This window comes from Psychroserpens sp. (assembly GCF_036960315.1).
Lineage (GTDB): Bacteria > Bacteroidota > Bacteroidia > Flavobacteriales > Flavobacteriaceae > Psychroserpens.
The window spans coordinates 57,672-288,357 of record NZ_JBALVR010000004.1; the positions used below are offsets into that span (position 1 = coordinate 57,672).

General features: G+C 34.1%; 218 protein-coding genes (2 of these 218 only partly in view). 103 read left to right on the forward strand and 115 right to left on the reverse strand.

All coding sequences use genetic code 11. From position 1 onward, the window contains the following. Positions 1 to 339: the start of a formyltetrahydrofolate deformylase gene (purU, locus tag V7719_RS08260; protein WP_335729415.1), read on the reverse strand. Its footprint begins 510 nt before the window's first position; 339 of the gene's 849 nt are visible here — the first part of the coding sequence; it begins with the start codon at positions 337 to 339; its stop codon lies off the left edge, out of view. Positions 340 to 485: 146 nt separating this feature from the next. Here purU and V7719_RS08265 point away from each other — a divergent pair, with 146 nt between their 5' ends. Together V7719_RS08265 and V7719_RS08270 are read left to right on the forward strand one after the other, a co-directional pair. Next, on the forward strand, positions 486 to 3,902 hold the full coding sequence (locus tag V7719_RS08265; RefSeq protein WP_335729416.1) for a methylmalonyl-CoA mutase family protein: 3,417 nt from the start codon (positions 486 to 488) through the stop codon (positions 3,900 to 3,902). 200 nt (positions 3,903 to 4,102) lie between these two features. Beyond that, on the forward strand, positions 4,103 to 6,445 hold the full coding sequence (locus V7719_RS08270; RefSeq protein ID WP_335729417.1) for an adenylate/guanylate cyclase domain-containing protein: 2,343 nt from the start codon (positions 4,103 to 4,105) through the stop codon (positions 6,443 to 6,445). A gap of 46 nt (positions 6,446 to 6,491) precedes the next feature. Here V7719_RS08270 and V7719_RS08275 read toward each other — a convergent pair whose 3' ends face one another. Further along, positions 6,492 to 6,887: a hypothetical protein gene (locus tag V7719_RS08275; protein ID WP_335729418.1), complete on the reverse strand. Its 396-nt coding sequence runs from the start codon at positions 6,885 to 6,887 to the stop codon at positions 6,492 to 6,494. Positions 6,888 to 7,003: 116 nt separating this feature from the next. On the opposite strand from V7719_RS08275, the gene V7719_RS08280 reads away from it, so the two are divergent. Then, positions 7,004 to 7,447 (forward strand): Lrp/AsnC family transcriptional regulator, encoded by a 444-nt coding sequence (locus V7719_RS08280; RefSeq protein ID WP_335729419.1) that lies wholly within the window; start codon positions 7,004 to 7,006, stop codon positions 7,445 to 7,447. Between the two features lie 2 nt (positions 7,448 to 7,449). Here the strand turns inward: V7719_RS08280 and V7719_RS08285 are convergent, their stop codons facing one another. The 5 genes from V7719_RS08285 to V7719_RS08305 all read right to left on the reverse strand — a co-directional run bounded on the left by V7719_RS08285 (position 7,450) and on the right by V7719_RS08305 (position 11,732). After that, on the reverse strand, positions 7,450 to 8,211 hold the full coding sequence (locus V7719_RS08285; protein ID WP_335729420.1) for a DJ-1/PfpI family protein: 762 nt from the start codon (positions 8,209 to 8,211) through the stop codon (positions 7,450 to 7,452). A gap of 1 nt (position 8,212) precedes the next feature. Continuing rightward, entirely contained in the window at positions 8,213 to 8,590 is a 378-nt protein-coding gene (locus V7719_RS08290) for a VOC family protein (protein ID WP_335729421.1), read from the reverse strand. After that, on the reverse strand, positions 8,587 to 9,798 hold the full coding sequence (locus V7719_RS08295; RefSeq protein WP_335729422.1) for an MDR family MFS transporter: 1,212 nt from the start codon (positions 9,796 to 9,798) through the stop codon (positions 8,587 to 8,589). Before V7719_RS08295 ends, V7719_RS08290 begins: the two co-directional genes overlap by 4 nt. A gap of 282 nt (positions 9,799 to 10,080) precedes the next feature. Further along, complete coding sequence (locus tag V7719_RS08300) at positions 10,081 to 10,884, reverse strand: hypothetical protein (RefSeq protein WP_335729423.1); 804 nt, start codon at positions 10,882 to 10,884, stop codon at positions 10,081 to 10,083. A gap of 656 nt (positions 10,885 to 11,540) precedes the next feature. Beyond that, positions 11,541 to 11,732 (reverse strand): cold-shock protein, encoded by a 192-nt coding sequence (locus V7719_RS08305; RefSeq protein ID WP_335729424.1) that lies wholly within the window; start codon positions 11,730 to 11,732, stop codon positions 11,541 to 11,543. A 288-nt stretch (positions 11,733 to 12,020) separates the two neighbouring features. Between V7719_RS08305 and V7719_RS08310 the strand changes: the two genes are divergently transcribed. After that, a complete protein-coding gene (locus V7719_RS08310) occupies positions 12,021 to 12,626 on the forward strand; it encodes a DUF1684 domain-containing protein (protein WP_335729425.1) in 606 nt (201 codons plus the stop codon). Here the strand turns inward: V7719_RS08310 and crcB are convergent. Both crcB and V7719_RS08320 read right to left on the reverse strand, forming a co-directional pair. After that, positions 12,613 to 12,996: a fluoride efflux transporter CrcB gene (crcB, locus tag V7719_RS08315; RefSeq protein WP_335729426.1), complete on the reverse strand. Its 384-nt coding sequence runs from the start codon at positions 12,994 to 12,996 to the stop codon at positions 12,613 to 12,615. The two genes, V7719_RS08310 and crcB, sit on opposite strands and share 14 nt — an antisense overlap. A 91-nt stretch (positions 12,997 to 13,087) precedes the next feature. Continuing rightward, entirely contained in the window at positions 13,088 to 14,107 is a 1,020-nt protein-coding gene (locus V7719_RS08320; RefSeq protein WP_335729427.1) for an SRPBCC family protein, read from the reverse strand. 103 nt (positions 14,108 to 14,210) lie between these two features. On the opposite strand from V7719_RS08320, the gene V7719_RS08325 reads away from it, so the two are divergent. Next, on the forward strand, positions 14,211 to 16,244 hold the full coding sequence (locus V7719_RS08325; protein WP_335729428.1) for a dipeptidyl-peptidase 3 family protein: 2,034 nt from the start codon (positions 14,211 to 14,213) through the stop codon (positions 16,242 to 16,244). A 157-nt stretch (positions 16,245 to 16,401) separates the two neighbouring features. On the opposite strand, the gene V7719_RS08330 is transcribed toward V7719_RS08325, so the two are convergent. The 10 genes from V7719_RS08330 to V7719_RS08375 form a co-directional block, all read right to left on the reverse strand. Continuing rightward, positions 16,402 to 16,809, reverse strand: a complete 408-nt coding sequence (locus tag V7719_RS08330; protein WP_335729429.1) for a response regulator transcription factor — start codon at positions 16,807 to 16,809, stop codon at positions 16,402 to 16,404. A 115-nt stretch (positions 16,810 to 16,924) separates the two neighbouring features. Then, the gene (locus V7719_RS08335) at positions 16,925 to 19,753 is read right to left on the reverse strand and encodes a leucine-rich repeat domain-containing protein (protein WP_335729430.1); all 2,829 of its coding nucleotides are present in this window, start codon (positions 19,751 to 19,753) and stop codon (positions 16,925 to 16,927) included. 108 nt (positions 19,754 to 19,861) lie between these two features. Further along, complete coding sequence (locus V7719_RS08340) at positions 19,862 to 21,184, reverse strand: DUF5723 family protein (RefSeq protein ID WP_335729431.1); 1,323 nt, start codon at positions 21,182 to 21,184, stop codon at positions 19,862 to 19,864. 100 nt (positions 21,185 to 21,284) lie between these two features. Then, positions 21,285 to 21,500, reverse strand: coding sequence for a response regulator transcription factor (locus V7719_RS08345; RefSeq protein ID WP_335729708.1), 216 nt, complete (start codon positions 21,498 to 21,500; stop codon positions 21,285 to 21,287). Further along, the gene (locus V7719_RS08350; RefSeq protein ID WP_335729432.1) at positions 21,466 to 21,654 is read right to left on the reverse strand and encodes a hypothetical protein; all 189 of its coding nucleotides are present in this window, start codon (positions 21,652 to 21,654) and stop codon (positions 21,466 to 21,468) included. Before V7719_RS08350 ends, V7719_RS08345 begins: the two co-directional genes overlap by 35 nt. 30 nt (positions 21,655 to 21,684) lie before the next feature. Further along, positions 21,685 to 22,101, reverse strand: coding sequence for a lipocalin family protein (locus V7719_RS08355; RefSeq protein WP_335729433.1), 417 nt, complete (start codon positions 22,099 to 22,101; stop codon positions 21,685 to 21,687). Between the two features lie 78 nt (positions 22,102 to 22,179). Further along, on the reverse strand, positions 22,180 to 22,803 hold the full coding sequence (locus V7719_RS08360; protein WP_335729434.1) for a response regulator transcription factor: 624 nt from the start codon (positions 22,801 to 22,803) through the stop codon (positions 22,180 to 22,182). Continuing rightward, positions 22,800 to 24,653, reverse strand: coding sequence for a tetratricopeptide repeat-containing sensor histidine kinase (locus V7719_RS08365; RefSeq protein ID WP_335729435.1), 1,854 nt, complete (start codon positions 24,651 to 24,653; stop codon positions 22,800 to 22,802). Before V7719_RS08365 ends, V7719_RS08360 begins: the two co-directional genes overlap by 4 nt. 17 nt (positions 24,654 to 24,670) lie before the next feature. Then, complete coding sequence (locus tag V7719_RS08370; RefSeq protein ID WP_335729436.1) at positions 24,671 to 26,485, reverse strand: sensor histidine kinase; 1,815 nt, start codon at positions 26,483 to 26,485, stop codon at positions 24,671 to 24,673. 37 nt (positions 26,486 to 26,522) lie between these two features. After that, positions 26,523 to 27,002, reverse strand: coding sequence for a hypothetical protein (locus tag V7719_RS08375; protein ID WP_335729437.1), 480 nt, complete (start codon positions 27,000 to 27,002; stop codon positions 26,523 to 26,525). 360 nt (positions 27,003 to 27,362) lie between these two features. Between V7719_RS08375 and V7719_RS08385 the strand changes: the two genes are divergently transcribed. Further along, positions 27,363 to 27,749: a nucleoside triphosphate pyrophosphohydrolase family protein gene (locus V7719_RS08385; RefSeq protein ID WP_335729438.1), complete on the forward strand. Its 387-nt coding sequence runs from the start codon at positions 27,363 to 27,365 to the stop codon at positions 27,747 to 27,749. A 35-nt stretch (positions 27,750 to 27,784) separates the two neighbouring features. Here the strand turns inward: V7719_RS08385 and V7719_RS08390 are convergent, their stop codons facing one another. Then, positions 27,785 to 28,858 carry a branched-chain amino acid aminotransferase gene (locus V7719_RS08390; protein ID WP_335729439.1) on the reverse strand — a complete coding sequence of 358 codons (1,074 nt, stop codon included), beginning with the start codon at positions 28,856 to 28,858 and terminating at the stop codon, positions 27,785 to 27,787. A gap of 118 nt (positions 28,859 to 28,976) precedes the next feature. Between V7719_RS08390 and V7719_RS08395 the strand changes: the two genes are divergently transcribed. From V7719_RS08395 to V7719_RS08430, 8 genes are all read left to right on the forward strand, one after another. Then, the gene (locus tag V7719_RS08395) at positions 28,977 to 29,492 is read left to right on the forward strand and encodes a DUF4920 domain-containing protein (protein WP_335729440.1); all 516 of its coding nucleotides are present in this window, start codon (positions 28,977 to 28,979) and stop codon (positions 29,490 to 29,492) included. Beyond that, on the forward strand, positions 29,492 to 29,938 hold the full coding sequence (locus tag V7719_RS08400; RefSeq protein ID WP_335729441.1) for a hypothetical protein: 447 nt from the start codon (positions 29,492 to 29,494) through the stop codon (positions 29,936 to 29,938). Before V7719_RS08395 ends, V7719_RS08400 begins: the two co-directional genes overlap by 1 nt. Before the next feature lie 6 nt (positions 29,939 to 29,944). Continuing rightward, a complete protein-coding gene (mnmD, locus tag V7719_RS08405) occupies positions 29,945 to 30,619 on the forward strand; it encodes a tRNA (5-methylaminomethyl-2-thiouridine)(34)-methyltransferase MnmD (RefSeq protein WP_335729442.1) in 675 nt (224 codons plus the stop codon). 54 nt (positions 30,620 to 30,673) lie between these two features. Beyond that, positions 30,674 to 31,582 carry a TIGR01777 family oxidoreductase gene (locus V7719_RS08410; protein ID WP_335729443.1) on the forward strand — a complete coding sequence of 303 codons (909 nt, stop codon included), beginning with the start codon at positions 30,674 to 30,676 and terminating at the stop codon, positions 31,580 to 31,582. Between the two features lie 146 nt (positions 31,583 to 31,728). Next, a complete protein-coding gene (locus tag V7719_RS08415) occupies positions 31,729 to 35,760 on the forward strand; it encodes an FG-GAP-like repeat-containing protein (RefSeq protein WP_335729444.1) in 4,032 nt (1,343 codons plus the stop codon). Between the two features lie 8 nt (positions 35,761 to 35,768). Beyond that, entirely contained in the window at positions 35,769 to 36,377 is a 609-nt protein-coding gene (locus V7719_RS08420) for a SprT-like domain-containing protein (protein WP_335729445.1), read from the forward strand. Continuing rightward, on the forward strand, positions 36,370 to 37,449 hold the full coding sequence (locus V7719_RS08425; RefSeq protein ID WP_335729446.1) for a mannose-1-phosphate guanylyltransferase: 1,080 nt from the start codon (positions 36,370 to 36,372) through the stop codon (positions 37,447 to 37,449). Before V7719_RS08420 ends, V7719_RS08425 begins: the two co-directional genes overlap by 8 nt. A gap of 3 nt (positions 37,450 to 37,452) precedes the next feature. After that, positions 37,453 to 38,922 carry a DUF389 domain-containing protein gene (locus V7719_RS08430; protein WP_335729447.1) on the forward strand — a complete coding sequence of 490 codons (1,470 nt, stop codon included), beginning with the start codon at positions 37,453 to 37,455 and terminating at the stop codon, positions 38,920 to 38,922. Between the two features lie 3 nt (positions 38,923 to 38,925). On the opposite strand, the gene V7719_RS08435 is transcribed toward V7719_RS08430, so the two are convergent. Both V7719_RS08435 and V7719_RS08440 read right to left on the reverse strand, forming a co-directional pair. After that, complete coding sequence (locus V7719_RS08435) at positions 38,926 to 39,690, reverse strand: ABC transporter ATP-binding protein (RefSeq protein WP_335729448.1); 765 nt, start codon at positions 39,688 to 39,690, stop codon at positions 38,926 to 38,928. Beyond that, the gene (locus V7719_RS08440; protein WP_335729449.1) at positions 39,690 to 40,427 is read right to left on the reverse strand and encodes an MlaE family ABC transporter permease; all 738 of its coding nucleotides are present in this window, start codon (positions 40,425 to 40,427) and stop codon (positions 39,690 to 39,692) included. The genes V7719_RS08435 and V7719_RS08440 overlap by 1 nt, the downstream gene beginning before the upstream one ends. Positions 40,428 to 40,534: 107 nt before the next feature. On the opposite strand from V7719_RS08440, the gene pafA reads away from it, so the two are divergent. Both pafA and V7719_RS08450 read left to right on the forward strand, forming a co-directional pair. Continuing rightward, a complete protein-coding gene (gene pafA, locus V7719_RS08445; protein WP_335729450.1) occupies positions 40,535 to 42,229 on the forward strand; it encodes an alkaline phosphatase PafA in 1,695 nt (564 codons plus the stop codon). 5 nt (positions 42,230 to 42,234) lie between these two features. Next, positions 42,235 to 43,044, forward strand: coding sequence for a DNA/RNA non-specific endonuclease (locus V7719_RS08450; protein ID WP_335729451.1), 810 nt, complete (start codon positions 42,235 to 42,237; stop codon positions 43,042 to 43,044). Between the two features lie 31 nt (positions 43,045 to 43,075). On the opposite strand, the gene V7719_RS08455 is transcribed toward V7719_RS08450, so the two are convergent. The 4 genes from V7719_RS08455 to gcvP form a co-directional block, all read right to left on the reverse strand. After that, positions 43,076 to 43,924, reverse strand: coding sequence for a glycosyltransferase family 2 protein (locus V7719_RS08455; protein WP_335729452.1), 849 nt, complete (start codon positions 43,922 to 43,924; stop codon positions 43,076 to 43,078). A 58-nt stretch (positions 43,925 to 43,982) separates the two neighbouring features. Then, positions 43,983 to 44,510, reverse strand: coding sequence for a methyltransferase (locus V7719_RS08460; protein ID WP_335729453.1), 528 nt, complete (start codon positions 44,508 to 44,510; stop codon positions 43,983 to 43,985). A 2-nt stretch (positions 44,511 to 44,512) separates the two neighbouring features. After that, positions 44,513 to 45,571, reverse strand: coding sequence for a 3-oxoacyl-ACP synthase III family protein (locus tag V7719_RS08465; RefSeq protein ID WP_335729454.1), 1,059 nt, complete (start codon positions 45,569 to 45,571; stop codon positions 44,513 to 44,515). Between the two features lie 106 nt (positions 45,572 to 45,677). Continuing rightward, entirely contained in the window at positions 45,678 to 48,530 is a 2,853-nt protein-coding gene (gcvP, locus tag V7719_RS08470) for an aminomethyl-transferring glycine dehydrogenase (RefSeq protein WP_335729455.1), read from the reverse strand. Positions 48,531 to 48,653: 123 nt separating this feature from the next. Here gcvP and V7719_RS08475 point away from each other — a divergent pair, with 123 nt between their 5' ends. Beyond that, complete coding sequence (locus V7719_RS08475) at positions 48,654 to 49,487, forward strand: hypothetical protein (RefSeq protein WP_335729456.1); 834 nt, start codon at positions 48,654 to 48,656, stop codon at positions 49,485 to 49,487. Here V7719_RS08475 and V7719_RS08480 read toward each other — a convergent pair. The 10 genes from V7719_RS08480 to V7719_RS08525 form a co-directional block, all read right to left on the reverse strand. Continuing rightward, a complete protein-coding gene (locus V7719_RS08480; protein ID WP_335729457.1) occupies positions 49,470 to 49,721 on the reverse strand; it encodes a hypothetical protein in 252 nt (83 codons plus the stop codon). The two genes, V7719_RS08475 and V7719_RS08480, sit on opposite strands and share 18 nt — an antisense overlap. Positions 49,722 to 49,723: 2 nt before the next feature. Next, entirely contained in the window at positions 49,724 to 50,275 is a 552-nt protein-coding gene (locus tag V7719_RS08485) for a sigma-70 family RNA polymerase sigma factor (protein WP_335729458.1), read from the reverse strand. 60 nt (positions 50,276 to 50,335) lie between these two features. Then, positions 50,336 to 51,034: a YqjF family protein gene (locus V7719_RS08490; RefSeq protein ID WP_335729459.1), complete on the reverse strand. Its 699-nt coding sequence runs from the start codon at positions 51,032 to 51,034 to the stop codon at positions 50,336 to 50,338. 2 nt (positions 51,035 to 51,036) lie between these two features. After that, positions 51,037 to 51,945: a TIGR01777 family oxidoreductase gene (locus tag V7719_RS08495; RefSeq protein ID WP_335729460.1), complete on the reverse strand. Its 909-nt coding sequence runs from the start codon at positions 51,943 to 51,945 to the stop codon at positions 51,037 to 51,039. A 22-nt stretch (positions 51,946 to 51,967) separates the two neighbouring features. After that, positions 51,968 to 52,849, reverse strand: a complete 882-nt coding sequence (locus V7719_RS08500; RefSeq protein ID WP_335729461.1) for a class I SAM-dependent methyltransferase — start codon at positions 52,847 to 52,849, stop codon at positions 51,968 to 51,970. After that, complete coding sequence (locus V7719_RS08505) at positions 52,846 to 53,184, reverse strand: hypothetical protein (RefSeq protein ID WP_335729462.1); 339 nt, start codon at positions 53,182 to 53,184, stop codon at positions 52,846 to 52,848. The genes V7719_RS08500 and V7719_RS08505 overlap by 4 nt, the downstream gene beginning before the upstream one ends. A gap of 55 nt (positions 53,185 to 53,239) precedes the next feature. Then, a complete protein-coding gene (locus V7719_RS08510; protein WP_335729463.1) occupies positions 53,240 to 53,743 on the reverse strand; it encodes a GbsR/MarR family transcriptional regulator in 504 nt (167 codons plus the stop codon). A 114-nt stretch (positions 53,744 to 53,857) separates the two neighbouring features. Next, positions 53,858 to 55,891: a M3 family metallopeptidase gene (locus tag V7719_RS08515; protein ID WP_335729464.1), complete on the reverse strand. Its 2,034-nt coding sequence runs from the start codon at positions 55,889 to 55,891 to the stop codon at positions 53,858 to 53,860. A gap of 309 nt (positions 55,892 to 56,200) precedes the next feature. Further along, positions 56,201 to 56,680 carry a 5-(carboxyamino)imidazole ribonucleotide mutase gene (purE, locus tag V7719_RS08520; protein WP_335729465.1) on the reverse strand — a complete coding sequence of 160 codons (480 nt, stop codon included), beginning with the start codon at positions 56,678 to 56,680 and terminating at the stop codon, positions 56,201 to 56,203. A 2-nt stretch (positions 56,681 to 56,682) separates the two neighbouring features. Further along, positions 56,683 to 57,837, reverse strand: a complete 1,155-nt coding sequence (locus V7719_RS08525) for a 5-(carboxyamino)imidazole ribonucleotide synthase (RefSeq protein ID WP_335729466.1) — start codon at positions 57,835 to 57,837, stop codon at positions 56,683 to 56,685. Between the two features lie 154 nt (positions 57,838 to 57,991). Between V7719_RS08525 and V7719_RS08530 the strand changes: the two genes are divergently transcribed. From V7719_RS08530 to V7719_RS08550, 5 genes are all read left to right on the forward strand, one after another. Continuing rightward, positions 57,992 to 59,101, forward strand: a complete 1,110-nt coding sequence (locus tag V7719_RS08530; RefSeq protein ID WP_335729467.1) for an adenylate kinase — start codon at positions 57,992 to 57,994, stop codon at positions 59,099 to 59,101. A 125-nt stretch (positions 59,102 to 59,226) separates the two neighbouring features. Then, positions 59,227 to 60,225 (forward strand): GTPase ObgE, encoded by a 999-nt coding sequence (obgE, locus tag V7719_RS08535; protein ID WP_335729468.1) that lies wholly within the window; start codon positions 59,227 to 59,229, stop codon positions 60,223 to 60,225. 24 nt (positions 60,226 to 60,249) lie between these two features. Continuing rightward, the gene (locus tag V7719_RS08540) at positions 60,250 to 60,960 is read left to right on the forward strand and encodes an ion transporter (RefSeq protein ID WP_335729469.1); all 711 of its coding nucleotides are present in this window, start codon (positions 60,250 to 60,252) and stop codon (positions 60,958 to 60,960) included. Between the two features lie 205 nt (positions 60,961 to 61,165). Then, positions 61,166 to 61,690, forward strand: coding sequence for a DUF4136 domain-containing protein (locus V7719_RS08545; RefSeq protein WP_335729470.1), 525 nt, complete (start codon positions 61,166 to 61,168; stop codon positions 61,688 to 61,690). 81 nt (positions 61,691 to 61,771) lie between these two features. After that, positions 61,772 to 62,320: a mycothiol transferase gene (locus V7719_RS08550; protein ID WP_335729471.1), complete on the forward strand. Its 549-nt coding sequence runs from the start codon at positions 61,772 to 61,774 to the stop codon at positions 62,318 to 62,320. A gap of 52 nt (positions 62,321 to 62,372) precedes the next feature. On the opposite strand, the gene V7719_RS08555 is transcribed toward V7719_RS08550, so the two are convergent. After that, the gene (locus V7719_RS08555) at positions 62,373 to 62,744 is read right to left on the reverse strand and encodes a DoxX family membrane protein (RefSeq protein WP_335729472.1); all 372 of its coding nucleotides are present in this window, start codon (positions 62,742 to 62,744) and stop codon (positions 62,373 to 62,375) included. Between the two features lie 84 nt (positions 62,745 to 62,828). After that, entirely contained in the window at positions 62,829 to 69,221 is a 6,393-nt protein-coding gene (locus V7719_RS08560) for an alpha-2-macroglobulin family protein (RefSeq protein ID WP_335729473.1), read from the reverse strand. Between the two features lie 190 nt (positions 69,222 to 69,411). On the opposite strand from V7719_RS08560, the gene V7719_RS08565 reads away from it, so the two are divergent. Together V7719_RS08565 and V7719_RS08570 are read left to right on the forward strand one after the other, a co-directional pair. Beyond that, positions 69,412 to 70,365, forward strand: a complete 954-nt coding sequence (locus V7719_RS08565; RefSeq protein ID WP_335729474.1) for a tetratricopeptide repeat protein — start codon at positions 69,412 to 69,414, stop codon at positions 70,363 to 70,365. A gap of 69 nt (positions 70,366 to 70,434) precedes the next feature. Next, positions 70,435 to 71,787, forward strand: a complete 1,353-nt coding sequence (locus V7719_RS08570; RefSeq protein ID WP_335729475.1) for a UDP-N-acetylmuramate--L-alanine ligase — start codon at positions 70,435 to 70,437, stop codon at positions 71,785 to 71,787. Between the two features lie 17 nt (positions 71,788 to 71,804). Here V7719_RS08570 and V7719_RS08575 read toward each other — a convergent pair whose 3' ends face one another. The 12 genes from V7719_RS08575 to V7719_RS08630 all read right to left on the reverse strand — a co-directional run bounded on the left by V7719_RS08575 (position 71,805) and on the right by V7719_RS08630 (position 81,442). After that, positions 71,805 to 71,936, reverse strand: coding sequence for a hypothetical protein (locus V7719_RS08575; RefSeq protein ID WP_335729476.1), 132 nt, complete (start codon positions 71,934 to 71,936; stop codon positions 71,805 to 71,807). A gap of 51 nt (positions 71,937 to 71,987) precedes the next feature. Next, positions 71,988 to 72,119 (reverse strand): hypothetical protein, encoded by a 132-nt coding sequence (locus tag V7719_RS08580; RefSeq protein WP_335729477.1) that lies wholly within the window; start codon positions 72,117 to 72,119, stop codon positions 71,988 to 71,990. 234 nt (positions 72,120 to 72,353) lie between these two features. Continuing rightward, on the reverse strand, positions 72,354 to 73,121 hold the full coding sequence (locus tag V7719_RS08585) for a LytR/AlgR family response regulator transcription factor (protein ID WP_335729478.1): 768 nt from the start codon (positions 73,119 to 73,121) through the stop codon (positions 72,354 to 72,356). Positions 73,122 to 73,123: 2 nt separating this feature from the next. Then, on the reverse strand, positions 73,124 to 75,616 hold the full coding sequence (locus tag V7719_RS08590; RefSeq protein WP_335729479.1) for a tetratricopeptide repeat-containing hybrid sensor histidine kinase/response regulator: 2,493 nt from the start codon (positions 75,614 to 75,616) through the stop codon (positions 73,124 to 73,126). A 12-nt stretch (positions 75,617 to 75,628) separates the two neighbouring features. After that, positions 75,629 to 75,985: an Hpt domain-containing protein gene (locus V7719_RS08595; RefSeq protein WP_335729480.1), complete on the reverse strand. Its 357-nt coding sequence runs from the start codon at positions 75,983 to 75,985 to the stop codon at positions 75,629 to 75,631. 227 nt (positions 75,986 to 76,212) lie between these two features. Then, complete coding sequence (locus V7719_RS08600) at positions 76,213 to 76,884, reverse strand: hypothetical protein (protein WP_335729481.1); 672 nt, start codon at positions 76,882 to 76,884, stop codon at positions 76,213 to 76,215. A gap of 208 nt (positions 76,885 to 77,092) precedes the next feature. Continuing rightward, a complete protein-coding gene (locus V7719_RS08605; protein WP_335729482.1) occupies positions 77,093 to 78,262 on the reverse strand; it encodes an MFS transporter in 1,170 nt (389 codons plus the stop codon). Between the two features lie 13 nt (positions 78,263 to 78,275). Continuing rightward, on the reverse strand, positions 78,276 to 78,905 hold the full coding sequence (locus tag V7719_RS08610) for a GyrI-like domain-containing protein (protein WP_335729483.1): 630 nt from the start codon (positions 78,903 to 78,905) through the stop codon (positions 78,276 to 78,278). A 4-nt stretch (positions 78,906 to 78,909) separates the two neighbouring features. Beyond that, positions 78,910 to 79,332: a hypothetical protein gene (locus V7719_RS08615; protein ID WP_335729484.1), complete on the reverse strand. Its 423-nt coding sequence runs from the start codon at positions 79,330 to 79,332 to the stop codon at positions 78,910 to 78,912. Positions 79,333 to 79,460: 128 nt separating this feature from the next. Continuing rightward, positions 79,461 to 80,351: a dienelactone hydrolase family protein gene (locus V7719_RS08620; protein WP_335729485.1), complete on the reverse strand. Its 891-nt coding sequence runs from the start codon at positions 80,349 to 80,351 to the stop codon at positions 79,461 to 79,463. Positions 80,352 to 80,384: 33 nt separating this feature from the next. Continuing rightward, the gene (locus V7719_RS08625) at positions 80,385 to 80,975 is read right to left on the reverse strand and encodes an FMN-binding negative transcriptional regulator (RefSeq protein WP_335729486.1); all 591 of its coding nucleotides are present in this window, start codon (positions 80,973 to 80,975) and stop codon (positions 80,385 to 80,387) included. Positions 80,976 to 80,998: 23 nt separating this feature from the next. Then, positions 80,999 to 81,442, reverse strand: a complete 444-nt coding sequence (locus tag V7719_RS08630; RefSeq protein WP_335729487.1) for a DUF1569 domain-containing protein — start codon at positions 81,440 to 81,442, stop codon at positions 80,999 to 81,001. Positions 81,443 to 81,515: 73 nt separating this feature from the next. Here V7719_RS08630 and radC point away from each other — a divergent pair, with 73 nt between their 5' ends. The 4 genes from radC to V7719_RS08650 all read left to right on the forward strand — a co-directional run bounded on the left by radC (position 81,516) and on the right by V7719_RS08650 (position 85,390). After that, positions 81,516 to 82,214, forward strand: coding sequence for a RadC family protein (radC, locus tag V7719_RS08635; RefSeq protein ID WP_335729488.1), 699 nt, complete (start codon positions 81,516 to 81,518; stop codon positions 82,212 to 82,214). Positions 82,215 to 82,252: 38 nt separating this feature from the next. Further along, entirely contained in the window at positions 82,253 to 83,569 is a 1,317-nt protein-coding gene (locus tag V7719_RS08640; protein ID WP_335729489.1) for a polysaccharide deacetylase family protein, read from the forward strand. Positions 83,570 to 83,630: 61 nt separating this feature from the next. After that, complete coding sequence (locus tag V7719_RS08645) at positions 83,631 to 84,320, forward strand: YjjG family noncanonical pyrimidine nucleotidase (RefSeq protein ID WP_335729490.1); 690 nt, start codon at positions 83,631 to 83,633, stop codon at positions 84,318 to 84,320. Positions 84,321 to 84,541: 221 nt separating this feature from the next. Next, positions 84,542 to 85,390 (forward strand): hypothetical protein, encoded by an 849-nt coding sequence (locus tag V7719_RS08650; protein WP_335729491.1) that lies wholly within the window; start codon positions 84,542 to 84,544, stop codon positions 85,388 to 85,390. Here V7719_RS08650 and V7719_RS08655 read toward each other — a convergent pair. Beyond that, on the reverse strand, positions 85,387 to 86,667 hold the full coding sequence (locus V7719_RS08655) for a replication-associated recombination protein A (protein WP_335729492.1): 1,281 nt from the start codon (positions 86,665 to 86,667) through the stop codon (positions 85,387 to 85,389). The genes V7719_RS08650 and V7719_RS08655 overlap by 4 nt on opposite strands. A gap of 89 nt (positions 86,668 to 86,756) precedes the next feature. Between V7719_RS08655 and V7719_RS08660 the strand changes: the two genes are divergently transcribed. Further along, a complete protein-coding gene (locus V7719_RS08660) occupies positions 86,757 to 87,503 on the forward strand; it encodes a rhomboid family intramembrane serine protease (protein WP_335729493.1) in 747 nt (248 codons plus the stop codon). On the opposite strand, the gene rlmB is transcribed toward V7719_RS08660, so the two are convergent. Continuing rightward, a complete protein-coding gene (gene rlmB, locus V7719_RS08665) occupies positions 87,500 to 88,234 on the reverse strand; it encodes a 23S rRNA (guanosine(2251)-2'-O)-methyltransferase RlmB (protein ID WP_335729494.1) in 735 nt (244 codons plus the stop codon). The two genes, V7719_RS08660 and rlmB, sit on opposite strands and share 4 nt — an antisense overlap. Before the next feature lie 82 nt (positions 88,235 to 88,316). Here rlmB and V7719_RS08670 point away from each other — a divergent pair, with 82 nt between their 5' ends. Continuing rightward, positions 88,317 to 90,035 carry an FG-GAP-like repeat-containing protein gene (locus V7719_RS08670; RefSeq protein ID WP_335729495.1) on the forward strand — a complete coding sequence of 573 codons (1,719 nt, stop codon included), beginning with the start codon at positions 88,317 to 88,319 and terminating at the stop codon, positions 90,033 to 90,035. A gap of 8 nt (positions 90,036 to 90,043) precedes the next feature. Here V7719_RS08670 and V7719_RS08675 read toward each other — a convergent pair whose 3' ends face one another. Further along, positions 90,044 to 91,693 carry an aryl-sulfate sulfotransferase gene (locus tag V7719_RS08675; RefSeq protein WP_335729496.1) on the reverse strand — a complete coding sequence of 550 codons (1,650 nt, stop codon included), beginning with the start codon at positions 91,691 to 91,693 and terminating at the stop codon, positions 90,044 to 90,046. A gap of 140 nt (positions 91,694 to 91,833) precedes the next feature. Next, a complete protein-coding gene (locus V7719_RS08680) occupies positions 91,834 to 93,522 on the reverse strand; it encodes a hypothetical protein (RefSeq protein WP_335729497.1) in 1,689 nt (562 codons plus the stop codon). 172 nt (positions 93,523 to 93,694) lie between these two features. Here V7719_RS08680 and rpsL point away from each other — a divergent pair, with 172 nt between their 5' ends. The 34 genes from rpsL (at position 93,695) to eno (ending at position 113,785) form a co-directional block, all read left to right on the forward strand. Then, positions 93,695 to 94,069, forward strand: a complete 375-nt coding sequence (gene rpsL / locus V7719_RS08685; RefSeq protein WP_008269190.1) for a 30S ribosomal protein S12 — start codon at positions 93,695 to 93,697, stop codon at positions 94,067 to 94,069. 22 nt (positions 94,070 to 94,091) lie between these two features. Then, positions 94,092 to 94,568: a 30S ribosomal protein S7 gene (gene rpsG, locus V7719_RS08690; protein ID WP_335729498.1), complete on the forward strand. Its 477-nt coding sequence runs from the start codon at positions 94,092 to 94,094 to the stop codon at positions 94,566 to 94,568. A gap of 6 nt (positions 94,569 to 94,574) precedes the next feature. Then, positions 94,575 to 96,701, forward strand: a complete 2,127-nt coding sequence (gene fusA, locus V7719_RS08695; RefSeq protein ID WP_335729499.1) for an elongation factor G — start codon at positions 94,575 to 94,577, stop codon at positions 96,699 to 96,701. Positions 96,702 to 96,712: 11 nt separating this feature from the next. Next, positions 96,713 to 97,018, forward strand: a complete 306-nt coding sequence (rpsJ, locus tag V7719_RS08700; protein ID WP_007650482.1) for a 30S ribosomal protein S10 — start codon at positions 96,713 to 96,715, stop codon at positions 97,016 to 97,018. A gap of 139 nt (positions 97,019 to 97,157) precedes the next feature. Continuing rightward, complete coding sequence (gene rplC, locus V7719_RS08705) at positions 97,158 to 97,775, forward strand: 50S ribosomal protein L3 (protein ID WP_335729500.1); 618 nt, start codon at positions 97,158 to 97,160, stop codon at positions 97,773 to 97,775. After that, entirely contained in the window at positions 97,775 to 98,404 is a 630-nt protein-coding gene (rplD, locus tag V7719_RS08710) for a 50S ribosomal protein L4 (protein WP_335729501.1), read from the forward strand. The genes rplC and rplD overlap by 1 nt, the downstream gene beginning before the upstream one ends. Before the next feature lie 7 nt (positions 98,405 to 98,411). After that, positions 98,412 to 98,699 (forward strand): 50S ribosomal protein L23, encoded by a 288-nt coding sequence (gene rplW / locus V7719_RS08715; RefSeq protein WP_091423866.1) that lies wholly within the window; start codon positions 98,412 to 98,414, stop codon positions 98,697 to 98,699. 10 nt (positions 98,700 to 98,709) lie between these two features. Next, the gene (gene rplB / locus V7719_RS08720) at positions 98,710 to 99,537 is read left to right on the forward strand and encodes a 50S ribosomal protein L2 (protein ID WP_335729502.1); all 828 of its coding nucleotides are present in this window, start codon (positions 98,710 to 98,712) and stop codon (positions 99,535 to 99,537) included. 10 nt (positions 99,538 to 99,547) lie between these two features. Beyond that, positions 99,548 to 99,826 carry a 30S ribosomal protein S19 gene (rpsS, locus tag V7719_RS08725; protein WP_028871106.1) on the forward strand — a complete coding sequence of 93 codons (279 nt, stop codon included), beginning with the start codon at positions 99,548 to 99,550 and terminating at the stop codon, positions 99,824 to 99,826. A gap of 6 nt (positions 99,827 to 99,832) precedes the next feature. Continuing rightward, entirely contained in the window at positions 99,833 to 100,240 is a 408-nt protein-coding gene (rplV, locus tag V7719_RS08730) for a 50S ribosomal protein L22 (protein ID WP_335729503.1), read from the forward strand. 8 nt (positions 100,241 to 100,248) lie between these two features. Further along, positions 100,249 to 100,971 (forward strand): 30S ribosomal protein S3, encoded by a 723-nt coding sequence (gene rpsC, locus V7719_RS08735; protein WP_194509922.1) that lies wholly within the window; start codon positions 100,249 to 100,251, stop codon positions 100,969 to 100,971. Positions 100,972 to 100,990: 19 nt separating this feature from the next. Beyond that, positions 100,991 to 101,410, forward strand: coding sequence for a 50S ribosomal protein L16 (gene rplP, locus V7719_RS08740; protein WP_335729504.1), 420 nt, complete (start codon positions 100,991 to 100,993; stop codon positions 101,408 to 101,410). Positions 101,411 to 101,423: 13 nt separating this feature from the next. Further along, positions 101,424 to 101,615 (forward strand): 50S ribosomal protein L29, encoded by a 192-nt coding sequence (gene rpmC, locus V7719_RS08745; protein ID WP_335729505.1) that lies wholly within the window; start codon positions 101,424 to 101,426, stop codon positions 101,613 to 101,615. An 18-nt stretch (positions 101,616 to 101,633) separates the two neighbouring features. Continuing rightward, complete coding sequence (rpsQ, locus tag V7719_RS08750) at positions 101,634 to 101,891, forward strand: 30S ribosomal protein S17 (protein WP_087491761.1); 258 nt, start codon at positions 101,634 to 101,636, stop codon at positions 101,889 to 101,891. Between the two features lie 2 nt (positions 101,892 to 101,893). Then, positions 101,894 to 102,262: a 50S ribosomal protein L14 gene (rplN, locus tag V7719_RS08755; RefSeq protein ID WP_040248536.1), complete on the forward strand. Its 369-nt coding sequence runs from the start codon at positions 101,894 to 101,896 to the stop codon at positions 102,260 to 102,262. An 11-nt stretch (positions 102,263 to 102,273) separates the two neighbouring features. Further along, positions 102,274 to 102,585 carry a 50S ribosomal protein L24 gene (rplX, locus tag V7719_RS08760; RefSeq protein ID WP_335729506.1) on the forward strand — a complete coding sequence of 104 codons (312 nt, stop codon included), beginning with the start codon at positions 102,274 to 102,276 and terminating at the stop codon, positions 102,583 to 102,585. Positions 102,586 to 102,587: 2 nt separating this feature from the next. After that, a complete protein-coding gene (gene rplE / locus V7719_RS08765) occupies positions 102,588 to 103,139 on the forward strand; it encodes a 50S ribosomal protein L5 (RefSeq protein WP_335729507.1) in 552 nt (183 codons plus the stop codon). 3 nt (positions 103,140 to 103,142) lie between these two features. Beyond that, the gene (rpsN, locus tag V7719_RS08770) at positions 103,143 to 103,412 is read left to right on the forward strand and encodes a 30S ribosomal protein S14 (RefSeq protein ID WP_335729508.1); all 270 of its coding nucleotides are present in this window, start codon (positions 103,143 to 103,145) and stop codon (positions 103,410 to 103,412) included. 102 nt (positions 103,413 to 103,514) lie between these two features. After that, a complete protein-coding gene (rpsH, locus tag V7719_RS08775) occupies positions 103,515 to 103,913 on the forward strand; it encodes a 30S ribosomal protein S8 (protein ID WP_335729509.1) in 399 nt (132 codons plus the stop codon). 17 nt (positions 103,914 to 103,930) lie between these two features. Beyond that, positions 103,931 to 104,473 carry a 50S ribosomal protein L6 gene (gene rplF / locus V7719_RS08780; RefSeq protein ID WP_335729510.1) on the forward strand — a complete coding sequence of 181 codons (543 nt, stop codon included), beginning with the start codon at positions 103,931 to 103,933 and terminating at the stop codon, positions 104,471 to 104,473. Positions 104,474 to 104,483: 10 nt separating this feature from the next. After that, positions 104,484 to 104,840, forward strand: a complete 357-nt coding sequence (rplR, locus tag V7719_RS08785) for a 50S ribosomal protein L18 (protein ID WP_335729511.1) — start codon at positions 104,484 to 104,486, stop codon at positions 104,838 to 104,840. Between the two features lie 6 nt (positions 104,841 to 104,846). After that, complete coding sequence (gene rpsE / locus V7719_RS08790) at positions 104,847 to 105,371, forward strand: 30S ribosomal protein S5 (protein ID WP_028871119.1); 525 nt, start codon at positions 104,847 to 104,849, stop codon at positions 105,369 to 105,371. An 11-nt stretch (positions 105,372 to 105,382) separates the two neighbouring features. Next, the gene (gene rpmD, locus V7719_RS08795; RefSeq protein WP_335729512.1) at positions 105,383 to 105,565 is read left to right on the forward strand and encodes a 50S ribosomal protein L30; all 183 of its coding nucleotides are present in this window, start codon (positions 105,383 to 105,385) and stop codon (positions 105,563 to 105,565) included. A 9-nt stretch (positions 105,566 to 105,574) separates the two neighbouring features. Continuing rightward, positions 105,575 to 106,027 (forward strand): 50S ribosomal protein L15, encoded by a 453-nt coding sequence (rplO, locus tag V7719_RS08800; protein ID WP_335729513.1) that lies wholly within the window; start codon positions 105,575 to 105,577, stop codon positions 106,025 to 106,027. 12 nt (positions 106,028 to 106,039) lie between these two features. Further along, the gene (secY, locus tag V7719_RS08805) at positions 106,040 to 107,392 is read left to right on the forward strand and encodes a preprotein translocase subunit SecY (protein ID WP_335729514.1); all 1,353 of its coding nucleotides are present in this window, start codon (positions 106,040 to 106,042) and stop codon (positions 107,390 to 107,392) included. Between the two features lie 86 nt (positions 107,393 to 107,478). Further along, positions 107,479 to 107,694: a translation initiation factor IF-1 gene (gene infA / locus V7719_RS08810; RefSeq protein WP_026753784.1), complete on the forward strand. Its 216-nt coding sequence runs from the start codon at positions 107,479 to 107,481 to the stop codon at positions 107,692 to 107,694. A 4-nt stretch (positions 107,695 to 107,698) separates the two neighbouring features. Further along, on the forward strand, positions 107,699 to 107,815 hold the full coding sequence (gene ykgO / locus V7719_RS08815; protein WP_081988313.1) for a type B 50S ribosomal protein L36: 117 nt from the start codon (positions 107,699 to 107,701) through the stop codon (positions 107,813 to 107,815). A gap of 2 nt (positions 107,816 to 107,817) precedes the next feature. Continuing rightward, positions 107,818 to 108,192, forward strand: coding sequence for a 30S ribosomal protein S13 (gene rpsM, locus V7719_RS08820; RefSeq protein ID WP_335729515.1), 375 nt, complete (start codon positions 107,818 to 107,820; stop codon positions 108,190 to 108,192). A 104-nt stretch (positions 108,193 to 108,296) separates the two neighbouring features. Beyond that, entirely contained in the window at positions 108,297 to 108,680 is a 384-nt protein-coding gene (gene rpsK, locus V7719_RS08825; RefSeq protein WP_335729516.1) for a 30S ribosomal protein S11, read from the forward strand. 214 nt (positions 108,681 to 108,894) lie between these two features. Then, positions 108,895 to 109,500 (forward strand): 30S ribosomal protein S4, encoded by a 606-nt coding sequence (gene rpsD / locus V7719_RS08830; RefSeq protein WP_335729517.1) that lies wholly within the window; start codon positions 108,895 to 108,897, stop codon positions 109,498 to 109,500. A gap of 94 nt (positions 109,501 to 109,594) precedes the next feature. Beyond that, positions 109,595 to 110,587 (forward strand): DNA-directed RNA polymerase subunit alpha, encoded by a 993-nt coding sequence (locus tag V7719_RS08835; RefSeq protein ID WP_335729518.1) that lies wholly within the window; start codon positions 109,595 to 109,597, stop codon positions 110,585 to 110,587. A gap of 61 nt (positions 110,588 to 110,648) precedes the next feature. Further along, entirely contained in the window at positions 110,649 to 111,119 is a 471-nt protein-coding gene (rplQ, locus tag V7719_RS08840; protein ID WP_335729519.1) for a 50S ribosomal protein L17, read from the forward strand. Between the two features lie 112 nt (positions 111,120 to 111,231). After that, positions 111,232 to 112,335, forward strand: a complete 1,104-nt coding sequence (carA, locus tag V7719_RS08845) for a glutamine-hydrolyzing carbamoyl-phosphate synthase small subunit (protein WP_335729520.1) — start codon at positions 111,232 to 111,234, stop codon at positions 112,333 to 112,335. A gap of 157 nt (positions 112,336 to 112,492) precedes the next feature. Further along, the gene (eno, locus tag V7719_RS08850) at positions 112,493 to 113,785 is read left to right on the forward strand and encodes a phosphopyruvate hydratase (RefSeq protein ID WP_335729521.1); all 1,293 of its coding nucleotides are present in this window, start codon (positions 112,493 to 112,495) and stop codon (positions 113,783 to 113,785) included. A gap of 181 nt (positions 113,786 to 113,966) precedes the next feature. Here the strand turns inward: eno and V7719_RS08855 are convergent, their stop codons facing one another. Then, entirely contained in the window at positions 113,967 to 114,719 is a 753-nt protein-coding gene (locus V7719_RS08855; RefSeq protein ID WP_335729522.1) for a DUF481 domain-containing protein, read from the reverse strand. Between the two features lie 215 nt (positions 114,720 to 114,934). Between V7719_RS08855 and V7719_RS08860 the strand changes: the two genes are divergently transcribed. Both V7719_RS08860 and V7719_RS08865 read left to right on the forward strand, forming a co-directional pair. Further along, entirely contained in the window at positions 114,935 to 116,221 is a 1,287-nt protein-coding gene (locus V7719_RS08860; RefSeq protein WP_335729524.1) for a citrate synthase, read from the forward strand. Positions 116,222 to 116,285: 64 nt separating this feature from the next. Continuing rightward, the gene (locus V7719_RS08865) at positions 116,286 to 117,200 is read left to right on the forward strand and encodes a dimethylarginine dimethylaminohydrolase family protein (RefSeq protein ID WP_335729525.1); all 915 of its coding nucleotides are present in this window, start codon (positions 116,286 to 116,288) and stop codon (positions 117,198 to 117,200) included. Positions 117,201 to 117,255: 55 nt separating this feature from the next. Here the strand turns inward: V7719_RS08865 and V7719_RS08870 are convergent, their stop codons facing one another. From V7719_RS08870 to V7719_RS08885, 4 genes are read right to left on the reverse strand one after another with little or no spacing between them, the layout of a single operon-like run. Next, positions 117,256 to 118,131, reverse strand: a complete 876-nt coding sequence (locus tag V7719_RS08870) for a sterol desaturase family protein (protein WP_335729526.1) — start codon at positions 118,129 to 118,131, stop codon at positions 117,256 to 117,258. Position 118,132: 1 nt separating this feature from the next. Beyond that, positions 118,133 to 119,059: a sulfurtransferase gene (locus V7719_RS08875; protein WP_335729527.1), complete on the reverse strand. Its 927-nt coding sequence runs from the start codon at positions 119,057 to 119,059 to the stop codon at positions 118,133 to 118,135. After that, positions 119,043 to 119,516 carry a monoheme cytochrome C gene (locus tag V7719_RS08880; protein WP_335729528.1) on the reverse strand — a complete coding sequence of 158 codons (474 nt, stop codon included), beginning with the start codon at positions 119,514 to 119,516 and terminating at the stop codon, positions 119,043 to 119,045. The genes V7719_RS08875 and V7719_RS08880 overlap by 17 nt, the downstream gene beginning before the upstream one ends. Then, positions 119,516 to 120,736, reverse strand: coding sequence for a sulfite oxidase (locus V7719_RS08885; protein ID WP_335729529.1), 1,221 nt, complete (start codon positions 120,734 to 120,736; stop codon positions 119,516 to 119,518). The genes V7719_RS08880 and V7719_RS08885 overlap by 1 nt, the downstream gene beginning before the upstream one ends. Positions 120,737 to 120,865: 129 nt before the next feature. Here V7719_RS08885 and V7719_RS08890 point away from each other — a divergent pair, with 129 nt between their 5' ends. Continuing rightward, positions 120,866 to 121,558 carry a hypothetical protein gene (locus V7719_RS08890; protein WP_335729530.1) on the forward strand — a complete coding sequence of 231 codons (693 nt, stop codon included), beginning with the start codon at positions 120,866 to 120,868 and terminating at the stop codon, positions 121,556 to 121,558. 207 nt (positions 121,559 to 121,765) lie between these two features. Here the strand turns inward: V7719_RS08890 and V7719_RS08895 are convergent, their stop codons facing one another. The 9 genes from V7719_RS08895 to rsfS all read right to left on the reverse strand — a co-directional run bounded on the left by V7719_RS08895 (position 121,766) and on the right by rsfS (position 131,175). Further along, a complete protein-coding gene (locus V7719_RS08895) occupies positions 121,766 to 124,201 on the reverse strand; it encodes an outer membrane beta-barrel family protein (protein WP_335729531.1) in 2,436 nt (811 codons plus the stop codon). A 121-nt stretch (positions 124,202 to 124,322) separates the two neighbouring features. Next, a complete protein-coding gene (locus V7719_RS08900) occupies positions 124,323 to 125,402 on the reverse strand; it encodes an NADH:flavin oxidoreductase (RefSeq protein WP_335729532.1) in 1,080 nt (359 codons plus the stop codon). Positions 125,403 to 125,420: 18 nt separating this feature from the next. Then, positions 125,421 to 126,317, reverse strand: coding sequence for a M28 family metallopeptidase (locus V7719_RS08905; RefSeq protein ID WP_335729533.1), 897 nt, complete (start codon positions 126,315 to 126,317; stop codon positions 125,421 to 125,423). A 25-nt stretch (positions 126,318 to 126,342) separates the two neighbouring features. Next, positions 126,343 to 126,609: an acyl-CoA-binding protein gene (locus tag V7719_RS08910; RefSeq protein ID WP_335729534.1), complete on the reverse strand. Its 267-nt coding sequence runs from the start codon at positions 126,607 to 126,609 to the stop codon at positions 126,343 to 126,345. Beyond that, the gene (locus V7719_RS08915) at positions 126,606 to 127,259 is read right to left on the reverse strand and encodes a phosphatidylserine decarboxylase family protein (RefSeq protein WP_335729536.1); all 654 of its coding nucleotides are present in this window, start codon (positions 127,257 to 127,259) and stop codon (positions 126,606 to 126,608) included. The genes V7719_RS08910 and V7719_RS08915 overlap by 4 nt, the downstream gene beginning before the upstream one ends. Further along, positions 127,249 to 128,070, reverse strand: coding sequence for a phosphatidate cytidylyltransferase (locus V7719_RS08920; protein ID WP_335729537.1), 822 nt, complete (start codon positions 128,068 to 128,070; stop codon positions 127,249 to 127,251). The genes V7719_RS08915 and V7719_RS08920 overlap by 11 nt, the downstream gene beginning before the upstream one ends. After that, positions 128,071 to 128,676 carry an LUD domain-containing protein gene (locus V7719_RS08925; protein ID WP_335729539.1) on the reverse strand — a complete coding sequence of 202 codons (606 nt, stop codon included), beginning with the start codon at positions 128,674 to 128,676 and terminating at the stop codon, positions 128,071 to 128,073. It abuts the gene before it with no gap. Positions 128,677 to 128,790: 114 nt separating this feature from the next. Then, positions 128,791 to 130,764 carry an ATP-dependent zinc metalloprotease FtsH gene (gene ftsH / locus V7719_RS08930; protein ID WP_335729540.1) on the reverse strand — a complete coding sequence of 658 codons (1,974 nt, stop codon included), beginning with the start codon at positions 130,762 to 130,764 and terminating at the stop codon, positions 128,791 to 128,793. A 39-nt stretch (positions 130,765 to 130,803) separates the two neighbouring features. Next, a complete protein-coding gene (gene rsfS, locus V7719_RS08935) occupies positions 130,804 to 131,175 on the reverse strand; it encodes a ribosome silencing factor (RefSeq protein ID WP_335729541.1) in 372 nt (123 codons plus the stop codon). Positions 131,176 to 131,271: 96 nt separating this feature from the next. On the opposite strand from rsfS, the gene V7719_RS08940 reads away from it, so the two are divergent. Next, on the forward strand, positions 131,272 to 132,003 hold the full coding sequence (locus V7719_RS08940) for a biotin--[acetyl-CoA-carboxylase] ligase (RefSeq protein ID WP_335729543.1): 732 nt from the start codon (positions 131,272 to 131,274) through the stop codon (positions 132,001 to 132,003). Here V7719_RS08940 and V7719_RS08945 read toward each other — a convergent pair. Together V7719_RS08945 and pyrE are read right to left on the reverse strand one after the other, a co-directional pair. Further along, positions 132,000 to 132,395, reverse strand: a complete 396-nt coding sequence (locus V7719_RS08945; RefSeq protein ID WP_335729544.1) for an SRPBCC family protein — start codon at positions 132,393 to 132,395, stop codon at positions 132,000 to 132,002. The two genes, V7719_RS08940 and V7719_RS08945, sit on opposite strands and share 4 nt — an antisense overlap. A gap of 32 nt (positions 132,396 to 132,427) precedes the next feature. Beyond that, positions 132,428 to 133,072, reverse strand: coding sequence for an orotate phosphoribosyltransferase (pyrE, locus tag V7719_RS08950; protein ID WP_335729545.1), 645 nt, complete (start codon positions 133,070 to 133,072; stop codon positions 132,428 to 132,430). A gap of 124 nt (positions 133,073 to 133,196) precedes the next feature. Between pyrE and V7719_RS08955 the strand changes: the two genes are divergently transcribed. Further along, positions 133,197 to 133,778 carry an NUDIX hydrolase gene (locus tag V7719_RS08955; protein WP_335729546.1) on the forward strand — a complete coding sequence of 194 codons (582 nt, stop codon included), beginning with the start codon at positions 133,197 to 133,199 and terminating at the stop codon, positions 133,776 to 133,778. A 39-nt stretch (positions 133,779 to 133,817) separates the two neighbouring features. On the opposite strand, the gene V7719_RS08960 is transcribed toward V7719_RS08955, so the two are convergent. Then, the gene (locus V7719_RS08960; RefSeq protein ID WP_335729548.1) at positions 133,818 to 135,551 is read right to left on the reverse strand and encodes a M14 family metallopeptidase; all 1,734 of its coding nucleotides are present in this window, start codon (positions 135,549 to 135,551) and stop codon (positions 133,818 to 133,820) included. Between the two features lie 117 nt (positions 135,552 to 135,668). Here V7719_RS08960 and V7719_RS08965 point away from each other — a divergent pair, with 117 nt between their 5' ends. Beyond that, positions 135,669 to 136,058: a hypothetical protein gene (locus V7719_RS08965; protein WP_335729549.1), complete on the forward strand. Its 390-nt coding sequence runs from the start codon at positions 135,669 to 135,671 to the stop codon at positions 136,056 to 136,058. A gap of 48 nt (positions 136,059 to 136,106) precedes the next feature. After that, the gene (gene ctlX / locus V7719_RS08970) at positions 136,107 to 137,039 is read left to right on the forward strand and encodes a citrulline utilization hydrolase CtlX (RefSeq protein WP_335729550.1); all 933 of its coding nucleotides are present in this window, start codon (positions 136,107 to 136,109) and stop codon (positions 137,037 to 137,039) included. 86 nt (positions 137,040 to 137,125) lie between these two features. On the opposite strand, the gene V7719_RS08975 is transcribed toward ctlX, so the two are convergent. Continuing rightward, positions 137,126 to 139,180: a tetratricopeptide repeat-containing sensor histidine kinase gene (locus tag V7719_RS08975; RefSeq protein ID WP_335729551.1), complete on the reverse strand. Its 2,055-nt coding sequence runs from the start codon at positions 139,178 to 139,180 to the stop codon at positions 137,126 to 137,128. 681 nt (positions 139,181 to 139,861) lie between these two features. On the opposite strand from V7719_RS08975, the gene argS reads away from it, so the two are divergent. Next, positions 139,862 to 141,646 (forward strand): arginine--tRNA ligase, encoded by a 1,785-nt coding sequence (gene argS / locus V7719_RS08980; RefSeq protein WP_335729552.1) that lies wholly within the window; start codon positions 139,862 to 139,864, stop codon positions 141,644 to 141,646. A 78-nt stretch (positions 141,647 to 141,724) separates the two neighbouring features. Here argS and V7719_RS08985 read toward each other — a convergent pair whose 3' ends face one another. Further along, a complete protein-coding gene (locus V7719_RS08985) occupies positions 141,725 to 144,220 on the reverse strand; it encodes a M14 metallopeptidase family protein (protein WP_335729553.1) in 2,496 nt (831 codons plus the stop codon). Between the two features lie 122 nt (positions 144,221 to 144,342). Here V7719_RS08985 and bshC point away from each other — a divergent pair, with 122 nt between their 5' ends. The 13 genes from bshC to V7719_RS09050 all read left to right on the forward strand — a co-directional run bounded on the left by bshC (position 144,343) and on the right by V7719_RS09050 (position 158,188). Continuing rightward, complete coding sequence (gene bshC, locus V7719_RS08990; RefSeq protein WP_335729554.1) at positions 144,343 to 145,944, forward strand: bacillithiol biosynthesis cysteine-adding enzyme BshC; 1,602 nt, start codon at positions 144,343 to 144,345, stop codon at positions 145,942 to 145,944. Between the two features lie 55 nt (positions 145,945 to 145,999). After that, positions 146,000 to 147,535 carry a glutamine-hydrolyzing GMP synthase gene (gene guaA, locus V7719_RS08995; protein ID WP_335729555.1) on the forward strand — a complete coding sequence of 512 codons (1,536 nt, stop codon included), beginning with the start codon at positions 146,000 to 146,002 and terminating at the stop codon, positions 147,533 to 147,535. Positions 147,536 to 147,578: 43 nt separating this feature from the next. After that, on the forward strand, positions 147,579 to 149,489 hold the full coding sequence (locus tag V7719_RS09000) for a LysM peptidoglycan-binding domain-containing protein (RefSeq protein WP_335729556.1): 1,911 nt from the start codon (positions 147,579 to 147,581) through the stop codon (positions 149,487 to 149,489). After that, on the forward strand, positions 149,486 to 149,890 hold the full coding sequence (locus V7719_RS09005; RefSeq protein ID WP_335729557.1) for an OsmC family protein: 405 nt from the start codon (positions 149,486 to 149,488) through the stop codon (positions 149,888 to 149,890). The genes V7719_RS09000 and V7719_RS09005 overlap by 4 nt, the downstream gene beginning before the upstream one ends. Continuing rightward, complete coding sequence (locus tag V7719_RS09010) at positions 149,890 to 150,432, forward strand: DUF922 domain-containing protein (protein WP_335729558.1); 543 nt, start codon at positions 149,890 to 149,892, stop codon at positions 150,430 to 150,432. Before V7719_RS09005 ends, V7719_RS09010 begins: the two co-directional genes overlap by 1 nt. Before the next feature lies 1 nt (position 150,433). After that, positions 150,434 to 150,667, forward strand: a complete 234-nt coding sequence (locus tag V7719_RS09015; protein WP_335729559.1) for a DUF3820 family protein — start codon at positions 150,434 to 150,436, stop codon at positions 150,665 to 150,667. A gap of 350 nt (positions 150,668 to 151,017) precedes the next feature. Further along, complete coding sequence (locus tag V7719_RS09020) at positions 151,018 to 151,563, forward strand: nucleotide exchange factor GrpE (RefSeq protein ID WP_335729560.1); 546 nt, start codon at positions 151,018 to 151,020, stop codon at positions 151,561 to 151,563. A 7-nt stretch (positions 151,564 to 151,570) separates the two neighbouring features. Then, entirely contained in the window at positions 151,571 to 152,698 is a 1,128-nt protein-coding gene (dnaJ, locus tag V7719_RS09025; protein ID WP_335729561.1) for a molecular chaperone DnaJ, read from the forward strand. A 277-nt stretch (positions 152,699 to 152,975) separates the two neighbouring features. Beyond that, a complete protein-coding gene (locus V7719_RS09030) occupies positions 152,976 to 153,902 on the forward strand; it encodes an ABC transporter ATP-binding protein (RefSeq protein ID WP_335729562.1) in 927 nt (308 codons plus the stop codon). A 1-nt stretch (position 153,903) separates the two neighbouring features. Next, positions 153,904 to 155,217, forward strand: coding sequence for an ABC transporter permease (locus V7719_RS09035; protein ID WP_335729563.1), 1,314 nt, complete (start codon positions 153,904 to 153,906; stop codon positions 155,215 to 155,217). 2 nt (positions 155,218 to 155,219) lie between these two features. After that, positions 155,220 to 156,101: a mechanosensitive ion channel family protein gene (locus V7719_RS09040; RefSeq protein WP_335729564.1), complete on the forward strand. Its 882-nt coding sequence runs from the start codon at positions 155,220 to 155,222 to the stop codon at positions 156,099 to 156,101. Positions 156,102 to 156,137: 36 nt separating this feature from the next. Further along, positions 156,138 to 157,022: a DUF6268 family outer membrane beta-barrel protein gene (locus V7719_RS09045; protein ID WP_335729565.1), complete on the forward strand. Its 885-nt coding sequence runs from the start codon at positions 156,138 to 156,140 to the stop codon at positions 157,020 to 157,022. A 2-nt stretch (positions 157,023 to 157,024) separates the two neighbouring features. Then, positions 157,025 to 158,188 (forward strand): sigma-54-dependent transcriptional regulator, encoded by a 1,164-nt coding sequence (locus tag V7719_RS09050; RefSeq protein WP_335729567.1) that lies wholly within the window; start codon positions 157,025 to 157,027, stop codon positions 158,186 to 158,188. A 3-nt stretch (positions 158,189 to 158,191) separates the two neighbouring features. Here the strand turns inward: V7719_RS09050 and V7719_RS09055 are convergent, their stop codons facing one another. Next, positions 158,192 to 159,364: a hypothetical protein gene (locus V7719_RS09055; protein WP_335729569.1), complete on the reverse strand. Its 1,173-nt coding sequence runs from the start codon at positions 159,362 to 159,364 to the stop codon at positions 158,192 to 158,194. 96 nt (positions 159,365 to 159,460) lie between these two features. Here V7719_RS09055 and V7719_RS09060 point away from each other — a divergent pair, with 96 nt between their 5' ends. The 4 genes from V7719_RS09060 to V7719_RS09075 all read left to right on the forward strand — a co-directional run bounded on the left by V7719_RS09060 (position 159,461) and on the right by V7719_RS09075 (position 163,994). Further along, positions 159,461 to 160,339, forward strand: a complete 879-nt coding sequence (locus tag V7719_RS09060; protein WP_335729571.1) for a PPK2 family polyphosphate kinase — start codon at positions 159,461 to 159,463, stop codon at positions 160,337 to 160,339. Positions 160,340 to 160,415: 76 nt separating this feature from the next. After that, positions 160,416 to 161,819, forward strand: a complete 1,404-nt coding sequence (locus tag V7719_RS09065; RefSeq protein ID WP_335729572.1) for a M20/M25/M40 family metallo-hydrolase — start codon at positions 160,416 to 160,418, stop codon at positions 161,817 to 161,819. A gap of 1 nt (position 161,820) precedes the next feature. Next, positions 161,821 to 162,411, forward strand: a complete 591-nt coding sequence (locus tag V7719_RS09070; RefSeq protein ID WP_335729573.1) for a hypothetical protein — start codon at positions 161,821 to 161,823, stop codon at positions 162,409 to 162,411. A gap of 2 nt (positions 162,412 to 162,413) precedes the next feature. Continuing rightward, positions 162,414 to 163,994: a carboxypeptidase-like regulatory domain-containing protein gene (locus V7719_RS09075; RefSeq protein ID WP_335729574.1), complete on the forward strand. Its 1,581-nt coding sequence runs from the start codon at positions 162,414 to 162,416 to the stop codon at positions 163,992 to 163,994. Here V7719_RS09075 and V7719_RS09080 read toward each other — a convergent pair. The 13 genes from V7719_RS09080 to lysA form a co-directional block, all read right to left on the reverse strand. Further along, a complete protein-coding gene (locus V7719_RS09080) occupies positions 163,991 to 164,272 on the reverse strand; it encodes a hypothetical protein (RefSeq protein WP_335729575.1) in 282 nt (93 codons plus the stop codon). The genes V7719_RS09075 and V7719_RS09080 overlap by 4 nt on opposite strands. Positions 164,273 to 164,284: 12 nt before the next feature. Beyond that, a complete protein-coding gene (locus V7719_RS09085; RefSeq protein ID WP_335729710.1) occupies positions 164,285 to 164,791 on the reverse strand; it encodes a serine hydrolase in 507 nt (168 codons plus the stop codon). A gap of 104 nt (positions 164,792 to 164,895) precedes the next feature. Beyond that, complete coding sequence (locus tag V7719_RS09090; protein ID WP_335729576.1) at positions 164,896 to 165,099, reverse strand: hypothetical protein; 204 nt, start codon at positions 165,097 to 165,099, stop codon at positions 164,896 to 164,898. A 316-nt stretch (positions 165,100 to 165,415) separates the two neighbouring features. Beyond that, entirely contained in the window at positions 165,416 to 166,708 is a 1,293-nt protein-coding gene (locus V7719_RS09095; RefSeq protein WP_335729577.1) for a DUF418 domain-containing protein, read from the reverse strand. Between the two features lie 642 nt (positions 166,709 to 167,350). Then, positions 167,351 to 168,088, reverse strand: coding sequence for a hypothetical protein (locus V7719_RS09100; protein ID WP_335729578.1), 738 nt, complete (start codon positions 168,086 to 168,088; stop codon positions 167,351 to 167,353). Positions 168,089 to 168,400: 312 nt separating this feature from the next. Next, positions 168,401 to 169,732 (reverse strand): MFS transporter, encoded by a 1,332-nt coding sequence (locus V7719_RS09105; RefSeq protein WP_335729579.1) that lies wholly within the window; start codon positions 169,730 to 169,732, stop codon positions 168,401 to 168,403. Positions 169,733 to 169,789: 57 nt separating this feature from the next. Beyond that, positions 169,790 to 170,833: a response regulator gene (locus V7719_RS09110; RefSeq protein ID WP_335729580.1), complete on the reverse strand. Its 1,044-nt coding sequence runs from the start codon at positions 170,831 to 170,833 to the stop codon at positions 169,790 to 169,792. Beyond that, a complete protein-coding gene (locus V7719_RS09115) occupies positions 170,830 to 171,204 on the reverse strand; it encodes a response regulator (protein ID WP_335729581.1) in 375 nt (124 codons plus the stop codon). The genes V7719_RS09110 and V7719_RS09115 overlap by 4 nt, the downstream gene beginning before the upstream one ends. A gap of 3 nt (positions 171,205 to 171,207) precedes the next feature. Continuing rightward, positions 171,208 to 176,250 carry a GAF domain-containing protein gene (locus V7719_RS09120; protein ID WP_335729582.1) on the reverse strand — a complete coding sequence of 1,681 codons (5,043 nt, stop codon included), beginning with the start codon at positions 176,248 to 176,250 and terminating at the stop codon, positions 171,208 to 171,210. Between the two features lie 415 nt (positions 176,251 to 176,665). Beyond that, a complete protein-coding gene (locus V7719_RS09125; RefSeq protein ID WP_335729583.1) occupies positions 176,666 to 177,409 on the reverse strand; it encodes a LytR/AlgR family response regulator transcription factor in 744 nt (247 codons plus the stop codon). Continuing rightward, positions 177,410 to 179,290, reverse strand: coding sequence for a tetratricopeptide repeat-containing sensor histidine kinase (locus V7719_RS09130; RefSeq protein ID WP_335729584.1), 1,881 nt, complete (start codon positions 179,288 to 179,290; stop codon positions 177,410 to 177,412). It abuts the gene before it with no gap. A 129-nt stretch (positions 179,291 to 179,419) separates the two neighbouring features. Then, entirely contained in the window at positions 179,420 to 181,297 is a 1,878-nt protein-coding gene (locus tag V7719_RS09135) for a histidine kinase dimerization/phosphoacceptor domain -containing protein (protein WP_335729585.1), read from the reverse strand. An 84-nt stretch (positions 181,298 to 181,381) separates the two neighbouring features. Then, a complete protein-coding gene (gene lysA, locus V7719_RS09140; protein ID WP_335729586.1) occupies positions 181,382 to 182,587 on the reverse strand; it encodes a diaminopimelate decarboxylase in 1,206 nt (401 codons plus the stop codon). A gap of 120 nt (positions 182,588 to 182,707) precedes the next feature. Here lysA and V7719_RS09145 point away from each other — a divergent pair, with 120 nt between their 5' ends. From V7719_RS09145 to V7719_RS09155, 3 genes are all read left to right on the forward strand, one after another. Next, complete coding sequence (locus V7719_RS09145) at positions 182,708 to 183,364, forward strand: hypothetical protein (protein WP_335729587.1); 657 nt, start codon at positions 182,708 to 182,710, stop codon at positions 183,362 to 183,364. A gap of 184 nt (positions 183,365 to 183,548) precedes the next feature. Next, positions 183,549 to 184,739 carry an ADP-forming succinate--CoA ligase subunit beta gene (gene sucC, locus V7719_RS09150; RefSeq protein ID WP_335729588.1) on the forward strand — a complete coding sequence of 397 codons (1,191 nt, stop codon included), beginning with the start codon at positions 183,549 to 183,551 and terminating at the stop codon, positions 184,737 to 184,739. A 169-nt stretch (positions 184,740 to 184,908) separates the two neighbouring features. Further along, positions 184,909 to 185,250, forward strand: coding sequence for a hypothetical protein (locus V7719_RS09155; RefSeq protein ID WP_335729589.1), 342 nt, complete (start codon positions 184,909 to 184,911; stop codon positions 185,248 to 185,250). 261 nt (positions 185,251 to 185,511) lie between these two features. Here the strand turns inward: V7719_RS09155 and V7719_RS09160 are convergent, their stop codons facing one another. After that, entirely contained in the window at positions 185,512 to 185,757 is a 246-nt protein-coding gene (locus tag V7719_RS09160; protein WP_335729590.1) for a DUF1456 family protein, read from the reverse strand. A gap of 10 nt (positions 185,758 to 185,767) precedes the next feature. Continuing rightward, positions 185,768 to 186,586: an alpha/beta hydrolase gene (locus tag V7719_RS09165; protein WP_335729591.1), complete on the reverse strand. Its 819-nt coding sequence runs from the start codon at positions 186,584 to 186,586 to the stop codon at positions 185,768 to 185,770. Positions 186,587 to 186,856: 270 nt separating this feature from the next. Here V7719_RS09165 and V7719_RS09170 point away from each other — a divergent pair, with 270 nt between their 5' ends. Next, complete coding sequence (locus V7719_RS09170) at positions 186,857 to 187,258, forward strand: TerB family tellurite resistance protein (protein ID WP_335729592.1); 402 nt, start codon at positions 186,857 to 186,859, stop codon at positions 187,256 to 187,258. Here V7719_RS09170 and uvrB read toward each other — a convergent pair. From uvrB to V7719_RS09230, 12 genes are all read right to left on the reverse strand, one after another. Beyond that, positions 187,255 to 189,261, reverse strand: a complete 2,007-nt coding sequence (gene uvrB, locus V7719_RS09175; protein ID WP_335729593.1) for an excinuclease ABC subunit UvrB — start codon at positions 189,259 to 189,261, stop codon at positions 187,255 to 187,257. The two genes, V7719_RS09170 and uvrB, sit on opposite strands and share 4 nt — an antisense overlap. 266 nt (positions 189,262 to 189,527) lie before the next feature. Then, positions 189,528 to 190,322: a T9SS type A sorting domain-containing protein gene (locus tag V7719_RS09180; protein WP_335729594.1), complete on the reverse strand. Its 795-nt coding sequence runs from the start codon at positions 190,320 to 190,322 to the stop codon at positions 189,528 to 189,530. Positions 190,323 to 190,333: 11 nt separating this feature from the next. Then, positions 190,334 to 191,308 (reverse strand): hemagglutinin protein, encoded by a 975-nt coding sequence (locus V7719_RS09185; RefSeq protein WP_335729595.1) that lies wholly within the window; start codon positions 191,306 to 191,308, stop codon positions 190,334 to 190,336. A 4-nt stretch (positions 191,309 to 191,312) separates the two neighbouring features. Further along, on the reverse strand, positions 191,313 to 193,025 hold the full coding sequence (locus tag V7719_RS09190) for a tail fiber domain-containing protein (protein ID WP_335729596.1): 1,713 nt from the start codon (positions 193,023 to 193,025) through the stop codon (positions 191,313 to 191,315). A 483-nt stretch (positions 193,026 to 193,508) separates the two neighbouring features. Further along, positions 193,509 to 193,736, reverse strand: coding sequence for a helix-turn-helix domain-containing protein (locus V7719_RS09195; RefSeq protein ID WP_335729597.1), 228 nt, complete (start codon positions 193,734 to 193,736; stop codon positions 193,509 to 193,511). A 298-nt stretch (positions 193,737 to 194,034) separates the two neighbouring features. Beyond that, positions 194,035 to 196,362 carry a choice-of-anchor L domain-containing protein gene (locus tag V7719_RS09200; RefSeq protein ID WP_335729598.1) on the reverse strand — a complete coding sequence of 776 codons (2,328 nt, stop codon included), beginning with the start codon at positions 196,360 to 196,362 and terminating at the stop codon, positions 194,035 to 194,037. Between the two features lie 71 nt (positions 196,363 to 196,433). Continuing rightward, positions 196,434 to 201,275 carry a choice-of-anchor L domain-containing protein gene (locus V7719_RS09205; RefSeq protein ID WP_335729599.1) on the reverse strand — a complete coding sequence of 1,614 codons (4,842 nt, stop codon included), beginning with the start codon at positions 201,273 to 201,275 and terminating at the stop codon, positions 196,434 to 196,436. Between the two features lie 311 nt (positions 201,276 to 201,586). Beyond that, positions 201,587 to 203,428, reverse strand: coding sequence for a gliding motility-associated C-terminal domain-containing protein (locus V7719_RS09210; protein ID WP_335729600.1), 1,842 nt, complete (start codon positions 203,426 to 203,428; stop codon positions 201,587 to 201,589). 37 nt (positions 203,429 to 203,465) lie between these two features. Continuing rightward, complete coding sequence (locus V7719_RS09215) at positions 203,466 to 205,904, reverse strand: T9SS type B sorting domain-containing protein (protein ID WP_335729601.1); 2,439 nt, start codon at positions 205,902 to 205,904, stop codon at positions 203,466 to 203,468. 7 nt (positions 205,905 to 205,911) lie between these two features. Continuing rightward, the gene (locus V7719_RS09220; RefSeq protein WP_335729602.1) at positions 205,912 to 209,316 is read right to left on the reverse strand and encodes a T9SS type B sorting domain-containing protein; all 3,405 of its coding nucleotides are present in this window, start codon (positions 209,314 to 209,316) and stop codon (positions 205,912 to 205,914) included. 135 nt (positions 209,317 to 209,451) lie between these two features. Continuing rightward, entirely contained in the window at positions 209,452 to 210,276 is an 825-nt protein-coding gene (locus tag V7719_RS09225; protein ID WP_335729603.1) for an ABC transporter permease, read from the reverse strand. A gap of 54 nt (positions 210,277 to 210,330) precedes the next feature. Beyond that, positions 210,331 to 211,233 (reverse strand): ABC transporter ATP-binding protein, encoded by a 903-nt coding sequence (locus V7719_RS09230; RefSeq protein ID WP_335729604.1) that lies wholly within the window; start codon positions 211,231 to 211,233, stop codon positions 210,331 to 210,333. 122 nt (positions 211,234 to 211,355) lie between these two features. On the opposite strand from V7719_RS09230, the gene V7719_RS09235 reads away from it, so the two are divergent. Next, on the forward strand, positions 211,356 to 212,417 hold the full coding sequence (locus tag V7719_RS09235) for a hypothetical protein (RefSeq protein ID WP_335729605.1): 1,062 nt from the start codon (positions 211,356 to 211,358) through the stop codon (positions 212,415 to 212,417). Positions 212,418 to 212,431: 14 nt separating this feature from the next. On the opposite strand, the gene V7719_RS09240 is transcribed toward V7719_RS09235, so the two are convergent. From V7719_RS09240 to V7719_RS09280, 9 genes are all read right to left on the reverse strand, one after another. Continuing rightward, a complete protein-coding gene (locus V7719_RS09240) occupies positions 212,432 to 213,007 on the reverse strand; it encodes a HupE/UreJ family protein (RefSeq protein WP_335729606.1) in 576 nt (191 codons plus the stop codon). 12 nt (positions 213,008 to 213,019) lie between these two features. Then, positions 213,020 to 213,538 carry an IS1096 element passenger TnpR family protein gene (locus tag V7719_RS09245; protein ID WP_335729607.1) on the reverse strand — a complete coding sequence of 173 codons (519 nt, stop codon included), beginning with the start codon at positions 213,536 to 213,538 and terminating at the stop codon, positions 213,020 to 213,022. 38 nt (positions 213,539 to 213,576) lie between these two features. Beyond that, the gene (locus V7719_RS09250; RefSeq protein ID WP_335729608.1) at positions 213,577 to 214,596 is read right to left on the reverse strand and encodes a COX15/CtaA family protein; all 1,020 of its coding nucleotides are present in this window, start codon (positions 214,594 to 214,596) and stop codon (positions 213,577 to 213,579) included. Beyond that, a complete protein-coding gene (locus tag V7719_RS09255; protein WP_335729609.1) occupies positions 214,593 to 215,048 on the reverse strand; it encodes a GNAT family N-acetyltransferase in 456 nt (151 codons plus the stop codon). The genes V7719_RS09250 and V7719_RS09255 overlap by 4 nt, the downstream gene beginning before the upstream one ends. A gap of 2 nt (positions 215,049 to 215,050) precedes the next feature. Further along, positions 215,051 to 216,469, reverse strand: coding sequence for a CCA tRNA nucleotidyltransferase (locus V7719_RS09260; protein WP_442969070.1), 1,419 nt, complete (start codon positions 216,467 to 216,469; stop codon positions 215,051 to 215,053). Positions 216,470 to 216,508: 39 nt separating this feature from the next. Next, a complete protein-coding gene (locus V7719_RS09265) occupies positions 216,509 to 217,084 on the reverse strand; it encodes an L-threonylcarbamoyladenylate synthase (protein ID WP_335729611.1) in 576 nt (191 codons plus the stop codon). Continuing rightward, positions 217,074 to 218,255, reverse strand: a complete 1,182-nt coding sequence (locus tag V7719_RS09270) for a glycosyltransferase family 4 protein (protein ID WP_335729612.1) — start codon at positions 218,253 to 218,255, stop codon at positions 217,074 to 217,076. Before V7719_RS09270 ends, V7719_RS09265 begins: the two co-directional genes overlap by 11 nt. A gap of 165 nt (positions 218,256 to 218,420) precedes the next feature. After that, positions 218,421 to 219,386: a hypothetical protein gene (locus tag V7719_RS09275; RefSeq protein WP_335729613.1), complete on the reverse strand. Its 966-nt coding sequence runs from the start codon at positions 219,384 to 219,386 to the stop codon at positions 218,421 to 218,423. After that, the gene (locus tag V7719_RS09280) at positions 219,376 to 220,491 is read right to left on the reverse strand and encodes a glycosyltransferase family 4 protein (protein ID WP_335729614.1); all 1,116 of its coding nucleotides are present in this window, start codon (positions 220,489 to 220,491) and stop codon (positions 219,376 to 219,378) included. The genes V7719_RS09275 and V7719_RS09280 overlap by 11 nt, the downstream gene beginning before the upstream one ends. 69 nt (positions 220,492 to 220,560) lie before the next feature. Here V7719_RS09280 and V7719_RS09285 point away from each other — a divergent pair, with 69 nt between their 5' ends. Both V7719_RS09285 and V7719_RS09290 read left to right on the forward strand, forming a co-directional pair. Further along, complete coding sequence (locus tag V7719_RS09285; RefSeq protein ID WP_335729615.1) at positions 220,561 to 221,406, forward strand: glycosyltransferase family 2 protein; 846 nt, start codon at positions 220,561 to 220,563, stop codon at positions 221,404 to 221,406. Beyond that, positions 221,399 to 222,169 carry a Kdo domain containing protein gene (locus V7719_RS09290; RefSeq protein WP_335729616.1) on the forward strand — a complete coding sequence of 257 codons (771 nt, stop codon included), beginning with the start codon at positions 221,399 to 221,401 and terminating at the stop codon, positions 222,167 to 222,169. Before V7719_RS09285 ends, V7719_RS09290 begins: the two co-directional genes overlap by 8 nt. Here the strand turns inward: V7719_RS09290 and V7719_RS09295 are convergent. Then, the gene (locus V7719_RS09295; protein ID WP_335729617.1) at positions 222,146 to 222,919 is read right to left on the reverse strand and encodes a glycosyltransferase family 2 protein; all 774 of its coding nucleotides are present in this window, start codon (positions 222,917 to 222,919) and stop codon (positions 222,146 to 222,148) included. The genes V7719_RS09290 and V7719_RS09295 overlap by 24 nt on opposite strands. A 50-nt stretch (positions 222,920 to 222,969) precedes the next feature. On the opposite strand from V7719_RS09295, the gene V7719_RS09300 reads away from it, so the two are divergent. Beyond that, positions 222,970 to 223,791, forward strand: coding sequence for a glycosyltransferase family 2 protein (locus tag V7719_RS09300; RefSeq protein WP_335729618.1), 822 nt, complete (start codon positions 222,970 to 222,972; stop codon positions 223,789 to 223,791). On the opposite strand, the gene V7719_RS09305 is transcribed toward V7719_RS09300, so the two are convergent. Both V7719_RS09305 and V7719_RS09310 read right to left on the reverse strand, forming a co-directional pair. After that, the gene (locus V7719_RS09305; protein ID WP_335729619.1) at positions 223,788 to 224,846 is read right to left on the reverse strand and encodes a glycosyltransferase family 9 protein; all 1,059 of its coding nucleotides are present in this window, start codon (positions 224,844 to 224,846) and stop codon (positions 223,788 to 223,790) included. The genes V7719_RS09300 and V7719_RS09305 overlap by 4 nt on opposite strands. 30 nt (positions 224,847 to 224,876) lie before the next feature. Further along, entirely contained in the window at positions 224,877 to 225,692 is an 816-nt protein-coding gene (locus V7719_RS09310) for a 2,3,4,5-tetrahydropyridine-2,6-dicarboxylate N-succinyltransferase (protein ID WP_335729620.1), read from the reverse strand. Positions 225,693 to 226,163: 471 nt separating this feature from the next. Here V7719_RS09310 and ruvX point away from each other — a divergent pair, with 471 nt between their 5' ends. The 6 genes from ruvX (at position 226,164) to V7719_RS09340 (ending at position 229,531) form a co-directional block, all read left to right on the forward strand. Next, complete coding sequence (ruvX, locus tag V7719_RS09315) at positions 226,164 to 226,577, forward strand: Holliday junction resolvase RuvX (RefSeq protein WP_335729621.1); 414 nt, start codon at positions 226,164 to 226,166, stop codon at positions 226,575 to 226,577. Between the two features lie 65 nt (positions 226,578 to 226,642). After that, the gene (gene def, locus V7719_RS09320) at positions 226,643 to 227,233 is read left to right on the forward strand and encodes a peptide deformylase (protein ID WP_335729622.1); all 591 of its coding nucleotides are present in this window, start codon (positions 226,643 to 226,645) and stop codon (positions 227,231 to 227,233) included. Between the two features lie 17 nt (positions 227,234 to 227,250). Next, positions 227,251 to 227,676 (forward strand): DUF5606 family protein, encoded by a 426-nt coding sequence (locus V7719_RS09325; RefSeq protein ID WP_335729623.1) that lies wholly within the window; start codon positions 227,251 to 227,253, stop codon positions 227,674 to 227,676. A gap of 99 nt (positions 227,677 to 227,775) precedes the next feature. Beyond that, the gene (mazG, locus tag V7719_RS09330) at positions 227,776 to 228,549 is read left to right on the forward strand and encodes a nucleoside triphosphate pyrophosphohydrolase (protein ID WP_335729624.1); all 774 of its coding nucleotides are present in this window, start codon (positions 227,776 to 227,778) and stop codon (positions 228,547 to 228,549) included. 332 nt (positions 228,550 to 228,881) lie between these two features. Further along, entirely contained in the window at positions 228,882 to 229,331 is a 450-nt protein-coding gene (locus V7719_RS09335) for a hypothetical protein (protein ID WP_335729625.1), read from the forward strand. Further along, positions 229,331 to 229,531 (forward strand): helix-turn-helix transcriptional regulator, encoded by a 201-nt coding sequence (locus V7719_RS09340; protein ID WP_335729626.1) that lies wholly within the window; start codon positions 229,331 to 229,333, stop codon positions 229,529 to 229,531. The genes V7719_RS09335 and V7719_RS09340 overlap by 1 nt, the downstream gene beginning before the upstream one ends. A 26-nt stretch (positions 229,532 to 229,557) precedes the next feature. Here the strand turns inward: V7719_RS09340 and V7719_RS09345 are convergent, their stop codons facing one another. Together V7719_RS09345 and V7719_RS09350 are read right to left on the reverse strand one after the other, a co-directional pair. Further along, the gene (locus V7719_RS09345; protein ID WP_335729627.1) at positions 229,558 to 230,241 is read right to left on the reverse strand and encodes an SIR2 family NAD-dependent protein deacylase; all 684 of its coding nucleotides are present in this window, start codon (positions 230,239 to 230,241) and stop codon (positions 229,558 to 229,560) included. Between the two features lies 1 nt (position 230,242). Next, positions 230,243 to 230,686 carry the 3' portion of a tetratricopeptide repeat protein gene (locus V7719_RS09350; protein WP_335729628.1) on the reverse strand. The gene runs 768 nt beyond the window's last position, so the window shows 444 of its 1,212 coding nt (coding positions 769–1,212); its start codon lies beyond the right edge, outside the window — the gene reads right to left on this strand; its stop codon occupies positions 230,243 to 230,245.

Below are 230,686 nucleotides of genomic sequence, written 5' to 3' on the forward strand. Positions count from 1 at the left end.
ACAATGTAATTCTCCAGATCTATATCTGCCTAAAATATCGTACAAGCAATGATCGTATTTAGAAACAAATATGGCCATTTTTGGTTTGTCTTCTGTATCATAAATCCGCCATTTCATTTGAAACGTATCAGCTAATACATTTTTAAAATTAGATGTAAAGGTGTCTATAGATAAAGCATTAAACTCACTTTCTATTCGCATAAAAAATATATTTTGCTCTCTATCAACATGTTGATCTATGTATACAATGTTACCATTATTGTCTGCAATAAAATTGGTAACAGAGGCGATAATCCCAGATTGATCTTTACAATGAATTTGTATTATAATTTTTTTCATCCAAATAACCTTAATTAGACAGGCTAAGTTAGCACAAAATGAATATGACACTTTTAAAAATTAAACTTTTAGATATTTGACTGTAAACCCTTGTTTTTTTTGAATATTCCGTAAATTTGTGTCTTTAAAATCTCATATAATTACGAATGAAACAAGTCGCACCATACAAGCCAAAGTATAAAGTAAGAATCGTAACCGCAGCATCACTGTTTGATGGCCACGATGCATCCATAAATATCATGCGTAGAATTATTCAAGCGACTGGTGTTGAGGTCATTCATTTAGGTCATGATAGAAGTGTTGAAGAAGTTGTAAATACAGCGATTCAAGAAGATGTGAATGCCATTTGTTTAACGTCTTATCAAGGCGGACATAATGAGTATTTTAAATACATGCATGATTTGCTCGAAGAAAAAGGAGCTAGCCATATTAAAATCTTCGGTGGAGGAGGTGGTGTTATTTTACCTTCGGAAATCAAAGAGCTTATGGATTATGGTATCGCTCGGATCTATTCGCCAGATGACGGTCGAGAAATGGGATTACAAGGCATGATTAATGATTTGGTTGAAAAATCAGATTTTGCTATTGGAGAATCTCTAAATGGTGAGATTGATGGCCTTTCGAATAAAAATCCAAAAGCCATTGCACGTGTTATTTCTTCTGCGGAGAACTTTCCTGAAGTGGCCAAAGCGACTTTAGAGAAAATCCATATAAAAAATAAAGATTCTAAAACGCCTGTTCTTGGAATTACAGGAACTGGAGGTTCAGGAAAATCGAGCTTGGTTGATGAATTAGTACGTCGTTTCTTAATCGATTTTCCAAATAAAACTATAGGTATCGTTTCAGTTGATCCTTCAAAACGTAAAACTGGTGGTGCGCTTTTAGGGGATCGTATTCGTATGAATGCCATTAACTCTCCAAGAGTTTACATGCGAAGTTTAGCTACACGTCAATCTAATTTGGCCTTGTCTAAATATGTCAATGAAGCGGTTGAAGTATTGAAAGCTGCCGAATTTGATTTAATTGTTTTAGAAACATCTGGTATTGGACAATCAGATACCGAAATTATAGAACACAGTAATGTCTCATTATATGTGATGACGCCAGAATTTGGTGCAGCTACGCAACTCGAAAAAATCGATATGCTTGATTTTGCCGATTTAGTGGCTATTAATAAATTCGATAAGCGTGGTTCACTTGATGCTTTGCGTGATGTAAAAAAACAATACATGCGTAATAATCATCTTTGGGACACACATCAAGATGATTTGCCGGTTTTTGGTACGATTGCGTCTCAATTTAATGATCCAGGAATGAATACACTTTACAAAGCTATCATGGATAAGCTTGTAGAGAAAACAGATACCGATTTAAAATCGACCTTTAACATTTCTAACGAAATGAGTGAGAAAATTTTCGTGATTCCACCAGCAAGAACACGTTACTTATCTGAAATTGCAGAGAATAATCGCGCTTACGATAAAACAGCTAATGAACAAGTTGAAGTCGCTCAAAGGCTATACGGAATATATAAAACTATAGAATCTGTTGTTGGAAGTGCTCCCCTATTAGATAAAACGGGTATTAATGATGAGATCCTGAATCAAGTACAGGATGAAAATAAGGATTTTGCAAAACTCCTCATTGCAGAATTCGACAGAGTGAAGCTTAACTTTGACCCCTATAATTGGGAAGTGATAACTGGTTGGGACGAAAAAGTAAACAAGTACAAAAATCCAATCTATTCATTTAAAGTTCGTGATAAAGAGATAAAAATAGAAACGCATACAGAATCATTATCTCATACGCAGATTCCGAAAGTAGCTTTACCTAAATATCAAGCTTGGGGAGATATTTTACGTTGGGTTTTGCAAGAAAATGTGCCAGGAGAATTCCCATATACTTCAGGGTTATATCCATTTAAGAGAACAGGTGAAGATCCAGCGCGTATGTTTGCAGGCGAAGGTGGTCCAGAACGTACCAACCGTCGTTTTCACTACGTAAGTATGGGATTGCCAGCAAAGCGTTTATCTACAGCTTTTGATAGTGTAACGCTCTACGGAAATGATCCAGATCACAGACCTGATATCTACGGAAAAATTGGTAATGCAGGTGTATCTATCTGTTGTTTAGACGATGCTAAGAAATTGTATTCTGGTTTTAATCTGGCAGATGTGATGACATCTGTGAGTATGACGATTAATGGTCCTGCACCAATGTTGTTAGGGTTTTTTATGAATGCTGCCATCGACCAACAATGTGAAATTTACATCAAACAAAATGGCCTAGAAAAAGAGGTTGAAGCTAAAATTGCTAGCATTTATAAAGGAAAAGAACGCCCCAAATATAATGGTGAATTGCCTGAAGGTAATAACGGATTAGGATTACTATTGCTTGGCGTTACTGGTGATCAAATCTTACCAGCTGATGTCTATGCAGATATTAAAATCAAAACCATTGCTCAAGTTCGTGGAACCGTTCAAGCAGATATTTTAAAAGAAGACCAAGCGCAAAACACCTGTATTTTCTCTACGGAATTTGCATTGCGTTTAATGGGTGATGTCCAAGAATATTTTATTGAAAATAATGTGCGAAACTTCTATTCGGTATCTATTTCAGGATATCATATTGCCGAAGCTGGAGCGAACCCAATTTCGCAATTGGCATTTACGCTATCTAACGGATTTACATACGTAGAATATTATTTATCTAGAGGAATGGATATCAATAAATTTGGTCCAAACTTATCATTCTTTTTCTCAAACGGAATCGATCCAGAATATGCAGTGATTGGTCGTGTAGCTCGTAAAATATGGTCCAAAGCCTTAAAAAATAAATATGGGGCAAATTCGAGAGCACAAATGCTGAAATACCATATCCAAACTTCAGGAAGAAGTTTACATGCTCAAGAAATCGACTTTAATGATATTCGCACAACGCTTCAAGCATTATATGCTATCTATGACAACTGTAATTCATTACATACCAATGCGTATGATGAGGCGATTACAACACCAACGGAAGAATCGGTACGACGTGCAATGGCAATCCAGCTTATTATAAATAAAGAATTGGGCTTGAATAAAAATGAAAATCCAATTCAAGGGTCGTTTATTATCGAGGAGCTAACCGATTTAGTTGAAGAAGCAGTACTCCTAGAATTTGATCGCATTACAGAACGAGGCGGTGTTTTAGGAGCTATGGAAACCATGTACCAACGGAGTAAAATTCAAGAAGAAAGTTTGTATTATGAGACTTTAAAACATAATGGGGAGTTTCCAATTATAGGTGTCAATACGTTTTTAAGTAGTACAGGATCACCAACCGTTTTGCCTGCGGAAGTGATTAGAGCAACAGAAGAAGAAAAGCAATTTCAAATTAAGACCTTGGAGAATCTTCATAAAACAAATAATACCAATCAATTACTGAAAGATTTACAAGATAAGGCCATTAATAACGAGAATATTTTTGAAGCCTTGATGGATGTCTGTAAAGTTTGTTCGTTAGGCGAAATTACATCGGCATTATTTGAAGTGGGTGGTCAATATAGACGCAACATGTAATTCATTATGAATTTTAAGAATTACTTTTGTACCTTGCTTTAACCTCATGTTTTCAAGAATTTATCTTAAGCTTGATCTGAATACTAATAACATAAATGATTAGTGTTATAAGAATTTGGGTGTCTTAATTTGTTATGCATCATAAGTTATTATTGATAAAATGGTTTAACTTAGTAGATTTTCATAAAAATGATGTTTTAATGCTTCAAAATAGACAGCTTTCAGCAATTATGTTTACCGATATTAGAGGGTATACGGCCTTAATGCAACAGGACGAGGAGCATGCTATTGAAATAAGAAATAGACATCGAGAAGTATTTAATTCACTCAACAAAAAATATAATGGCGAACTCATTAATTATTTTGGAGATGGTACCTTAAGTATTTTTAAAAGCTCAATTGAGGCTATTAAATGTGGCATTGAAATGCAAAAAGAATTTCAAAAAGAACCACATATTCCTGTTCGTATTGGAGTTCATTTAGGCGATATTATCCGTACAGAATCTGATATTATTGGAGATGCTGTTAATATTGCATCCAGGATTGAATCCTTAGGAGTTGCTGGTAGTGTCTTGTTATCAGATAAAGTTAACGAGCAATTAAAAAATCAAAGAGGTATCAAAACTCAACTTTTAGATACGTTTGAATTTAAAAATGTAAACGACCCTATTCCAATTTTTGCTATTGCCAATGAGGGTGTTGTTATTCCTAAGCTATCAGAAATCAAAGGTAAGACTAAGGATATTGAAACCGCTTCGGTTACACCTTCTAGCATGAAGAATTATTTTGGAGAATTAAGGCGTCGTAACGTTATTAAATCGGGTCTTGCTTATGTTGTGATTGCTTGGTTATTAATGCAAGTTTCTGTTTTTGCCTTTCCATATTTTAACGTACCGCAATATATTTCTCAATCGCTTTTATTTGTATTAGCAGTTGGTTTTCCGTTTTGGCTTGCTTTTTCATGGGTTTATGAGATTACTCCTGGAGGTTTAAGAAAAACTGTAAACATTAATCCTGAAGAATCCATAGGTAAACAAACCAATACGAAGTTAAATAGGATAATAATTAGTGGTTTGTCAATTGGAGTAGTAGTGATGGTCATCAATATATTTGGAATTAATCAAACTATTATGGATTCTTTTGAAAAGAATATTAGTACTCCTATAATTGAAGACACTAATAAGTCAATTGCAGTGTTGGCATTTGCAGATATGAGTCCAGAAAAAAATCAAGAGTATTTTTCAGATGGTATTAGTGAAGAAATTTTAAACCTCCTTACAAAAATTAATGATTTGAAAGTGATTAGTCGTACGTCATCATTTTCTTTTAAAGACAAGGATGTGACAACTACTGAAATAGGCACTAAGCTTAATGTTAATCATATTTTGGAAGGTAGTGTTCGTAAATTTGGAAATACGTTTCGAATTACCACTCAGCTTATTGATGTGTCGGATGGTACTCAGGTTTGGTCAGAAACTTATGATCGACCTATGGATAGCATTTTTAAAATACAAGACGAGATTGCGAATATGGTAACTGGTCAGTTACAATTGACACTTTTAGGAGTATCAAATAAAAACAGTACTGCCAATTCAGAAGCTTACACACTGTATTTGAAAGCCAAGCATTTATCTCATCAAACGAATAAAGCATCTCAAATTGAAGCTGAAAATATTGTCAAGGAATCCATAGCAATTGATTCTTTATACGCGCCAGCATGGAGTTTATTAAGTGATATATACCATACAGGGTCTTATAATTTTCTTATCAGACCTCTAACTGAAGGTATTGATTTAGGTATTACAGCAGCCCAAAAAGCAATTGAACTAGATCCGGAATATGCTCTAGCGTATTCAAATTTAGCAAGTTTGCAGTTGTTGGCTTGGGATTTTGAAACTGCTGATGAGAATATGAACAAGGCATTAGATCTGGATCCAGGCAATTCAGTTATCATTGGCACTATTGCTCTTAAGCAATTTGGTAATTTGGATGAAGGCATCAAATTATTAAAAAAGGCCATTGTTTTAGATCCTCTTATTTATGCCAATTATTACAATCTTGGCTATTTCAATTGGCAAGCTAACAATTTGGATGAAGCAGATGAAGCCTTAAATACATTTGCCTTTTATTATCCCGAAGCTTCAGCATACCATTATATAAAAGCTCAAATATTAATTTCTAGAAATCAATATGAAGACGCATTAATCGAGGCAGAAAAAGAACCTAATGCCTTTTTTAATCTCTATGGTAGAACTTTTACGCTGTTTGCTTTGGGAAGAACTGAAGAAGCTGATGCAGTATTAAAAGAAATTGTAGATACTTATGGTGAAACTGAAGCAACCAATATGGCTGATATATATGCATTTAGAGGTGATGCAGACAAGGCGTTTTTTTGGTTGAACAAGGCAATTAAAATAAAAGACCCCGTTTTGCTTGAGAGTCTTAATTACCCATCTTTTAAAAACCTTCACAAAGATCGTCGTTGGAAATCATTTATAAACCGTATCGGTCTTCCTGAAAACCACGGGGTTCCATTAGAATAGTTCACTATTTTACTACTGAGAATGACCTGAAAGAAGAGGTTTTCTGTTATAAAGTCAACATCCAACTACGTTTCAAACGTTTAAATTTCTTTAGTTCATTTTGAAGAATAGGTAAATAATCTTTACCATTACTATTGCAATGTTGTAAACGGTTACAGTTGAGATGTAAACGATGTGTCAATCGCTCAATTGAATCTAAATGTTTGTGTTTTTTTTCTGAAAATCGCTCGGCCTGAGCTTTTTCGATTTCAGGCGCTAATGATTCTGATTGTTGAATGATATCACCAGAGAAATAAATGTCTGAGTCTTCGGAGCCATCTGGTCTTAGATACGTCAAATCCTGATTAATGTATGTGGAGATATTTCTTGATAAAACAAGAATATCCATAGCCTTTTGATATATAGGCAGTTCATATAAGTGAGATGGGATATTATAATTCATTTTTCTTTAGCAAAGCGTAACAAATTTAGTGACAACTAACGATATTATGCTTTAACATTTAAAGTAAAAACGTATATTTGATTTAAATATTGAGTATAATTTTAAAATTACTTTAAATGCAGATTGATTCTTTGAGCTGGAAAATTTTGAAGCATCTTCAACTGAATGCACGACAGTCTCATACTGAAATTGGCCGTCAAGTTGGGATTAGTTCGCCTGCCGTTTCTGAGCGTATCAAAAAAATGGAAGATGCAGGAATTATTGAAAACTACAACGCATTAGTTTCTCCATTTGAAGTGGGGTATCAACTAAAAGCTTTAATCACGTTACGTGCTTTTATGGGCATGTTGAAACCCTTTTTAGAAAAAGTAAAAACCTATGATGAGGTGATTAATTGCTATCGTATCACTGGCAATGAAAACTTCGTGATGGAGGTGATTTTAAAAAATCAAAAACACTTAGAAACTTTTATTGATCAATTGATTGTTTATGGTGAAACCAAAACACAAATAGTGTTATCACATGTGGTGAAGCACAATGAGGTAAAACCTTTAAAGTAATATTATTCTTTTATAATAATATGCGGAACCTCCTCTATTTTCCAATCAATCACCAAACCTCCAGCAAGGCTTTCAGCAATTTCTTTTCCGTAGAGATATTCACAAAGATATAAAGCTGCTTCAAACGATTTGGCACCTCCGGCTGAGGTGATGTATTTTCCATCGTGAACAAATAAGACCTCTTTTCTAATATCTAAATTTGGAAAGCGCTCACGCATCGCATCAACATCACTTGGGAATGTTGTAGACACCGAGTTATCAAGTAATCCAGCTTGTGCTAATACAAAGGCACCATCACAATGCGAGGTTATAAATTGTGCCTGTTCATCCACTCGTTTTACGAAATCAATCATGACTTTATCATCTAAATCGGTGTCTAAATGATGCTCTGCGCTTGGCACAACAAGAATATCAATTTTTGGCAAATTATCCTTGGTGTAGTTAAAATCTGGAAGAATGCGCATACCTTCAAAAGTGATAATTGGTGCATCGGTATTAGCAACTGTAAAGACATTCATAGGTTTAATACTATCTCTGAAGATCGTGTGTTGAAAAATGTCAAAAGGCGCAGTTAATTCGGTATTAAAAACACCATCCATTATTAAAAAAGCCACATTATAACGGTTAGGTTCTAACTTAGGAAATTCTTTTTCGTCATGCTGAACTTGTTTCAGCATCTCATTATTAGAGGCTTTATTTTTCTCTTCAGAAGTATTGCAGCTTACAAAGAGTAATATCGTGAATAAGAGTAGTATGTGTTTCATTTTAGTGTATTCGCCAAGGCGGATTTTTTCGATTGTTTCCAGCTTTATAAAGAATAATGTGGTTGCCATCTAAATCGCTTAAATGTGCTTCTCGCCACAACCAGTCTTTATCTTCAGCTTCCGAAGTAAATATAATTCCTTTTTGCTGAAGTTCATCCACTAATTCATTGAGATTATCATCTTCAAAATAAATGCTAATGCCATTGCCTTTAGGTAATGTGTCGACTTTATGTATGGAAAACGTTGCATTTCCGTCAGGACATTCAAACCTTACATAGCGAGGCAATGCATCAACAATAAGTTTTAGGCCTAACGTTTTATAAAACCTCGATGCTTCGGTAACATTTAATGATGGTATGGTGATTTGATTTAAATTCATTGCACTTCTTTATTTTGATTCATATAATATTTTAAAAACATCAAAAGCATAATACAAACCACCGATAATAGTGTAATAATTAACCATGTATTATTGAATCCTAGATAGTCAACTAATTGCATTCCTGCGTTATGCCCAAAAATATGAGCAACGGAAAAGGCCATGACGTACATTGCCATATATTCACCTTGATTTCCTCGTTTTGCGCGTTGAATAGCAAAAGAATTTGAGAATGGAAATGTAATCATTTCACCAATGGTCATAAATAACATACCAATAACTAAAATGCCAATCCAAGACGTAAATGTCAAAATAATGAAACTGATGCCTACAAGAATTGCTCCAAAGAGCATAAGACCGGTTTTTGTAAATCGACTACTTTCGAGCCACTTTATTAATGGCATTTCCAATATAAAAATAACTAGCCCATTAAGTCCAAGTAATAGTCCTATTTCGAATTCTGATAACGCATGTACATCTTTATAGTACAATGGCATGGTAGAAAAGTACTGTAGAAAGATGACACCAAAAAGGACCATAGCTACAAAAAACATCCAAAAGGGCTTGTCTTTATATACAGATTTTGGGTTGTCTACTTTAAATTCATCTAAAGGTTTTGTGACTTTTGGATTTAGTACTTTGACTAGTAATATTGTTGCAAGAATGCAAGTAATTCCATCAATCCAAAATAAGCCACCATAACCTATCGTTGTGATAATTAAACCTCCAACAGCGGGTCCAGCAGAAAAGCCTAAGTTAATAGCTAAACGAATTAGTGTTACTGAGCGTGTTTTGTTTTCAGGTTTACTATAGGCACTCATCGCTACATACATAGCAGGTCTAAAGGTGTCAGCGACAACCATTACTAAAAATATTCCAATACAAATAGATGTGAATGTATTTAGGAATTGTAATGCAATAAAAAGTACACCTGTAGATAGTAAGCTTCTTACCATGACTTTGTAATAGCCTATTTTATCGGTTAGCTTGCCTCCAATCCAGGTGCCAACTACAGAACCTAAACCAAATGCAGACATAATCCAACCAACATCACTAAAGGTGAATTTTAAATTTTCTGTGAGATACAATGATAGAAAAGGGATCACCATGGTACCAGCTCGATTGATTAAGGTAATTAGGGCTAGCCACCACACTTCTTTAGAGAGGCCTCTAAATGTATCTACATAATTTTTAAAAAGTGTTTTCATTTTGATTGTTGTGTAAATGTAAAAAGTCCGACGTTATCGTCGGACTTTTTATGATTGATTGGTTATATAATTATATTATCATAGCATATAGGAAGTCCGACTCTTGAGATAAGAGGTATGTCTTTTAATATATGAAATGACGCAGTTCTGCATTTTTTTTCTTAATTAATGTTCACCAAAGCTATAAAAAAATTATTAAATATCAATTTAATTGTCAGATAAGACATTAGAGCACATTTGTTTTTTATGTTTTATTCGAAAAATTGAATGATGTCTTATCGATTAACTTTCATTTAGTTTATTCAATAAGTTATCAATTTTTAAATTGAGCATATTCAATTGTGAATCATATTTTTCAGTATCCTCCTTAATAATTTTCTTTATCAACTGAAATGCCTCAAACCTTAGTTGGGAGTACTCTAAAAGATTTTTACTTTGTTCCATCACATCAGAAGGCAAACCTTCAAGCGTAATTAAGTCTTGCATGATTTTAATATTCTCATCCCATTTAGGGAGGACCTTGTGGTTTAGTTCATTTAATAATAGCAGGTCGTCCTTAGTTTCTATGTGATTAAAAAAGGTGAGAGACTCGGTTTCATTTTTTGAGAATTCGGCAATTTTTTCATCGTAAATGTCATAAGCTGGGTTGCTTCCTTCCATATAAGCGTAACCGAATATTCCAGCAGCGAGGATTAACAGAGCAACGAAACCAACACCTGCAGCTCGCCATCCAGAAAAGAATGCATTTCCATGTTCTTTATGGCTTTTTAAGGCGTCGCCTTGCATCCATTCTACAATTCCCCAAATAATCCCGGTATAAATTAGAGGAATGAGCTGTTTTGGCATTTTGTCAATGATACTTTCAGGAATCATGAAAATGCCTCCAAAAAGTACGATTGTAGCGATGATTCCGATGATTAAAGAATTGCGTCCTTCGGTAGGTTTGTCTAAAGCATTAAAATTTTCTTGAATTAAATAGCCAGCCGCTAATGGACCTCCTAAAAATGTGGCGCCACCTATAGCTTTAGATGAATGAAGTTTTTTGTCAAGCGTTGGGTTTTCAAATGGTGATTCTTGTTCGGTCATTTTTGGTTTGTTACATTGGGAAGAGGCTAAAATAGTAAAAGAAAACAAGCTAGTGGAAAAATCCTACGAATTTTTGGATTAAGTGAGAATATAGCAATGAACTATTGATGTTGTTGGCTAACGTTTTTAATTCATAACGGCCAATTAATATGATCAATTAAGGAGTACTATTATAAAAGTAAAGCTTTTCTTTAAATGAAATCGCAAAACTGTTTTATACAAGTTTCTGAATTTTCATTAACTTTAATCTAAGAAAATTGTTGCATCAAAATGAAAATTCTCTATACCATAATAGGAATTGCATTCCTGCTTTTCGTAGTGGTGATGGTATACATGGTCTTAATTCAACCACATCTAGATGCCTATAAAAAAGGAAAGTAATAATAAGTGTCTCCGCATTCCGGCCAGGTAAATTTCTACAGAAACTTTTTTTTTATTCTTAATGTTGGTAACGAGTTCGTGTATGATTTCGTTGTTAGAGAACTAAGATAGCAAAAAAAAGAAAACCCATAATTCAGAAGTGAAAAAAATCCGAAGTGGATTCCAAGCACAATAAGTTATAAACGGTGTTAGGCCTATTTTTCATTATTGTAACAAATAGAAAAGCCTATCAATTATAACAGGCTTTTCTATGCAAATATGTTTAAAGTAATCGATTAGATTACTTTGACGTTTACTGCATTCAATCCTTTAGGACCTTCTTCTACATCGTAGCTTACTTTGTCCCCTTCATTGATTTCATCGACTAGTCCATTTGCATGTACAAATACATCTTTGTCACCTTCTTCTGGAGTGATGAATCCAAATCCTTTAGAATTATTGAAAAATTTTACTGTTCCGTTACTCATGATAAAAAAGTTATTAATTATATGTAAATGTAGGGATTTATTACAGTTCTGACTAAATTCTTCATAAGAACATAATTATCATGAAGTTGCAATTATTATTATTCTCGTGTTAAATTCTCGCTAGCTTGTGAAATCAAACTTTTTTTTGGGTCAGAGATAATTATGTTTGCCTAGTTATACAACGACAAAATATACTTTTATGACCTAATTTCAATCTATCACACAACTTTAATGTTTTCTTTAGCTATTACAAAATCAAATCGTATTTTTGAATTGAAAATTATACGTATGAGATCTTATTTACTACTTGTTTTACTATGTGTATCCATACTAAGTTGTGCTCAGGATAAAACACCTATTGCTGGAGAGACCGAATTTCAGAAAGAAATTAATTCCGATTATAAAGATGCCACAACATCACCTTTAAAAGATAAAGACCGAAAGAATTTTAAGGGCTTAGACTTTTTTAAATTCGATTCTACTTTTGTTGTAAAAACAAATTTGAAACGAACTCTAGATTCAAAGTGGTTTAAAATGCAAACGACAACGAGTCGAGTTTCTGATGAGCGTGTTTATGGTGTTTTAACTTTCAAATTAAAGGGTAAGGATTATAAATTGAATGTTTATCAAGGGAAAGCGTCAATGAAAACAGAAGGTTATGAAGATTATCTATTTCTTCCATTTTTGGACAATACTAATGGTGAACACAGTTATGGTGGCGGACGCTATATCGATTTACGTATTCCTGAAGGCGATACCATAGAAATTGATTTTAATAAAGCGTACAATCCGTATTGCGCTTATAACGAAAAATACTCGTGTCCAATCGTACCTAGAGAAAACTACTTAGATCTAGAAGTAAAGGCAGGCGTGAAGACGTTTAAGAAACACTAAAAAAGGTTTGCGAAACCATATAACCCAACCACACACAAAAGAAACCTACTAAGATACTAGACAATACATAGCTTAAAAAAAGATTGGTTTGTCCTGCTTTTAATAATGACATGCTTTCGTTTGCAAATGCAGAATACGTAGTGAAACCTCCACAAAAGCCAGCTACTAAAAAGACGAATAAATCATTAGATAATTTGTCTTTAACCAATATATAGCCAAATACAGTACCAATAATAAAACTACCAATGAGGTTAACAATAAATGTTGCCCATGGAAAAGAAAGACTATCAAAGGTGAATTGCTTTCCGATAATAAAACGAAGGGCACTTCCCAAGCCACCTCCAATAAATACGAGTAGAAGTTGTTTCATCTGCTAATTTTATTGTTTTTAATTGTCAGATGTAATTCAGATATATAAACTTGACAACTTGTTGAAGATTCTGTTATTTTGCTCATTTCATTTATTCGACTTCTAAATAAATTTCGGTTACCCAATTTGCTGGATTTGGAGTCGAATGCTCACTAGTGACATAAGATTCAATAGCCATTCCAGTTTCAGGTTGTACTAAATTGTTCGTTGTAATATAAGCCATAGTTTTATTCCATGCTTCTTGGAGATTGTCGTAGTCGCCTTTCAAAATGGTTTTAACAGCTTTAAAAGGTTCTAATTGACCTGTTAAAACTTCAGGATCTGTAGTGATAATTTTTGAAGTTGTTGGAATGCAACAAGAAAACATAACCGTATTGTTTTCAGTATCCCATTTGTGATAAATAACAAAAGGTTTTCCAGCCATCGTTACATTGTTAGTGATAGCATAATCACCAATTTTTGGCATCATTTCTTGCATTTTTGTTTTAAAATCTTCCATTTTACAAGAAGTCGTATTGTAGAGATAAAAGCCTCCACTATGCTCAGTGATATCTTCTATAGTAACACTGTATTTTTTCATATCTACAACCAAAACACTGTCGAGTTTTTCTAAACCTCTTTCGAAGTGCGGACCTATTTGTTTTTCCATTCCTCCCATAAAAGCAGAAAATGCTTTAAAACCAAAAGGAAGTTCCTTACCAGAAATGGTCCATGTGACATCAGTTTTGTTTGTCCCATTAGGTTTTAAATTCCACTTTACATCAGATTTTGGGAATTCAGCAAATTGCATTTCTTGTACGATGATTTCATTTACTTTGGTATCTACAGTTTTCATTGTTCCAACACCATCTTCATCTTCCCAAGAATAGAATCCATTGATGCCTCTAGTTTGCTCAGGCAGTGTTATTTTTGTTTGTGGTTTAGCTTCAACCCAAGACGACCAAGCTTCCCAGTTTTTGAAGTCAATAACATTTTCATAAACAACACTCGCAGGAGCATTTATAGTTTTTGTGCGTGTGACTTCAAATGAATTGGGTTGAACAGCGATATATATCGCTATACCTATAAAAAGGATTAAAAGCAAAAAGAGAATATACTTGAGCGCTTTCATTTTTCGAATTTGATGTTAAATTAGTTAGGTAATCAAAGATAATCAATTTTAGGAGATGTCTATAAATGTTTACATTTGCCGGACAACAATTAAATATTTAACAATGAAATTAAAATTTATACTAGTGCTATCTATAATGGCTGGTTTAATGTTCTCTTGTGGAGAATCTGCAGAAAATACTACAAATGTGGAAGTGAAAAAGGAGTTTGACTATAATGTTGAGCAATTTGCAGACATTAAAGTGTTACGTTATCAAATTCCGGGCTGGGAAAACTTGACGCTCAAAGAGCAAAAGTTAGTGTATTATTTAACACAAGCTGGTTTGTCTGGACGCGATATCATGTGGGATCAAAATTACAGACACAATCTTAAGATTAGAAAAGCATTAGAAAATATTTACACCAAGTACTCAGGTGATAAAGCATCAATTGATTGGAAGGCCTTTGAAACATACCTAAAACGTGTATGGTTTTCTAACGGAATTCATCATCATTATTCAAACGCCAAATTGAAACCTGAATTTTCTTCGGAATATCTAAAAGGACTTTTAGGTGATACCAATACAGTTTTGGAAGGCGAAGCATTTGATATCATCTTTAATGATAAAGATGCTAAAAAAGTTAATCTAACTAAAGATGTTGATAATGTATTATTATCTGCTATAAATTTCTATGGTCCAGATGTGACTACAGCTGATGTAGAAAATTACTACAAAAAGAAAGTGTCTCCTAATCCAGATAAACCTTTATCGTATGGTTTAAACTCTCAATTGGTTAAAGAAGATGGTGTTCTTAAAGAACGTGTTTATAAATCTGGTGGTTTATATGGAGAAGCCATTGATGAAATTATTAAATGGTTAGAATTAGCTGAAGGTGTTGCCGAAAATAAAGCACAAGGCGAAGCGCTTGGGTTATTAATCGAATATTACAAAACAGGTGACTTACAAACTTGGGATGATTATAATGTGGCTTGGACAGCTGCTACAGATGGAAATATCGATTACATCAATAGTTTTATTGAAGTATATAACGATCCAGCAGGTTATAGAGGTTCTTATGAAACGGTTGTACAAATTAAAGATTTTGATATGTCTGAGAAGATGGCAGTTTTATCTGAAAACGCACAATGGTTTGAAGATAATTCGCCTTTAATGGATGAACACAAAAAAGATACTGTAGTTGGAGTGACTTATAAGGTTGTTAATGTTGCTGGAGAAGCAGGAGATGCATCACCAAGCACGCCAATTGGTGTTAACTTACCAAATGCCAATTGGATTCGTGCAGCTGTAGGAAGTAAGTCGGTGTCTTTAGGAAACATTATTCATGCCTATAATAATGCAGGAAGTACGGGTCGATTAAAAGAATTTGTTCATGATGATGAAGAATATGAGTTAGAAGAGAAATATGGTCAGGTTGCTGATAAATTGCACACCGCGCTTCATGAAGTTATTGGTCATGCTTCTGGACAATTAAATCCTGGTGTTGGAGAAACCAAAGAGACACTGAAAAAGTATGCATCAACTTTAGAAGAAGGTCGTGCAGATTTAGTTGGATTATACTACTTATATAGTCCTAAATTACAAGAATTAGGTTTAGTTGACGATTGGAAATCTGTTGGTAAAGCAGCTTTTGATGGTTACATTAGAAATGGTTTAATGACACAATTAATTAGATTAAATCTTGGTGATGATGTCGAAGAAGCACATATGGTAAACAGACAATGGGTGTCAGCTTGGGCTTATGAGCAAGGAAAAGCAGATAATGTCATTGAAAAGTTAACAAGAGATGGAAAAACGTATTTCAATATTAATGATTACGAAAAACTACATGAGTTATTTGGTCAATTATTAAGAGAAACACAACGTATCAAATCTGAAGGTGATTTTGAAGCTGTTGAAGCTTTAGTCGAAGGTTATGGTGTTAAAGTTGACCAAGCGGTTCACGCTGAAGTTTTAGAGCGTAACAAACAATTTACATCTGCACCGTATAATGGATTTGTAAATCCAGTTCTTGTTGCCGAAAAGGATGAGAATGGTGAAATTATAGCAGTTAAAGTAACCCAGCCTGATACGTTTGACGGGCAAATGTTGAGTTATAGTAAACACTTTAGTTTTCTTCCAGTTATGGTGAAAATGTAAGCTTATATTTTAGTATAATAAAACAGGATGTAATTAATTTTACATCCTGTTTTTGTTTACACTAAATTTCAATAATAGCGCATTAATAGCTAAAAGAATTAATAGGACTAACATATGTAATTGTTTTTAATGTCATCGTAATGGTTTTTATAGGTCATCACGACTGTGATTTTTGATGTTGCAAACGAAATATAAATGAAAAAGCAAACAAGTTATCTGTTCTATTTAATTTTAGTTTTTTTCTGATATTTTTTCTGTGCGTTTCAACTGTAGATTTTCTCAAATCTAGCTCTAATGCAATACTAGTGTTTTGTAAGCCTTTACCTATGAGTAAAACTACCTGTTTTTCACGTTTGGTCAATGTGTTTGTGTTTTTTGGAGTTGAACTATTTGATGTTTTTATAAACTGAATTAAAAAATCAATAAGATGCTCATTATCGTAAATGGATTTGGTAGCATTTAATACTGAAAATAATTCGGTATTGCTAAGTGTTTTGTGGGTTACACTAAGTTTGTCTATAAGTTGTAGCAATTGGTGTTTTGCTGTTTGGAGGTTCTCTGTCATAATTGAAAAGTATCGTAAATTATTAAGCAAAAAAACCCCCAATAAAGGGGGTTTTCAGGTAGCTGGAAATAAAAAAATACTCCCTATGAATAATAGCATAACCAGCCAAAACTAACTAATGTTTTATGACGCGTTTTGTGACTTTTTTATCTTCAGAAGTTATCGTTAGTAGATACATGCCGCTAGCGAGCTGACTAATATCTAATGCTTGTATAGTTGAAGTGATGTCGCGAGTTAGGATTAATTTACCTGTACTGTCATACAATACAATGTTTGCGTTTGATGAATTAGCTAAGTCGATAGTTAACCAATTTATTACTGGATTTGGATAGATTCTAAAGTCCTCAGATTCAAATTCTGAATTACTAAGACTATCATCGATAATCAAAGTAATATTTGCTCTAATAATAACCAAGCCTGGAAGTGTCGTATTCGTAATTTCACAATAGTAAACGCCGCTGTCAGATATTTGAGCATTAACAATAGTATAGGTGTCGGCATTAGCATCACTTATAGCAACCTCGTCTTTATACCATTGATACTCGTTATTCATAGCAGTATCCTGAGGTTCCCTGTTAATATCGGTGTCATTAACATCTAAAGTAATATCTACTCCAGGAAGAGATTCTATTTCTAGTTCTACATCTAGAGTGCGTTGTGGCGAATAACTAATATATGCATAAGGAACCCCATTATTTATTAATGGTTCTAAATCACTAAAATCAAAAAAGTTATTTTCAACTTGAATTGATGGTGTTGGATTTATATTACCTGAGAAATCAGGTAAAGGTCCTACTAAATCATTATCATTTAAAAGTAGACTACGTAAATTTGTTAAACTACTTAAACTGTTAGGGACTTGTCCATTAAAGCTGTTACCTCGTAAATCTAATATATCTAGATTTGTTAGATCGCCAAAAGATGCTGGAATAGTTCCTGTAAAATTTTGGCCCGAAGCAAAAACGCGTTGTCCAAAAAGCGTCATATCTGTTAAACTTGAAAGATTTCCTAATGTAGAAGGTAAATCACCTGTCATACTTGTAGCTATGATTCTAAGTTCCCATAAATTTGATAGATTTCCAACGCTAGATGGTATCGCTCCTGTATTTCCAGTTAACTGAATACGCAACCTTTGTAGTTGAGTAAGATTTCCTAAGCTAGTGGGTAATTCCCCAATTAAACCCTCTTCTACACCTATATTTAGCATTTCCAAATATATTAAGTCTCCTATTTCAGTAGGTAATTCCCCATTCAAGGCTGCATCACCAAAAATGCTTATTTCTATAACTTTATTTCCTCTAGTCTTAATAAATTTCCAAGTTCCTACGGGTTCAGAACTTAACCAATTGGTATTATCTGTCCAATTATCACCATCAGTTGCATTATAAAATGCAATTAAAGCGTCTCTTTCTTGCTGGCTTACTGGACCTGTTAAATTTATAAGTGAACGTTGAATTAATAAACTAGGTAAAGTCGTACTTGTGATATAACACCCATAAGTATCTATATCGGCAGACTGTATATTTGTTAATTCGAATGTGGCGTTTGTAGCTCCACTTATAAGAATATTTGCATTATTGAATCCACGGTCTTTATACCATTGATAGCTAACATTTGATCCTGTATCAGGAGTAACAGAAAGTGTGTAATCTGATCCCAGAACGGGTTCAAAATTTATAATAGGATCTAGAGTTGTCTGAAATATATATCTAAAATCTAGTAGAGTAGAATTATTGGCGAAGTGTGTTTCAAGATCTCCAACCGAAAAATTATTAGAATCGACATCATATACTTCTAGAGTAGAAATCCCACTTAAATCTGGCACTTCTCCGAATAAATTATTTAATCCAAAATCGGCAGTTTCTAAAAATGTCAAATCCGAAAGTGAACTTGGTAAGCTTCCTGTTGCTCCAAAACCAGATATAACAACAGATGTCACATGACCATTTTCTACAGTCACATTTGTCCAATCTGAAAGAGGTGCAGAAGTATTCCAATTGGTGTTAAAAGGCCAGTTAGCACCATTTGCAGAATTATACAAATCTATTAATGCTTGACGTTCTTCTGGAGTTCCATCTTGTGAAATAGTTCCCTGTACCCTTGATAATTCACCAATAGCATCCCTATGTACAAGTACGTAATAAGACTGACCGTCAACAATATTAATTGAGGGTTGTGTTTCAAAAGCACAATTTGAAACCACTGATAAATCTGCTTCTGAGTTTACATTAAGGTCTGCAGCTGAATAGATAATTACGAAAGCATTACCAGTAACTGGTCCACCATTTTGAGGGAATAAGAAAAATTGAGCAGTTCCGTTGGTTGTTGCTGTAAATTTATAATAGACTTTAGCATATGTACCAGTTCCACAATCAAGTGGCTCTATACCGTTTGTTGTTGCTAAATCTAAACGCAAATTTTCATCATTAAAGTTGGCCTCTGTAATTTCAATGGCATTTTCTATTAAATCGTTGGGTGGCGGAGATGTAAAAGAAAAGGTAATTCTAGATAAGGCATCGGCATCAAGTCTATGCACTTGCACATAATACGATTGACCAGCAGTTACAGTTAAATTACTTGTACTTGCCAAGACGCAATCTGAAGCAATGTTAAGTTGTGATTCATCCGTTTCATTTAAATCAGACGCAGTATAGAAAATAACAAAACTTTGAGTGATAGGTGTACTAATCATATCTGATAGCACAGCACTGACGTCTCCATCGACAGTTGCAGTGAATTTGTAATATACCTTTGTAAAGGTGCCAGTTCCGCACCCTGTTGGTTCTATTCCAGTAGTGGTGGCCAAATCTAAACGTAGATTTTCATCACTATAACTTGATGGGTCAATTTCGATTGCATTTTCAATCAAGTCATTTGTGGGAACTTGTGAAAAGCAAATAGAGGTTAATATTAGGGCAGTCAAAACGAGTAGTAATCTCTTCATAATTAACGGTTTAAAAAGGTTGAATTAATAGCTTTAATAAAGGTAAGATTCTATTTTTCATTAAAAATACCTAGTACTAGGTATTTTTAAGAGATAAGTCTCATGCTTTTATTTTCGATATAATGGCACTTTTAAGCCTACAAACAGATCGGTAGTTTTTGAACTATCTGATAGTAGATTACTAAATATAGAACCAGAACCAATTGTTAATGGGCCAAATCGGAAACCTCCTCCAAATGCAAAATCACCGTATTGTCTAATACTCAATGGCGCATAGAAACTAAACCATTTTGTCTCAAGTCTTGGTGCTACAGTAACAGTATTTAGGATGGAGTTGTTTAACTCATTTCCTTTTTTTACCATAGAAAGATTTGCCTGTGCGCTTACCAACCATTTATTAGATATTCTGTAATCTACCAAAAAGTGTAAGGCTGTAGGTAACTGTATTTTTGTGTCCTGATTTGATGCTGTGTTATTGTAATTATTATCAAGAAAATCTTCAATATCTTCATCAAAGGTTGATGTATCTACTGTATTATTTAAATCATAAATTGTTGTTTCAGCATCCTTATAATTTATAGACCCAATATCGGTTACAGAAAGGCCGATTTTCAACTTATATTTATCTCTATATGTAGGAATTGTATCATTATCCCTATTAGGATGCCACTGGTATGTAAAACCTAAATCGAGTCCAAAACCACTAGTAAGGTTACTAAAATCGATATCGTCTTCATCAAAATCACTTGTATTTCCATAATTTAGAGTTCCTTGCGTAGCTAAAGTTTCAGAAGCAGATGTATATTGTCCTTCTAATCCTGGGCTACTCAAAAACAGAGCCCCAGCACCTTGTATGTATTTTAATGTCACACCTGCTTTCAGTATGTGATTTGGTTTATTCATTATTAGTCTTCCGTAGGCTAATCCTATTTCTGACCAAGCATGTATGGTTCCACTTAAATTTTCAGAGTTGAAATCAAAGTCATCTTCAGATTCAAAGTCATCTTCAATAGTTTCAAAAAGCTCTCCACTAATATCATTGATATTAACAAAGGCTCTTCCACGTGTGATAATTCCAATACTACTTTTCTCATTGAGATTAAACATAAATGAAGGACCTACGACATCTGCATTGAAGAAAAAGTTGTTAGTATTACTCGGAAATCGTTCTGAGTCTTCTTCAATATCAAAACCATCACCACCTAGAATATCACTAACGTTAATTCCAAAATAGTCACTACCACCAAAAGCACTTAACGAAATTATGTTGATGTCAGCTCTGAAATTTGAACCTACAATGTTAGAAGGGTTATCAGTAACACCGTTAATACCTGAATAATTATCTACGGTATGACCTATGTAGTTTTGACTATTTACTGAATTGACGAGGCATAATAAGAGTAATAGAAATACGATTTTAATGGATTTCATATAGATTGTAATTGATTGGTTAATAGTGATGTAAATCTATGAAATCATTGTACCTAAAAACAATACCCAATATTAGGTATTTATGGATATAGCTCTCTATTTAGAATTTGTATTTTTTCTCTAAAGCATAGCGCATCAATTCACCTTTACCTTGAAGCCCTAAGATGCGAGCCATATTTTTACGATGTGTATCAACTGTGTGTACTCCAATAAATAATTCATCAGCGATTTCTCTAGAAGTTTTGCCTAAGGCGATAAGCTCTAAAATTTGAATTTGGCGTTTAGTTAAGAGTCCTTTCTTTTTCGTTTTCTGAATCTAAGACATTGGTGTTAATATTGGCATTAGCAGTTATTATATTTGGGACGTAAACCTTTACTCCTAGAGGTAAAGGTTTAATGTTTTTTACCCTTGTGCTGTCTTCTTGTGCTGATGCATGAATTGAAAGCATTAGCATTAGAGAAAAAGACATGCCTTTTATATAAATAGTATCTTCATATTGTTATTGTCTAGTATATGTGTCAGTATAAACATCACTGCCATCTACTTCTTTTATAGTAAGTGTGGTACTGTTTAATGTAGTAATTTCAGAAGTATACGTTTCTCCTTCTTCAGTAATACTAACCGTATTACCATTAATAGTATAATCAACAGTAAATGTGTCTACCATTGTACAATCTACACCGTAAAAATCTGTGCTTGTGACTTGTGCCGAAGTGATTGTGAGTGTAAATAATATTTCACATTCGTCTAAGGGTATGTCAGTACCATTTTCAGTTGAAGAAACCCATTTCCATATTCCAATAATGTTAGCTTGGTTTTGTGCTGTTGTATCATCTGAGTTGTCATCATCATTACTGCAAGCAAATGCAGTTATTACAATAAATGTTAATACAAATAATTTTTTTAAATGATTCATAAGTTTGGTTTTATTAAATTAATAGGTCACAATGTAAGAAAGGTCTCAATAATAAAAAATCCCTAGTATTGGGTAAATTTAAAAACGATATTTTTTTTCTAAGGCATATCTCATAAGCTCTCCTTTACCTTGTAAACCTAGAATGCGAGCCATATTTTTACGATGTGTATCAACTGTGTGCACTCCAATAAATAATTCATCAGCGATTTCTCTAGAAGTTTTGCCTAAGGCGATAAGCTCTAAAATTTGAATTTGGCGTTTAGTTAAGAGTCCTTTCTTTTTAGTTTTGTTTTCTGAAGCTAAAGCATTGGTATTGATGTTGGCATCAAAATAGGTCTCGCCTTTAGCAACAGTTCGAATGGCATTTAAAACTTCTGAAAGTGCAGAGTTCTTCAAAATGTAACCCGTTGCACCTGCATCAAGCATTTGTTGTATCGCATCGGTTTGATCGAACATGGAGAAGGCTAGGACTTTGATATGCGGATTTGATTTTTTTATATGTTTGGCGGCTTCAATACCATCCATTTTTGGCATTCTAATATCTGTAAGAACAACGGTTGGGCGTTTTAGTTCAACAATCTTTAATAACTCTTCACCATCATTAGCTGTGCCAACGATTGAAATATCTTCTTCATATTCTAAAAGCAATTTTATGCCATCAATAAGTGATTGATGATCTTCTGCTATGGCTAATCGTATCATATTGGTAAGTCTATTATTATAGTTGTTCCTTGATTTATTTCTGACTCAATGGTTAATTTACCATCTAAGTGTTCTACACGTTTATCTATACTATTTATTCCCATTCCTGCATTAGACTTTGTAATCTGATGTGGATTAAACCCTTTGCCATTATCTTCAACCATAATATTTAAATTGTCTTCATGATTGGTAAGATGTATCATTCCTTTGGTAGCATTTGCATGCTTAATAATATTTGTAATCAGTTCTTGAATAATTCTGAAAACAGAAATTTCTAATGTGTTTTCTAAGCGCTGGTCTAAGCCAAAACTTTGTACTTCAAAGGTAAGACCGTTAATTCCAGATGCGTTCAGTGATAGTTTTTCAATAGCTGGTAATAACCCATTTTTAGCCATTACACCACTGTTTTTTAAATGTGCCATTGAGCGTATTTCAACATAGGCATCTTCGAGTAATGTGCTCGTTTTTTTTATAAAAGCTTCTGAGGTTTTTATATCGATTTGGTTGTTTATGAGATATTCAAATTGCAGTTTTGCAGCTGCTAGAGTTGCACCAACACTATCGTGTAAATCTGAAGCTAATCGTTCACGCTCTTTTTCTTGTCCCGCAATCATTGCATCAATGGTGGTTAACTCTAAATCTTTTAGAATTTTTTCTTTTTCATCAATTTGGTCTTGATGTTCTTTTTCAGCTTTACGTTGCTTACGTTTTGTGTTTTTGAAAATCAGAAAAGCGAAGATTGACATAGCAGACAAGCTCCCTCCCCAAGCTAAAGTGAGATTAGTTCTTTCATTCTGGTATGCCATTTCAGTCTTTAATTCAGTAGCAACATTAACTAGACTATCTTGTGTTCTATGATTGTCAATTTTCATTTTCTCTAGTGTCTTTATATTTGCATGATCATCAACAGTAGTACGATATTGTCTCCTTAACTCATGATATTTCATAGTAAGATCAAAATCCTTTTTTCCTTTATAAGCTTCAAAAAAATAGTAGTATGCACCATCAATTCCACTTTTAAGAGAAATGTTTTCTGCATAATGAAGCATTTTATTTGCTGTTGTAATTAAGCTATCATATTGTTTCTTCTTAAAATAAATATGGCTGAGATTACTGTAAGCATTTGAAAGAATGTTAAAATCATTTATGTCTGTACCAATTTGAATAGCATTGTCTATTTCTTTTTTAGCCAATTCAAATTCTTTCTTTTGGTTATATGAACTGGCCATATTAATAATAGCTACAGCTTCTTCATATTTGTTATTTGTTAAATTAGCTAATTCTCGACTTTGACGAAAATATTCCAGAGCAGTATCTGATTTATAGCGCCAATCATAAATATTACCTATACTCAATAATGCTTTAGACATTAATAATGTATCTTTTAGTTCCCGACTTATTTGAAGACTTTTTTCGAAATATTTTTTTGCTTCATCTAGATTAAATATTTTTCTATAGGAAATGCCTAAACCTCTAATGGCCATAGCCATTCCTCTTTTGTTGTTTAATTCTGTGTACAGTGATAAACTTTCATTTAGGCTTTTTGTAGCTTCGGCATTATTACCAAAAACAGTTACAACATCACTTAAGAGAATCAAGGCATCAGCTTTCTGCTTTTTTAGATTATGGTCTTTTGTGAAATCTATTAGATCTAGAGTCATAGCATATGCGCTGTCTGTTTTACTCCCTAAGTAATAATCATCAATAAAATATTTATAGGCATTTGCTCTTACCGTATCTACCAATTTTGTATTGTTCCAAATTGTTAGTAATGAGTCTTTGCTTTTTTGACCATAACAATTAATTGAAATGAAAACGATAAGTATTACTAGCCTCAATTTAATTTTCATATAATTTAATTTTTGTACTAGGTTGGTATATCAATAATTATAGTGGTTCCATTATTTATTTCTGACTCAATGGTTAATTTACCATTCAAATGCTCAATTCGTTTGTCAATACTACTAATTCCCATGCCTTTGTTTGTTTTAGTCACTTGACTTGGATTAAACCCTTTGCCATTATCTTCGACCATAATATTTAAGGAATCGTCATGGTTGGTCATATGAATAGATACTTCGGTAGCATTGGCATGTTTAATAACATTTGTGATTAACTCTTGAACTATTCTAAAAATGGTTAACTCTAAACTATTCTCAAGTCTGTTTTCCAATCCGTGATCTATAACCTCAATCGCTAACTTGTTTGATGCGGAAACTTTCTCAGCCATTTCATTGATGGCTTTTAAAAGTCCTTGTTTGGCAATCACGCCCGAGTTTTTGGCATGTGCAACGGTTCTTATCTTTTGATAAGCTTCATCTATTAGTTCATTGGTTTTGGTGTACAACTCTGGTGTTTGTTTATCTTTTAAAGCATTGAAATGTAGTTTTACAGTGGCCATAAGCCCGCCCAAATCATCATGCAAATCGTTAGCAATGCGTTGTCTTTCTTTTTCCTGACCTTCAATCATGGCGTCAATAGAAGTCAATTCTTGTTCTTTGAGAACGGTTGCTAGTTTTTGGGTTTCGAGTTCTTTTTCTTGCTCGGCTAACTTTTGTTTACGTTTTGTGTTTTGTTGAATTAAAAAGGCTAAACTACTTCCGATAAGTAAAAAAGCAATTGAACCAATCCATAAATTGCGTCTTTGTCTATCTTTTTTTTCAATGTCAGTTTTTAATTTTAGATTCTCTTTAGCCTTCTTTTCAGTTTTATACTTAGTGTTAATCTCATTTAATTTTTCAGCCTTTGAATACTCATTCAAAGTATCCATGAATTTGTTTCTGTCAATGAGTAGATCATATGCCTTTTGGTAATCCTCTTGTAAATAGGCATTTGTAGATAATAACTCTCTGATTTTTACTTTTTCAACATATCTATAATCTAGAATCTTAACTTTATTGGCTTCAATAAAATATTTATCTGCTAGTTCTAATTTGTTTTGTTGTTGATAGGCTAAACCAATATTTGCATGTATACCAAACATCTCATTAACAAAAAACTGATGATCTTTTGATTCCATTAACTTTTTAGCTTTGAATTGATAAACTAAAGCTGAGTCTAACTCCTTTTTGTAGTATTGATAGAATAGACCTATTAATTGATTGTATTTGGCTTTTAGAAATGTGTTATTCGTTTTGTTAGCTATACGAAGTCCATCTTTTAGTTCTTTGATCGTTTCTATTCCCGAAATCGCAGAAGAATGATTATAATAATGAAAAATATAATTGGCTTTTTCATTGTCATCATAGAGGTAGTTTTTATAGATATTTAAATAAATGGGATAGACTTCTATGATGGTCCGGCTTTTAAATAATAGGTTCATTATTTTTCGACAAGACTCTGCAACTAATATTGTATCTTTTTGTTCTTCAGCACTATTAAGTGCTTTGATGTAAAAATCAAACGCTAACGAATCATTAGCGTTTTCTTTGAATAAATGGTAATCTCCTTTTAATATATTTTTTAAAGTTTGATTATTTTCATATGAAATATCAGTTAGACTATCCGGTTCTTTTACTTGACATTTAGTAATTAAATCTAACTGAGCAGAAATGTATTTACTTTCTATTTGTCGTAGGTTTTTAAAAGCTCCTTTAGTTTTTAAAGACTCTAAATCATAGATTTTTAATTGTTCTATATAATCATGTAGTTGCTGAGCAGAACTAAATGTTATACTCAGCAAGACAGTAATGATTAATAATGAGGTTTTAGTGTTCAAATTATATTACATAGAAAAGACAAACACCAGTACCATGTCTTGTAAATACTTCAAAATTGCCAGCATCATTTGACTCATGTTCAAACGATACATCTATATTACCTGACTCTTCAATATGGATGTCAATAATATTTTCCTTTTTAACTTCTGTTTGATGAGCTGGCTTTTTTACATAAGCACAATTACAGCATTCTGTTCTTATATCACTTATATCATAGTCTCCAGGTGGTAATTTAACCTTCATCTGGTAGCCATATTTGTCATGCTGATTTCCTACAGTAGTAGGCCCTATTTCCTCCATGGCCTGAAAAGCCATTCCAGTTTTAGACTTCATAACACGTCTAAATTGTGTAATATCAAAGACTTCTTCGTCTTTAGCGTTGGTGTAAAATTTAAATTTGCATGCAATTCCATAGCCATATTTAAGATCGATATGAACTAATTGGAATCCAGAATTATTTGAATCAATTGGTAAGTACATAATATTATAGTTTTAATTAATAGCACAAAGATGCGAAGTAGGACTACATCAAAACATACCCATTAGCAGGTATATCAAGCTAATAAGTTACAAAAAAAACGAGATTTAAGAAGAAATTTCCGACGTAAGAATAAAAATAACTAGACAAACATAAATTTAATTGCGGCTATCATCGCAATAAAGGCAATAAAAGCGACCAATACCCAAATGCTTCCTTTATAATATTTTTTGTGCAATTTTAGGTCTTTTCGGTAGGCAAGAAAAATGATGATAGCAAATGCTATTGCAAATAAAATTCCGAAAATCAATTGACCATTAGTAAACATATAGCTATTTTTATGCAAAATTAAGACAATTAAAATGAAGAATAAAATAGAAGCAGTTAAAGCATTCCACACCGCATTTAAAATAGGTCATAGAGAGACACCAAAAGCCGATTTAGGAATCGATAAAAACATGTTGCGTTACAAATTAATGCGTGAAGAAAACGAAGAATACCTTGAAGCTGCTAATGATAACGATTTGGTAGAAGTTGCAGATGCACTTGGCGATATGCTCTATATTCTTTGCGGAACCATTATAGAACATGGCCTTCAATATAAAATTGAAGAGGTGTTTAATGAAATTCAACGCAGTAACATGAGTAAGTTAGGTGAGGATGGAGAACCAATCTATAGAGAAGATGGGAAAGTCTTAAAAGGGCCGAATTATTTTAAACCGCATATCAAAGAGATATTAGAGTCATAAAAAAAAGAGCCATTTGGCTCTTTTTTTTATTGATATTATTTTATTTCTAGTCTCCAGCTATGTTTATCTTCACTAAGATTATGCTGGATGTATAACATTTTTTGTTTCAGCACACTAGAATAAGATGCTTCTCCAATTTCAGGAAGATCATAATAAGTGTCTTGATACTCGAAGCCTTCAATCGGACTAATAACTGCAGCAGTTCCAGCTCCAAAGATTTCTTTTAAACTTCCGTTTTTAGAAGCCTCAACAAGTTCATTCACTTTAATAGGTCTTACTTCACAAGAGATGTTATTATCTTCTGCTAATTGTAATAAGCTTTTTCGCGTTACACCATCCAAAATTCGATCACTTATTGGCGCAGTGATTAATGTATCATTGATTCTAAAAAACACATTCATTGTTCCAGCTTCTTCCAAAAATGTATGCGTGTCAGCATCTGTCCAAATGACTTGTTGATACCCTTTTTTCTGTGCCAAACTAGTAGGATAAAATTGTGCGGCATAATTTCCAGCAGCTTTTGCAAATCCAACGCCACCACTTGCAGATCGGCTAAATTGTTCAGCTATTAGAACTTTCACAGTCCCTTTATAATAAGCTTTAGCGGGAGCACAAATAATCATAAAACGATAGTCTTCTGATGGTGCTGCAGCTATTGCAGAGTCTATTGCAATTACAAACGGTCTTATGTATAATGAGTTGCCAACGCCTGACTGTACCCAATCTCTATCAAGATCTAAAAGTGTTGTTAATCCTTCAAAAAAGTAATCCTTCGGAAATTCAGGCATCGCTAAACGCGCACTGGATTTATTAATACGTTTAAAATTTTCTTCAGGACGAAATAAGAACACACGACCATCATCATCTTTGTATGCTTTCATACCTTCAAAGACAGCTTGCCCATAATGGAATACACGAGATGAAGGCTCCATAGACATCGCTTGATATGGCATAATCTTAGGTTGCTGCCATTCGCCATTTACAAAATCACAAACAAACATGTGATCTGTAAATATTTTTCCAAAGGGTAAATTGTCAAAGTCAACATCGTTAATTTTAGATGTCGTAGCTTTTTCAACGTGTAAATTACTAGTATATGTATTTGACATTTTTTGATGTGATTTAGTTGTGCAAAAATAGTCAATTTTCATGGGTTATAAAAGATAATGTCTTCACAAAAAATATGTAACTTTGTAACATTAAAACCTAATTTAAATTACACTCAAAATGAAACATATTTTTTCAATAATACTAGTAGTTTTAGTCCTAGTATCTTGTAAAGAAGAAAATAAAAAAACTGAAGACGTTGCGCAAGTAGAAACTGAAGCTCAAGATATTGCTTTTGCATCATTTGGAAAAGAAATTACAGCAGCAGATGCACTTCCTGCAAAACGTATGGCAGTTCATTATGCAAGTATGTCTGTAGGTGATACAATTGACGCGAAAATGATCGCTAAAGTTGATGAAGTATGTCAGGCTAAAGGATGCTGGATGAAGCTTGATTTGCCAGATGGTGAACAAGTAATGGTGAAGTTTAAAGATTACGGATTTTTCATGCCAAAAGACATTGCAGGAAAAGAAGTGATTATTAACGGTAAAGCTTTTGTAAATGAAGTGCCTGTTGATGAACAACGTCACTATGCTGAAGATGGAGGAGCTACTCCAGAAGAAATCGCTAAAATCACTGAGCCAAAGAAAACATTGTCTTTTGAGGCAGATGGTGTGCTTTTAAAAGAAGACTAATGAAAGTTTTTTTAGAATGCCTAGTTGTATTCTTATTCTTAAGCTGTAATTCTTCGGAAAAGGTAGAAAATAAGGTTACCATCACTGATGGTACTAAAACCTATGATGTATATCAAGCTTCTGAAATGTCAACCCTTATGAAAGGTATGTATGCTTATAACATGCAGCTTAAAACAGATATTGAAGCAGGAAACGAACTCTCTGGCGAATTTCCAGAGGAGTTCTTAAAGATCCATTCGGCTGAGTTATCAGAGACTAAGTTACGTAATGAAACCTTTCAGTATTTTTCAGTTAAATTCATTGATGTACAACGACAAGTCTTTAAGCAAGACTCCATGTTGTCAGTAAAAGAACGTTATAATAGCTCAATCAATATGTGTTTGTCATGTCACAAAACAGAGTGTACAGGACCTATACCTAAGATTAAAAAGTTGTTGATTAAATAAACCAGTGTGCAACGTAAAATAATCACTACAGCAGATGGCTCTAAAACCATTCAAATTGAAGAATGGAATGAGCAATACCATTCTGTTCATGGTGCCATACAAGAAGCAAATCATGTGTATATCAATCGTGGTTTGCTTTTTTATTCTGAACTTGTTTCAAGATCCAATAAAGAAATTTCAGTCTTAGAAATCGGTTTTGGTACGGGTTTAAATGCTTTACTCACCTTATTGAAAGCTGAAGAACTCAATCAATCTATAAACTATGTTGGAGTAGAAGCCTTTCCCATTTCTTCGGAAGAACTAGAGCAATTAAATTACCCTTCCGAATTGAACATAGATTCTGATAAATTCAAGAAGCTTCACAATTGTGGTTGGGAAGAATCACATCAAATTTCTGACCTATTTACACTTAAAAAGCAACAGAAATTATTCAAAGATATTTCCGACGTAAACACCTATGATGTGATCTATTTTGATGCTTTTGGTGCACGCGTACAACCCGAGCTTTGGACAGAAGATATCTTCAAAATTATGTATAACGCTTTAAAGCCAAATGGTGTGCTTACGACCTATGCCGCGATAGGTCATGTGCGTCGTACATTACAGTCTTTAGGTTTTGAAGTTGAACGGCTTCAAGGACCTCCGGGAAAACGCCACATGATGAGAGCAATCAAACGTTAAACCCTTACTAAAATCTGTGTGCTTGGTTTGTGATTTCAGTAAATTTGCAATGCTATGCAGAAGATATTAATTACAGGTGCTACAGGTTTAATTGGTCAAGAAATTGTAAAAGTTTGTCATGACCAAAACTTGAACGTCCATTACCTTACCACATCAAAAAATAAACTCAGCAAAGAGGATAATTATAAAGGCTTTTATTGGAATCCTGATAACAATGAAATCGATTCCAATTGCTTTGAAGGAGTTGATACCATTATCAATTTGGTTGGAGCGACGATTTCCAAGCGTTGGACAGACAGTTATAAGCAAGTCATTATCGAAAGCCGAACAGAAACAGCTAAACTTTTGAGAGAAACGATTGCTAAGCATAATTTTCCAGTGAAACAAATTATTTCGGCAAGTGCCATTGGTGTATATCCAGATTCACTGACCAATTATTATGAAGAAACTGAAACTGAAACTTCAGATTCGTTTTTAGGTCAGGTGGTTCAAAAATGGGAAGCGGCTGTTGATGATTTTTCCTCTTTAGGTATCAAAGTCGCAAAAATTAGAATTGGTTTAGTACTTTCAGAAAAAGGAGGTGCCTTACCCGAAATTGCAAAACCAATACGTTTTGGTGCTGGAACAGCGTTTGGTATTGGGACACAATGGCAATCCTGGATTCATGTTAAGGATTTATCACGACTCTTTGTATTTACTGCAACTAAGAAACTGGAGGGGGTTTATAATGGTGTTGCTCCAAATTCGGTGACTAATAATGAACTTACCAAAGCAGTTGCTAAAATACTCCACAGACCATTAATCTTACCAAATATTCCTAAAATGGCTATGAAACTTGTTTTAGGTGAGATGCATATTCTATTATTTGAAAGCCAGCGTGTAAGTGCAGCTAAAATAGAAGGCGAAGGTTTTGACTTCGAATATCATCATTTGAAACCTGCGCTTTTGGAGATTTTTAGTTGATAGTGATTTTAGAATTTGTTAAATATAAATTCAATTTTAGTGAATTTTATTCGGAATAAATCGAAGTTAGTTGTTTTATAGATATAATCAATACGTAGTTCTGCGTAAATTTTTATTAATCCTTATATTTATAAAAAATTGTATTCGTGAATAAAAACACACTTTTTCATCAACTTTCATGCGCTTTTGCTTTAGGGTTTCTATTGGTTTCTGTAACACTTGGCGCACAGACTTTTGAGCAAGTTCAAGTGGCTTCAGGATTGGGAGATTTACAAAATAATAATGGCGTAGCTGTAGCCGATTATGACAACGACCTAGACCTCGATATTTTTGTTGTGGCTCTTGCTCAAGATGTAGAAGGCGATATTACCACTCAAAGTAAACTTTTCAGAAATAATAATAATGGTACGTTTACTGATGTCACAGCCGAAGTCGGTCTCACCAACTTATTGCCATTTAATAGTTTGTCTGAAGATTTCTTTGGTCTCAAAGGCTTTAAACATGGCGTGTCTTGGGGCGATTATAATAATGATGGTTATCCAGATATTTTATTTACGCATTCTGAAAAACTACAACTCTTCATTAATCAAAATGGCATCTTTACCGAAGTCACCGAAGGTGCTGGTTTAGATCAACTCAGCGAATGTAGACACACAGGCGCTACATGGTTTGATTATAATAACGACGGATTTCTAGATTTCTACGTGAGCGATTGGGATGCTTGCGACACAAATTCGCTCTACCGGAATAATGGAAATGGTACATTCACTAATGTCACTGAAGAAACCAATATGTTAGCAACAGATACTTTAGCAAGCTATACTGCACTTCCTATAGATATCAATAATGATGGTTGGATGGATTTATATGTGACTAACGATTTTAACGATCCTAACAGTCTGTTCATTAATCAAAACGGAGATTCATTTCTAGAAGATGCACAAACCTATGGTTTGGATAATATGCTAGACGATATGGGAATTGCCTATGCCGATTATAATCTTGATGGTGCTTTTGATATATTTATTACAGGTATAGATGAAAATGCATTGCTACAAAATAATGGAGCCAATACGTTTGAATTTGCTGGAGCAGCAAATAATATTTCAGGAACTGGTTGGGCTTGGGGAACACGATTTGCAGATTTTGATCTTGATGGTGACGAAGATCTGATAATCGTTAACGGGTTTGAGTTCGAAGAACGCTCTACCGAGAATAATGTGTATTATAAAAATTTGACTTCTGAAGGTGGTTCAGGTTTTGAAGATGTCTCCGAAAACGTGAATTTTAATGCGCTTTCCGTCAGCGTTGAAGCTATAGATTTTGATTATGACAATGATGGTGATTTAGATATTTATGTCACTAATTCTGATCAGCAATCAATTTTTTACGAAAATAAATTGCTCAATTTTGATGAAGAGAATACACACCATTGGTTGAAGATTATGTTGCAAGGAACAGTTTCTAATCGTGATGCTATTGGAACGACTTTGACACTAACGACCAGCTCTGGAATTTATAAACGATACTATACAGGTGTAGGGTTTTTATCCCAAAGTCTGCAAGCGGTTCATTTTGGTTTAGCTGAAGACATACAAGTTTTGGAGTTAGAAATTAAATGGCCTTCAGGTTTGACGGAGACCTTTCAGAATTTAAATGCAGATACCACTATAAGAGCTATAGAAGGTGAAGGGATTACGGTTTTAGAGATCATTCCGAGTCAGAAAATATACGGTTGTTTAGATCCGTTTTCGTGTACATATAATCCAGATGCAACCATAGATGATGGTTCATGTACTTATTTAGATTCAAATCAAATCTCTGGGACAACAACGTCAGGTTTTTTTAGAGTAGAGCAGTATATCTATCCAGTTACATTGGGTTCGACAGCCAATTGGATCGTATCTGGAGGAGAGATTGTTGATGGACAAAATACAGATACAATATTTATAAAATGGGGTTTAAATGAAACGGGAACCTTGAGTGTGAGAGAAAATAATGACAGTTGTTTTAGTGAAGAACAACAAATTACAGTTTCGCTTAGTGCTGCAGAAATTCCAGAGGATGTGTCTATTGCGAGATTATGGAATGAAGTGTTGTTGGAAGCGATTCGGAATGATTTTGCACGACCAACAGTTCATGCGAGAAACTTGTTTCACTCCAGTGTTGCCATGTATGATATTTGGGCGATTTATGATGATGAAGCCAGGCCTTATCTTATTGGAAATACTGTCAATAATTTCACAACAGAATTGCAAAATTTTGTTCCAGCTGAAAGCGTCGAAGCATCACAAAAGAAAGCCATTAGTTATGCCATGTATCACTTATTGACATATCGATTTCAAAATTCTCCTAATGTCGAAGAATTGCAAGAGTTGTTCGATTTAGTGATGGAACAATTAGGTTATGAAACCACGAGTAATTCTACCTTATATGAGTTTGGAAATGCAGCAGCATTTGGTAATTATGTTGCGCAAGTCTTGATTAACTACGGAAATGGTGATGGTTCAAGAGAATTAGAAGGGTTTGATAATGCTTATTATGTTCCTGTTAATCAACCTTTACCTCCAAATTTGCCAACGACCGAATTAATGTTTGATCCCAACCGTTGGCAACCACTTAGTTTAGATACTTTTATTGATCAAAGCGGAAATTTAATTCCAGGATCTATTGTAGATTTTTTAAGTCCGGAATGGGGAAATGTCTATCCGTTTGCCATGTCTGACGATGATAGTAATGTGTTTCAACGCGAAGGCAATCAGTACAAAGTGTATAACGATCCAGGAGATCCACCATATTTAAATCTGTCGTCAAATGATGTCTCAAGTGATGCCTATAAATTAGGCTTTTCGATGGTGTCAATTTGGGGTTCACATCTCGATCCTAGTGATGGTGTTCTTTGGGATATTTCGCCAAGCGCTATTGGTAATACTGATATTTCGACATTTCCAACCAACTACGAAGATTATCCTAATTTCTACAATATGATTGAAGGTGGCGACATTGGAGAAGGTCATGCTATAAATCCGATTACTGGACAAGCCTATGAATCGCAGATGGTACCAAGAGGAGATTATGCAAGAGTGTTAGCAGAATTTTGGGCAGATGGTCCAGAGTCTGAAACACCACCAGGACATTGGTTCACGCTTTTAAATTATGTGAACGAGCATCCATTATTGGAGAAAAAATTTGAAGGAGAAGGGGAAGTGCTGGGAGATTTAGAATGGGATGTGAAATCCTATTTCATTTTAGGAGGCGCGATGCATGACTCGGCTATCTCTTCATGGAGTATCAAAGGCTGGTATGATTATGTTAGGCCAGTTTCTGCTATTCGAAATATGGCAGTATTGGGTCAAAGTACAGATGAATCTTTAGATAACTATCATGTCGCAGGTATTCCATTGCTCGAAGGTTATATTGAGCTTGTAGGTCCGACAGATCCATTGCGTGGCAACGAAAATCAAAATGTAGGTAAAGTAAAATTATACACGTGGAGAGGTCCAAATTTTATCGATGACGAAAGTACAGATATTGCTGGCGTTGGATGGATTCTTGCTGAAAATTGGTGGCCATATCAACGACCAACTTTTGTGACACCACCATTTGCAGGTTTTGTGTCTGGACATTCCACCTATTCAAGAGCCGCTTCAGAAGTATTAACGAGGATTACTGGTAGTCCGTTTTTTCCAGGAGGACTAGGAGAGTTTACTGCAAAGCAGAATGACTTTTTGGTATTTGAACAAGGACCTTCAGTAGATATAAAATTGCAATGGGCAACTTATAGAGACGCATCAGACCAAACGAGTTTATCGCGAATTTGGGGTGGAATTCATCCACCTGCAGATGATATTCCTGGTCGATTAATTGGCGAAAAAGTGGGGAATGATGCTTTTGATTTTGCTGTGCCTTATTTTAGCGGAAATGTTATTGAACCAGAGAACATCGAGCAAATTATTTATCCTAATCCTGTAACAAACAATGAGGTGTTTATTACTAATACATTAGTTGATGATATCATAACGGTATTTGATATTAGAGGCCGACAAGTAAATATTCTTAAAATAGAGTTTAACGGATTTGGTAGTGTTACCAAATTGATTCTTCCTGAAGGGACTTCGGCAGGATTATATTTTCTGAATATTAATAACGAATCAAAAATGCTAGTCATAAAAGGATAAATGTATTTATGCAACACACGCTTCAAGAGTATATTCCACAAAAAGCAATTTCGAAGATTATAGCGCTTTTAAATCATGATAATTTGACCGTTAAAGTCAAACAAGAGCGAAAAACGCGACATGGTGATTATAAAAGTTTGCCCAACGGAAAGCATCAAATTACTATAAATTCAAATTTAAATACCTATCGTTTCTTAATCACACTCATTCACGAAATTGCTCATTTTGAGTCGTATAAAAGTTATGGAAGGCTTATTAAGCCTCACGGAATTGAATGGAAAAGCACATTTCAGCATTTAATGTTACCGTTTTTAAATCCTGAAATTTTCCCTTCTGAATTATTACCATTACTAGCTAGACATTTTAAAAACCCTAAAGCAAGTAGTGATACAGATGCAAATTTAGCATTGGCACTAAAACAATTTGATGAACCTAACGATAAAACTTATATTTTTGAAGTATCTTTTGGAAGTACTTTTAAATTGTATAATGGTAGAGTTTTTAAAAGAGGAAATAAACGTGTAAAGCGTTATGAATGTATTGAGGTGAAAACTGGACGATTGTATTTGTTTAATCCCAATGCTGAGGTAGAATTATTAAAAGATTTCAATGAATAAAAATTATTATGCCATATTAATGGCTGGAGGAGTAGGGTCTAGATTTTGGCCAGTGAGTACGGAGGATTTTCCAAAACAGTTTCACGATATGTTGGGAACAGGTGATACCTTAATACAAAAGACCTTTAATAGATTGTCTAAGTTGATCCCGAAGGAAAATATATTTATTCTAACCAATGAGCGTTACAACGATTTGGTGTTTGAGCAGTTGCCAGAAGTGACTAAACGACAAGTGGTTTTAGAACCAGCAATGCGTAATACAGCACCTTGTATTTTATATGCCTCGTTGAAAATTCAAAAAGAGAATGAAGATGCGATTATGATTGTTGCTCCTAGTGATCACTGGATTGAAGATGAAAATGCATTTACTAAAAATGTTGAAGAGGCTTTTGATTTTTGTTCTCAAAATGATGCGTTAATGACTTTAGGTATTGAGCCTACATTTCCAAATACAGGATATGGTTATATCGAATTTGATAAGACGTCTCAAGACAATATTAAGAAAGTAAATCAGTTTAGAGAAAAACCAGATTACGAAACAGCTAAGCAGTTTATAGCACAAGGGAATTTTATTTGGAACGCAGGTATTTTTATGTGGAGCGTAAAAAGTGTAGTAAAGGCATTTAAAAGTAATCAACCAGAACTTTACAGTTTGTTTGAATCGGGATGCGAAGTCTATAACACCGATTTTGAAGACGATTTTGTAAGAGATAATTATGGTAAGGCCGAAAATATTTCTGTGGATTATGCCATTATGGAGCATTCTAAAAATGTCTATGTGATTCCAGCAACTTTTGATTGGAATGACTTAGGGACTTGGGGAAGTTTATATGATAAACTCGATAAAGATAACAGTGGAAATGCTGTTGTGAATGCACAAACCTTAACAGAAGATGCTTCGGGGAATATGATACGAACAAAAGCAGATAAAGTGGTGGTGGTTGATGGTTTACAAGATTATATCATTGTCGATAAAGACGAAGTTTTGCTTATCTTTCCAAAGACAAAAGAACAAGATATTAAAAAAGTACTCCAAAAAGTGAAAGACAAATTTGGAGAACATTACGGATAAGATATGAGTGACGAGAATAAATTCGATTTCTCAGAAGAAGAGATTAAAAAAGATGCAGCAGTAGAGCAAAGTAAAGAAGCTGTAAAGCAAGATGCTAAGGGCTTGTGGGCAAGTACTAAAAAGTTCTTGACTGAGCTTTTAGACTTTAGAGATGATACAGACAGAGATGCTACTATTACAGCGATAAAGGAAGATGTTCCATTTAAAGGAGCAACGGCTTGGATTTTAGTATGCTCCATCATGGTTGCATCAGTAGGTTTAAATGCAGATTCTACAGCAGTAGTTATTGGTGCCATGTTGATTTCACCATTAATGGGTCCAATTCTTGGTATTGGAATGGCAATTGCTATTAACGATATTGATACGTTGAGGCGGTCTCTTGTAAACTTAGCTATAATGATCGTGTTAAGTTTATTAACAGCATTTTTGTTTTTCTATTTCTTTCCATTAAGTGAGGATAATTCAGAACTTTTAGGTCGTGTAAGCCCAGATATTAGGGATGTATTAATTGCCTTTTTTGGCGGTTTAGCACTAATCATTGCACGAACAAAAAAAGGAACAATTGCTTCTGTTATATTTGGTGTCGCTATTGCAACCGCCTTAATGCCACCATTGTGTACGGCAGGTTATGGACTCGCAAAAGGGAATTGGTCCTATTTCTTAGGCGCAATGAATTTGTTTACCATTAATACCATATTTATTGCCTTGGCAACGTTTATAGTCTTAAAAGTATTAAGATTCCCAATGCTTAAATATGCAAATTCGGTTAAAAGAAGAAGAATTGCCAGATTTGCTGCTTTAGTTGCAGTATTAGTAATGATTTACCCCACGATAACATTTTTAAAAGTACTAAAGGACACTGGTCTTAAAAATGATTATAATAGTTTTATTAAAGAAGAGGTAGATAACCGCGCGCTTTGGTTCCAAGAGGGTATACCAAATTACGAAGAGAAAACCATTGCCTTATATTATAATGATGAAGTACCAGAGGCAATTATTGCAGATTTAAAAAATGACATAAAGAAGTACGAAAAGATTAAGGACTTTAAATTAGAGATTAAAGGCAACAAGAATAGAAGTTTTGATAAAATTGTTGATGCTTATGATAGAGCAATAAAAGATTTAGATCAAAAGGATCTAATAATTTCAGGGCTTCAAAAACAAGTTGAAGACCTTGAGGCCAATATCACGAATTTGAATAAACAGATAGAATCGGAAAATTCATCAAATACAGCGATATCCTTTACAAATTTATGTCGTGATGCTAAAGTACGATTTAATGATTTGGAATTCTTCGCATATTCTAAAATGCTGGAATCTAAAGATTTCATCAATATAGATACGGTAACAGTGGCCAACGTGAGATGGAAAGTTGCTTTATCTGATAGTATTGTTATCGCAAAGGAAAAGGCTTTACAAAAATGGTTGCAGAAAGAATTAAAAGTAGATACAATTGTTATTAGACGGAACTAGTATTTAGTTTTCATCTAAATACATCTTACGTACTTTTTTGAATAAGTTTGAAGAGTATACAAAATCTGTTACTACTTCATTATCAGTTTTAAAGATGGTCTCTTTAGAACCTTCCCATGCTTTCAGTCCGTCTTTTAAGAATACAATTTTTTCTCCAATTTCCATTACGGAATTCATGTCGTGAGAATTAATTACCGTAGTGATATTATATTCATCAGTAATCTCCTGAATCAAGTTGTCAATAACGATGGCTGTTTTTGGATCCAATCCAGAATTAGGCTCATCGCAAAATAAATACTTAGGCTTATTTACAATTGCTCTAGCTATGGCTACACGTTTCTGCATTCCTCCAGATGCTTCACTTGGCATTTTGTGATGCGCATCATCAAGGTTCACTCTTTTAAGAACGAAATCTACACGATCTTCCATTTCGCTTTTACTTTGTTTAGTAAACATGCGTAACGGGAACATCACGTTTTCTTGAATGGACATAGAATCAAAAAGAGCACTACCTTGAAATACCATGCCCATTTCGGCTCTAAGGTTACGTTTTTGATCGGCTGTGAGTTCAGCATAGATTTTTCCATCATAGGCAATTGTGCCTTCTTCAGGAGAGAATAAACCTAATAAGCATTTTAAAAATACCGTCTTTCCAGAACCACTTTGCCCAATCACTAAGCTCGTTTTTCCTTTTTCAAACGTTGTGGAGATGCCTTTTAGAATATGAGCATCTTTAAACGATTTATGTATGTTCTTAACTTCTATCATTAGCTTAGCAGGAGTTGAGTTAAAATATAATTAAGAAGGATAATAGCAACACTCGTCCATACAAAAGACGTCGTACTTGCTTTGCCAACTTCGAGTGCTCCACCTTTCATGTAAAAGCCATAAAACGATGGGATTGTCGCCAAAACAAAAGCAAATACAAAGGTTTTAATAAAGGCATAAATGATATGAAACGGAATAAAATCCATTTGAATACCTGCAATAAAATCTTCAAGAGTACCAAAACCACCAAATACAACTGCTGCCATTCCGCCTAAAATCCCTAAAAACATAGCGATAGAAATCACAAATGGGTACAGCATTAAGGCGATAAACTTAGGAAAGACAAGATAATTTAATGAATTAATACCCATAACTTCTAAAGCATCGATTTGTTCAGTAACTCGCATCGTGCCAATACTAGAAGTAATAAACGATCCTACTTTTCCTGCCATAATGATCGAAATAAAGGTAGGCGCAAACTCTAGAACAATAGATTGCCTAGTGGCAAAACCTATGAGATACTTAGGTATCAAAGGGTTGCTGATGTTTAAGGCTGTTTGTATAGTTACTACACCGCCAACAAAAAATGAAATGAAGGCAACAATACCTAGCGAACCAATGATTAAATCATCAATATCTTTTAATATTAATGTTCGCATAACTGACCATTTTGTTGGTTTGCGAAACATCTCGGCAATCATTAAAAAATAAGCACCAATGTTATGAAGGTATTGCATATTGAAATTTGTTAGGGTAAAAGTAAAAAAATATGATGAGTTCTTAACCTTTACTTTAAAAGATGATGAATTAAAATCTGTATTTTTGAGTTTTAAAACTCTCGATAATGATAAAACGTATTTTTTCAACACTTTTAATTCTGTTTTCCATAATGTCATGCCAATCTCAGAAAGAGGTTATTACTGCTGAAAAGGAATTTGTTGAATCACAAAAACAAACTGAAAGTTATAGTAATAGACCTAAACTGGTTGTTGGTATAGTGGTCGATCAAATGCGTTATGATTACCTAACACGTTTTTATAATAAGTTTGGTGAAGGCGGGTTTAAACGTATGGTGAATGAAGGTTTTAATTGTAAAAACAATCATTTTAATTACATACCAACAAAAACTGCTGCCGGACATGCCTCTTTATATACAGGGACGACACCAAGATATCATGGTGTAATTGGAAATGATTGGTTCGATAAAACAACAAATGAAAATGTGTATTGTGTTAGAGATAATTCATACCAATCTGTAGGAACACTTAGTGATGACGGACGAATGTCTCCGCATCGGATGTCGACTACAACCTTTTCTGATGAGAACAGGCTATTTACTCAAATGAAAGGGAAGACTATTGGTATATCTATTAAAGATAGAGGAGCAGTTCTTCCTGCTGGACATACTGCTAATGCTGCTTATTGGTTTAGAGGGAAAAATGAAGGTGCCTGGATTTCTAGCACGTTTTATATGAATGAATTGCCTAAATGGGTGAGTGATTTTAATGCTTCCGACGCTGCTAACAGTTATTTAAAAACATGGAATACTTTATACCCAATTGAAACATATATAGAAAGTGGAGCTGATTTAAGTGATTTTGAAGATGGCTTTAATTCTAAGTTAACAGCTACGTTTCCATATGATTTAAAGACATTAAGTAAAAAGAATGGTGGTCTTGATATTATAAAATCTACACCTTTTGGAAACAGTCTAATAACCGATTTCGCGATTGCCGCCATTGAAGGTGAACAACTTGGTAAAGATGATATCACAGATGTTTTAGCTATAAGCTATTCTAGTACAGATTATGTGGGCCATAATTTTGGTGTAAATGCAAAGGAGACTCAGGATACATATTTACGTTTAGATAAAGATTTAGAGCGATTATTCAAAAGGCTTGATGAGAAGATTGGGAAGGGGGATTATACCGTTTTTTTAACTGCAGATCATGGTGCTCCTTATGTGCCAGCACTTTTAGATTCACATAAAATCCCAGGGGGTCTTTTGGATTTTAATCAGGTAAAAACTGACTTAAATGAATTGTTGTCTACAAAATTGAGTGTTGCAGATCTCGTGTTAAAAATTAGTAATGAACAGGTGTTTTTAAATCATGAAGTGATTGCAAGTAACAATCTTGATGTTGACATTATTGAAGATATAATCATTGATAAATTACTGGATCATGATATGATAAATAAGGCATTTAAGGGTAGTGTTGTGAACAACTTTGCATTTCAAAATGGAGTAGAACTTCTTTTAAAAAATGGATATAATCAAAAACGCTCGGGAGATATTTTAATTATTATGGAATCTTCAGTTTTTTCAGATAATATGTGGAATAAAAAAGGAACGGATCATGGTTCTGGTTATGCTTACGATACACATGTGCCTTTATTGTTCTTTGGAAAAGGAATAAAAAAAGGACAGACCTATAAAAAAACAGAAATCACAGATATTGCTCCCACGATTTCTGCATTGCTTGGGATTAGTTTTCCAAATGGCGCGACTGGACAGCCTTTGGAGTTTGTTATTGATTAGATTATATGAATAAAAAAAACATCTACTCCCTTATAGCTATACTCATTATTTTAGGTGTTTTTGGTTATGAATATGTTCTGAAAGAACAAGAATCTACAGAAATCACTAATGAGGGTGAAACTCTCAAAATCAATACTAACGAATACTTTTTGCCAACGAGTACAACAGGTCAGCTTGTGCATCATGACGGGTATTCATTATCCTATAGCGAACTTCACGAACAAGCCGAATGGGTCGCATACGAACTTAAAAAATCACATTTGTCCAGTACCAATTTTAAACGGCCATACTTTGAAATTGATAAAGCCGTGAAAACCAAAGCGGCACATTGGAGGAATTATAAAAAGTCTGGTTATGATCGTGGTCATTTATGTCCTGCAGGGGATAGAAAATACAGCAAAACGGCTCATGATGAAACTTTTTTGACCAGTAATATTAGTCCGCAAGAACACAAATTCAATTCTGGAATATGGAATACACTAGAACAAAAAGTGCGCTTTTGGGCAAATAAGTATGATGGTGTTTTTGTCGTGACTGGTGGTGTTTTGAGCGGAAACATGAAAACTATTGGAGACGAGGAGGTAAGTGTGCCTAATCAATTTTATAAAGTCTTGATTGATAATAATACAGGCAGCACTAAAGTAATCGCGTTTTTAATGCCGCATCAAAATTCTAATCAACCACTGTATGAATTTGTTGTATCGGTAGATGAGGTCGAGGAACTCACCGGAATTGACTTCTTCCCAGAACTAGAAGATAAAATTGAAGAAAAACTTGAAGCTTCGAGTAGTTATAAAGATTGGAGTTTTAACTAATCATTTTGTCATTCTGAACTAGATTCAGAATCTATTTCAATTTCCCTAGCATCCCTTTCCAACGTAATTGCCTAATAAACTGTCCTTGCTCCATTGTAACCAATTGGTCTAGATTGTTTCGTTTTCCTCTAAAATATCCAGACATATAATTTTTAAAAAGTGTAAAGCTTTTCTTTTTATAAGCCAGTTTTAATGCTGAAATTAAAGTAATGATAAAGCCATAACGCATTTTATACATCGCTTCGCCTTGGAGGTATTTAGACGCTTTATTATAACTTATTCCTGTTGGTTTGAGATGCTTCACATGCAGTGATTCGTCAGTTAACAATTCCCAATGATAATACTTTGCCAATAGCTCGTCAACGGTATCCCAACCCATTGATGGTTTTAGTTTTCCAATATCTAAGAAACATTGCTTTCGGTACGCTTTAAGTGCGCCACGAATATGATCTTTTCGAGTTAGATTTTCTAAAACCCAATCGCCACTTTTTTTGATATAACAGAAACCGGCAACCATACCGAGTTTTTCATTTTGATTAAAATGAAATGCTAATTGCTCTAAGTAATTCTTCGGAAAAACTAAATCGGCATCAAATTTACAGATGATATCATAGTGTTCATCTAATGTATCATAACCTTTATAAAAGGCATTAATAATTTTTGAACCTGGAAGATGTTTGTTTGAGGATGTTGTCTTTAGTACTGAAATATTAGAATGCATTGTAACAAACGTCTCTACAATATCTTGAGTATTGTCTGTAGAATTATCATTGATTACAACAATGCGTTTTGCAGGCAATGTTTGAGCAGCCAAAGATGCTAAGGTTTTGGAGATAACACCTTCTTCGTTATGTGCAGGAATGATGATGTAGAAATTCAATGTTCTAAGTTTAAAGTTCAAAGTTAAACTTTAATATTTCAAAATGGAATATGATATGTTATTCTGAAACTCTTTCTGCATAAACAATATAATATCTAGGTGTAAACCATCGTAAAATGGGTCTTATGCCTAACTTTTTCGTGGGGTTTGTCCATTTTTCGGTAGCGATAATTTTCCAACCCGCTTTTTCTAATAACCAATCAAACTGCCAATCTTCAAATTCGTGGTAATGTCTATCACGCATATCCGTTTTGCTTCTGTAAGCTGAAGCAAACCATAATTTAAGCGGAATACTTACCACTAATTTATCGGCTTTTATCGATTTTAAAACTGTAAAAGGAGAGAGGAGATGTTCGAAAATTTCAAAGGCAGTAACAACATTTGCTTTAGAATGTTCAATTTCCGAAGTATCTAAATCCAAATCGATTCCTGAGGTATTATGAACAGAATACTCATGGGTTTTTAGTATCTCGGATAATGGATTCTCAACACCTAAATCTAAAATAGATTCAGAAGTAGTAATATGGGTTTTCAAAAACTCAACAGTATGCTTAAACCGTTTGTTAGGAAATGTTTTTTCATACATAATTAATGCTTATAAACGATAGCATTAATATTCATACCAGCACCAACACTGGCAAAAATAATTACATCACCTGTATTAATTTCTTGATTTTCAAGTTGACCATTTAATATCATATCATACAATGTAGGAACCGTTGCTACACTTGAGTTACCTAGTGTATTTATGGTCATTGGCATAATGCCTTCTGGCATTTCCATATCATGCAGCTTATAAAAACGTTTTACAATAGCTTCGTCCATTTTTTCATTGGCTTGATGAATCAATATTTTTTTGACATCGGTTATTGAATAGCCACTTTTTTCTAAACAGGATTTTAATGCTAAAGGCACATTGATTAAAGCAAACTCATAAATCTTTCGACCATACATTTTAATGTATTTACGTTGATCTGTGATTTCTGGATGATTGGTTTCTCCAAAATAAATAAAATGGGCTTCGTCAAATGAGAACGTTGCAGTTTCGTGAGCAATAATTCCACCTTCGTCAGTAGTCTCTTCAATAATAACTGCTCCTGCACCATCACTATAAATCATAGAGTCTCTATCATGTTTATCGATAACTCGAGAAAGAGTTTCGGAACCAATAACCAAACAACGTTTTGCTAAGCCCGATGAAATAAACGCTTTAGCTTGAATCACACCTTCTATCCAACCAGGACATCCAAAAAGTAAATCGTAACCCACACATTTCGAGTTTTTGATTTGTAGTAAGTGTTTTACACGAGATGCAATACTTGGTACCGTATCACTTTGTTCTGCATTGTGTTTTATATCCCCATAATTATGAGCAACGATAATATAGTCTAAGGTTTCTTTATCAATTTTTGAGTCTGCAATAGCCTTTTCTGCAGCATAAAATGCAATATCAGAATTTAATAATTCGGGTTTTACATAACGTCTTTCCTTAATTCCTGTTATCGCTTTAAATTTATTAACGATAACTTCATTTGGGCTGTTTATCTTAGAACCATCTGCATTTAAAAACTCGTGATTATAGAAATCTTCGTTCTTCTCAATACGACTAGGAATAAAACTTCCGGTTCCTGTTATTTTTATATTCATAAATTAAAGTTTCCTGTAAGACATAATCTTACATGACAATATACTAACATTTAATTACATGTTATTTTTCATTTGATGTTTTTTACGATGTCCAAAATCGCAATAATTAAGCTTCTTCCATATAAGCTTCTATTGGAGCACAAGTACAGACAAGGTTTCTGTCTCCATAAGCGTCATCAACTCGACGTACACTTGGCCAAAACTTATTATCCCTAACATAGTCTAAAGGAAATGCTGCTTGCTTACGCGTATACGGTAATAACCATTCATCGTTGGTAATCATTTCCAATGTATGAGGTGCGTTTTTCAGAACATTATTATCATTTTCTTTAGTAATTGTATCAATTTCTTCTTTGATTGAAATCATGGCATCACAAAAGCGATCCATTTCTTGTTTGCTTTCACTTTCTGTAGGCTCGATCATCATAGTTCCGGCAACAGGAAACGATACTGTTGGCGCATGGAACCCATAATCCATTAATCGTTTCGCAATATCTACAACTTCTACGCCATGAGCTTTAAAAGGTCTACAGTCGATAATCATTTCATGTGCTGCACGTCCGCGTTCTCCAGAGTAAAGTGTTTCATAAGCACCTTCCAAACGTTTTTTGATGTAGTTGGCATTTAAGATGGCCATTTCTGTTGACTTCTTTAATCCAGAAGCGCCTAACATTTTGATGTAACCATAAGAAATTAAACAGGCGAGTGACGACCCAAAAGGTGCAGCAGAAATTGCTGTAATCGCTTGGTCTCCTCCAGTTTTTACTAACGGATTTCCAGGTAAGAAAGGAACCAGTTGTTTAGCTACACAAATTGGTCCAACACCGGGTCCACCACCTCCATGAGGAATGGCAAAAGTTTTATGTAAATTAAGGTGACAAACATCAGCTCCAATATTTCCAGGATTTGTTAATCCAACTTGTGCATTCATATTAGCACCATCCATGTAAACTTGTCCGCCATTATCATGAATGATTTGTGTAATTTCCTTAATTGCGGACTCATAAACACCATGAGTAGAAGGGTAAGTAACCATTAATGCCGAAAGATTGTCTTTATGTAATTCTGCTTTTTCACGTAAATCGTCCACATCAATATTACCTTCTTCAGTAGATTTTGTAACAATCACTTTCATTCCAGCCATAACTGCACTTGCAGGGTTTGTGCCATGAGCAGATGATGGAATAATACAAATATTTCTATGATGGTCACCTCGAGATTCATGATATGCTTTAATGACCATTAAACCTGCGAATTCGCCTTGAGCTCCAGAATTTGGTTGTAAAGAAGTACCAGCAAATCCAGTTATTTCTGTCAGTTGATCTTCTAATGCTTTTAAAACTGTATGATAACCTGCCGCTTGTTCAACTGGTACAAATGGGTGAATTTTCCCCCATTTAAACCAACTTAATGGTAACATTTCCGCAGCGGCATTTAGTTTCATTGTACAAGAACCTAACGAAATCATGGAGTGATTTAATGCTAAATCTTTACGCTCTAATTGTTTGATGTAACGCATCAATTCGGTTTCAGAATGATGCGAATTAAATACAGGCTCTTGTAAGAATGCTGTTTGCCGTTTGAGATCATTATCGATTTCGTTTCCTTCGGAAATTTCAGTAATCTCTATAGCGTCTTTACCTATGCTTTTCGCGAAAACTGAAACAATTTTGTTCAATTCTTCTAAAGTTGTAGGCTCATTTATAGATATAATAACATCACTTTCGCTAGGATAGTAGAAGTTTATTTTCTTCTTTTCAGCAGCTTTTTTTACTTTCTTAGCATCGGCTTTAATATGTAATGTATCAAAGAAAGAAGTGTTAGTTTGTTTAAACCCTAATGACTGCAGCGCATTTGATAGTGTTACTGCTTTATTATGAATGTCATTAGCAATAAATTCTAAACCTTTTGGTCCATGATATACGGTGTACATTCCAGCCATAACAGCTAACAATACTTGAGCAGTACAAATGTTCGAGGTTGCTTTAGCACGTTTGATATGTTGCTCTCGAGTTTGTAAAGCCATACGTAAAGCCCTATTGCCATTAGCATCCTTGGTAACTCCAATGATACGACCAGGGATATCTCTTTTGTAAGTTTCTTTGGTTGCAAAATATGCAGCATGAGGTCCTCCATAACCCATTGGGATTCCAAAACGTTGCGTCGTACCAACGACTACATCTGCTCCAAATTTACCAGGAGCTTCTAATTTGATTAAGCTCATGATATCTGCGGCTACAGCAACTTTAATTCGAGAAGTATTCGCTTTTTTAATAAATGACTTGATGTTCGAAACTTGTCCGTGTTTTCCAGGATACTGTAAAATTGCTCCGAAGAAATCTTCAGAAAAATCAAATTCATCTTCATCAGCGATAACCAATTCAATTCCGATAGGATTAGCTCTGGTTTGTAATAATGATATGGTCTGCGGAAGGCAATTTTCAGAAACAAAAAACTTATTGATACCCGCTTTTTTCTGATCGCGTTCACGAACCGCAAATAATAAACTCATCGCTTCAGCAGCAGCGGTACTTTCATCTAAAAGTGACGCATTGGCGATTTCCATTCCCGTGAGGTCGATGACCATAGTTTGGAAATTTAAAAGCGCTTCTAATCTACCTTGAGCGATTTCAGCTTGATAAGGGGTGTAAGCTGTATACCAACCTGGGTTTTCTAAAATGTTACGTTGAATTACAGCAGGCATAATCGTTGGATGATACCCTAAACCTATGTATGTATTAAATACTTTGTTCTTTTTAGACAAATCATAAATGTGCAACAAATACTCTTGTTCGCTCATAGGAAGATCTAGATCTAAATCTGACTTTAAGCGAATTCCGTCAGGAATGGTTTGATTTATTAATTGCTCTATAGAATCGACACCTAATGTTTGTAACATTTGCTTTTGATCGGCTTCTCTCGGACCAATGTGGCGAAGTGAAAAATCTGCTGTATTCATTAAATTATTTGAATTGAATTTTATTCTTGCAAAATTAAGGAATTATTGACCTTTAATTGTTAACGAAAATGAAACTTTTCAACCATTTGAATCGGTTATTAACAGTTTGTCTATTTTTGTACTATGCGCGTTCTAAAAACGATATTCGATTTTTATATCAATAGCAGTATTCACGTGGCTTTAGCAGTGTGCGCTTTGTCATGGTTAACGCTATTGCAATTTGATATAGAATATGACGAAAATGTCCTGTATTTTATATTTTTATCATCCATTACTGGTTACAATTTTGTAAAGTATTTTGGATTAGCAAAATTCCATCATCGCAACTTAACTAACAAGTTAAAAACGATACTGGTTTTTTCATTGATATGCTTTATAGCATTGTGTTATTTTGCGTCAAAATTGGAAGCTCAAACGGTATTATATATTGGCTTATTTGGGCTTGTGACCTTTTTGTATGCAGTTCCGCTTATTCCGAGAAAGATATTTGTTGATAGTAAGAAAAATTTAAGAAGTATTGGCGGACTCAAAATTTATATCATTGCGATGGTATGGACTGGCGTTACTGTTTTTTTACCTTTGATAAATAATAAATATGATATCACAAACGATGTTATTATTACAGCGTTACAACGATTTGTTTTTGTTATTGTATTGATGTTGCCTTTTGAAATCAGGGATTTGAGTTATGACAGTTTGAAACTATCAACGATTCCTCAGAGGATTGGCATAAACCAAACTAAAGTTATTGGTGTTTTACTTCTATTTATATTTCTGTTGTTAGAATATTTGAAAGGTAGCATTACTACAAACGGATTGAAAATAAATATTGTGATAAGTAGTCTTACACTGTTCTTTTTACTCTTCTCAAGAGAAAATCAAAATAAGTATTATAGTGCGTTTTGGGTAGAAAGTTTACCTATACTGTGGTTTGTAGTGTTACTGATGTTTCGCTAACTCTTTTTCAAAGGCAGATTTTAAACTTTGCTTTGCTGAAGGATCTAAAGCCACTGGTTCTTTAGTAACCAGCTGTGTTAATGTCGTGTTTCTTTTTGTGTATTTTCTACAAGCCTTGCAATACAACAAATGTATATTTAACTTTATCTTTTCCCAGAGCGTACTCTCTTTGTATTGTGTCTTATCACATACATGATTTGCTTCCTGGCAAGGGATTGAAATTTTATTACTCATAATTAAAACCAACTTTTTTCAAGGCAACTAGCCATAGCTGTTCTTGCTCTATGAATAATTACCCATAAATTAGACGCAGTAATATTTAATTCATTACAAATGGCTTCAGTTTCGTAATTTAAAATGGTTTTCATTTCAAAAACTTGTGCTTGTTTTTCTGGTAATTTTTCAAGGCATTTGTCTATTGCTAAACCTAATTCTGTATTCTCGATAGTGTCTTCCGCAGTCTTGTCAAAAGGATCTGCAACACGTTCCTCTAGCCAATCACCTTCATTTTCATCACCACTATAAGTCATTCTAACTTCGGCTTTTCCTTTGTTAGAGTTGATTTTACGGTAGTGATCTATGATTTTTCGTTTTAAAATCGAAATGAGCCAAGTTCGTTCACTTGCTTCTCCTTTAAAATTCTTCATAGATTTTAAACCAGCAACAAAAGTGTCCTGCACTATATCTTTCGCAATTTCTCTATCATTTACACGTGTGATGGTATAATTGAAAAGATAATCGGAATATAGATTTATCCACTTATTTGGATCTATGATGTGTTTTGGCATTTCGTTTTCTGAAAAATTTCAATTCAAAAATAATGTAAAAAATTGATTTTATCTAAAGTTTTACTTGTGGATGGTTTTTTTGTTTTTCACGCTTACTTCTGAACCTTCTGCAAGAATTACTGATGTTGGATTGGCTTGATTGAGAAATGCAAAGGATTCTCCATAATTAGACTTAAAATCGATATTGAGTTTATGGTTTTTTACTTTCAATTGTCGCCAACTTGGATGCACAACTTCATATTCAAAAGTTTTATTTCCATGTTTTGTGTATCCAAAATAGTGTTCGGTTATAAATTGTTCTTCTGAACCATCAATTATTTCTGAAAACGCATGTTCTGTTTTTACTGAAATAGACTGCCACTTGTTGTTAAGTCTCCATTGGTATTCAAATGCTTTGTAGTCTTCATGTTCTGTCCAGCAGTGTTTCATTTTATGGGTTTGATAATGTTCATGATAGATTGAGTTTGCAACAATGGTAATTAGTGGTTTTGGCACGATTTCTTTAATAAATACAACACCTCTTTTGTTATTGTGTTTGACATAAAACCTGAGGTTTAATTCTTCAAAATTGATGTGATAAGGAAGTTTCATACCTAAGACTTTTGTATTCTTAAACATGAAACCAACAACACTAACATAGCATTTTCCATTAAATAGATCGAGTTGAGTTCCTTTAGGTACATATGCTTGTAATAATTGCGGATCTATCTCGTAATTGACGAGCAGCAGGTTTTTCCAGTAAGCTTCTAAGAATGTCATAATTATTGTTTTAATAAGTCCTCAAGCGCAATTTCAATATCTGAATGTATAAATATAAATCCGTTGTCTAATAATCGCTTCGGAATCACATTTCTGCTTTTTAGAACGAGCTCTGCTTCTGTACCAATCAGTTTTGCTCCAAATTTGATGAGCCATTCAGGATGTGATATTCCAAAAGGGATCTTCATGACTTTTCTTAAACGCTTCATGAGTGTTTTATTGTTTGTTGGTTTTGGTACAGCCAGATTAAAATTGCCATCTAAATTTTCATTTTCTATTAAAAAGGCAACGGCTCTTGCAAAGTCTAATTCATGAATCCAACTCACTTTTTGATTTCCAGAAGCTTGTTGTCCACCTAAACCAAACTTAACTAAATTTTTTAAAGGTTCGGTGGCACCTCCATATTTTCCCATAACGATCGACGTACGTAATGCTATTTTTCTAGTTTTCGGATTGGTAATAGTGTAGAAGGCTTTTTCCCATGACTTTGCAATATTCATAGAAAAGTTGTCTCCAATTTCCCCAGATTCTTCGGTCATTTCTTTGTCAAGTGAATGTCTGTAGATGGTTGCTGTAGATGAGTTTATCCATACTTTTGGTGGCTGTTCGCATAAGTTAATGGCTAATCCTAGAGCATGCGTAGAATCCATACGTGAATCATAGATTAATTTTTTGTTTTCTTCATTATATCTACAATCAACAGACTTCCCTGTGAGATTGATAAGTATATCGGTTTGTTCTAAAATAGTTGTCCAGTCTTCTAAATCTTTTGCATTCCAAAAAATCTCATTATCCCGTTTAGGAGTTCTTGTTAAGATGTAAATAGTATGTCCTTGTTTTGAGAAGTAATTTTCTAAGACTTGTCCCAGAAATCCGCTTCCTCCAGCTATCGTGATTGTTTTAGTTTTCATGTTTCCGAAGTATAAATTATTATTATATATTTTTTGTAGCTGTGACGATGTAATATCCAAAACTTTTCATGTGTAACCCAGAGAATAATGCATAAAAAGAGCCTTTTAGATTATGTAAGCTCTCTCGTTTAATTGCCTTGAAGCTTAGTAATTTCTTTAGAATAAAGCCTGTAATAGCAAATGGAACGTGCAATACAGATGGCGCAACTCTAAATGAAGCATCTTCTATTTCAATGTTTTTAAAGCCTAATTTTTCAAGTTTTTGTTTGTAAATATTAATGTTCTCTATTTGTTCTAAGCTCCAATGATCACATAATTGTTCGTAAGCAAAATGAGCTCCTTTGCAAAGCTGTGTTCTTTCTTTTTTTAAAAATGCATCTGCAATAACTAATCGTCCTCCAGGTTTTAAAATACGATGCGCTTCTTTTATAGAATCTTCACTATGACCCGAATGACAGAAGCTTTCAATTGCAATAGCCGAGTCGAAAGAATTAGATTGGAAAGTCGTATTGTTGTAGTTTTCTTTTAAGATAATACCGTTTTTCCCTTTTAATAAGTCATTGCCTTGTTGTATCTGAAAATTAGATAAGGTTACGCCATAAGCGATCACATTAGTGTATTGCTTTAAGGCATAACGCATTGTAGCTCCCATTCCACAACCTAAATCGATAAGCCTATTTTTATCCTTACCAATATTTAAGCGCTTAATCACTTGAGCATTCATTTGATTGAGCATAGTATCTCTTTTAAACGGATTTGTTCTAAACGGAATAAAGTAACCAAAATGCATATTGTAGTCCTTACTCCAAAATTCATAATCTTCCGTAGCTTCGTTATAGAAATTGATCATTTCTATTTTGCTCTTTTCAGAATAATTACGGAGTGTTATAGTTTGAGTTTTCATTTCTTAATGTGTTTAATTGAGTTAAGGATGTATAAAAAGTATCCAGCTATTGCCATTGGAAGAATCATGATACCAAAAACAAGAATGAACGTTTCATTAAAAGAGTTCCATTTAAAAAGCCAACATATACCATATATGCTGCTGATTGCCCAATATATACTCAGATGCTCTTTGGTTTTTTTTGAAAAATTTTTCCAAAACAAAAAGAGGATTGTAGCACTTATGACTTGAATTCCGCCAAGTATCATTTGTGAAAACATGCCATATATAACGGTTACATAAAGCGCTAAAGTGATTATGAATGCTACTTTGTTTATATTGTAGATGATTTTCATGATTATTGTATGTATTAAACTTTCAGAAAATATTGAAAGAATAAATTAAATTTTTTTATTTGATGAGTTTTAGTAAAGATTTAGTGATCCAGTTTTGCTTTTGACTAACCAATTTGTTAATCATATCATCTGCCGTTTCGGTTAAATCGTGTAATGCTTTTGTTTGTTTTATGAGTTCTTTGGTTTTTTCTGTGCCATCATCTTTAATAGAAGAGACGTCTTTAAGCACTTTTATAACCGGTTGAATTTCTCTACGACTACGTTCTTTAGCAATCGTTCTAGCCAATTCTTGTACATCCTTTTCTGTAGTGAAATATTCTTTACGCTCACCAGGAATAATCTCTTTAGTGACAATTCCCCAATCCATTAACTGACGCAAATTCATGCTTGTATTACCACGTGAAATCTTTAGGTCTTCCATGATATCTTCCATAGATAATGGTTTTGTTGAGATAAATAACAAGGCCTGAATCTGAGCCATAGCTTTATTAATTCCCCAAAGTGAACCTAAACTTCCCCAAGTACTTACAAACTTTGTTTTTGCTTCAGCGTAATTCATGGTTGTGATTTTGTTTTACATGACAAATATATATTAAATATTTTAAACTTTCAATAACTATTGAAAGTTTATTTTAAAATAAAACCAAAGATGTAAATCCTTGGTTCCATTTTTTTATTTCTCAATCAGTCCTGCGCGCTTTAATAAAGCATCTGGTTTTGGTTCTTTTCCTCTAAAACGTTTATATAGCGTCATCGGATCTTCAATACCACCTTGAGATAATACATGGTTTTTAAATTTTGTTGCAACCTCTTTATTAAATACGCCTTGTTCTAAGAAATACTCAAAGGCATCAGCATCTAAGACTTCAGCCCATTTGTAACTGTAATACCCAGAACTATAGCCACCTTGAAAAATATGCGAAAAGGATGTGCTCATACAATTCTCGGCAACATCAGGATAGAGTTTTGTATTCGCAAAGGCTTTCGATTCATGAGCTTTAACCGAAGTTATCGACGTTGGATCTTGTCCATGCCAAGACATGTCTAACAAACCAAAACTAATCTGTCTTAGTGTTTGCATGCCTTCATGAAACGTTGCAGATGCTTTTATTTTTTCAATCAATTCCATTGGAATCACTTCTCCCGTTTCATAATGTGTGGCAAATAACTCTAACGCTTCTTTTTCATAACACCAGTTTTCTAGTACTTGAGAAGGTAACTCTACAAAATCCCAGAATACGCTTGTTCCTGATAAACTAGGATAGGTGGTGTTGGCGAGCATACCATGCAAAGCATGACCAAACTCATGAAATAAGGTAGTGACTTCATTAAAAGTGAGAAGTGATGGCTTGCTTTTTGTTGGTTTTGTGAAGTTGCAAACAATAGAAATATGTGGTCTGTCATTAACTTCATTTTTAATATATTGAGGTTTGTAAACCGTCATCCAAGCGCCATTTCGTTTTCCTTCTCTAGGAAAGAAATCAGCATAAAAAATGGATACCAAATGACCTTTAGTGTCTGTAACTTTATAGGTCAATACATCGTTGTGATATTTATCTATCGTATCAATTTCTTCAAACTTCAAATCGTATAAACGCTCAGCAATAGTAAAAGCACCGGAAATCACATGTTCTAATTTGAAATACGGCTTTAGCTGTTCGTCATCTAAACTGAAGAGTTTCTGCTTTAACTTTTCAGCATAATAACCACCATCCCATTTTTCGAGTTTATCAATGCCATCTAAATCTTTGGCAAAGGTTTCTAAATCCTTAAACTCTCGTTCTGCTGCTGGTTTTGCTTTTTCTAGTAATTCGTTTAGGAACTTTTCTACGGTTTCAGGTGTTCTTGCCATGCGCTCCTCTAAAACGAAATGTGCATGGGTTTTGTAACCTAAAAGATTAGCGCGTTCATGACGATATTTTGCAATTTGTAATACGTTTTCTTGATTGTCAAGTTCGTCACTTTTAAAAGTTTTTGCACCTGCTGAAATGGCTAATTTTTTACGTAGTTCACGATTGTTAGCATAAGTCATAAACGGAATATAACTCGGATAATCCAAAGTAATCAGCCAACCCTCTTTATCTTTAGATTCAGCTAGTTGCTGAGCAGCTTCTTTGGCGCCTTCAGGTAATCCAGCAAGATCTGCTTCGTTAGTGAGATGCATTTCGAATTTGTTCGTTTCAGCTAAGACATTTTCTCCGAATTTCAGTTTTAACTGACTTAATTGTTTGTCAATTTCTCTAAGACGCGTTTTTTTATCTTCGGAAAGATTAGCACCATTTCTAGAAAAGCCTTTATATTTTTTATCAAGCAATGTATTTTGCTCAACCGTTAAATCTAATGCTGATTTATTGTCGTAAACTGACTTTACACGTTTAAACAGATCTTCGTTTAAGGTGATGTCATTACTGAATTCTGAAAGGAGTGGAGAGATCTCTTGCGCAATCTTTTGAATATCATCGTTAGTTTCAGCACTATTCAGATTGAAAAAGATACTGGATAGTCGATCTAATTCTTCACCAGAAAAATCTAAAGTCTCAATCGTGTTTTCAAACGTTGGTGTTTCGATATTTGTGGTTATAGCATCAATTTCTGCGCGAGCTTTTTCAATCGCTTTTAAAAATGCAGGTAAATAGTCTTCATTTTTAATTTTTGAAAAAGGTGCTGTATGAAATGGTGTCTCGAATTTAGAATTTAGTATGCTCATCGTTTTTTATTCGTATTGTACGTAATTAATGTGTTGTTTAAATTGTCAATCAAACTTAAAGTTTCATCTGCTAATTTGTATGTCCAACCAAAAGGTTTATTTGTTTTTTGTGAATTTTTTCATTTCAATTGATTGTAGGAGTTTTATAGCTAATTATTTCTGTATCATTAACTTAACATTAAGAGTGCTGTTTCAAATTAATCATTACTTTTGCAGTATTATTAAAACTTATTTTTGTAAGGTTTAGTAAGAATTGATTAATAGCTCTAAAACCTCGTATAAAAGCGAGGTTTTTTTTGTGGTTTCTACCTACAAATCTTTTGAAGATTCTATAACCTTAACCTTCAAACCTTCTTTATAATTCACAATAGTTTTTTGGACTTCATTATTTGAAGATCCAATAATTTGAGCTGCTAAAATTCCAGCATTTTTTGCGCCATTTAAGGCGACTGTTGCTACAGGAACTCCTCCAGGCATTTGAAGTATAGATAATATCGAATCCCAACCATCAATTGAGTTGCTGCTTTTTACTGGAACTCCAATAACAGGTAAAGGTGATAACGAAGCCACCATACCTGGTAAATGCGCGGCACCTCCAGCGCCTGCAATAATGACGCTAATGCCTCTAGAGTGAGCATTCTTACTGAAATCAAACAATTTCTCTGGAGTTCTATGAGCAGACACAATATCTACTTCGACCTCGATTTGAAACTCTTTTAAGATGTCTATGGCATCTTGCATAACAGGAAGATCACTTTTGCTTCCCATGATTACTGCGACTTTACTCATAATTATTTACTTATAACATTAATCGTTTGTTTTACATCTTCTGCAATTCGTCTCGCTTCATTAATATCCTCATTGATAATAGTTACATGTCCCATTTTACGAAACGGTCTTGTTTGTTTTTTTCCGTAGATATGCGGTGTCACACCTTCCAATTGCATAATCTGTTCTATGTTTTCATAAACAACATCACCAGTATAACCTTCAGCACCTACTAAGTTGACCATAATACCACCAACTTTGCTTTCTGTTTTTCCTAACGGTAGATTTAATATCGCACGAATATGTTGTTCGAATTGAGACGTATAACTCGCTTCAATAGTTTGATGGCCAGAATTATGTGGTCTTGGAGCGACTTCATTGACCAAAATTTCATCGTCTTCAGTCTGAAATAGTTCAACAGCCAACAAGCCAACATGCTGAAATGCTTCGGAAACGCTCATTGCTACAGCTCTCGCTTTTTTTGCGACAACATCATCAATTCTAGCTGGGCAAATGACATACTCAACCTGATTGGCTTCTGGGTGAAATTCCATTTCAACAACTGGATACGTTTTTACATCTCCACTTTCGTTTCTGGCTACAATGACTGCCAGTTCATTTTTAAAAGGCACTAAATCTTCAGCGATGCATTCTCCTTTTGGTAATTCATCTAAATCTGATAATTGTCGAACCATTTTTACACCATTTCCATCATAACCAAATTGTGCAGCTTTCCATACAAAAGGAAATTCGAGTCCGCCATTATCGATAGCATCTTCAATTTCAGAGCGATAGGCAAAACGTGTAAAATCTGATGTTGGAATACCGTGATCTCTGTAAAACAACTTCTGTGTAGCTTTATTCTGAATGGTTCTCAAGGTCTTTGACGACGGATAAACTTTAACACCTTCTTTTTCCAGTTCCTCTAAGGCATTTACATTGACATTCTCTATTTCAAATGTCAAGAGATCAACCTGTTTCCCGAAGTTATACACGGCATCAAAATCCATTAAATCACCTAAAGTAAAGTGGTTGCAGGCAATTTTGCAAGGAGCTTCGTTGCTTGCATCCATAACATGCGTGGTGATATCAAATTTTCTGGTGCTGTAGAGCATCATTTTGCCTAATTGACCACCACCAAGTATACCGAGTTTAAAATCTGAAGAAAAATAGTTCATATTCATTTGCTGCGAAAGCAGAAATCTTTGGTTATAAATTTACTTCTGAATTACAAAAATACACTAAATCTGTAACAAAATTCTAAAATCATAAATCGAAAATCGTCAATCGAAAATCAAATCATTATCTTTGCCTTTTTAAAATCAAAATCAAGTGATTAAACTACACGATTTATACTTTAAACCTTTCATTTCAGAGGAAGAGGTTGACGCTACTGTACAACGAATGGTTGATGAGATAGCAAATGATTTGCAAGATGAAATCCCCGTATTTGTTGGGGTTTTAAATGGTTCATTTATGTTTGTGAGTGATTTTGTGAAGAAATATCCGAAACCTTGCGAAGTTACATTTATCAAATTGGCGTCTTATGAAGGTTTAAAATCTACCGAAGACATTCAACGACTTATAGGTTTAACTCAGGATTTATCTGGTAGAAAAGTCGTCATTCTGGAAGATATTATAGATTCAGGTAATACGCTCGAGGAAGTCCATCGTATTTTTAAGAATGAAAATGTAGATGAACTTATAATAGCCACATTATTTTACAAGCCAGAAGCTTACAAAAAAGATTTCAAATTACATTATGTTGGTATAGAAATCCCTGATAAATTCATCGTTGGTTACGGTCTGGATTACAATGGATTAGGACGTGACTTGCCATCTATTTATCAATTAAAAAGAACACAACACATGACTAATTTAGTGCTATTTGGACCTCCAGGAGCAGGAAAAGGGACACAAGCTAATTTTTTAAAAGAAAAATATAATCTCGTACATATCTCAACAGGAGATGTGTTTCGATTCAATATAAAAAATGAAACGGCTTTAGGTATGCTTGCCAAGTCTTATATGGATAAAGGGGAGTTGGTGCCAGATCAAGTGACCATTGATATGCTAAAAGCTGAAGTTGATAAAAATGCTGGAGCTAAAGGATTTATTTTTGACGGATTCCCAAGAACAAATGCACAAGCAGAAGCATTAGATAAACTCATGGATAGTAAAGACTCTCAAATCAATGCTATGATTGCGCTTGAAGTTGATGATGAGGTCCTTGTTGGTCGTTTATTAGAACGTGGAAAAACAAGCGGAAGAAAAGATGATTCAGATGAATCTATCATTAGAAACCGAATTACAGAATACTATAAAAAAACTGCTATTTTAAAAGATTACTACACAGCTCAAGACAAATATTTTGGTGTTGATGGTGTTGGCAGTATAGAAGAGATTACTTTGCGTTTAAATGCAGTAATAGATAAATTATAATAAAATTTGATCGGTTAACGATTTAGATAAAAAAAGACTAGGACTGAAGGATTTGAAATTAAAAGGAGGACAGTCAGTGGCTGTCAGGTAATCTTCAAGTTAAAGTTTTTATACAAAAGATAATTATGACTGAAGGAAACTTTGTTGACTACGTTAAAATACATGTCTCTTCTGGAAAAGGAGGACAAGGTTCTGCACACTTACATCGTGAGAAATTTATAGAAAAAGGAGGGCCAGATGGAGGAGATGGAGGTCGTGGAGGTCATGTAATTATCCGCGGAAGCTCTAATCTTTGGACACTACTTCATTTGAAATTTAAAAGACATGCTAGAGCTGGACATGGAGGAAGTGGAAGCAAAAGTAGAAGTACAGGAGCTGATGGTGAAGATATTTACATCGATGTGCCATTAGGAACTATAGTAAAAGATACTGAGACAGATGACGTCTTATTTGAAATTACGGAAGACCATGAAGAGGTCATTGTTGTTCAAGGTGGTAAAGGTGGTTTAGGAAACTGGCATTTTAAAAACTCCAGAAATCAAACGCCTCGTTTTGCACAACCCGGTATGCCTCTCATAGACAAAGATATTACTGTTGAGCTCAAAATCTTAGCAGATGTTGGTTTAGTAGGGTTTCCAAATGCAGGAAAATCTACATTACTTTCTGTGGTTACAGCTGCCAAACCTAAAATTGCCGATTACGAGTTTACAACACTTAAACCCAATTTAGGAATTGTTGAATATCGTGATTACCAAACCTTCGTTATGGCAGATATTCCTGGTATTATTGAAGGTGCTGCTGAGGGTAAAGGGCTTGGTCATTACTTCTTGCGTCATATCGAACGTAACTCTATTTTACTGTTTTTGATTCCTGCTGATGCTCCTGATATTCGTAAACAATACGATATTTTGTTAGATGAGCTTAGACGTTACAATCCTGAAATGCTTGATAAAGACCGTATGGTCGCGATTTCAAAATGTGATATGTTAGATGATGAGTTGAAATCTGAATTAAAAGTTGAGTTAGATAAAACATTGCCTATTAAATATATGTTTATATCTTCGGTAGCTCAACAAGGTATCACAGAATTGAAAGACAAGCTCTGGAAGATGCTTAATGATTAAGTAATTCATTAAATCCTAATTATTATGAAGCAATACATCAAAAGCATTGTAGAAATTAATGATAACAGATTAAGCCGTTACTTTTCCTATTTCATTCAAGCCTTGATTTTGATTTCTATCATTAGTTTTTCGTTAGAGACAATTCCAAATTTAAAATCACAAACCAAAACCCTTCTGCACTCTATAGAAGTGTTTTGTGTCATTGTTTTCAGTATAGAATATCTGTTACGTATTTATGTAGCAGATAGCAAGCCTAAATTTATATTTAGTTTCTTCGGTATTATTGATTTTTTAGCAATTCTTCCATTTTATTTAGCCTTTGGTGTTGACTTGGTTTCGCTAAGAGCACTGCGTTTTTTAAGATTGCTTAGAGTCTTAAAATTGGTACGCTATAATAGAGCAATGAATCATTTTACTAGTGCTATAAAATCGGCTAAGGAAGAAATTCTCCTATTTATATTCATCACGTTGATCTTAATTTATTTTTCAGCAGTTGGGATTTATTATTTTGAAAATGAAGCGCAACCAGAACACTTTTCTTCCATTTTTGAAAGTCTTTGGTGGGCAATTATCACCTTGACAACAGTGGGTTATGGCGACGTCTATCCCATCACACTTGGAGGCAAGGTATTTACCTTTTTCATACTTATGATTGGTTTAGGGATTGTGGCAATTCCGACAGGAATCATCTCTGCTGCCTTAACCAAGTCGATAGCTGAAAAAGAATCTAAATAAATTTTTGGGCGTTACCCTTTTCCGTAGAAAACTTCAAAGGGTCAGGCTCTTGGCAGTCGCTTTCACTTTTTGTTATTCCGCACTATAATGCCGAATTTAAAACAAAATGCAAAGAGCTCCAACAAAGCCTCCATCCTTAACGCAGCTGCTAAAGTTAAATATGTATTACTAGAACGTTTTTTTAGTATCTTTAAAATAAAAAGCAATGAAAAATTTATATCTACTACTATTACTTGTAGTCGTAACTTCCTGTGCGCCAATACACGTCAATTACGATTATGAAAAAAGCACCGACTTTTCAGCCTATAAAACATATAACTACTATGCTAATCTGAAAACTGGAATGAGTGAGTTGGATGATAAACGTTTGCTTGGCGCTTTAGATAATGTCATGCAAAGTAAAGGATACACTCTAGCCGAAAGCCCAGACTTTTTTATCGATATTAAAAGTGTGGAATTTCAGCAACAACAAAATAATAATGTTGGAGTAGGTGTTGGAGGTACAGGAAATAATATTGGAGGCGGTATTTCAATAGGCTTACCAATTGGTCAGAGTAAGTTAGGTCGAGAGATTGTTTTCGAATTTGTTGACGAGAACAAAAGCGGACTCTTTTGGCAAGCGGTTTCAGAATCTAATTATAAGCCTAACGCAACTCCCGAAAAACGAGAAGCCCAATTTATAGCACTTGTAAACAAAGTCCTTCAAGGTTTTCCACCTGAAACGAAATAATGTTTTGCGTTAAGGTCCTGTTAATCAAAATATTTTAGAAAGTTGTTTGTTTTATTTTTAAATGAATTTAAATCAACAGCCATGAAAGCTACATCACTTTTATTAGTACTACTTATTTCCTGTACTTCAATATGTGCACAACGATCGGTCATAGAAATCCCAAAAGGGTATTCAGATGATATAGGTCAAATGGTATCTATGTTAGATAATTTAAAAGCACGTGTAGAACGGAATGTAGCTAATTTGGATCAAGAAGGTACAGACTTCCTTTTAGATGATAATGCCAATAGTCCAGGTGCTATTATTTATCATCTAGCAGCAACAGAGGCTTATTACCAAGTCTATACATTTGAAAACCGCGGATTTAATGCTGAAGAACGCAAAAAATGGGATACGGCTTTAAATCTGGGAAATAAAGCAAGACAAGAATATAAAGGAAAGCCTATTTCGTATTATTTGGAAATTTATGATGATGTACGAGCAAAAACAAAGGAACTCTTAAAAACAAAAGATGACAAGTGGTTCAAGAAAAAAAATGGGACTATGAATAACCATTGGGCTTGGTTTCATGTTATGGAACATCAAGCCAATCATATGGGACAGCTTGCTCTAATTGTAAAACGTATTTAATAAATAAGAGGCTTAATTTAAGCCTCTTATTTATTTATCTATTCTTATCTGCTTAATTCAATAAGGCTTTGTATTTGTCTTTATAACCAACAAGCACAGCGATATTTAAGACTAATAATGCAATTGCCCCAGCACTATTTCCTGGATCTAAAGTAGCATGAAATAATACTGCATTTACAGAGATACTCATTAGTATAATTGCTAAAAGTGCTCCAAATTTATTAGTAATTAACGCTAATCCTGCTACTATTTCTACTACAGCAACCAGTGTTATTGTTTTAGTGCTAGTAAGTGCTCCGAAGTAAGCAATTCCGTCTGCTCCTAATTCAAAATCTGGAATAAAATGCATAAACTTATTAAGTCCGAAGACTAAAACGTAAAGGCCGAGTAAAATTCTCAAGACCATAAATACTTTTGAGTTCATAATGTTTGTTATTAGTTAGTATTTAAATATAGTGATTTTTACTTTATGATAGATTTTGTCGAATCTCATAAAGGTTCCTAACAACTACTCACTATCAACTGAAATCCTAATACCTTCACTATGACTACTAAACTCAGGTGCATACATACTTTGAATGGTTGTTATACCATTGCTCATGTTTCCTGCATTACTCACTCTTAAATCGTATTCAAATACATAAATTCCTTTTGGTAAATAATCAAAAAAGAAGCTCGTCGAGGCATCTTTTGTGCTTTCATAATAGCCTAAGCCGTCTTGGTATTTGTACTTTGATAAGACATTAACTGGCTCTAAGCCTGCTGCTCGCATATCTTTCATATGAACAAATTCCATAGCACGATCACTACGTAACTCAATACGTACTCTTACTAAATCACCAACTTTTAAATCGGTTTCTGAAGTGATTTCTGTAATTTCTTCTCCAGTGTCTGTATTGGTTTTTTTGAAGAGTTTTTTCTTCAATTTTAAAGGTGTTTCAGCAGATGTTATTTTATCCAAATCCTCAAAATATTGCCAGTACAAACTTCCCCAAGCAATACCATCTCCTTTTTTGGTAAACTTTACGGTAGCCATTTCTGAATTGATTTCAGCAGAAGACCAAGAGGTTTTATAATAACCTGTTCCTGCTTCTACTTTCACATTTTCTAACTTGGAAGGTTCTATCTCTTTTCCTCCTAAAACCACATCAACCATATCTGTTACACTTAACCAATCACTACCTTGAAGAAGTAAAGCGTACACAGCATCAGTAGTTGCTTTTGTTGTAGACCATCTATTCGTTTGTTTGTTTTTGAGTAACCAAATCTTAAGATTATCTATCGTTTCAATATCCTTTTCAATTTCAGAAAACGCTTCAATTAATAGTGCTTGAGTTTCAATTGGTGCTTGATACCAATACCAAGAACCCGTATTTGCTTTCCAATACATTCCTAATTCTTCCGAAGTAATACTAGTTTCTCGTAAGGATTTCAAGATTTTTGCTGAGGTCGTTTTGTCATCCATTCTATCCACTACCAAAGCCATTAATCCTTTGGCATATAGCGAACGGCTCAACCAATACTTTTGAATTTGTGTTTGGTAATAAGCTGTAATCTCTTCCACTTCCTTGGAGGTTTTTATCTGCGGAAAAAAACTTCGCATATACAAGTAATGCAGTTGTGTATAACTTAAATGATCTTTATTTAAGTCGGCATTTTTATTGTATTTTTTGATGTCTTTATACTCTTGAACAAACTCAACGTCCAAGTAAGCAATTGCTTTCTCGATCATTTGCGTCTCATCTCCGCTCGACGTGACATCTAGCTTATCTAAATGTCCAAAACCAGTGATGATGTGCTGAGTAATATAACGATTTGGTCGTCCGCCATTAAACCAAGGCCAAGCTCCATTTGACATTTGACCATTTTTGAGTTTGCGTTTCGCCGATTGTAATTCATTATTCATTTTATTTAAATCGAATAATAACGCAATACGTTTTTTCTGTTCGCTTTCGCTTTGTGCATCCCGTAACCAAGGTGTTTCCTGAATTAAAATAGACTTCAATTCCTGATTCTTTTCAAGATTGCTCAACAAAGCATCCGTGTTTTTCCACTGATTGAAAACATCTTGAATTCTCGGATTACTATTCGCTATATGACTCGCTAAAGCATTAGCATAATAGCGACTAAACGTTTGCTCATTACAGTCGTATGGATACTCCATTAAGTAAGGTAAGGCTTGAACCGCGTACCATGCTGGATTAGACGTCATTTCTAATGTGAGCTTATGGTGTTTAAGTGTCGTCGAAGACACATTTTTTAATTTGTCAAGCGTAAACGTCTTCGTTTCATTACTTCTAATCCACATGGGCAACGTTTCTGTTACCAACATACGATTGCTTAATACAGGTAAGGCATTTTGCTCACCATCACTAAAATCACCAGCTTTTGCAATAATTTTGTATTGCACGGCATCAATATCAAACGGAATATTGAGATTCCATGTGACATTGGTATTTCCTTTTGCTGAAACGGTAAAGCCTAATTCATTATTGGTATTAGATAGTTTTTCGTCTATAGATTCACCACTTAAAGCGTCAAATAACTGAAGTACAGCTCCACCTTTGAGTTCGTTGTCAGTTAGGTTTGCAATTTTAGTGCTGATTTTAATTTGATCACCTTCTCTTAAAAAACGAGGCGCATTTGGGATGACCATCAATTCTTTTTGAGTCACGGTTTCTAAAGTCGTTGTAGCACTTTCTAAAGTTTTGGTATGTGCTAATAATTGTAGTTTCCATTTGGTTAATGACTCTGGCGTTGTAAAGCTAAAACTCACATGACCTTCTTTGTCGGTTTGCAAATGCGGAAAGAAAAATGCAGTTTCTTGAAGGTTTTTACGGATTTTAACATCACCAAAGGCTTCCTTTTCTTGTGCTTCTTTTTCTTTTATATCAGCAATTATTGCTCCACCACTTTGTTCCGTTCGGCTATTAAAAACAAGTGCTTTTTTACTTTCTGTATCCATTTGTAATTCTTCTATTTCAACTCTTTCTGAGGAAACTGCATTACTAGGAGATTTTTCTCTTCTATCATCATAACCGACAATAACAACTTCATCTAAAGTAGCATCTACATTGAGTGTAACTTTAAAATAATTGTCTTTTGAAATCTTAATCTCCAAGGGTTTATAACCAATATAATTAATCACTAATACATCTCCTTTTTTAGCTTTTAATTCAAATTCTCCATCAAAGTTACTTGTGGTTCCGCTTTTAGTTCCTTTTATAAGAATGTTAGTGCCTGGAAGCGCTAAACCATCAAAATCATTGATAATTCCCTTTACGATTCCTTCTTTAACACTGGAAAGTTTTTTACTAGTGTAAGTTGATGGTATAGAATGTCTTTGATTTCTTAAATATTGCTGCCTACCATGGTTATAATCACTAAAATATAGTCCAAAGAAATTTAATTGATCATAGAACTGTACTGAATAGGAAGCATTACTACGTCGTAGGTTTCTTACGGTAAACATATTGGTTCTAAAACTTTGTCCGGCGTTTAATCGATACAGCGAATAATAGGTTGGTCTTTGTATTGGATTGAAACTCCAATAATGCGATTTGAATTGATCTAGAGAGGCATCGTACATGCTTGCTAATAATTCGGCAGCAACTTGATCGCCTTTTGGACCTTTAATTTTAAAACGCCAAGTTTCATCTGTTCCTGGTTGTAACTTGTCTCTAAAGGTCATCGTCTCGATTTCTAAATCACTTTTTGGATATGGAATCGAAATATTGACACGTCCACTCTTAAAACTGTTTTGAAAGGCGTAACTATAATGTACTATAAATCCACCTAAATCATTTTCAGAAATAGGAATCGTAATCGTCTGCTTGTTAGTATTCAAATTGATAATCTGCTTATTCAAAATTTTGTGATCTTTTTCAACTTCCACAGTTACCACTAGATTTCTTGCTGAAGAACCTATGGTCAATTCTACCGATTCGTAAGTCTTATAATTGTTCTTATTAGTTGTAATACTAAACAGTTCATTGTCGGCAAGTGTTTTGTCATCATCACTATACATACTTGTTTGTGCTTCATCTTTAACCGCTTGGCCAAAGCGATCTTTGCTCTCTAGTACGATGTGATATTTTCCGGATTTCCAGCGTTTTGTTTTTCCTAATTCCAGTTCCTTAGACTTTTCAGTATCAAAAGACTCTGAAAGCACCAAATCCCCTTTCTCCCAGTTTTTACTATCGTGTTCGTTGTCGTAAGCATCATGAGGAAACAAGGTTTTAAATTCGGTTTTAGTAAACACCTGATAGTCTGGAGCATTCCATGGACGAGGTCTTAATACCGATTTTGGTGCTTTTAGTTTATAGATTTTTATCGTGCCTTTTGCAGCTACGAATTCACCATTGAGGTTTCTTGTACTAATAGCAATTTTATGATCTTTTTTGGTTTTGTCTAATTGGTTAGCAACACTTAAAGAAGCTGTCAATACATGGTATCCAACCCTAACAACTGTTGTTGCACTTCGGGTTTCACCATTGATATCTGTGATATCGGCAGTGACTTCATAACTAAAGGTTGGCAGAGATGATTTATCAACACTTTCATCTGGAATCGCTTTAAATTTAATTTCGAAATTCCCGGAAGCATCGGTTAGAGTTTCACCATGTGTGATTTCTTGAGGCTCACTGTTAAAGTATGGTCTGTACCAATAGTACCAACTTGGATATTGCACATTCCGGTGAACACGATACACCACCTTGGCATCAGTAATATTACTACCAGCAAAAGCGAGTGCATTCCCTTTTACAGTTATGGTATCATGAACCTTAAAAGTTTCGGTAACAGGATTAAATTGAGCTTCAAACTTAGGGCGTTTGTATTCTTCTACGGAAACAGAATGGTATACATTCAAGTCATTATTTCCTGTAAGTCGGATGTAATGATTTCCTGTTAATCCGCTATTTGGTAGAATGAATTCTCCTGAAACAGAACCAAATTCATTAGTTTTTAGTTTCAGTCTTGAGAGTTCTTCGTTATTGGTATTATAAAGAGTTGCCTCTACATTTTGGTCTGTAACGACTTCCGATTTGCTGTTTTTTGTTCTTAAGACAATGCTTTTAAAATATAAGGTTTGACCAGGTCTATAAATACTTCGATCTGAAAAAAGGAATCCACTGTATTGTGTTTCATGATCATTATCACCTCTGTAGTTGTAATGGCGATTAATGTTTAAATTTTCGAAATACGCGGTATCATCTTTAGTAGTGATTTCTAGTTTAATTCGACTGCGATTGAACTTTGCTTTCTGAATAATGAACTCCCCATTCTCATCGGTTTTATAAGTGTCAGATTTGTAATCATCATTATAATTTATAATGTACGAGAATTTCACATTGGCATTGGCAATAGGGTTTCCATTAGATCTATTAATAATCTGATAAATAACATCGCCATTATGCTCTTTTTGCACATAAGCGATATCTGTAATCTGAAATTCTTTAAAGGCGTAAGTATTACTGCCATTACTTACTTTACCAAAAATGACATAACGACCATTATTTAGTTTTGGGATGGTAATTTCGGTGTTATGTTGCTGATAGTCGCTTTCGTTTTTAAGAGTTGATGTCCAGTTTTTTAATGCTTTTAAACCATTCAACATCTTAAGTTCTTCTGTTATATTTCCTATGTAAGCACGAAGCGTACTGATTTGATAATTGTCAACTTTAGCAATTTTAAAATCCATTTCTACTAAATTCTTATAGCCAATTAAAGCGAGTCCATTTGAATTTATCGATACGTTATTTTCTATTGTAATTTGTAAGGATGGTGCTAAGATTTGTTGTTTTAATGCGCGGCATTTTTCGGCACCTTTACTCTTTGGATAGTTATCTGATACAGCGTTGCAAATATCTAAAGCTTCTTTCAATTTCCAACGATTATCTTCATTGGTTTTTGGCTGATATCCTTGTCCTTGTCTTAGGTATATTTGAGCAATCTCGAAATCATACAAGGCAGCTACATCTTCTTTATCAGCTTTCCATTGCTGACTTTCTACTTTTAAAGCTTTTAAAAGAAGCGCTTCTTTGTTTTCAAAAATGGCATTTTGGTAAACAAATTTCAGACGTTCGATATCAACATCAACAAGTGCTTGAGGTGATGTGTCTTTTAAATGAAGTTTTATAAGATCTTGATAAATATTTAAAGCCTGTAGTTGCAGCGACGTAGAATCTTTAGACTTCAAGCGCATAGTGACAAAACTGGCTGATGAATTTAGTAATTTCGGATTATCAATTTCAAATTTATAAGCAGGCTTGGTGATATTATTCTCATTGGTCTTATAAAACTGAAGTGCATTATGCGACAATAAATCGAAGAGTGTAGGTCTATAGATTTTAGAGTCGATTTGACTGATTATAATAGATTCAAAATCGTCTAAACGGGTTAGCTGAAGTATGAGTCCGTTTTCTAAAGATTGCTGATAATTGGTATGTATTTCTTCAAATAAGGTTTCTAAATCCCAAGTTCTAAAATCGATCTCATCTACTTTTTCACCAGTTTTTGTGCGATTATAAAATTTCCACCTATTCTGATTAAAATATTGCCAATATAAGTTTGCCAACATATTTTGAAGGACATTTTTAGTTGGGATGTTACTTTTTAAAATGGCTTCCTTAAAGTCGTTAATAACATTAAACTGTGCATCTTCCTCGAGAACCAAAGCATACTTACTTCTGTAGAGTAAGGTTTTGATTTCTTGAGGATTATTGTTACTTGCTTTAGCTTTTTTCTCTATAGATTTTACAATTTCTAATGCAGACTTTGGCAAACCTTCATTTTCGAAATCACTGACCTCTTTCCATAATTCAGAGAAATCTTCAGGAGTTTGAGCATTCGCAAAATTTGCAAAGAGTATAATCATTAGTACGCTTATAATTGGCTTCATAATTTTAATTTTCTGGTAATTTAAATTTTAAAATCAATCGAAAAAACAACAAATGAGTCATTGTGTCGTTTGGTTGAGTGAAGTTAATAATTTTAATAGTAAAGTACCTATCTTTGAAATCTTAGAATCAAAAATAATACCATAGTATTTGATGGAAAACTATTGGTATACATTTTTCGCAAATATTTATATGAGATATTTATTATATTTCCTTTTTTTTCCGGTTTTAGCTTTTGGTCAGTCATCGCTTGATGAAGCTCAAACGCTCATTTCAAAAAAGAATTTTAAGAAAGCTGAACAATTATTGTCAGCATATGTACAAACCAATCAAAACGATTTGGAAGGCATCGAATTGTATGGCGATATTTATGGTCACCAAAAAAAGTGGGATGATGCCATTATTCAGTATGAAAAATTAGTAGAACGTCAACCTAATAATGCCAATTACCATTACAAATATGGCGGTGCATTAGGAATGAAAGCACTTAGTGTTAGTAAATTCAAAGCACTAGGAATTATAGGAGATGTTAAAGATGCATTTTTAAAAGCTGCAGAACTCGATTCCAAACATATTGATACACGTTGGGCTTTAGTAGAACTCTACATGCAGTTACCAGGGATTATTGGTGGAAGCAAGCGAAAATCTTTTAAATATGCTAATGAATTGGAAGCCTTATCAAAAGTAGATGGCTATTTGGCAAAAGGGTATATCTACGAATATGATGACGAACCAGAATTGGCCGAAAAATTTTATAAAATGGCTATCAATTTTGGTGGTTCATTAACCTGTTATAATAAGCTTACAAGTTTGTATGAAAAAGAGAAGCAGCCAGAAAAAGCGATCTCTAATTTGGAAGCTTCAGGTGAAAAACATCAGCGTAATGCGATGAATTACCAAATTGGTAAAGTCTGTGCAGAGTATAATGTTCAGTTAAATAAAGGCGAGAAATGTTTGCTGACTTATATTGATAATTATTCAGCAAAAGATGGTGTTCCAAAAGCTTGGGCCTATTATCGATTGGCTCAGATTTATAAAAACAAGAAGCATAAAATTAATGCTCTAAAATGGATTGATAAGTCTATTGTAGGCTTGCCAGAGATTAAGGTGTTTAAAGATGAAAAGCGACAAATAGAAAAGCTTTAGATTCTTTAATCGTTGCTACTTTCCGAATGACAAAAAACTGCTATATTTGAATTCTACAAAACTCATCCTATGAACGTACATTTTATAGCTATTGGTGGAAGTGCGATGCACAACCTTGCTTTGGCATTACACAATAAAGGATATAAGGTCACAGGGAGTGATGATACTATTTTTGAACCTTCAAAATCAAGATTGGATGCCAAAGGTTTATTGCCTTCGGAGTTTGGGTGGTTTCCCGAAAAAATCACATCAGATTTAGACGGTATTGTACTTGGTATGCATGCCAAATCTGATAATCCTGAGTTACTGAAAGCACAAGAATTGAATCTTAAAATCTATAGTTATCCTGAATTTCTGTACGAACAATCTAAGCATAAAACACGTGTTGTTATTGGAGGAAGTCATGGTAAAACCACAATTACATCAATGATTTTACATGTGATGCATTACCATGATAGAGATGTCGATTATATGGTTGGTGCACAGTTAGAAGGTTTTGATGTGATGGTGAAACTCACGGAAGACAATGACTTTATCGTACTTGAAGGCGATGAGTATTTGAGTTCCCCAATTGACAGGCGACCAAAGTTTCATTTGTACAAACCCAATATTGCCTTATTGAGTGGTATTGCTTGGGATCACATTAATGTGTTTCCAACTTACGAAAATTATTTTGAGCAGTTTTCCATATTTGTAGATAGCATCGTTAATGGCGGAAGTATCAATTATAATGAGGAAGATCCGGAAGTTAAACGCGTCGTTGAAGCTAGCGAGAATACCATTCGTAAGCTGGCATACAAAACACCTGATTATCGTGTAGAAAACGGACAAACTTTACTCGCTACACCTGAAGGTGATTTGCCTATTGAAGTCTTCGGAAAACATAATCTCAATAATCTGTCTGGTGCCAAATGGATTTGTCAACACATGGGAATTGATGAAGATGATTTCTATGAAGCTATTTCTACATTTAAAGGTGCTAGTAAGCGTTTAGAAAAAATTGCTGAAAGCTCTAAAGGTGTTGCCTATAAAGATTTTGCGCATTCACCAAGTAAAGTAGAAGCAACTACTAATGCTGTAAAAGAGCAATATGCAGATAGAACCTTGCTGGCTTGTTTGGAATTACATACCTATAGTAGTTTAAATGCTGAGTTTTTAAAGGAATATAAAGGCGCTTTAGATGCTGCTGATGTAGCCGTAGTTTTTTACTCACCACATGCTGTAGAAATCAAAAAACTGGAAGAAGTGACTCACGAACAAATCGCTAATGCATTTGAGCGTGACGATTTAATTATCTATACCAATCCAGATGACTTTAAATCTTTTCTCTTTTCTCAAGACTTTAATAATAAAGCCTTGTTGTTAATGAGTTCTGGGGATTATGGCGGACTCGATTTTGATGAGGTAACGAAATTGTTTTAAGCGTTTATTATTTCCTATTAATGAATGCCGTTGATTGATGCCAATATTGTAAAAGACACTATTAATGTGTTTACAATGAATATGCCAATAATTGCTGTTAAATTTGTTACTGTGTCTTGCGTTCCTGTTAGTTTTGAAATTGTTTTCATCTTATTTATTTTAGTATTATTAAAATAGCCTTTGTTGTTTTAATTTTGTTTCTAGTGAATGCCGTTGATTGATGCCAATATTGTAAAAGACACTATTAAGGCGTTTACAATGAATAAGCCAATAACTGCTGTTAAATTTGTTGTTGTGTCTTGTGTTCCTGTTAATTTTGAAATTGTTTTCATTTTATTTTGGTTTTAAATTTTACTATTATTAAATGTATTAAGCTTACTCGCTTAGTGTAAATGTAATAGGTATATAAAGTCTACGAAAGATGTGTTTATCTAATGGTTGTTGTGTTTAGCCTAAGGTTCCCTTTTTGAGCAAAGGGTTGATTTACCGGTTGCGAAACTAGAGATTACTGATGTAAGACAGGTTTTTAATTAAGAGAATAGAGAAGTATAAATAAGTTGGTAGTATTAGTTTGTCGCCTTGTAAGACTGAAACCAATCCATAAAGGCTTTCTTTTTTCTTCTTGAAATAGGAATAGTGATTGTCTCAGTGAGGTGTACAAAGTTGCCATTTGTGTAAGATGAAATGTGCTCTGCATTTAGGATATGGGACTTATGACATCGATAAAACCCCTTAGAATCAAGTAATTCTTCAAGTTCAACAAGGGTTTTAGTAACTAACTCCTTTTTGCCGTTTTTTAGATGGATGTAACTGTAGTTTCTATCGCCTTCAATATGAATAATTTCATTTAAAACTAATCTTAAATCGCCGTCTTGGGTTTTTAAAATGAGCATATGGTTTGAAATATTTTTGTTGGCAATATTTTTCAATGCTAATGATAGGTTTTCTTTTTGTGGAATTGAATTAGCATATGCTTTAAAACGTTTTATAGCTTTTTTTAGTTCGCCTAAATCAATGGGTTTTAATAAGTAATCTAAAGCATTAAAGCGAATAGCTTTTATGGCATAATGACTATAAGACGTTATAAATATGGTTTGGAAATTAATTTCAGACAATTGAGATAACATTTCGAATCCAGTCATATCGGCCATTTCAACATCGAGAAAAACAAGTTCAGGGTTATAATTAGCAATTTTTTCCAAACCTTCCTTTCCGCTACTAGCAGTAGATAGAACTTCTATATCTGGAAAATATTGATCTAGCTTGTCTTGTAGTAGCTCTCTTATAAAAGGATCATCATCAATAATTAAGCACCTAATTTTATAAAAACTCATAATTATGATTTTAGCTCATTAAAAATCGGTACAATCAATTCTTCAAGTTTATAAGGTTTTGGGATATAATTATCCATTCCAGCAGTATAACAACTATCAATTTCTGTTTTTAATAAACTTGCTGTCATGGCAATAATTGGAATTTTAGTTGTTCTTCCTTCAGCTTTTTCTATGGCTCTAATGCTTTTGGTAGCTTCAAAGCCATTCATTTCAGGCATTTGTACATCCATGAGGATGAGATCAAAGTTATCGCTTTTAAATTTATCAATTGCTAACGCACCATTTTCTACAGTATCTATAGTAACATCTTCAATATAATATGATAAATCATCTTGTGCTATCATTTGATTAAATGGATTGTCTTCAGCAATAAGAATACGAATGCCTTTAAGAGATTTGGCCATTGTTTTTAGCCTCTCTTCTGAAATAAAATTTTGACTAATAGAATCTATTTCAGGAATAGTTAAAGGTAATTCAAAATAGAAGCTACTTCCTTTTCCTTCAGCGCTTTCTACCCAAATTTTACCGTCTTGTAATTCTACTAATTGTTTAGAAATACTAAGCCCAAGCCCAGTACCTCCATAATAACGAGTTGTAGATTCTTTTGCTTGTTCGAAAGCACCAAAAATTGCTTGTTGTTTATCTTTTGGAATACCGATCCCAGTATCTTTTATTTGAAAATGAAGATTGTTGTTGTTTAAAGTTAGTAAGATGTCTACGTTACCTTTTTCAGTAAATTTTATGGCATTTCCGATTAGGTTGATTAAAATTTGATTTAATCGCGTAGGATCTCCATTAACTAAAGTTGGTACATCCTTAGATATGTTATATGATAAGATTAAACCTTTTTCTTCTGCTTTAAATTTCAGAATTTGAATCACATTCTCTATTACAGATTCTAGATGCATTGAGATGTTCTCAATTTCGAGTTTACCAGCTTCTATTTTCGACAAATCAAGAACATCATTTAATATAACGACTAGATTGTCAGAACTCGTTCTCATAGCTTTAAGAAAAACATCTTGCGATTTAGGATGTTTATTACGTTCTAAAATTTTTGTCATCCCTGAAATAGCATGCATTGGTGTTCTGATTTCATGGCTCATATTCGCCAGAAACTCTTGCTTGTATTTTTCAGATTGTTCTACTTTTTTCTTTTGTGCTTCAATGATGACTTTCTGTTTACGAGTTAATTTAAGTCTGCTGAATATAACAAGAGCCAATATGGAGATTAATAATAACCCAATACCAATGGCCCAAGAAATACGCTGCTGTGCATTAGTCTTAGCTTCTTGCAGCGCAAATTCTTTTTCATTTTTAAGATCATCAATTGCTTTTTGTTTGTCGTAGTCTGATTCAACTTTTTGTTGAATAACTGCTTTTACGTTTTCTAAATTTAATATAGAATCACGAATTCTAATCGTGCTTTGAAACATGTCTAACGCTTGACGGTGTTGTCCTAATTTATTATGGATTTCATACAAATAATAGTATACCTGACCTTTCATTTCCAATATCTGTTCTTTTTTTGCAAGTACGAGTGCTTTCTTAAAATAAGGAAGCGCTTTAGAATATTGTTTTGTATTAAAATAGGCTTGTCCTGCACTTATTAAATATGCTGCAGTGACTGTATTACTTTCAAGTGCTTCACTTTGCTTAATACTTTCCTTGAAATTGTCTTCTGCTTTGGCATCATCACCTTTTACAAGGGCTTGTTCACCAGCTTTTGAAAGTGTTAATGGTGAATCTGGTGCTAAATCCAGTTTTTCAAGGTCATTCGTGCTAATTAGGCTGTCTTTTGTAGTGTCTTCTATAAGACCAAAACCTTTATAAAGACTAGTAATATGATTTTTCATCATGGTAACGACCATGCGATCTCTTGGACTGTCATCTTCTTTTAGTAACTCTTCTCTAATGGCTAAAGCTTTATTTAAATACTCCAAACTGCGTTCATCTTTTTGGGAGACATACAAAAAACCTATTTTATCTAAGGCGTGCGCTTGAAGTCTTTTTTTACCAAGGTCTTCAAATATTTGAGATGCGCGTTCAAAAAGAGGGATTGCTTTTGCAGCATTACCTAGTTTGAAATAGTTAATTCCAATATTATAGGAACTTGTAGCAATATTATATTGGTCATCTACCTCTTCTGAAATTTTAATTGCGCTGTAGAAGAGTTCAATAGATTCATTAGTCTTTTGCTTAGCCATGAAATAGTTCCCTTGGTTCCCCAAAGATCTTCCCATATATTTTTTGAGATTATGAGATTCGGCTAATTTATATTGTAATTGGGCATGATAATATGCTGTGTCTAAGTTGACAGGTTTGTACATGCCTTGCGCGTCTTTAGATATATCTCCTATAGCTTCTAGTCGATCTAAAACAGGATTGTTCTCATCACTCCAAACCGTCCAAAGTGAGTCTTTATTGACTTGTGCATGGATAGAAAAGGAAAGAGAGAAAAAGGCAATGAGAAAAAATAGATGCTTTGTTTTCATGAGGGTTGGTTGTTAGAAATTTTCCTTGAGTGTTAAACTTACATCGTTAAGCGCTAGGTTTAGTTTTGTTATGACTGTTTGTACTAGTGTGTTTAAATCTTCTAAGGACATTGTTTCATAATCTAGCTCTAATCTGCGAATGGGTTTAACAAGCTCAATAAGACCAAAAAACTGTATTTGCGGACTCATTTGATGTAATAATTGTCGTACTTGTTTTCTGTCTTCAGCTTTTAAGTTTTCTTTTAAACTTTCAATACGCTGAGGAATTAACTCTTGAAATTGTAATAAGTATTTATGAATTATTTTATCATCTCCTCTAGAGATATTTATTAAATCCTGTGGATTTATAATTTTAGTATTCCAATGCATATAAAATGTGCTAAAAAAATAGTGTATCAATTATATATTCCGAAGATACACTTAATTAATTATTAAATATAGAGGTGTTATTCTTCTGGGAAATTAAAAATAGTTACTGTTTGATTAATGGGCTATCGTTGTGTGCTTCTTCAATTTGTTTTAATAAAATAAGTGCAGTACCAAGGTTTAATTCGATACTACACTCAAAGATTAATTAATAGCAAATATCTAATGATTTAATCGTTCACTTTTATTTTATCTTTAGATGACTCTACATCGTTAAAACCAAACATAGACCATGGATTATTAGCACCTCCACTAGAATCTTGATTGCAATTATTTGATATGAAAGGACTATATTGATCAGATGGTGCGTTGTTTCCTTGTCCATTATCTTTGACGGCAAAGTATACATAGGTTCCAAGCTCATAAGGATCACATGGTGGTGCTGGGAATCCAGGAGGTGGAGGAGGGAACATGACAGTGTTTTCAATAACCTCACTAATTTGACCTCCATATACTACTTCATTATCACCTATTGAAACGACACTTATTGTTTCAAGTACGACATTTGCTGTACCAAAAGGGCCAAAAGTAAGTTCAATTGTGGAGCTGCCATGTGCGCCTCCATTATTTTGAGTTCCCGAAAAAGAAATTTGTCCTCCACCGAAACCACCAAAATCTCCATGAGCATGTAGGCTATTGCTGTTATTTCTGGCGTTTGAAATTGTTGTTTTGTCTACGAAATCTGAAGTAATTATAGCTTCCCATTCCAATGTCTCATTAGATTGCTTAAATAAATATGTAGGTTCTGTTTTTTGTTCTACAATTTGTTCGTTCACATCTTCTTTACTACACGATGTAAGTATGATACATGCAAAAGTGATTAATAGCATTAAATTTTTCATGATAATAATATTTAATTTGATTAAAGCTGTATTGCTTGGTGTAAATGTATCTTGATTAATAGGTGTTTAATGTATCTGTTTATCCAATGGTCGTTTGGTTTATCTGTTGGTATGACTTCTGGATTAACGGTCAATCTAACGGTTAGGAGATTTGTGTTTTATAACGTTTATGGGCATATTTGTAATTATTATTACGATTTGAGCTTTTTTATTTTGCTGACCTAGCAAGTGCCATTAACCCTAATAGTGGACCAACAGCTAAAATCATATAGATATAATTTGAATCGGTTAGTTCGCTCATCCATGTCAATAATAGAATACTAACAATAGTTATAGAAAACCCTATGCAATTCACAATGGTTAGAGCCGTGCCTTTTAGTTCTGGTGAAGCATTTTGAGCAACTAATGTCGAGAATAAAGGCGAATCGGCAATCACTACAATTCCCCAAAAGACGAGAAATCCAATAAAGATGATTTCAGAATTCACAGTAAATAAAAGTGGAGATACTAAACAGCAAATACCTGATAATAATAATGCTATAAAAGCGGTTCGTTTTGTTCCAAGACGCTGTGAAATATACCCTCCAATGGCGCATCCTAATCCTCCAATTCCAATAATAGTAAAGGATAATAGTGCTATGTTAAACTCTGTTTGAGGGTTTAAATAGTCATATGTTTTGAGCATCACAGGAACAAATGCCCAAAAGGTATATAGTTCCCACATGTGTCCAAAATATCCAAAAGCAGCAGCACGAAAATCACGATTTTTAAAGACTTTAGAAAAGGCAGAAAGATTGAGTCCTTTTGCAGAGACTCTATGCGGACCGTTTGGAACAAAAGTCAACATTAATATACCACCCAAAGCTGCAATTGCTGAGGTGGATAGCAAAACCAATTCCCACATTGAAGCATCTATTATTCCTTTTAATAAATGAGGAAAAGCCGTGCCAAGTACTAGGGCACCAACCAAAAAACTTAATGATTTGCCGAGCCCTTTTTCAAAATAATCTGCAGCTATTTTCATTCCAACAGGATAGATTCCAGCTAGAAAAAAACCAGTTAAAAAGCGAAAGAGGAGAAGACTTGTCAAATTGTTGCTTTCCCATACAGTAATCGCGTTAAAAAACGCTCCAATTAGTGCACTTATAAAAAACACTTTTGATGGCGAAAAACGATCAGAAATAGTCAATATGGCAAAAACTAATGTGCCTATTATAAAGCCAAATTGGATAGCAGAAGTTAAATGACCAATTGCATTTTCGTTTAGGTTAAACGTTGTAACAAGGTCACTCATTATTGCATTACTTGCAAACCATAGTGAGGTACAGCAAAACTGAGATATGACAATTATAAGGAGAATAGTTTTTTTTGAAACCATGTGTTCGATTATTCTATTCAATGACTTGAAACCTCAAAACCGTCTTTAGTTTTTCGGGAGCTACTTTTCTAAAATCGGTGAGATAGATTTCTCGATGTTTTTTCGATAGTCTTGAGAGCTTAATACTATCCGCAAAATCTTCCATAAGCTTAAAGCTTGTAGGTTCGTCATCATAACTGCCAATATGCATCATTTGTATACATTTTTCATCGGAAATCGTCTCAAAATTAAGATGGTCTAAAAGCGGATTAGGTTTTTTGTTTTTGGTGAGATCTATCATGTCGTTGAAAAAGTCATCCTCGACAAAATCAGGTTGCCTAATCATTAGCGTGTATACAAAGTCATTTTTATTGATTTGACCAGTAAATGTTTTCTTAGCTGCTTCATTGATATCCCAAATACCTTCCAATGGATACACTGTATAATCCATATAACCTTTGGGCTGAATGGCTAATTTTTTTAGGCTCATTTTTATAGCATAAGATACGCTATATAAAGCTTCAATAGCTGTTTTAAAGTGATCGGTATTTGGATTCCCTTCGCCTTTAATGGTGATAAATTTATAGGCAGGAATGTCTACAACTTCTGGTTTTACCTTAGGTAAATAGACATTCCTTTCTGCTTTACGCCATTCGTGTTTCATGACATTAATTAATCGTAAAATCAATTTGCTTGACCTCAGAGTCACCTTCTGTAATCACAAATGTTCCAATTGAAGCTGCAGTATTATTGATGTATATCGTTAAAATGACAGTGTAATCTGTCCAACTTGAACCATCAGGTGTAACATTATAAGTGCCATTTTCAAGATAAGTTAATTGTAGAAAAGTTCCTAATTCTACTTCAGTTTGTGAAAAGGTCTTATTAAAAGGTAGACTTTCAACTTCTTCAGTTTCTGTTTCATCATCAATTGTTGTTGTAATAATAGCTTCAGAGCTTCTTGTAGCTACGACTTCAAATCGGATATTTGCTGTAATAGGACCATCAATAGCACCTGAATCACTATCATCTGGTGTACACGAATACGTAACGCTTAAAACCAAAATAGCGAGTAAAAGAAGTTTTTTCATTGTATTTAATATTTGTTATTTTTTATATAAACGAAATTCGGTTATTTATATGATATAGTCAAATTTAATCCAAGGCTATTCACTCTTAACAATTTATAAATCTGATTTTGATTTTTTATATACTGGACTTAAGTGATTAGGTGTTTTTTGAAAAAGGCCATGGTTCTTTCCCAAGATAAATCGGCGGCTTTTTTATCAAAACGCGGTGTTGTATTATTATGAAATCCGTGATTTACTTCAGGATAAATATAAACCTGATGTTCAATATTTTTGGTTTTTAATATGGCTTCAAAAGCAGGCCACCCAGCATTAACTCTGGTATCTAATTCACCATATTGTAATAGTAATGGTGCTTTTATTTTTGTTGCATCTTCATCAGATGGTTGTCTCCCATAATAAGGAACAGCACAAGCTAAATCTGGTAATCGAACAGCCATCATATTAGATATCCAACCTCCAAAGCAAAATCCCACAACACCAACCTTTCCATTGCAGTCTTTGTGTGATTTTAAATAGTTAAATGCCGCAATAAAATCTTCTAACATTTCATTTCGATCTCGTTTCCGTTGCAAAGTTCTACCATCGTCATCATTCCCAGGATAACCGCCTAGGGGAGTTAACGCATCGGGAGCTAAGCTTATAAAACCTTCTTTTGCTGTTCTACGACCAACATCTTCAATATATGGATTAAGTCCTCTGTTTTCATGTACGACAATAACACCTGGTAATTTACTTTTTGCATCTTTTGGTTTAGATAATAGCCCTTTTATAGAGCCTCCCCCTTTTGGAGAATCGTAGTTTGTATACGTTGAATCTAAAGTTTGATCGTTAGGTTTCACAAGCAAGCTGTCAACATAGTTTGGTGACATAAAACTCAGTAGTGATCCTATAGTCACACCACCAACAGCATAAATTGAGAGTTTTTCTACAAATTGCCTGCGATTTAGTTTATTGTGTGCATAATCATCATATAAATTAAATACGTCTTGACTGATATCTTCTTTTTTTAATTTCTTCATGACTCAGATTTTATAGGTATAAGTTGCTGGTAATTAGAACACTTTATCAATAAACTGTTTTATGCTTTCTTGATTTACTCGAACTAATTCGGCTCTTGCGCTTTTTATGTCACTTGGTTTTTTGTCTTGAGAGAGTTTGAATTTCCCTTCCCATTGCGTAATAGAAATTTCAAACATTTTGATATAATCTAGGTTGCTATCTAATCTCGGATTGTCTGGTTCTAAAACATACTTATGGTCTGGAGCTTCCAAAAATTCAGTCATAGTAATCAATGATTGCTTTAAATCGGCTTTACTTTTTATAGCTTTTACAGTGCCTTTTAAATGGACTTTTATATAGTTCCAGGTTGGTAACTGTGTTGTATTGTAAACGGTTGGGGAAATATAACATTGCGGACCAGAAAACAGGATTGTAACGTCATTATCATACTTTAATAACTCTGCTTGTGGATTAAATTTGTCGATATGACCAATCAATTTTCCATCTTCATAAATTAAAGGTAAATGTGTAATTAAAGGCTGATTGTTTTCTACCGAAATTACGGTCGCCAGAGGATAGGTTTTAATGACTTCAATCATGTGATTGATATCGTCTTCTTGATGATGTTTTGGTGGATAGTTCAAATTGCTATGATTTATGAATTGGATTAAACACCAAACTGGCTGAAGTGATGGTCTAGATGCTTGTACTGCATTTGTCCCCATTGATCTGCTGTAAAATATCCAAATGCAGGATGAGATTTCCATTCGGCTTTATCACGATGCGAATACGCTTCATTTATAAGTGCTTCTAGTTTTGATTTTTCAGTATTAAAATCTTTGTCTTCTATAGGTTTTAAAAACTTTGCAGTGGGTAAGTTTTTTCGCCAAGGTTTGTCATTGTAAAGCGATTTCTTAAAGAACACTTTTGCAAACCAACTAGGTTTCATTCCATAATCATTTTTTTCAAGCATGATGTGAAAAGGTCCTTGACAATGCCATGCCATTTGTCCAACTTTCATTTTCCCCCAACTGGCTTGCTTGTTTTGATCGAGTTGTTCTAATCGACTCATAATCTCACTATGAGCTTGGGGTGAAAATAAAGATTTCATAATAGTATAGTATTTTTTCTATATTTTGATTTAAATTTAAGCACCAGAAAGTTACAATATAAATTTGTATAAGATGACAGAAAAACCTGTTTCGTTTTCAATAAAAAATTGGTCACAAGATGATCAACCACGAGAAAAACTTCGTGATAAAGGAAAGTCGAGTTTAAGCGATGCCGAACTCGTTGCGATTTTACTGGGTTCGGGAAATAGAGACGAAAGTGCTGTGGCCTTAAGTCAGCGTATTTTAGGCAGTGTTGACCATAATCTCAATAAGCTTGGCAAACTCACATTAAAACAATTAATGGAATTTAAAGGTATTGGTGAAGCTAAGGCTATCTCCATTGCTGCTGCTATGGAGTTGGGGCGACGGCGACGAGGAGAAGAAGAGTTTAAGACAAATAAAATCACCTCTAGTACTTCGGTATACGAACTTATGCAACCCATTATTGGCGAATTACCACATGAAGAATTCTGGATCATATACCTAAATAATTCTAATAAAATCATTCAGAAAAATCAATTAAGCAAAGGCGGTATTACTGGCACATTGGTTGATGTGCGTTTAGTGCTGAAAAAAGCTTTAGAAGTTGGAGCAGTGGGTTTGATTTTGGTTCATAACCATCCGTCTGGAACATTGAAACCTAGCGAATCTGATAAACATTTGACACAAAAATTAAAGGTTGCTGCTCAAAGTTTAGATATTAAAGTTTTAGATCACCTAATTATCACAGAAAAAGCATACTTTAGTTTCGCTGATGAAAATATATTATAATTTTACTGAACACCAAAAACTAAACGCCAAACACTAAATTGCTATTAGTCTATACACATAAAATTACACCAAGAGTTCGCTATGCGTTTAAGCACTTGTGTACAAGAGTTCTTGGGATTCCTGTGTCGTTTACAACAAAAATTGAAGAGTTTATAGCACATGATAGTTTGAAAATGTCATATACTAAACAACCTTTAAGTAATGAGTTGTTTATTAAAAACCATGAGCTTTTGTTTGAGCAAGGCTTATCTGATGTTGACATCAACGTTCAAGATTGGGGAGACACCAAATGTTTCTTTACTACAGGAGAAAAAAGTGCACTACCATTCGATATTTTTGCTGCTTCTTTTTACCTGTTGAGTCGTTATGAAGAATATCTTCCACATGTTAAGGATGCGTATGGACGCTTTACAGCTAAAGAAAGTTTAGCCTATAAACATGAGTTTCTCAATCAGCCTGTTGTCGATATTTGGGCCTATAAGCTCAAATCCATTTTGGAACAAAAGTTTGATGGTTTTACATTCCCCAAACGAACTTATAACATACAACCCGTTATAGATGTGCCAATGGCTTATTACTTCAAACAAAAAGGATTAATGAGAACAATTGGCGGTGCTTGCACCGATTTGTTTAGGTTTAAATTTAGACGATTATATAATCGTTTTCTCGTTGTGTTTGGTTTTGAACGTGATCCTTATGACACCTTTAAATGGATTATAAACAAGCAGAAACAGTACGATTTTAAGTTTATCGTATTTTTCTTGATTGGTGACTATTCTACCTATGATAAGAATATTAATGTCAATAAAAAGAAGTTTGTATCGCTCATTAAATCTGTTGCAGATTATTGTAAAGTTGGACTCAAAGCGTCCTATTTTTCGTTAGATGATATTTCTATTCTGAAAAAAGAAAAGAAAAATATCGAGTTTATTACCAATTACGAACTAGAAGCCGCTAGAAATTCGTTTTCAAAAATTAATTTACCACAATCTTATCGCAATCTTATAGAACTTGAAGTGAAAAAAGATTATACAATGGGCTATCTCAATTATTTAGGTTTTAGAGCTGGAACATGCACACCGTTTTTGTTTTATGATTTAGATTATGAAATACAAACGCCATTGCTTATTAATTCGTTTCATTGTATTGATCATGCCTTGTTAAAACATCAGTCGCAACTTGATAAAGAACAGAAATTACAGCGTTTAATCAACTCTGTAAAACGTGTTAATGGAACCTTTACTCCAGTATTTCACAATTATACCTTTGGAATCGATGAAAGATGGAAAGGGTTTAGAAAATTATTCTCACAAGTATTAGAATCAGCAGACGAAACATCAAAACCTAAAGTTTAATCACTAAGCGTATACTTATTATGATGTTCCCTTTGTCTGAAGAAAACAAATCAAAATGCAAATGAAAATTAAAGGAGTGAAACATATATTTTTCGATTTAGACCATACACTTTGGGATTTTGATAAAAACTCAGCATTGGCATTTGAGAAAATCTTTAGTATGCATCAACTTAATGTTAATTCGCAAGAATTTCTTGAGGTTTATGAACCTATCAATTTTAATTATTGGAAACTCTATCGAGAGGATAGGATTGATAAATCGAGTTTAAGATATCAACGTTTGAAAGATACCTTTGATGCTGTTGGTTTTGGAGTTTCAGATGAGATTATCAATCTGTTATCCGAAGACTATATTACCCATCTCACGACATTTAATCACCTTTTTGATGGTACTATTGAACTACTAGAGCATTTAATAACCGATTATCAGTTGCATATCATTACCAATGGTTTTGAGGAAGCGCAACAACGTAAAATGGATAATGCTAATATCTCACATTATTTTGAAACAGTAACCAATTCTGAAGCAGCAGGTGTGAAGAAGCCAAATCCTATAATTTTTAATCATGCTTTAGATGTTGCTAATGCAAAACCTGAAGAGAGTATGATGATTGGTGATAACTTCGAAGCTGATATTATGGGAGCAATGGATGTTGGTATAGATGTGATTTTATTTAATTATCACGACTATAATGCAGATGCTTCTATTAAGCAGGTTAAGCGATTACTAGATATAAAAAAGTATTTGTGATATACTTTTTGTTAGTGATAAGCCATTTAATGATAAGTTAGAACGTTATGAAAAGATTCAAGTTTTTACCAGTATCAAAGTGTGCTTTGGTTTAGGAGTTTTTATGCATATTGAAAGCTTTAATATGTATCTTGTGGGAAATAATTTGTTCGAATTGCAAAATATTTCTAAAGCGCAAAGTGTATCTTTACAATTCGGAATAAACCTAATTTTTGATTCAGATGACTAGATTACTCTTTTTAATAGCTTTTTCGTTCATTTTTCAATGGAATACTTTTTCTCAAGAGAAAATAAATAACTATAAATACATTGTCGTTCCTAATCAATACGATTTTCAAAAAACTCAAGATCAGTACCAATTGAATTCATTGACAAAATTTTTATTCAACAAATATGGGTATACAGCATATTTGGAAAATGATGATTTTCCAAATGATTTAGGTGCCAATAACTGCTTAGCACTAAAAGCAATCACTCGTGTGATAAAAGGTGGTTTTTTAGTGAGCAAAATCCAAATTGATTTAGTGGATTGTAAGAATAGAGTTGTAGCATCATCACAAGTAGGTAAATCCAAGGAGAAAAATCGTAAAAAAGCATATCAAGAAACTGTTAGAGCCGCATTTATTACTTATCAGTTTTTTGATTATAAGTATAATGGAAATGCTATTAAAACTGAAGAGAATACTGTTGTAGAAATTCCCGAAGTAAAGGAAGCAAAAGAAGAAGAAGAAGAAGAAGAAGAGAAAGTAATTGAAACAATTAATTCTTCCGAAGAAAAGGTAGAGGAATCAGTTAAGCAAGAATTAGTGGGAATAGTTGAAGCTAAAGCCGAAATTGTAACAAGTGCAGCGGATAACAAATATTTATTATACGCTCAGCCTATAGATAATGGATTTCAAATTGTAGATACCGAACCTAAAAAAGTAATGATTCTATTAGATTCTGGTACACCTAATATGTTTATTGTTAAAGGCAAAGATGCTGTTGTGTACAAAAAAGATGGTTCTTGGATTTATGCCGAAAATAGTGGAAAAAATCTAAAATTGTCAGTCTTAAACCTAAAATTTTAATAACCATATTTGTCTTTCCATCGCGATTTTAAAAACTCTCGCTGTGCATTTTCTCTAGCATTATTTCCTGGTTCATAAAGCTTGGTGTTCTTTATCTCTTCTGGTAAGAATTCAAGAGCTACAAAATTGTTTTCATACTTATGCGCATATTGGTAATTATCACCATAACCTAGTTCTTTCATCAATTTTGTGGGTGCATTTCTAACCGATAATGGCACCGATAAATCACCAGTTTCCTTTACCAATTGCTGAGCTTTACCAATAGCTTCATAGGATGCATTACTTTTAGGAGACGTTGCCAAATAGGTTGTGCACTGACTCAAAATAATTCGGGATTCTGGATGCCCAATAACTGAAACCGCTTGAAATGCATTATTTGCAATAACTAAGGCGGTTGGATTTGCGTTGCCAATGTCTTCACTTGCTAGAATCAGCAAACGTCTTGCAATAAACTTAACATCTTCACCACCTTCAATCATTCGAGCTAACCAATAGACTGCTGCATTAGGATCGCTACCTCTAATAGATTTTATATAGGCTGAAATAATATCGTAATGCTGTTCTCCAGTTTTGTCGTATCGAACTGTGTTATTCTGAACTTTTTCTGAAACAGTCTCATTGGTAATTATAATGGCTTCATCATTAACAAACGATGTAACGATAAGTTCAAATATGTTGAGTAGTTTACGAGCATCACCACCTGATAATCGGATAAGGGCTTCGGTTTCTTTTAATGTGATGTTGCGCTTTGATATGATATCATCTTCTGTAATAGCGCGTTTTAGAAGCGCCTCTAAGTCCTTTTTATCGAATGAATTAAGAACATAAACCTGACAACGTGATAGGAGTGCAGGAATGACCTCAAAACTAGGGTTTTCTGTAGTGGCACCAATTAGGGTGACCCAGCCTTTTTCTACGGCTTGTAATAATGAATCTTGTTGTGATTTACTAAATCGGTGAATCTCATCAATAAAGAGTATTGGGTTTTTTGTCGTAAATAAACCGCCACTTTGTTTCGCTTTATCAATAACCTCTCTAATGTCTTTAACACCTGAATTTATAGCACTCAAGGTATAAAAAGGACGCTTAGATTCATTAGCCACAATATTGGCAAGTGTGGTTTTTCCTGTTCCTGGAGGTCCCCAAAAAATCATAGATGCGATCACACCTTGTTGTAATTGTTGTGTCAAAACGCCAGTTTTTCCAACTAAATGCGACTGACTTAAATAATCGTCAAGTTTTTGCGGACGTAATCGCTCTGCTAAAGGTTCGTTCATACGGTAAAATTACAAAAAACGAAGGTGACAATATTTCATAGTTTTCATAAATGGAAAGCATTTTGATAATAATATTCTAAATTTAGACAATGAATAGTAATCAGCAACAGTTTAGATATTCAACAGGAGTCATTGCGTACCCTTTGTTTTTTGTGCTTTCCATTTGGATTGTATTCTGGATGCAGGTACGGTTTTTTCCATCGATAAAGCGCCTTGGTGTTTATCCGCAAAAATTGGAAGGCCTCTTAGGAATTATTACGAGTCCGTTTATTCATGCCGATATTGAACATTTATATCATAATAGTATTCCGTTGTTCGTTTTGTCTGTAGCTCTATTTTATTTCTATCGAAAAATCTCATGGAAAGTCTTAATCTATGGCATATTACTCTCAGGATTATTTACATGGGTTATAGGAAGGCCTGCCAATCATATTGGAGCCAGCGGATTGGTTTATGTATTGGTGAGTTTTATATTTTTTAAAGGCATATTTGCTAAGCACTATCGACTAGTAGCCTTGTCACTTATAATTGTTTTTCTCTACGGAGGTATGATTTGGTATGCTTTTCCTGTTAAGGATGGTATGTCTTGGGAAGGACATCTTGGCGGACTCATTTCTGGGTTCATTTTCGCGCTTGTTTTCAGAAAAGCTATAGCTAAACCTGAACGCTACATTTGGCAAGAACCTGATTATAATGAAGACGATGATCCATTCTTGAAGCATTTTGATGAAAATGGAAACTTTATCGAAAACTTAGAGCAAGAGATAGAAGAGGAGCCAATTTCTGAAGATACCGAACCAAATTACAACTATACCTTTAAGGAAAACAAAGATTAACTTCGCTGTCTAACTGCCTCATATAAAAATACACCACAAGCAACAGAAACATTAAGCGATTCAATTTCACCTAATATAGGAAGCTTGGCTTTTTCGTCTGCCACTTTTATAACAGATGGATTAATACCTTTGCCTTCAGAACCCATAATAATAGCACATGGTTCTGTAAAAGACACATCGTATATTGTGTTGTCTGTTTTTTCGGTAGCAGCTATGACTTTTATGCCACTTGCTTGCATATAAAATACGGCGTCTTTAATATGGTCAACTTTACAAATAGGTATTTTAAAAATCGCTCCTGCACTCGTTTTTATAGCATCACCATTTACAGGAGCACCACCTTTTTTCTGAATAATAATTCCTGAAACTCCAGTACATTCTGCAGTACGAACTATAGCGCCAAAATTACGAACATCACTTAATTGGTCTAACAATAAAAATAAAGGTGTTTTGCCAGACTCCACAACATTCATAACTAAATCTTCAATATTATGAAATGTAATAGGGGCTATTTGTGCGATGACACCTTGATGGTTCTTTTTTGATAAACGGTTAAGTTTTTCTATAGGAACATACGAAGAGTTTAAACGTTCCTTTTTGAGTAGTTGTTCTAACTCCGAAAATAATTCGCCTCGTAAGCCTTTTTGTAAAAATATTTTGTCTATATTCTCTCCTGATTTTATAGCTTCAATAACTGCTCGAATACCAAAAATGGTGGTTTCTTTTTCCATGTGCCAAAGGTATAAAAAAGCAAATGTTATTGAGCTATATAGCTCTATTTTTATAAATATACCTGTAGACTAATTTCATAAAATGAAACAATTATTCATAATACTGTTTTTTTTACTGGAGACATATGCACCACTTAATGCGCAAATTCAATTTGATGACCAAGCAGCTATATTAGGTGTTAATCTTACTAGTGGAACAACACATCTTGGCAATGGGGTTTCTTTTTTTGATTATGATGATGACGGTTGGGATGATCTTAGTTTTACTACTGAAGACGGACAACCTCTGAGGTTTTTTAAAAATATTAATGGATCTTTTGTAGAACAAACTCTAAATATGCCTACTCTTAATTATCAAACTAAATCAGTTACTTGGGTAGATTTTGATAATGATGGTGATAAAGATTTATATGCCACTAGTTTTACGGATGGTAATAAATTGTTTCAAAACGATGGAAGTTTAAATTTTACGGATATAACTGTTACTTCAGGTTTGCCAATTATAAATATCTATTCTTATGGAGCATCTTGGGGTGATTATAATAATGATGGTAAGTTAGATGTATTTATCTGTAGTTTTGATCCTGATAAGATAGTTCCAAACTACTTATATAAGAATAATGGAGATGGTACGTTTACCAATGTTAGCTCAATAGCAGGAATTAGTTCTTCAGGTAGCCTATCATTTTGTTCAGCTTTTTTTGATTTTAATAATGATGGATGGCAAGATATTTATATCTCTAATGATAGAACTATTAATCCAAATGTTTTATACAAAAATAACGGAGATGAAACCTTTACTGATGTAAGTGTTATATCTGGAACAGATGTAGCTATTGATGCCATGACTGTTACTATAGATGATTTTAACAGTGATGGATGGTTAGATATTTATGTTACTAATGGAGTAGTTGGTAATGTGTTTTTTAGAAATAATGGAGATGAAACATTTACTGATATAGCTACAACGTCTGGTACTTTGTTGAATAGTGTTTGTTGGGGAGCAGTGTTTTTAGATGCTGAAAACGATGAAGATTTGGATTTATATGTTAGCAGTGCTTTAAATGGTGAATCAGATTATAGCTCGTCTGTGTTTTATGAAAATTTGGGTAATGAAGATTTTTTAACCCCCACAAATCCAGGTTTTTTAAATGATAATAAAGCTAGTCACTCTAGTGCAATTGGAGATATAGATAATAATGGTTTGTTAGATATTGTGGTAAGTAACACATTTGATGGAAATGTAAACCTCTGGCATAATTCTACAACTACAACTAACAATTGGTTAAAAATAAAGTTAGAGGGTACATCAAGTAATAGAGATGGTGTTGGGTCATTTATAGAAATTTCTATTAATGGAAATGTACAGTATCGTTATACATTATGTGGCGAAGGTTATTTGGCTCAAAACTCTGCTACTGAAGTTTTCGGTTTAGGAAGTCATATAGAGGTTGATTATGTTAAAGTAACTTGGCTTAGTGGAACAGAGGACATATTTTTCGATGTGAGCGCTAATCAGTTATTAGAAATTACAGAAGGGGATAGTTTGTCAATAGATGAAAATCAATTAAATACTACTCATTTATTTCCAAATCCAGTAAAAGATATTTTGTTTCTTCAATCTAATGAATCCCTTCAGTCAGTAACTGTTTTTGATGTACTAGGTAAAAAAGTTAAGAGTTTTAAACCAAAATTAAATAGTTATAATTTTGATGTATCATCTTTAACAAACGGTGTGTATTTTGTAAATATTCTTTCCTCTACTAATAAAAGACAAACCTTTAAAATGATAAAGGAATAATTTTGGCGTTAGTTTTTTATTATTTTTCTTGTAATAATACTATTATCTTGAGTTATAATTTTAACTAGGTACATACCATTTGCAAAATCGTTAAAGCTTATTGTTTTTATGTTGCCGGCTAAATCTTCTATTTTTTTTCCTAGAATGTCGTAAATTAAAATAGACTGAATTGTTTTTTCTGTTTCAATAATCAAATTTGATTTTACAGGATTTGGATATACTTTAAGTCCAACGATATCAAAGTCATTTACGCTTAAGCTTTGACAAGGTGTTAGATCTGGATTTAACTCAAGAGGATCTCCGGGTGTTAAATCTCTTCCAGTAAATGCAGGATAATCAGTGGCATATTTTATAGCTCTAAATACAGTATTACTTAAAGGAGCAGTATCACCCTGAGTTGTAATAGATCCACTGACGTTGCTTACTGGATTCACATATCTCCAAACTTCATTTTCATTACTATCTAGTTCGAAAATTTCACCAGAGGCTCCTTCACATATTAGTATATTTCCATTTGGTAAACGTTGTGCGCTACTTAATATAGGAGAATAAAATGCTGAAGGCGTCGAAGATTGATCAGAATATGAGTATTCAGCTGCTAAAGGGCCAAAAGAAGTATTCGGTGTATACGCATAAACTCCAGGAGCGGTGGTAGGCGGATTAATGATTTCAACATTTGAGAACGGAGGAGTTCTACCATTTCCATTGTTGAAAACTATTATTTTACCTGCATCTACCAATCCACCTTCTATATAATGCGGATAATGTTGCCCGAATAAAGTTTGATCAGCTAATGTTCCTTGTTTATATGCTAGAGGATTACCCCATCTATATAAAAAGTCACCACCTTTGCCATAAGTTCCACCAGTATTAGTTTCAGATTCTGCAATAGTGGTTGAGTGATCTATAATATAGATTTCACTTAGATTTCGGGAACTAATTACTATTTGGTCTAAATTTTCATCGTATTGTATGGAATTAAAATGTAGCCAATTTGCTCCTCCTGACCCACCATTCAAGAAGTTGATATCAAGTTTGCCTGGATCCATGGAAACGTTACCAAAATTAGCTTTAGTAATGTCGAAATCTTGAATTAGGTGGTCTTTTACATTCCACTCCCAAACAACATTTACATCATTAGTTCCAACGGGTTCAACCTCAAATATACGCTCGTTATAAAGGACTGTGTCACTCATGTTATTTGGGTCTCTTCCAGCAGCTATTGCTTCGGCGTTAGACATGACGGTTGCAGCTAGAATTAAAACATTACCATTTGGCATTGGATAAACATCATGATGTTGTCTAAAATCATTTGAAATATGTAAGTAAGACCATATCAAATCGCCATCCCAATTATATAACTCGACAACACCTCCACTTCCGCCAAAGGTGATGTTACTGGGGACATCACTTACACGGCCAGCTCGGAGTAAATTCCCGTTGGGTAATAAATAAACAGAGTTTCCAGGAGGATATGTGCTATTCCATTCGTTAACGACTTCACCACAGTTATTAAATAAATAAGCATTGTTGTGTACCGAGATTAAAGTGAAAGCATCAAAAGCATCTTCGGTAATTGAAATTGTTCCGACTGTATTCTGACCTCGAGCAAAGCTAAAAATCAAAAAAGTAAAATAAAGAAGTAGTTTTTTTTCCATAGCGTAATTTTTCAATACAATATAAGTGGCAATTTTTTAACAAACCTAATACTTATATGCTTAATTAGTCTTTTGGAATTTAAATTTAACATAGTTGAGATAAAGTTTCAAAGGATTGAATATTTAGTATTCTATAGTGTTTAAAATGTAGTAGTCAAACTCAAGTGAATTTTAGAGTCTGATAATCTAAATTTTTGGTTTTCTGTTTTTCCACTGGTATAGTTAAATCGAAACAATCCGGCCTTGGTAAGAAGTCCAAAACCAAAACCAAAACCAAACAGTTTGCCTTTTTGATTGGCAATCTGGTTTTCAAAATATGCTGCATCAATTACAGAATGAACATATATAGAATTGTTGAGTTTGTATCTGTATTCCGTATTTAGAACACCATATATATTACCGATAAGGCTGTTTTCTTCAAATCCACGAATAGAATTGATGCCACCAAAACGAGGAAGTTCATTCTCTAAATAGGTGTCCGACACTAAGTAGTTGGCGCTAATTTTTCCGTAGACACTATTTTTGTCATTGAGGTTGAAAATTTTAAACGTATTCATATAGAAGTTGGATTGCTGTTCATCTATATTCTCGTATGATCGATTTCCAAGGCCAGTTGTTATATCAAACAAAAAATTTATGGGAAATAGTAAATCATAATTCTGTCTTTTCGTATAGGTATAATTTAAAAAATACTGATTAGAACTATAGTCTGTAATAAGCGCTGAGGGCATATCTAATAAGTCGGTAGAGTTAACTGAATTAATACCTGCAGAAATAACATGCTTACTGTTAATTTGATAATTAAGTTTTGCAGCTTGAGTAACAGTAACAAAGGAGCTGTCTCTTTTAAATATGTTCAAATTTAAATCGATACCAACTGGTGAATTAAATATATATGGTGCGCCTAATTTTAAATCGAACGTTTGTTGATCGTTTTCGTCACTTTTATAAAGTAGTTTTAGGGATTCTCCATAATTGAGATTATTAGTCAGTTTTAAATCCAAATACCCATCAAACTCAATTTTATTTGTGGCTTCATTAGTGCCAAAACCTAAAAAGCCATCAAAGGTATTGCTTCGAGCTTTTTCGATATACATATATAATATTGTAGAATCTCGAGTGAAGAGGACTTCAGGATCTTTAATTTGGTTGGCAAAGACCAAATCATTGAGTGATGCAGTTTTTTCTTTTACGGTATTTAGGCTGAAGGTTTGCCCGGTTTTAATTTTTAAATAGCGTTTAATAAAGGATTCTGGGAATTTCTCATAACCTTTTAAAACAAGCTTGTCAATTGTTCTAGATTTTGATTCTGAAACAGATAATGAGCCAGAAAGCGTTTTACTATCAATAGCTTTAATATCATTAACTATCAAAGTGCTAAAAGGGTTACCGCGATTTGCTATTTCTGAGTTTATAGATTGCAACGTTGACTCAACGTGATCGATAGGAATCACCAACTGATTATTTTTATTTAGATAACCAGATAATTTTAAAATCGAGATATCCACCAAACCATTGTGCTCAATTATAATGGATTCATATTTATTTTTTAAACTGAAAGCGGCAAGGTAAGTCGTATCGTTTTGCTTATTGAAACTAAGTAACTGACTTTCGATGTAGCCAATGGTAGTTAGTCTTTTTTTTAGGAGATTAACTTCAGTTTCTAAGTCGATATAATTGGTAAATGTATTTTGATAGCCTAGAGAGTCAATAGTTTTTGTCTCTTTTTCCGAAGAACCAACAGAAGTCAAATATAAATTTTGGGCAAACATTTCAGTAGACCATAATAGATATAGGAGTAGTAAAATAGGACTAATTTTTCTGAACATCAATTGAAATATTATTCAAATCTAACGGAAAAAAATTACTAAAAATGTGTAGCTGTAAAAATTAATTGAGAAACTTTCTAAAATTAATCGTTTTGGGTTTGAATAACTGATATTTATTTCTACCTTTGCAGCCCTCTAAAGAGAGGGTTTAATAAAAATTATATAGAAATATATGCCAACAATTTCACAATTAGTACGAAAAGGAAGAGCCAAAATAACCAAGAAGAGTAAATCGGCTGCTTTAGATTCGTGTCCACAAAGACGTGGTGTATGTACTCGTGTTTATACAACGACACCTAAGAAACCAAACTCAGCAATGCGTAAGGTAGCAAGGGTTCGTTTAACAAACGGAAACGAGGTTAATGCATACATCGGTGGTGAAGGACACAATTTACAAGAGCACTCGATAGTATTGGTTAGAGGTGGAAGGGTAAAAGATTTGCCAGGAGTTAGATATCACATCGTTCGTGGTGCCTTAGACACAGCAGGTGTTGCAGGTAGAACACAACGTAGATCTAAATATGGTGCAAAACGCCCTAAGAAGTAATTTAAAACTTTAAGAAGAAGACATGAGAAAAAGAGCAGCAAAAAAGAGACCGCTTTTACCAGATCCAAAATTTAACGACCAGTTAGTAACTCGTTTCGTTAATATGATGATGTGGGATGGAAAAAAGTCTATCGCTTTTAAAGTATTCTATGATGCAATTGATATTGTAGAATCAAAAAACACTGACGAAGAAAAAACAGCTTTAGAAATCTGGAAAGATGCCTTATCTAACGTTATGCCTCACGTAGAAGTACGTAGTCGTAGAGTTGGTGGAGCGACATTCCAAATTCCAATGCAAATTCGTCCAGATCGTAAAGTATCTACAGCTATGAAATGGTTGATTAGTTACTCGCGAAAAAGAAATGAAAAATCTATGCCTCAAAAGTTAGCATCTGAAATTTTAGCTGCGGCTAAAGAAGAAGGAGCAGCTGTAAAAAAGAGAGTTGATACTCACAAAATGGCAGAAGCAAATAAGGCATTCTCTCACTTTAGATTTTAATAAGAAATGGCAAGAGATTTAAAATTCACAAGAAATATAGGTATTGCTGCTCACATTGATGCAGGAAAAACTACGACTACAGAACGTATTCTTTATTATACAGGTGTTTCTCACAAAATTGGTGAAGTACATGATGGTGCTGCAACAATGGACTGGATGGAGCAAGAGCAGGAAAGAGGTATTACAATTACTTCTGCTGCAACAACTTGTGAGTGGGATTTCCCTACTGATAATGGGGACCCTATAGCTGATACAAAAGGATACCATTTTAACATAATTGACACTCCAGGTCACGTTGATTTCACGGTTGAAGTAAACCGTTCATTACGTGTGCTTGATGGTTTAGTCTTCTTATTTAGTGCAGTTGATGGTGTTGAGCCACAATCTGAAACTAACTGGAGACTTGCTGATAACTATAAGGTGCCAAGAATAGGTTTCGTAAATAAAATGGACCGCCAAGGTTCTGATTTTATGATGGTTTGTAGCCAAGTTAAAGAAATGTTAGGTTCAAATGCTGTGCCTATCGTTTTGAATATTGGTGACGAAGAAAACTTCAAAGGTATTGTCGATTTAGTTAAGAACAGAGCTATTATATGGCATGAAGAAGGAATGGGCGCAACGTTTGATGTTGTTGATATTCCTGAAGAACTTAAAGAAGAAGCAAAAATTCTTCGTGCTAAACTTATTGAAGAAGTAGCAAGTTATGATGAGGACTTACTAGAGAAGTTCTTGGAAGATGAAGATTCTATTACAGAAGAAGAAGTGCATTCTGCACTTAGAGCTGCTGTGATGGATATGGCAATTATTCCTATGATTTGTGGTTCTGCTTTCAAAAATAAAGGTGTACAATTCTTATTAGATGCTGTATGTCGTTACTTACCTTCTCCAATGGATAAGGAAGGTATCGTTGGAATGAATCCAGATACAGAGCTAGAAGAAATTCGTAAGCCAAGTGTAGACGAACCATTCGCTGCATTAGCATTTAAAATTGCTACTGATCCTTTCGTAGGACGTTTAGCATTCTTTAGAGCATATTCTGGTCGATTAGATGCAGGTTCTTATGTGTTAAATAATCGTTCTGGTAAGAAAGAACGTATTTCTCGTATCTATCAAATGCACGCTAATAAGCAAAATGCAATTGATTATATAGAAGCTGGAGATATTGGAGCTGCTGTTGGATTTAAATCTATCAAAACAGGAGATACACTTTCGGCTGAGAAACATCCTATTGTTTTAGAGTCTATGGACTTCCCAGATCCAGTAATTGGTATTGCGGTTGAACCAAAAACTAAAGCAGATGTCGATAGACTAGGTATGGGTTTAGCTAAATTAGCTGAAGAAGATCCTACGTTTACAGTACGTTCAGATGAAGCTTCAGGTCAGACTATTATATCTGGAATGGGTGAACTTCACTTAGATGTTATTGTAGATCGTTTACGTCGTGAGTTTAAAGTAGAAGTAAATCAAGGTCAACCTCAGGTTGAATATAAAGAAGCTATTACTCAAGCTGCAGATCATAGAGAAGTTTATAAAAAACAATCTGGTGGTCGTGGTAAATTCGCAGATATCGTATTTACTGTAGAGCCAGCTGATGAAGGTGAAACAGGACTTCAATTTAAATCTGTAATTAAAGGTGGTAACGTTCCTAAAGAATTTATCCCTTCAATTGAAAAAGGATTTAAAATGGCAATGATAAACGGACCTTTAGCAGGTTACGAAATCGACTCTATGAAAGTGACATTGAGAGATGGATCTTATCATGATGTGGATTCTGATCAGCTATCATTCGAATTAGCTGCTAAGTTAGGATTTAAAAATTGTGCTAAAGCTGCTAAAGCAGTAATCATGGAACCTATTATGAAACTTGAGGTGATTACACCTGAAGAAAATATGGGTGATATAGTTGGAGATTTAAATCGTCGTCGCGGACAAATGAGTGATATGGGTGATAGAGCTGGTGCAAAAACTGTAAAAGCTACTGTGCCATTATCTGAAATGTTTGGATATGTAACTACATTAAGAACATTATCATCAGGTCGTGCAACATCAACAATGGAATTTTCACATTATGCTGAAACGCCTTCAAATATATCTGAAGAAGTGATTAAAGCAGCTAAAGGAGAACAATCTTAAAAGTTAAGAAAATGAGTCAAAAAATCAGAATAAAATTAAAGTCTTACGATCATAACTTAGTAGATAAGTCTGCTGATAAGATTGTAAAAACAGTAAAAAGTACTGGTGCTGTTGTAACTGGACCAATTCCATTACCAACACACAAAAAGATTTTCACTGTATTACGTTCACCACACGTAAATAAGAAGTCTAGAGAACAATTTCAATTAAGCTCTTATAAGCGTTTATTAGATATTTACTCTTCATCTTCTAAAACAATTGATGCATTAATGAAACTTGAATTACCAAGTGGAGTTGAAGTAGAGATTAAAGTGTAATGAAATTTATTCCGCATTGGCGGAAAGAACATGTCCTGAGCTGCGTGCAAAGGAAAAACGGTAAAAATACAATTCAAGGTCGAATGTATTTTCGGCCTTGAATTTTTAATAAATAGTAACAATAAATAAATTAATAATTATGTCTGGGTTAATAGGAAAGAAGATCGGTATGACCAGCATTTTCGATGAAAACGGGAAGAACATTCCTTGTACAGTAATCGAAGCTGGGCCATGTATCGTTACCCAAGTCAGAACCGAAGAGGTCGACGGGTACAGTGCCCTTCAACTTGGTTTCGATGACAAGACAGAGAAAAGTGCTACAAAAGCTGAAATTGGTCACGCCAAAAAAGCTGGTACTTCTGTTAAGTCAAAAGTCGCGGAATTTCAAGGATTTGAAGGAGATTACAAATTAGGAGATGCTATAACAGTAGAACACTTTGTAGAAGGTGAGTATGTTGATGTAGCTGGAACTTCTAAAGGAAAAGGTTTCCAAGGTGTTGTGAAGCGTCATGGATTTGCTGGTGTTGGTCAAGCAACGCATGGTCAGCATAACCGATTAAGAGCTCCGGGTTCTATTGGTGCTGCATCATATCCTGCAAGAGTTTTCAAAGGAATGAAAATGGCAGGACGAATGGGTGGCGAAAGAGTATATGTTGAAAATTTAAGAGTCTACAAAGTAGTTGCTGAAAAGAACTTAATTGTGGTTAAAGGATGTGTTCCAGGACACAACAACTCTTATGTAATTATACAAAAATAATGAAAGTAGCAGTTTTAGATATAAACGGAAAAGACACAGGTAGAAAGGTAGACCTTTCTAAGGATGTGTTTGCTATTGAGCCTAATAATCATGCTGTTTACTTAGACGTTAAGCAATATCTTGCTAACCAACGTCAAGGAACGCATAAGGCGAAAGAGAGAGCAGAAATTTCAGGAAGTACACGTAAGATTAAAAAACAGAAGGGTACTGGTACAGCGAGAGCAGGTAGTATCAAATCTGGTGTGTTTAGAGGTGGTGGACGTATGTTTGGACCAAGACCTAGAAATTACAGTATTAAACTGAATAAAAACCTGAAGCGTTTAGCACGTAGATCAGCGTTAACTATGAAAGCTACTGATAAGGATATCGTTGTTTTGGAAGACTTCAATTTTGATGCTCCAAAGACGAAAAACTTTACAGCTGTATTGAAAGCACTAGATATTCAAGACAAAAAATCTTTGTTTGTGTTGGGTGCGTCAAATAATAATGTATATTTGTCATCACGAAATTTCAAAGGCTCTGAAGTCATAACAAGCTCAGAAATAAGCACTTACAAGATTTTGAATGCAAATAAATTAATTCTTCTAGAGAGTTCTTTAGAAGGAATTGAATCGAACTTAAGTAAATAAGAAGACAATGATCTTAATTAAACCTATCATCACTGAAAAAGCGACAACTAATAGTGAGTTGAACAACTGCTTTACCTTTCAAGTGAACACCAAGGCGAACAAGGTAGAAATCAAAAAAGCAGTTGAAGCTGCTTATGGTGTCTCTGTTGAAAAAGTTCGTACTATAAATGTCCGTCCAGATCGTAGTACTAAGTTTACAAAAACTGGTATTCAACATGGTAAAACAAATGCTGTTAAAAAGGCAATTGTACAACTGGCGGAAGGTGAAGTAATTGATTTATACACTAACATGTAATTAGACAAGAATGTCAGTAAGAAAATTAAAACCAATCACATCAGCTCAGCGTTTTAGAGTAGTAAATGGATTCGATGCCATAACTACTGATAAGCCGGAAAAGAGTTTACTCGTTCCGAACAAGAGATCTGGTGGTAGAAACAATCGAGGAAAAATGACCATGCGCCATATTGGTGGAGGTCATAAGAAAAAGTATCGTATTATCGATTTTAAACGTAACAAAACGGGAGTTCCTGGAGAAGTTACTTCAATCCAATACGATCCAAACAGAACTGCTTTTATCGCATTATTGAATTATCAAGATGGTGAAAAGCGTTACATCATTGCTCAAAATGGTTTACAAGTTGGGCAGAATGTAGTTTCTGGTACAGAAGGAGTAGCACCAGAAATTGGTAATGCTATGCCACTAAGCGAAATTCCATTAGGTACAATTATTTCTTGTATTGAATTGCGTCCTAGTCAAGGAGCTGTGATGGCAAGAAGCGCTGGAGCATTTGCTCAATTAATGGCAAGAGACGGTAAGTTTGCAACTGTAAAGTTACCATCTGGAGAAACTAGAATGATACTTGTAGATTGTATGGCTACAATTGGAGTTGTTTCTAACTCAGATCATCAATTAACTGTATCTGGTAAAGCAGGTAGAAGTAGATGGTTAGGTAGAAGACCAAGAGTAAGGCCAGTGGTAATGAATCCAGTCGATCACCCAATGGGTGGTGGTGAAGGTAAATCTTCAGGAGGACACCCAAGATCTAGAAATGGTATTCCAGCTAAAGGTTATAGAACACGTTCTAAGACTAAAGCGAGTAATAAGTATATTGTAGAACGTAGAAAGAAATAATTGAGATAATATGGCACGTTCATTAAAAAAAGGACCTTACATCCATTATAAGTTGAGTAAAAAAGTTGATGCTAATGTAGCTTCTAACAAAAAGACGGTAATCAAAACGTGGTCTAGAGCCTCTATGATTTCTCCAGATTTTGTTGGACAAACAATAGCAGTACACAACGGACGTCAATTTGTACCAGTTTATGTAACTGAAAACATGGTAGGTCACAAGTTAGGAGAATTTTCACCAACACGATCTTTTAGAGGTCACGCAGGTGCAAAAAATAAAGGAAAAAAATAGTAAGCTATGGGAAGTCGTAAAAAACAAATGGCGGACGCTATTAAGGAAGGCAGAAAAAAGGTTGCATTTGCAAAGCTTAATAACTGTCCTACCTCACCAAGAAAAATGCGTTTAGTTGCAGACTTGGTAAGAGGAAAAGAAGCTGAAAAAGCATTACAAATCTTAAGATTTAGTTCAAAAGAAGCATCACGTCGTTTAGAGAAATTGTTGTTATCAGCAATTGCTAACTGGCAAGCTAAAAATGAAGATGCTGATATGGAAGAAGCAAATTTATTTGTTCAAGAGATTAGAGTGGATGGTGGAACGATGTTAAAAAGATTGCGTCCAGCACCTCAAGGTCGTGCACACAGAATAAGAAAAAGATCTAATCACGTTACAGTTGTGATTGGAGCTAAAAATAACACACAAGCTTAAATAGAGATATGGGACAAAAGACAAATCCAATCGGAAATCGTTTAGGAATTATCAGAGGATGGGAATCTAATTGGTATGGTGGAAATGATTATGGTGATAAACTTGCTGAAGACGATAAAATCAGAAAGTATATCCATGCTCGTTTATCAAAAGCTAGTGTATCTAGAGTTATTATTGAGCGTACGCTTAAACTTGTAACCGTTACTATCACTACTGCTAGACCTGGTATTATTATCGGAAAAGGTGGTCAAGAGGTAGACAAGTTAAAAGAAGAGCTTAAGAAAATTACTGGAAAAGAAGTTCAGTTAAATATCTTTGAAATAAAGAGACCTGAGCTAGATGCATTCCTAGTAGGATCAAGTGTTGCTCGTCAAATTGAAAATCGTATTTCTTACCGACGTGCGATTAAAATGGCGATTGCTGCTGCGATTCGTATGAATGCTGAAGGAATAAAAATTCAAATTAGTGGTCGTTTAAATGGTGCTGAAATGGCACGTAGCGAACATTACAAAGAAGGACGTATTCCTCTATCTACATTTAGAGCTGATATTGATTATGCTTTAGTTGAGGCACATACTACTTATGGTAGATTAGGTGTTAAAGTATGGATCATGAAAGGTGAAGTGTACGGAAAAAGAGAACTTTCTCCATTAGTTGGCTTGTCTAAGAAACAAGGTGGCAAACCTGGAGGACGCGGTCGTGATAATAATAAGTCTCGTCGTAGAAAGTAATTTTTAAAGAAAAGTAAAAATGTTACAACCGAAAAGAACAAAATTTCGTAAGGTCCAAAAAGGACGTATGAAAGGAAATACAGGAAGAGGTCACACACTTTCCTTTGGTATGTTTGGAATAAAATCTTTAGACACGAACTTTTTGACATCTCGTCAAATCGAAGCTGCGCGTATAGCTGCAACTCGTTACATGAAAAGAGAAGGTCAATTATGGATTAAAATATTTCCAGACAAACCTATTACCAAAAAGCCATTAGAAGTACGTATGGGTAAAGGTAAAGGTGCTGTAGAATATTGGGTAGCTGTGGTCAAACCAGGAAGAATTTTATTCGAAGTTGGTGGAGTACCTATGGATGTTGCAAAAGAAGCATTACGCTTAGCAGCTCAAAAGTTACCAGTGAAGACTAAGTTTTTAACCGCAAGAGATTACGAAGCATAATTTATTTGATATCATGAAACAATCAGAAATTAAAGAATTATCAGTAGCTGAGTTACAAGAGAAGCTTGGCGAAACTAAAAAGAGTTATGCAGACCTTAAAATGGCACATGCAATCTCTCCATTAGATAATCCAATTCAGTTACGAAACGTTAGACGTTCAGTATCAAGAATTGCAACAGAATTAACTAAAAGAGAAATACAATAATTGTATTCTGGCTGAAAGATGGAAAAAAGAAATTTAAGAAAAGAGCGTATAGGAGTTGTTACTAGTAACAAAATGCAGAAATCAATTGTGGTTGCTGAAGTTAAAAAAGTAAAACACCCTATGTACGGAAAGTTCGTTTTGAAAACAAAGAAATATGTTGCTCATGACGAAACAAACGACTGTAACATTGGAGATACTGTAAAGATCATGGAAACAAGACCTATGAGTAAATCTAAATGTTGGAGATTAGTAGAAATAATTGAAAGAGCGAAGTAATTATGGTACAACAAGAATCAAGATTAAAAGTAGCTGATAACACTGGAGCAAAGGAAGTTTTAACTATCCGAGTTCTAGGTGGAACAAAAAGAAGATACGCTTCTATTGGAGATAAAATTGTTGTCTCAGTAAAAGATGCTACTCCTAATGGAAACATTAAAAAAGGAGCAGTTTCAACAGCAGTAGTTGTTCGTACTAAAAAAGAAGTGAGACGTCCAGATGGATCTTATATTAGATTTGACGATAACGCTTGTGTACTTTTGAATCCGACAGGAGAAATGAGAGGAACACGTGTTTTTGGACCAGTAGCTAGAGAACTTCGTGATAAACAATTCATGAAAATTGTATCATTAGCACCAGAAGTGCTTTAATGACTAATAAAATGACAAAGTTTAAAATTAAATCGGGAGATACTGTTCAAGTTATAGCTGGAGACCATAAAGGTACAGAAGGTAAAGTGCTTAAAGTATTAAAAGATAAAAACAAGGCCATCATTGAAGGCGTGAACATGGTGAAGAAACACACTAAACCAAGTGCACAAAGTCCTCAAGGTGGAATTGTAGAGAAAGAAGCACCTATGCATTTATCTAACTTATCGCTGTTAACTTCTAAGGGAGAAACAACACGTGTAGGTTTTAGAACTGAAGGTGACAAGAAAGTAAGATTTTCAGTAAAATCAAATGAAGTAATATAGTTATGGCTTATATTCCAAGATTAAAACAAGAGTACAAGGACAAAGTTGTTTCTGCTCTTACAGAAGAATTCGGATATAAAAACGTAATGCAAGTTCCTAAACTTACAAAGATTGTTATATCTAAGGGTGTTGGAGCTGCTGTTTCCGATAAAAAATTAATTGATCATGCAATTGATGAATTAACAATGATATCTGGTCAAAGAGCTGTAGCGACACTATCTAAAAAGGATGTTGCCTCTTTTAAATTACGTAAAGGAATGCCAATTGGTGTTAGAGTTACGTTAAGAGGAGAGCAAATGTATGAGTTTTTAGATCGTTTAGTAACTTCAGCATTACCACGAGTTAGAGATTTTAACGGTATCAAAGCTACAGGTTTTGATGGTAGAGGAAACTATAACTTAGGTGTTGTTGAACAAATTATCTTCCCAGAAATGAATATTGATAAGATCAATAAAATCTCTGGTATGGATATTACATTTGTAACAACTGCAGATACAGATAAGGAAGCAAAATCGTTATTAACTGAAATGGGATTACCATTTCAAAAGAACTAAGATATGGCTAAAGAATCAATGAAAGCCCGTGAGGTAAAAAGAGCAAAGACAGTAGCTAAATATGCTGATAAACGTAAAGCTTTAAAAGAAGCTGGAGATTATGAAGGATTGCAAAAGTTACCTAAAAATGCTTCTCCAGTTCGTATGCACAATAGATGTAAACTTACAGGAAGACCTAAAGGGTACATGAGAACTTTTGGTGTTTCACGTGTGACTTTCCGTGAGATGGCAAACCAAGGTTTGATTCCAGGTGTAAGAAAAGCATCTTGGTAGACTAAATCGTTTCATTACGATTAAAACAAGAATTATAAATTGGTTTTAGGTTCGATTCCGAAACGTCGGGATTTCGAAAACCACTACCGCAAATTAGTATAAATGAATACAGACCCAATTGCTGATTACTTAACAAGAATCAGAAATGCAGTGAAAGCCAACCATAGAGTTGTTGAGATTCCTGCATCAAATTTAAAAAAGGAGATAACTAAAATTTTATTCGATCAAGGATTTGTTTTAAGTTATAAATTCGACGATTCTACTGTACAAGGAACAATTAAAATTGCTTTGAAGTACAACAAAGAAACTAAAGAATCGGTTATCAAAAAGATCCAAAGAATTAGTACACCAGGTTTACGTAAGTATGCTAGCGCTACTGAAATGCCAAGAATCCTTAACGGTTTAGGTATTGCAATTGTTTCTACATCTCACGGTGTAATTACGGGTACGCAAGCTCAAAGAGCAAATGTTGGTGGAGAATTATTGTGTTACGTATACTAATTTAAAGCAGAAAGAACATGTCAAGAATAGGAAATAATCCAGTAGCAATTTCAGAAGGTGTTACTGTTGATGTTAAAGATGGCTTAATTACAGTAAAAGGTAAATTAGGAGAATTAACACAAAAATTCGATACTGTTGAAATTAAAGTTGAAGACGGTAACGTGCTTGTAACTAGATCAGCAGATGATAAAGACCATAAAGCTAAACACGGTTTATATAGATCTTTAATCAATAACATGATTGCAGGTGTATCTAAAGGGTGGACAAAAGAATTAGAATTGGTTGGTGTAGGTTATAGAGCCTCTAATCAAGGTCAGAAGTTAGATTTGGCTCTAGGTTTTTCTCACAATATTGTTTTAAATATTGCACCAGAAGTAAAAATCGAGACCATTTCAGAAAAAGGAAAAAATCCAATAATAAAATTATCATCATTGGACAAACAATTGGTTGGACAAGTAGCTGCGAAAATTCGTGGTTTTAGAAGACCAGAACCTTACAAAGGAAAAGGGGTTAAGTTTGTTGGTGAAGAGTTAAGAAGAAAAGCAGGTAAATCAGCTTAAAAAATTAGTTATGGCATTAACAAAGAACGAAAAAAGACTAAGAATAAAAAGCAGAATCCGTAAGGTTGTTTCTGGTACAGAAGCAAGACCTAGATTAGCTGTTTTTAGAAGTAATAAAGAAATCTATGCTCAAGTTGTAGATGATGTATCGGGTAAAACCCTAGCTGCAGCATCTTCAAGAGATAAAGATGTCGCTTCAACAAAAGGAAATAAAACTGAAATGGCTGCCTTAGTTGGTAAAGCTGTTGCTGAGAGAGCTGTAAAAGCTGGTGTTAACACAATATCTTTTGATAGAGGTGGATACCAATATCACGGAAGAGTAAAATCATTAGCTGAAGGCGCAAGAGAAGGCGGACTTAAATTCTAAGACACTATGTATCAAAAATATAAAAACGCAGAGTTAGTAAAACCAAGTGGAATTGATCTTAAAGATCGTTTGGTTGGTGTACAAAGAGTTACTAAAGTAACAAAAGGTGGTAGAGCTTTTGGTTTTTCAGCGATCGTAGTGGTTGGTGATGAAGCTGGAGTTGTAGGTCACGGTTTAGGAAAATCTAAAGATGTAGCTACTGCAATAGCAAAAGCTGTTGAAGATGCTAAGAAAAACTTAGTTAGAATTCCTATTATTAAAGGAACCTTACCACACGAACAAAAAGGAAAATTTGGTGGAGCTAGAGTAAATATTATTCCTGCTGCTCCTGGTACAGGTGTAATTGCTGGTGGAGCTGTAAGAACAGTTTTAGAAGCAGTTGGTATCCATGATGTATTATCAAAATCTCAAGGATCTTCTAACCCTCACAACGTTGTAAAAGCTACATTTGATGCTTTATTACAATTAAGAGATGCAAGAACAATTGCAAAGGATAGAGGTATTTCTCTTGAAAAAGTGTTTAACGGTTAATCAATAGGACGATGGCAAAGATTAAAGTAACAAAAGTAAAAAGCGCAATTAATCGTACTAAAACTCAAAAGAGAACATTAGAAGCTCTTGGGTTAAAGAAAATTGGTCAAACAATTGAGCACGATGCGTCTCCAAGTATTCTTGGGATGGTAAGTAAAGTTTCACATTTAGTTTCTGTTGAAGAAACAAAATAATAAGATACAATGAACTTAAGTAATTTAAAACCAGCAAAAGGTTCTGTAAAGAACCAAGGTAAAAGAATAGGTCGTGGACAAGGTTCTGGAAAAGGTGGTACTGCAACACGTGGTCACAATGGAGCAAAGTCTCGTTCTGGGTATTCTAAAAAATTAGGTTTCGAAGGTGGTCAAATGCCACTTCAAAGACGAGTTCCTAAATTTGGATTTACAAATATTAACCGTGTAGAATATCAAGGTGTAAACTTGGATAAATTACAAGAGTTAGTAGATAACAAGAAAATAAAGGATGCAGTTGATTTTCAAACTTTGGTTGACCTAGGTTTGGCGGGAAAGAATGAATTAGTAAAAATTCTTGGTCGTGGTGAATTAAAATCAAAATTAACAGTAACAGCTCATAAATTTACTGCTTCAGCAAAAGCTGCAATTGAAGCTGCAGGAGGAGAAGCTGTAACTTTATAAGAACAATTGAGTATGAAATTTATAGATACATTAAAAAATGTTTGGAAAATAACTGAGTTGAAAGACAGAATCATTCTTACGTTTGGTCTGCTTTTAGTTTACCGTTTTGGTGCTCAGATTGTTTTACCGGGTATTGATGCCAATCAACTTGGAGGTTTACAAGATGGAGCTGCAGGTGGGATATTAGGAATTCTTAATATGTTTACTGGTGGAGCCTTTGCTAATGCTTCGGTGTTTGCACTTGGTATTATGCCTTACATTTCGGCTTCTATTGTTGTACAGTTAATGGGAATTGCGATTCCTTATTTACAAAAACTTCAAAAAGAAGGTGCTAGTGGGCAAAAGAAAATCACTCAGATTACACGTTGGTTAACTATTATCATTTGCTTGTTCCAAGCACCTGGATACTTAGCTAGTTTGCAACCTGCATTTGGTATTCCTTCTTCAGCATTTTTATTAGGTACTGGAGCTACGTTCTATATATCTGGAGTTATCATATTGGTAACTGGTTGTATTTTTGCAATGTGGTTAGGTGAAAAGATTACAGATAAGGGTATTGGTAATGGTATATCATTATTAATTATGGTTGGTATTATTGCAACCTTACCTCAATCGTTTATCCAAAATGCAGCATCTCGTTTAGATGGTGGTGGAAATGGTGGACTTATGATGATCTTAATCGAACTTGTAGTTTGGTTTGTTATCATCTTGGCTTCTGTAATGTTAGTTATGGCTGTACGTAAAATTGCAGTTCAATATGCGAGAAGAACAGCGTCTGGTGGATACGAGAAAAACGTATTTGGATCTAGACAATTTCTACCATTAAAGTTGAATGCCTCTGGAGTAATGCCAATTATCTTTGCACAAGCAATTATGTTTGTACCTAGTTTAGTAGGTAAATCAATGGGGTCTTCAAGTGAAGTAGGACAATGGATGCAAACACAATTTAATGATCCTTTCGGGTTATGGTACAATGTTGTGTTCGGGTTATTGATTATCATCTTTACCTATTTCTATACAGCTATTACAGTTCCTACGAACAAAATGGCTGATGATTTAAAAAGAAGTGGTGGTTTTATTCCAGGTATTAGACCAGGAACTGAAACTTCAGAATATTTAGATAAAATAATGTCACAAATTACATTACCAGGTTCTATATTTTTAGCATTAATTGCTGTGTTCCCAGCTGTTATTGTTCAATTGATGAACGTTCAAGGTGGATGGGCATTATTCTTTGGTGGCACATCGCTACTGATTATGGTTGGAGTTGCAATAGACACGATGCAGCAAATCAATTCATACTTGTTGAATAAACATTATGATGGTTTGATGAAGACTGGTAAAAACAGAAAAGCAGTAGCTTAAATGTAATACTAATTTAGAGGATAATCTTCGGGAAAATTTTAGGCAAGGTATTTGCTAATCCAAGATTAAATACTAAAATATAAAATATGGCAAAACAAGCAGCAATAGAACAAGACGGATCAATCATTGAAGCATTATCAAATGCGATGTTCCGAGTTGAACTAGAAAATGGTCACATTGTGACAGCACACATTTCAGGTAAAATGCGTATGCATTATATTAAGTTGTTACCAGGAGATAAAGTAAAATTAGAAATGAGTCCTTACGATTTAACTAAGGCTCGCATAACTTATAGATACTAATACGATGAAAGTAAGAGCATCAGTTAAAAAGAGAAGTGTTGACTGTAAATTAGTCCGCAGAAAAGGTAGACTTTACGTCATTAACAAAAAGAATCCTAGATTCAAACAAAGACAAGGGTAATTATGGCAAGAATTGCAGGTGTAGACATACCAAAACAGAAAAGAGGAGTAATCTCTTTGACTTATATCTACGGAGTAGGTAGAAGTAGATCAGTAGAAATTTTAGCAGAAGCTAAAGTAGACGAAAGCATCAAAGTACAAGATTGGACAGATGAGCAAATTGGAGCAATCCGTGACGCTGTTGGAACTTATACTATTGAAGGTGAATTACGTTCTGAAACACAATTAAACATTAAGCGATTAATGGATATTGGATGTTACAGAGGTATCCGTCATAGAGCTGGACTTCCTTTAAGAGGTCAGAGAACAAAAAACAACTCTAGAACTAGAAAAGGTAGAAGAAAAACTGTTGCTAATAAGAAAAAAGCAACTAAATAATTAATAGACATTAGTCATTAGTTTTAAACGTTAGAGGAATCTGTTCGAAATAGAAATGTTTAGGATTCTAACAACTAAAAACTGACAACTAGAAACTTTAAAATATGGCAAAGTCAAGTACTAAAAAACGTAAAGTAATAGTTGATGCTGTTGGAGAAGCGCACATAGCTGCATCTTTTAACAATATTATTATCTCTTTAACAAACAAAAAAGGTGACGTTATTTCATGGTCATCAGCTGGTAAAATGGGATTTAGAGGTTCTAAAAAGAACACCCCTTATGCTGCTCAATTAGCATCAGAAGATGCTGCTGGAGTTGCAAAAGAAGCTGGACTTAAAAAAGTGAAAGTTTACGTTAAAGGCCCTGGTAACGGTAGAGAATCTGCTATCAGATCTATTCATAATGCAGGTATCGAAGTAACAGAAATTATTGATGTTACTCCATTACCACACAATGGATGTAGACCTCCTAAAAGAAGAAGAGTTTAATCTGAATTAGTTTCAGATGACGCATAATTTTTTATTGTGCAATCTCATATAAAATTGGATAAACTAATATTAATACATTAATGTATGATATTAGTTTATTTTGCATAAATTTGCAAACTGAAAAATAACAAACAAGTATCAACGAGAGATCAACGTTAGTCGAAGGATAAGATTAAGACCTTAATTCACAAACACTCTCAAAACAAATTTAAAAATGGCAAGATATACTGGTCCTAAAACTAAAATAGCCCGAAAATTCGGTGAAGCTATTTTTGGAGATGATAAAGCTTTCGAAAAAAGAAACTATCCTCCAGGTCAACACGGAAACGCTAAGCGTCGTGGAAAAAAATCTGAATATGCAATCCAATTAATGGAAAAGCAAAAAGCAAAATATACTTATGGTATATTAGAAAAGCAATTCAGAAACATGTTCAAAAAAGCAACAGCTGCTCAAGGTATTACAGGTGAAGTTTTACTTCAACTTTGTGAATCTCGTTTAGATAATGTTGCTTACAGAATGGGATTGTCTCCATCTCGTAGTGGAGCAAGACAATTAGTGTCTCACAGACATATCACCGTAAATGGTGAAATCGTGAACATTCCTTCTTACCAAATGAAAGCTGGAGATGTTGTAGCTGTTAGAGAAAAATCTAAATCATTAGAGTCTATTGAAAATTCACTAGCTAATTCTAGCAAAGTGTATGAATGGATGACTTGGAATAACGATACTAAGAATGGAACTTACGTTTCTATTCCTGAAAGAATCCAAATTCCAGAAAATATCAACGAGCAATACATCGTTGAATTATACTCTAAATAATAAATTAATCTTATTGGTATTTGGCCAAAGGGTTTATAGTCTTCTTCAAACTTATAAATCGCGCAACTAAATAACAATTAAAACGAAGAAAAATATGGCAATATTAAATTTTCAGAAGCCCGACAAAGTAATCATGATTGATTCAACTGAGTTTGAAGGTAAATTTGAATTTAGACCTTTAGAACCAGGTTACGGATTAACAGTAGGTAATGCTTTAAGAAGAGTTTTGTTATCTTCTTTGGAAGGATTTGCAATTACATCAATTAGAGTTGAAGGTGTTGATCACGAATTCTCTACTATTTCTGGTGTGGTTGAAGACGTTACAGAAATGATCTTGAACCTAAAGCAAGTTAATTTTAAGCGTCAAATTGATGAAGTTGATAGCGAATCTGTTTCAATTTCTATTTCTGGACAAAATCAAATAACTGCTGGTGATTTTCAAAAGTTTATCTCAGGATTTCAAGTATTGAACAAAGACTTAGTGATTTGTAACTTAGATCCTAAAGTAAACATCAATATGGAGATTACTATTGAAAAAGGTAGAGGGTATGTTCCTGCTGAAGAAAATAAAAAAGCTTCTGCACCAATTGGAACAATCTTTACTGATTCAATTTACACTCCAATTAAGAATGTAAAGTATAGCATTGAAAACTGGCGTGTTGAGCAAAAGACCGATTTTGAAAAATTAGTTTTTGAAATTATCACAGATGGTTCAATCGCACCTAAAGATGCTTTAACTGAAGCTGCTAAAATATTAATTCACCACTTCATGTTATTCTCTGATGAGCGTATCACTCTTGAAGCTGATGAAATTGCACAAACTGAAACTTATGATGAAGAATCACTTCACATGAGACAACTATTGAAAACTAAATTAGTTGATATGGATCTTTCTGTACGTGCATTAAACTGTTTAAAAGCTGCAGAAGTTGATACACTTGGAGACTTAGTGTCTTTCAATAAGAATGACTTAATGAAGTTCCGTAACTTTGGTAAGAAATCTTTAACTGAGCTTGAAGAGCTTGTGAATGTTAAAGGTCTTAACTTCGGAATGGACTTAGCAAAATACAAATTAGATAAAGATTAATACGTCATATTTTGCTCCTCAATTGTGAGTTGTAGCAAGATGATGATTAAAACAAAATGTAATGAGACACGGAAAGAAATTTAACCATTTAGGAAGACAAACTGCTCATAGAAAAGCAATGTTAGCTAATATGGCATGTTCGTTAATAGAACATAAACGTATCAACACAACTGTTGCTAAAGCAAAAGCTTTGAAGCAATTTGTTGAACCAATGATTACTAAATCTAAATCAGATACGACACACAACAGACGTATTGTTATGGCTAAGCTAAGACAAAAAGATGTTGTTACTGAATTATTTAGAGATGTTGCTCCTAAAATCGGAGATCGTCCAGGTGGTTATACAAGAATCATCAAATTAGGAAACAGACTTGGTGATAACGCTGATATGGCAATGATAGAGCTAGTTGATTACAACGAAATCTACAATGCTGGTAAGAAAGAGAAGAAAACTACTAGAAGAAGTAGAAGAGGTGGTTCTAAACCAGAAACTCCTCCAGTTGAAACTAAAGCAACTAACGAAGAAGAATAAATGTTAATAAGCATTTAATATATAAAGGATAATCTATTTTAGATTATCCTTTTTTTTTATCAATTTTGTAAAACCTTATTCTTGTGGAGACAGGAATGTCATCAAAATTATTATGAAATATCAAAAACGTAACAAAGCCCTAATTTTACTCGCTGACGGAACAATTTTTCACGGAAAATCAATAGGAAAAGAAGGCTCTGCTTTTGGAGAAGTTTGCTTCAATACAGGTACTACAGGTTATCAGGAAATCTTCACTGACCCTTCATATTATGGTCAGTTGATGGTAACCACAAATGCTCATATAGGTAACTACGGAACAAAAGCCGATGAAATAGAATCCGATTCTATTAAAATAGCTGGTTTGATTTGTAGAAATTTTAGTTTTGAATATTCACGTCCTTCAGGAGATAAATCCTTAGAAGAATTTCTTAATGATAACAATCTTTTGGCCATTTCAGATGTCGATACAAGAGCGCTAGTAAGTCATATTAGAGATAATGGTGCCATGAATGCCGTTATTTCCACAGATGTTGATAATATCGAAGGTTTAAAGAAACAATTAGCTGAAGTTCCTAGTATGGAAGGTCTCGAGTTGGCATCTCAAGTGTCGACGAAAGAACCTTATTATTTTGGTGATGAAAATGCAACATATAAGATTGCTGCTTTAGATATCGGAATAAAAAAGAATATTCTTCGAAACCTATCTAAGCGTGATGCCTATATTAAAGTGTTTCCTTATAACTCAAAGTTTGAAGATTTAGAGGCGTTCAAACCAGATGGTTATTTCTTGTCTAATGGACCTGGAGACCCAGAACCTTTAGTGGAAGCACAGGCGGTTGCTAAAGAAATCATCAAAAGAGATTTACCGTTATTCGGAATTTGTTTAGGACATCAAGTGATTGCTTTAGCTAACGGAATTTCAACATACAAAATGCATAATGGTCACCGAGGAATCAATCATCCTGTAAAGAATTTAATTACGACTAAAGGAGAAATTACTTCACAAAACCATGGTTTCGCTATCAATAGGGAAGAAACTGAGGCTAATCCTAATGTTGAAATAACACATGTGCACTTGAATGATCATACCGTTGCCGGAATTAAACTAAAAAATAAGAACTGCTTCTCAGTTCAATATCATCCAGAAGCAAGTCCTGGGCCAAACGATTCAACCTATTTGTTTGATGAGTTTATTCACAATATCAAAAATAACTAGTGATGAAATGTCAAGGAAATTCAAGTTTCTTTGACATTTTTATTTTACGAAAACATTGTAGTTGATATATAATGCAATTCTGCATGCTCAGATGGGTTTTGGGCCAACAATTTCGTAAATTTGAAGTTCAAATTACTACTAATTTAAATTATACATAATGAGCATTATAATTAATATTCATGCAAGACAAATTTTAGATTCAAGAGGGAATCCAACAGTAGAAGTAGATGTTGTTACTGAAAATGGAATTATGGGAAGAGCAGCAGTTCCTTCTGGAGCTTCAACTGGAGAACACGAAGCTGTAGAACTACGAGATGGTGGAAGTGCTTATATGGGGAAAGGAGTCTCTAAAGCTGTTGACAATGTAAACTCTATAATTGCTCAAGAATTATTAGGTGAATCTGTATTTGACCAAAACAGAATCGATCAATTAATGATCGAATTGGATGGTACACCAAACAAATCTAAATTAGGCGCTAATGCTATTTTAGGAGTATCATTAGCCGCGGCTAAAGCTGCTGCAGGAGAATTAGGTATGCCATTATACAGATATGTTGGAGGTGTTTCAGCAAACACATTACCAGTGCCAATGATGAATATCATTAATGGAGGTTCTCATAGTGATGCGCCAATCGCATTTCAAGAGTTTATGGTAATGCCAGTAAAAGCAAAAAACTTTACGCATGCGATGCAAATGGGAACTGAGATTTTCCATAACCTTAAAAAGGTTTTACATGACAGAGGTTTAAGTACTGCTGTTGGTGATGAAGGTGGTTTTGCACCAAACTTAGAAGGAGGAACAGAAGATGCTTTAGAAACGATTGCTAAAGCTGTAGCAAATGCTGGATATAAATTAGGAGACGATGTAATGATCGCTTTAGATTGTGCAGCCGCCGAATTTTTTGTAGACGGAAAATACGATTACACGAAATTTGAAGGTGCTTCTGGTGTCGTTAGAACAAGTAAAGAACAAGCCGATTATTTAGCTGAATTGTCTCGTAACTATCCCATTATCTCTATTGAAGACGGAATGGATGAAAACGATTGGGAAGGTTGGAAATATCTTACCGAGCAAATTGGAGATAAAGTACAGTTAGTTGGTGATGATTTATTCGTAACCAATGTAGAGCGTTTATCTAGAGGAATTGAAAACGGAATAGCAAATTCTATCTTAATTAAAGTGAATCAGATTGGTACTTTGACTGAGACGATTTCTGCAGTAAATATGGCTCATAATGCTGGTTATACATCAGTAATGTCACATCGTTCAGGAGAAACTGAAGATAATACGATTGCTGATTTAGCTGTCGCTTTAAATACAGGACAAATCAAAACAGGATCTGCGTCTCGTAGTGATCGTATGGCAAAATACAATCAGTTATTACGTATTGAAGAAGAATTAGATACGACTGCTTACTTTCCAGGTTTAAATGCATTTAAACTAAAGTAAGACGTTTAAAACACATAAGATTAAAACCTATTCGTTAATTTGAATAGGTTTTTTGTTTTTTAATAAAATGAATCAATGTCATTCAGAAGGAGTTAATTTTGACGACCAAAGCATCTCATTGAAAGATTTAGATTTTTTGCTCGCATTTCAATTGCGCTCAGGTTGACACGCAGAAGGACAACTAAAACACATACAACAACCCATTGGTCAATTCAAACTGTGTCTTCGGAACAGCAGAACTTACCGGAAATGCATCGTAGAAATAATTGAAATTGGTCGTAAATGCCAAATCCTTATAGATTTTAAATAGGAACGAGGTATTACTCGAAAGGCGATAATCACTAAAGGCATCAATTCTAGGTTGATAATAACTCGTGCTAATAATGCTAATTGTTTCCGTAGGATACATGCTGAAGGATAAGTAGACGCTCCCTCTCACATCTTTTTGCTCACGATCATCAATCACATTAGAAGCTTTTTCATATTCGTACATGATTAAGGTCCCTAAATAGAACTTATAATTATCGCTTTTACTGAGTTTAAAACGCGGACCAGTACCAATTAAACCTCGGAAATCAATTTCAGAAATCGCATCGTATTGTGATTGAGCAAAAGCTTCCCATTTAACGCGAGGTGAAATTCTTCGGTTGTATCTCAAATGTTGCGTGCCTCTATTGACTAATGAAAAACCTTCCACTTTCTGAAAGTTTAAATCGTTAACAAAAAGCCATAAATTGGTTTTATCATTATACTGAATATGTGCTGTATTCGCAATTCTGAAAAGGTCACTGGTATTCTTAATGAGTGAAACATCAAGACTAACTGAGCCAGTCCATTTCGCAGAATCTGAAACTTTTCGTAGGGTTTCTACATTAATCACTTGCGAAAAACAGGTCGTAGATATAAATAATAATAAAATAGTAAAGTACCGCATAGTTAAGGATTTATACCGCAAATTAATAATTATGGATTGTAATTCAAGATAAATCTACTTTTTGTTGTAATGCGAATGTCATAAAACCGACTGCTTTTTCAGTATCGGTTTTATGAATATCAAAATTGTTAAAAGCATTATAATAACACTTCATAAATCCTTAGATATTTCGTAATTTAGCATTCCGCAAAAACAAAATAAATTATCATATATATATGTCAGATAAAGCTACACTAGAAATTAATGGTGAGAAACATGAATTCCCATTAGTTACAGGTACCGAAAATGAAGTTGCAATTGATATTAAAACGCTTAGAGGCGTTACTGGTGGCGTGACTACAATTGATCCTGGTTATAAAAATACAGGCTCTTGTGAAAGTGCAATCACGTTTCTTGATGGTGAAAAAGGAATTTTAAGATATCGAGGGTATTCCATAGAAGAATTAGCAGAGAAAGCAGATTTCCTAGAAGTTGCTTATTTGTTGATATTCGGAGAATTGCCAAATGAAGAGGAGCTAGGTAAGTTCCATTCAGATATTAAAAAGCATGCTGTTGTTGATGATGACATCAAAAAGATTTTAGATGCGTTTCCGAAAACGGCTCATCCAATGGGTGTGCTAGCTTCGTTAACAAGTGCTTTGACAGCTTTTAATCCTACATCGGTGAATGTAGATTCTGATGAAGAAATGTACAATGCTATCGTAAGAATATTGGGTAAATTTCCAATCTTAGTGGCTTGGACGATGCGTAAAAAAAATGGGATGCCATTAGATTATGGTAGTACCTCTTTAGGTTATGTGGAGAATATCTTACAAATGATGTTTAAGCGTCCAGATGAAGAATACAAGCAAAACCCAATTTTAGTAAATGCTTTAGATAAATTATTAATTCTTCATGCTGATCACGAGCAAAACTGTTCGACATCGACAGTAAGAATCACAGGGTCATCACATGCTGGATTATTTGTGTCACTATCTGCTGGGATTTCTGCACTTTGGGGACCATTACATGGTGGTGCCAATCAAGCGGTTTTAGAAATGCTAGAAGCCATTAAAGAAGATGGAGGTGATACTAATAAATACATGTCGAAAGCTAAAGATAAAAGTGATCCGTTCCGTTTAATGGGATTCGGTCACCGAGTCTACAAAAATTTCGATCCAAGAGCAAAAATCATTAAGGTAGCTGCCGATGAAGTGTTAGCTGATTTAGGTGTTGAAGATCCAATTTTAGATATCGCCAAAGGTTTAGCTAAAGAAGCTTTAGAAGATCCATACTTCGTAGATAGAAAACTATATCCAAATGTCGATTTCTACTCAGGAATCATTTACAGAGCGATGGGTATTCCTGTGGAAATGTTTACAGTAATGTTCGCTTTGGGACGTTTACCAGGTTGGATTGCACAATGGAAAGAAATGCGTACGAATAAAGAACCTATTGGTCGTCCACGTCAATTATATATTGGTGAAACGTACAGACCGTTTAAATCGATTGAAAAAAGATAAGCTTAATCATAAGCTACAACTAAAGCTTCATAATTTTATGGAGCTTTTTTTATATTTGTAATCTATGATCATACCTCACATACATAATGAAACAGCTCGCTTACGTGCTGTTGTTTTAGGAACAGCAGAAAGTGTTGGGCCAGTACCAACTCTAGAAGAAGCTTACGATCCAAAATCTGCCGAACACATCAATGCAGGAACCTATCCCAAAGAGGAGGATATGGTTATGGAAATGGAAGCGGTTGCTAAGGTGTTTAAGAAGTATGATGTGACAGTGTACAGACCAAAAGTCATCACTGATTACAATCAAATTTTCGCCAGAGATATTGGTTTTGTTATAGAACACAAATTTATAAGAGCCAATATTTTACCGGATCGCGATCGCGAAATTGAAGCGATTGAGCATGTCTTGAGCCAGATTCCAGAAGAGCAACGGATTACGCTTCCAGAAGAATGTCATGTGGAAGGTGGAGACGTCATGCCATGGAATGATTATATCTTTATTGGGACCTATTCTGGTGAAGATTACCCAGAGTATATCACTGCGCGTACCAATATAGATGCGGTGATTGCCATACAAGAACTCTTTCCTGAGAAAACGGTCAAGTCGTTTGAATTACGCAAATCCAATACCGAAGCCAAAGAGAATGCTTTGCATCTCGATTGCTGTTTTCAACCGGTTGGAAAAGACAAAGCCATCTTACATAAAAACGGTTTTCTTGTAGAAAGTGAATACCAATGGTTGGTAGAGTTCTTTGGAAAAGAGAACATTTTTGAAATTACTAAAGATGAAATGTACAATATGAACAGCAACGTATTTTCAATCTCAGAAGACGTTGTAATTTCTGAACGTAATTTTACTCGATTAAACACTTGGTTTCGTGAACAAGGGTTTACTGTCGAAGAAGTCCCTTATGGGGAGATTGCGAAACAGGAAGGTTTGTTACGTTGTAGTACATTGCCTTTGGTTAGGGAATAAGGTTACCCCCTAAATTCAGCTTACAAATTTCAATAGGTCATCTTAACTCAAATTATCAACGCTGCCCCTTTTTAAAACCATAGGTGTTTTGACCTATAAAATCGTGCGGAAACTTATCATCACCTTTAAATCCGATCTCAATAGTACCACTATCTTCAGGGATGTAATTGGTTTTAAAGATATAATCCCAGAGACTTAAACTAATACCATAGTTCACACCATGTTTTCCTTCAGGTAATGTATAGGCATGGTGATATAAATGCATGACAGGATTATTGAAAATATACTTCAAAGGTCCCCAAGTAATTTTAATATTAGCATGGTTCAAGTGACCTATAGCAATGGTTATAAAGTGAATGATAAAGGCTTGTTCTGGCTCAAAACCACCAATAATCATGACACCAAATGTTTTAAGTGGTTTATAAAATATATTTTCCATCCAATGGTATCTCAAATGTGCGGCAAAGCCCATTTCCTTCACACTATGGTGTACTTTATGAAACTTCCATAGGAAACCATATTTATGTAATAAGACGTGCGTAAACCACTGTACAAAGTCCAGTATAATAAAGAATACGAATAATTGTAATGCAGGTGCCCATTGTGAGATGTCAAAAAGTGCTAGACTTTTTGCTGTGAGGTTGACTTCACCAAAAAGCAAACCTAAAATTTTGTAAACACCGCTAATCACGATTGAGAATATGAAAAAATTAAAGAACATATAAAACGCATCTAACCAAAAGTCACGTCTAAATATAGATTGTTCTTTTCGCCACGGAAAGGCGATTTCTAAAAGCCATACAAAAATAGAGATGGCTATAAGTCCCCAAAAATAATTGGTGTACCATGGCACTTCAAAAATTATAGATTTCCATGTCCAATTTAATGTGCCTTCAAAGGCTTTGATAAATGCGTCTAAATACTTTTCCATTTTAATTTTTATTTAGTGTTATACTATCACTCTCAAAGGGTAAATCATTAAAATAACTCCATTCTGTCCATGAGCCATCATAATTCTTTACATTTTTATACCCTAATAATTGTGTTAGCACAAAAGTAGTATGTGCTGAACGCACACCACTATGGCAATACAAAATTATTGAATCCTTCTTTTTTATGTTTAATTTACTATATATGATTTCTAATTCTTCTAGTGACTTCATACGTTGATCACCACTGTGGTTTATAGCTTTTGCCCAATCTATATGAATACTATTTGGGAGTCTTCCTGCTTTTTTGGCTCCTTTTTTTTGCTGTTTACCTGAAAACTCATCAGTGGTTCTTGTGTCTATAAAAACAACATTAGAATTTAAAGCTTTACTTACCTGTTCTTTTGAAACATAATACTGCATCATGGGTGTTTCAGTAAGTTTGAATATGGTTGGATTCACTTCTGGTATTTTGGTGGTCACTAGCCCTTTATTTGACTTCCATTCTGAAATTCCACCATGTAATAGTTTTGTGTTTTTAAAATCATAATTTTGTAATATCCACCATAACCTTGAAGCTTCACACAATCCATTATCGTCATAAACTATAAGTGTATCTGTAGTTTTTATACCGAGCGTTCCAAATAATGTTTCAATTTGTGTTTTACTCGCCATAATTCCATTGTAAGGATAGGAGGTGTCTTCAATATCAGTCCTCCAAATATGTAAAGCTCCAATGATATGCTCTTTATCATAAACGTCCTTTTTTCTAAAATCTAACACCTTGATATTTTCCTGATTAATTATAGATTTTAATTCTTCAGCTTCAATTAAATAATTGTTTTCAATAGTATCAACTGCCTTCCCTTTGTCTTTCTGACAAGCTAACGAAACCAATACTAATAATAGAACACTAATTCTCCAATTCATACCAATCTATATTTGTTAATGTCATACGTCTTCCTTTAGCTATTGGAGGATAATTAGTTGCTAAATAATTAACTATGATCTCTTGATTACGTCCTAAGTCCCAGAGGTTTTGAGTTTCTTGCATCCATTTAATGGTTGCATTCCAGCTCTCGGTTGTCATTCTGTTTTGAGTCACTAATTTTGCCGAATGACAATTGGTGCAATTATTTACAACAGTCATAAATCCTTCCGCATCGACTAGGCCAGTTCTTACATGGATACCATTTTCGATACGATCTTCATCTTCCTCAATAGGTAGAGCAACACTAGTTTCTGATTTCGAATTAAAATCAAAAGCATCAGGGTTATTCGCATAATATACCAATCCGCCACCAGCAATTACAAACAAGGCAAAAAAGGCAGCCAACAACCTATATATGTTCTTTACTTGCGCTCTGAATGTTATTTCTTTGGTCATTATTTTACTTTTATTGCTATTCTATGACACGCATTATTCAAATAACCTTTAGGGTTCCAACCTGGTAATAGCATTGGTTGTGCTATGTCATCAGTGTCTGTTGCTCTTGCCCAAACTTCATAATAACCCGATTTCGGAAAATCAACTTTTGCCGAAAAATGTTGCCAAGCTAATCGGTTTGTTGGTTTATCAATACTACAGCTAGTCCAAGTAGAACCAAAATCTATGGAATATTCCATTTTTGCAATCTCTAGTTCACCTGCCCATGCATGGCCTCTAATATGTAAAAGCTTTCCTTTTTTGATCATTGCCCCAGTTTTAGGATAGGTAATCAATGATTTTACTGGCATAGACTCAATGATGCACATATCTTCATCTTTCACTTTCTCTTCTGGCGCAACGGGTTCACAAGGTACTCTGTAAGCCGTTCCTTTCATTTTTGTACCATCATGAACTTTATCACGAATACTTATTCTATTAACCCACTTGCCAGAAACAGAAGCTGGCCAACCGCCTGCAACTAATCGCAAAGGATAGCCATGAATTAGTGGAATATCTTTACCATTCATTTTAAAGGCTAAAAGCGTTTCATCTTGTAAGGCTTTCGGCATTGGGCAACCTCTAGAAATAGGTTCCTTTTTTGGATCCCTACTAAGATGCTTATCTACAGCATGAAATCCAATATAAATGGCATTACTTTTAATGCCAGCATCTTCTAACACATCACGTAATCGCACTCCTGACCAAGAGGCGCAATGTACAGCGCCAACAGTCCATTGGTTTCCTTTTGCTGGTGGATCAAATTCTGCTCGCCCATTACCACCACATTCTATAGTTAATTGATAGGTATGTTGTTCGAACTTAGATTTCAATTCGGCTAATGTGTATGTTTTTTTGTTTTTAACCGATTCGCCATCAATAGTAAGCGTCCAGGTCTTAGCATCAATATCTTCAGGCACCAATCCATTATTTCTAATGAACATACAAGAATTAGGCGTCACCTTATCATCTAGCAAATGCGCTTGTGCTTCAATATTCCATGGTTTATCATTGAGAACAACCATATCTTTATGCTTATTAAATAGTTTAAAAGGATCGGGATCCTGCAATGCTAAAGGTATGTAGCCGTCGAGCATTTGAGAACCGAAAACAAGTTCTGTTCCTATAAGTGTAGCAAACGAACTTAATGTTGCTTTTTTCACGAAATCTCTTCTTTTCAAAATGCTTAATTTATAGGTTAATAAAACCAGCTATACAAGATACAATTTTTGCTCATCTTCTTTTGTAACCAATGTTACATTAAAAAAGTAATGATATTGCTAAATTGCACAATTACTTAAAAATACACAATGATGAATATCAGGCAAAAAGATTTCGAAACTAGATTTACAGGTTGGGCATTTATTGTAGCAGCATTACTACTATGGTTAGGATGGGCTCTATCTCCTCATCATATTGGCGAATACATTGTCGCTTCAGATTTTGAAGTTATTGGTGAAAATGTCTGGACTTGGATATGGATGTATCGTATTCACATCTTTGGTTGGGTCGCCATGGGTATTGCATTATTTGCTTTAGTGTCGGTAACGGCAAGAAAACCATATCGTGTGCTCATATTGCCAGGTGCTGGTATGCTCATTATAGGGACCTTTACTTTGGCTATTGCCAATGCGTATTTTTATAATTTTGGTGCTTGGGGTGTTGGTGAAACAGCAGGGAAATCTGCCGCCGAAATCCAAACCTTTATGAATGATATTTTATATACCAATCAATATGTCACTTGCTTTATACGTTTTGGTCGTGTTTTCTCTGGTGTTGGCTTGGTCTTGTTAGGGACAGGTTTCATTAAATGGAACATCGTAGGCAAATGGTTAGGCTGGTTTACCGTACTCTTAGGTCTTGCCGCTATGGGTATTATTATGGGTATTCCAGATAATTTTGAAATCTACAAACCACTATTTCACATTAAAGTAATTTGGTTGGTAGTCATGGGTGTCGCAGTATTGATACAAGGTGTGCATGTGCCTAAGCCTGTGGTATAGCTATCTGTGACTTGAGTTGGTTTGTAGTCCCTTATGGGGAAATTGCGATGCAGGAAAGGTTGTTACGTTCTAGTACGTTGCCGCTTGTTAGAGGTTAGAATTTCAGAATAGAAGAATTAATTGTTTCAGTGTAATTCTAATGCTGTATTAATGCTAATTTGTTTGGATTAATTCTTATCCTTTAATACCTATTTTAAATTTTTGATCTTAATTCTGGATACGATTAAGCTCTTCATCGAGAGCGCTTTTAACCTTTTTACTCTTCGCTTTAGGGCCACCAAAATTATAGGTAAGTCCCATGCCAAAGCGTCGGTTATCTGATGTATAGATACCATCTAAGTCGATCCCTCCATAACCTGAGGTATAGATTAATTCACTCTGGGTACGAAGGATATCACTTCCTGTAATACGCAATTGGAGTTTCTTGTCAAAAAAGTCTTTCCGAATCCCAAAGCTCAAACCTTCGGTGCCTTGAATAAATACAGAGCCTCTCCATATCCATCGACTGCGTTGTGTAAACGTAATGTCTACTAAAATGTTTGAAGGTAATTTCAGGTTATTCTGTATGCGGTAATCCCATAACCAATTGCTTAAATCGATAACGGTACTTTCGACGTCACCTTTAAAAGTTTGTTGCGAGGTGTTTGCAAAAACAACTACTTCCCAAAAATTAGTTAATTCAAAGGGTGCGCTTAATGAAATCCCTAGGTTCGTAGATTTATTCAGATTTCTTGGGATAATTTGTGTCGATTCATCACCAGTAATCTCTACAATTCTTGAAAAGAAATCAGTGGTTTTACTATAAGAAGCCGTTATGATATATTTCTGTAGAAACGAATACGACGCTTGATAATTCATGATGTAATTTGGATTGAGAAACGGATTTCCTTTCCAAACTACCAACTGACTCGTAGGACGTTCAAACGGATTTAAATCTTGGTAATTAGGTCGTGTAATACGTCGACCTACACTTAAATTAACACTATGCTTCTCTTGGTCATCAAAGGATAAACCAACGTTAGGGAAGAAATCCGTATAGTTTCTTGAGACATCATTGTTTTCGGTTTCCACTTCAGAAAATAGTTGTCCGCGAGAATCTGTATTTTCTATTCGAAGTCCTGTGTTTAGTGACCATTTTTCGCATAATTTAAAATTGAGATTGGTATACACCGCAGTGACATTTTCGGTATAATCAAAGTCGTTGCTTTGCGTTGGATCAAACATAGGTGTTTGGTTATTCACAGTGTAAAATTTAAAGCTATTTTCAGTTTTTACCTGTGCATATTTAAAACCGGCAGACAGACTAATCTTGTCCCAGTTCTTTTCATAATCTACTTTTGCTGACCATAAATTGATATGTGTATCGGAGTCAAATTGCGTGTCGTCTCTGGTAATGATTGTACTGCCATCGGGTTCAAAATAAGTGTTAGGCTGCATGGTGCTTTGTTCACTGTCGTAAACACCTAAACTCAAGTTGGTCGTGATAGCGCTATCATCGTCTAGCGTCCACAAATGAAATCCATTGAACAAGTAATTGTTTGACCTTCCATCGACAAGGGATTGCGAAAAAAGGATTTCATTCAATGCTTCTGGTTCAGCAGTAAAAATATCAGTAAAACTATTTAAGGTGTGATCGATGGAATTAAAAATGGCTCGACCATTAAAGCCAATATAGTGTTTGTTGCTTAATTGAGATTCTAGTCCTAGACCAATATTGTAACCACCTCTAATTTGGTTGTCTTTAGAGTTGAGTAAAAGAATGGCATTGTTTTGTTGTTTACGATCGTCAAAAATTACGGGATTGTTATTATGCGATTGTGTGACGTCAAGGTTGGCTTGAAGCTTTTCAAAGCCTAAGTTTAATGACGCATTATTGCTGTAGCGGTATTCTTCACCTTTAGTAAAACTTGAGGTAATATTTCCGTTAAAACCTGTTGCTACCGATTTTTTAAGTCGGATATTTATAATACCACCTGTCCCTTCAGCTTCATACTGAGCGCCAGGATTAGAAATGATTTCTATAGATTCTACGGTATCTGAAGTGAGACTTTGTAAAAAGGTGGTTAAATCATTACCTGATAAACGTGATTGAACACCATTGAGATACACCTGAACATTACCTTTACCTAAAAGAGATATCGAATTGTCAATATCTAAGGTGACACCAGGAGCCGCTTTCAATAAATCTAAACCATTGGTTCCTGAGGCACTCGGACTGCTAGCTACGTTAAAAATGATTTTGTCCGCTTTGACCTCGATTATCTGTTTTTTCTTGGTGATGACCACTTCATCTAATTGGTTATTCTCTTCTTCTAAAATAATAATTGGTAACATTTTGGTCTCCGTTGTTCCAACGCTAAACGATTCTGAAACGTAAGTCACATAACCTAAATAGTCTATCCGAATAGTATAGGAGCCAGGCGCAATATTTTTGATACTAAACTCACCTTGTTTATTAGTCACAGCACTATTCACAAAACTGGTATTGTTTAGAAAAAGTCCTATGGAAGCAAGCTCTATAAAAGTCGCATCGTCATTTTTTACGATACCTTTAATTTCATTGTTTGTATTCTGTGCGATTAGTGAAACCGATATAGATAAGGACAAAAGCAGTCCTAAAAGGAAATTCTTTAAATGAAGCATAAGTGATCGGTACTGATTGATTATATATATTTGAGACTGCTTTATTCTCAGGTCATTACGATAAAGATAATTATTTAATTGATTTTGTGATGTTTTTGAGGAAGCAACATGTAGTTTCGATTTACTCCACAACAAAATTTGGCCATCGCTTCATATAGGTCAAAAAGTCAGGACCTAAGCCTTCGTTTTGTAAATAGGTTTCAGAGACAGGTAATTCTGTAGGAGTGAAGTTTGGTTTATCAATAACTTGTTTTGGGAAATCATGATGTAGAATTGCAGAACGACCTATAGAGACAAAATCGACATGAGCGTTTAATATCTTAGCAACATCTTCACCAGTATTGATCTTGCCAGCAACCGTCCATTTCGTTTTTTTAAAATCGAGTTCAGCAAAATGCTCTAGCAATGTTTTGTTTTGATGTACAGCTTCTTCAGGTAATTTAAAAACATCCCAAAGAGAGAGATCGATAAAGTCAATGTTATGGGCATCAATCAATTGCTGAGATATGATTTTGACCTCATGCAGTTGCATGCCAAAACGTTCAGGTGAGAGACGAACACCTAATAAGAACTTGGGGCCGCAAGCAGCTCTGATACCATCAACGATTTCAAATAATAATCGTGCTCTTTTGGCTAGGCTTCCACCATAACCATCTTGACGTTGATTAATTTGGCTACTCAAAAATTGAGTCAAGATATATCCATGAGCACCATGAACTTCCACGCCATCATATCCTGCTTTTTGCGAACGTACAGCCGCAGTAATAAAATCATCTCGCAGTTGATGTACTTCAGTTAATGATAAGGCACGAGCATTGTGTTTTTCGCTTTCCGAAGGGCAAACAGATTTCTGTTGAATCACTTCTTTAGGAGAGCGCATACCAGCATGATGCAACTGAATCACAGCTAAACTGTCATAGGCTTTAATTCCGTCAACCAATCGTTTATGGCCTTCGATATGTTGGTCAGAGAATATGCCTAATTGTCCTGGAAAGCCTTTCCCGATGGCTTGCACATGAGACGCGCAAGTCATTGTGAGTCCAAATCCGCCTTTGGCCCGCATTACTAACCATTTGTATTCGTCATCAGAGAGTGTCCCATCTTCATGACTTTGGGTATTGGTCATTGGAGCGAGCATAAACCGATTTTTCATTTTGGTACCACAAGAAAATTGCAGTTGACTAAGTAATGTGTTTGACATTATGGGTTTGGCTTTGAGTTACTTTTTAAAAGCTCCAGCAAATTCTAGAGCAGCTCCTAAAGCACCTTTTGTCACTTCGTAGACATAGTTAACGTCCATATGTGCTAAGTCGTCTTTAGCAGTGTGGTTGACAGGAGATTCATGTTTTTCGAATAAGCCTGTGATGATTAGTCCATTGTCTTCAAACGGCATATAATCGGAAGCATAAGCACTAGCGATTTCAGTTTTTAAATTGGAATACAATGCCATACACGTTGCTAAGCGCTTTGTGGCTTTGTCAGAATCTGCATTATTCGATTTTGGATTAGACTCGTCACGTTCACAAACTATAATGTCATTGGTCTTGCCTTTAACACCACCAACTTCGTCTATATTGAATACTAATTTAATATCCAATTTTTCTGGAGTAACCGTATTTTTTACATAATATTTACTGCCAATCAAGCCATCTTCTTCACCAGAAAAATGGATGAATTTTATAGAGTATTCGGTATCGATATCTTTTAAAAGTTTAGCGAGTTCCATGATGAGAACAGTTCCTGTGCCATTATCGTTAGTTCCAGGACCATTAATTGTATCGTAGTGCGCATCAATAACGATAAAGGTGTTTGGATACTTGGTTCCGGTTTTGGTCACAATAATATTATTGCTCGTTCCAGCTTTGTATGTAAACGGTTGGATTACCACATCTACATAGCCTAAACTTTGATATCGGGCAGTGATCCAGTTTTCACAGTCGGTTAATGCTTCTGATCCTACGTTTTTAATTCCGAAATTTTCAAAGGCTTTCAAATCGTTGAGAATAGTTGATTCAGAAGTTTTAGCAACCACATCAGCATAAAAGGAGTTCAAGGTTTGTGCATTACTCACATTGAAAAGTATCGATGCAAGTAAAACAAAGGCTATGTTTTTCATGTAAATTGTATTAAAATGAAACCGATTATTTCCGGTATAAAAAGTAGTTAGTAACCAAATCGATATAAATACGTTTGGCTTCGTCTTCAGTCACATCTTGAACTTGAAACAGCGCATTCGTTTTAAACGCATTGATAATAGGCTTGCTGCTACTTGGTCTGCTGTAGTTGTTACTGGCTTTCTTATAATAGGCGTAGAGTCGCAGTAGAAGGTCTGCAGGAAAAGGCTCGTTATGCGCATTGACTCGCTCTACCGATTCTATGAATTCTATGTCTAATTCTTCTGAAGTCATCGTTTTTCAGCAATTATACTTTCGCCTCCTTTTACTTTCTGATTGAGTTCTACTTTAATATCGGCATCTAGAGGAAGAAATAAATCCACACGAGATCCAAACTTTATAAATCCAGAATCTGAGCCTTGCACTACTTTATCATCTGCTTTGGCATAGTTAACGATACGCTTGGCTAATGCTCCAGCAATTTGTCGGTATAGTACTTTTCCAAAGTTAGTGTTTTCAACAACAACTGTGGTACGTTCGTTTTCTTCGCTCGATTTCGGGTGCCAAGCTACTAGAAACTTTCCGGGATGATATTTACTATAGGTCACATTTCCGCCAATTGGATAACGTGTCACATGCACATTTAATGGTGACATGAATACAGACACCTGTATGCGTTTATCATTAAAAACTTCTTTTTCGAAAACCTCTTCAATCACAACGACTTTTCCATCAACAGGTGAAACGACTGTATGATCTTGTTTATTAGTCAATCGTTTTGGGTTTCTGAAAAACTGAAGGATAAGCACAAGAAGTACCAACATACCAATCATTAGCGTCAATCGCAACCAACTAATATCGATAAACCGATCGATTAAAAGGATAGATGTAATCACGATAACCAACGTGATGAAAATAATTTTAAAACCTTCTTTATGAAACATATGTTACAATTCTTAAAAATAAAAATATAAAAGACGCAGCAAATATAATACTGTCTAGTCTATCTAATAAGCCACCATGTCCAGGCATAATGACACCACTATCTTTGACATTGGCCATACGTTTAAACTTGGATTCTATTAAATCACCAATCGTTCCGAAGACGCTAATAATGATACTTAAAATCAACCAATTTGTAAAGCTCAACGTGTCTGTAAAGTTAGCAATAAAATAGCTTGCAATGCATGAAAAAAAGAGTCCGCCTAAAAAACCTTCTACAGTTTTCTTAGGAGAAATGCTAGGAAATAGCTTTTGCTTCCCGAAGTTTTTTCCAACTAAATATGCAAATGTATCGTTAACCCAAACTAATATAAATGATCCTAAAAGGAGTAGAGGAGTGAAGTTATGATTGAAGTTAGCTATGGATATCAAAAAGACAAAACTACTAGATAAATAAAAGGTCGTTATAATAAATCGTTTGGTACTAAACAACGGAATTGTTTTTTCTGAAAATAAATCCTTAATCAAAATCAGTTGTACAAAAATGGTAATAACGAGTAGAATCTGTGACGCTTCGTTAAAGCCTTTTGAAGAATCAGCAAATAGCTTCCAATAGGCAAATCCAAAATATAATAGTGAAAATATGAGGTAAGGCCAGAAGCTTTTTAGTTGGATGAGTTTTTTAAATTCTGCTAGGCAAATTAACCCAAAAATAAAAAATAATGCTATAAGTGCATGTTGCCAAAATAGCGATCCAATGAGTAATGAAATATATAATAATCCTGAGAGTGCTCTGGTACCAAGTTCTTTCATTTATAAATCTTCTAGGAGCAACAAATATAGGTTTTTTGAGCTGCTTCCATAGGTAAGAAAGTCTTTATCTTCTATCGTTTTAAAGTGCTTTATGGTTGTAATGTTAGTTGGGATTCTATCTCTGTTTTTACCTTTTATTCCACGTAAACCTTCACCGATATTTTGAACAAACTGACTAGTAGTGGCATAGATAATAAAATTATCTGGTAGTTCTTTTAATTTTTTCTCTGCAATCTGGTTGGAAGAAATAAGTAAAGAGCCATCATCAGAAATGAGGTACTCACAAGTAGAAAAGAAATAAGTGCTTTCTGAAATACGCATCGTAGTATTGAAGTCAAAATCCGCGAATAATTCACCCAAGCGTTCATCAAATAGCAAGACTTTGTCATCTATCCAATTGTTTTCCTTTAAAATAGAATTTAGGCAATCAAAGACCTCCTGCATATTTTCACAATAGAGAAATTTTCCACCATTAGCCTTAAAGTTAATAGTGAATTGTTCATCTACGGGCAGCTTTATTTCGGGCATATATTTGCCTCTCTCTTCGCTTTTTATGTTGTCTTCTGGAGTATTTTTTAAACCGAAGATTTTACGAAATAGACTCATGTATAGGATTTGCTGTTAACCTAATTTAATTAATGTATTTCTCAAATATAAAAAAACTTAAACTAATGCAATATTAATTTAAGTTTTTTATAAGATATCTTAATTAAGAAGATGTTATTCTTCTTCTTCCTTGTTTTTTTTTGGAGATTCTGTTAAGCGTTCTTCAATCTCTTTTTTGAAAGGACGCTCTCCAAAAATTTTCTCTAAGTTGTCTTTAAAAATTACTTCTTTTTCAAGTAATACTTCGGCTAATTCTGTGAGTTTATCTTTATTCTTTTCCAGTAGTTTAATAGCACGTTGATATTGCTTCTCAATAATATCTGAAATCTCTTTATCGATAAGCTCTGCAGTTTGCTCACTGTAAGGCTTCGTGAAACCGTATTCAGATTGCCCTGAAGAGTCATAATAGGTTAAGTTTCCGATTTTTTCACTCAAACCATAGATAGTTACCATGGCTCTAGCTTGTTTAGTTACTTTTTCGAGATCACTTAAAGCACCAGTAGAAATTTTATTAAAAATAACTTTCTCAGCGGCTCTACCACCAAGTGAAGCACACATTTCGTCTAGCATTTGTTCTGGTCTTACAATTAAGCGTTCTTCTGGCAAGTACCAAGCAGCACCTAACGATTGACCACGTGGCACAATTGTTACTTTAACCAAAGGTGCAGCATGTTCTAACATCCAGCTTACCGTTGCATGTCCAGCTTCGTGGAACGCTACAGCTTCTTTCTCGTCTTTAGTAATGATTTTATTTTTCTTTTCAAGACCACCAACAATTCTATCAACAGCATCTAAGAAATCTTGTTTGTCTACAGCTTTCTTCCCATGACGAGCAGCGATTAAAGCCGCTTCATTACATACGTTAGCAATATCTGCTCCAGAGAAACCTGGTGTTTGCTTAGCTAAGAAATCTACGTCTAGCTTTTCAGATTGTTTAATAGGTCTTAAGTGGACTTCAAAAATCTGTTTACGTTCTCTAACGTCTGGAAGATCTACAAATATCTGTCTATCAAAACGTCCAGCACGCATTAAGGCTTTATCTAAAACATCGGCTCTGTTGGTTGCTGCTAATACAATAACGTTTGTATTTGTGCCAAAACCATCCATTTCTGTTAGTAATTGGTTAAGTGTATTTTCACGTTCATCATTAGAACCTGACATATTATTTTTTCCACGAGCTCTACCAATAGCATCAATTTCATCGATGAATATAATAGCAGGAGATTTTTCTTTGGCTTGTTTAAATAAATCTCTTACACGAGAGGCTCCGACACCAACAAACATCTCAACAAAATCTGATCCAGATAGTGAGAAGAATGGCACCTTAGCTTCACCAGCAACAGCTTTAGCTAATAAGGTTTTACCTGTTCCTGGTTGTCCTATTAATAAGGCTCCCTTCGGGATTTTTCCACCAAGAGAGGTGTATTTTTCTGGATTTTTAAGGAAATCTACAATTTCTTGAACTTCTTCTTTAGCACCTTCTAAACCTGCTACATCTTTAAATGATGTTTTTACATCCGTTTTCTCATCGAATAATTTCGCTTTAGATTTTCCTATGTTGAAAATTTGTCCGCCAGCACCGCCACCGCCACCAGAAGACATACGTCTCATGATGAAAATCCAAACTCCGATAATAAGCACGAATGGAAGTAGAGAAAATATAAAACTTCCTACTATGTTGTCTTCAGTGTCATATTCAGTTGGAACAAAAGTATTGCTATCTTCACTGTTGATTATTTTAACCTCTTCTTGAAAAAGTTTTAGATCACCAAACTCAAATTTGTAGTTAGGTTGTGGTGTAACAGCAGGAAGGATGCTACTAGGCTTAGAATTTTTATGAACCTCCTTGTCTAATGCGTCTTTAGTAAGAAATACACGTGCTTCTCTCTCATTGATAATGAGAAGTTCAGCAACATCCCCTTGTCTCATGAATTCAAAAAACTCTGAAGGGTTTATTTCCTTAGATGAAGACCCACCAAATCCACTAGAAAATAGTTGTATTGCTAGAACTGCTGCAATTACAAATCCGTAGATCCACCATGAATTAAACTTTGGTTTTTTATTTATATTTTTATTTTCTTTTGCCATCTACAGTGACCACATATGTGGTTTTTTATTTAGTATTCTTTAGTAACTTGTTTCTATTATAGTGGTTTTTGCGTCACCCCAAAGACTCTCAATGTCGTAGTATTCTCTTATATGTTTTTGAAATACATGAACCACAATATTGACATAATCCATTAAGACCCATTCAGCATTATCATTCCCTTCAATATGCCAAGGATTATCTTTATGCTCTTTACTTACTTTTTTCTGAATGGAATTCACAATGGCGTTTACTTGTGTGTTTGAGGTTCCTTCACAAACAACAAAGTAATCACAAACTGTATTTTCGATCTCTCTTAAATCTAGAATCGTGATTTCTTTTCCTTTTACATCTTCAATCCCAGCAATAATCGTACTTATTAGTTGATCTGGACTCGTATTTTTTTTCGCCATTAAATTGATTTAATTTTGTGCAAAGTTATTATTTTTTTATGTCTTATAAACGGTTATTAATCATAAGAAATTTATAAATTTTTTTAACACATTACTATGCGTATAATCAAACTTAGTGCCATTGACTCTACCAACACTTTTTTAAGACAGTTGAGTAGTACAGAAGTTATAGAAGATTACACGGTTATCCTAGCAGAGTCACAGGCTAAGGGTCGCGGACAAATGGGAACGACTTGGAGTTCACAGCCTTCAAAGAACCTTATGGTTAGTGTGTTTCTCGATGTCTCCTTTTTGGTAATTGAAAACAGCTTTTATATAAGTATGGCAATTTCATTGGCAATTTCTACGTCCTTAAAAAGGTTTCAAATAAAAAATGTAGCGATTAAATGGCCTAACGACATTTTGGCAGACCAGAATAAGATTTCGGGTATTTTGATAGAAAATGTCATAAAAACCAATCAGTTGCAGGCGACAATTATTGGTTTTGGGCTTAATGTCAATCAAACGCATTTCGAAGATTTACCAAATGCGACGTCGATGCAAATGGTATCAGGAAAGCACTATGATTTAGATGAAGTCTTGCAGTCTGTGCTAAAGTATTTGAAGCTATATTCTGAAATGCTAAAGACTGGACAATTAGAAGAATTGAAGACATTATACGAGACAGAACTATTTAGAAAAAATAAACCCTCAACATTTGAAGATGCTGAAGGTTCTCTGTTTTCGGGTTTTATAAAAGGTGTTTCAAATTCTGGATATCTTCAGGTCTTAGTTGAAGATGATATCATAAAAGAATTCGATTTAAAAGAAGTTAAACTTCTTTATTAAACTTGAGCAGGCAAGTTGCTAGCAAGTGTTTCTATGAATTTAGTGATTGGGCCTTTTATCATCATTGCCATCATAGCGTTAAATTCACCTTCAAAGATAAGTTCTACTTCACTTTTGTCTGCTGCAACTTCTGTAATGTTACCAGTAAGTGAGAAATCTAATTTTCCGCCAGCGGCTCCTAAAACAATTTTATTTGGTGCGATAGCTTCCTTCTTTTTTAATACAATTTCTGGCATGCCTTTGAGTGCAAATAAAAATTTATCCTCTTCTAAGATTTTAAATTTGCTAATGTTTTCAGGCATTAACTTTTCAAAGTTTTTTACATCAGACAAAAAATCAAAGGTGTCTTGCGCTGATTTGTTTATAGTTGTTTTTGGCGATTCTAATTTCATGTGTGCAATTTATTATTGTTATAAGCCTATAATCAAATAGCGTTCCATTCGCTTGGATTGTTATTCCAAAGTGATAAAACTTCTTGTTCTTTAGCATTAATATATTTGGTGTCTAAGGCTTGCTCTAATAGATTTTCATAGTTACTCAAGGTGTGGAGTTCGACTTTGGCAGTTTCAAAGTTTTTGGATGCAACTTCAAACCCGTAAGAAAAAATAGCAACCATGCCTTTCACTTTTACGTTAGCTTCTTTAAGCGCTTTTACAGCATTAAGACTGCTTTTGCCAGTACTAATAAGGTCTTCGATAACCACAACATTTTGTCCAGATTCTATAAAACCTTCAATTTGGTTTTGACGTCCATGAGATTTAGCTTCTGGTCTCACATAGATAAAAGGGAGTCCGAGATATTCAGCAACTAAAATACCAATTCCAATGGCACCTGTTGCAACACCAGCTATAACATCTACTTTTCCGTAGTGTGCCTCAATGTGTTTCGCCATGCTTTCTCGAATGTAATTTCTAATTGGCGGGAATGATAGCACAATTCTATTGTCACAATAGATAGGCGATTTCCAACCTGAAGCCCAAGTAAAAGGATCATTAGGTTGTAATTTTATCGCATTGATTTGCAATAAAACTTCGGCAGTTTGTTTAGCTGTTTCTTTGTCAAAAATCATGTTGCAAAACTACGCTTTTTTGATAAATAGAATTTCAGAATTTAAAATAAAATTATTTTTAAAAATAGTGGACATCAGTATAAAAATTATATTTTTACTTTTTAAATATCTACTAATCTAGCTCATGTATCACATTTTTGTAAATGATAAGCCAATTATTCTAACTACAGAAGTTCAAAAAGAAGACGGTTTTAAAAATTACCTATTGTCAAAAGTCAACATTGGCAAGGTGATACGAGAACTTAACTCCACAAGCTTAAAAGAGGTAAGACTAATAGGGAAGAAAGAGCATAAATTACTAAAAAAGTTTTTAAAACTATTGCCAAATGTAATTGCTGGTGGAGGAAAGGTTTATAATAGCAAAGGTGAAACTCTGTTTATCTTCCGAAATAATAAATGGGATCTTCCGAAAGGAAAAACTGAAGGTAAAGAAACCATTGAGACAACTGCAATTCGCGAAGTAGAAGAGGAGACAGGAGTAACAGGATTAGAGATTACAAAGTCATTACAAACTACGTATCATATTTTTAAACGAAATGGCCGACATAGAATAAAAGTGACCTATTGGTTTGAAATGAAAACTTCTTTTAACGGAAAATTATATCCCCAAGAAAATGAAGGCATTACTAAAGTTGATTGGTTAACTCCTGAAGAAAGCCTAAAAGCTCTAGATAACAGTTATGCTAACATTAGGATTTTAGTTTAATCAGTTTTGCGTTTTTTTATGGACTATTTTTAAACTCAATTATTCGATGCGATAAATGGGGTATTGTAAATGCGCTTTTTCATAGTGTTCACTTTGCTTGTGTAACCAATCTAATTGGGCATACCAATTGTTGGAAAAATCTTCATCATAGGTTTTTTTAAGATTGAAATCTATTTTCAATTTCGGATTTCTAGCCAATAATTCTTGTGCTTTGTCTTCCCAGACATATGGCGAAAACCCTTCTTTTTGCTGTAAAATAGTATCAAAGAAATTCCAACTAAAAAAGGAATCTGGAGCTTGTGGCTCAAGAGTTTCAAGTAAATATCTAATGGCATTTTGATTCGTGTTAATCAAATAATCTCCTTTTAAAAAAGTCGCGTTTTCTTTGGAAATATCCAACTCTACATTGTAATGTGGATAATGACCCTCATAAGCTTGTTTTCTCGTGTCGTAATTTTTGATTTTATAAGAGTTAACTGATAACGTTGTGTCATTTTCGAATTGTGTCATCTCCACATTATTCAATTTTAAAAGATCTATAACATTCCACCAACCTTGGGGAATCACATAAGCTTTTGGAATATCAACTTCTAATGTTGAAGTCATATAATTTTGATACGTCACAGCTTTCGTAAAGGGCTTGGTTTTGTCGTATTTTAAGCGTTTAGTTCCAGTAAATTCACTTTCAATCATCTGTCCTTCATAACCTTTAAATTGTAAGGTTGATGTTCTAGTGGTATCCACAGTCCATTGAAGTGGATACGACTTAATCGATTGTAATTCTGATAAAGCACTCCTGCGCAATTTTGTGATTTCTTCACCTTCAGACTCAGTAATTTCTATCATACTTTGCATGAGTTCATATGTGCCTTCAACTCTCTGTTTATAGGGTTTTAACATGTGGGTCTCAACCATCATGCCTAAGGTGTTCCACAGTGTTGTATAGCCAGTAGAGTAACGCGGAGAATCCATAAACTGAGTAAATCCCTGCTCTGGAGTTCTGTTAAATACATTGACATAAGGCGTAATATTCCAGTCTTTTTCTGAAAGTTTCTGCTCTAATTGAGGCATCATTTTGGTATGTAAAAATTCACCCAGTTTTCCTCCTAATTTATTGTGTTGTGTAAATAAATGGGTTAGTGTATACTGATAATCTGCGCCATTACTCACATGGTTATCTATAAACACGTCAGGCTGTACTAGATGAAAAATTTGAGCAAAAGTTCTGGCATTTTTTGTGTCGCTCTTTATAAAATCTCTGTTCAAATCAAAGTTGCGTGCGTTTCCTCTAAAACCGTAAGCTACTGGTCCATTTTGATTTGTTCTTGTGCCAGAATTTCGATTTAGACTTCCGCCGATATTATATATTGGAATGGTTACCAAAACCGTTGATTTTGGATATTTTATTTTACCTTGAACAATATCTCGAAAAAGCATCATAGTGGCGTCAATTCCATCAGATTCTCCTGGATGAATTCCATTGTTAATTAAAAGCACACGCTTGTGGTCTCTAACTTCAGATAAATTGAAATTCGCATCAGGATTTAAAGTGACTATATGTAAAGGTTTTCCAGAATCGGTTTCTCCAATCGCTTCTATTTCAATTTCGTTGTAATGCTCTGCTAAGTATTCATAAAACGTAATGACTTCATTATAAGTTGAAGTTTCTGTTCCTTTCGATGTTTCAAATCTTGTTGTAAAGTCATAGGTAGGTTTATCCTTTTCCGAAGAACAAGACATTATAATGATAAAAAGAAACATTAGGTTTTTCATGTCAAGATTTTAAATGAATGATCAATTGTTAATATCGTTGTTTATTTCTTTCTGAATGATGAGCCATAATATTTCAAAGTTAATCTAAATTTGAATATCCCTCTAAACTAATAGCTAATGAAAGTTTTTATTTTGCCCTTCGGAAAAATTAAGATTTTAGAATCTAATATTGCCGAACTTATTATCAACGACACCGTTGTTATTGATGCAGAAATGGTATATGCTTACCGCAATCTTTTACAATCCCATTTAGTCGCTCCTTTTTCACTCTTAATTAATAAAGAGCATGGGTATTCGTACACCTTTGATGCTCAGGTCGCAATGGGTGAATTAAACGATGTTATTGCTTTTAGAGCTGTTGTAGTCTATAGCCAGAGTGCTGAAATGGCAACACAAATTGTCATGGATATCAATAAAAGTAATAATTGGAATATTAAAATTTTCAGAGAACGACAAGCGGCTTTAGATTGGTTGTTATTCAATCAAAATAATAAAAGTGCGATGTAGTATTCTCCATTTAAATTATTTAATTTTACGACACTTTAATTTTAAGAAATGTCTCAAACTACAAATACCATTTTAATGATTCGTCCTGTCAATTTTAGGATGAATGAACAGACAGCGGTCAATAATTATTTTCAGGAAGGTTTAAATTTAAAAAACACTGAAATTAATGCTAAAGCTCAAGAAGAATTTGATGCTTTTGTTGAAAAATTGCGTGCTGTTGGTGTTCATGTTATTGTTGAAGAAGATGATAAATTATTGGACACACCAGATTCGATATTTCCTAATAATTGGGTAAGTTTTCATGAAAACGGGAATGTCGTCATTTATCCTATGTTTGCTGAAAATCGAAGAAGAGAACGTCGTGAAGAGATATTGATTCGTTTAGAAGAAGAAGGTTTTAAAATCGAAAATATTATTGATTATACCAGTGCTGAAGAGGAGAGCCTCTTTTTAGAAGGTACTGGAAGCTTACTTTTAGATCGAATTAACTCGAAAGTGTATTGTGCATTGTCTGCTCGTGCAGATGAAGATTTAGTCATCGAATTTTGTGAAGATTTTGATTGTGCACCTGTAATTTTTACAGCTAATCAAACCGTTGATGGAAAACGAATGCCAATCTATCATACTAATGTGATGATGTGCTTGTCTGAGCAGTTTTCAGTCATTTGTTTGGATTCAATTGATGATAAAACGGAACGTAAAAATGTAATCAAAAACCTTAAAGCAGACGGAAAAGCCATTATAGATATTTCCGAATTACAAATGCATCAGTTTGCTGGAAATATGCTTCAAGTTCAAGGACATAACGGCCAGCGTTATTTGGTGATGAGCAAAGCGGCTCATGATAGTTTAACCCCAAAGCAAGTTATTGAAATTGAAAAATTTTGCCCTATTTTATCTAGTTCATTAGAAACCATAGAAACCTGTGGAGGAGGAAGTGCTCGCTGTATGATGGCTGAGGTGTTTTTGCCAAAAGCTTAATCTAGCTTGATAAAAATAGCATTCGGTAATATAAAATCATGATTAGTCTCTTTTATTGAAAAACACCAAAAATAATTATACAGATTTTACATTGCAGGTTTCATTTTTGGCAACTCTACATAGAATTTGGTTCCGACATTTGGAGTGCTTTCTACCCAAATCCTGCCCTTATTGAGTTCAACCAATTCTTTACAAATGGTCAAGCCCAAACCTGTACCTTTTTCGTTGTTGGTTCCTCTTGTAGTGAAGGTGCCGTTTTGGAAAAGCTTATCAACATTTTCTTTAGAAATACCAACTCCAGTATCTTCAACGCATATTAAAGATTTGCCATTGTGGTCTGTGTTGGAAACTGTAATAACATCACCTACACGCGTAAACTTTACAGCATTTGTTATTAAATTCTGAATCACAATTTCAATCATGCTTTTATCGGCATAAACAAAATCTCGGTGTGACTCGTCTATAAGTACGATACGCTTCTGGTCTACTTTGTGCTCTACCAGACTTATTTTATTCTGAAAGACCTCTTGAATATTGAACAAGTCTGCCTTAGGTTCTAAATTCTGCATTTGTGATTTAGACCAGTTTAATAGGTTGAAAAGTAACTGAGATGCACTGTCTGCATTTTCACTTAACTCAGGAACTAGGTCATAAAACTCTTCTCTCGAAATTCCATCTTCCTTGAGTAAATCAATAAATCCTTTTATTGATGAAATGGAATCTTTTAAATCGTGTGAAACAATCGAGAACAATCTATCCTTTACATTGTTAACTTCTTCAAGATGCTGTATTTTCTCAGCAAATTCTTGATCTTGAAGTTCAATTTGCTTATTTTTTTCCTGAAGCTCTCTATTGAATTTTAATGTATTTTTTCGTTTAAGATAAATAAGCAGAAGTATAGTAGATACAATCAAAAATGCCGCTCCAAGCACATAAGAAATTGCTTTAAGTTTTTTATATTCAATATCCTTTTCCTCTTCTTTTTGCTTTAAAGCAATAGCATTAAAATCCTCATCAGCAACTAAAGGTTCAACTTTAATTGGATTTGTAATTACTGGAATTATTGGTCGGTTGGCTTCGTCTAATTCACTTTTCAAACTAAAATATTTCCCTTGCCAGAAAAACGCATTTTGAAACCTTCTATTAATAGAATCTAGCTCTTTATGTAATCTGAAGTTTTTAAGAAGCTCTGGCTTATTATTGATTTTAATAGCAATGGCATAGGCTTCGTTGATTTGGATTTCTGCAAGCTTCACTTTACGTCGTTGAATGTTGAGTTCGCCAATAGCATTTAGCGCTCTTAGAATTCCGTCATCATTTTTGATTTTCCTATTAAATATTAAGCCTTCAACTAAATATTGAGAAGCTTTATCGTAGTCTTTAAATTTAAGATACTCTGCTCCAATACGAGGTAAAATTTCACCTCTAAGTCTTTGGTCTTTACTTGGGTTGATAAGTTTTAGGACTTTCTCGTAATATTCAATGGCTTTTCTGTGCTCTTTTCTTTGAGAATATAATAAAGCGATATTTCTAGTTGAGTTTTTAATACCTGTACTATCCCTTAATTGTTCTCTTACATTTAGCGCTTTGATATTATATTCTAATGCTTTATCAACCTGATGTGTATTATAATAGGCTTCTGCTAAGTTGTTGTAAGCAGAGCTTAATTCATTGTTTAAATTTCGAGATTCAAAAATCTTTATAGCTGAGAGTGAATTTTCAAGCCCAACACCATAGTTTCCTCTTTTGATTTCTATCAAACCAATACTATTATTCACTTTGGCAATCCCAAGAGTGTCACCTAACTGTGTGTAATAACGTTTAGATCTATTATAACCATCGATGGCATTGTAATAATCATCACGTTGCGCATAGATTAATGCTTTGTAGTAATTGACATCGGCTATTCCTTTGGTGTGATTTAAAAATTTTGAAAGACGCTCTGTATTTTCAATATAGGTAAGGGCTTTCTTGTAACTTTTTGCATTATAAAGCGCTTGTACCAAACGTATAGACGTATCTACTTTAGAAGAATCTTGTTTTTGAAAAGATAAATGCACAGTTAGACTATCGATCTCATTCGTTTGTGAAAAACAACAGAGCGAAGAACATAAAACAGCTAATGTAATTAACTGCTTCATATTTTAGTTTGGGCATTAATAATTGCAAAATTATTTCTACACGAAACTTCCTTTAGCGTTGGATAGTTAGGGTGCTTTAATAATAATGACAATCTCAATAAAGATTGATTATTAAGTTTCATCAACGTTTGGGACTTTGATTAATAGCATATCAAAAATCAATAAAAAGGTTCTTAAACCCTAATTTTTAGGTTTTAATACCTATAAATTAGTTAAAGTGATCAATGAAATTTATAAAAACATCGACGAATAGATAAACGGCATAAAACATAGAAAAACAACACTTTTGTCGATGAAATACATGATTTTATCTAAAAAGTTGATTTACAGTAGATTAAGCTAAAACACCTCGATTGCTGGCAATATTTTATGGTCAAAATCAAACTAATATTGATTTTCCCAAGAACTCCCTTGTTTGGTTGTGGTTTCATTGCTAGGAAACGCAACTCATTTGGAGCCAAATAGTAAAATTCTATGTCGCGATTAACCCAAGTTAGGTTTTATAGAATTCGACTGTTTTTTTAGGTGTAATGATACCAAAATAGGAATTCTATGCAATAGGTGTTTTTGTCTTTCTATAATTTGAATGATTGACATCCCTGAAATAATCAATAAAAGCGCATTGGCGCCTTAAAATTTTAATAAAAAACCTATCTTTGCGGACTTAAAATCAAGACGAAAATGAATCTTCAAGAGACACTCTCACATAATGTAAAACAGGCTGTAAAATCTGTTTTTGATGCAGAATTAAAATCGGTAGAATTTCAAGCAACTCGTAAAGAGTTTGCGGGTGATATTACTGTAGTTGTGTTTCCAATGTTGAGGGTTGTGAAAGGAAATCCTGTTCAAATTGGAGAACAAATCGGTCAATATTTGGTTGATCATGTTGATGATGTTAAGGCGTTTAATGTCGTTAAAGGCTTTTTAAATATTGAAATTAGTGATGCCTATTACATCAATTTCTTTAGTGGGATAAAGGATAATGATCACTACGGATTTACAGCACCAGGTTCTAAAGGTAAAGCTGTAATGGTAGAGTATTCTTCTCCAAACACTAACAAGCCTTTGCATTTAGGTCATATTAGAAATGTGATTTTAGGCTATAGTGTTTCTGAAATTTTAAAAGCTTCAGGAAAGAAAGTTTACAAAACGCAAATCATCAATGATAGAGGTATTCATATTTGTAAAAGTATGTTGGCTTGGAAGCGCTTCGGAAATGATCAAACACCACAATCGTCAGGATTAAAAGGGGATAAACTGGTTGGGAATTATTACGTGAAGTTTGACCAAGAATACAAAACTGAAATTCAACAGCTCATTTCCGAAGGGCAAACTGAAGAAGAGGCTAAGAAGAATGCACCAATCTTGCTAGAAGCTCAAGATATGCTCCGTAAATGGGAATCTGGAGATGAAGCCGTTGTTGCTTTATGGGAAATGATGAACGGTTGGGTGTATAAAGGTTTTGATATCACTTACAAGAATATTGGTGTTGATTTCGATAAACTGTATTATGAAAGTCAGACCTATTTATTGGGTAAAGAATTTGTTGCCGAAGGTTTGAAAACAGGTGTATTCTTTAAGAAAGAAGATGGTTCAGTTTGGTGTGATTTAACCAATGAAGGCCTCGATGAGAAAATCGTTTTACGAAGTGATGGGACTGCGGTTTATATGACACAAGATATTGGAACAGCAATTCAGCGTGTGAAAGATTTTCCTGATGTTGGAGGCATGGTGTACACCGTTGGAAATGAACAAGAATATCATTTTCAGGTGTTGTTCTTAATTATTAAAAAGCTTGGTTTTGATTGGGCTGAAAATTTATACCATTTAAGTTATGGGATGGTCGATTTGCCTTCAGGAAAGATGAAGAGTAGAGAAGGGACTGTTGTAGATGCTGATGATTTGATTGGAGAAATGGCTCAGACTGCTGGTGAGATTTCAGAGGAATTAGGAAAACTTGATGGGTATTCCGAAGACGAAAAGCAAGAACTCTACAAAACCATTGGTTTAGGAGCTTTAAAATATTTTATCTTAAAAGTAGATCCTAGAAAACGTATTCTATTCGATCCAAAAGAGTCTATCGATTTCCAAGGAAATACTGGTCCGTTTATTCAATATACGTATGCTAGAATTCAGTCTATTTTACGAAAATCTAATGTAGATCAGACAGTCACATCGAGTGGAGTCGTGATGCAATTACATGCTAAAGAAAAAGAATTACTAAAACAACTAGAGTTATTTCCAGAAGTTATTCAAAACGCTGCAGATCATTATAGTCCTGCACTTATTGCAAACTATACATATGAGTTGGTGAAAGTGTTTAATTCATTCTACCAAAACGTGTCTATTTTAGGTGTAGATAATGAGACTGAAAAAGTATTCCGTGTACAATTATCTCAAACGGTTGCTAATGTGATTAAGAGCGCATTTGGCTTATTAGGTATCAATGTACCAGGACGTATGTAGTTTATTGCTAGAAAATAAAAATCAAAAAGGCTCAAGAATTAAATGTCTTGAGCTTTTTTAATGTATTATATAAACGTTTTATAGCTCGACCAAATTGTTATTCACAAAGAAAATAGAGTTCACAAAAAAGAGTTTTCCGTTTTCCCAGAAGCTTCTAAACATGACATTGTCAACTAAATAAATGACGCTTCCACTTCCCATACGTTGTTCGCCAAAAATGAGCGAATTATCTAATTTTTTTAAGGCCTCTTGACCAGCATATCCAGATACGTTTTTAGGGTTTTTACCAAGATAAGCCACATTGTAACCTCCATCCAATAAACTGTAAGACGAGCTTCCACGTTTCAAAGTAAAATAAGTGTCATCATAACCAAAAGCCATAGGATGTGTGTTATCGACATCTGTTTTGAAGATTGCTCCAGAGATGAGATCTTTAGTATAATAACGTTCTCTATCCGCATATTTAATCAGTTTACCAGCTTCTTTATTTTTGGAAGAATCTTGGGGTTGATTTCTCTTAAGTCCGAAACCATCCTTATCAACAAAACTATTTAAAGCACCATCAATCGCGATGACTTTTCCACCTGAACGAATCCATGTTTTAAGTTTATCCATTAATTTTTCATTGAGTAAACCACCATAATAGCCATTAGGCATAATTAACACATTGTATTTTGATAAGTTCGTCCCGCTCAAATCATCTGTCTTAATAGATGTTAGAGGATAGTGCAATTGTTGTTCAAAAAAGTGCCATATTTCTCCATAACTCAATGATGAGGTATAGTCTCCAGACAATATTGCTATTTTTGGAGGATTCACCAATTTGATATCTGGAGATCCAAAATCTGGACCAGATGTTGAAAACCCAGAAGTAATAGCTTCGGGTAATCTGTTGTGTCTAAAAGCTATTGCAATAAATCTATCATCGAAATCATTAACCGTTTTATTATCACCTCTTACAATAATTAAAGAACCTCTATCATAAGTTTTTCCTTGAGTTGTAAATGGTTTTTCTGTAAAACGTACTTTGATTCCGCCATTAAGTAAATCGGCTAAAAACTGCGCATCTTTCATACTCCTCCATTCTAAAACATATCCTGTAGATCCTGAGTTTTTGAGTGGATTAGGAATCTCCTTAAAAATAGTATTATCCGTTTTAATCAAAGTTTTAGAAGCCACAGCATCTAATCCGTAAGCATAAGGAACAGACCAAGCTGTAATGTCATAAGTTAATGAATCACTTAATTTGGTTTGAGGTTCAAATAAGACTTTTACCATTTTTCCTTTGGGTTGATTCGTGCTCACAACCAAATCTTTTGATGAGGTATTCATCTGACCTTGTTTAGACGAAGCGTAATCGTATCCACTTACTTTTCCGCCTTGAGCGAAACCATACTTAATTTCATGCTTATCTAGAAGTGTAGTTAAGCTCTGAATTTTATCTGCATTACCTTTTAAGACGTAGCTTTTGTATTTAAGATTTGAATTATTAAAATACTTAGCAAACTCGGTGTTTAGTTTTTCGGCATTTCTAGAAGATATTTCAACCGTAGATAATCCCGATACTGTATGATGCGTTAACCGGTCTACTAAAGTCAGTACATCACTTTCATCATTTAAAATCCCTAAACCAGCACGACCATGTCCACCTTGCTCGTAAGTCATACCAATAGCTCCCATATAAGTTGGATAGGTGTCTCCATAACTTGGATATAATAAATCAAAGCGTTCGCGTGTGAAATACAGCCAACCTTCAGCATCAAAATACTTGGCGTGATTTTTACCAATTTGTGTTTGAAAATTGCGTTGCCAATCACTAATTATTTCATGAAATGGTTCTGCAGCTGGCGCAAAATAATAAGGTTCGTTTATGCCTTGCTCATGAAAATCAACATGAATATGTGGCATCCATTTATTGTATACTTTTAGACGAGAAGCAGATTCTACTTGCGTTGCCCAAGCCCAGTCTCTGTTTAAATCAAATAGATAGTGGTTTGGTCGTCCTCCAGGCCATGGTTCACTATGCTCACTCGCTTGTTGGTCGATATCATAAGGCACACTTGCTGTTTCGTTATACCAATTTACATAGCGATCACGGCCGTCTGGATTAATGCAAGGGTCGATAATCACAATTGTATTTTTTAGATATTCTTTTTTCTCAGTTAGCAGTTTGTAAATCGTATTCATCGCGGCTTCAGTGCTCGACGCTTCATTACCATGTACATTATAACTTAGCCAAACGATAGCTATGTTGTTTGCGCTGGGTGTCCCTTCTAGAATACCTGCGTTTTTAAGGTTGTTTTCTCTAATGGTTTCGAGGTTTTTCATATTCTCTTCGGAAGAGATAATGGCCAACATTAAAGGTCGTCTTTCATTGGTTAAACCATAGAAATCTAGTTTAACTTGTTGAGGGTTTTGTGTTTTAATATGTTTGAAATAATCAACCACTTGGTGGTGTCTTGAAAATTTTGTACCTAAGTCGTAACCTAAAAATTCTGAAGGCGATTGCAGGTTTTGAGCAAAAAATGAGACAGAAAAGAATAATGCGACTACTAGAGAGAATGATTTAATCATGGGATTTAAACGAGATTGATTATGATATTGAGTAAAGATATGAAGTGGGAGTGAATTAACTAAAATTTAGGACTTAAAAAAAGTTAAGAGCATTATCTTTACGCTTGAATTGAATTATAACTATGCCAACCGACTGTATTCCGTTTAGAGAAACCAATTATTTTTCTTCCTTGATTTGTGATTATTTAGATGAAAATAGCGATTTGAAATCGTTTTATAATCGTTTTCCTAAGCTTGAAAATTTTGAATCTCAAATTAAAGAGAAGCAAGACTCTTTTACTTCGGAAACTCGACGTGTTTTAGTACAATCTATTAAAAACCAATACAGTTCAGTTGATATTTCCGAAGCTACAAATTCGAATATCAATTTATTAAGTGAGGCCAATACCTTTACAATTACTACAGGTCATCAACTCAATTTATTTACGGGTCCGCTTTATTTTTTCTATAAAATTTTTTCTACGATTAATTTGTGTACACAATTAAAAGCTGAATATCCAAATCAGAATTTTGTGCCTATCTATTGGATGGCAACCGAAGACCATGATTTTGACGAAATTAATTTTTTCAATTTTCGAGGACGAAAAGTGCAGTGGAATCGCGAGGCATCTGGTGCCGTCGGCGAATTGAATCTCGACGGTTTAGATCAAGTTTTCGATGTGTTAGCAAATCAGTTAAATTCGACAACTAATGCTGTCGAATTAAAAAGATTATTCCGAAGCGCGTACTTAGAGCATCACAACTTAACAGATGCGATGCGTTATTTGGTAAATGAATTGTTTTCGGATTTAGGATTGGTGATTGTTGATGGAAACGACAAAGATTTAAAGCGAATGTTTTTGCCATATGTCAAGGATGAATTGGTAAACCAAACATCATTTGATAAGGTGTCTCAAGCAAATGAAAAACTTAATGCTTTAGATGGGAGTTATAAAATTCAGGTAAATCCAAGAGAAATTAATTTGTTCTATATCACTGAAGGTATAAGAGAACGTATTATTGAAAGTGAAGGTACTTACAAAATCAATAATACAAGTATTAAGTGGAGCAAGAGTGAGATACAAAAAGTGCTCTTAGAGCACCCGGAACGGTTTAGTCCAAATGTGATCATGCGTCCGTTATATCAAGAAGTAGTTTTACCAAATCTCTGTTATATTGGAGGAGGAGGTGAGTTGGCGTATTGGTTGCAACTGAAATCTAATTTTGAAGCACAAAAGGTGGTTTTTCCTATGTTGTTGCTACGTAATTCGGTGTTATTAATCACTGATAAGCAAAAAGAAAAACTTCAAAAACTGGATATTTCGGTTAAGGACTTATTTCTGAAGCAGAATGATTTAAAAACGAAAGTGACTAAGCAAGTTTCAGAAGTTAATATTGATTTTTCAGATCAAAAAGCACATTTAGAACAGCAATTTGAAGCCTTATATAAACTAGCAGAACAAACAGATAAATCATTTAAAGGAGCTGTTGCTTCTCAAGAACGAAAGCAAATTAAAGGTTTAGAGCATTTGGAAAATCGTCTACTAAAAGCTCAAAAACGAAAACTGAATGATCATATAGAGCGTATTACTGATATTCAAGATGTATTATTTCCAGGTCAGAGTTTACAAGAAAGAAACATGAATTTCTCAGAGTTTTATTTAGATTATGGAAGCGAGATTATTCCGAAGTTAATAGAAGAACTAGAACCATTAAAAGGCGAGTTTTTGGTGTTAACAATTTAGTGTAAAAATTGTTGTATTCTAGTTTTAATTTTAGATGCAATTATTACTTTTGCACATGCAACACAACAAAGTCCTAATTTTAGATTTCGGTTCGCAATACACACAACTTATTGCACGTCGCGTTAGAGAATTAAATATCTACTGCGAAATTCATCCATTTAATAAAATTCCTGCAGATTCTGAAAGTTTTAAAGCTGTCATACTTTCTGGAAGTCCAAACTCGGTAAGAGGTGAAGATGTACTTCATCCCGACTTATCCCAAATAAGAGGAAAAAAGCCAATGCTTGCTGTCTGTTATGGTGCTCAGTATTTGGCACATTTTTCAGGTGGAAAAGTCGCAGAATCTAATACTCGAGAGTATGGAAGGGCCAATTTAAGTTTTGTAAAAGAAGATGAAGACTTTTTTACTGGTATTTCAAAAGGAAGTCAGGTATGGATGAGTCATAGTGATACCATAAAACAATTACCTACAAATGGCGTTTTGTTGGCGAGTACACATGATGTAGAAAACGCTGCCTTTAAAATAGAAGGAGAAACAACTTATGCTATTCAGTTTCATCCTGAAGTCTATCACTCTAAAGATGGTAGACAATTGTTAGAAAATTTCTTAGTGCATATCGCGCAATTAGAGCAAGATTGGACACCAGATTCATTTGTTGAAGAAACTGTAGATGCACTAAAAGCACAATTAGGAAGCGATAAAGTCGTTTTAGGTTTATCTGGAGGTGTAGATTCTTCGGTTGCTGCTATATTATTGCACAAAGCCATTGGGAAAAACCTATACTGTATTTTCGTAAATAATGGTTTGCTTCGGAAAAATGAGTACAAAAGTGTACTTGAGCAATACGAAGGAATGGGACTTAACGTTAAAGGTGTAGATGCTTCGGCACGCTTTTTGGATGCCTTAGAAAATGTAAGCGATCCTGAGAAGAAAAGAAAAGCTATCGGTCGTGTGTTCATTGAGGTTTTTGATGATGAAGCGCATCATATAGAAGGTGTGAAATGGTTGGCGCAAGGTACCATTTATCCAGATGTTATTGAAAGTGTTTCAGCAACTGGTGGCCCAAGTGCAACGATTAAAAGCCATCATAATGTTGGAGGTTTGCCAGATTATATGAAATTAAAAATAGTAGAACCGCTAAGAGCATTGTTTAAAGATGAAGTGCGTCGTGTTGGCGCTTCTATGGATATGGATCCTACGATTTTAGGTCGTCACCCGTTTCCTGGTCCTGGATTAGCAATTCGTATTCTAGGAGATATAACTCGGGAAAAAGTGCGTATATTACAAGAGGTTGATGCTGTTTTTATTGATAATTTAAAATCATGGAATTTATACGATAAAGTATGGCAGGCAGGAGCAATGTTGCTTCCAGTAAATAGTGTAGGAGTCATGGGAGACGAACGTACTTACGAGAAGTGTGTCGCTTTGAGAGCTGTGGAGAGTACAGATGGTATGACAGCCGATTGGGTTAACCTTCCGTATGAATTTTTACAAAAAACCTCGAACGAAATAATAAATAAAGTAAAAGGTGTTAATAGAGTGGTATATGATATTAGTTCAAAACCACCAGCAACCATTGAATGGGAATAGTAGGATTCAATGACAATAACAGCTTCAATCAAATAAATTTTAAATGAAAAAACGCGTTCTCATAATTCTTGTAGTGCTATTCAGTATGCCTGCTTTTGCACAAGAGTATAAAACACACAAGGTTAAGCAAGGTGAAACGATTGAAAGTATATCCAAGCAATATCTTGTAACACCTTTTGATATTTATGCGCTTAATCCTGATGCTAAAAAATCTATTGGGCCAAATACGGTTTTGATTATCCCAAACTCTAAGGTCAAGAATACTCCTGTCCAAGAAAATGAGAGAGAGTTGATTGGTTTTAAAAAGCATAAAGTTAAGCGTAAACAAACCTTATACAGTATTGCTAAAGATTATAACATAGAAATTGAAGATATTAAGAAACATAACACGTATTTGTATTCTGAAAATTTACGAAAAGGTGACAAAATTAAGATTCCGAAGTACAAAACAATTGTAAATAAAGTATCCCTTAACAATACGATTAAAAAGTATAAGGTGTTGCCAAAAGAAGGTAAATGGCGTGTGGCATATAAGTTTGGAATAACTGTCCCTGAACTAGAAGCTTTAAACCCAAACCTTGAAGACGTTTTGCAAACTGGGCAAGTAGTAAATGTTCCTAATATTAGTAACAATGAAGAGAGAATTGTAGAGGAGAGTTATAACTACTATACAGTTTTAAAGAGTGAAGGTTACATGGCGCTTAATAGAAAATTAGGTGTAACCCAAGAAGAAATTGAGCAATTGAACCCTGGATTAAAAGAAACTGGATTAAAATTAGGAATGGTATTGCGAGTTCCTCAAAATGCCCAAACAGAATTAGTTATTAAAGATTTGGATAATACTAATCTTTCCAATAATTTATCAAATCTCAGCAGAAAGAAAATTGCTTTGATGTTACCATATAGAACACATAGAATTGATGTAGATTCTGTTAGTGAGTCTAAAAAAGCAATAAGAAAAGACCGGTTGTTATCAGTATCGCTAGATTTTCATGCTGGAGCGCTAATGGCAATAGATTCGGCAAAACGTCTTGGGATTTCAACCTATCTTAAAGTCTTTGATACACGAAACCAACCTTCTGAAATTTCTAATATTTTGAATTCAAATGATTTTTCAGAATACGATGCTGTGATTGGTCCTTTATTACCTAAAAACTTAGATCGTGTTGCTTTAGAATTGAAGAAAGATAACGTGCCAGTATTGTCACCATTAACAATGCCTGATAATCTTTATGATAATGTGTTTCAAACGATTCCATCAAACGATTTATTAGAAAGAGCCATGATCAATTTTGTAAAATCTGATTCATTGCCTAGACATATGCTAATCATAGCAGATTCAAAACACAAAACTATTAGTGATCGATTGAAAGGGGAGTTTCCTTCATCAAAACAGATATTTTCAAGAAAAAACAAAAAAGACCAAGAAGCTTATTTTATATACCAAACCGATTTAGAAAATGTCTTTAAAGATGGAAGAAATATTGTCTTTTTAGAAACCGATAACGAAGGTTTTGCCTCAAACGTGATTAGTATGATTAACGGTTTGAATGTTGAAGATCAAGAGATTATTTTGATGACGACCAACAAAAATAGCGCTTTCGAGGGTAGAGAGATTTCAAACTATCATTTATCTAATCTGAAGTTTCATTATCCGTCGCCAAATAAAACAACCGATATCTTAACAGCTAATAATCCTTTTGTAAGAGCATACAGAAGAGAATATAATGTGAGCCCTAACAGGTACGCAGTTCGTGGATTTGATTTAACCTTGGACCTTCTGTTGCGATTGGCTAGCGAAGACGATTTGTATAAAGCGTCATCTAGTGATGTTGAAACAGAGTATGTGGAGAATAAATTTCGTTATACTAAAAAGCAATTTGGTGGTTATTATAACGAAGCCGTTTATATTGTTAAGTTCGATAACCTAACCATAGTAGAAGCAGGACAATGACCTCAAAAGTAACTTATCTAGGTAATTTAAGAACAGAAAGCGTTCACCTAAAATCAAAAAAATATTTTATTACAGATGCGCCTTTAGACAATAATGGTAAAGGAGAAGCGTTTTCACCTACAGATACTGTTGCCACAGGACTGGCAAGTTGCATGATTACCGTTATGGGAATTAAAGCAAGAGATATGGGTGTAGATATGACCGGAACAACAGCTCAAGTGAACAAAGTCATGGCGAGCGAACCAAGACGAATTTTTAAGATAGAAGTCCTATTGGATTTTCCGTTTGAAGCTGATGATAAGACCCGAAAAATTCTAGAACGCATTGCAAATACTTGTCCTGTACATAACAGTTTACATCCAGATATCGAAAAAGATATCACGTTTAACTGGAAGAAATAATGTTGCCAAGACTATTAGTTATCTTACTTGTATTTCTGAATATCTCCTCAAATAGTGAGGTTACAATTGAATGGAACGAATCTAAAAAACTCGTTTGGACAGACTTTAGAGGTCCAGTCGATGCAAATACTGATGCTGTAGCTGTCACAGCATCCGGAATTACATTTTCATTTTCAGTGAAGCAAAGTAATGGCGCATTTGTGAGTTTTGAGTCTGAAGCCGATGCGCATTTTTATCCTGAGAAATCATGGTATATCAAAGACAAAGGTGACGCTCATATTCTTAGTCATGAGCAGCTTCATTTTGATATTACCGAATTACATGTAAGACTATTGCGTTATGAGATTTCTAAATTAAAAGTCTCTCAAACTATTAAAGAAAATTTAAGAAGCTTACATCAGAAAGCAAATGATGATTTGGCTAAAATGCAAAATGCTTACGATACACAAAGTCAGAATTCTATAAATAAAGAGCAACAAGCCATTTGGTCTCTATTTGTAAAAGACGAACTTAAAAAGTTCAGAGCTTTTAGATCACAATAGAATGCTTCAACAACCCGATAAAAATTTCCTCATTAAACTAGCTCATACCAAAATGCCTTTTGGTAAATATGAAGGCCGATATTTGATAGATATACCAGAATATTATATCGTTTGGTATCATAATAAAGGATTTCCAAAAGGAAAATTAGGGGATATGCTTACTCAGGTTTATGAGTTGAAATTAAATGGTTTAGAATATTTGATCAGAGATATTCAAAAGCGATATCCTAGGTGATTACAATACGATTGAAACCTTTCCAGTGAATATCATTCTCAGTAACGTTAACCATATAGTTCTCAGAAGTACTTTTACTTTCTGAAGTACCTTCGGCTTCATTCGTTCGTTTCTTCAGGTTTATCCTTACAGTCTTTAAATGTAATAGCCAAAACTAAAATCATTGAAAACTATAAAAATATTAGTTTCATATTTTTTTATGTTTTAGCGGTCATGTTTTCAAAAAATAAGTAATGCTGAAGGATTTGTCAATTCCGTAGAAAGTATTTTGATGACATTTTGACATTTTTAAGATAATGGCAGTACTTTTGCCATCTTAAATCGAAGATTTAGTTTAATAATCAAGAATAATGAGTAAGAAAGATAAAAATCAAACGATAGAAGAGCCTCAATTGCAAGAAGAGGTTATTGATAACAAAGAGAATTCAAATACTGAAAACATCAGTGTTGAAGAGCAATTGCAAGAAGAATTGGCTAAAGAAAAAGACAAGTTTATGCGTCTATTTGCCGAATTCGAAAATTATAAAAAAAGAACATCTAAAGAACGTATTGATCTTTTTAAAACGGCAAGTGAAGATATGATGGTAGCAATGTTGCCTGTGCTTGATGATTTTGAGCGTGCCTTATTACATATTGAAGACGATAAAGAAGCCGAAGAATTACGTAAAGGTGTATTGTTGATTTACAACAAACTTTTATCTGCTTTAGAGAAAAAAGGCTTAGTTAAGATTGAAGTTAATCAAGGAGATGCATTCAATGCAGATGACCATGAGGCAATAACACAAATACCAGCACCAAGTGATGATTTAAAAGGGAAGATTATCGATGTGGTTGAAAAAGGATATAAACTAGGAGAAAAAGTTATACGTTTCCCAAAAGTTGTAATCGGACAATAAAACAGACATGGCAAAGAGAGATTATTACGAAATATTAGGAATTAATAAAAGCGCTTCTGCAGCAGAAATAAAGAAAGCATATCGTAAGATGGCTTTAAAATATCATCCAGATAAAAACCCAGATGATACAGATGCAGAAGGAAAATTTAAAGAGGCTGCTGAAGCATACGAAGTGTTAAGTAACGCAGATAAAAAAGCACGCTTTGACCAATTTGGTCACCAAGCTTTTGAAGGCGCTGGCGGATTTGGCGGTGGAGGTATGAATATGGATGACATATTCAGCCAATTTGGTGATATCTTTGGCGGTGCTTTTGGAGGAGGAGGTTTCTCTGGATTTGGAGGCGGCGGATTTGGTGGAGGCCAAAGACGAGTTAAAGGAAGTAATCTTAGAATTAGAGTTTCTTTAACATTAGAAGAAATAGCTAATGGTGTTGAGAAAAAAATCAAAGTAAAACGAAAGGTTCAAGCGCCAGGAACCACATATAGAACATGTGCAACTTGTAATGGAGTTGGTCAAGTGACTCGTGTCACCAATACGATTTTAGGTCGTATGCAAACGTCTTCCGCTTGTCCAACTTGTGGAGGTGCAGGACAGAGTATCGATAAAAAACCATCTGATGCAGATGCTCAAGGACTAAAAGTTCAAGAAGAAACTGTTTCAGTAAAAATACCAGCTGGAGTTGTAGATTCAATGCAATTAAAAGTGACAGGTAAAGGTAATGAGGCTCCAGGTAATAGTATTTCTGGAGATTTATTAGTTGTTATCGAAGAAAAAGAACATGAAACTCTCAAGCGGGAAGGTGATAATTTACATTACGATATGTATGTCAGTTTGCCTGACGCAGTCCTAGGAACTTCAAAAGAAATTGATACAGTTACTGGTAAGGTTAGAATCAAGGTGGAAACTGGTGTGCAATCTGGTAAAATTTTGCGCTTACGCGGAAAAGGAATTCCAAGTATTAATGGTTATGGTAGCGGGGATTTACTAGTGCATGTTAACGTTTGGACTCCAAAAACACTTAACAAGCAGCAAAAGGAGTTTTTCGAAAATATGAAGAATGATGAGCACTTCGTCCCAAAGCCAGAAAGTACTGATAAATCGTTTTTTGAAAAAGTTAAAGATATGTTTTCCTAACAATCCCCTTTTTTAATAAAAAACACTATATTTGGATTATCACTAATTTCTATTAGTGGTAATTTTTCTTTTTCATAGCAATTTTTTCCCATCCTTAATTAGTTTTAAGGGTGGGTTTTGTTTTTCTGATATGCTTTTAATTGTATTGAAAAACAGTTACTTACGGTATGAATGATAAAACTATAGTAACGGTTAAAAAATTAATGATATAAATTAATTTTCATCACTAACATTTTTATCTTTACCATTATTAAATTCAACCAGTCAAACACAATTTATGGATAACCTATTAGTGGCAGATTCTGTGTCTAAAAACTTCGGAGAGTATAGAGCATTAAATAATGTTTCTATATCAGTTCCTAAGGGAAGTATTTTTGGATTATTAGGTCCTAATGGAGCAGGAAAGACAACGCTTATTAGAATCATCAATCAGATTACAATGCCAGATACTGGTCATGTGATGCTTGATGGAGAGCCTTTAAGACCTGAGCATATCCAAAATATAGGCTACTTACCAGAAGAACGCGGTCTCTATAAGACCATGAAAGTTGGAGAGCAGGTTTTATATCTTGCTCAACTAAAGGGGTTGACTAAAGCTGAAGCGAAAAAGCGCTTAAAATATTGGTTCGAGAAACTAGAAATTGGAGATTGGTGGAATAAAAAAATCCAAGAACTTAGTAAAGGACAAGCTCAAAAAATTCAATTTATTGTAACTGTTCTACATCAACCTAAACTGTTAATTTTTGATGAACCGTTTTCTGGTTTTGATCCCATTAATGCCAACTTAATCAAAGACGAGATACTTCAGTTACGAGAAGAAGGTGCAACTGTTATATTTTCAACACATCGAATGGAGTCTGTTGAAGAACTATGTGACAACATTGCGCTAATCCATAAATCTAATAAGGTTTTAGATGGGAAATTAATAGACATCAAACGTCAGTACAAGACAAATACCTTCGAGGTTGGTCTTCAAACCGATTCCGTAGAAAGAGTAACAAACGCGATAAAAGAAAAGTACGAAGTATTGCCGGCGACATTTAAAAACCTCCATGATGCTGTAAAGCTTAATGTAAAACTCAATGCTCAAGATAGTTCAAACGATTTATTGTCATTTTTGACTACCAGAGCAGAAGTGCATCATTTTGTTGAAGTTGTACCAAGCGCGAACGATATCTTTATTCAAACAGTAAAAAATAACTAAAATGAACCATTTACCACTCATTATTAAGAGAGAGTACCTTACAAAGGTTAAGAATAAATCGTTCATTATCATGACATTCGTGAGTCCGTTAATTATGGTCGCACTGATTGCTGTCGTTGCTTATTTGTCTCAATTAAACAATGATAAAGAGCGCAGTATTTCGGTATTAGATGAAACAGGAGTCTTGAGTGATGTGTTTGTTAATACAGAGCATACGACTTATACGATTTTAAGCGGTACCAGCCTTGAAACTGCAAAAGAATTGATTAAAGCAAAAGAAGACTTTGGGTTACTCTATATTGAGAAAAGTTCAGATGCAGCAAATATATTAGAGAGTGTTCGGTTTTATTCAGATGAATCACCTTCTCTGACGATCATGACTAGTTTGGAAGAGAAAATCGGAAAGAAACTCTCAGATACCAAACTTCGAAATAGTGGTGTTGATATTGAACAAATTGAAGCTTCAAAAACAAATATTATTATTGCTCAAGAAACATTTACAGGTGAAAAAACCTCTAAGGTTGATAGTTATCTAAAATTAGCATTTGGTGGAGCAGCAGGTTATTTATTGTTCATGTTTATTATTATCTACGGAAATATGATCATGCGAAGTGTTATCGAAGAAAAGACAAGTAGGATTATTGAGGTGATTATTTCCTCTGTTAAACCTATTCATTTGATGATGGGTAAAATTATTGGAACCTCGTTAGCAGGCATTACACAATTTGCAATATGGGTGATTTTAGGAAGTGTATTAATGTTTGTTTTGTCTGCGATTTTTGGTGTTAGCCTTACAGAATTACAAAGTCCGCAGCAAGATATTGTTAATCAAGCCATGCAAAATCCTGAAATTGCGAACGAGATACAGTTAGGGATGCAATCGTTTTTTAACTTACCAATTGCCAATTTGGTTATAGCATTTATGTTCTTCTTTATAGGTGGGTATTTATTATATAGTTCACTGTATGCAGCAGTAGGAGCAGCAGTTGATAACGAAACGGATACACAGCAATTTATGATGCCAATCATTATGCCATTAATCTTGGCTGTATATGTTGGTATTTTTACGGTAATTGAAGATCCTCACGGAACAGTTTCTACGGTATTTTCATTTATACCTTTTACATCTCCGGTTGTCATGCTTATGCGAATACCATTTGGTGTACCAATTTGGCAACAATTGTTATCATTCACTATATTAGTGGGGACATTCATGTTTACGGTTTGGTTTGCAGCAAAAATTTATAGAGTTGGTATTTTAATGTATGGTAAAAAACCAAGTTATAAAGAACTGTATAAATGGATTAAATATTAATAATGATTCAAGATTTATCTAAAATAGAGAAAACAATAACTGAGAGTTCTGCTTGGGAAAGAATCAAAGATTTTCTCGGTCGACATTTAGATATAGGTAAGGATATTAGTGTTTCTATATTGGATGTTCTCATTGTCGTTACTGTAATTTTTATTACCACCCTTGTTTTAAGATTAATATTGCGACTTATAACCAGAAACTTACCAAAGGAAGATAGAAGTAAGTTTAATGTCGTTTTTGGTTATTTCAGATGGCTAATATATATAGTGATTTTACTTATTACAATGCATTCAGTAGGGGTCAATGTAACTGCGGTTTTTGCAGCATCAGCGGCCTTACTAATAGGGATTGGTTTAGCATTACAAACTTTATTTCAAGATATTATATCTGGAGTATTTATTTTAATCGATCAAACGGTACATGTAGGTGATATTATAGAAATTGAAGGTAAAGTTGGTCGAATAGAAGAGATTAAATTAAGAACCACAAGAGCTGTAACTATTGATAATAAAGTATTGGTGATTCCTAATCATTTGTATTTAACTAATAGCTTATACAATTGGACACAAAATGGAAGTCTAACACGAGAGAATGTTCAGGTTGGAGTTGCTTATGGTAGTGATGTGCAATTGGTAAAAAAAATATTGCTACAAGCAGCAAGTACGAATCCAGATGTCATAAGTTCGCCAGAACCTATTGTGGTTTTTACGAATTTTGGAGATAGTTCTTTAGATTTTAAACTAGTATTTACTTTAACAAATAGTTTTAAAGCACAATTTCCTAAGAGTGATATACGTTTTGAGATTGATAGATTATTTAGAGAACATAATATTTCAATTCCGTTCCCTCAAAGAGATATTCATATTATTCAAAAATCTGAATAATTTTATAACTTGCTTCAAATTAAAACCGTTTAATTTATGATTATTAAATCGTGTAAAGTCTTTTTTGTATTGTGTTTCTGTTGTGTATCACATTCTATGATGGCACAGCTCACAGACTTAGCGCGATTTGAGTATTCGTTTATTCCTAAAAGTAATTCTGAGGATCAATACACTCGTATAAGAGCCTTAGTAAACTATCCTATTAAAACGAAAGAAGATTGTTATCTAGTTGTTGGAGTAGAATACAATAGAATAATACTAAACTTAGAAGACAGTTACCCCTTTGATGCCTCGATTTTAGAAACCATAAATATTATAGATTTAAATATTGGCTATACATTTAAAACGAGTGAATATTGGAGACTCGGATTAAAAGTAAACCCAAGAATCGCATCTACATTAATTGAAAAAATAACATTTGAAGATGTGTTTTTAAATGGTGGTATTTTTGCAATTCATGACAGAACAGATGATGAAACGATAAAGAGACCTTACCGTCTGGTTTTAGGGTTAACTTATAATGCCACAACAGGTGTGCCATTTCCATTACCTTTTGTGAGTTATTACAGACGCGTAAATGAGAATTGGTCTTTTTCTGCAGGTGTTCCAAAATCTAATTTAAAATATTTTTTTACAGAGAAAAGCACAATGCAAACTTTTGTCAGCTTAGATGGGTATTTTGCCAATTTACAGCGACCTCTTTTAATAAATGGCAAGCAAGTTGATAATATTTCTTTATCTGTAGCAGTTGCAGGAATTGGTTACGAATACTTTTTCACCAAACACCTTGCCGCATATGCATATACAGGATACACGTTCAGATTAAATAATGCACTACGTGATGATAATAGAGATGAAGTTTTTAAATTAGACGACGTAAATGCGTTTTATATAAGAACCGGAATAAAATTTAAAATATAAAAATGGCAAAAATTTTAGTAATTGAAGACGAGGCATCAATTAGGAGAGTATTGGTTAAAATACTTTCTGAAGAAAGCGATACATATCAAGTATATGAAGCTGAAGATGGCCTTGTTGGTATTGAAAAAATTAAGAAAGAGGATTTTGATTTAGTGCTGTGTGATATCAAAATGCCAAAGATGGACGGTGTTGAAGTTTTAGAAGCCGTTAAAAAGATAAAACCGGAAATACCTATGGTCATGATTTCTGGTCATGGCGATTTAGATACAGCAGTAAACACCATGCGTCTAGGTGCTTTTGATTATATCTCAAAACCACCAGATTTAAATAGATTACTTAATACCGTTCGTATTGCTCTAGACCGAAAAGAATTGGTTGTCGAGAATAAAATGCTTAAAAAGAAGGTGAGCAAAAAGTATGAGATGATTGGAGACAGTGAAGCCATTTCTCATATTAAAGATATGATTGAAAAAGTATCTGCCACAGATGCTAGAGTATTGATTACTGGTCCTAACGGAACAGGTAAGGAGCTCGTTGCGCATTGGTTACACCAAAAAAGTGAACGTTCTAAAGGGCCTTTAATTGAAGTTAACTGTGCTGCGATTCCCTCAGAATTAATCGAAAGTGAATTATTTGGTCACGTTAAAGGGGCTTTTACTAGCGCTGTAAAAGACAGAGCAGGAAAGTTTGAAGCGGCCAATGGAGGCACTATTTTTCTTGATGAAATTGGAGATATGAGTCTTTCAGCTCAAGCAAAAGTATTACGCGCATTACAAGAGGGTAGAATACAACGTGTTGGTAATGATAGAGACATCAAGGTTGATGTTCGTGTGGTTGCTGCAACAAATAAAAATCTCAAGAAAGAAATCGAAGAAGGCAGATTTAGAGAAGATTTATATCACAGATTAGCCGTTATTTTAATTAAAGTACCAGCGCTTAATGAAAGAAGAGAAGATATTCCTTTATTGATAAATCACTTCACTACTAAAATTGCCGAAGAGCAAGGAACCGCGAAAAAAGAATTTTCAGAAAAAGCTATTAAGAGATTACAAGAATACGACTGGACAGGTAATATTCGTGAATTACGAAATGTAGTTGAACGATTAATTATTCTTGGAGAAAAAGAAGTAAGTGAAAATGATGTAAAATTGTTTGCTAGTAAATAGTAATTAAAGATTAAACATCATATTAATGCCAGCTTGAATATCAGGATTATTATTTACAGTTAAGTCTTGTTGTAAATAAAATGTCACTGATGTTTTTTTCTGAAACGTATACATTAACGTCCAATAATTATTGTTTTTGTAGAGATTTTCTGTACCTGAGTTCCATGATTTAAAAGAGGTGCCATTTTTTGTAGGTATCAAATAATCTAACTCTTTCTTTTTATATAAACTGCTTTGAATATAAAAATCTAGACCAAAAGCATGTCTTGTTTTTCCTTTTGAAAAGAAGTTGTATTCAATGATTGATTCAATATTCCCTAGAAAATTATTTGTTGAGAATTCTACGTTATTTGATTTTAAATCAATTATGTTAAGTCTATTGATACCAAGATTGATACCAATATTAAAAACGCCAACTTGTTTGTAAGTGTATTGTTTCATGGCGTTAATCCCTATGCCTAAGTCAATTGCGCTATTGTATTTCGATGTATTTAAGCCAACATGAGTAGCGATATTAAAATATATATGCCGTTTTTCATTTTTAAGGAATTTAGGATAATATAAATGTGTAAATTCTAATCCGTTCATGAAAACATCCCCTTTTTCAATATTGACACGATTATTGTTTCTATCCTTAAAGGTTAATGAAGCTTCATTTTTTGGATATAAACCTCGATCAAATGGATCATCTCCTCCAGCAATATTATCATGAAAATACTCAATGAATTTATCATTAGTGATTAATGAGAAAGGCGATTTTCCACCAGATAACAAGAAAATACGCATGCCAATTTTTAATTCGCTAACTGCATTTAGTCTAAAGTTGATATTAGGTCTAAAACCTTTAATAACACCATCACTTGCAACTTCTAATGATTTAGCGTCTAATGTTTCTACGTCTACATTAAACTCTCTTTCATGCCAAGGAAATTGACTGATGTAATCCCTGTCTGAAATTTGGTTTGGAATATAAGCAACTACAGGAGGAGACCATACATTGCCACTTTCTATTGATATGTCAATTTTTGTGGACTCTGTTGGGTAAAAGTTGAAATTACCTTGAATTCTTGAAAAGAAAATACTACTAGGATTTGTAGAAACAATACTAGGTTTGAAAATAGTTGAAATTTTTTTCTGTAAAGAGTCAGAATCCTGACTAAATACGGAACTGGTCAAACAAAAAATAAGAAGTAAGCAAATAGGACGATTATTCAAAATAATTTAATTACTATTAAAGTTTATTTTTATATTTAGAAATCAAATTTGATTAAAATGAAAAAAATAAAGATAAATGATTTTAAGGTTACCAAATCTATAACTTTAAATCAAATATCAACCACTTTTGATTTAGAAGCCAATAAAAAAGAAATTGAAAAGGAATTAGAAAATGTTAGAGAAGCACTTGGCGATTTTCAAAATACGATTTATGCTCACGGTAAATATGCAGTTCTAATATGTATTCAAGGTATGGATACTGCTGGAAAGGACAGTTTAATTCGTGAAGTGTTTAAAGATTTTAATGCTAGAGGTGTTGTTGTCCATAGTTTTAAAGTACCTACAGAATTAGAGCTCAAACACGACTATTTATGGCGACATTATATTGCACTTCCTGCTCGCGGAAAGTTTGGGATTTTCAATAGAACACATTATGAAAATGTACTTGTTACAAGAGTGCATCCTGGATATATTTTAGGAGAGAATATACCTGATGTAAATTCAATAGATGATGTAAATGATGCATTTTGGGATAAGCGTTTTGATCAAATCAATGCGTTTGAGAAACATATCGCCGAAAACGGAACTATCGTCTTTAAATTTTTCTTACACATTTCAAAAGATGAACAAAAAAACCGATTGCTAAGACGACTTCAGAAAAAAGAAAAAAACTGGAAGTTCTCACCAGGCGATTTAAAAGAGCGTAAGCTATGGGATGACTATCAAGACTGTTACGAAGATGCTATAAATAGAACATCTAAAGATCATGCACCTTGGTATACAATTCCTGCAGATGATAAACCAACTGCGCGATATATCTTGGCTAGAATTTTATATGATACACTTATTCAGTATAAGGATATTGTCGAGCCCGAATTAGAAGATGAGGTTAAATCCCATCTCGACGAATACATAAAACAACTTGAGAGCGAATAGTCAGTTTTTAAGACGAATTTTTATTTCGTAAGTATTTAAAATAGTATCTTGAGGTTTCATTGAAAAACACCATTATATGAAGCAATTGCTTACTATTTTATTCTGCATAATTACATTCCAAATTTCGGCACAAACAGATGCTGAAAATCTTAAAAAAATATTCTCAAACTCATTAACTGATGGTATGAGTTATCAATGGTTGGATCACTTGTCCAATCAAATTGGTGGTAGACTATCGGGTTCTTTAAATGCTGAAAAAGCGGTTCAATATACCAAAGAGGAATTTGAAAAACTAGGCCTGGATAAAGTCTGGTTGCAACCCGTTATGGTACCTCGTTGGGTAAGAGGAGCTCCTGAATTTGCTTATATAGAAACGACTCCTGGAGCGACTACAAATGTTAATATTTGCGCACTTGGTGGTTCTGTAGCGACACCGCCCCAAGGTATAAAAGCTAAAGTTATAGAAGTCAAAACCTACAAGGAATTAGCCGCTTTAGGTGAAGAGAATATCAAAGGAAAGATTGTTTTTATAAACCGACCAATGCAAGCTGATTTAATCAATACGTTTGAAGCTTATGGAGGGTGTTCTGTAGAACGCTATGCAGGAGCAGCAGAAGCTGCAAAGTATGGAGCCGTTGGCACAATTGTCCGTTCTCTAAGTTTGAGATTGGACGATTATCCGCATACAGGAAGTATGGGTTATGGAGACTTGCCAGTTAATCAACGAATTCCTTCAGCAGCGATTAGTACTAATGATGCCGAATTATTAAGCGGAATGTTAGCACTTAATAAAGAGATTAATTTCTTTTTTAAGCAAAATTGCAAACAATTAAAAGATGTACAATCTTACAATGTGATTGGTGAAATTACTGGAAGTGAGTTTCCAAATGAAATTATTGTTGTTGGCGGACACCTAGATTCATGGGATTTAGGCGATGGTTCACACGATGATGGAGCTGGAGTTGTGCAATCAATGGATGTGTTAAGACTGTTGAAAGAAAGTGGAATTCAACCTAAGCGAACGATTAGAGCGGTTTTGTTTATGAATGAAGAGAACGGTTTACGAGGAGGAAAAAAATATGCCGAAGTCGCTAAAGAAAAAAATGAAAACCACGTATTTGCTTTAGAAAGTGATTCTGGCGGATTTACACCTAGAGGATTTAGTTTTGATTGTAGCGAAACGATGCTTGCTAAAATTCAGAGTTGGAGGCCGCTATTTAAACCCTATTTAATTCACTTTTTTGAAGAAGGCTATAGTGGTGCAGATATTGGACCTTTAAAGAATGACAATATTGTTCTTGCTGGATTGCGTCCAGATTCACAACGTTATTTTGATCATCACCATGCGGCAAACGACACCTTTGAACATGTGAATAAACGTGAGTTAGAATTAGGAGCTGCATCGATGACTGCTTTGGTTTATTTGATGGATACATATGGAACACAGACGATTTCTAATACAGAAGAAATAAGAGATTAATATGAAAACACCTAAGATTAAAAACACACTAATTGTTCTGAGTTTATTACTAAGTTCTGTGTCATTTGCACAAGAGGTTTCCGAAGAAAAAATGCCATATTACGAAGTGCCAGAATATCCTGAAACATTTACAGCCGGAACCATGGCAGCACGAATGGTTGATGCTCTCGGATTTCGTTTTTATTGGGCTAGTGAAGGATTAACAGAAAAAGATTTGGAATATAAACCAAATGAAGATGTTCGTTCAACTGGTGAAACGATTGGTCATATTTTGGATTTATCTTATATCATAGTAAATTCAACATTAAAGCAAGCAAATGGTAAAGTGGACAAGTCGGAAATGACTTATACTGATAAACGTAAACAAGCTTTGATCAATCTAAAAACTGCTGCAGATATTTTGAGAGCAAGCGATGATATCTCTCAGTACAAAATTATTTTTGGATCAAATGAAATTCCGTTTTGGAATCAGGTAAATGGACCAATTGCCGATGCAATTTGGCATTGTGGTCAGATAGCGTCTTTTCGAAGATCCTCAGGAAATCCTATCAATCCAAATTTGAACCATTTTAGAGGAACAGTAAAGCAGTAAATATGCCTAAAGCCTTTTTAAAACAAATTCATCCTTTACTTCTTATTCGTAATGTTTCCGGGCCAATTCTTATAGTTTTTATTTTGACATCTGCACTGAGTTTTTCTCAAGACAAAGCTGTTGAAGAATTATTCTGTAAAATAATTGAAACTGGAACCGATTACCCAGTGCCTTATGCAACGGTTCAATTTAAGAATAGTGGTAAAGGTGTAATTGCCAATATTGATGGTGATTTTAGAATCCCTTATCAATTTAAAAGGTCTAAAGACACATTGGTTATTTCTTGTTTGGGCTATGAAACAAAATCTGTCGCAGCCTTTACTTTGCAAGATTACAAAACCAATATTATCATATTAAAACCGAAAATCGAGTTATTGAATCAGGTTGTTATTAAAGGTAAAAAGGCAACAAGTAAAGATCTTGAGGCTTATACTTTGGTGAAAAAAGCTATAGCTAGTATTCCGATTAATTATCCAAAAGAATCTTATTCTTCAATTGGATATTATAGAGATTATCAAATAGTTAGAGGTCAATATTATAATTTAAATGAAGCTATTATCGAATCTTTTGATGCTGGATTCGATACAGATATCATGATGGACGACTATAACGAAAGTGCTATATTGAGCTATAAGGAGAATAAAGATTTCCCTAGAGATTCTTCATTATTATCTGCATATGATGGGGATTCCAAGTATATAAAAAACACAACCTTGTCTGGTCAAGGCGGCAACGAATTGGGGATTTTAAACATTCATAATCCTATTCGGAATTTTGAACAACTTAGTTTTTCTTTTGTATATGTGTTTAAACGAAAATTTTTAGAAAACCACGAATTTGAAACCTTAAGGAAGGTATACCTTAACGATGATGTGATCTATGAGATTGGCTTTAAAGCCAAAAAGCGTTTGGTAGGAACTAGCCATCGTGCTCTCGGAAAAATTTACATCGCTAAAGACAAATTTGCAATTCATAAATTGGAGTACAGCGTACTCGAAATCAATAATGCTAATCCGCTTTTTGAGGTTGAAATCGAATACAAACCTAAAGGGCGTTTGATGTATTTAAATTATATCACATTTAATAACCGATTTATTGTTAGCGATCAGTTTGTGTTTGATACAGAAAAAGTGGATTTCAATATTTATGAACAAGCGTTTTATGTGAAATTTAATAATAGGCTCGACACGAATTCTGTAGACAGAAAAGATTTTAAGTTTAAGTTTCAAAAAAGAAAACTCATGGTGAAGGCTGTTGAGATTGTTGATGAAAAAACCGTAAAGGTTACCATAGCAGATTGGAGTTTACCCGAAACTATTGATGAGCATACCAATATGAAGGAGTTTCATGTTAGAATTAAGAACGTATTTGATATTACCAATAGGAAAATTTCAAAATCACCAAAGATTGAAGCCTCTCAGTTCAGAGAATTTTTCGCTCAAGACGTATTTGAGAATAAACTAAAACCAAGCAATTTGGAGTTTATTCTCAAGTATAAACCCTTATCAGAAGCCAAGGTCAATAATCTTGAGATCGCTAACTCTTATTGGATGAATACACCTCTTAAAAACATAAATAATTAGTCACTATGCGCATCTAAATGCATTTGTTTTTCTATTAAATAAAGATGGAGTTGGTGACCAACTTGTGCTAAAAACGGAATACCAATAGCTTCGTATTCATAAACATCATCATTGAAAACACCATCGGTAATTACATGTATCGTGGCAGTGATTATAAATGAAATACCATGTTTTCGGTCTTGAATAAATTCACAATCCTTTAAGTAGCCATAAGCATAGCCTACTTTATTTGAAATGCTAATTTGGTCTGGCATACGTTCTTTAGTGTCACCATACATAAAGAATTTGACTTAGTCATCATAGTATTCATCTTGATAATAGCCAACAGTTCTTGGTACTATTTTTATAATATCTAGAAGGAATTCTTGATCTTTATCGTTCAATATAAATTGGTTTTTTAATTCAAATGCCTTCGGAAATTGTACACGCTTCATCATATCGTGCAATGTCGAAATTGGCAGATAGTTTTTTTTAGAAAAATCCATTGGAGCATTTGCCAAAGTGTCATTTTTACAAAAACCTTTTCCTTTTTGAAGTCTATTTAATTTGATTGGTTCTGTTTGAGAACCTAGTATAGACGATTGCATATAATTCATAGAATCTGAGGTTCTAAAAATAGTAGGTTTTGTGTTTGGGCTTTCTGCATTTTCAGACTCCAATCGATGAGAAATTTGTAAAGGATGAAGACCTTTTTCTTTTAATTTGGTATTGATATAGTCACGACCCAAAAACTCATACAAATGATTATAAGCTTCATTATCACTAATAGCAAAAATTGCTATTACATTATCTCGTATAGTAGAAAAAACAGAATCGCCTTAAACTAAAAAAGGGATGTTGCTAATAATGTCTTCTATAGAATTAACTTTTTCTAAAACTAATACTGCAATAGGGAATAAATCTAACTGGCTGGATAAAAACAACTCTTATCATCGATTTGAAAGCTATGAACGACTTCCTCTGTTTTATTCGCATTATAGTCTATAATTTCAGATACTTTTATTTGAACTTCATGTTCTTCTAAATTATTTATAACTATTTTAATTGCAGGATGCTCTGAATTAAGAATTTTATCAAGTGGATTTGCAGGATGCTCTTTTTTCAACTCAACATTGCAATCGTACAGATAATTAGAAATAGATATCTCATTTTAGTTCCTGTATAAAATATAAAGATAAAAGAAACGCAAGATGTATATCTTGCGTTTCTTTTATAATGAGAGGATAGTGATGTCAACTTCAAGTCTATGGTTCGAAAATAATTAATTGGTTTTTAATTTATTAGTTGTCAAATTTCACTTTTAATGTAGCTGCTTTGTTTCAGAACCCCTTCTTCTATTTCGATATTACATGATGAGGTATTTATTTGATCCATTCTCTTATTTTCTTAAAGAACACTATTGTAAACAGATTTGAGGTTGTTTAACGCTCTTTCTTAAAAGGGTGCCTTTTTAAATAGCTTAAGTTTCTCCATATCCATTCTAAGGGTCCATATTGATAATATTTTAACCAAATTGGGCTTGCGATTAGTTGGAAAATCCATATCGCAAATACGATGTATAATAATTCATAACGTTGGAAAGTTCCAAACAGCCCAAAACCTACACCTGTAAAAATAAACATGGCAAAAACCGAGTGCATCACGTAATTAGTTAGAGCCATTTTACCCACAGCAGCAAGACTGGTTTTTAACCATTTTAAAATGGGTAATTTGCAAAACAACATGATTGCACCAACATGGCCAATGGCAACAGGAACTCTTCCTAAATCATAGGTAATATTTGCTTTAGAAAAGCTTAGGAGTGAAAAATTACTTTCCATAATGGAATGAACTTCAAAATAGTTTATACTCAGTCCAATCAAATACCCAAAAGCAGCCATTATACTATAGAATTTATACGATTTTTCAGCCGAAAGAATATTCCATTTAAACAGTGCGATACCTAAGAGCATCATGCTTAGGATATCCCATAAATCATACCTGTAAATCCAATCTTTGTCTGAGTCTTTATTTTCAGGAGCAAGAAAGGCTACCACGTCTAAATACCCTTTACGCATATTAGTATTATATTCTTCAATACCATCAGCAGATCTTTTATATTCCCGTTTTTCCCATTTCATATCGACTTCTTGAAGTTCTTTCGATAATGCTTTACCCTCTGATTTATATGTTTTTACAAGTGCGACGTCTTCGACAAATTTTATATCCTTTTTGTAATCTGAATAACTCCATAAGGTGCCAATTGAAAATAGTATTACTGCAATAAACGTTAACTTAATAGGAGCCAAGTTTCTAAATGAAAACACTAAAAACCCCATTAGAGCATAATCATATAGAATTTCGCCTGTCCAAAGCAATAAATATCCATGTATTAAACCGAAAACGAGTAACCATAGAAGTCTTCTAAAATAAATATTTGCTGCATTTATTCCTGCTCCTTTTTTTTCTAGCCTATCCATAAAGATGAACATGCCGACGCCAAATAACAGCGAGAAAAGTGCTCTCATGGTGCCTTCAAAAGAAAGATTTGTTGTAATCCATGTTGCGAGGTTCCATCCAGCATCACCACCAGTAACTGTTGGATCTCCATAGGCTCCTGCTAACCCCATGCCATTAATGTTCATTAATAGTATTCCTAATAGCACAAATCCTCTCATAATGTCAAGAGATTGTATACGATCAGAAGATTTTAAAGGTGAAAATGATTTGTTCATTGTTGTTATATCTGTTAAGTTGGTTAATTGTTTTAAGGTTGGTTTACAGTCATGAATGCTCACATAATGGACTAAAACAATTGGACTGATAAATGTTTCTAAGTTTGAAAGATTTAAAATTTCAAGTCTGATGGATTAATGAAAATAACGAGATCACAGTCTTTAGTGAATTCATAAAGGTCTAATTTTTTTTTAGAACCTATTTCGCAAACATATAGGTTTTCAGAACGCTCTAATTCCATAAGATGTTCTTAGTTCTCTTTTTTTGAAAATATCAATTGTAGACACTTTTACATCAAAATTTGTATTTATTGATAGTGAAGTAATATCACTTTTAATAATGCCAGAACCCCTATGGTTCCTGTTTTTTTTATGTCTTTGTGTAGGAAATAATTGATTGTTTTTTTGATAAATAAAAAAAAGGTAGACGGTAATCGTAGTGGTTGATTTGCTTTTTAAAAGACTAAATTAGAAATCTTTTAATTACCACGAATTCTCCCCACAAAAAACCGTCTCTACCTGTTTTAAATTGTTATTTAAGGGAAGTGACTGAACGGCCCAATCGATTAAATAGGGTTATCTTAAAATGCATCTTCTCTTAATGATTTGCCAATACTTTGGCAATACCTTTATATTTTAATTTTAGTTCATGGTTAAATCTTTATCCAATGTATAGGTGTAGCTCCATATTTTATCCCATGTTGCTCTAAATTTCTCACGTACGTCTTTAGTTTTAGATTTACCATGTACACTTTCATATACTTCCCAAACACCAGCAGTATCTTTATCTAAATCAGCAAAGTCTTTATAAGGAGTTGATACAAAATAATTAGCGCCTTCTCCACCCAAAACCCGATACCAATACCCTCTTTTGAAACCCTCCTTAGAACTTATAGTTGAATTCACATCACCAAGAATTTCGTTAAACACGGTGCCATCATTAACAGTAAAGCTAGTTACCCAAACAATAGACATGCCTTCAATTGATTCTTTACGACTCACCTTAGGCATAGATCTAGCTATATTGGTTTCGCGACTTTCAATATGAGGTGTAATGAAAGTTAATGCGGTTGATCGACATGCTTTTCCAGCAGGATCACTTTCATCCATTTCAGCCCAGTTTTGCATATTCGAAGCAAGAATATACACATTACCTTTACCTTGTAAACGATGCCATACCCTCCATGTTGCGGTTCCGTTATTGTCTTTGTAGCATTTATTCCATTTTTTAACGCCATCAGTAAAGTTTTCTCCATGACCAAACTTTATAGTGAACGCTGTCGTGTTCAATAAAAAGCTTTCGTCTTCTTGAGCCAGTGTTGTAAAAGGAAGCATTAATAAAGCGCATGCTGCCAATAAAATTGTTTTAATAGTTTTCATAATTAATAGTTGATTAATATTTGTTTAACTCTTAGTAACAAATACGTCATTATCATTGAATTATAAAATTGATGTTGGACGAATGGCGTTGATTTGTGTCCGAAACAATCAATTTGTTTATCAGTGAAATCAGGAAGTGATTGAATTAGGTGTAATTAAATGGTTTGTAGTCTTTTGAGTAACTCATTTTTCAAATATTCACTAACAGGAATAGCGAATTTTGCATCTTTTCCTGGAACTTCTGCTAAAATATTCTTCGTCTAAAAAAAGAAGTAAATGATCTATTTATTTCAATTCGGTCATTTATGAGGTCTAAATTTTAAAATTTTCAATAGACTTTTGCTGCTTTTTAAAGTTTATGAATTTTATAAAGAATATAGTTAGCAATGGTGAAATAGCTACACAAAGCAGAAGATAATCCCAAGACATAATTTCTTTGAGGGTTCCAACAAGTCCAGAGCCTAGAGCACGACCCATATTAGAAAGTGCCATAAAAAATGTGAATTGAGTTGCTGCAACAACTTGCCAACACAATTTCATACTAGCTGCAAACATGGCAATACAAAGAAATGTGTAAAATAAATAGTAAAGCAAAATAAAGCCAAATATGAATTTATCATTCTCCCATAAGTGAGATGAAAAGGCAAAACCGCATATTAATATTATGGTTATAATTAAGTAAATTATTATCATTTTTTTGTTACCAAAAAAATCAACCAATGCGCCACCTACAAACATACCAAAAAGCCCACCAACAACGGAAGTAATTGAATACACTTCCGAATAAGACGTATTTGTCCATCCTAGTTCTTGAATCGTAAAAATTGGTAAAAGAGTGTCAATTAATCCATACATAACACCATTAATTATGGTTGCAATACCCATAATAATTGTTGATGGTAAAATAATGACTTTAAAAACGCTTTGAAATATTTGTTTCCAACTTTTTAGTTGAGCCTCTGCAGATTCTTTAGATGGCTTGCCTTTACTCCAAGGCATCAGTTTTTCACCTCGCCGTTCTCTAAAAAAAACGGGAACGAGCATAATAAAAGCTACTGCGATTGATAAGGAAGAAATGGCTATGGAAAAACCGAACCTATTAATTAAAATAGTGCCGATTAACAAAGACAGGGCAGTTCCAATAATTTTTGCGCCCCACATTAACCCATTTGCTCTGGCTTGTTGGTTTATTGGTACTACATCTATTACCATACCATCTGTGGCGACATCCTGGAAGGCACCAAAAAAGCTAATAAAGAAACCAGCAATCATTAACCCATTTAAATTATTTAAAGGATCATGTACAAGACCAATAGATAAAAAACTTACAATTAATCCTAATTGCCCAAGTATGACCCATGGTCTTTTACGACCCATTGATAGTATTGTAAACCGGTCCATTAGCGGAGCAATAAGTATTTTGAAACTCCATGGAATTCCAATAACAGCAACAAAACTTGCTATTTCCATGGGTGTTTTATTATTCATGGCAAGCCATGCAGGAATGGCAAAAAAAGTAATGCCTTCAGGAATTCCTTGAGCGATATATAGTGCAGAAAATGTTAAGTATCTTAAAACAGGGTTTTCAGCTAAAAAAAGGTTTTTGTTTTTTAAAAAATCTTTTTTTATATTTTTTGTCTCCATTTTAAGGCTTTTGGTTGGTTATTAGTAATTTTTTGTTGAAATATTGATGCGATTAGGCTATTCTACAACATTGTAAATAGTCATTGGTAATGCCTTATTTTTAACGTTAATGCTTCCAAGGTTTTCGCACACAAAAGATTCCTTAATATGTTCGTGACAGGCTTCACTAATTATTATTTGGTTTTCCTTTGCAGCATCTTGAAGTCTTGCAGCAGTATTTACCGTATCTCCAATAACCGTAAAATCTAATCGCTTTAAATTAACAGAACCAATATTTCCTGAAATCATTTCACCACTTTTTATACCTATAGAAACTTTTGGTTTAAACGGATGCTTTGCGTTAATGGCTGGTAATTTGTTTATTTGAGTTCTTACTGCCAAGGCAGCATCGATTGCACGATCTAAATGATATTCTCCACGAAATACTGCTAAAACGGCATCACCTATAAACTTATCTATAAGTCCGTCTTGGGCTATAATTTCTTTAACCATAACATCAAAATAGGTATTAAGCATTGCCACAACAGTGTCAGGTGGTGTATTCTCACTAATCGATGTGAAACCACAGATGTCTACAAATATTACGGTTCCTTCAATGGTTTCATTTGCCATTATAGTAGATTCAAATTCATGATTACCCATGAAATTGAGGACATTCTCATCGACATACATTTTCAGAATATTATTTTCTTTTATAGCCTTAAGGGTCTCTTTTAATTGATTTGCATGTTTTAGTGTTTTCTCAATAGTTATGATTAAATCTTCAAAGTTGATAGGTTTCGTAATAAAATCGAATGCACCTCGATTCATGGCTGTTCTGATATTGTACATGTCGCCATACGCAGAAACGATTACAGCTTTTATTAAAGGGGTAACCTCATGTAACTTAGTTAGTAAGGTTAGTCCATCCATTTCTGGCATATTGATATCGCTAAGTACGATATCAACATCTGGTTGCTCGGAAACCTTATTCAAGGCGTCCTTTCCGTTTATTGCAAAAACAAACTCATATTCTTTTTCCCTAATTTTTTTACGAAACTTCTGTTTTATGAGGACTTCTAAATCAGTTTCGTCATCTACTACCAGTATTTTAGCCATCATGTAAGTTGTTTAAGTTTATCTTTTAAAAGAATGAAATCTAAAGGTTTGGTTAAGAAATCATCTGCTCCAAGACGTTTTGCTGTACTGAAATTTTCCTGATCCGCATAAGCAGTAATCATCATAACAATTGGAGATGGTTGGACATATTCATTTTTAATCTTTTCAAGTAATTCTAGGCCACTCATTCCGGGCATATTGATATCGGATAAAATTAATATGGCTTCATGTTGCAGTTTTTTTAATGTCTGTAATGCTTCTTCTCCAGAAAATGCAAATACAAATTTGAATGCCTCGCTTTTGATTTCTTTTCTGAAACGTTGTTGAAAAAGGACTTGCACATCCTTTTCGTCGTCTACGACTAATATCTTCATTTTCTATTTAGTTTTTATTGGTAAAAGAATTTTAAACTTTGTATAACTTCCTTTTTTAGAATCGACTATTAATTGGCCACCATGACCTTTTGTTACAATATCGTAAGCCAATGATAGGCCAAGTCCAGTACCTTCTCCAGACGGCTTTGTAGTGAAAAAAGGTTGAAAAATTTTGTCTGATATGTCTTTAGAAATTCCTTCGCCATTATCCTTTACTTCTATTTCAATGACACCGTCAACAGATTTTGTACTTACCGATACAGTTGGCACATAATCATCAGGGGCTACTTTTTCTTTTCTGCTTACAGCATAAAATGCATTATTAATTAGGTTTAAGATGACTCTTCCAAAGTCTTGGGGTATAACGTCTGTCTTAGGTAAATTTTCGTCTAAATAGGTTTTAAAACTTGCATTAAAGGAACGATCCTTGGCTCTAAGGCCATGATAGGCCAGCCTAAGGTATTCATCTGCTAAAACATTAATATCAGTGAGTTCTTTTGTGCCACTGCTCGTTCTGGAATGGTCTAACATTCCTTTTACGATACTGCTAGCACGTTTTCCATGATGGTTTATTTTATCCAAGTTTTGTTTTAGATCGGTAATAATATCATTAATATCAGAATCAGGTTTTGGTTTTATATCGTCTTCTAACTCTTCTAATAATTCACCACTGACTTCTGAAAAATTATTGACAAAGTTCAAAGGGTTTTGAATCTCATGTGCTATTCCAGCGGTAAGTTCACCGAGCGATGCCATTTTTTCAGACTGAACTAGTTGTTGTTGTGCCGCTTTAAGCTCAGTAAGTGCAGCTTGTAATTTCTGATACGCTTCTGCATTTTGAATTGCAATACCTAGATTTGCAGCAATGGTTGTAAGCAAACGCTGATCATATTCATTAAATCGGTTTTTTAATTCTGTACTTTGTATACTAATTACTCCAATAGCGTCAGAGCCTGTTATAATAGGCACACCTAAAAAAGATTGTACCATTTGTCCTTTAACATCTGCCTTAATTTTAGTATAAGCCTCATCCATATTCTGATTAATGAGTAACGGTTCTTTCTCTAATATTATATTTTCTGTAATACCATTAGCAAAAGGTCTTGATTCTGCCGTTTCTCCATGAATATATGGGAAATGAAGCATATTTGTTTTACGATCGTGCAGAGCGAGGTAAACGATATCTGCTTTAAATGTCTTAAGCATTTGATCGCCTACCATTTTAACAAGTGAATCGAATTCTAGATGAGAGACCATCGCCTTACTAATACTATTTACAGTCTGTAATTCTGAAGCTCGTTGTTCTGTTTCACCTAGTAATCTTGTGGTTTCATTAAAAAGACGTGCATTTTCTAATGCAACACTCATACTGTTTGTAAGGGTACTTAATAAACGAACATCAGATTCTGTAAATGCATTTTCTTCTTCAACGTTTTGAAGACTCACAGATCCTTTTACAATATCTCCAACTAGCATTGGTACAAAGATGGCAGATTTTGGAGGCAAGCCTTCACTAACTCCTTTTCTTGTGTCTCCATATTTTTCAGCAGTCTCAACATAATTCTCATTAATAAGAAGTGATTCTTTAGTCTTAATAAGGTTTTTATTTGCCCAAATTAAAGGTCTTGGCTCGCTTACCAATTGTTCTTCATTTTCAACAGCATAATCCCAATGTTCTAAACCAGTATCATGATCAAAAGTTCTAATAATAAGTGTCTGCGTGTTTACTACTTCACAAATTCTACTGCCAACTAAATGATAAATGGCTTTCATGTCCATCTCTCTAACTAAGCCTTCTTGCACACTGTTAATTACTGCGAATTCTGCATTACGCTGCTCAGTTTCAGCCAGAAGACGTGTGGTTTCATTAAAAAGACGAGCGTTTTCAAGAGCAACGGTCATACTATTAACAAGCGTATTTAATAAGCTTACATCAGAATCACTAAAAGCGTTATTTCTGTCTGTATTTTGAAGTGTAACATATCCTAATGGCACATCACCAACAAGCATAGGTACAAAAATAGCGGATTTTGCTGCTTTTGTTCCTGGGACAGGTTGGTGAGGTTTTCCATTTATTTCAGAAATAGTTTGAGCTGCATTTTCACTTAAAAGTAATGCCTTCCGTTCAGTAATGACTTTTTTTCTCAATAAATCAATTTTACGATCGTCTGGGAAATACCGTTTTCCATCTTCAAAAATATACTGCCATCGTTCTGTTTCTTTTTTAGAATCTAATGTAACAATCCCTGTTACTTGAGCATCAAATAGGTCTCTAATTTTATCACCTACCAAATCATAAATACCTTGCATATCCATTTCGGCAACCAAGCCTTCTTGTACACTATTAATTACAGCAAGTTCTGCATTACGTTGCTCAGTTTCATTAAAAAGTCGTGCGTTTTCTAGGGCGACACTCATACTATTGGCGAGTGTACTTAGTAAGCGGACATCAGAATCGCTAAAGGCGTGCTCGCGATCTAAATTTTGTAAGCTGACGCATCCCTTTACAATACTACCAACAATTAAAGGAACAAATAGCATGGATTTTGGTAAGCGAGTCCCTGGAACAGCAACATGTTTTTCTCCAGTAATATTATAAATAACATTGTCAGCATCTTCATTAACCAAAAGAAGCGAGGCATTTTCAATAATCCATTTACGAATTTGGTTTAAAGGACGAGGTTTAGGGTATAATCGAGCACCATCTTCAAATAAATAATGGAAATCTTCCATTTTTGAGTCATGATTGAAGGAATAAATTCCAGTGACCTGTGCATCAAAAAGGTTTCGTATTTTTTCTCCGACTAGGTCATAAATTCCTTGCATGTCCATTTCAGCCACTAAGCCTTCTTGCACACTATTAATTACAGCGAGTTCTGCATTTCGTTGTTCCGTTTCATTAAAAAGTCTTGCATTTTCTAAAGCAACACTCATACTATTGGAGAGTGTGCTTAGTAAACGAACATCCGAATCGCTAAAAGCGTTTTCTCGGTCAAGGTTTTGTAAACTAACACAGCCTTTTACCTCATCACCTACAATCAAGGGAACAAAAACTAACGATTTTGGGAGACGGGTTCCTGGTACAACTACATCTCCTTCTCCAGTTACTTTAAAAATATTTTCATTTGCATTTTCATTGAAGAGAAGCATCTTTTTATTTTTTATAATCCATTGTCGGATTAACGTAAATGGGCGAGGATCGGGATGTAGGCGCTCACCATCTTCATGCAAATATTGAAAATACTCAAGCTCTGATTCATGATCAAAAGAGTAGATTCCGGTAACCTGTGCATCAAAAAGATTTCGTATTTTTTCTCCGACTAGGTCATAAATTCCTTGCATGTCCATTTCAGCCACTAAGCCTTCTTGCACACTATTTATTACAGCTAATTCAGCATTTCGTTGCTCGGTTTCACTAAAAAGACGAGCGTTTTCAAGAGCGACACTCATACTATTTGTAAGTGTACTTAGTAAACTTATATTAGAATCGCTAAACGCATGTTCTCTGTCCAAATTTTGAAGCGAAACATAACCACGCACAGTGTCTCCAATTAGCATCGGAATAAAAACCATTGATTTTGGATACTCTGTACCTGGAACAGACTTTGGTGGGTTTCCAGTGATATCAATATAAGCTTGTTTAGTATCTTGTTTAATATCAATGAGTTTTTTACTGGTAATAAGTTTTTCTCTTATTTTATCTATACCACGTGATCCTGCCTCCGGTTTTTGGCCATTCTCATATAGATACTTGAAATTTTCTTTTTTATTTTCGTGATCAAAAGTTGAAACAGCAACAACCTGAGCATCAAAGAGATGTTGGATTTTATCGCCTACTAAATCATATATCCCCTGCATATCCATTTCGGCTACTAAGCCTTCTTGTATACTATTAATAACTGCCAACTCTGCATTTCGTTCTTCTGTTTCATTAAAAAGACGAGCATTTTCCAAGGCGACACTCATACTATTAGTAAGCGTACTAAGCAAGCGAATGTCGGAATCACTAAAAGCATGTTCACGATCCAAGTTTTGAAGACTCACATATCCACGCACCTCATTACCAACTGTCATTGGTACATAAAGTATCGATTTAGTAAGTTTTGTCCCTGGAATAACAGTAGGCTCCTCACCTGTAATTTTGGTCCATATTTCATCGGCATTTTGATTAATACAGAGAAGCTCTTGAGTATCAATTATTAATTGCCGAACTTTATCTATTGCCCTAGGCTCTAAATTAAAATGCTTAACATCTTCAAAAAAGTATTGAAATTCTTCAGTATTATTTTTATAATTAAAAGTTGCAATTGAAGCTACTTGTGCATCAAAAAGATCTCTCAGTCTATCGCCTACAATCTCGTAAATCCCTTGCATATCCATTTCAGCCGCTAAACCTTCTTGGACACTGTTGATTACTGCTAGTTCTGCATTATTTTGCTCAGTTTCATTAAACAGCCTTGCGTTTTCTAAGGCCGAACTCATGCTGTTGGTTAGTGTGCTTAAAAGTCGTACTTCTGTGTCATTGAATGCGTGTTCTTTATCCAAATTCTGAAGACTTACATAGCCTCGAACGTCACCTCTTATAACCATAGGTACAAATAGAATTGATTTTGGAAGCTTTGTTCCAGGAACTGCTTTGGGCTGTACACCTATGATATTTGCGATTTTTTGAGGAAAGTTTTCATTGATTAAGATTAACTCTTTCGTCTCGACTAATAATTGTCTCACTTTGTCTAACTCTCTAGGTTTCGGGAAAATACGTGCGCCATCTTCATATAGATAATGAAAATATTCCATGTTTTTGTCTATATCAATGGTGTAAATTCCAACAACCTGAGCATTAAAGAGTTCACGGATTTCATCGCCTACAAGATCATAAATCTCTTGCAAATCCATTTCAGCCATTATAGCTTGTTGAACACTATTAATTAGAGAGAGTTCAGTCTCTCTCTGTTTTAATTTTATGAGTAGTTCTTCCGGTGTTAACAACAATTCACCTTCCAATTTTTTATTTGTTTTAGAGTTTGATACGTGTTTTGATTTCATTTAATTCCACTTTTACTATCAGATGTTATTAAAGGTTTGCAATTAGATTTAGGAACTAATATTTTGCTTTCTTAGGTGGTTTGCCAGTTTATAAGACTTGGGTAAGAATTTACCTAAAGATAATCTTTTTTATTTTCTTTACTTATTTACTGAATCAGTGATATTCTAGAGGCTGTAAAGCTTAAAAAATTACTGGGTTATTTTGCTCACTTCACAAACGTTTAGCCTATTAGCATTTTCTAATTGCATAAAGTGTTGATAGTTTTTTCATTATTAAAATCGCTTTAAATCATAACAACAAGTACGTCATTATCATTTAGTTATAATATATATATGGGACGAATGGTGTTAATTAGTGTCCGAAACAATCAATTTGTTTATCGGTAAAATCAGGAAGTAATTGAATTCAGTGTAATTAAATGGTTTGTAATCTTTTGAGCAACTCCTCTTTCAAAGATTTACTAACAGGAACAGCCTTTTTAGCAATCACAATATGACTTTTAGCAATCTCGTCTATTTGTGATAAGTTCACAATAAATGAACGATGGACTCTTAAAAAATGTTTATTTGGTAGTTTTTTGTCCATGTCTTTTAAAGTCATTACTAATAAATATTCTTTGCCTTTAGAATAGATTCGACAGTAATTTCGTTCAGCTTCTATGTACAAAATATCTTTAATATCGACCTTGACCATTTTTTCATGATGTCTTACAAAAATGCAATCACTTAATAAAAATGGAGATGAATTTGCATGAGAGACTTCTTTAGGATTATTTTTTTCCTGTTCAATACGATTTAATGTTAGTTCTATAGCGCGTTGTAAGTCTAATTTTTTAAATGGCTTTGAAATAAATGCATAAGGATTCGTTTCCTTTGCACGATTGAAATGTACTTCATCTGTATTGGCAGTTAAATAAATTACAGCAACGTCATAAGTTTTTTGAATAAGTTTTACGGTTTCTATACCATCTAAATCTCCTTTCAAATTAATATCCATGAGTACAATATGGGGTTCGTCGTGTTTAACACAAATTAGTGCTTCTTCTGCTCTTGGAACAATTCCAATAACATCATAGCCTAGTGTGGTAAGTTGCAATGAGATGTTTGCTGCAATAATCATCTCGTCTTCTACAATCAATATTTTTATTGGAGTACTCATTTACGCGGCTGATTTAATTTTAAATTCAAATAATACAGAAGTCCCATTTTCATGTTTTTCTTGCATAATACCATTGAGTTGTTGAGTAAGTAATTTAATAAGTTGTGACCCAAAACCTGTACCTCTTGGTGAAGCTCCCGTTGTTTTTCCTATACCATTGTCAGCAACTTTTAACATTAAGGTTTCTGGGTTTGATTGGGTTAAACTAATTTCAATTCTCCCTGTACTCTCTTCTGGGAATGCATATTTTAAGGCATTTGTGAGGAGTTCATTTACAATGAGTCCGATTGGAACGGCAGTATCTACATCGAGTTCTAATTGTTCCATCGCACATTCGACCTTTACTTTGTCTTCAGCATTAAACGTATCTAAAATACCATCACTTAAATTGATGAAATAGTCTTTCATATCGATACTTCCTAAATTCTCACCCTGATATAATTTTTGATGAATAATTCCCATAGATTGCACTCTGTTTTGACTTGCGATCATAGCATCTTTTGTAGCTGAATCTTCTAATTCGGCAGATTGGAGTGAAATCAAACTTTTTACTAATTCAAGATTGTTTTTTACACGATGATGAATCTCTTTCAAGAGTAATTCATTTTGCTGATTCTTTGTGTCTAATTCAATATTTAATGCTTCTAATTGTTGGCTTCGCCTTTGGTTTTTTCTATAATTATAAAACAAACTGAAAAGAATAATTACTAATAATGAAGACAAAATGACATATAAAACTTTTGTGCGTTTTTGCTGATTGATTTTTTCACCCTGAAATAAAATCGTAGCATTTTTTTGACCAACTTCGTATTTGGCTTGCGCCTCAGTTTCTATACTTAGGATAATATTATCTTTAAAGTTTTCTAATTCTGAAGCATATAATTGATGGTAATACAAAGCCAATTTATTCTCACCAAGCGATTCATAAATTTCTGCAACATGCATATAGTTCTCCCATAAATTTCTAGTTCTTCCAGTTTTTTTGATGAGATCAATAGCTTGAAGGTTATAAGGAAGAGCCTTCCCATACTTGCCCTGCATCACATATACATGACCAATATTTCCTAATGAGGGAATTAAATAGCGATCAAGTCCCATCTGTTTCGAGTTATCAAAATTGGTTTGATAATCTGCAATGGCCTCTTCATATCGATCCATATATTTATAAATGTTTCCTCTCCAATTTATACATGCCATCATTGGTATCCCTGTTTCTCCTAATTCATTGTATATATCTATGGATGCATTTATGTTATCCAATGCATTTTCTAAATCAAAACCAGTAAATAGTTGGCTATTAGCTTTAAAACGGTAGGTGAGTGCTAAATCTTCTTTAGCATTAATTTTCTTTTGAATGGAAATGGCTTTATCACAGTACTTAATGGCTTCATTATAATTATTTTCATAGTATAATAAATCTCCAATATGAGCGAAACTCTGAGCTATTCCTTTTTGATTATTCAATTTCTCATAAAGCTCTAAAGCTTTATATGCAGAAATTTTAGCTTGGTTGTAATCTGCTTTTATAGTATAAATCCCTTTAAGTTCTATGAGCGTATGAGCGAGATCAAGTTCGCTTTTTTGATTGGTGTAAATGTCCTTTACCTTATTAAGATAGTGTACAGCAGAATCTAGTTTAGAATATTCTTTATGATAAATAGCCAAATATCTATAGGAGCGTGCAAGCGTATTCTGATTATTGGATTCCTTAGAAAGAAGAATAGCTTGTCTAGAATTTATGCCCAATTCAGTAGAATCTTTTGAGCTATTTACATTCGTTTCTAGCCAATCCATTAGACCTTCTAATTTGGTTGGATTCGAATTTTGAGTAAATATTAAAATTGTACTAAGTACAAATAAAAGTGTCAATGTTTTGGTCATAAGTCTTCAACATAGCAAATTAATAGACTTTAGGGAAACATAAAGATAGTAAAAATATACTCACAGATTTAACATTGCTTTAACAAAAAAAGTTAAGATTTACATGTCCTAATTTGTTTGCCGGATGTATTACGCTGCTGTCTTAGTTTTAAATTGAAATAATATAGCTGTGCCGTTGTCATTTTTTTCTTCCATAACACCATTAAGTTGAAGGGTTAGTAGTTTAATAAGTTGAGTCCCAAATCCAGTTCCCTTTGAAGTGGTATCTGCTGTTTTGCCAATACCATTATCGGTGACTTTTAAGGTGAGGGTTTCTGGATTAGGTTGACTTAAACTGATTTCAATTTTTCCTTTGCTTTTTTCTGGAAATGCATATTTTAGAGCGTTTGTGAGTAATTCATTTACAATGAGTCCGATTGGAACCGCGGTGTCTACATCAAGTTCTAATTGCTCCATTGCACATTCGACCTTTATTTTATCTTCAGCATTAAAGGTGTCTAAAATACCATCACTTAAATTCACGAAATAGTCTTTCATGTCGATGCTACCTAAATTTGCACCTTGATAAAGTTTTTGATGAATAAGTCCCATAGATTGCACTCTGTTTTGACTAGCTATCATGGCGTCTTTTGTGGCCGAATCTTCTAATTCAGCAGATTGTAATGAAATTAAACTTTTAACTAATTCAAGATTATTTTTTACGCGATGATGAATCTCTTTAAGAAGTAATTCGTTTTCTGAATTCTTGGCTTTAATAAGACGAGTAGTTTTTTTGTTTTTGTTGAAAAAATAAAGCATCGCAATTAATAATACTGCTAATAAACTTGCAATGATTATTATAAGCGTTTGTACTCTTCCTTTTTGTTTTAGTAAAGCCTCTTGTGCTTCAAGTGCGTCGTCCTTTTTCCTTGTTTCATATTTAATTATAGTCTCCGTTTCAAGATTTGCAATTTTACTTTCTAAAGTGTTTTTTATGTTTTCATTAGCTTTATCTTTATACAGGAGTGCGTTCTCAAAGTCACCTAATTGTTTATAGCTTTCTGATAAATCCAAATATTGTTGTACGATACCTGTCTGCCCTTGTGCTTCATAGGCAGTAACACCTACTTTTAGATGTTTTAAGGCTTCTGTGTAATTGTTTTGTAATAAATAGACTTGGCCAATTTCTGTTCTATAAGTTGCACAACGCTCTTCACCAATATTCGCAACACAAAGTTCCCAAGCCTGAGTAAAGTCTTCTAATGCCAATTTATAATCTTTCGCTTTTATAGCCACTTCTCCTCGATAAGAGAGTGCTCTAACAGGAACGAAAATCTCTTCTTGGGCTTTAGTTCTTACAATTTCTAAACAGTACTCAGCAGCTAGGTATGCTTTCTCAAACTCGCCAAGATTCCCATAACCTTTTATTAGGTTGAATTGAGCTATAGCGAGCAGGGGATAGTTCTCGTTTTTCTCAAATATTTCAATGGCTTTATTTGTATACTTAATAGATTCTTTAGGTTCCTCCAAAACCTCATGAAGTGTACCTAAGGTGCGATAAGCATTTCCTAAACCAGCTGTATTCTCAAGTTCTTCATAAAGGGAAATGGCTTTAAATAATACGTCTTGTGCTTTTTCAAGTTGTCTTGTGTTAATATAGTCAATGGCTAAAGTTCTGTAGGTATCTGCTACTTTAGTTTTATTATTACTTTTCTGATAATACATCAGTGTTTTTTCAGAATGGTATACAACAGAGTCAGGAGAAAATAAACCGTTATATCCATGCCAATTCGCTAATTCTTCATGAATTTCAGCAAGTGTATTAGAATCTTGATTTTGTAATGCACGCTTTAATGTTTGCAATCCTATAGTGTGGAAAACATCTACATTATCAGTATTACTTTTCATCCATGACAGACTAGAGTCAATACTTACTTTTTTGAACTCATCTGGTTGAATTGTATTTTGAGAATGACTGCTATTTAAGAACAGAGATACCAGTAGAAAAAGCAAAAATGGTTTTATCATATCTTTTAACATTATTAATTAAAAGACTTGAGGCAAAACCAAAGATATAAAAAAAGCACTACAAAATTTATAGCGCTTTTTTATTTAGAGTGTGATTTCAACCTGATTATTTAATATATCATCAAAGGTTTCTCTTTTTCTAATGAGATGAGCTTTCTTATTATGCCACAACACTTCAGCAGGACGATAACGCGAATTGTAATTTGATGCCATGGAATAACAATAGGCTCCAGCATTTTTAAAGGCTAGGATATCGTCTTCAGCAATTTCACTAATACGCCTGTTATTGGCAAATGTATCGGTTTCGCAGATATAACCTACAACCGAATAAAAACGTTCACGTCCTTTCGGATTAGAAATATTCTCGATTTCATGTTGTGATCCATAAAGCATTGGTCTAATCAAATGATTAAATCCAGAATCAACTTGAGCAAAAACCGTTGAAGTCGTTTGCTTAACTACATTCACACGTGTTAAGAAATAGCCAGCTTCACTTACCAAGAATTTTCCAGGTTCGAAAGCTAGAGTTAGTTGCTTTCCGTACTCTTTACAAAAGGCATTAAAACGCTTTGACAGTTTTTCGCCAAGTTCTTCAATATTGGTTTCAATATCACCTGGTTTATACGGGACTTTAAATCCAGAACCGAAATCTATAAAATCAAGATTCTTGAAGTTTTTAGCCGTATCAAATAAAATTTCACTAGCATACAAGAACACGTCAATATCTAGAATATCACTGCCTGTATGCATGTGAATTCCGTTGATATTCATTTTTGTGTTTTCTACAATTCGTAATAAATGCGGAATCTGATGAATCGAAATCCCAAACTTACTATCAATATGGCCTACGGAAATATTAGTATTTCCACCAGCCATCACATGCGGATTAATACGAATACAAACAGGTGTTTTTGGATGTTTTGTTCCAAACTGTTCTAATACCGAAAGGTTATCGATATTAATTTGAACGCCAAGCTTCGCCGCTTTTTCAATTTCCGAAAGAGAAACACCATTAGGTGTGAAAATAATTTGCTCTGGCTTAAAACCAGCTTTTAGTCCCAATTGCACTTCCTGTATTGAAACCGTATCCAATCCAGAACCTAATTGATTAAATAATTTCAAAACCGAAATATTGGACAATGCTTTAACGGCATAGTTCAACTTTAACTGTTTGACCTTGCCAAATGCTGATGTTAAACGTTTATACTGAAATTTGATTTTTTCAGCATCATAAACATAAATAGGACTTCCATAGTCCTTAGCAATCTGTAATAAGGTGTTTTGTTCCATTATCTTTAAATCTTATAATTCAATGTGTTTAACAAGTCAAAAATAAGTGTAATCATTAGTTAAAACATGAAAATGAAAAAATATTGCTATTTTTACACAAAATGTTAAATAGTTAACAAATTGAAAACAATAGCATCTTGTGTACAAGAAATAATAGTATCAAGCCCTTTTTTAGAAGAAGGATTGTCCAGACAAATCATTAATTTCTCTGCTTTAGCTAAAGATTTAAATGCCCCTATTTCTCAGATGTTACGCAAGCCTGTGAAAGATGGTGCGATAATGATGGCATTGCGGCGGCACCACCAACCTTTAAATCTTGAAAATTCCATTCGTTTAAAAAAGGTCTTTAAAAAATTAGGAGACATTACAGTGCGTTCAAATTTAAGCGATTTTACATTTCAAAATTCTAAAACTTTAATACATAGTCATTCGCGAGTTTTAGAAAAAATCAGTGCGAATCATCAAATTTTTTATGCCTTTACCCGTGGTATGTTTGAAAGCAATATTATTATATCAACCTCAGAGAAGGAAAGTATCTTACAGGCGTTTGAAAATGAAACACAGATAGGACTACAAGATAGATTGTCTGCAATTAGTATTTATTTGCCAAGTGGAAATTCGAAAATTGCTGGGTTATATTATCAAATTTTTAAACGTTTAGCATGGGAGAATATTACCTTATATGAAGTGGTCTCTACTACTAATGAGTTTACAATAGTGGTTGAAGACTACTTGGTTGATAAAGCATTTTCGGTAATTAAACGCTTAAAGGACTAAAACAGGTCAAGGAAAATAAAAATTGATACATATGATGTTCTATTTTATAAAATTATAAGTGTTTAAATCAATAATGAAAACTATTGGTAAAAACTTTTAGTATGTTTATTTTTGTGGCTGAAACTAATATTGAAAAATGACTTCGGAAAACTAGCTGAAGCCAAACCATAAATTTCAAAACCAAATGGATTTACACGAATATCAAGGAAAAGAATTATTAAACAGTTTTGGCGTACGTATTCAACGTGGTATCGTTGCACAGAATGCTGATGAAGCAGTTGCAGCAGCTAAGAAATTAACTGAAGACACAGGTACTGGATGGCACGTTATTAAGGCACAAGTTCACGCAGGTGGCCGTGGAAAAGGTGGTGGAGTAAAACTGGCTAAGAGCTTAGATGAAGTAAAAACTATAGCTGGTCAAATTATAGGAATGGATTTGGTAACACCTCAAACGTCTGCTGAAGGAAAGCGTGTTCACCAAGTTTTAGTAACTGAAGATGTTTACTATCCTGGAGATTCTGAACCAGAAGAGTATTACATGTCTGTACTTTTAAATAGAGGGACAGGTCGTAATATGATTATGTATTCTACAGAAGGTGGAATGGATATCGAAACCGTTGCTGAAGAGACACCTCATTTAATTTTCAATGAAGAAATAGATCCTGCAACTGGGATTTTACCATTTCAAGCCCGTAAAATTGCCTTTAACTTAGGATTATCTGGTGTTGCATTTAAGGACATGACAAAATTTGTAACGTCTTTATATACAGCTTACGTAAAATCTGATTCATCATTATTTGAAATCAATCCGGTTTTAAAAACGAGTGACGATAAAATTATGGCAGTAGATGCTAAAGTGTCTTTAGACGCTAATGCCTTATTTAGACATAAAGATTTAGCTGCTTTACGTGATTTACGTGAAGAGAACCCTATTGAAGTTGAAGCAGGAGAATTAGGATTAAACTATGTTGATCTGGATGGTAATGTAGGATGTATGGTAAATGGTGCTGGATTAGCGATGGCAACGATGGATTTAATTAAACAAGCAGGAGGAGAGCCAGCTAACTTTTTAGATGTTGGTGGTACAGCAGATGCTGCTCGTGTAGAAGCAGCTTTTCAAATTATCTTAAAAGATCCAGCGGTGAAAGCCATTTTGATAAATATTTTTGGTGGTATTGTTCGTTGTGATCGTGTTGCTCAAGGCGTTATAGATGCTTATAAAAATATGGGAACAATTAATGTGCCTATCATTGTACGTTTACAAGGAACGAACGCAGACATTGCAAAAGAATTAATTGATAATTCTGGTTTAGATGTAATGAGTGCAACTGAATTCCAAGAAGCTGCAGATAAAGTACAGGCTGTTTTAGCTTAAGACTAAATTATATATATATTGAAGAAGCTCTCATATTTGGGGGCTTTTTTGTATTGTTTGTGTTAATAAATTGCGAATAAGTGTTAAACACTGTTAAATTACACAGGTATTGTGTAACAATTGCAAAAATTGTTCGTCATTTAAGTATCAATCTAAAAAACAAACAATCATGAAAACATTAAAAATGTTAGTACTAGTCGTAGCGATTACGTTTAGTAGTGCGATTTCAGCCAGCACAGATCCAATTGAGACAGCTGAACCAGAAACTGTAACGGAAACAATAACTCAATTATTGAAAAATCCGAGAATTCAATTCGACAATGACGTTAGCACGATGGTAGAATTAACCATTAACCAAAACAATGAAATTGTAGTAATATCTGTGGATACTGAAAATAAAGCTTTGGACAGTTTTATAAAAGCCCGCTTAAATTATAAGAAGATATCTAAAGATGTTATCGGTAATCTAAAAAACTTTTTGGTGCCTGTGAAAATAATAGGTAACAAGTAAAATTTCATATTTTACAAATTAAAAAGCTCTCAGTTTTGAGAGCTTTTTTTTATTAATGTTGTTGGTCCTTTAATACGTGTTCAAATTCAGCTTTCTTATCACCTGTACAAGTGTTGGTGCTTTTTGTCAAACTATTGATTAACTCAATATGCTTTTCATCAAATGTCGCTACAGTTGTATCACAATTGATTGATTTTGAACATTACAAAAAAAGAGAAGTGTAACTAGAAATGAGTAAACGCTCCTATTCCTCAAAGTGTTCTAGCTTTTTTTCTTTGGCTGTGGTTTTGGCATTGGTCCACGTAGATGGATAATCAATGCGTTAAGAAAGTTCCTCAGAATTTGATCACCACATTCCATATAATTGGGATGATCTTCTTTCCTAAACATGGCATTAAGTTCACTTTTTGAAACTCTAAAATCTACAAGCTCAAGAATTTTGATGATATCATCATCACGTAATTTGTGTGCAACTCTTAATTTTTTAAATATATCGTTGTTAGTCATTTTATAGTTTTTAGTTTTTAGTATTTGGTGTCATTAACCATTGAAAGGCTTCAGGGAAATTTGAACTCCATAAAGCTTCATTATGTTCGCCACCTTCTATTATTTTATTTTGAATTTGAGTTGTCTTGATGCCCTTTTTTAATAATAAGGTTACCATTTTCTCTTGATTAGAAACCATACTGCCACCTTCCTTACTTCCAGCCAAAAATAAAAATTTTGAAGTATTAGGAATTTCCGAATTCGATACCAAATCAAATATTTTAGTGCTTACCGAAAACGATGGAGAGAACACACCTGCTTTACTAAAGATTTCAGGATATGTAATCGTTGCATAAAATGCCATTAGTCCGCCAAGCGATGCACCAAAAATCCCTGTATACTCAGCTTCAGGTTTTGTACGATAGACGACATCAATATGTGGCTTTACAGTATTAATGATAAACTGCATAAAGGTATCACCTTTTCCACCTCCATATGTTTCATGAGGATATGGTGTGAGTTCCTCAAGACGTTTTTCATTGCCATGCTCTATACCAACGATGATAACTTCCTTATCTTTTAAAGTATCCAAATACTCATCTACTTTCCATTCGCCAACATAAGAAGTCTTTGCATCAAATAAATTTTGTGCATCAAACATATAAATAACAGGATACGTCTTTTTAGAATCTGAATAGGATTTTGGTGTATATACCCAAATTATTTTATGGGTTTTAAGTTGAGGCGCTTCTATGCTGAAAGTTGATACATGCTTTGAAGCTGTGCTTTGAGCGTAACTATTTCCGACTAAAAAAAGTAAGAGAAAAAATGAAACTATGTTTTTTTTCATTGGTAAATCGATTAAAACGAAAGTACATAAAATTTAATAATTATTTAATACGTAGTTCATCGATAATAAATTTTTATAGTCAAAAAATCGACGAACGGCACGGTTTACGTAAATATTTGTATATCAGTGAGTTGTGATAAATTATAGTGTAATAGTAAGAAAAGTACGATGAATTACACTTAATTTTTCGATGACCTACGAATTATCAATGATTATAATCTAAACAATACTTTTAAATTTATAAAACTAACAATTAAGAATCCCTCTCATATGATAAACCGTGTAGAAAAGCTAAGTTTACTGTCTGAAATGATAGCCTTTGCACAGACTGATGAAAATATAAAATCCATTGAATATAAATTTCTCTCTAGTATTGCTAAGCAATTAGAGATTTCAAAAGAAGATTTTAATTACTTATTCGAACACCCTGTAACTTATGTGTATTTAAATTCACATAGTGAGCGTATTGTTCAATTTCACAGGCTAGTATTGCTAATGAATTTAGACCAAGATATATCTAGTAAAGAACTAGTAAAGTTGCATAATTTCGGGTTGAGAATGGGTTTAGGTCACGAAGCTATTAATCGTGTGTTAGACCTCATGGAAAGCTTTCCTAATAAAATTGTACCACCAGACTTTTTAATTGATATCTTCAAGGTTCAGTATAACTAAGATACTTTCAGCTTCTCTAACTTCGCTTGACATCCTTTAATTTCATCGCGCAATTGTGCTGCAATAATAAAGTCTAAAGCTTTGGCAGCTTGCTCCATTAGTTTACGCTTTTCACGGATTTTCTTTTCCAACTGATTCTTAGTTAAATATTCGCTTTCAGGTTCGGCAGCTCTTGCAGCTTCTAACTCATAACTGTATGTGCTTACCGAGTTTTTGGTCAAGGCATTATCTAAGCTTTTGTTTAATGCCGTTGGAGTGATATTATGTTTCGTATTATAAGCAATTTGCTTTTCACGTCTATATTCGGTTTCATCAATTGTTTTTTGCATACTCTTAGTCATCTTATCCGCATACATAATAGCTGTGCCATTTAAGTGTCTAGCAGCTCTACCAACAGTTTGTGTTAGTGATCGTGCCGAACGTAAAAAGCCTTCCTTATCTGCATCTAAAATTGCAACTAAGGATACTTCAGGTAAATCTAAGCCTTCACGAAGTAAGTTAACACCAACCAGAACATCAAAGACTCCTTTTCTTAAATCTTGCATGATTTGTACGCGCTCCAGAGTATCCACATCACTATGAATATACCGACATCTAATTTGAATGCGATCTAGATATTTGGTTAGCTCTTCTGCCATACGTTTAGTAAGTGTAGTAACTAGTGTACGTTCATCTTTTTCAATACGCTGTTGCATTTCCTCTATCAAATCATCAATCTGATTTAAACTTGGACGCACCTCAATAATAGGATCTAATAATCCGGTTGGTCGAATCACTTGTTCTACAAAAACACCATCTGTTTTTTGGAGTTCGTAATCTGCAGGCGTTGCACTCACATAAATCACCTGATTTTGTAAAACTTCAAACTCTTCAAATTTTAGAGGTCTGTTATCCATGGCTGCAGGTAAACGAAATCCGTATTCTACCAAATTTTCCTTTCGGCTTCGGTCACCACCATACATAGCATGAACTTGAGATATGGTCACGTGACTTTCATCAACAACCATTAAAAAGTCCTTCGGGAAATAATCTAATAAGCAGAAAGGTCGTGTTCCTGGTTGTCGACCATCTAGATATCTCGAATAGTTTTCAATCCCTGAGCAATAGCCCAATTCACGTATCATTTCTAGATCGAATTCGGTACGTTCTTTTAAACGTTTTGCCTCGAGGTGTTTGCCAATTTCCTTGAAATAATCATGCTGTTTTACGAGGTCATCCTGAATCTCACGTATCGCGCCTTGCAAAATATCAGGAGAGGTGACGAACATATTAGCAGGATAAATAGTGAGACGGTCATAATGTTCAATCACTTCATTGGTTTGAATATTAAACTGCTCAATATCTTCGATTTCGTCACCAAAAAAGTGAATTCTAAAAGCATCATCAGCATAGCTTGGAAAGACATCAACGGTATCTCCTTTTATTCGGAAATTACCATGTTTGAAATCGGCTTCTGTTCTAGAATATAAGCTCTGAACAAGGCTATGCAGTAAATCGGTTCTAGAAATTTCCTGATTGATTTCCAGCGAAATCACATTCTTTTGAAATTCAACTGGATTCCCAATACCATATAAACAGGATACTGATGCGACTACAATCACATCTCGACGACCAGAGAGTAGAGAAGAGGTTGTACTCAATCGCATCTTCTCAATTTCTTCGTTGATGGATAAATCTTTTTCTATATAAACTCCTGAAGTAGGAATGTAAGCTTCCGGTTGGTAATAATCATAATAGGATACAAAATACTCCACAGCATTCTCAGGAAAAAACTGTTTAAACTCAGAGTACAATTGTGCCGCCAATGTTTTATTATGCGCCAAAACAAGCGTTGGTCGTTGTACTTCTTCAATGACATTGGCCACTGTAAATGTTTTACCAGAACCTGTGACTCCTAGGAGGGTTTGGTATTTTTCATTCGTCTCAATACCTTTAACTAATTGTTTGATGGCTTGAGGTTGATCTCCTGTAGGTTTGAATTCGGATTGTACTTTGAAACGCATGTAGCAAAGTTACGATAAAGTGACTAAATCTATAAATGCTTTTAACGTTTTGATTATTATCTTTTTTAATCAATTTCATAGTCTTTAAACCAACTAAATGCGATAACAGGACTTAGTAATGGCGAGTCAAAGTTCCTGATACCATTTTCGAGCGTTTAATAGTTCGATTACTTATAATTGTTCTCCATCATCACTACTGCAGTTTAGAATTATAGATAAGGAATAATAGACTAAGTGATTTAAATGTTTTGACAATTGAGATGTGTTTATTCTATGACTACTCTTTTGATTATGTTGCCCTTATTCGTTTGTATTTTCAGAATATAATTACCTGAATTTAAGTGGTTTACTATCATGGATTTCGTGTCTTTTACTATAAGCACTTGCTTTCCTAAAATGTCATACAAAATGAGTTGTTTTATTTCAAGATTAGTTGAGACATGTAGCATATCTATTACAGGATTTGGATAAACAGATATCGTATAGTTTTCAATTTCGATATCTATAACCTCTAATGTTTCAAGCATGAAATCTTCTTGTCCTGGTACCACGCCATTATAATAGTCTTGAGTTGTAGTGGCATCGATATTGGAATTGTAAAAACTATCGACTGCACCACCAAGGCCAATAGCAATTGGATCTGAATTGGTTAAGATCTCAAGTAGACCAGAGGTTGGATTATTGCTTATGTCAAAAGTGATTAGAACAAAAGGCGTATTTGTAGCATGTGATAAAATAGTCTGACCAGGAGGTAAATTCAAAACAAATGCATCTCGAGTGCCATCGCCTAACCCAGCACCTGTTAATTGAGTAGCGTTAACTTGGTTAGCTGTCCAGGCTCTACCGTCAAACGGAGAGACATTAATAATATCTGCGTCACCAGCGGGCAACATTAGGGCAAAACCAATATCTGAAATATCAGTATTTGTGCCGTCAAAATCTGGAACAGCTACGATAGAAAAATTGTAACCAGTGTTTTGTACAATACCAAATTGATAACTCTGTGAAAAGCCAGTAAAAGTTAATGCAAATGCGAAAAGTAATGTGTAAAGATTTTTCATAATTTTTATATTTAATTTTTTGGTGGAACCGTTGTGCTTATTGTAAATGTTGGTAGGTTTAGGAAATTTCCTGGATGGTTAAGTATATTGTCTTTTATGATATTGCTATCGTTTGGTGAGCCAGAAAATCTGGCAGCACTACTTAAATCAATATCTTGAATGAGATAACCTGATGATGCGTATGTAATAAAATTTAAGAAGTTACTCGGATCGGCAAGGATGTAATCTTTAATGGCATTAACATCATTATTACTTCCTGAAAAGATGATGCTATCATCGGTATTGGTATCACCAGCCCAAAGAGCTCTATCTCCAGAACCTAATATAACTTGTGCATTACTGCCAAAAGTTGAAAAACTATTATTTGAGAAGTCTACCGTTGTAATAGCATTATCTGATAGACCAATCGTTGCCGAACTCATTGCTCCTAAATGATTTCTATGTTTTACGACTACAAAATAATTGGTAGGAGCCGCTTGCATTATTATGGTTGATATGCCATCCATATCAACAACATCACCATCACGTTGTACTAATGCCGAACGTGCGTTGATGAGACGTTGGTTATCATCAGCTGCTCTCAACTCTAACCAAACCCAATCGACAATGGCGTTATTACCTGTAACATCAAATACTGTTGCATTACAAGTTGCATTATCTTCATACGGACTAGTCGTTGGTAGGAGTCCGCTTTCTCTTAAAACATCGTTCATTAGTCCATTTACTGAAGGCACTAATATTGGTCCTTGTAAAAGGACAATCGGGTCAATAAGAATTCTAAACTCTGCATTAATGAATCCTTCGGAAATGGAAACACTCGAGGTGTTTAATTCTTGAACATTGACTTCTCCGATAGTATACAATATTTGAATACCACCAGCCGAAGTTGATGCACCCCCAGAATCGATGCTGAATTTTTCTATGGTTTGAGCGAAACTTAAATTAGTGGAGCTCAAAATAATAAGGAGTATAAGTAATTTTTTCATAACTCTATTGTTTATTAATTATGGTTGCTACTAGTACTTTAAGCTCATCAATTTGTTTTTGTTGGTTTTCTATGATACTTTGTTGTTCTTGAATTGCTTTAATTGCAATGACTCCAAAGGCAGCGTAATCAACTCCGTATAAATTGTCTTCTTTAGAAAAATGCACAACTTCAGGGAAAATAGGTTCTACTTCTTGTGCAATAAACCCTAAAGCTTTTGTGTTCGAAGTATCATCTTTATAGGAGTAGCTTGTTGGTCTCAATTTTTTAACACGATCTAAAATGGTATTAATATTTTGTATATTGGATTTTAAGTTCACATCAGAGCCTACAGTATATGCTCCAGTGGTAGCGTTGATAAAACTTTTTAATGTATTCCCATAATGAAAACGAAGCGCAAACCCATGAGTCATATGCCAATCTTGGTTAGCCGTATTATCCCTAAAAGAGAGTCCGGTACCAACGGATTGACTTCCTTGATTGATAGTTAATCGCGCACTCGGATTACTAGTATTAATACCAACCTGTCCATCTCCAGTAATAGTCATTTTATCTCCGGCTCCAGAAGCATTTCGAAAGTAAAAATTGAGTTTTGCGGAGGATGCTGTGGTAGAGGGTAAACCAGCTACATGCCAGTAGGAACCAGGGGCGGCATCATTAGTTAATTCTAGGCGAGCATAATCATTGCCTACTTCTTCTAGTTTAAGTTGCGGTTTGTTAAGGGTTGAATTGTTTCGAATATGCATCCAAGCAGTGGCTGAAGAGGTAGTTCCCATTTGAAATTCGCCTCCTTGTAGCATTCTAAATCGCGTTGAACTTGTAGAACTACCATCTGGTTTAGATCTAAATTGCAAATTAGCACCACTTCCAATAGTATTTATATCCCATCTGTTTCCATTATTTGGGAATCCAAGAAAAAGGCTTCCTAAATTTGTTTGAACAAATAAACTTCCTCCTACATGCAATTTTTCTTCTGGATCGTCTATTCCAATTCCAACATTACCTGTACCAGTAGTCAAGGCAGCTACTCCCGAAGAAGTTGTATAAAAATGGCCTCCTACACCACCTCCAAAACCGTAGCCTTGGATACCTACTCCTGTAGGGGATTCAGAGACCCCTTGTACACCTGCAAAGAAACTCGTTTTGGATACACCATATACCCCGTGTCCTAAGACTCCAACGCCCATTACACCTGCATTATTAGCTGGTAAGATCTCGCCTCCCGTACCAACCGAACCAGCAATTCCGAAACGACCGTTCGAGAAATCATTGTGTACATGAAATGCTGCACCAGATTGAATTGTTTCATCATAGTAAGGCAACTCAATATTACCTGCTGTTATGGCTTTGCTTGCTGTTATGGCATAAGGCACTGATTTAAATTGAGTCGTTCCCATATCTGTCAGGCTGCCTCCAGTATTAATTTGAACGTTTAAAAAATGGTTATCGCTTGTCCAATCAATCGAAGAGAAAGTTCCGGAAATTAGCGTGCCTTCTCCAATGTTTACGATAACTATTCCGTTACCATCGGTAGTTGGAGTATGTGTTTCAGAAAACACACTAGTTATACCTTCTAGAATAGTAAATTGCACGACAATAAGATCATTTGCAACCACGTTACCTAGGTCATCTTTAATAACAGCTTTGTAATTGATTCCGTTTTGTGAATATCCTATTAAGGTTATTAATAAGATAAGTAATGTGAGTTTTGTTTTCATAATGTGTGTTTATTTTGTGTGTTTATCTTTTGTGTTTGGAATTGATTATAAGTAAACATAACATCATTACCTTTTTCTAAAATTATAAGAGTATTTGTAGTGTCAATAATGTCTTCATGATTTAAATTTTATAAGAAAAGGAGGCAACGCTAACTCCGCGTTTATTGTTACTCCCTTTATTCAGCTGATTAATGGCGTCTTTACTATCGTTTGATAAATTTTATCGTATTAATAATTTCGTTTTTCAATAGGATATTGAGTTTGTAGGTCCCCTTTTTTAGATGATCGATACTGAGGTATATCTTTTCGTCTTTTACTTTTGGATTATTATCCATCCTAGAAATGTGCTATTAAATTCTTGATTGATGTAAAATTATAGAGAAGCTGAAGATGAGGGTAGAAGATATGTATCAAAGTATGAAACATATGTAACACACTTTGAAAATATATTTTAAAATGCTGAAAATGAGTTATTTGTGAAAATTAATTTTTGGAAATATAATCGTTTGGAGTACAGTTGTAGCCTTCTTTAAAACACTTTATGAAGTAAAAAGGGGTATTAAGTCCATCCTGATACGCAATTTCAGAAACAGTAGCATCAGATTTTTTAAGTAAGTCTATTGCTAATTTTAAACGTTGATATCTTATAAATTCTGAAGCACTCATTCCAACAATCGCTTTTAATTTTCTATACAGTTGTGTTCGACTCATATGCATCGTTACTGAAAATTCTTCGCTTGTAAAATCGGGATTGGTGATTTTTTCATCCAGAACAATTTTTAAACGTTTTAGGAAATCGGCTTCGGTTGAGGTAATTGATAATTTACAGCAAAGATTATTAACTTGAAGATATTAATGATGAGGGAGGTAAAACTGAAATTGCTGAAGATAAGATAATTGAATTTGAAGCTAAATTCCTTGAACAAGAACATAGAACGTTCCATCTCATAAAGAATTTTTGTTTTAGGAAAACAAAATGCCCTGATCCTAATCATAAAAAAATAATCAATTAACGTCTCAACGCAAAGTGTCCAGTGAATGTTCTGCCATCAAGAAGTGTAACAACAAACCAATAATCATCACTTGGTAAGGCTTGTCCGTTTAGAGTGCCGTCCCAACCAGCACTTTCGTTAGTGAACTGTGTGAGCAATTTTCCGTAGCGACTAAAAATCTTAATATCTGTACCTTGGTTAAATTGCGAATTCACTCCATAGACTTGCCAGCGTTCATGATATGGATCGCCATTTGGCGTAAAAAACTTTGGAAACCCTAAAACCGAAATTACTTTTTCTGTGACTCCACAACCATTAATATCACGAACAAAAACCGTATGAAACCCTGCAACAACATTGGTGAAGGTGTTTTCTCCTTGATACATTCCATTTGGATCATCTAAAGCGAATTCGTAATCACCTTCTCCCGATACTTCTATGGTAACTGAATTATTAGTCGAACCTTCAGAAACGATTACATCCTCAATAGTCGCCACATTTGAAGCGAGAACTATTATTGTTCTACTAGACGAACAACCATTTGGATCGGTCACAATAACTATATAAGTTCCAGGTTCGTTAATGTCGTTAAATGTCGTGTTTATAGCAGTTGTGCTTCCGTTAAACTGCCATTCGTAATAGTAGTTACTTGGCTCATCATTTAAAACTCCTCCAACTAAAGTGATGGTTTCTGGGAAACTATTTAGACAGTAGATGACTGTTTCATTATCTATTAAAACGGGCGTGTATAAAACAACCAATTCTGCAGTAGAAATAGCATAACATTGGTTATTGCTTTCTACTTTAACGAAAATAGTTTGCGTATCCGGAGTTACATTCTGAAATGTGTTAGGCAACGGATTTGCTTCTAAAAAGGCATCTTCCTCGGTTTCGTAAAACGTTACCACAGCATCCATAGGAATTTGATTAGCTATCGAAGTTGTAATGTCATTCAAATTAAACTCAGCTATACCATCAACAGTATCTCTATCACAGATTTCAAGATTAGGAATAGCAATGATATTATTTGAAATTTGTAATTCTACTTCAGCAATACTAACGCAATTGGCTTGATTGGCAACTCTTGCATAAACGGTTTGAAACGGATTCGTATTCTGGAAACTATTAACTTCCATTATGGCATTGCTATTCGTTTCAGCATCACTTTCTGTTAGGAAAAAGTCTGTTACAAAAATAGACGTATCGTTGTTGGTGACATCACCTTCAGCATCATAAAGATTATAAAAGGTCAAACCATCTTGGTTTTGGTCACATTCTATGAGTACTGAATTAAAAACCACTGGATTTTCGGCATATTCAATAATAACTTCGCCAAATAAAAGGCAAGTTCCTTTAGTTACTTCAACATTATAGATTCCAGTTTCGGAAATGTCTAAAGAGGTATTTGTTTCACCAATAAGTTCAACACCATCTTTAAACCATTTATAGGTATTTGTGTTTCCAGGTTCATTGGTTTGAATCTGAAATGTCTCATCACCACAAATGGCATTACCATTGGCAATTAGTCGATCTGGACCTAAATCTGTAGACAATCTAAAACTTCCGGCTTCTAAAAACACAGCAGAATCAAATCTGAAGTTTTGCTCATCGGCAATTACCAATTTTACATGATACGTTTCATTAGGGATGACTTGCGCTGTTGCAGTCAGTATTGTCGTTTGACCATTAAAATTAATAGGAGAGAATGCGCTATTAAAGCTTTCAAAATAAGCTTCGTTTTCTGCATCACATCCAGGAAGGTCTGGATGCACAGTTGTTACTTTTACTGGTGTGTTAGTTCCAGGAACCAATGCAATATTCGTGTACTGAGGATCACTAATCGGTCGAATCAAAAATCCAAATAAGTCTGAAAACTGACAGGTATTTGAATTGCCTTCTTGATATTCTTCCGAAGCAAAAATATAGCGAAAGCTAATTTCAGTAGCCACAGAAGTGAAGTCGAATTCTAGAATTGTAGCGTTGGTAGTATTCGTTTCATTAAGAATGGTTTCCAAATCATTATCACCTTGCCAATTAGGTGCATCATCATCACTCAATGTGTTATTTGGGCCTGGAACATTAGACAGTCGTCCCGTGCTTAGGACGATTCCTGTTTCAAAAGGGAATGTGGTTCCTGTTGCATCAAAAAAACCATAACTTTGATCTGTATTCGTGAAATCGCCTCCAACAACATTGGTCACTACCACATTATCAATACAATCACTGTCAATTAAGATGTCCTCAATTAACTGTTGCGCTGAAAAGGTTTGGCTGTCTACAGTAATATTCTGACCAAAAAGCGTAACTGTAATTAGAAGACAAAGAATTTTGAGTATGGACTTCATTTGCAATTTTTCCGATTGCAAAGATACACATAGAATGAGTTGTTAAAGCTTAAAAAGTGTTAAGATTATTATTACAAACGCAAAGAAAAATGACCTTTAACTTGAAATGCAATACTACCTTTTCTCACATCTGCAACAAACCAATAATCATTTGCAGGCATCAAATGTCCATTATAGAAACCATCCCAACCTTTTGAATTTGAATCTAGGGTTGTTAGGAGTTTTCCGTAGCGATCATAAATATAAATGATGGTTCCGGTGAGCGTTTCGACTCCAGTAATATGCCATGTATCAAAATAGGAGTCATTATTTGGTGTAAAGAATTTTGGCGCATCAATGACTACGATTTCTTTAGAAACTTCAGAACAACCGTTTAAATCAATTATGGTAATGATATGATAACCTAAGCTTACATTTTCAAAAACACTGGATTGCTGAGGTTCTTCATCGTCTAATTGGTACAAGTAATTACCAATTCCGCTAATAGTTACTGTAATATTATTAGGGTCAGAGAAATCTACAGTTTCTGTAATCTCTATTGTTGCTGCTTCCGATTCTGAAACCGAAAAGACACGAGTTGTTTCACAGCCTTCTTGTGTAGTTACTGTAACGGAATAAATTCCTATTTGAGTAATTTCAATTTCAGGAGTTGTGTCATTTGTAGACCATAAATATTGGTCTCCAGCGATATTAGTATTCGCACTTACAATTAACGGCAGATTTTCTAAACAAATGACTTGATCGTCAATATCTACAATTGGTTTTTCAAAGACAACAGTCATAAACGATATAATACTGTAACATCCAGTTGTATTATTTTCAACTCTAGCGTAAATGATTTCATTTGTTAGAGCTTCATAAGTTGTTCCTAGACTACCAACACCTTCTTCAGCTAAAACCATATCTAAATAGTAGCTTACAGTGAAGTTATTCGGATTTTGTCCGCCAAGGATTTGTTCATTTTGTTGTGTTAAGTCAAACTCAAAAAAGCCATCGAAATCATCATCACAAGCTTCTATATCATTTGGTTGAATTACAATAGGCAATGGGGTGACCTGCAAAATAAATTCATGAATATAGAAACAGTGTGTAGTCGAGAATTCTACTATTGCAAACAAGGTGTCGTTATTTGACAGATAGGTATAATTAGTATCTAAAACATTCACTTGATTTTGTGCATCAGCTTCTGAAGCGTAATAGCTTACCAGTACATTTGCTGTTTGGACTAATAATGTCGAATTGATTTCGGTTAAATCCATTTCGTTATTCGCATTTTCACAGATTTCATAGGCTCCAAAATTATTTATTGCAGGAGGAAGATTCACCTCTAATTCTAAGGGAATTGCTAGAAAACAATTTGAAATCGTATTGGTCACTCTAATGAAAACAGTTTGCGGATTCGAAAGATTTGTATAATTATCCGGATTTGGAATCGTGTTGATATCTGCTTCCAAATCGGTCATGGTCTCAAAATAGGTTACAGTAATGTCATCTTGTCTCACATCTAAAACATCAAATTCTGCTTGTGTGATGTCAAATACTGTGATACCGTCATAATCATCATCACAAGTCGTAATTGGCAGTGCAAGATTCACATCTGGAACTTGTATAATGTTCAATTCAAAACTTGCAATCGAATTACAAATGGTTCCGTTGTCTATAACTGCAAAAATCTGTTGTGGATTTACTGTATTTGTATATTGTAATGGTATCGAATTAACTTGATTTTCGGCATTAGATAAAGTTGTGTAGAATGTGATATCTACTGTGTCGCTTATCCCTTCGGAAATTTCATCCACTTTCAAACTTAAATTAAAGGATTCAAAAGCATCATTAGAAATATCATCACATACAAACCAATCAGTAGGAACATTAAATACTGGGTTTGTTCCAACTTCAATGATAAACGAAGCTGTTCCGTAGCAATCTACATCAGTAATATTTTGAACTCTTACAAAGATGGTTTGTGGATTAGAACTATTTTGATAAGCTGTTGTTTTATTAATGGCGTTGGTGCTATTCTCTGCATCGTTTTGGTTTAAAAAGTAAAGTGTTTCTTTACCAGACTGACCGTTTAAAATTTCAGAATCTTTAGTTTCAAAAACAAAATCGCCAATACCATCACTGGCATTTTCACAGATTTTATAGTTTGAAAGAGCAGTAAAATTTGGAAGCGTATTAATAATTATCTCAAAGTCTTCAGTAGAGTGGCAGCCTGTTATGGTGTTTTCAATTCTAGCAAAAATTGTTTCTGTACTAGCCGAATATAATGACGACGTAGTAATAACATTGGTATTTGCTTCGGCATCGTTAAACGTATTGTAGAATGTTATAGCTCTGTTTGTGGAGTCATTAACCAATTCTGAAACTTTAGTATCCAAATCAATAATTGAAATACCGTCTTGGTCATTATCACAAATGATAATATCTGTTGGTTCATTTGAAAGTGGAGCAGGTAAGACTTCAATTTCAAAGTCATTGAAATCCGAACACCCAGTATCATCAAATGTTATTCTTGTAAAAAAGGTTTGCGGATTCGCTACATTGGTATACATCGTTGGCAAGACATTGCTATCTGTATTTGCATCAGCTTCTGTAGCATAATAGCTCACCGAAAAATCTGTTTGACCTGTTGTGATAAGTAAATCATAAGTACTTAGGTCTATGGTTGTAAAACCATCTTGATCCTCATCACAAACGGCTTGATTACCTATAGGCGCAAATTCAATAATTGGAAAGATATTAAATTCTATAACCGCAACTTCTTGACATTCTGGACTTGTTAATGTGATGTATAACGTTTGTGGATTAGTTGTTGGCAAAAAAGGAACAGCAGGATCAATTGGATTGACTTGATTGTCTCTATCATCTTCAGTTAAATAAAAATGAATATCAACTAAATATTCCATAACCTCGTCAACGTCGCCAACAATAAATTCAGCAACATTATTAAGGTCAAATTCTTCAAGACCATCATTACCTTCGTCACAATTATTAAAATCTATAATGTTAGTTGCTGTTAGCAAAAGGTTAGTATGAATTTCGATTGGAGTTGTAGAAGCACAACCTGTATTGGCATCTTCAACTCTTATAAAAACGGTTTGCTCATCAATATTAATATTTGCATAATTCGTGTCGTTTGCTATTGGGTTGACACCTAGATCTGCGTCTTCTTGAGTTTCATGGAAAGTGACATTTACTCCAGTTAAGCCCTCTAGAACATTATCAATAATTGAGGTGAGATCAAAGGTTGCAAAGCCATCATGGTCTTGGTCACATGCTTCTATATAATGGTTTTCTATATTGATAACAGGATTGCCAAGAACTTCAATGTTTAAAGTTGTTGTTAATGTACACCCAGTATTCACATTAGTCACATTTACAAAAATGGTTTCTGTTGGATTTGTATTTACGTATGGTAACGGAATAGCATTAACACCATTATCTGCATCATTTTGGGTGAAATGATATGTAACTGCCAAGTCGAAATTTCCATTTGTAATCTCGTCATCTTTTTGAGATAAATCTATAGTTGTAAATCCGTCGGCATCGATATCATCACAAGCTAATAAAATAGTAGGTTGTGTAATGGTTGGCAACGGATTGACAATTAAATTGAAATTTTGAAATGCCAAGCAACCATTGATTGTATCTACAATTCTTATAAAAACCGTTTGTGGATTTGATGTATTCTGAAATGTACCAGAAATAGCATTTGCGCCAGTTTGAGCATCATTTGCTGTTAAATGATAAGAAATGGTATAACTAGACGACGGAACAGCTGCCAATACTTCGGCATCCTTTGAAGATAAATCAAAAACTTCTACTTCGTCACCACTACTATCATCACATAATTCATAATCTGAAATTGGTTCGGCTGTCTGTGTAGAACTCAAGATTACGGTTACAGAGTCTTCTATCATACATGTTGAACCAGCAAGTGGAATTTGGATTTCCACGCGATAGTCTCCAGATTGTGTCACACTAAGTGTTGGCTGAGTTTCTCCAGCTATTAGAACGTTATTTAAAAACCATTCGTAGGTGGTTTGTGGATTCCCGATATCGCCATCAAGTGTTACAGAATCAGCACAAGTTTGAATATCTGTACCTAAATCTACTGTAGAATTAAAACTGTTTCCTTCAATAAATACTGCAGAATCATAGTTTTTATCAGTTTGATCGGCAATGATTAATTTAATATGGTATTGCACATTTGGTTGAATGCTAGCTGAAGCTGCCATTACAGTCGTTCGACCATTGTAATTGGTGTCACCAAGATTATAGCCTTCAAAAAATTGATCGTTAGATGCCTCGCAAAATCCAACAATTTCATCATGTATGGTATTGGTGTTCACAGGTGTTGCTGTTCCTGGAATTACTGCGATATTAACGTATGGATTATTGGTTCCTGCTTCTTTAATAAGAAAGGCAAAACCATCGGAATATTGACAAGGGAAATTTCCAAAGTATTCTTCGGAAGCTAATATATAATTAAACTGAATTTGGTTAGCTACTGAAATAAAATCGAACTCAATAGACGTTGCGTTTACGGTTCCTGTAATACCTAAAGCTGTTTCAAGATCGGTATCTGTCATCCAATTGGGCTGACCTTCATTTAAAACGGCTGTATTTAATGTGTTTCCTCCAGAAGTTGCATTTCCTGTGGATAACACTATTCCGTTTTGAAAAGGGAAATTGGAACCAGCACGTTCAAAATATCCGAAACTACTAAACCCGTTGACTTGACCGTTGACTTGAGATTGAATGTTTGATGTTTCTACACAACCTTGAATAAGATTGTTTTCTATAAGCTCTTGCTCTGTAAACGAGTCATCTATACTAATTTGCTGTGCACTAATGGAGCAGCAAAAAAAGCATAAGCATATAATGAGGGAATTTTGTAGTAGTGTCATTTGTAAGCGGTTAAGTTGCGGAATCAATATTGTTTAGTTTGGGACTTATTGATTCATGTTTTTATGTTAGTTGGAAAAGTAGATGTAATTAAGGTGAAATACAAAAAAAGACGATGAAATACATAAAGTTTTAACATTTCAGCTTATTAAGTAGTGATTGTTAGATATTATTCTGCTTTGGAGTTGACTTTCTGGATGATTAATTGAATAGTGTAGATACGCATTAACAGATAACTAAGATTTAATTTGAATGACTTTAGTGGTGTCAAATTCATTAGTTATTTCATTAAATATTTGTTTAGTGTCAGTTATTAATAATTCACATACACCCAACCCACTAAATTTTCATAATTAGTATCGTTAAGATTGAGAACATAAAAGTATGTCCCAATAGGCACTATCTTACCATGATTATTTAGGCCACGATTGATAATTCCGTACCATTTTTTATCAGTATCACCTTCAAAGATTAAGGTGCCATAGCGATTAAATATTTTGAGCTCATGATTTTCAAAAATATCATACAAACCTTGAATATTAAACCAATCGTTCGTGCCATCATTATTTGGTGAAAAACCTTGAGGTACATATGGCGGACAATTTTCTACAGACAATTCAAATGCGTAAATATCATAACAAGGTGGATTATCAACTTTAGCATAAATGGTTTGCGGATTTCCCATACTAGGATAGGCTTCCGGATTTAAAATTTCATTTGTATTGGCTTCTAAATCTTCTAAAGATTCATAAAACACAGCTTCAATTTCAGTAACTAAAGCGCTTTGTATTAACGTAACTAAATTAAAAGTCGCACTACTAAATCCTTCGTTACATGCCATTTCAGGAGGTAATGTTTGTATCGGTGGAATAATTAAAAGTTCAATAATCTCGTCATCAATGTTATTAATTTCATTGATTTCGGTTATGATGCCGTTTCCTGTTCCATCGTCATCTACTACTAAAGTGAGTAGAAAGATATCTGCAATATCATCTGGAAGCGTTAATGTAATGTTACCACTTTCCGAAGCATTAATCGGAATCTCATTTTGTGTTTGGGATTGGCCAATAAGAACACCTTCAGCATAAAATGCAATAGGTGTATTTGCAGGAAGCGGATCTGTGCTATTGGTATTAGAAACTGTATAATCAATTTCTACGGTTCTATCACCACAATTTATAATGTAACTGTCTAGAGCAATTGTAGCATCTGGGAGCTGACTGTTTAATACAGTCACAATGTTATTGATGATAATTAAATCGGCTCTAAAAACGCCAAACTCATCAAAATCACCTGTAGTCATTTTTAAGGTTGCGTTAGTATCGCCAATATTGATATTGTCTTGTATATTGTAAACATCCAAATCACAGTTGTAGAATGTGTTGCTATTGGTAAAACTATTAGTGCCATTAAAGGCATTATCACTTAAATTTAATGGTGGATTGGATAGAATGTTATCATTTATAGAGAGGCTTTCTCCAAAATTAAGCGCATTATCGCCTTCCCAAGCCAGGAAACCAATTTTTGCACCTTCATTGTCAATGACGTTGAGGTTATCAATCACTATAGTTTTTTCTTGATTAGTTCTATTAATGATTTCTAAACCTTGATATAAATTCAATTGATTAAGAGGTAAACTATCATCTTCATAAATAATGTAAATACTCCATCCTGCGAAATTTGTTCGGTTGTTACAATACCCAGTTACATTTGTTAGGACATCAGTAAGATCTAAATCGGATAACTCATAAGTCGTGTTTCCTTCGGAAATTATAAAATCGGTAATATTGGCGTAACAAGAGAAGTAGGTCAGTGTTTCAGTAAAAGGTTCTATGAAATCTACTGTGTAAGTGTCTTCAGCATCTATAGACATTCCATTCAATGTGATATTGGTGTCTCCTGTGCCAGAACCAGCCCAATATAAATAAGCAGCAGTGACTATTGCCGAAGAGCTTAAATTTAGAGTTGCACTAGAAGATTCTAGAGGAAAACAAAACCCCTGATTTATGTTATTTTCAAAAGGATTAAGTGTATTACCAATAGCTGTATAGTCGTATCGACCATTAAATTGTTGGAATAATTCTATGTCTTGTGCAAACGAGGGAATTGTAAAAACAAAGGTCAGGAGCACTATGATATGTTTTAATAACCTCATTAAACAAATTTAGATTAACAATTTACATAAATTTTCTCTATCGCTTTAACGCAAAATGCCCTTTGAGTGCTCTACCATCTTGTAGATTGACAACAAACCAATAATCACTAGCTGGCATTTTGAAACCTTCAAATGTTCCATCCCAACCTGTGCCAAGAGGATCGATTTCTTTTAAAAGTTTTCCAAACCGATCAAAGATTAGAATTTGTGAGTTCGGCTGGAAATCTGCCGAAATGCCTTTAACTTGCCAAAATGGATTGTAGGTATCACCATTGGGAGTGAAAAACTTTGGAAAGCCAATAACCGAAACAATGTCTTCTACTGTTCCACAATCATTTTCAATATCACGAACATAAACCGTATGGAAACCAAAGTTTACATTTTCAAAAATATTGCTTTCTTGATAGGGTCCATTAGGATTATCTAAAGCATATTCATAAATTCCTTCGCCAGAAACAAACACTGAAATAGAATTATTAGACGTCGCATCTGTCACTTCAATATCTACAAATGTCGCAATATCAGAAGCTAGGACATTTATAGTTCTATCTTTAAAGCAACCGTCTGTTGTGGTCACTCTCACCGTATAGGTTCCTGGTTCGTTAACTTCAATTTCAAATTCATCTTCACCAGTAGACCAATCGTAATAGTAATTATTTGGAATATCATCAATGAGGCCACCTGTTAATGTAATGGTCTGCGGAAAGGTATTTAGACAATAGAAAACGTCTTCCTGAATGATAATATTGGGTAACTCAAAAACAGTAAGTTGTAATTCACTTATTCCGAAGCATGCATTCATGGTTTCGACACGAGCATAAATGATTTGTGAATTTGCTATGGTATTGGTAAAACTATTGCCAATTGGATTTTCTTCAATGAGTGACTGTTCGTAAGTTTCATAGAACGTGACATTTAAATCTGGAGGTAATCCAAATAGGATATCATCGAGTACATCAGCAAAGTTGAAGTTATAGAAGCCATCTTCGGTACCATCATCATCACAGACTTCAATAACAGCATTGTTAGAAGCAGTAGTACTCGTTTCTAAAGTGATTTCGGCAATATTTGTACAGCCTTCAGTGGTATCGGTTACAAGTACGTAAACGGTTTGTGGATTGAAATAATTTTCAAAAGCATTGCCATTGAGTTGGTCTTCGTCGTTTTGTAAATCGGAAATCGAGATATAAAATTCTATAGTTCTGTCTGTTGCGCCACCAGTAATGTCATCATAAGCTTCATTAAGATTGAAGATTGTAAAGCCCTCAGGAATCCCATCTTCATCACACTGAATCAGGGCTATATCGTTAGCTTCTGGAATAGGATTAACAATGAGATTTAAAGAGAAAACACCAATGCAGTCATTAGCGGTTTCTTCAATTCTAACAAAAACCTGTTGATTTTCTGGTGTTGTATTCTCAAAATTACCTGAGATTGGGTTTGTGTTGTTTTCGGCATTAGTTTCGCTACTATGAAACGACACTGTAAAATTATCAGGATTTTGTCCGTTTAGTATTTCAGGTATTGTAGATTCTAAATCAAATTCCGCTATACCGTTTGTGACATTTCCATCGTCATCAGAATCACAAATTTCTAAATCACTAGGCGGATTGGCATTAATACTTCTTACATTCAGATTAAATTCAGACGTTATAAAGCAACCGGATACCGTGTTTTCAATTCTTGCATAAATGGTTTCGCTGCTGTTGGTATTCATATATGGGCTTTCAAGAGCTATGTTGCCAAGTACAGCATCTTCTTCGGTACTATGATATGTAATTATAGTATTGGTTTGTGAGCCAACAATTATAGGCGTGTTTTCTTCTAAATTAAAAGAGGCGATACCATCATTAAAAGGTGAAAGATTATCACATTTATCAAAAGAGAGTGCTCCATTATCGTTAGGAACCTGGCTTTGAGGTGAATCTGGAAATTCAGCTGTCCCTGTCCATCCTAGAGTAAAAGGACTAGTTCCAATGGGTCTATCAATTAATAAATAATAGGTTTCTCCAGCTTGAACAGTAATCCAACTTACAAAACTATTGCCATCAGGTCCAGGGCCTTCAGAAACATCTGTCTCTGTATTGTTCATTCCTGTTAAGTTGTTCCCCTGATTTGCTCCTTGAGGATTGGTTGTAGAGCATCTAATGGCTTGGCCTAAATTTGCGCAAGAGTTTGTTGGTCCGAAAACTGAAAAGTCATAGTCTTCAGAAATTGCAGAACTATTTGGAGTTAGCGTAAAACCAAGAGTCCCGCCTAATTCAATAGTTAATCGAAACCAAATGGTGTTGTTTTCTACCATTCCGCAAACACTACTAAAGGTTTCAATAGTTCCCACACCACTAACATCTAAATCGATATTAGAATTACCACATATTTGAATTGCTTCTGAGCAATCATTTGGTGTTTGTGCCTGTGTGAAGTTTATCGAAAAAACTAGGCAAAATAGTAGGTTTAATTTTAATATTTTATTCATGTAAAATTTAGCGCTTTAATGCAAAATGACCTTTGAATGTACGGCCGTCTTCTAATGTCACAACAAACCAATAATCACTTGCTGGCATGTTGATTCCGTTAAATGTACCGTCCCAACCTGGACCTAAAGGATCCAATTCTTTCAATAACTTACCATAACGGTCAAAAATGAGGATAAGTGAACTTGGTTGGAAATTGGCCGAAATTCCTTTGACTTGCCAAAACGGGTTATACGTATCACCATTTGGTGTGAAAAATTTTGGAAACCCAATTACAGAAACAATCGCATCTACTGTACCGCAATCATTTTCAATATCACGAACATAAACCGTATGAAAACCAAAGCTTACATTTTCGAAGACATTGCTTTCTTGATATGGTCCATTAGGATCGTCTAATGCATATTCATAAACGCCATCTCCAGAAACAAAAACTGAAATGCTATTATTTGAAGATGCATCAGTCACCTGAATATCTGTAAAAGATGCGATGTCTGAAGGTAATACATTTATGGTTCGGTCTTTGAAACAACCATCAGTACTGGTTACTCTTACTGTATATGTGCCAGGTTCATTGACTTCAATTTCAAACTCATCTTCTCCAGTGGACCATTCGTAATAATAATTATTAGGAATGTCATCAATTAAACCACCCGTTAGAATAATGGTCTGCGGAAAAAAGTTAAGACAATAATACACCTCTTCTTGAATCACAATATTTGGCAATTCAAAAACGGTGAGTTGTATTTCACTTATTCCGAAGCAAGCATTCATGTTTTCAACACGTGCATAAATGGTTTGTGAATAAGGATTTATATTTGTATAATTTGTTCCCAATGGGTTGCCTTCAATTAACGCTTCGTCATAAGTTTCGTAGAACGTGACATCTAGATTTGCAGGTAATCCGAAGAGAATAGGATCTAAAGTATCGTTTAGGTTAAAATTAGAGAAACCATCCTCGGTGCCATCATCATCGCAAACTTCCAGAACTGTATTGTTGGATGCGGTAGAACTTGCTTGAAGTGTAAGTTCAGCGATACTTGTACACCCTGTTTGTGTATCTGTGACTAGAGCGTAAAGAATTTGAGGATCGAAATAATTTTCAAAAACATCAGGGTTGAGCTCATCTTCATCATTCTCTAAATCTGAAAGCGATACATAAAATTGTATGGTTCTATTTGTTGCTTCGTTAGTTATATCACCAAATACTTGATTAAGATTAAACGTCGTAAATCCTTCAGGAATACCATCTTCATCGCATTGAATGAGAGTCGTATCTATGGCTTCTGGGGAATTGTTAACCGTTAAATTAAAAGTATCTGTAACGTAACAATCTGTATTAGCATTATTCTCCATACGAATAAAAATATCTTCAGTATTCGCAGTGGTATTGGTATAAGAATTTGTTAATGCATTGGTGTTGTCATCTGCATCTTGTTGGCTTAGGTGATATGAAATCGTATAGAGTGTTTCATCTTGTGAACCTAAAATACCAGCATTAAAATCGTTTAGATTGATTGTTGTAAAACCATTCATGCTATTGCCATCTGAACCATCGTCACAGACAGCCAGGTCATTTATTAATACAATGCTTGGCGTTAAAAATACTCTAAGTGTGAAAGCCGTTGTTGTATAACAATTAGGATTGTCGTTGTTGTCAACTCTAGCATAGATTGTTTGAGGGTTTTCAGTACTACCAAATTCTCCTAAAATTTCATTGGTATTATTATCTGCATCTTCTTGTGATGTATAATAATGAACGGCATACAATGTTGGATCTTGTGTATTTAAAATATCTGTATCTTGTGTTGTCAAGTCAAAATTACCAAGGTCGATTGTATTACAAACTAAGATATCTTGTGGTTGCGTTGCAGTTGGAATATCAAAAACACCAACAACAGCCTCGCCTTCAATAGGACAATCACCGTTATTAGGTTCTATAAACACTTCATAAAAGCCTGGAGCATCTACAAATAATTCAAATGTAGCCTCGGCAACCATAGTTCCATCTTTTGACCATGCGTATGTGCCTCCAGTAATGTTTTCAGCAATAAGTGTATAACTATCACCAGTACATAATTTAAGTTCTGTAGTACTGATGCCGTTTTGAATGATATCAATCTGAGAGTTGAATAAGGATTGTATAAAAGGCGGTAAACCAATCCGACTTAAATTTTGAAAACCACCGTTAATATCCAATAAAACACCTGTTTCATCATAGTTGGTTGCACTACCAGTAGCTTCAGGACTATTAATTACACCTATATAATTTCCGGAAGTTGCAAAGTTTGCAAAACTGACCTGAGCTCTGTAGATTCGTTTATCTAATCCCAACTGTAGTGCACCAGCACTTAACGAATTGGATTGATGTATCAATTGAATAGAGTTTGGGATATTAGCACTTTCCAAATCCCATTGGTAGATACTACTAGCTCCATTTCCTTGAATGCCTTGCCCAACGGTAGCATAGACTTTTCTGTTTTCTGATGAAAACTCAACACCATAGGGACTATCGCCATTTTGAGGGCCGAAGAGTTCAAGAGAATTTGATACAATACCTGTGTCGTTATCAAAATCTAAAAGATAGATACCTCCAGCTGCATCGTTAGCAGTTACTGTTGAAAATCCAAAGTGAGCCACAGCTAATTTTGTTCCATCTGGAGATGCTTTGATATATCCTAGTGAATTTCTACGATAACCAGAAACGGGAACAGAAGGACCTACAGTTGAAATAACCGGAGTTGTATTAACGCCGTTTAGATCTACCTTAAAGGCATAAAATTTATCTATAAAATGCGTAATCACCCAAAATGAAGAACAATCATCGGCCTTTACTGCAGTGATTTTCTCAGAACATTTATAATCTACTTCATTAGGATTTGTCTCGTCGTAAGTAATTAAAGGAATATTTTTTTCAAGATCAACCACATCACCTAAACCACCATCTAAAGTGATGTCTACAAGTGAATATTGCAAACCATCATTAATACCATCACCATCAACTTGGGTTGGAAACGCAGCCGAATTGAAATGATGAGGTTCGTCTACGGTAAAAATATAGTACAGATTTGGATCTTGTGGTTTTGGTACAATTAACCCAGAAGACGTGCTAGACTCATCTCCTTTTAATCCTGTGCCTAAAATTTCACTTGCATTTGCCATTGGAACATGACTGGCATTCCATATGGTTCGACCATCTGAATAGAATAACAAATTCCCATTAGTATCTGATATGGAAGTACAACCCTCAAGGGTGCTTAACTGACCATTAGTTATAGCAGAAACTGTACCTGTGCCTGCATCAAATTGTAATCCAGCGTTCTGACCAAAGTACCAAAATGAGGCTTCTTGTTGGGCAAACGTGAGGGTAACAGAAAGTAGCGTTATAAAAATTAAAGCGGATTTCTTTTTCATGTAATATTTGCAATTAGCTTAGAAGCTCTGTCCATTAAACAGTTTTAGAGCTAAAATTCCTACTTCTCTTCATAGGAAAGGAACTTGATAAAAACTGTTGTAAATGATTTAACAGTGATTAAGCCAATAAAGATATTACAAATCTCGCTTTTTTAATAATCTATACGATAAAAAGATGAATAAGGCTGTCCAACCCAAAACGATTACTATTTCATACCAATGCACTGCAAAGTCATATAAAAAGTCCTGACCGTTTGGAGCTTTAGAAATCGCAATTCTTTGGAAAGGTTGATCGATTAGATTCCACATAGACTTTAATGGGAAGAAATTTTGAATTTTATCCGCTATGTTCTCATTGATCTGCCATACCATAATACCGTAAATAATCCATTCTACGAGAAATAGAACAAATAAAAAGGCTAATGCGAATGCAGAACGTTTAACAAGCATACCCAAAAATAAACAGAGACTAAAGAAGCCAATGAGTTTTATAAAGTAGGCTAATAAGAATTCAATATCTCTAAAAATCAAATGAACTTCGCTAATACTAGAATAATATAATCCGATACATAGCGTAATTATAAATATCAAAATTGTTGCAACAGCAGAGAAAAAGACAATTGTATAGAACTTAGATAAAATAAATTCCTTTTTACTCAAGCCATCAATAAGGTTTTGTTTGATGGTTTTGTTGCTATATTCATTACCAATCATACTGACGACGACAATGGCAAAAAAGAACTTAAACTGTGCCGCAAAAAACGTCACAATGTGCCAAACTACAGGGAAATTGAATAACCCATAATGTCCTAATTCTAATGTGAAAAAATTAAAGAAATTAATTCTTAAAGAGGAAAGAATAATGACGAAAAATGGTAAAACAAACGATATAAAAATAAGAACTTTACTCGATTTATTAAGGAGTAATTTTTGAAGTTCTAGTTGTAATAATCTTAACATGGTGGTTGATTTTTGTGATGATCTAAAGATCTAAATCTTCAGAGTGTTTTTTGATTATGCTTCTTCATTATCTGTTAGTTGTAAGAACTGCTCTTCCAAACTTTCTTTACGCTGAACTAAATGTGATAAGATGATGCCTTTTTCAATCATGAGTTTATTGAATGTTGTTGCATCCATAGGTTCGTTTAAAAACGCTGTGATGAGTGCGTCTTCAACTTTTATATTCCCAAAGGAATCGTTATTTTCTAAAATAGCAATAAGCTCCTCTTGTTTTTCTGTTTTTAATTCAAAAAAGCCATGACTAGAAATCATTTCGTCTACACGACCTGAATATAACTTTTCACCTTTTCTCAATACAACAACATGAGTACAAACTTTCTCAACTTCATCGAGTAGGTGAGACGCTAAGAGTATCGTAGTACCTCTAGTTGCGATGTCTTTTATAATCTCACGAATTTGATGTATACCTTGAGGGTCAAGACCATTTGTAGGTTCATCTAATATTAAGATTTCTGGCTCGTTGAGCAATGCTGATGCGATAGCCAAACGTTGTTTCATACCCAAAGAATAGGTACGAAATTTATGATCTTTTCTATCTAAAAGTCCAACAATCTCTAGCTTCTCCAAAATTTTACTTTCGTTTACACCTTTAATTCTACAAACCAACTTTAAATTTTGTTGAGCTGTCATATATGGGTAGAAGTTTGGTCGCTCGATAATAGCACCAACTTTTTTAAGTGCATCGTGAGTTGTTGTATTGCCATCAAACCAATGGAAGTCACCTTCGGTTTTATTGACAACATTTAAAACGATACCAAGAGTGGTAGATTTACCGCTTCCGTTTGGTCCTAAAATGCCATAGACATTGCCTTTGTTTATAGTAAACGTCAAGTCTTTAACAGCAGTTAAGTAACCAAATTTTTTGGTAAGATTGTTAATGGTTAAAATTGGTTCCAAAATTTGATTGGTTTTTTCTACGGAAAGTATTCCGTAGTGGTTGATTGTAAATATGACGAAAGAAATGATTTATTGTTACAAAGTAAAATGGAAAACATTAAATTAGAGCCTATTTTAACCCTATGGACGATTTAAAAATTTCAAAAAAGAAACCTTCTTTTCCCGTAAGTACAAAACTTCATGACTATTTACAAGAGTACAACAGAAATATTAGACTTCCGGTGTTTTATGAAGATTTATTAAGGTTTCAAGGTTCTGTAGTTGTATATGATAAGAATGATGAAGATACACTTTGGGTTCGTTTGTATTACAATGAATTTGAACGTGAAGAAATAGATTTAAGCCTCAAACGTGTGTATTCTAATTTAATTTCTGATGGTAATGAGACCATTTTTAAATATTTGAATATTGACGCTATTGATTTCTGTACGTTTGGAAATTCAAAACCATTTCGGATTAAAGTACGAAATATACTCAATGATAATTACACCTATTTCTATGTTAAAAAAGCCGATGCTTCACGTATTTATGGTTTGGAATTGGAACATATGTTGTCGCCATATAATCTCAATTTTTTAGTCTATGAGGATACCATTATTGAAGAACATATTGCAGGAATTCCAGGAGATGAATTTATTAAAAACATGCTTCCTGAATGCAATGAGATGGAAAAATCTCAAATCGCAAAGGAGTTTGTGAAGTTTAATGAGCGTTGTATGATTAGGCTTTTAGGTGATATGCGCTCTTATAATTATGTTATTGTTCCAACTCATGATTTTGATCATGTGGTTTTTAAAATTAGAGCTATAGATTTTGATCAACAATGCTATGAAGGAAAGCTGAATATTTATCGACCACAGTTTTTTAAGGAGAATTTTAAAATGGTAGAATTAGTGAGAGAAAAAATTCAAAAAGAGTCTTTAGATCAATATAAAATAGAAGAACGTTCTATTGTCGTTCGCCGTATGATAAGTTATCAAGATAGGATTGGAGAGTTGCTTAACTGCATGCAAGAGGATACGATTTCTATCCCAAACTATATAGGTCTGCTAAAAGAAGAAATTTATCAATATACCTTGGATATGGAATTTAGAAAAAGTAAATCTATGGGAGACATCTTAAAAAATGCCTTAGGTTTTGTAAAGCGAAATTATCATAGTATTAATATGAATAATTTCTTGTAGTTAGTTCGAGTAATTTACTCAAAAAGCATTTTTAAAACTAAAAGACATATTGAGACGTTCACAAGTAATCGAACCCATTTAATATTTGATTTTAGTAAAAGATAAAACAAAGAAATAATAGCTAAAAAACCAGTTACGATTAACAGTTGGGCAAGCTCTATACCAATATTGAATCCAAGTAATGGTAAAACAATAGAGTCGTCATCAAAAATCATAATTCTAATATAGTTGGAAAACCCTAGACCATGAATCAATCCGAAAGCCAATAAAAGGATATAGGTTGTTGTGAGTTGGGTTTTTGATGCTTTGTCTTTTAGGAGAATCCAAAAATTATTTAGACAGCTCAAAAGAATGGTAATCGGTATTAAAAATTCTACCAAATCTGAGTTGATTGATACGATCTCTAATCCAGATAGAAACAGAGCAATAGAATGACCTAATGTAAATGCAGTAACAAGTCCAAGGATTTTTTTCCAATCTTTAAAGGTATAAAGAATGCAAAACGAAATAATAAAGTAGAAATGATCCAGACCATCAGGATCTAAAATATGATTAACACCTTCTTTTAAATAAAACCAAAAGTCGGTCATAGGATAAGGGTCTTAATTCCAGTTTTCTTCAAAGTCAAGATCTTCGTAGTCGTCGGTATCCATTTCATCACCAAACTCGTTAAAATCATCATCAAGATTTTCTGTTTCAAATGTTTTCTCAGGTGCTGTGTCAGGTATTTGTCCGTGAACAAACATAAGATTTGGATAATCAGTGCCTTCGGCTTCTTCAATAATTTCGGCAAGCTCGACTAAAAACGTCCACATACTCAAAAAATCGTAAACATAGATCAGTTTAGTTTGTGATTGATTTACGACAGTATTAAGTAGTGTCTCACTCATGGTCCTAATAGTGTCATGACCTTCACTCACATCAAACATAGAGATTTCCTCACCTTGTTCCCAATCCTCGTTACTTACATAAAATGACGCCATTTCTAGTCCGTCAAACCCAAAAGATTGGGTAATAGCATTATGTAAATCTTCGAGAGAATCGGTTTCACGAATTTCAATATCTCTAAAGATATCGTCTTCGTTATCATGGTCAAGGATGGCTCTAAATCTGTAAATCATTGTAATTATTTATGCTGCAAAGGTATGCTTTTTTTGATTTATTTACTGAAACGATGCAACGTAAATGTCATAGCACTTAACAAGAAAAAAGCACCTACTTGATGGGCTACACCTAACCAAACAGGTACGCCTAACAAAATGGTTAAAACGCCTAATACAAATTGAAGTCCAACAAGTACGAGTAATGCCTTAATTGCTTTGTTTTGGTATACTGTTTTGTCTAATTTTCTTGAAGATTTCCAAATTAAAAACACCATCAGAACAACTATATAGGCAAGAATTCGATGGGCAAACTGTACACCACTTCTACCTTCTATAAAGTTTTTATAAAGCGGACTTTGTTCTATGTATACGGTTTCATGTATAAATTTGCCTTCATTCATCATAGGCCAATGATTGTGTATGAAACCAGCATCTAATCCAGCAACAAAGGCACCATAAATAATTTGAAGGAGTAGTATGCCTAATCCAAATCGTACAAGTGTCCTGAATTTTTTATTAATCTGTTTTTTGTTTGGAAACATTAAATCTAAAGCGACCCAAAACGTGTAGGCAAAGGTTATAAATGCTGTAGTGAGATGCGCTGCTAATCTGTAATGACTTACATCCGGATCATCAACTAAACCGCTTTTTACCATATACCAGCCTAAAAATCCTTGAAAAGCACCTAGCCCAAGTAAAATAATGGATTTTTTTATTGTTGATTTAGAGAGTTGTTTTTTGATGAGAAAGTATAGGAAAGGAAGAAAAAACACCAGACCAATAAAACGGCCTAAAACACGATGTGACCATTCCCAAAAATAAATGTCTTTAAAATCTTGAAGTGAAAAGTGATTGTTTAGTTTTTGATATTCTGGGTATTCTTTATAAAGATCAAAAGCGTCTTGCCATTCAATCTCATTCATTGGAGGAATTGTACCTGAAATAAGCTTGTAATTAGAAATAGATAAACCAGAATGGGTTAATCTAGTTATACCACCAACAATAACCATGATGAAAATTAAGATGCAACCTGTGAGTAACCAATAAGTGACTTTTCTGTTATCCTTTTTATTCATTTTATTAATCCTTTTTCAAAACACAAACTATTATCCATATTTATGTATTGACCATAGTTCGGGATACTTTTGTAATTATTTTTTTTATAGAATCGAACCGCTTCTTTTTGGCGTATTCCTGTTTCTAAAATACATGAAACATACGCTTGTTCTGAAGCCCAAGTTTCTAATGAATTTAAAATTTCAGTAGCGATGCCTTGACCACGAGCCGATGGTTTTGTATACATACGTTTGATTTCTACACTTGAGTTTCCGAATTTTTTAAAGGCTCCACAACCCATAGCTTCACCATCAGTATAGGCGACAATAACATGGTTTAAAACAGCAATTCCGTTAAACTGGTTATAGAATTCATGCTCATCTCCATCGGTTGTTTTTAGATAAGCATCAAGCCCTTTTACTAGATGTATGAAGTCTTTATTACTAGAATTTGTTCTAACGACTTCAATCATAATCACGAATTTACTTTAAGACCTAATCGTTGACCTTCTTTTACCATTAATTCATATGCAGCTTCGTATTCATTTGGAATATCGCCTTCTAAAATAGCTTCTTTAATAACCTCTTTAATTTGACCAATTTCCCTTGATGGTTTTAATCCAAACGTCTTCATGATTTCTTCTCCTGAAATTGGCGGTTGGAAATTGCGAATATGGTCACGTGCTTCAACTTCATCTATTTTCTCACGAACTATTTTAAAGTTATTATGATACTTATTGAATTTTTTTGAATTCTTCGTCGTAATATCTGCTTCGCACAAGGTCATTAAATCTTCAACATAATCTCCAGCATCAAAAACCAGGCGTCGTACTGCAGAATCCGTAACAATATCCTGAGCCAAAACAATTGGTCGCGAACTCATAAATACCATTTTTTGAACAAATTTCATTTTGTCATTTAAGGGCATTTTTAATCGCTTAAACAAATGATACACCATTTTGGCGCCTTCAAATTCGTGTGCATGAAAGGTCCAGCCTACTTTTTTACTAAACTTCTTTGTTGGTGCCTTTCCAATATCGTGTAATAGTGCAGCCCAACGTAGCCAAAGGTTATCTGTTGTTGGGGCAATATTATCAACAACTTCTAAAGTGTGATAAAAATTGTCCTTATGTGTTTGTCCTTCAACTTCATCAATACCCTTAAGTGCTGTTATTTCAGGTAAAATGTAGTCTAGAAGACCTGTTTTTTCTAAATGTAAAAACCCTATAGACGGTTTAGCGCTTTCAATAATTTTATTGAGTTCTACAACAATACGTTCGTTTGTTATGATTTTAATGCGTTCGTTGTTTCGAGAAACAGCTTTTAAGGATTCAACTTCAATCGTGAAATTAAGTTGTGAGGCAAATCTTATGGCGCGCATCATACGCAAGGGATCATCACTATACGTGATGTCTGGGTCCAAAGGTGTGCGAATGATTTTATCTTCTAAATCTTTTATGCCATTGAAAGGGTCTAACAGATTTCCGAAGTCAGTTTCAGATAAATTTAAAGCCATTGCATTGATGGTAAAGTCACGACGATTTTGGTCGTCTTGGAGCGTGCCATTTTCGACAACTGGATTTCTACTATCTTCGTTATAGGACTCTTTTCGAGCACCAACAAATTCGATATCCATATCATTATAAACCAACATTGCTGTTCCGTAGGTTTTAAATACTTGAACTTTAGGTTGGTTAGGTAAATTTTCAGAGACTTGTTTTGCAAGTGCAATACCGCTGCCAATGGCAACTATATCAATATCCTTATGTTCACCACGATTCAAAATGAAATCACGAACAAATCCACCAATAACGTAGCTGTCAACTCCTAATTCTTTGGCAGATTTGGAGATGACTTTGAATATATCGTTATGTAAAGCTTCTTTAAAAGTTATCTTAGACATTTGCATTCGTGTATTCGTGGCGCAAAAAGTCTATTCGCGTATAATTTTCACCATTCCATCATTACTTAATTTGATAATTGTAGATGGTTGTGATTGACTTTTTTCGTTTTGCAAATTTACGACATAGTCTACACCTTTTAAAATCTCGTCACTTATTTCTTTGAATGATTTTGGACTTGGTTGACCACTAATATTTGCAGATGTTGAAACCAGCGGTTTTTTAAAATACTTGATTAACTTCTCACAGAATTTATTTTTAACAACTCTTATGGCTAAAGTATTGTCTTTTCCAATTAAATTTTCTGCAACTCCAGCTGGATTATCATAAATAATGGTTGTTGGTTTTACAGCAATATCAAGAATTGTATAGGCCATATTGGGTACATTATCTACATGTCTCTCTAGCATAGCATAATTATTAACCAAGCATAGTAAGGCATTAGAATCATCACGTTGCTTAAGCTTGTACACTTTTTTTACAGCTTCATAATTGGTCGCATCGCAGCCAATTCCCCAAACAGTATCCGTCAGGTAGAGAATAAGTCCGCCTTGTTTAAGTATTTGAAGTGTTATTTCGAGTTCTATTTGAAGTTGTTCAGGTGTCATTTTTGTTTAATATGTTTTTATAATACGCCATTGATTTTTGAACCATGATGTCTTTAGTGAACAAATTTAAAATGTGCTCACGAGCATTTTTTGAAATACGTTTTTTTTCTTCGGTATTGGTAAAGATAAGACTTATGTATTTCGAATAATCCTCTTGAGATTCAGCAATAAATCCGTTTTCATTAGTTGTAATAATTTCTTTAAATGCAGGAATGTTGGAGGCAATAACTGGTTTTTGTAATGCCATAGCTTCTTCAATGGCTAAACTAAAGTTTTCATTTAATGATGGGAACACACAAACCGTTGCTTGAGATAATAAATCTGGAAGTTCATGCATTTGCTTGACACCATAATAAGTCATATTTATTTTAGCCTTTTCAGATAAAATAGTGCTCTTTACATGTTCTAAAAAATCGACACCTCTTCCTATTAAATGCAAGGTTGCTTTGGGATGATTTTCAACAATAGTATTAAAAACTTCACATAAAATACAGACACCTTTAGCTTTTGAAAGTGTACCGAAATAGAAAATTGATTGCTCTATTTCGCTCACCTGCAAATTTGGAGAAAATAAATTAGCATCAATGCCATTATGGATAACTTTATCAATGTCAACATTGTAAATCTCTTTGACAGCATTAGCTGAGAACTTTGAAACTGCAACAGTATGAGCTGTGTTTTCAAGTGCCAATTGCTCCATATAGATTTTATGTTCTTCTTTTTTTGCACCTAGATAATGATGCCAAAAACCACGTGAACCATGAAACCTAATAACTAAAGGGATAGAATTGTCCCAATAGGCTGTGAACCCATTAAACACAAAAGATTCAATGATATCAATATTGTTTTTCACACAATAACGTTTAAGCTGTTTGGCTAGATATTGACGTTCTTTTTTGAGAAAATAGCGTTCAGTATTTTTAATGTTTAGTTTGCCGTTTAGAGATCTTAGAAATTCAGAAAACGGAAACTGCTTCGAATATTTTTTAAAGAATTTGAATGTAATTTGCTCATCTTTAAAATCTATTGATTGCTTTGAGAATCCATAAACATGAACTTCGTGACCTTCTTTTATCATGGTAGTGGCCATTGTTTTTAAAAATGATCCAACGCCACCACTTGATGGAAGTTTTGGATGGGAATATTCATTTGTAAAAAAAACGATTTTCATGTGTGCTAAGTAACGTTTGTGATTTTCAACAACAGCTATTAGTCGTTAATTACGTTTTGTAAATTTACAACATATGAGACATCTTTTAAAATCTCCGAACTTATTTATTTTAATGCTTAAATAGTCACTGAAAACTTTAAGTTTTTTGACTAATGTGACAGTTGGTTAAACTTTATGGTCATCTATAATTGTACTTATCCAATTAGTGTAATGGTATTTTTGAATAAGCGAAACAGGTAAAGCTTCATATGGGGTCGTGAAGAAATCTTCAGGAATATTAACAGGTGTATTGGGCTCTATAACATAAATATTTTTTGGGTTGTAGAAATCATAAGTTTTAATGTCTTGATTAGATGTGATTAATTTTTTATTGAAAAACAGACTCTCAGAAACTCTAAAGGTAAGACCATCTTGAATTCCATATTTATGAATATCTACAATTAGTTTGCATTTACTAATATGCTCTAATACTTGTTTATTGTTTTGTCTTTCTGTAATGAAAGTAAACAGTTCGGATTTAGGTTGTTCTTTATCTGAATGCACCAAAAAGTTAAATTTCTTATTGTGCTTTTTAAAAAATAAGGAAACTTGCTCCAAAGTCTCTAAACGATAGTCTTTAGACATAATCGTGAAGGCGTCATATTCAATTGGGTTAGAATTAAAATAGTCGTCTAAATAAATAAAGTTAGTTAGAAAATTGAGCTTATAATTATAAACATCCTTTTTCTCATAAGTATACACTTTATCAAAAAAGTGAACCACATCTTTTTTTCGCAGAATATTGTTTATTGAATCGTGATAATAGGCAATAAAGTGTTTAGTCCGGCTTTTTAATTTTATTAACTGAGAGTCAAAAAACAAGTCTGGTCTTACGATGATAATATAGTCATACGTTTTTCCTTGAGTAGATTCTACAATAGGTTGAAGTTTGTAGTAGTTTTTAAGTTTCTGCTTTTTTAAAACTTTATATAGCACTGAATGTAAACGCTGAAATAAGTTTTTATACTTAAATTTAATGTTGGCAACATTATGAAATTCTACATCACTAAAATGTTCACTTAAGCCTTTCGCAATATTATCGTAGTAACCGCTTAAATCGAAGGTGATAAAGAGTGCTTTCTTATCTTTCATATTGATTAGCTACTGTTTTAAGTTCCTCATAAAACTTTTGTGAAATGACATCTTTTGTAAAGTTGTCCTTTAAATGTTGGTAGCCATTTTCAATTAATTCTTTCTGAAGTCTTTCATCGTTAATTAATAACTCTACTTTATCCGCAAAATCTATTGGGTTACCAACTTCAGCTAGCAGGCCTGTTTTTTTATCTACAATTACTTCAGGAATTCCACCAGCATTAGCAGCAACTATTGGAACTTTACAGGCATACGACTCTAATAAAACACCTCCTGTTGGTTCATTATTAGATGTAAACATGAACAAATCAAACTCTGGAAGCAGTTCAGGTATGTCTTTTCTGAAACCAGCGAAGATGATATGATCGTTTAATTTTTTATCAGTGACATAGTGTTTAATTTCTTCTTCTAATTCGCCAATACCAACCAAAATATATTTTGCTTTTACGGTTTGACGCTTCACTAATAACTCAACAGTATCTACCCAAGTGTAATGATCTTTAAAACCTGTGAAAGCTGCTATGTTTCCTATAAGTTTGTAATCTTTTGGTATATTGAATTGCTCGTGCAACATTCCGTTAGGAGCTTGTTTTTTAAATTTAGATAGGTCTGTAACGCTACCTATTATACTCAATTTGCTGTGGTCTTTAACCGCGAATTTTAGTACATCTACCACTGCTTGAGATACACAAAGAATTTTCTTTATGCCTTTATAATTGTATTTCCATTTACGGAGAGCATTGGTGTCTACACGTCTTATCAAGGTTCTGCATAATACTAAAGGCGCTGACATTTTATAAAATTTATGTGATAAAACGGCTAGTGTATGTGCTGTGCTATTATGCATTAAAACAACATCAATATCTTTTTCTTTGACAATTTTTGCTAATTGTTTTGCGAATTTAAAATCGTATTCCGATTTAATATCGAACCCAATCACTTGCATTCCTTTTTCTGTAGCAACATCATAAATAGGTGTGTTTTTTGCACAAACAATATATTGATCTTCAAACGTATTATTATCTCTATAAGCTTCATAGAGGTAGATGATTTTTTGTTCGTGACCTCGCCAAACAGGTGATGCTGTGATTTGTAATAATTTCATGGATTGCTACTGTAGAAATTTTATATGTTGCAAAGTAACCAAAAAAAGAATTAACAATATATAGTTGGTTTGAGTTCAATACATAAAAGTTGTAGTTTTGCGCTAATGAAATCACAAGCGCATATAAAAACTTCATTGGTTATTTCTACATATAATTGGAAGGAAGCCCTAGAGTTGGTACTTAAAAGTGTGCTCAAGCAAAAAATAATGCCTTCGGAAATTGTTATTGCTGATGATGGTTCTAAAGAAGATACCAAGACACTTATAGAAACCTATAAAGCGAAGTTCGATATTCCTTTGCATCATGTATGGCAAGAAGATGACGGATTTAGAAAATCGATGATTATCAACAAAGCTGTTGCTAAAGCGCAAGGTGATTACATTATTCAGGTTGATGGTGATTGCATTATGCATCCATCATTTATCAAAGATCATTTACGTTATGCTAGACAAGGTGTTTATTTATCAGGGAGTCGAGTGACCATTAAGGAATCTTCTTTAAAGTCAATTTTCGAAAAACAGAAAACACGATACCATATGTTTTCGAAAGGGTTAAAAAAAAGAGGGAGAGCATTTCATCTACCAATTTTGAGTACGTTTTATAAAGAAAGTGAAGGTTTTAACCTCAAAAATAGAGGCTGTAATATGTCATTTACCCGAGAAGATTTTATAGCGGTTAATGGATATAATGAGGATTTTGAAGGTTGGGGAAGAGAAGATTCAGAGTTGGGAAGACGTTTTTATAATTATGGATTACTAAACAGAAGATTGAAGAATATCGCTGTCATTTATCATATTTACCATTATGAAAAACCAAAAGATAAATTAGATGAAAACCATCAAATGGAAGTTGATGCTGTTAAGAATAAAACGGTTTGGTGCGAACACGGAATTGATAAATATTTAAGTGAGTAGAACTAAGAACATACACGAAAATTATAAGCAACACGACGCTTTTTTGGATGATATCATTATTAATTATGATACCAAAGGAGAAGATTTTGGTAACCAAGATCGGAACTCCTTAAAGTTATTCAAGTTAGAGGAAAAGACACTTAATGTAAAGTCGTTTAGAATTCCGAATCTCATTAATCAAATTGCATATCGTTTTTTTAGAAAGAGTAAAGCACAACGTTCGTTTGAATATGGGAAATGGCTCCAAAGTTTAGATATAGGAACACCACAACCTGTGGCTTATTACGAATTTAAAACCTGGTTTTTATTCAAAAAAAGTTACTATATAAGTGAGCAGTTGGATTGTGATTTGACCTATCGCGAACTTACCACAGATTTTGAATATCCTAATCACGAGGAAATTTTAAGAGCGTTTACACGATTTACATTTAGTTTGCATGAAAAAAAGGTGCATTTCCTTGATCATTCTCCAGGTAATACTTTGATTAAGAAAGTAGGAGATGTTTATGAATTTTATTTAGTGGATTTAAACCGAATGGAATTTAAACCTTTAGATTTTGATACGCGAATTAAAAATTTTGCTAAGCTCACCACGCATAAATGGATGGTGGAGATGATGAGTGAGGAATATGCGAAATGTTCAGGTGCAAATTATGAGGAAGTATTTCATTTAATGTGGACATACACTGAAGAATTTCAAAACCGCTATCATAGAAAAAAACGACTCAAAAACAAGATTCTATTTTGGCGTCGTCGCAAGTAAGTGTTCAAGAGCTTTGTATCTGTAAAACACACCATAAGCATTGAGAGTGCAAATTATGTAACCTTCTTTTCCATCCAAAAAACCTAATCTAAAGATATAGTTTGCTAAAAATTTATATGCTGGTTTTACGAAGAAATGAAACCAATTTGGACGTTTTCCCTTTTTTAATAATTCTTGTGCTTTTAATAATCCGTAGTGTTCTGTTTTTTGCTTATAGCTTTCATAATCACTGAATGAATAATGCAACATGTCGTGTTTTAAAACTTTGAATTCCCCTTTAAAATCCAGGAGTTCATGCACTAGTTTGTCTTCTCGATATGTAGTAACTCCTTTTCTGAATAATCTAAAAACTTGATCAGTTTGCAATCCGCTAAAACGTATCACTTTATCATTAAACATAAAGCGTCTAGGGATTTTGAAAGCATCAACGCCAGTACTATTTTTTACGGTTTCTACGATCTCTTTTTGGGATTCTGGTGTTAAGCGTTCATCAGCATCAATAAAGAAAACCCATTCACAATTGGCTTGCGCGATGGCAAAGTTGCGTTGGTCTGCAAAGTTTTTAAATTCACGCAGAATAACCTTCACATTATCCATTTCAGATAATTTTTCAAATGTACCATCTGAACTATGAGAGTCAACCACAATGATTTCATCAGCAAAAGCTACATTGTTAATCACTTCTTCAATATGATGTATTTCATTGTAGGTAATCATCAATGCCGATATGTTACTGTTTGTAGTTTTCAAAATGAAATTTAGAATGTGTTTACTGCGTAAAAATAACTATTTTTGAGCCAATGAAAACTATTGATACTTCAGTAATTATTAGTACTTATAATAGCCCAAAGTGGTTACAGAAAGTCCTTTGGAGTTTTGAGCAACAATCCTTCAAAGATTTTGAAGTTGTTATTGCAGATGATGGCTCTGGACCAGAAACCAAAGCTCTGATTGAGACCATGAAAGCTGATGTGAGTTATCCTATTCAGCATATTTGGCATGAAGACAATGGGTTTCAAAAAACCATCATTCTCAATAAAGCGACTGTGGCTGCAAAAGGTCACTATTTGGTATATACTGATGGAGATTGTATCGCAAGAGCCGATTTTTTAGAAGTTCACAACAGTAGAAGGGAAGACGGTTATTTCTTATCTGGTGGATATTTTAAATTGCCAATAGCTATTAGCGAGCTCATTTCAGAAGAAGATGTAAAGACAAAGCGTTGTTTTGATATCAATTGGTTAACATCTCACGGACTCAAATCTTCCTTCAAAAACAATAAGATTACAGCTAAAGGATTTAAACAAAAACTTCTCAATTTACTTACACCAACGACTGCAACCTGGAATGGTCACAATGCTTCTGGTTATAAAAAAGATATTATTGCTGCTAATGGTTATGATGAGCGTATGCAATATGGTGGTGAAGATAGGGAGTTGGGAGAGCGTTTGTTTAATGCTGGACTTAAGGCTAAACAGGTTCGTTATAGTGCTGTTTGCTTGCACCTAGATCATGAAAGAGGTTATGTGAAACCTGAAATGATTGAAAAAAATCTAAAGATAAGAGCGACTACAAAAAGTGATAAGGTGACACGAACACCTTTTGGAATAGAGAAACTTTAAAACTGACTCAAATACGCTTTTAACTTCGGGATAATCAATTTAGGAGGAAAGGTTTCATACAATGAAAAAGCCTCATTTTTCATCTCCTTTAATGACTTGCCTTCATATAATTCGGGTTTCACATCTTTTAGATGAATAGAGACGTGTGTGGTGCCATTATCAAACATATTCCAGGCTTCTTTTAAAATCCATGGCGAGAATATCGTGAATGTAGGAATACGCAATGCTTTAGCCATATTTACTGCACCACCTTCGTTGCCAATTAAGGCTGTACAATGGTGAGTAATTGATAAAAAGTCGCGCAAACTTTTTCCGAAGACCTCAAAATAGGTATGTTTTTTCGTTTCGGCTTTACAAAAATTGTAAACGGTTTTAGCTAAGTGGACTTGCTTCGGGATGTAATTAAATAAAATTTGTCCGTTAGTTTCCTCAACAATAGTATCTATTAAATCGGCCATATGTGGTAACGGATACGTTTTATTCTCTCCACTACCCAATACACTAATCATAAATAAAGGTTTTGATAAATCGATATTGGAGTCGATTAAAAACTGTTTCGAATTTTCAATTTCCTCAGGAGTCAGATACACTTTAGGTTGTAGTTTCTGCGGAATGTCATCACACAACGGTTGTAACAATTGCAATCTATTTTCTACAGCTAAACCTGCATTCGTATTTGGTATTTTAGCTTCTTTAAAGGTATGTGTGTAATAATGCGAAGTGTACCACTTTTTCTTAGAAATCTTGATTTTTGCTCCTGAAAACTTCGTCATTAAATTACTTGAAAACTTAGAGTACACATCAACGACAGCATCATAGTTTTCTTTTTTGATGGCATTTAAAAATGCTAGGAACTTAGATTTGCTCTCTTCCATTTCTGGAGTGACGAATAAAAACTTATCAATAAACGGATTATTTTCAACCACAGGAAATGTATGTGAATTAATCACATAGTGTAGTTCAGCATCTGGATGTTCGGCTTTGAGGGCCTCAAACAAAATGCTTGTGGTGAGCACATCACCAATCATTTTTTGTTGGATGATTAGAATTTTCAAACGTTTTGAGCTTCTTTGTTTTTTAATAGGTTAAACCGCTACATCATACTCACGTAAAGCATCATTTAAAGATGTCTTTTTATTGGTGCTTTCTTTACGTTTCCCAATAATTAAAGCACAAGGCACATTGTATTCTCCGGCTGGAAATTTCTTAGTGTAACTTCCAGGAATTACAACAGAGCGTTCTGGGACTCTACCTTTCATTTCTATAGGTTCGTCACCAGTTACATCTATAATTTTAGTACTCATCGTTAAAACGACATTGGCACCTAAAACAGCTTCTTTCTCTATGCGAACACCTTCTACAACAATACATCGTGAACCAATAAAGGCGCCATCTTCAATAATTACTGGAGCGGCTTGTAATGGTTCTAAAACACCACCAATGCCAACACCACCAGACAGATGCACGTTTTTGCCTATTTGAGCACAACTTCCAACTGTTGCCCAAGTATCTACCATTGTGCCTTCATCAACATAAGCGCCAATATTTACATAACTTGGCATTAAAATCGTTCCAGGGGAAATATAAGCTCCATGACGTGCCACAGCATTTGGGACCACACGAATCCCTTTCTTTTTATAATCGCGTTTTAACGGAATTTTATCATGATACTCAAAAATACCAGCTTCTAGTGTTTCCATTTTTTGAATAGGGAAATACAAGACTACGGCTTTCTTTATCCATTCGTTGACTTGCCATCCATTGTCTGTAGGTTCGGCAACTCTCAAAGTTCCTTCGTCTAATAAATTTATAACACGTCTTATACTATCAATGGTTTCTTGATTCGTTAATAACGAACGATCGTCCCATGCATTTTCTATAGTTTGTTGTAGTTGTTTCATACTGGTCTTTACTTGCTAATGGTACAAAGATAAATCTAAAAATAAATTTTTAACCATTTATTTTAATTGTTCTAATTAGCGCTCTTAAGGAGAGGGCGAAAACTGTTCTTTTTTCGTAGTTCTCGAGAGAGGAAATAAAAAAAATGTGACCTATCAAAAAATGTTGTGTCTTAATTTATGTGAATTATTATTATTCAGACATTTTCCCTAAAATCATGTTTGAAGCTATAATAATTAATAGCTAATTTTTGTAAAAACCCTCCTTCTCCCTTAGGAGGGTTTTTTATTTTTAAAACTAATTGTGACTTATTAAAATTGATTGTGTCTTAATAGTATAACGTGACCTGTTTAAGATAGAGGGTGAACAGTTCATGATTTAATTAATAGTTGATTATTTTGAAACTCTTCTTTGACCTACAAAGAAGAGTTTTTTTGTTTTAGCATTTAACATTATAAGAGTAACTTTGCACAATGGCAAGAATTTTAGCTTTAGACTACGGAACAAAACGAACTGGTATTGCAGTTACAGACGAGTTGCAAATTATTGCATCTGGATTGACAACGGTGGATACAAAAGCGTTGATTTCATTTTTGAAGACCTATACTTCGGAAGAAAATGTTGAATTGTTTATCGTTGGCGAACCTAAGCAAATGAATTATGAAGCCTCTGAAAGTGAAGCTTCCATTACTAAGTTTTTGGAAAAGTTAGCAAAAGCGATTCCTGATATTCCAGTGAAACGAATTGATGAACGATTTACATCTAAAATGGCATTTCAGACGATGATAGATAGCGGACTCAAAAAAAAGCAGCGTCAGGATAAAGCATTGGTTGATGAGATTAGCGCGACTATCATACTGCAAAGTTATTTATATAATCTCTCTTAAAAGCATCTTAAAAATTCTTAAATAGTAATAAGAATCGTATTTTTGCACCCGAAAATTACAATATAATGATATTACCAATTGTTGCTTATGGCGATCCTGTTTTAAGAAAAAAAGCAGTACCCGTTACAAAAGACTATCCTAATCTTGATACGCTTATCGAGAACATGAAAGAAACTATGTATGGTGCTTTTGGTGTTGGCTTGGCAGCACCACAAATTGGTTTGGCTATCCGATTATTTTTAGTAGATACTGAGCCATTTTCTGAAGATGAAGGATATACCGAAGAAGAACAAGAGCAACTTAAAAATTTCCAACGTGTGTTTATTAATGCTGAAATATTAGACGAAGAAGGTGATGAATGGGCTTTTAATGAAGGCTGTTTGAGTATTCCAGATGTAAGAGAAGATGTATTTAGACAACCAAAAGTGACTATCAAATATCAAGATGAAAATTTTAAAACGCATACTGAAGTTTTTGACGGATTAATAGCTAGAGTCGTTCAGCATGAGTACGATCATATTGAAGGGGTTTTATTTACAGATAAAATTTCGTCATTAAAAAAGCGTTTGATTAAGGGGAAATTGGCTAATATTTCCAAAGGAAAAATAAATGTAGATTATAGAATGCGTTTTCCATTGCTAAAAAAGAAGCGTTAATACTGAAAAACATAACAATGAGTTTAGACAAAATACTTTCCATTTCTGGAAAACCAGGATTATACAAAATTGTAGCACAGACACGTAGTGGTTTTGTTGCGGAATCTTTAATCGATAAAAAGAAGATGTCTGTAAGCCTTCACAATAACATTAGTGTTTTAAGTGAAATTGCAGTATATACTTTAACCGAAGAATTACCTCTAAGAGAAGTGCTGAAAAAGATTAGAGATAAAGAGAATGCACAACAAACATCTATAAGTCATAAAGATTCTAAAGATAAGCTTGAAGAATATTTCTTTGAAGTATTGCCAGATTATGATGAAGATCGTGTATACGCTAGTGATATCAAAAAGATTGTACAATGGTACAACTTACTTGAAAAACATGATATGCTAGATGCCATAGATGAAGGCGAGGCAGTTACTGCAGACGAAGAAGAATAAATCTCGTTAATAGATTGTTCATATTAAATGGCTCTCAGAATTTCTATCTGAGAGAAAGCATTGTATTTTTGGGTTTTAAACCAAAAATGACAGCTAAATATGTCCGATAAAACTCAGCAATTAAAAGCTTTTGAACGTCTTCTTATTATCATGGATGAGTTGCGCGAGCAATGTCCTTGGGATAAAAAACAAACCCTTCAAACCCTTCGTCATTTAACTATAGAAGAAGTTTACGAGCTTGGTGACGCCATCCTAGATAACGACTTAGATGAAGTTAAAAAAGAGTTAGGTGATGTGCTACTTCATATCGTGTTTTATTCTAAAATAGGAAGTGAGACTAAAGCCTTCGATATTGGCGATGTTTGCAATAGTATTTGTGATAAACTCATAAGTCGTCATCCTCATATCTACGGAGATGTAATCGTTAATGATGAAGAAGACGTGAAGCGTAATTGGGAGCAATTAAAGCTTAAGGAAGGTAAGACAAGTGTTTTGGAAGGTGTGCCGAAAAGTTTGCCAGCTATGGTAAAAGCCAATAGGATACAAGATAAGGTTGCAGGTGTCGGTTTTGATTGGGAAGAACCACATCAAGTATTTGAAAAAGTAGAAGAGGAACTAGGAGAACTTCAAGAGGAAGTTAACCAAGGCAATCAAGATAGAATTGAAAGCGAGTTTGGTGATGTCTTATTCTCGATGATTAATTATGCACGATTTTTAAAAGTAGATCCCGAAAGCGCACTTGAACGTACCAATAAAAAATTCATTAAACGTTTTCAATATTTAGAGCAAAAATCAAAGGAATTAGAAAAGCCTCTTTCCGAAATGACACTGGCGGAGATGGATATATTTTGGGAAGAAGCAAAAAAAATATAGATTTTTTCTTAATTCGTAATCCAAACAGATAAAACAATACGTATATAAAATAGATAGAAACTTATTATAGTTTCTTGATTATAAGTAGGTAATCTTAATGTAGTAGTTAAGCGGACACGTTAAGATTTAAAATTTAGTTTAGTTAGGGGTAAAATCCTGTCTGTTTATTCAGACAGGATTTTATTATTTAAACGGTTCTTCAATCTCTTTTGTGCCAATATTTTCCAAAGAAATTCAAATAATTGCAATTTATTTGCATAATTCAAAAATGTAAAGTATATTTGTCATATAGTAAAAATAATTTTACTTAATATAAAATATATTTGTCAATTATGGGAAAGGAGAATTACATGGAACGTGAAAAAAGAGGCTTGGAAAAGCTCATTAACTTTAGATTGCCTCATTACTTTAATAAGATAGGAATGTTAATCATAGGTCTAACCATAGCCACAATGTTTGTACGTGCTTTTGCAATGGAAGGCGACACGGAATGGTTAAAGCTTATACTACAAAAAACACTTTTGGTGGGCATGTTATTAATGTCGATTTCTAGAGATAATGAAGAGGATGAAATGGTTGTGAAATTAAGAATGCAATCCTACACCTATGCCTTTGTTATTGGTGTTTTGTATGCTTTGGTTATGCCTTACGTTGAGTTTGGAGTTTCTAATGTGGTACATTCAGGAGGAGAATCATTTAAAGATTTAGGAGACTTTCAAGTCTTATTGTTCATGCTTATGATACAACTCTTATCTTATCATGCTTTAAAACGTATGAGATAATGGAGAATACGATTAAAGTAGAGCGTGCTATTTTGAGTTTAACTCAGGATGATTTAGCCAAAAAAATTGGTGTATCACGACAAACAATAAATTCAATAGAAGCCAATAGGTATGTGCCTTCAACGGTTTTGGCTCTTAAGCTTTCTGAAGTATTTGGAAAACCGGTTAATGACTTTTTTAAACTTTTAGATGATGATTAAATTATCTTTATTCGTAGCACTCCTGATTATTTATCTTGTGTTAATAGTGATTTAACTTTTTTCATCCCAACTGTTGCAGTGTCAGTAAAAACAGTGAGAAGTTCGCTATTTTTAATAGAGGGCTTTGGATCTATAAAATAAATAGGAGTGTTGTGTGGTACATAATTCATTAGCCCAGCTGCAGGATAGACTTGCATAGATGTTCCGATAATCAATAAGAGGTTTGCTGTTTCACAAATTGCAACAGCTTTTTCTATCATGGGTACCTCTTCACCAAACCAAACAATATGTGGTCTTAGTTGATGGCCATTATCACAGGTGTCACCTAAATTTATGTCGGTAGTCCAAGTTTTTATGTCCATTGAGTTTTTGGTGCTTCTTACTTTAAATAGTTCACCATGTAGATGAACGACATTACTACTTCCGGAGCGTTCATGTAAATCATCAACATTTTGTGTAATGATAGTTACTTTGTAGTCATTTTCTAAATCTACTAAATCGAAATGCGCACTATTTGGTTTTACTTCGTGTAGTTGCTTACGACGCTGATTGTAAAACTCTAGAACAAGTTCAGGGTTTTTAGCGAATCCTTGAGGTGTGGCAACCTCCACAACATCATGGCCTTCCCAGAGACCATCTGCGTCTCTAAAGGTTTTGATGCCGCTTTCAGCGCTTATTCCAGCTCCCGTTAGTACGACAAGATGTTTCATGTTATTTTTTCTTACGCTTCCAGATTTTATACTCTTTTGATTTTACTAAGTCCTCCAATATATTCTCTCCAAATTCATCATCTTCTTCGATATAATCAATCAATGATGGTTTTTCATAGCTATCAGCAATTAGGGTGTCAAGATAGTCTACGGCCTCAGAATTTTTTTTCATCATCACTAAAGTATTCAGATAACCAGCTTGACCTTCAAAAAAACCGGTATAATTTTCAATGGTATATTTATAATAGTTTAGAGCGAGGTCGTAGTTTTCATCTTGAAATGCAACATTAGCTTTCATATAGTTTAAAAAATCATCTTCGGTTTCGTTTTGCAACTGATTAATCACTTGGATCGCTTCATAATAATTGCCTTTATAAATATGATAATCTACCTTATTTAATCCAATAGTTGGGTCGTCAGAAAAGGTGTTTATTAGGTCCTCTAA

Bases quoted from the DNA above. Each gene is read 5' to 3' on its own strand.
- V7719_RS08265 (WP_335729416.1), top strand. From the start codon at position 486: ATGAAACAAGTCGCACCATACAAGCCAAAGTATAAAGTAAGAATCGTA.
- V7719_RS08270 (WP_335729417.1), top strand. From the start codon at position 4,103: ATGCTTCAAAATAGACAGCTTTCAGCAATTATGTTTACCGATATTAGA.
- V7719_RS08275 (WP_335729418.1), bottom strand. From the start codon at position 6,887: ATGAATTATAATATCCCATCTCACTTATATGAACTGCCTATATATCAA.
- V7719_RS08280 (WP_335729419.1), top strand. From the start codon at position 7,004: ATGCAGATTGATTCTTTGAGCTGGAAAATTTTGAAGCATCTTCAACTG.
- V7719_RS08285 (WP_335729420.1), bottom strand. From the start codon at position 8,211: ATGAAACACATACTACTCTTATTCACGATATTACTCTTTGTAAGCTGC.
- V7719_RS08290 (WP_335729421.1), bottom strand. From the start codon at position 8,590: ATGAATTTAAATCAAATCACCATACCATCATTAAATGTTACCGAAGCA.
- V7719_RS08295 (WP_335729422.1), bottom strand. From the start codon at position 9,798: ATGAAAACACTTTTTAAAAATTATGTAGATACATTTAGAGGCCTCTCT.
- V7719_RS08300 (WP_335729423.1), bottom strand. From the start codon at position 10,884: ATGACCGAACAAGAATCACCATTTGAAAACCCAACGCTTGACAAAAAA.
- V7719_RS08305 (WP_335729424.1), bottom strand. From the start codon at position 11,732: ATGAGTAACGGAACAGTAAAATTTTTCAATAATTCTAAAGGATTTGGA.
- V7719_RS08310 (WP_335729425.1), top strand. From the start codon at position 12,021: ATGAGATCTTATTTACTACTTGTTTTACTATGTGTATCCATACTAAGT.
- crcB (WP_335729426.1), bottom strand. From the start codon at position 12,996: ATGAAACAACTTCTACTCGTATTTATTGGAGGTGGCTTGGGAAGTGCC.
- V7719_RS08320 (WP_335729427.1), bottom strand. From the start codon at position 14,107: ATGAAAGCGCTCAAGTATATTCTCTTTTTGCTTTTAATCCTTTTTATA.
- V7719_RS08325 (WP_335729428.1), top strand. From the start codon at position 14,211: ATGAAATTAAAATTTATACTAGTGCTATCTATAATGGCTGGTTTAATG.
- V7719_RS08330 (WP_335729429.1), bottom strand. From the start codon at position 16,809: ATGACAGAGAACCTCCAAACAGCAAAACACCAATTGCTACAACTTATA.
- V7719_RS08335 (WP_335729430.1), bottom strand. From the start codon at position 19,753: ATGAAGAGATTACTACTCGTTTTGACTGCCCTAATATTAACCTCTATT.
- V7719_RS08340 (WP_335729431.1), bottom strand. From the start codon at position 21,184: ATGAAATCCATTAAAATCGTATTTCTATTACTCTTATTATGCCTCGTC.
- V7719_RS08350 (WP_335729432.1), bottom strand. From the start codon at position 21,654: ATGTCTTTTTCTCTAATGCTAATGCTTTCAATTCATGCATCAGCACAA.
- V7719_RS08355 (WP_335729433.1), bottom strand. From the start codon at position 22,101: ATGAATCATTTAAAAAAATTATTTGTATTAACATTTATTGTAATAACT.
- V7719_RS08360 (WP_335729434.1), bottom strand. From the start codon at position 22,803: ATGATACGATTAGCCATAGCAGAAGATCATCAATCACTTATTGATGGC.
- V7719_RS08365 (WP_335729435.1), bottom strand. From the start codon at position 24,653: ATGAAAATTAAATTGAGGCTAGTAATACTTATCGTTTTCATTTCAATT.
- V7719_RS08375 (WP_335729437.1), bottom strand. From the start codon at position 27,002: ATGTACTTACCAATTGATTCAAATAATTCTGGATTCCAATTAGTTCAT.
- V7719_RS08385 (WP_335729438.1), top strand. From the start codon at position 27,363: ATGAAGAATAAAATAGAAGCAGTTAAAGCATTCCACACCGCATTTAAA.
- V7719_RS08390 (WP_335729439.1), bottom strand. From the start codon at position 28,858: ATGTCAAATACATATACTAGTAATTTACACGTTGAAAAAGCTACGACA.
- V7719_RS08395 (WP_335729440.1), top strand. From the start codon at position 28,977: ATGAAACATATTTTTTCAATAATACTAGTAGTTTTAGTCCTAGTATCT.
- V7719_RS08400 (WP_335729441.1), top strand. From the start codon at position 29,492: ATGAAAGTTTTTTTAGAATGCCTAGTTGTATTCTTATTCTTAAGCTGT.
- V7719_RS08410 (WP_335729443.1), top strand. From the start codon at position 30,674: ATGCAGAAGATATTAATTACAGGTGCTACAGGTTTAATTGGTCAAGAA.
- V7719_RS08420 (WP_335729445.1), top strand. From the start codon at position 35,769: ATGCAACACACGCTTCAAGAGTATATTCCACAAAAAGCAATTTCGAAG.
- V7719_RS08425 (WP_335729446.1), top strand. From the start codon at position 36,370: ATGAATAAAAATTATTATGCCATATTAATGGCTGGAGGAGTAGGGTCT.
- V7719_RS08430 (WP_335729447.1), top strand. From the start codon at position 37,453: ATGAGTGACGAGAATAAATTCGATTTCTCAGAAGAAGAGATTAAAAAA.
- V7719_RS08435 (WP_335729448.1), bottom strand. From the start codon at position 39,690: ATGATAGAAGTTAAGAACATACATAAATCGTTTAAAGATGCTCATATT.
- V7719_RS08440 (WP_335729449.1), bottom strand. From the start codon at position 40,427: ATGCAATACCTTCATAACATTGGTGCTTATTTTTTAATGATTGCCGAG.
- pafA (WP_335729450.1), top strand. From the start codon at position 40,535: ATGATAAAACGTATTTTTTCAACACTTTTAATTCTGTTTTCCATAATG.
- V7719_RS08450 (WP_335729451.1), top strand. From the start codon at position 42,235: ATGAATAAAAAAAACATCTACTCCCTTATAGCTATACTCATTATTTTA.
- V7719_RS08460 (WP_335729453.1), bottom strand. From the start codon at position 44,510: ATGTATGAAAAAACATTTCCTAACAAACGGTTTAAGCATACTGTTGAG.
- V7719_RS08465 (WP_335729454.1), bottom strand. From the start codon at position 45,571: ATGAATATAAAAATAACAGGAACCGGAAGTTTTATTCCTAGTCGTATT.
- gcvP (WP_335729455.1), bottom strand. From the start codon at position 48,530: ATGAATACAGCAGATTTTTCACTTCGCCACATTGGTCCGAGAGAAGCC.
- V7719_RS08475 (WP_335729456.1), top strand. From the start codon at position 48,654: ATGCGCGTTCTAAAAACGATATTCGATTTTTATATCAATAGCAGTATT.
- V7719_RS08480 (WP_335729457.1), bottom strand. From the start codon at position 49,721: ATGAGTAATAAAATTTCAATCCCTTGCCAGGAAGCAAATCATGTATGT.
- V7719_RS08485 (WP_335729458.1), bottom strand. From the start codon at position 50,275: ATGCCAAAACACATCATAGATCCAAATAAGTGGATAAATCTATATTCC.
- V7719_RS08490 (WP_335729459.1), bottom strand. From the start codon at position 51,034: ATGACATTCTTAGAAGCTTACTGGAAAAACCTGCTGCTCGTCAATTAC.
- V7719_RS08495 (WP_335729460.1), bottom strand. From the start codon at position 51,945: ATGAAAACTAAAACAATCACGATAGCTGGAGGAAGCGGATTTCTGGGA.
- V7719_RS08500 (WP_335729461.1), bottom strand. From the start codon at position 52,849: ATGAAAACTCAAACTATAACACTCCGTAATTATTCTGAAAAGAGCAAA.
- V7719_RS08505 (WP_335729462.1), bottom strand. From the start codon at position 53,184: ATGAAAATCATCTACAATATAAACAAAGTAGCATTCATAATCACTTTA.
- V7719_RS08510 (WP_335729463.1), bottom strand. From the start codon at position 53,743: ATGAATTACGCTGAAGCAAAAACAAAGTTTGTAAGTACTTGGGGAAGT.
- V7719_RS08515 (WP_335729464.1), bottom strand. From the start codon at position 55,891: ATGAGCATACTAAATTCTAAATTCGAGACACCATTTCATACAGCACCT.
- purE (WP_335729465.1), bottom strand. From the start codon at position 56,680: ATGAGTAAAGTCGCAGTAATCATGGGAAGCAAAAGTGATCTTCCTGTT.
- V7719_RS08525 (WP_335729466.1), bottom strand. From the start codon at position 57,837: ATGAACTATTTTTCTTCAGATTTTAAACTCGGTATACTTGGTGGTGGT.
- obgE (WP_335729468.1), top strand. From the start codon at position 59,227: ATGACTGAAGGAAACTTTGTTGACTACGTTAAAATACATGTCTCTTCT.
- V7719_RS08540 (WP_335729469.1), top strand. From the start codon at position 60,250: ATGAAGCAATACATCAAAAGCATTGTAGAAATTAATGATAACAGATTA.
- V7719_RS08545 (WP_335729470.1), top strand. From the start codon at position 61,166: ATGAAAAATTTATATCTACTACTATTACTTGTAGTCGTAACTTCCTGT.
- V7719_RS08550 (WP_335729471.1), top strand. From the start codon at position 61,772: ATGAAAGCTACATCACTTTTATTAGTACTACTTATTTCCTGTACTTCA.
- V7719_RS08555 (WP_335729472.1), bottom strand. From the start codon at position 62,744: ATGAACTCAAAAGTATTTATGGTCTTGAGAATTTTACTCGGCCTTTAC.
- V7719_RS08560 (WP_335729473.1), bottom strand. From the start codon at position 69,221: ATGAAGCCAATTATAAGCGTACTAATGATTATACTCTTTGCAAATTTT.
- V7719_RS08565 (WP_335729474.1), top strand. From the start codon at position 69,412: ATGAGATATTTATTATATTTCCTTTTTTTTCCGGTTTTAGCTTTTGGT.
- V7719_RS08570 (WP_335729475.1), top strand. From the start codon at position 70,435: ATGAACGTACATTTTATAGCTATTGGTGGAAGTGCGATGCACAACCTT.
- V7719_RS08575 (WP_335729476.1), bottom strand. From the start codon at position 71,936: ATGAAAACAATTTCAAAACTAACAGGAACGCAAGACACAGTAACAAAT.
- V7719_RS08580 (WP_335729477.1), bottom strand. From the start codon at position 72,119: ATGAAAACAATTTCAAAATTAACAGGAACACAAGACACAACAACAAAT.
- V7719_RS08585 (WP_335729478.1), bottom strand. From the start codon at position 73,121: ATGAGTTTTTATAAAATTAGGTGCTTAATTATTGATGATGATCCTTTT.
- V7719_RS08590 (WP_335729479.1), bottom strand. From the start codon at position 75,616: ATGAAAACAAAGCATCTATTTTTTCTCATTGCCTTTTTCTCTCTTTCC.
- V7719_RS08595 (WP_335729480.1), bottom strand. From the start codon at position 75,985: ATGCATTGGAATACTAAAATTATAAATCCACAGGATTTAATAAATATC.
- V7719_RS08600 (WP_335729481.1), bottom strand. From the start codon at position 76,884: ATGAAAAATTTAATGCTATTAATCACTTTTGCATGTATCATACTTACA.
- V7719_RS08605 (WP_335729482.1), bottom strand. From the start codon at position 78,262: ATGGTTTCAAAAAAAACTATTCTCCTTATAATTGTCATATCTCAGTTT.
- V7719_RS08610 (WP_335729483.1), bottom strand. From the start codon at position 78,905: ATGAAACACGAATGGCGTAAAGCAGAAAGGAATGTCTATTTACCTAAG.
- V7719_RS08615 (WP_335729484.1), bottom strand. From the start codon at position 79,332: ATGAAAAAACTTCTTTTACTCGCTATTTTGGTTTTAAGCGTTACGTAT.
- V7719_RS08620 (WP_335729485.1), bottom strand. From the start codon at position 80,351: ATGAAGAAATTAAAAAAAGAAGATATCAGTCAAGACGTATTTAATTTA.
- V7719_RS08630 (WP_335729487.1), bottom strand. From the start codon at position 81,442: ATGAAATCTTTATTTTCACCCCAAGCTCATAGTGAGATTATGAGTCGA.
- radC (WP_335729488.1), top strand. From the start codon at position 81,516: ATGACAGAAAAACCTGTTTCGTTTTCAATAAAAAATTGGTCACAAGAT.
- V7719_RS08645 (WP_335729490.1), top strand. From the start codon at position 83,631: ATGAAAATTAAAGGAGTGAAACATATATTTTTCGATTTAGACCATACA.
- V7719_RS08650 (WP_335729491.1), top strand. From the start codon at position 84,542: ATGACTAGATTACTCTTTTTAATAGCTTTTTCGTTCATTTTTCAATGG.
- V7719_RS08655 (WP_335729492.1), bottom strand. From the start codon at position 86,667: ATGAACGAACCTTTAGCAGAGCGATTACGTCCGCAAAAACTTGACGAT.
- V7719_RS08660 (WP_335729493.1), top strand. From the start codon at position 86,757: ATGAATAGTAATCAGCAACAGTTTAGATATTCAACAGGAGTCATTGCG.
- rlmB (WP_335729494.1), bottom strand. From the start codon at position 88,234: ATGGAAAAAGAAACCACCATTTTTGGTATTCGAGCAGTTATTGAAGCT.
- V7719_RS08670 (WP_335729495.1), top strand. From the start codon at position 88,317: ATGAAACAATTATTCATAATACTGTTTTTTTTACTGGAGACATATGCA.
- V7719_RS08675 (WP_335729496.1), bottom strand. From the start codon at position 91,693: ATGGAAAAAAAACTACTTCTTTATTTTACTTTTTTGATTTTTAGCTTT.
- V7719_RS08680 (WP_335729497.1), bottom strand. From the start codon at position 93,522: ATGTTCAGAAAAATTAGTCCTATTTTACTACTCCTATATCTATTATGG.
- rpsL (WP_008269190.1), top strand. From the start codon at position 93,695: ATGCCAACAATTTCACAATTAGTACGAAAAGGAAGAGCCAAAATAACC.
- rpsG (WP_335729498.1), top strand. From the start codon at position 94,092: ATGAGAAAAAGAGCAGCAAAAAAGAGACCGCTTTTACCAGATCCAAAA.
- fusA (WP_335729499.1), top strand. From the start codon at position 94,575: ATGGCAAGAGATTTAAAATTCACAAGAAATATAGGTATTGCTGCTCAC.
- rpsJ (WP_007650482.1), top strand. From the start codon at position 96,713: ATGAGTCAAAAAATCAGAATAAAATTAAAGTCTTACGATCATAACTTA.
- rplC (WP_335729500.1), top strand. From the start codon at position 97,158: ATGTCTGGGTTAATAGGAAAGAAGATCGGTATGACCAGCATTTTCGAT.
- rplD (WP_335729501.1), top strand. From the start codon at position 97,775: ATGAAAGTAGCAGTTTTAGATATAAACGGAAAAGACACAGGTAGAAAG.
- rplW (WP_091423866.1), top strand. From the start codon at position 98,412: ATGATCTTAATTAAACCTATCATCACTGAAAAAGCGACAACTAATAGT.
- rplB (WP_335729502.1), top strand. From the start codon at position 98,710: ATGTCAGTAAGAAAATTAAAACCAATCACATCAGCTCAGCGTTTTAGA.
- rpsS (WP_028871106.1), top strand. From the start codon at position 99,548: ATGGCACGTTCATTAAAAAAAGGACCTTACATCCATTATAAGTTGAGT.
- rplV (WP_335729503.1), top strand. From the start codon at position 99,833: ATGGGAAGTCGTAAAAAACAAATGGCGGACGCTATTAAGGAAGGCAGA.
- rpsC (WP_194509922.1), top strand. From the start codon at position 100,249: ATGGGACAAAAGACAAATCCAATCGGAAATCGTTTAGGAATTATCAGA.
- rplP (WP_335729504.1), top strand. From the start codon at position 100,991: ATGTTACAACCGAAAAGAACAAAATTTCGTAAGGTCCAAAAAGGACGT.
- rpmC (WP_335729505.1), top strand. From the start codon at position 101,424: ATGAAACAATCAGAAATTAAAGAATTATCAGTAGCTGAGTTACAAGAG.
- rpsQ (WP_087491761.1), top strand. From the start codon at position 101,634: ATGGAAAAAAGAAATTTAAGAAAAGAGCGTATAGGAGTTGTTACTAGT.
- rplN (WP_040248536.1), top strand. From the start codon at position 101,894: ATGGTACAACAAGAATCAAGATTAAAAGTAGCTGATAACACTGGAGCA.
- rplX (WP_335729506.1), top strand. From the start codon at position 102,274: ATGACAAAGTTTAAAATTAAATCGGGAGATACTGTTCAAGTTATAGCT.
- rplE (WP_335729507.1), top strand. From the start codon at position 102,588: ATGGCTTATATTCCAAGATTAAAACAAGAGTACAAGGACAAAGTTGTT.
- rpsN (WP_335729508.1), top strand. From the start codon at position 103,143: ATGGCTAAAGAATCAATGAAAGCCCGTGAGGTAAAAAGAGCAAAGACA.
- rpsH (WP_335729509.1), top strand. From the start codon at position 103,515: ATGAATACAGACCCAATTGCTGATTACTTAACAAGAATCAGAAATGCA.
- rplF (WP_335729510.1), top strand. From the start codon at position 103,931: ATGTCAAGAATAGGAAATAATCCAGTAGCAATTTCAGAAGGTGTTACT.
- rplR (WP_335729511.1), top strand. From the start codon at position 104,484: ATGGCATTAACAAAGAACGAAAAAAGACTAAGAATAAAAAGCAGAATC.
- rpsE (WP_028871119.1), top strand. From the start codon at position 104,847: ATGTATCAAAAATATAAAAACGCAGAGTTAGTAAAACCAAGTGGAATT.
- rpmD (WP_335729512.1), top strand. From the start codon at position 105,383: ATGGCAAAGATTAAAGTAACAAAAGTAAAAAGCGCAATTAATCGTACT.
- rplO (WP_335729513.1), top strand. From the start codon at position 105,575: ATGAACTTAAGTAATTTAAAACCAGCAAAAGGTTCTGTAAAGAACCAA.
- secY (WP_335729514.1), top strand. From the start codon at position 106,040: ATGAAATTTATAGATACATTAAAAAATGTTTGGAAAATAACTGAGTTG.
- infA (WP_026753784.1), top strand. From the start codon at position 107,479: ATGGCAAAACAAGCAGCAATAGAACAAGACGGATCAATCATTGAAGCA.
- ykgO (WP_081988313.1), top strand. From the start codon at position 107,699: ATGAAAGTAAGAGCATCAGTTAAAAAGAGAAGTGTTGACTGTAAATTA.
- rpsM (WP_335729515.1), top strand. From the start codon at position 107,818: ATGGCAAGAATTGCAGGTGTAGACATACCAAAACAGAAAAGAGGAGTA.
- rpsK (WP_335729516.1), top strand. From the start codon at position 108,297: ATGGCAAAGTCAAGTACTAAAAAACGTAAAGTAATAGTTGATGCTGTT.
- rpsD (WP_335729517.1), top strand. From the start codon at position 108,895: ATGGCAAGATATACTGGTCCTAAAACTAAAATAGCCCGAAAATTCGGT.
- V7719_RS08835 (WP_335729518.1), top strand. From the start codon at position 109,595: ATGGCAATATTAAATTTTCAGAAGCCCGACAAAGTAATCATGATTGAT.
- rplQ (WP_335729519.1), top strand. From the start codon at position 110,649: ATGAGACACGGAAAGAAATTTAACCATTTAGGAAGACAAACTGCTCAT.
- carA (WP_335729520.1), top strand. From the start codon at position 111,232: ATGAAATATCAAAAACGTAACAAAGCCCTAATTTTACTCGCTGACGGA.
- eno (WP_335729521.1), top strand. From the start codon at position 112,493: ATGAGCATTATAATTAATATTCATGCAAGACAAATTTTAGATTCAAGA.
- V7719_RS08855 (WP_335729522.1), bottom strand. From the start codon at position 114,719: ATGCGGTACTTTACTATTTTATTATTATTTATATCTACGACCTGTTTT.
- V7719_RS08860 (WP_335729524.1), top strand. From the start codon at position 114,935: ATGTCAGATAAAGCTACACTAGAAATTAATGGTGAGAAACATGAATTC.
- V7719_RS08865 (WP_335729525.1), top strand. From the start codon at position 116,286: ATGATCATACCTCACATACATAATGAAACAGCTCGCTTACGTGCTGTT.
- V7719_RS08870 (WP_335729526.1), bottom strand. From the start codon at position 118,131: ATGGAAAAGTATTTAGACGCATTTATCAAAGCCTTTGAAGGCACATTA.
- V7719_RS08875 (WP_335729527.1), bottom strand. From the start codon at position 119,059: ATGAATTGGAGAATTAGTGTTCTATTATTAGTATTGGTTTCGTTAGCT.
- V7719_RS08880 (WP_335729528.1), bottom strand. From the start codon at position 119,516: ATGACCAAAGAAATAACATTCAGAGCGCAAGTAAAGAACATATATAGG.
- V7719_RS08890 (WP_335729530.1), top strand. From the start codon at position 120,866: ATGATGAATATCAGGCAAAAAGATTTCGAAACTAGATTTACAGGTTGG.
- V7719_RS08895 (WP_335729531.1), bottom strand. From the start codon at position 124,201: ATGCTTCATTTAAAGAATTTCCTTTTAGGACTGCTTTTGTCCTTATCT.
- V7719_RS08900 (WP_335729532.1), bottom strand. From the start codon at position 125,402: ATGTCAAACACATTACTTAGTCAACTGCAATTTTCTTGTGGTACCAAA.
- V7719_RS08905 (WP_335729533.1), bottom strand. From the start codon at position 126,317: ATGAAAAACATAGCCTTTGTTTTACTTGCATCGATACTTTTCAATGTG.
- V7719_RS08910 (WP_335729534.1), bottom strand. From the start codon at position 126,609: ATGACTTCAGAAGAATTAGACATAGAATTCATAGAATCGGTAGAGCGA.
- V7719_RS08915 (WP_335729536.1), bottom strand. From the start codon at position 127,259: ATGTTTCATAAAGAAGGTTTTAAAATTATTTTCATCACGTTGGTTATC.
- V7719_RS08920 (WP_335729537.1), bottom strand. From the start codon at position 128,070: ATGAAAGAACTTGGTACCAGAGCACTCTCAGGATTATTATATATTTCA.
- V7719_RS08925 (WP_335729539.1), bottom strand. From the start codon at position 128,676: ATGAGTCTATTTCGTAAAATCTTCGGTTTAAAAAATACTCCAGAAGAC.
- ftsH (WP_335729540.1), bottom strand. From the start codon at position 130,764: ATGGCAAAAGAAAATAAAAATATAAATAAAAAACCAAAGTTTAATTCA.
- rsfS (WP_335729541.1), bottom strand. From the start codon at position 131,175: ATGGCGAAAAAAAATACGAGTCCAGATCAACTAATAAGTACGATTATT.
- V7719_RS08940 (WP_335729543.1), top strand. From the start codon at position 131,272: ATGCGTATAATCAAACTTAGTGCCATTGACTCTACCAACACTTTTTTA.
- V7719_RS08945 (WP_335729544.1), bottom strand. From the start codon at position 132,395: ATGAAATTAGAATCGCCAAAAACAACTATAAACAAATCAGCGCAAGAC.
- pyrE (WP_335729545.1), bottom strand. From the start codon at position 133,072: ATGATTTTTGACAAAGAAACAGCTAAACAAACTGCCGAAGTTTTATTG.
- V7719_RS08955 (WP_335729546.1), top strand. From the start codon at position 133,197: ATGTATCACATTTTTGTAAATGATAAGCCAATTATTCTAACTACAGAA.
- V7719_RS08960 (WP_335729548.1), bottom strand. From the start codon at position 135,551: ATGAAAAACCTAATGTTTCTTTTTATCATTATAATGTCTTGTTCTTCG.
- V7719_RS08965 (WP_335729549.1), top strand. From the start codon at position 135,669: ATGAAAGTTTTTATTTTGCCCTTCGGAAAAATTAAGATTTTAGAATCT.
- ctlX (WP_335729550.1), top strand. From the start codon at position 136,107: ATGTCTCAAACTACAAATACCATTTTAATGATTCGTCCTGTCAATTTT.
- V7719_RS08975 (WP_335729551.1), bottom strand. From the start codon at position 139,180: ATGAAGCAGTTAATTACATTAGCTGTTTTATGTTCTTCGCTCTGTTGT.
- argS (WP_335729552.1), top strand. From the start codon at position 139,862: ATGAATCTTCAAGAGACACTCTCACATAATGTAAAACAGGCTGTAAAA.
- V7719_RS08985 (WP_335729553.1), bottom strand. From the start codon at position 144,220: ATGATTAAATCATTCTCTCTAGTAGTCGCATTATTCTTTTCTGTCTCA.
- bshC (WP_335729554.1), top strand. From the start codon at position 144,343: ATGCCAACCGACTGTATTCCGTTTAGAGAAACCAATTATTTTTCTTCC.
- guaA (WP_335729555.1), top strand. From the start codon at position 146,000: ATGCAACACAACAAAGTCCTAATTTTAGATTTCGGTTCGCAATACACA.
- V7719_RS09000 (WP_335729556.1), top strand. From the start codon at position 147,579: ATGAAAAAACGCGTTCTCATAATTCTTGTAGTGCTATTCAGTATGCCT.
- V7719_RS09005 (WP_335729557.1), top strand. From the start codon at position 149,486: ATGACCTCAAAAGTAACTTATCTAGGTAATTTAAGAACAGAAAGCGTT.
- V7719_RS09010 (WP_335729558.1), top strand. From the start codon at position 149,890: ATGTTGCCAAGACTATTAGTTATCTTACTTGTATTTCTGAATATCTCC.
- V7719_RS09015 (WP_335729559.1), top strand. From the start codon at position 150,434: ATGCTTCAACAACCCGATAAAAATTTCCTCATTAAACTAGCTCATACC.
- V7719_RS09020 (WP_335729560.1), top strand. From the start codon at position 151,018: ATGAGTAAGAAAGATAAAAATCAAACGATAGAAGAGCCTCAATTGCAA.
- dnaJ (WP_335729561.1), top strand. From the start codon at position 151,571: ATGGCAAAGAGAGATTATTACGAAATATTAGGAATTAATAAAAGCGCT.
- V7719_RS09030 (WP_335729562.1), top strand. From the start codon at position 152,976: ATGGATAACCTATTAGTGGCAGATTCTGTGTCTAAAAACTTCGGAGAG.
- V7719_RS09035 (WP_335729563.1), top strand. From the start codon at position 153,904: ATGAACCATTTACCACTCATTATTAAGAGAGAGTACCTTACAAAGGTT.
- V7719_RS09040 (WP_335729564.1), top strand. From the start codon at position 155,220: ATGATTCAAGATTTATCTAAAATAGAGAAAACAATAACTGAGAGTTCT.
- V7719_RS09045 (WP_335729565.1), top strand. From the start codon at position 156,138: ATGATTATTAAATCGTGTAAAGTCTTTTTTGTATTGTGTTTCTGTTGT.
- V7719_RS09050 (WP_335729567.1), top strand. From the start codon at position 157,025: ATGGCAAAAATTTTAGTAATTGAAGACGAGGCATCAATTAGGAGAGTA.
- V7719_RS09060 (WP_335729571.1), top strand. From the start codon at position 159,461: ATGAAAAAAATAAAGATAAATGATTTTAAGGTTACCAAATCTATAACT.
- V7719_RS09065 (WP_335729572.1), top strand. From the start codon at position 160,416: ATGAAGCAATTGCTTACTATTTTATTCTGCATAATTACATTCCAAATT.
- V7719_RS09070 (WP_335729573.1), top strand. From the start codon at position 161,821: ATGAAAACACCTAAGATTAAAAACACACTAATTGTTCTGAGTTTATTA.
- V7719_RS09075 (WP_335729574.1), top strand. From the start codon at position 162,414: ATGCCTAAAGCCTTTTTAAAACAAATTCATCCTTTACTTCTTATTCGT.
- V7719_RS09080 (WP_335729575.1), bottom strand. From the start codon at position 164,272: ATGTATGGTGACACTAAAGAACGTATGCCAGACCAAATTAGCATTTCA.
- V7719_RS09095 (WP_335729577.1), bottom strand. From the start codon at position 166,708: ATGAACAAATCATTTTCACCTTTAAAATCTTCTGATCGTATACAATCT.
- V7719_RS09100 (WP_335729578.1), bottom strand. From the start codon at position 168,088: ATGAAAACTATTAAAACAATTTTATTGGCAGCATGCGCTTTATTAATG.
- V7719_RS09105 (WP_335729579.1), bottom strand. From the start codon at position 169,732: ATGGAGACAAAAAATATAAAAAAAGATTTTTTAAAAAACAAAAACCTT.
- V7719_RS09110 (WP_335729580.1), bottom strand. From the start codon at position 170,833: ATGATGGCTAAAATACTGGTAGTAGATGACGAAACTGATTTAGAAGTC.
- V7719_RS09115 (WP_335729581.1), bottom strand. From the start codon at position 171,204: ATGAAGATATTAGTCGTAGACGACGAAAAGGATGTGCAAGTCCTTTTT.
- V7719_RS09120 (WP_335729582.1), bottom strand. From the start codon at position 176,250: ATGAAATCAAAACACGTATCAAACTCTAAAACAAATAAAAAATTGGAA.
- V7719_RS09125 (WP_335729583.1), bottom strand. From the start codon at position 177,409: ATGAGTACTCCAATAAAAATATTGATTGTAGAAGACGAGATGATTATT.
- V7719_RS09130 (WP_335729584.1), bottom strand. From the start codon at position 179,290: ATGACCAAAACATTGACACTTTTATTTGTACTTAGTACAATTTTAATA.
- V7719_RS09135 (WP_335729585.1), bottom strand. From the start codon at position 181,297: ATGATAAAACCATTTTTGCTTTTTCTACTGGTATCTCTGTTCTTAAAT.
- lysA (WP_335729586.1), bottom strand. From the start codon at position 182,587: ATGGAACAAAACACCTTATTACAGATTGCTAAGGACTATGGAAGTCCT.
- sucC (WP_335729588.1), top strand. From the start codon at position 183,549: ATGGATTTACACGAATATCAAGGAAAAGAATTATTAAACAGTTTTGGC.
- V7719_RS09155 (WP_335729589.1), top strand. From the start codon at position 184,909: ATGAAAACATTAAAAATGTTAGTACTAGTCGTAGCGATTACGTTTAGT.
- V7719_RS09160 (WP_335729590.1), bottom strand. From the start codon at position 185,757: ATGACTAACAACGATATATTTAAAAAATTAAGAGTTGCACACAAATTA.
- V7719_RS09165 (WP_335729591.1), bottom strand. From the start codon at position 186,586: ATGAAAAAAAACATAGTTTCATTTTTTCTCTTACTTTTTTTAGTCGGA.
- V7719_RS09170 (WP_335729592.1), top strand. From the start codon at position 186,857: ATGATAAACCGTGTAGAAAAGCTAAGTTTACTGTCTGAAATGATAGCC.
- uvrB (WP_335729593.1), bottom strand. From the start codon at position 189,261: ATGCGTTTCAAAGTACAATCCGAATTCAAACCTACAGGAGATCAACCT.
- V7719_RS09180 (WP_335729594.1), bottom strand. From the start codon at position 190,322: ATGAAAAATCTTTACACATTACTTTTCGCATTTGCATTAACTTTTACT.
- V7719_RS09185 (WP_335729595.1), bottom strand. From the start codon at position 191,308: ATGAAAAAATTACTTATACTCCTTATTATTTTGAGCTCCACTAATTTA.
- V7719_RS09190 (WP_335729596.1), bottom strand. From the start codon at position 193,025: ATGAAAACAAAACTCACATTACTTATCTTATTAATAACCTTAATAGGA.
- V7719_RS09195 (WP_335729597.1), bottom strand. From the start codon at position 193,736: ATGAGTCGAACACAACTGTATAGAAAATTAAAAGCGATTGTTGGAATG.
- V7719_RS09200 (WP_335729598.1), bottom strand. From the start codon at position 196,362: ATGAAGTCCATACTCAAAATTCTTTGTCTTCTAATTACAGTTACGCTT.
- V7719_RS09205 (WP_335729599.1), bottom strand. From the start codon at position 201,275: ATGACACTACTACAAAATTCCCTCATTATATGCTTATGCTTTTTTTGC.
- V7719_RS09210 (WP_335729600.1), bottom strand. From the start codon at position 203,428: ATGAGGTTATTAAAACATATCATAGTGCTCCTGACCTTTGTTTTTACA.
- V7719_RS09215 (WP_335729601.1), bottom strand. From the start codon at position 205,904: ATGAATAAAATATTAAAATTAAACCTACTATTTTGCCTAGTTTTTTCG.
- V7719_RS09220 (WP_335729602.1), bottom strand. From the start codon at position 209,316: ATGAAAAAGAAATCCGCTTTAATTTTTATAACGCTACTTTCTGTTACC.
- V7719_RS09225 (WP_335729603.1), bottom strand. From the start codon at position 210,276: ATGTTAAGATTATTACAACTAGAACTTCAAAAATTACTCCTTAATAAA.
- V7719_RS09235 (WP_335729605.1), top strand. From the start codon at position 211,356: ATGGACGATTTAAAAATTTCAAAAAAGAAACCTTCTTTTCCCGTAAGT.
- V7719_RS09240 (WP_335729606.1), bottom strand. From the start codon at position 213,007: ATGACCGACTTTTGGTTTTATTTAAAAGAAGGTGTTAATCATATTTTA.
- V7719_RS09245 (WP_335729607.1), bottom strand. From the start codon at position 213,538: ATGATTTACAGATTTAGAGCCATCCTTGACCATGATAACGAAGACGAT.
- V7719_RS09250 (WP_335729608.1), bottom strand. From the start codon at position 214,596: ATGAATAAAAAGGATAACAGAAAAGTCACTTATTGGTTACTCACAGGT.
- V7719_RS09255 (WP_335729609.1), bottom strand. From the start codon at position 215,048: ATGATTGAAGTCGTTAGAACAAATTCTAGTAATAAAGACTTCATACAT.
- V7719_RS09265 (WP_335729611.1), bottom strand. From the start codon at position 217,084: ATGACACCTGAACAACTTCAAATAGAACTCGAAATAACACTTCAAATA.
- V7719_RS09270 (WP_335729612.1), bottom strand. From the start codon at position 218,255: ATGAAAATCGTTTTTTTTACAAATGAATATTCCCATCCAAAACTTCCA.
- V7719_RS09275 (WP_335729613.1), bottom strand. From the start codon at position 219,386: ATGAAAGATAAGAAAGCACTCTTTATCACCTTCGATTTAAGCGGTTAC.
- V7719_RS09280 (WP_335729614.1), bottom strand. From the start codon at position 220,491: ATGAAATTATTACAAATCACAGCATCACCTGTTTGGCGAGGTCACGAA.
- V7719_RS09300 (WP_335729618.1), top strand. From the start codon at position 222,970: ATGAAAACTATTGATACTTCAGTAATTATTAGTACTTATAATAGCCCA.
- V7719_RS09310 (WP_335729620.1), bottom strand. From the start codon at position 225,692: ATGAAACAACTACAACAAACTATAGAAAATGCATGGGACGATCGTTCG.
- ruvX (WP_335729621.1), top strand. From the start codon at position 226,164: ATGGCAAGAATTTTAGCTTTAGACTACGGAACAAAACGAACTGGTATT.
- def (WP_335729622.1), top strand. From the start codon at position 226,643: ATGATATTACCAATTGTTGCTTATGGCGATCCTGTTTTAAGAAAAAAA.
- V7719_RS09325 (WP_335729623.1), top strand. From the start codon at position 227,251: ATGAGTTTAGACAAAATACTTTCCATTTCTGGAAAACCAGGATTATAC.
- mazG (WP_335729624.1), top strand. From the start codon at position 227,776: ATGTCCGATAAAACTCAGCAATTAAAAGCTTTTGAACGTCTTCTTATT.
- V7719_RS09335 (WP_335729625.1), top strand. From the start codon at position 228,882: ATGGGAAAGGAGAATTACATGGAACGTGAAAAAAGAGGCTTGGAAAAG.
- V7719_RS09340 (WP_335729626.1), top strand. From the start codon at position 229,331: ATGGAGAATACGATTAAAGTAGAGCGTGCTATTTTGAGTTTAACTCAG.
- V7719_RS09345 (WP_335729627.1), bottom strand. From the start codon at position 230,241: ATGAAACATCTTGTCGTACTAACGGGAGCTGGAATAAGCGCTGAAAGC.